Consider the following 229,989-nt stretch of genomic DNA (forward strand, 5'->3'; position numbering starts at 1 on the left):
AAGATATAACCGACAATAACGACTAATACCGCAACCGATACAAACGCTGAAGCCCATAATAAGCCGCGCATAATATTATCTTTCGTTTGACGCATATTATTTAGCTCCCTTCGCTGTAATGCGTGATAGCACAAAGTTTAATAACAAGATGAATGAGAATAACACAATCCCTGTGGCAAATAGCATTTCCTGATGCGTACCTGCCGCGTAACCCATTTCAAGCGCGATATTCGTCGTTAAAGGACGCACCGAATCGGTTAAGCTTGTCGGTAAAATAAGGGAGTTCCCGGCTACTAAAATCACGGCCATCGTTTCCCCTAGCGCGCGACCAAGGCCTAACACAATCGCCGCCATAATACCGGACTTTGCTGCTGGTACAACAACTTTAAAAATCGTGCCAATTTGTGAGACCCCTAGTGCTAATGAGCCTTCACGATACGTTTTCGGCACCGCGCGAATTGCTGTCTCTGCTACGGTTACAATCGTTGGCAGCATCATAATCGCTAGTACTAAAATAACGGCGATTAAACTTTGTCCTCGTGCTAAGCCTAAGTTGTCTTGTAAAAACGGTACGATAATCGCTAAACCGAACACCCCGTATAATACTGAAGGAATACCGGCTAATAACTGAATCGCAGGTGATACAATTTTCGCCACCGACTTTGGTGCGATTTCAGCTAAGAAAATCGCTGTTAATAATCCGATTGGTACCCCGATCACAAGTGCCCCGATTGTTGCATAAATCGATGCCACGATCATTGGGAAAATCCCGAATTTGTCCTCTGATGGTACCCAGTCGCTACCGAAAATGAAATCGTAGAAGCTATAGCCACCTGTTACAAATGGATTGGCCCCTTTATAAAATACGAAGCCGACAATCAACAATAAACTAACTACTGACAGCAACGCACACGCTAAGAAAATTTTTGATGATAGGCTTTCTAAAAAATATTTACGTTTATTACCCTTGCTTATTTGCTCTTGTACGTCTTGATCTCTTTGTGTTGCCACAGTTATTTCCTCCAAGCCCACATTTATTTCGTTACCGGAATTGCTCCTGCAGATTCCACAATTTTTTGTCCATCACTGCTTAAAATAAAGTCCATAAATTTCGTTGCTGCTTCCGGTACTTCTTTCTCATGTACAAATAAGAATGGTCGAGATAATTCATAGTTCCCGTCTAGTACATTTACTGCTTTCGCCTCAACACCGTTAATGGCTAATGCTGAGACCGTTTCATCGATATATTCAAATGAGATAAAGCCCACTGCGTGTTTATTTGTTGCAACAGTTGTTTTAATATTCCCATTTCCACTCGCAACAATCGCATTGCGGATAAGTTGACCTGATTCGTAGCCAACAATTTCTTGGAATGCATCACGAGAACCTGAACCATCCTCACGTGATACGACAACGATCTCCATGTCTTTTCCACCAAGCTGTTTCCAGTTTGTCACGTCACCTGTGAAAATCTGCTTCACTTGCTCCATCGTAATATCCTTTACCGGGTTCGATGGATGCGTAACAACCACAATCCCATCATAAGCAATGACTAACTGTTCAATCCCCGTATCGATTTCCTCTTGCTTTAAATCGCGTGAACTCATACCGATTTGGGATACGCCGTTAATTGCGTTCGTAATACCCGCTGATGAGCCGATTTGGTTAATTTCAATTTTGACATCTTCTGTTTTTTCATATTTAATGGCTAATTTCTCTGCTAAAGGTCCAACAGATGTAGAACCTGATATTGTAACTAATTGTCCGCCACTTGAGCCGTTTGATTCTCCACCACACGCTGCAAGTAGCATGATTGTAAATGCGAATGTAATCATAGTAATTGTCTTTTTCAACACGAAGTCATCCTCCAAGCATTTTCTATCTGCCTTAACAATAACGCCCTAGTTTTAATGCTCTGTATGAAACGTGTAAACCTTCTGTAAATTGTGAAGATGCCAATAAATTAATAGAGAAAAAGGAACTTTATTTTCGGAATAATTAAATAAAAATTGTCTTTTTGTTAAAATTTAGCGTATTTTTGTAAATACGACGCGAAATTTGATGTTTATTTTGTCATATTTCAGAAAGTTGATTCATAAATATGATGAAATATTGAGCAAAACATAGCGCAATTCTTATTGAATTGGGAATTTCTCATTTTTAGTATAAATTTTCCGAAAAGTTTGTTTACATTTGATTTACAAAGCCTTGGATTCTTTACAATGTCGCAATTTTCGCCATGACAAGTTTTGTTTCACGTTCCAAATGTTGTATAATTACTCCAAGGAAGTGACTGACTATGGGAAACACTGAAAAAAATAAGTGGGATGATCGTCATCGTCCTTGGCCTGTCCCGAATTTACCTTGGACGATGAAACAAACTTGGAGCGATCTGTTATTTGCGCATTATCCAGTTCAATATGAGGTATTACGTAAACTTGTGCCTGATGTACTGCCTCTAGATTCCTATAATGGGGTGTGTTGGGTTGGCGTTGTGCCATTTCGTATGTCGGGGGTTAGCCTGCGCGGATTGCCGCCTATCCCAGGAACAAGTGAATTTCCCGAACTCAATGTTAGGACCTACGTAACACTCGATGGAAAGCCTGGCGTGTATTTTTTTAGCTTGGAAGCTGCGAATTGGCTAGCTGTTAAAGGAGCGAAAACTGGCTATCACTTACCCTATTGGTATGCGGATATGGAGATTCAAAACAAAGGGCAAAACATTAAATTTACAAGTAAGAGAAGACAAGATCGAACGATAAAATTAGCCTGCAGCTACCGCCCCACTTCACAGCCATTTCAAGCAGCGAAAGGCTCTTTTGAGGAATGGTTGGTCGAGCGATACTGCTTCTACACGTTAAATTCGTCAGGCGTTCCCCTACGCTGTGATATTTTGCATGAGCCTTGGGTTTTGCAAGAGGCAGAAGCAGAGTTTTCAACCAATTCCATATTAGCTAAACAAGGGATTACGGTTGAGAGTGATGTTCCAATCTTACACTTTGCCAAAAAGATCGACATACGCGCTTGGCCTTTAGTTCATCATGCCACGAACCGTTTTCATATGTGAGCGCCGATAACTACGAAAACGACAAAAACCGAAATTTCCTTCTTTTAAAAGATAGGAAATTTCGGTTTTTCTATTTTATAAGCAACGACAAGTTGCTAGCTTACAGGCCACATTTTAGCTGTGCGCCACAGTTTGTACATGTGTTACAGCCACCCATTTCTTCTACTGTCCCTTGACGACAGACTGGGCATGTATTGCCGACCTCTGAACCAATTGTTACGTCTGTATCTGTTAGCGGCTTAATTGTATCTACCAACACGACTTGACGCTTCACTTGTTCCTCAGTTTGCTTTAATTCTTCAAATTCTAATTGCTCATCCGAAGAATTTGATTCTTCTGCTTTTAATGTTAATACTTGTGTATCACGAGAGCCGTCTACGTATACCGTTCCGCCTTTCGCGCCACCATTGTAAAGACGCTCGTACACTTTTTGCACTTGCTCCACACCGTAACCTTTTGGTGCGTTTACTGTTTTTGAAATCGATGAATCGATCCAGTTTTGGATGATGCATTGCACATCGGCATGTGCCTCTGCTGAAAGCTCCATTGATGATTTGAACCAGCTTGGTAAGTTTTGCTCATCCACGCCTGGGTTTGCATCTAAATATTCTTTTACGATCTCTGCCTTTACTTCAATAAACTTACCTAAACGACCTGAACGGTAGTAGGTAAAGCTGAAGTATGGCTCAAGTCCTGTTGCAACTCCGACCATCGTACCTGTAGATCCCGTGGGAGCAACCGTTAATAAGTGTGAGTTACGAATACCATTTGCAAGAACGCCCTCGCGAATGTGCTGTGGCATTTTTTTCATAAAGCCTGTATTAATAAACGCTTCACGTAAACGTGCTGTTTCTGCCTCTGTTTCACCTTCAATGAATGGGAAACTTCCGCGCTCTTCAGCAAGCTCAATAGATTGTTCATACGCTGCTGTTGCAATCGTTTTGAAAATCTCATCAACTAGCTCATTACCTTCATCCGAACCATACTCTTTTTCACAATAGATTAAAAGATCGGCTAAGCCCATTACACCTAGACCAACACGACGTTCGCCAAGTGCTTGCTTTTTATTATCTTCTAAGAAGTAAGGTGTTGCGTCGATTACGTTATCTTGCATACGCACGCCGACTTTCACCGTCTCACGTAATGCGTCGTAATCCACTGTTTTTGTTTCTTTGTTTGCAAACTTCGCTAAGTTTACCGCAGCTAAGTTACAAACTGAATATGGTGCTAGGGGTTGTTCCCCACATGGATTCGTCGCAACAACTTGTTGACCATAAGCTTTGGCGTTTGTCATGTCGTTGGCGTTATCAATGAAGAAAATTCCTGGTTCTGCTGCATAGGTTGCGCAGACGTTAATTAAGTTCCATAACTCTTTCGCTTTAATGGTGCGGTATGTGCGAACTGGGTAGCCAAGCTTTTCCCACTCACGAACATCGCCCACTTCATGCCATTTTTCGTTATAGTCAATCATCTGAGCTGGTGTGTAATTCGCTACATCTGGGAAGCGTAACGGGAAGTCTGCATCCTGCTCTATCGCATCCATAAATTCTTTTGTCAGCGTAACTGAAATATTCGCGCCCGTTAAGAAATCTGGGTTGTGTACTGAATACGTCCCACCATCACGAAGCTTTGTTTCCGCGTCGCGAATAATCGCTTCACTAAAGCCACCTAAGCCTTCAATATTTTTAAAGTTAACAATCCCTTGATACATCGCGTCTTCTTGTTGCGATAAAGGCTTGAATTTTAATTTTTCTTTCGCTAAACGAATGATTGATTCATCATTTGTATTTTCAATTAAATAACGTAAAATACGTGGATTTTGCATTTTTGAAATAATGAATTCCACGATATCTGGGTGCCAGTCAGCTAACATAATCATTTGTGCCCCGCGACGACTCCCGCCCTGTTCCACAAGATGTGTCAGCTTTGCAATATCATCAAGCCAGCTTACTGAACCACTTGATTTACCATTAACACCGCGCGCTAATGTGTTACGTGGACGAAGCGTTGAACCGTTCGTACCAACACCACCACCGCGACTCATGATTTCCATAACTTGCTTACGGTGATCACTAATGCCTTCGCGTGAATCTGCTACAAATGGCATAACGTAACAGTTAAAGAACGTTACTTCCGTTTCCGAACCCGCGCCGTATATAACACGGCCTGCAGGAATGAAGTTTAACGCGACTAACTGCTCATAAAACTTCTCAAACCATTCTTGGCGTTTTTCTTCTGTTTTTTCAACAGCCGCTAAGCCTGTTGCGTTACGCTTAGCAATTTGCTCATAATAAATTTCAAGCGGCTTTTCGATAATATCTAACGAACGTTCAATTACCCCTGTCGTTTGCCCATCACCATCTAACACATGGCGGTAATCTTCTTCTATTAGAATCTTCGCTGATTTTTTTTCGTGATTAATCGATTGAATAATTCCTAGACCACGTGCTGGGAATTTCGGATCTTGTTTGACCGTTAAGACAACAAAATCTCCTGCTTTTAATGTTTTCTTTTCCGTATCTTTAAAAGAATAACGGTCAATCATGACAAGACGAGAAACACCTTTATGCGTAATGTGCATATCCGAAGTAATCGGATGCACTTGCGGAAATTGTTCGATATCTTGATTTAATTGATTGACTGGGATAGATTGTTTAACAACACTTACCACCAGATAAGCCCCCTTTTGAACGATTTAATAATTTTAAAGTTCCCAACAAAAACGAGAATCAAACACTATATATTGTGTTTGATTCTTTTTAACTATTCTATATGTGGGGATGATTTTATTTACTTAAAAAAGATTACAACAGATTTTATTTTCATACAAGGGCTTGATTTTTTTTAAATTTCGGCAATCGCACGTATATCAACGTTTCGAGACACAAATTTTTTTTTACAAAAAATAAAACACACGTTCGTTTTACTTTTTATAATTCCATTCGTCTGTCCCATATTTAGTTTTCATTAATTGTTCAACATATTGTTCTTGATTTTCAGTTAATTCATATGGAACGAGTTCAATAGCAAGCGCTTCTTTAAAACCATTTGAAAAGGCCTCGACACATTGTTCCATTGAAAAGGGTGTGTCCACAAATTGATTCATTGCTACCGCTTTTTCTGGTAGTTTCTTACGCATACGCTCTTTCGCTTCATCTGATTCAAAGTTAAATACTGAAAGTAATAGCTCTTCATCTAAATCAAGTAATATCGCACCATGTTGTAAAATAACACCCTTTTGACGCGTTTGTGCACTGCCTGCCACCTTCTTCCCTTCGACAACAAGCTCGTACCAGCTTGGTGCATCAAAGCAAACTGCGCTTTTGGGTTTTTTCAAATCATCTAATTGCTGCTTTGTCTCAGGCACGCTAAAATACGCCTCTAAGCCAAGCTTTTGGAATCCTAGTAAAATCCCCTCACTAATGACGCGGTATGCTTCTGTCACCGTTTGAGGCATATCAGGGTAGCTTTCCGTTACGATGACCGAGTACGTTAACTCTTGATCGTGTAAAACCGCGCGTCCACCGGTAGGACGACGCACAAAACCTAACTGATTTTTTAACACATTTTCTAAATTAATATCCTTATGTACTTGCTGGAAATAGCCGATTGATAATGTTGCAGGATCCCACTCATAAAAACGAATAACTGGCGGAATTTCCCCTGCACTATGCCAATCTAACAACGCTTCATCTAATGCCATATTATAAGCTCCGGTTTTTGGACCTGAATTGATAAAATACCATTGTTCTTTCAAAATTTCCTCGCCTCCAACTATTCATTTTAACAAACTGACTCGACTAACTCTAGTTCTTCTCTTATAATAGAAAGTACAGAAAGAAAGGGGCAACAACACTGTGACAATTTTATACACAATTCTCGTTATCCTAGTAGTAATCGTCGCGTATATCGTGATCAACTCAATGCGCTTAAAAAAAGCGGTAACCAATTTAACACAAGAGCAATTTATCGAAGGCTATCGTAAAGCGCAATTAATCGACTTACGTGAACCAAAAGAATTCGAAGCGGGCCATATTCTAGGCGCGCGTAACATCCCAATGACGCAGTTAAACACACGTCATAAGGAAATCCGTCCAGACCTACCAGTATACCTATACTGTCAAAACTCTGGTCGTAGCGCACGTGCAGCGCTAACATTAAAGAAAAAAGGTTATACACAAATTTCCCAATTACAAGGCGGCTTTAAAACTTGGACGGGTAAAGTAAAATCTAAAAACTAATTTATAAAAGCTCTCTAGCATGTAGAGAGCTTTTTTCTATGGCTAATTATGAGTTTCTACTATTATATATCCAAATTGTTAGAAGTCTAACCTCCGCAAAGAAAAAAGAGTCAGAAGAAACACTCTGACTCTTTAATTTCCAATTAAACTTGTACAGTTTCAGCTTTTGTATAACGTAAAATCGGTGTACGTGCCGCACGTGTCTCATCTAAACGATTTACCACAGTTGTATGAGGTGCTTCTTGTACTAATGCTGGATTGTCGATTGTTTCTTGTGCAATTTGAATCATTGCATCACAGAATGCATCTAATGTTTCTTTAGATTCTGTTTCAGTTGGCTCAATCATGATGCCTTCTTCCACGTTCAGTGGGAAGTAAACTGTTGGTGGGTGATAGCCAAAGTCTAACAGGCGTTTTGCAATGTCAAGCGTACGTACGCCAAGTTTTTTCTGACGACGACCTGATAAGACGAATTCATGCTTACAGTGACGGTTGTATGGTAAATCAAAGTGCTCTTCTAAACGACGCATCATGTAGTTGGCATTTAATACCGCATATTCTGTTACCGCTTTTAATCCGTCTGGACCCATTGAACGGATGTATGTGTATGCACGAACGTTGATACCGAAGTTGCCGTAGTAAGGCTTCACGCGACCAATTGTTTGTGGACGGTTGTAATCAAAGTGGAATGTACCGTCTTCTAATTTCACGAGTACTGGTTTTGGTAAGAATGGAATTAAATCTGCTTTCACCCCTACTGGACCTGAACCTGGGCCACCGCCACCGTGTGGACCTGTGAATGTTTTGTGTAAGTTTAAGTGTACGCAGTCAAAGCCCATATCGCCAGGACGTGCCTTACTCATTACGGCATTTAAGTTAGCGCCATCATAATAAACTTTACCGCCGACACCGTGAACGATTTCAGCCATTTCTAAAATATTTTCTTCAAATAAACCAAGTGTGTTCGGGTTTGTTAACATTAATGCTGCTGTGTCAGGACCTACAACACGGCGTAAATCATCTAAGTCTACTAAGCCGTCTTCATTTGATTTAATAGTAATTGTTTCAAAACCTGCAACTGTAGCAGAAGCTGGGTTTGTACCGTGCGCTGAGTCAGGAACGATGACTTTGTTACGGTGGCCTTCGCCATTTGCTTCGTGGAATGCACGAATCATCATCAGTGCTGTCCACTCACCGTGTGCACCTGCTGCGGGTTGTAGCGTTACTTCATCCATCCCTGTAATTTCTTGTAGAGATGTTTGTAGGTCATATAGTAATTCCATTGCACCTTGAGCTGTAGACTCATCTTGTAATGGGTGGATATTAGCAAAGCCTGAGAAACGTGCAACCGATTCATTGATTTTTGGATTGTACTTCATCGTACAAGAACCAAGTGGATAGAAGCCTGAGTCTACACCGTGGTTACGGCGAGAAAGTGCTGTATAGTGACGCATAATATCTAGTTCTGATACTTCTGGTAGTTCGGCTGCTTCCGAACGTACTAATTCAGCAGGTAAAAGTTCTGTAAGATCGAAATCAGGTACATCTAACGGTTCTAAATTATAGCCAACGCGACCTGGTTTTGTAATTTCAAAAATAAGTGTCTGGTTTTCGTTAAGCATTGTAAGCCCCCATCTCCGCAACTAGTGCATCAATTTCTTCTTTTGTACGAACTTCAGTAACTGCGATTAACGCATGGTTTGCTAATTCTGGGTGCACTCGACCTAAATCAAAACCACCGATAATCTCTTTTTCGATTAACGCTTTGTTCATTTCAGTAACGTTAGCACTTGTTTTCACAACGATTTCGTTGAAGTGTGCACCTTGGTAAACAACTTCAAAACCTGCTGCTTCAAATGCATTTTTCGCATAACGTGTTTTTACGATGTTTTGTTTTGCCATTTCTTGCATGCCTTGTTTGCCAAGTGCTGTCATGGCAACAGAAGCTGCTAATGCAAGTAACGCTTGGTTTGAACAGATGTTAGAAGTCGCTTTATCACGACGGATATGTTGCTCACGTGCTTGTAATGTTAATACGTACCCACGACGGCCATCTTGGTCCACTGTTTCACCAACTAAACGACCTGGTACTTTACGCATTAATTTGTTTGTTACAGCGAAGAAACCACAGTGAGGACCACCGAATGCCTCTGCGATACCAAATACTTGTGCATCACCAACTGTAATGTCGGCACCTAATTTACCTGGAGGTGTTAAGACACCAAGTGCTAATGGGTTAGCCGATACAATGAATAACCCTTTTGCATCATGTGTAATATCCGCAAGTGGCTGTAAGTTTTCAATTTGACCAAAGAAGTTTGGATATTGCACGATAACGCCCGCTGTTTGATCGTCAACTAAGCCTTTTAACGCTTCGATGTCTGTTACACCGTCTTTTGTTGGGATCGTAATGACTTCGATTGATTGACCGTATGCATACGTTGTTACTACGTCTTTATATTCTGGGTGTACAGCACCAGATACAAGAAGCTTTTTACGACGCGTATGACCTGCTGCTAGCATTCCCGCTTCTGCAAGTGATGTACCGCCATCATACATAGAAGAGTTTGCTAAATCCATGCCTGTTAGCTCAGCAATCATTGTTTGGAATTCGAAAATTGCCTGCAATTCTCCTTGAGAAATCTCAGGTTGGTATGGTGTATACGCTGTGTAAAACTCAGAACGAGAAATCACGTGGTCTACAATTACTGGCTTGTAGTGGTTGTAAACTCCTGCACCTAAAAATGATACGTTTGTTGCTGTATCTTTATTTTTTGCTGCTAATTGTGCTAATTCTTTCATTAAAGCTGCTTCTGATTTTGCTGGTTTAATCTTATACTCGCCTTTAAAGCGTACTTTTTCAGGAATGTCTGCGAAAAGCTCATCAATTGTAGCAACGCCAATCGTTGCTAACATTTCTTGTTGATCAAGTTCTGTCATTGGTAAATAACGATGTTTCATTACATAACCCTCTTTTCAAAAGTTTTATTTGGTGGATATGAAAATATAACTTTTCAATGTTTTCTAACTACGTTTATAAAATGGTTTTTCAACGATTACAGCTTTTGCGAGCTTTCCGCGAATTTCAACTTCTACTTCAATTCCGACTTCCGCGAATGTTGCGTCAATTAAAGCTAAACCGATGTTACGCTTCGTCATTGGTGATTGTGTACCTGTTGTTACGAGTCCAATTTGTGTACCGTCTTTGAACACTTTATAGTCATGACGAGGAATCCCTTTGTCAATCATTTCAATACCAACAGATTTACGTGGTAAGCCCTTTTCTTTTAATTCGATTAAGGCTTGCTGCCCGATAAATTGTGGATCTTTCGCTAATTTCACCGCAAAGCCAATACCAGCTTCAAGTGGTGTAATATCTTTTGATAATTCTTGACCATATAATGGTAAGCATGCTTCAAAGCGAAGTGTATCACGCGCACCAAGACCTGCTGCGACAACACCTTTGTCTTTACCCGCTTCTAAAATTTGATTCCAAAGTTCAGCAATTGCTGACGGTGTACCGTAAAGCTCAAAGCCGTCTTCACCTGTATAACCAGAGCGAGATACAAGCACTGAATGACCACCAATGACTACGTTATCTTGGAATTTGAAATATTTAATTGTTGTTAAATCTGTTTCTGTTAACGTTTGTAGTACTTCTTCAGATAAAGGACCCTGCAATGCGATTTGGGCATAGTCAGCTGATGCATTTGTTAAGGTAACATTGCCTTCTACATGCTTTTGTAGCCACTCGAAATCTTTTTCGATATTCGCTGCGTTGACACAAAGTAAATAGCGGTTTTCTTCTAAACGATATGTTAGTAAATCGTCTACAACTCCACCAGTTTCATAGCACAGGGCACTATACTGTGCACCGCCAATAGCGATTTTTGAAATATCATTTGATAACATTTTTTGTAGGTAATTAAGCGCATCTGTACCTTCTACAAAAATTTCGCCCATATGCGATACATCAAAAAGGCCTGCGCGATTACGAACAGCATCATGCTCATCTTTAATCGATGAAAATTGAACCGGTAACTCCCAGCCACCAAAATCAATTGTTTTGCCACCGTATTTTGCGTATTCATCAAAAAGGGGTGTTCGTTTTAATTCGTTTGTCATGTTCAAGTCCTCCTTATTCATATGTAAGTTTTGTAACAATTCAGATTTTAAATCCCACAAAAAAGGACAGACGAATCCCGTTACCGAGATTCTCTGTCCTTGCACCTGAAAGTTACACCTATTATTGATATTCGATCACATAATAGGCTTTCCCCGTGGGTGGCTGTCTTGTACTAATACAGCGCTCTCCAGAGTTGCGTCCAATACGAGTCTTTTTGCCTGAGAGATTCATAGCCCTTGCTATTTGCTCCTTCGGCGACGTGACATCACGTTCTCTCCCCGCACCATCATCCGCGTTAGCTTTAATTTGTTAAATTGGTAAGATTACTCTTAGCAATATCCTAACATTGAATGCCATAAAAACGCAAACATTTTTTAAATTAACTTCAAACACGAATAATTATCGATATTATGCGCATTTTATTCGCATTTAAGACGATTTACCTGGAATGCAATGTATTCGACAATTTGACGTAATGTACGGCCAGCTGTTAACACTTGGATATGGCCTGCTTCACGATAAAATTTACGTCTGTTATTGTACAGTTGCTCTAATTCTTGTTCGGTAGAATTTTGAACAATTGGACGATTTTTATCGTTGCGGATACGCATGTAGATATCGTCAAACTTTGCATCCAAGAAAAACACAAGCCCTGTACGGCGCATGATTTTTCGATTTTTCTCGCTGATTGCTACACCGCCACCCGTGGCTATAATGCATGCTTCATTCCGAAACCTTTGTAAAAATTCTGTTTCAATTTCACGGAAACGCGTTTCCCCGTACTTTTCAAAGATTTCTGGAATCGTCATTCCCTGTTGTCGAACGATTTCATGGTCCATATCATAGTACGGCATTTTTAAGTAATAACTTAAACGTCTACCGATTGCACTTTTTCCGCATCCCATAAATCCAACTAAATATATTTTTCGCATGCCAATCACCTTCTTCTAGTTACGAACTGCTCAAACCTTTTACTCACTACTTAGTATGTTTATCGTAGCACGAACGTAAATAGATTCCAATCCATTATAGATTTTTAATTGGCTTAAATATGCATTTATATAATATAAAACAGCTCCTGTAACAATAAATAATAAAAATATGGCCATTAAAAACAGGATTCCCCGTTCATTATTCAGGTAACGGCAATACAAGAATTCTTTCACGTAGTTTCCCATCCGCTGTCACTACTTTCATGATAATTTCATTACCTAGCTGCTCGTATTGCAATTGTTTTGCAAAAGGAAGCATTGTTTCATTCCCTCCTAAATTTGAACGCTTTCGTATATGTTCAGTTGGAAGTTCAAAAAAGAACGTTCGATTTTCCTCATCACCTATTGGTTTAAATGCCAGCCTTCCAGACGTTATAACGGCTCCTGAAAGCGAATTTTGATTGTATTGCTGCATGTCATAGACAAATAACTCCCAATTGACATCATGTTTTATTTGATTGATATCCTGTATTTCGCGTATCCATATAATAATGAGTACGCTAATCGAGGAAAATAAAACGAGGACAATTAGTTGTAACAAGCTTTCTAGCAAAGTAAACCCTTGCTCATTGATTGATCTTGTTAAACGCATAATTCCTTATTCACCCCATCGATTTCATACGTAACACATATTGTACCCTCAGCGAAGTACCACGTATAAAACATGTCATCAATTTGTTGCTGTCCGTTTACTTCACCGTATCGCTTATATTTCAGGGCACCATTAAATGCGACTTCCGCGGCATGCGCTTGTTTTTGCTTGACTATTACCTGCTGCTTCATATTAACCGTCAACGGGATGAGTGTCGACGTTAGAAAAAATAGGATGACGAGTGCTAGCAGCGTATCTACAAGTGTTAGTCCCTTCTGGTATTTCCCCGACATTTTTCGGAATCAACCTCCCTTTCCCGATATTTAACGAATAACTATAATATTTCCCGTTCAAATGATAGGACATGCTTCCGGCACTATTGACGTTACCATTTGGTCGAAATGAGATTCTATAATTACTTGTCGAAATGAAGATTCTCATCCCTTTTGGTAACGTTTGTTCAAATAAGATTTCGCCTTGATCTGCATAATGCTTTACTCGGATCATCTGGCAATTAATTACCTGAATTTCATATCTCGATTTTGACTCAATTGACTTTACTTGCGCTAATCGAATAAGCACTTCAGTTTGGTCAATAATTTGTTCATTTGTATAATTTGTCAATTTTTCTGTTGTAACATATAACAGTGAGCTGCTAATTACCATAAATATCGCCAGGACAACAAGCATCTCAATCAGTGTAAAGCCGCGCTCGCTACTTACAAATTTACTCACCACTAGGCGTTGTTTCTCCATCGGTTTTCTCGGGCTCTTTTTTAACTGGACCTTTTACGACTCCACCTACAATTGTAATCTTTTCATCATTTGGACATTTCGGCTCTTTGTCGTTAATATAGCCATCTTTAAGCAAAACATCGACCGAGGTCGGATATGTTCGGTTATTTAATTTGTACGCCTCAACTTGTCCTTGAAGCATCAGAACATAGGCATCACAGCCTTTTTCATCAATTGTCGCAAAATGCTTTGACACGTTTGGAATCGTTACTAAAATCAAAATCGAAATAATAAATAGCACAACTAACATTTCTACGAGTGTAAAACCCTTTTCATTTTTCATTTGCTCACCTCATTAAATAAAATCAATCACGTCATACATCGGTAATAAAATACTTAAATACGCGGCAATGACACATACCGCAATGACAATAAATAGTAACGGTTGAATGACGGCTAATAATTGCCCAATCCACTTCTCCATCTTTTCATCTAGTAATTCACAATATAAAATTAACTCTCTCCCTAATAGGCCACTTGCTTCTCCGTGCGCGATGAAGTGTTCAAATTTCGGATAAAAATAGCCGACTGCTTTTACAGCGTGGGCAAGGGAATCGCCAAATACGATGCGTTGCTGCAAAACCTGCGCGATATAAGCCATTTGCTTTTGATGCTGTTGTAGCTTTAAATGCTCAAATGCCTGCTGCAACGATAACCCCGCTAACAATAAGTTGCCAAGATTGCGCGAAAATTGGCGTGTTAGTAGCAATTGCCACACTAAGCTTACATAGGGGATTCGAAATAATAATGTCAATTGTAAATCCACACGTTTCTTTTTCACATACAGCACAAAGCAAAATAAGAAAAGTGCAACAGAGAATAAAAAAATAACAATCATATCTGGGATGTGTAGAAAAAATGTAGACCACTCAATACTTGTAGTTGTTGCTTCATTGACGCGAGAGGTTAATACAGAGGACATATTCGGCAAAAAATACGTACGGAATGCTAGAAATAAACACAGTAAAAAGCCGAATAAAAGCACTGGATACGATAAGACTTTGATTAATTTTGATTTTGCCATTTGCTGAAAGATTAACTGCTTTGCAACTAATTGGATTGTTTCGTTTAATCGACCCGATACTTCGGCTAATTCAACAGATACTAAATATTGTTTATCTAACCCTAAATACATAAACACCTGCGTGACATTGCCCCCATTATGCAAAATCGATTTCACTTGTTGTTGTACGGGCAGATAGTCTTTCACGTGATAGGGCAATAGCATTTCAATACTGTGGACAAATGTGTAGCCTTCATTTAGTAATATAGCCATCCGTTCAAGTAAGGTAGGTAATTCAGCCGCCTTAATCACCGCCTTTTGAAACATTGGCTTGTTCCAAACAACAGCTTTAAATAGTGGTATGTTCATAGGCACCTCCCAGCAAACTGTTTATTTGCCCAGCTAGAGTATCTTTAATTGGGATGGAATAATTCAAATTGTTACGCGTGGCTTCAAGTGCGGTAGTTAATTCATTTTGATGAAGCAACTCGAATACTGCTTTATAACTGCCTTCATGATCGATTAATGTTTGCGCAATGACCGCACGCAATGTTTGGCGCATTTCTTCATAAGAAATGGACAAATCATGCAACCGAAATAAACAGTTCACAGTATCTTTTGCATGAATTGTTGAAATGACTAAATGACCTGTCAAAGCCGATTCCATCGCAATTTGTGCCGTTTCCTTATCACGGATTTCCCCAATCATGATAACCTCTGGTGAGTGACGAAGGATGGCTTTTAATCCTGAAGCATACGTAATTCCAGCTTTTTCGTTTACTTGAATTTGCAAAACTTCAGGTTGCGTACTTTCAACGGGGTCTTCCAAGGAAATAACATGGCGATTTAACACGCTCGCACAATGATGGACTAAAGAATATAACGTCGTTGTCTTACCACTCCCTGTCGCACCACTCACTAAAATAAGACCACTCTGCTGTTGTAACAAACCATTTAGTTGAACTGCACTTTGAGAAAAGTGACATAATACATCAATAGGCAATGTATAGTTTTGACGGAGCACACGAATTGCTAAACTCTCTTTTTGATAGGCTGAAGGTAAGGTTGACACTCGAAAGGAATAGTCGTAGTCATAGAAATTTTGTTGAAAGGCACCACTTTGAGGTTTTCGTTTTTCACTAATATCTAGGGAGGATAAAAATTTAAAATACGATATCATTCGATTCGCCAGCTCTGTTGGAATTTGCTCGACTTTTTGAAAGCAACCGTATTTCCTGTACATTAATTGATAATAGTCTTTTCTTGGCAGTACATGAATATCTGAGGCCTGGTAATCAATCGCTCGTTGTAAAAGCTTGATACACTTTTGTTCAAGTATAGATTCTTGCTCGATATCCCCCACTCCCTTCTTTTAAAGTTAACGCAAGTATAATAGAATACCAATAAAAAGAGAATTATAATCCCAATAATTTCTTTTTATGTGAAAATTTCATGGTAAATTGACAATTTCAAATGATCATCATGTAAAATAAGAACAAGCTTTCATTTTTAATGAAATGATTGGAGGTGAAAAAATGCAAGATTCAATTAAAATTACAAGTACACTAGCAGATGAAACACGCTTTTCCATTTATGAGTTTATGTTACAACATAAAAAATACGTGAGCGTTCAGGAAATTTCCGATGAATTTGGCATCCATTCAAACGTCGCTAGATTACACTTAACAAAGCTCGCTGAAATCGGTGCTATATCAGCTGAATTTTTAAAAACAGGAAAAGGCGGGCGACCCGGACGCGTTTATCGTATTAAACAAGAAGGCATTCATCTAAGCTTTCCACGGCGAGACGCTTCTTCCCTTTTAAAGTGGTCCTTGCAATTAATTTCCCAATTAGGAGATGAGGCGCTAGAACAAGCAAAAATAATTAGCTACGAAGACGGGCGGCAAATGATGCAAAAACTCGTCGCAAGTCATAAAAATCATCACACATTACTTTTTGATGACAAGCTAACACTATTAACAAACAGCGCCAAATTAATTGGCTATATCCCAGAAGTGCGTAGCAACAGTAATTCGAAATCATTACATTTTTCTATTTATAACTGCCCGTTTCATGATCAACTAACGAATCATGCTGAGATTGTTTGTCAATTACATGAATCTTATTTGCGTGGACAAGTAGATGCATTGTTTGAACTCAACGAATTTACACAAATTGAGAACATGCAGCACCAATGTGATTTTTGTAACTATACAATCGAAGTTCACAATTAATGGAAAAAACATGCGATTGTCACAACTCTTCCATAAGTTCCAGTTTACATTGTTCAGAACATTGGCTTATAATAGATGAGAGATTAGTCTATTTTACGTAAAAGGAGGGAAATTCTACATGAGCAATATGTATAAAGTTATGGCATTTTGGACAGCTATTTTCGCCGTTATGTTCTACCTTGGTGGTATGAACGAGGTTTCGCTATTATTCATAGGTAATACAGGATTATTTTTATTATTAGGCTTCTTAAATCTGTCTGAACGCATGTATCTATACATTTTTGGAGCTTACTTAACTGTTTTCTTCGCAGGATTCACGTATTTTACTACGTTTATGCACACTCCCGGTGGAGGACACTAATAAAAAAACGACTGCGCAAGTTGCAGTCGTTTTTTTATTTCATTAAAATCCATTTAAAAACGGATTTTGGTTTATTTCGGCAGCTGGTGTTGTATAGTTACCGTGGCCTGGATAAATAATTGTGTCTTCAGGTAAAGCTAATAACTTGTTATGAATTGATTTTAATAACACATCCATCGAGCCCCCGATTAAATCTGTTCGTCCTACGCTACGCTCAAATAATGTATCCCCAACAATTGCAAAACCGTCCTCTTCAAATATAAATGAGACACTTCCTGGAGAGTGCCCTGGCGTATGTGCCACTTTAAACGTAAAGTCGCCTATTGTCAGACTTCCTTCTTTACGAAGAATATGCTCCTCACTTGGGGCGTTCACCGTGTAGTTTGGCAGCTCTGCATATTTACCTGAACCATTTTTCAGTGGGTCTGCTAACCAACTCACTTCTTTTTCATGCACATAAAGTGGTAGGTCAAACACCTCACGCAAGGCATCAACTGCCCCAATATGATCAAAATGGGTATGTGTTAATAAAATCGCTAACGGCTTTAACCCCTTGCTACGAAGTTCTTTTACTAAACGTGCCCCTTCTTCACCTGGATCAAAAATTAAACAATCTTTATTTTTATTGCTAACAATATAACAATTCGTTTGGACTGGGCCAAGCGAGTATGTGCGTACACTATACATGATCGTCACCTCAAAAATTATTTTTTATACCGCTACTAGTGTACCATGACTAAATCGTTCATATAAACGTCATTTTTAGTTCTCGACAAACGAAAAGGAAACATTTACAATTAAGAAGAATATTGTTACGACATTATTTGGAAACTAATGTTGAGAGGAGTGTCAATTTTTTCATGAACTTATTAATGGTTATTTTTGGCTTAATCGCAATCTTTGGCGTAGTTGGCATATTCCAATCAATCAAACAAAAAAACATCTTAGCCGTAGTGTTTAACGCAGCGACTGCAGGTGTATTTGGTTGGTTCGTTATTATGACGATTATTAATCAGGGCTACCCACCAGTAGCTCACTAATTTTTAGAAAAGACATCATTTCACGCCACAAAGCGAGAAATGATGTCTTTTCTTTTATCAGTGGTTTTACAACACTACAACTAAAACACAAAAAGCGCCTCCACATGGGAGACGCTTTTGTTATTTTTCATCAACGATTAAATTACCTGTTTTCACATCATAAAAACGTAGTAAATCACCATTAATAATTTGATCTGAATAACCGAGTTCAACTGTAGCACGCTCGATATACGGCTCACAATTTACTAGGTCCGTTTCTTCGCCTGTTGCACGGTCATAGCATACCTCGCCTGCATAGACTACCTTATCTGTAATGAATCGACCATCACGGAAAATAACGAAGTCTTCATGCTCTTCAGAGAAAAGATCAGCTCCAAGTTGCATATCCTTTGATGTATCAATCCCCAGTAAGTGTAATAATGTTGGACGTAAATCTAATTGACCTGAAACATCGTCCATCACTTGTCCATCATTTGAGCCCGGAATGTGCACATATAGTGGCACAGCTTGTAAGAGCGCGCTGTCATATGGCGTAATTTCTTCTTTACCTAAATATTGCGCCATTGCTTTATTATGGTTTTCAGAAATCCCGTAGTGGTCGCCATACATGACAATAATCGAATTATCATATAACCCTTGTTCTTTTAAATCATCGAAGAATTCTTTTACCGATTCATCTAAGTAGCGAACCGTTTGGAAATAACGATTTAATGTAGCTGAGTTTGAATCAAATTCATTAATCATCATATCTTCTGGATCTAAATAGAACGGATAATGGTTTGTTAATGTGATTAAACGACTATAAAACGGCTGTGGCATGTCTTTCATAAGTGCCGCTGATTGCTCGAAGAATGGAATATCCTTTAAGCCCCAGTTTACAGAGTTTTCATCGTTTACATCATATGATTCGATATCATAAAAGTTGTCTAAATTAAATGAGTTGTAAATCATATCACGGTTCCAAAATGACTTATTGTTGGCGTGCATAACGTTTGAATAGTACCCATTTTCTCCCACTTTTTCAGCAAATGAATTGTACGTATTTTCACCATGTGTGAAGAATACCGCACCGCGACCTAAGCCAAATAATGAATTTTCAAAAATAAATTCCGAGTCAGATGTTTTTCCTAACCCTGTTTGATGATAAAAATCATTGAAATAATACGTATCCTTATCCTGCGTTAATTCATTTAAAAATGGTGTGACAACTTCCCCATTCATCTCATTGTTTATAACGAAGGTTTGTAACGATTCAAGTGACACGACAATGACGTTACGCCCCGCGTATTTCCCAAACATTTCAGCGTTCGGTTCCGCTTGGTTCGCACGCACGTAGTTGTTCACTTCGACTAATTCACTTCCATCTGCTAATGCACGCTGCGCAGATGATTTTGATTGCACATATACATCATATAAATGATAGTTATACGTACCAATGTTTTTCACAAGTAGCTCACGGTCAAATGCACGTGTTAGTAACTGTGGACGCTCCGTTTCTGCTAATCCTAAATTTAAAAATAGCATAGCTGCTGCTAGTACAAAGTATGCTTTACGTGCATCTTTGCGAATTGGCGACAGATCTTGTGATTTTGCTAAAAATTTCACTGCAAGTAAAATAATGAAAACATCCATAAAGTATAATAAGTCCACCCAGCTAATAATTGCCGCTGCGGATGTCCCTAACTCACCAAAATTACTTGTTTGAAATAATACAGGCAATGTTACAAAATCATTATAAAATCGATAAAACGCTACATTACCATAAACCACTAATGCTAATAATATACTTCCGCCTACGATATAACGATTTCTTACTTTTTGTGACTTGAAGAATAGTGATATTCCGTAGAAAAATAATAAAAAGCTTAGCGGGTTAATAATTAAAATTAACATCTGCATTGCATTTTCTACGTCCATATCAAAGCTCGTTCGATAAACAATAACCGTTTTTATCCATGTTGCTATGACAGCAATCGCTAATATCGAATGTTTAGGCCACTTAAAATTACTCATATCCTATACATCCTCTCCAGTAGTTCTTAAGTTTATTGTAATTACATAATTCCAGTTGAAACAAAATCTATCTTAATCCTTTTTATACCGACGCGCAACATTATTACTTCCAGCAAAATTGTACGCTAGTAATTAGTACGAATGAGCGGTGAAAAAGTTTCATTAAAATAGTAAAACAGCGGACACTTTGCCGCTGTTTTAAAGGAATATATACTTCATACGTTTTATCCCTTGTAAAACAAGCAAATCAAACGATCTCTACTATTATACAACAAAAACTTATTTTTGTTCCAATTTAAGTCTTTGCTCTTCTTGACGCAGTACTAATAAGGCCATTTGAAAATCTTTTGGCTCAATAAATTTTGATTTAAATAATTCTTTGATTTCATCTTCCATCAAATGTAAATCACCAATACGGTCTTTCGTGTAAATATAAATACCATATTGTTTTAATAAGTAAATAATATCTAACATTGATTGCATACGAAGTTCCCCCAAATCACTGTCCACAAAGTATCGTTTTGTGTTCTCCTACTATTATATGTACCGGCAAATCATGTGATTCTCTCGGTACTTCATTTAATAATTGTTCTTCAAATGCTAACGCAATGGTTGTGCCTTGATAATCTTGCAAATAACGGTCATAATAACCGCCTCCAAAACCGATGCGATAACCTAATACATCAAATACAACGCCCGGTACAACGATACAGTCAATTTGCGCTTTATCGACAGCTTCACAAAGCTCCGGAATCGGCTCTAAAATATTTTTATAAGCACGCTCTGTTTGTGCAAAAGTGTCAATCTCATAAAATTGCATTGTACGCTGCGATGCCTCGCACTTCGGGACAACAACTCTTTTTTTCATTTTCCACAGTTGCTCAATAATAAAACTTGTGTCGACTTCTGGTTTGTTCGACAACGTGATAGCAATTATTTTCGCCTCTAATACGCTTTTTTGTTGTAATAAATGTTTCGCGAGCGTACGCGAACGATCGCGATACGCTTGATACGGCATGTTGTTCAACTGTTGTAACACTGAGTTTCTTAGCTGTTTTTTATCCAAGCGAATCCCCCATTTATCAAAAGTTAAAAGTTCGTATCATCTTTTAATTGTTTAAAAAATCATAGCAACTTTCAACAAAAACGCATGTAAAAAGCCAAAACCAACAAGTGGCTTTGGCTAATTGAGCAATTATTACTTTGTTTCACGGTGAAGAGTGTACTTCTTCTCGCGAGAGCAATATTTTTTAAGTTCAAGACGCTCTGGATTGTTACGCTTGTTCTTTTTAGAAATGTAGTTACGTTCGCCGCAGTCTGTGCAAGCTAAAGTAATGTTTACGCGCATTATTAACCCTCCCACTCTAAATTAAGGATATAAATTTATTTGAGCATGATTTATACGACTTAACCATTATAACACACTTCTACAAAAAATCTAGTAGGATTTATTATTAAGTTTTAATATGTTAAAATTAGTTTTAAAAGAGCTTTTCAGGGGGACGATTTCATGGAAATTCCATCGATTATTATGATTACAGGTATTGTAATTATCCTTATATCATTATTTTTCAAAGATACATCAGGTAGAGTAGAAAAAGAGCTCGACGATTTATCGATTAATATTTACCAAGAAACGAATGCATTAAAACGTCGCATTAAAACATTAGAAGAAGAATTACTTGTTGAACCAAACTTCCAAATCAAATCACCAAAAGTAAATCAAACAAAGCAGCAAGATGTAATGGAAACATTCCAGCAAGTCGCCACACAAGTAAAAGCAGCGCAAAACTATGGTGCACAAACACAATATACGCAAGCAAGCGCAAAACCAATCAACGGTATTTTAGTGAGTCAAGTACTCGCACTAAACAGTCAAGGATTATCCATTGATGAAATTAGCAAGCGTTCGACATTATCACCTGCGCAAATTCAGTCAATTATCGCAACTGGAGGTCGCCAATGAAAAAGTCCATGCGTGCATTTGGAATCGGTATATTTCTAACAGGAGCTGTTATTGCAGGTTATGATCAATTCTTCCCCGACCAACAAACAGCCGATATGAGAGCGCTTGAAAAGCAAATTAAGCAATACGAACAGCAAATTGAAGCGTTAAACGAGCAACTCGCTCATCAAGAATCTTCAGAAACTACTGAGACGAATGAAAAAGAAGAACCAGCTGTACATACTGAATCGGGAAAAGACTCTAAAAAATCGACTGAATCTTCAAAAGACGTACTTGAAGCAACAATCTACGTTTATGAAAATGTATCAATCTACACAATCGGTCAACAAACCGAGGATTTAGGAATTGTAGAAAATGGGCGGGAATTAGAACTCTTTTTAGCTAAGCCAGAATACGCACGTTCTATTCAAAAAGGCGCTTTTGACTTACGCTCTGATATGACAATAGAAGAAATCGCGAAAATATTAACAGGTAAAAAGCTCGAATAAAACGAGGGTGCTAGGAAAATTCCTAGCACCCCATTTATGTTTTAAATTATTCACGAACCCAAGTTAAGCCAAGTGTCCCTTCACCCGCATGCACACCTACACATGCTGATAAAGCTGTTGGTGTAAAGTTAATATCCGGGAATTGTTGTTGTAATTCCTGTTTCCACTCAATGGCCCCACGCTCATTGTTGCAGTTAATAATTGCCACTTCTTTGACTGGAGACTTTTCGATAGCACGCTGTAATTTTTCAATGACCACTTTTTTTGCACGTTTTTCTGCACGTACCTTTTGTGCAACCTCAATACCGCCTTCTGGGTTGTACTGAATTACTAATTTAATATTTAATAAGTTACTAATAAACATCGCTGTTCCCGATACACGACCGCTTTTGTGCAATTGTTCTAAGCTTTCTGGAATAAATGCTAGTTCGCCTTTTTCACGCATTGCTAAAATTTCAGCCACGATTTGTTCAGGTGTAAGGCCTTGTTTTTCTAATTTCATTCCCATTTCAAGCATTGCCTGCATTGGATATGAACCAATTAATGAATCAATCGCATAGTTTTTGAAACCCGCTTGCTCAGCAGCCATTGGTGACGTGGCTACTGTCCCTGACAAACGTTCAGATGTATGAATCGCAATCGCACAATCATAACCTTCTTGCTTTAATTTTTCATATAATGCCACATGCTCGCCAAATGCCGGCTGCGATGTTTTCGGATGTGCTTTGGCGTTGCGTAATTTATCGTAAAATTCGTCGTGCGTCATATCCACTGTTTCGCGTAATGGTCCCTCTTCAAAAACAATGTTTAATGCTAACACGTGAATGTTATGCTCTTTAATAAATTCCGGCGTTAAAAATGCCGCTGTATCTGTAACCCATGCAATTTTCTTCGTCATGTAAAATCCCCTTAAAAAATAGTTTTATCTCCACACAATGTAAGCGGATTCACTATAGTACCATAGTGACATATGTCACATTATAAATAAAATAGTTATTTCATAGACAAGATTTCGACACGAAATTACTAAGTTTTTCATATTTTACGAGATAGCTATTATTTTACATTCGATATTATTAATTGTACGATACTTACGTATAATAAATTATTTATTCAAAATCTTAATTAAGGGGGCTTTTTTATGAATATTTACGACATTCCTGTCAAAACTGAAAAAGGCAATACGTATCAGCTCGACGAATATAAAGGTCAAGTCATGATGATTGTTAATACGGCAAGCAAATGTGGGTTTACGAAACAATTTTCACAATTAGAGGAACTTTATGAGAAGTATAAAGAAGATGGCTTCATTGTATTAGGCTTCCCTTCAGACCAATTTAAACAAGAATTAGAAGACGGTGCGCAGGCTGCAGAATTTTGTCGCCTCGATTATGGTGTAACCTTCCCTATGCATGACATGGTAAAAGTGAATGGCTCAGAAGCACACCCACTATTCCAGCATTTAACTTCTGAAGCGAAAGGTTTACTTGGTCAATCCGTTAAATGGAATTTCACAAAATTTTTAGTGGATCGTGATGGAAAAGTAGTTAAACGCTATGCACCTCAAGACAATCCATTAAAGGCTGAACAGGATATCACAAAGCTCTTAAATAAACAGTAAAATAAACTACTTTTTAGATGACTGAAATATAGTTTACACGTATACTATAACTGACATAGATAACTTCGTATGTTAAATACAAAAATTAGGAGTGTTTAGAATGGGTCGTTTAGACAATAAAGTAGCAATTATTACAGGGGCCGCACAAGGTATGGGTGCTGCACATGCACGACTTTTCGTAGCAGAAGGTGCGAAAGTCGTTTTAACAGATTTAAACGAAGAAAAAGGGCATGCGTTCGCAGCTGAATTAGGTGAAAATGCAGTTTTCGTTAAACAAAACGTGGTTAGCGAAGAGGATTGGGCTACTGTTTTAGCTACAGCTGAAGAAAAATTCGGTCCTGTAAATGTTTTAGTTAACAACGCTGGGATTACAATGGCGAAAAATATGTTAGACGTGACGGTTGAAGAATACAAACGCATCGTTGACATTAACCAAGTTTCAGTATTTATCGGCATGAAAACAGTAGCAGGTTCAATGATGAAAGCTGGCGGCGGTTCAATCGTGAACATTTCTTCTATGAACGGTTTAGTAGCTGGAGCAATTGGCTATACAGATACTAAATTCGCTGTTCGTGGTATGACGAAAGCCGCTGCGATTAACTTAGCGCCAATGGGCATCCGCGTAAACTCTGTACACCCAGGTGTGATCGCTACACCTATGGTTATGCAAGAGGATACAAAAGCGGCGGTAGAAGCATTCTCAAAACATATTCCATTAAAACGCGTTGCACAGCCTGAAGAAGTATCAAACATGGTATTATTCTTAGCATCTGATGATTCAAGCTACTCAACAGGCTCTGAATTTGTTATTGATGGCGGTATGACAGCTCAATAATACGAACAACGAAAGCAGCCGAGGACACTTCCTCAGCTGCTTTTTTAAAATAGCGGTTTCTCTTCGCCTTCTAACTCTAAAAATAGAGGAAGTAACACCACCATTATTGTGACACTCATCGAAATGCCACATGTGAGAGCCAGCCAAAGTGACACACCAAAATTCGATGGTAAAATAAGCAATGCACTCATCACACCCGAAATAATGCCCGATGCTTGACGTGTGCGTTTCGTATAAAACAGCTTGCCACCACACTTGTGACAGTTTCGATCTAATTTAAATTGCATCATGAGCTTGCGTTTTTCCTTAGCTGAAAATTCATGCTGACAGTGCGGACAACACACCTTTTCCATATTATTCCGCGCAGCAAATATCATACATAAAAACACGAAAAGTAGAACAAATAAATAAATCACATTAATTTTCGCCTGTTCCGATGTAAAAATCTCAAAGGAAATAACCGCAAAACTATACAGTAAAAGAGGTGCTAAAAATGTGAATACATAACGCAATTTATAAAAAACGTTACGTAGCTTTTGAATAACCGGCTGTTGCCAACGCTTGGTTTTCATCACGATTAATATAGCCATAAAGCTATTTACAAGGATTCCTACGCTAATGGCTAAACTTAGACGCATATGGAGTTTGAAATAATTGGAATGATCCGTTTCTATTCGATCATTTGGTGGCTGTGACGCCTGATGCATCGTGCCATTTGGTGAATCTGTTACGAGTAACAACACACAAAATGCCAGTAATAATACAAAAGCAGGTGCAATAATGACGGGCCAATAAAATCCTTTTTTCGGTGAGATACTTGGCTGTTGTACCATCTGCTTTTTTAGATTTTGTTTTTTCTCCGTTGTCAATTTTAGCTCTTGTAACTCCTGTTTCCATTTATTCATCCATCATCACCTCCATTTGTAGCTTTGGCTTTAACTTTTTACGGGCTCGTTGCAAGCGCGACTTCACTGTAGAAACCGCGACTTCTAACACGTCCGCAATTTCAAACACGGTCATTTCTTCATAATAATAGAGCAGTAAAACTTCGCGGTCCTTTAAGGGTAACGTTAACACTGCCGCGGTAATATCAGCGCGTAATTCCCGCTCTACATAAAGCTGTTCGGTTCCTTATGTTGTGCCTTGAAAGAACTCAAGCATGGTATGCTTCTTGTTTTTCCAGCTCCGTAAATAATCACAGCTACGATTCATCGTCATTTTCACTAAATACGTTTTTAATGAGGCATCCCCTTTAAATTGCTTGGAACGATGATAATAGTTCAAAAAAACATCTTGTACGACTTCTTCAGCGGCAAGCCGGTCCTTCGTATATATAAACGCAATGCGATATAAATAATCGCTATATGTATCAATCAATTGTTCAATATCCATTTGGCTACCTCCTTTCAACCGTATAGACGGCGTACATTTCAATATGGACGCAAAATTAACAAAAAAAATATTACGCCTAACGAATTTCATTAGGCGTAATGTGTTAAGGCTCAAAATTTTGCAATGCTTCTTGTGCAAGTTCGACAACATCTTCATGAAAGCCTCGCTCACCAGATGCGATTTGTTCTACACTTTCTGCTAACACTAGCTTCAAATAAAATGGTAACTTCGGAATCAGTTCGACGAAGCACCAATACACCCACATATCATCATCGCCAGCTAGTACATCGTCAATAAGCGGTGTCATTTCATTTGGATAAGTTACTAGTAGCTCTACAACTGGTTTTGCGACCGGCCAGTTCATATCTTGCATCCACGTCATGAGCTCCGGTAATAATGGAACAAGTTCGTTTGCTGGTAGCGTCTTTAGACGTTCTACTGCTTCAACATCAAATTTATCTTTAGGAATCATACATGTGCCTCAACTTGCTGTAAAAATGTTTGAATCATTCGGTCACCCGTTTCCGTACCAATGGATTCAGGATGGAATTGTAAGCCGTAAAGTGGATAGGCTTTATGTTGGATGGCCATGATTTCCCCATCATCCATACTCTTTGCAATCACTTCAAATTCCGCAGGTAATGTATGAGATTCAATAATCAAGGAGTGATAACGCATTACTTCGATATCTTCATTGAATGGTGCAAATAAACCACGCTTCTCGTACTCCAACATACTGATTTTGCCGTGCATTATATTTTTGGCACGGCTTACCGTTGCCCCAAATGCTTCGCCGATTGCTTGATGACCTAAGCAAATACCTAAAATCGGGAATTCTTTATATAACGTTTGAATCATGTCAACAACAATGCCCGCCTCTTTTGGTTCGCCTGGTCCTGGTGAAATGACGATGGCTTTTGGATTTAACGCGCGAATTTCTTCGACCGTTAGTGCATCATTACGCACGACCTTTATGTCCTCATACACTTTAGCTAGTTGATGATACAAATTATAGGTGAATGAATCGTAGTTATCGATAAGTAAAATCATTTGCGCACCTCCAGTAAGGCTTTTGCTTTATTTAATGTTTCCTCATATTCTGACTCTGGCACGGAATCGTAGACAATACCTGCACCCGCTTGCACATACGCCTTGCCGTCTTTGACAATCATCGTACGAATTGCCAGCGCTAAATCCATATTGCCTGACACCGATACATAACCAATTGCCCCAGCGTAGATACCACGCTTACGTTGTTCGAGTGTGTTTATAATTTGCATTGCACGAATCTTTGGTGCACCTGATACCGTGCCTGCTGGAAGACTTGCTGCTAATACATCCACTAAATGCGCATCGTCACGTAATTGTCCAATGACTTCTGAAACGATATGCATCACATATTTATATTTTTCGATTTGCATATATTTTGTCACTTCAACCGTGCCAATTTTTGAAACGCGGCCTACATCATTACGTCCAAGATCAACGAGCATTTTGTGCTCCGCGATTTCCTTTGCATCATGCAGGAGCATTTGTGCAATCGCTTCGTCTTCTTGCGCAGTTTTCCCGCGCGGCTTAGTGCCAGCAATTGGATTCGTTGTAACAATACCATTTTGAACCTTTACTAAGCTTTCAGGCGATGTCCCTAACAATGTATACGGTCCGAAATCCATATAAAACATATACGGCGAAGGATTTGTCGTGCGTAGTTTGCGATATAGCGAAAACGGATTTTCATTAAACTTCGCTTCAAATGTTTGTGATAACACAACTTGGAAAATATCACCACGGCGAATATGCTCCTTTGCCGTTTCAACCATTTCGATAAAACGCTCTTTTTTGATTGTTGGTGTGAATTGAACATCCCCCACCGCGACTTCCAGATGGATCACATTTTGTGTGATTTGTTTTTCAATTTTTTCAACAGCTTCCAGCATCTCTTGTTCCGAACGCCCTTGCTGTAATAAATCAATCACGACAATGGAAACTTGCTGCTGTAAATGATCGATGATGATGAACTGATCATAAAAAAATACGTGTACATCTGGCATGTCATATACATCACCAACAATTTCACCAATGCTTTCAAAGTGAAAAGCCGTTTCATAACCAAAATAACCAATTGCGCCCCCAAAAAAGGCAAATGGATAAGGCTCTTTACGAATTGGTAGAAGTTCCTTTAACATCGTTAATACGGGCTTATGTACCGTTTGTTGCACATCTCGCTGAAACTGATACACGCTCGTTTCACCATCGCCCTTTAATTCACCTATCGGATTAAGTGCGATAAAGGAATAGCGTCCGCTATCTTTAAATTTTGCATTCGATTCAAATAATACTTTTTGCTGTCCTTGTAATGCTTCATAAATTGCAATCGGCGTTAATGTATCGCCGTTGATTTGCTTTAACACATAATCTTTTGTTTCTACTGTCATTGCTCTTCTCTCCTCATCTCAACCTTTTGTGGACACAAAAAGGCCCTCTCGTACGTAAAGGACGAAAGAGCCGTGGTGCCACCTTTATTGACTAATTAATTTTATATTAGTCCACTTCATACTCGTAACGTGAGTCTACGGCATGGCATTTCCTCCGCGCAGCTAGAAAGTCCAATTCATAACGCATGTTTACTAACTTACACCACCCGTTAGCTCTCTTAAAAACAATGCCCTATTACTCTTTTTCATCATCGCTTTTCTATTACGTTTCATTGTATACTGTTTGTATTATTTTTTCAAACTATTTTAAATTAACTGTAAATATAAAATTGACCATGTGATTTCGCATAGTACAAACTTGCATCTGCATGGGCCGTTAATCCTGCATAATGTCGTTCCTCATCCGGAAGTTGTGAAGAATGGATAAACCCAAAATGAATCGGCACTTCTATATTTCCAATAGTAGAATGGACTATGACCGATTGCAATTGTTCTTCTAGCTTCATTAATAGTTGAAAAAACTTCTCTTCCGAAATATGCTGGATAATCGCTTCTCCTTCATTTTTCGAACGAACAATCACTTCCGACTCATAGTCAAATATGCTTTTATAAATCGTTTCAAACAACGTAAATAACAACTGATCTAAAAATAACTGACCAAATAATTCCTCTAATTGTTCGATGCCTAAGCTCCAGTGCAGACAATACATATCTAAATCATTTTGAAACGCTTGTTCCACATGCTGCTCAATCACCGATTGGGATATCACATTCGGATATTTCACAGATACAACCGGTAAGTCATCTACAAAAAAGAACTCCGAACCAATACTACGCAAATTTTTCGTCGGCACGGGCTTGGCTTCATGTTCTACAAGTAATGCATTCAATTCCTCATAATAAGAGAAACGACTGCCTAATTGAAAACGCTCCACACAATACTTCACAATATTCAAATGGATAATCGATGCTTGTTTGTAGTAATAGGTATAAACACGTTCTAAAAGCATGATACCTTCTGGGTTGCCACGATATAGCCCTAAAAATGCCTCAACAAGTTCAAGGTTCGCACGATAATGCGTTGAATCGTTCATCAAGTTTACAAATTCCTGTTTGGCAGTTAAAAAAGATTCTTCTTGTTTCATCGTTGCATAATAAAATAGCATCCCCATATAGGAACGAATAATCGTCTTTTTCGGATTTACTATCTTCCCTTTATAATAATGTGCTAAGTTCATCGCAATTTGAGCTTTTTCATGCTGCTTTAAAATTAAGAGCTGCGAGGAAATATTCATGAAATTAACAACTATCAGCTCTTCATTATTTAAGTGATGTGCATATTTTATCGATTGTTTTGCAACTTCAATGGACTCCTCATAATTTTTTAAGATGAAATGTAACAAGCTTAATAAATAATAAAACGCCATTTTATTGCGATCTTCACCATAGGTTAAACACAACTTCTCATAATCTCCCATAATTAGAATAAACGAATCGAATTTTCCAATTTCAAAATAAGAAGATGCCATATACTCATAGCAGTAAAGTGCATCATGGTATCTTTTCTCTTCTAATGTCATTGGAAGCGTAACCGTACCTAGCTTTATGACCTCATCGTATTTTAATTGCTCGTATAAATAGCCCAAGTATTTGACTTGATTTGAGATAATCATGTAACAAGGCCACCCCAATCATTAATTAGTCCAAAAACAACTTCATACACATCGGTCGCCTCTTCAATAGCATTTGTGTAGACGTCATCTAATGCTGATTTATATTGCTGATGAATGAAACGCAGCTCTGTTTCGAGTGTCGCTTGTAGTAAAGCAAGCTGCTTTGGATAATCCTCTAACTCTATATATTTTTCGTCATAGTAGGGGCGAATACTTTTTTGATTATATTGTTGAAAGAGTTTAAAGCTTGTATGTACTTCTTCATTTTGTGACATTTTCTCAGAAATGAATTCATTTAACCCCTTATATAAATAGATGGCACATATAAATGCTAATTTTTCATTATCATATACAGCTAATTGAACATAGCGCTTCATTTGTACGTCGTTAATCATTGTCAAAAAATATAAACGATACGGATAAATCATTCTATTTTCAGGGTGATCGATGCGCTCTTTTGGATTCGTAGAAATTAAATACCAAATATCCAGGATTGAAACAGTTCGTTGATAGGTATCACTAACAAACGGTAGGGTAAGCGAAAAAAGATCTAATTGATCCATTAAACGTTGAAATGATGAAAATTTCTCATCCGATATTAAAAAAAGACAATCTTCTTTCATAATTTTCTTATACATTAAATATACCTCCCGTTCAATTCATTAGTATAATTTACATTTTATCACATAAACAAACACCAAAAATACGTCCTTTCGTTCTATAAATACAAAAAAACTCTCATTTTAGCATTTCGTCTAAAATGAGAGTTTTCTACGTTTAGTTATCGCGCTGACAAATCATATCGTAAATATATTTTGCTTGATCGAATTCAGGCTGCAATGTGTACGCTTGCTTTAAGTGATATTTTGCTTTATCGGTATCTGTTGTTGATACAGCATATAATACCCCTAAATTGTAATGTGCATCAGCATTGTTCCAATCTTCTTCGATGACATACTCAAGCTCTGGCTTTGCAAATTCAAACATTTCTAACGTACATAATAAAATCCCATACGCTAAACGAATTTGAATATCTTTTGGTGCAATCTCTGCCGCACGCTGCATGTACGGTAACGCTAATTTGTACTGTTCACCGCGCTCGAAGCATTTTGCTAGCATGTAGTAAGCGTCTGCCCCTTGAATGCCGTGGTCTAAAGACTTTTGATAAAGTTTCGCCGCTTCTGTGTAACGCTCTGCCTCGTAGTAAAGATTCGCTAGGCCATAGTATGCTGTTGCCGCTGTTTCATCAACAACAATTGCTTTTTGGAAGAAACGCTCTGCACGCTCGATATCATTCATCGCAGCAAGTAATGTCCCAAAGTTCACATAGCCTACAGCTTCTTCTGGATTTGCTTCAATTGCTTGTGTGAATGCTTGTGCAGCATCCTCGTAGCGTTTTTCTTGGAAGGCTTTAATGCCGATTTCATTATAATTTGTATCCATAATTTCACCTCTATACAGATTGATAGACGCTCATTTACATGAACGTCTATCTTTTTAACCTACGTAAGTTAGTTTTTCGTTGTTTTTAAATACTTCGTCAATCGTACCGCCACCTAGACATACTTCACCGTCGTATAACACAACTGCTTGACCTGGTGTAATCGCGCGTACCGGCTCAGCAAATTCAATATACGCTGTCCCGTCTTCACGCATTGTTACCGTAACAGGTGAATCCTCTTGACGATAACGGAATTTCGCTGTGCAGCTAAATGTGCCTGTTTTCACTTCACTCGTAAAGCTCATTTTTACTGCTGATAATGCTTCCGAATAGAGTGCATCGTGATGGAAGCCTTGACCAACGATTAAAACGTTACGCGCTAAGTCTTTGCCGATAACAAACCAAGGTTCGCCGTCGCCACCGATTCCTAAACCGTGACGTTGGCCTAATGTATAATACATTAAGCCGTCATGCGTACCCTTCACTTCGCCTTCGAAAGTTTCCATATTCCCGGGTTGTGCCGGTAAGTACTGGCTTAGGAATTCTTTGAAGTTACGCTCACCGATGAAGCAAATCCCTGTGGAATCTTTTTTCTTCGCTGTAGCAAGACCTGCTTCTTCTGCGATTTTACGCACTTCTGGCTTTGGTAAATGCCCAATTGGGAACATCACTTTTTCTAATTGTTGTTCTGTTAATTGATTTAAGAAATACGTTTGGTCTTTATTGTTATCGATGCCGCGTAACATACGAACACCGTCTTCATTGCGGTCAACACGTGCATAGTGACCTGTCGCTAAATAATCCGCGCCAAGTGCCATTGCATGCTCTAAAAACGCCTTGAATTTAATTTCTTTGTTACACATTACATCTGGGTTAGGTGTACGGCCTGCTTTGTATTCTTCTAGGAAGTACGTAAACACTTTATCCCAATATTGTTTTTCGAAGTTCACTGCATAGTAAGGAATACCGATTTGGTTACATACCGCGATTACATCTTCGTAATCTTCTGTTGCTGTACATACGCCAAATTCATCTGTATCATCCCAGTTTTTCATAAAAATCCCGATAACATCGTAGCCTTGCTCTTTCAATAAATATGCGGCTACTGATGAGTCTACGCCACCACTCATCCCAACGACTACTCGAATTTGTGATGGATCTCTTGTTTCTACCATTTACTATTCACCTTTTCTTAGACAAATCGCGTAAAAGGCGCGAAGTCTTTCTTTTAATTTAATTGCCTCGGCATATTTGCGTCTGAAATCCGCCGGAAGTTACGTTAATCGTTTCACAATGACCGCTGTACGCTTACCTGCTTCACGAATTTGCTCATTCGTTAATCCTAACCCAAAACTGAAGCGAATGGAACTACGAAGTTCTGGCGCATTCTCCCCAAACATGGCAACGAGTACATGAGATGGGTCAATTGAGCCTGCAGTACATGCCGAGCCACTTGATACAAGTACGCCCGCCATATCTAAATTAATTAAAAATGATTCGACATCCGTCCCAGCAAATGTAACGTTGAACACATGCGCTAAAACTTCTTGTTGATGGCCATTGATTTTAAATTCAAGACCAGCTTGCTGGAATTCCTCGATTAAGATCATTTTAAATTCATTATACTGGGCTGTTTTCGCTTGTGCATGTTCTGCAGCAAGCTCTGCTGCTTTTGCAAACGCAATGGCTGCTGGTACGTTTTCCGTTCCGGCACGACGTTTTTTCTCCTGAGAGCCACCATGCATAAAGTTCGCTAATTTGACGCCTGTTTTCGCATATAAAAAACCGATGCCTTTAGGGCCGTTAATTTTATGTGCTGACACGCTTAATAAATCGATGTGCATTGCTTCTACATCGATTTGTTTTAAACCAAATGCCTGTACCGCATCTGTATGGAATGTTGCTATGTGGGTTTTTAACAGCTCTCCGATTTGTGCAATCGGCTGAATCGTCCCGACCTCGTTATTCCCGAACATAATCGTTACTAAAATCGTATCATCACGCAATGCTTTTTCTACGTCAGAAACAGCTACGCGCCCTGTTTCATCAACGGGTAAATACGTCACGTCAAAGCCTTCACGCTGTAATTTTTCACAAGCGTGAAGTACGGCATGATGCTCGATTTGTGTTGTAATAATATGCTTGCCTTCTTTTTGTCGCGCATAGGCTGTACCGAAAATCGCCGTATTATCGGCTTCTGTACCGCCACTTGTGAAAATAATTTCTGTTGCTTTCGCGTTAATTTTTTTCGCTAAAGCTGCACGTGCTTCGTCTAATGCTTTACGTGCCTGACGCCCTACTGTATGAATGCTTGATGCGTTACCGCTTTCATCCGCCATTGCACGTGCCATGACTTCAATCACTTCTGGTGCAACAGGAGACGTTGCGGCATGATCAAGATAAATTGTGTTTTGCAAACCGTTCAAACTCCTTTGAATACCGACTAAATGTAGAACATGTAGCCGTCTGTTACTTCATTGCTCGTATATTTTGCTAAGTCTTCGATTGATGTTGTGTCTAATACATTTTTCACCGCGTCACGAATGCGCATCCATAACTCACGCTGAGGTGCTTCTTCATTTTCAATTCCTTCTACTGGCTGAATCGGTCCCTCTAACACACGAATTACGTCAGCTGCAGAAATGTCCGCTGGTTTTGATGCAAGCATATAACCACCATAAGCACCGCGCACACTTTTTACAAGTCCTGCGTTACGAAGTGGTGAAACAAGCTGCTCTAAATATGCTTCTGATAACTCTTTTTCCGCTGCGATTTGGCGTAATGGAATTGGCCCTTCACCGTAGTGCTTTGCTAATTCAATCATAATCGTCAGACCGTAACGTCCCTTAGTTGAAATTTTCATAAGTTACACCTCTATTTTCTAGTCCATTAATAGCTTTATTATAGCACAACTCCTGTTATTCCACTCGGAAATCCTTTATCATTATAAGAAAAGAGCTAAAGCGCCCTTAGGCTTGCACGCGTAAAGACTTTCAAAACGCCTCGAGCAGTTGGTGCTTTAGCCTAGACACTGTAATAACGGTAAAATTGATACTTTTATAAATAAAGGAGTGTTTACATTGCAAAATGAACCGCTCGCATACAAAATGCGACCGAAACAAATAGATGAAATTGTCGGGCAAAAGCATATTCTCGGCTCTGACACACCACTTTATAAAATGATTACAAAAGGACATGTGCCTTCGATGCTTTTGTACGGCCCACCAGGTGTCGGCAAAACCTCGATTGCCAATGCGATTGCTGGTAGTTCGAAGCTACCGTTTTTCGCACTGAATGCCACACATGCTGGGAAAAAAGATATTGAGCAAGTCGTGATGGATGCACGTATGAGCGGGAAAGTAATTTTGTTTTTAGACGAGATCCACCGCTTTAATAAACTCCAGCAAGACACGCTGTTACCACATGTGGAAAACGGATCCATCATACTAATTGGAGCGACAACAGAAAATCCTTTCCACGATGTCAATCCTGCGATTCGCTCTCGTTGTGGGGAGATTTTACAGCTTGAGCGCTTAACGGAAAAAGACGTGTTACAGCTGTTAAAAAAAGCCTTAGCCGATGAAATTCGAGGTTTAGGAAAACTCGCAATACAGGCGACGGACGATCAGCTCGAACGGATAGCGAACGCCGCAAACGGTGATGCTCGAAAAGCACTTACGTTACTCGAATCTGTTTATTATGCGTCCGACGAAGTAGAGAATGTGACGATTTTAAACGATAACGCCATTGATGCATTAGCCAAACGAATTGGCGTATTTGGTGATAAGGGTGGGTCGAATTTTTACAACCTTTTATCTGCTCTGCAAAAATCCGTGCGTGGCTCTGACGTCAATGCTGCGCTTTATTACTTAGCGCATTTACTTGAAAGCGGAGATTTAATTGCCGTGTGTCGTCGTCTGCTTGTGATGGCCTACGAAGATGTGGGCTTAGCAAATCCAGCAGTCGGGGCACATGTACAGGCTGCTACAGAAGCTGCTGTTAAGCTCGGTTTACCAGAAGCGCGCATACCACTTGCAACAGCAGTCGTTGAAATGTGTTTATCGGATAAATCAAACTCTGCTTATAAGGCACTTGATGCTGCCGTTCAAGCAATTCACGAAGGAAAAACCGGTAATATTCCAAATCACTTAAAGGATGCACACTATGCAGGGGCGGTCGAGCTCGGACACGTTGGCTATAAATATCCACATGACTCACCCGTTGGTACATTCGGCGGCTGGGTGAAGCAACAATACTTACCAGATGAACTAATTGGCACTGAATTTTATAAACCTGTTATTGCGGGTGAGGAAAAACGCATGGCTGGTATTTACGAAAAACTAAAATCGTTTAAATAAAAATGAACAGGGCTACACCAAAAATTTGGTGTAGCCCTGTTATTATTTCACTGAAAACTTCGATACAACTTGTGCTAAAGTACGAATGAGTAAGGCACTGCGCTCTGTATCAAAGCGGGTTTGCTCGACTAATTTCCGCATCTCTTCAGCCGATTTTTCTACCTGCTCCACAACACGTACATTTTGTTCACTACTCGCGGCAATATTTTGTACCACATCACGCATTGAATCGGTCACATGATGGCTTGATTCACTTTCTTGCTCCATTTGCATCAGCACATCTTTCACAACCCGAATATACTTCGCCCCTTCTTCCACTTCTTCCCCATTTTGCTCAATTGCTTGCTCTATTAACTGCGAGTTCGATTCAATTAAACGTAAGGTTTCATGAATTTCGTGGGTAGCTCCTTTTGTTTGATTGGCAAGCTTTCGAATTTCTTCGGCAACGACCGCAAAGCCTTTGCCATGCTCCCCCGCACGTGCCGCTTCAATGGACGCATTTAACGCGAGTAGATTCGTTTGCTCGGCGACCGCATTGATCGATGCGACAACATTACTAATACTAGCCGATGATTCTGTAAACGTTGCTGTTAGTGAACTTGTCGCTTTTACTTGCGTCACCACATCACTCATTCGCTCATCAATACCCATGACTTGCTGCTGTGCGGCTTGTAATTGGCTGCTTGATTGTTGTTCCATTTGCTGCATAATATCTTGAATTTCTTCAATTTGTGACATCGCTTCACGTACATCCTTTAGCTGCTGCGCAATCGCGTGCTGCATATCACCCATTTGCTCGTGTACGTGCATGGAATAGCGTTCAACATCGACCGTACGTTCACGCAGTGCGTTATTTGTTTGCTGTACGTCACCTGATGAAATTTGGACTTTCGTAATTAAATCGGACTGGGTATCGACAAAGCTATTAATCCAACGGGCCATCTCACCTGTTTCGTCATTGCTTAGTTCCGAGCGGTCAATACGCATCGTTAAATCGCCTGCGCCTTCTGCAATTTTTTGAATCATATTCGAGACGTGATTGACTCGGCTCACAATCGGCTTTAAATATTTATTTAAAAATATGGCAGTCGCCACAAATGCATAGATGATACTAATGGCAAACACAACAATTGCAGGGATTACCTTTATTGCCGTTAAAATTTGAAATAGTAACACATTCATTAGCATAAACACAGTAAAATTTAACCCTAATTTATAGCCAATAGAACGCGTCCGATACACTTCCTCTACATCCGCTTCACACATCATCCCCCAAACATCTGGGCTATGTGGTAATTGAAACGTCACCCCTTTACCGATTACAGGGATATGGCGATAATCGGAATAGCCTGGAAACTCCACCATTAAGTTCGAACCGTTTTTAATCGTATTCGCCACACCCGGATGGAGACTACCTGTTGCGGGGTCTGTAAAACGAATTTCAAATTCGGTATGGTTGTTAATTTTGACCGTGCCCCAAGATTTTGTATGAACACCCGCCTTTAAATTTTCACCAAAAGAAAATTGCTCATCTTCAAAACGGCTACGTGATAATGCAATACCAGGCTCGATTGATGGATCAAAATTCGACTTGGTCATAAAAATATAGTTGTCACCTGTATCTTGATAAATATGCCCTGCTTCGCGCTGAATCATATCAGAAATGACATCATTTGGAATACGCGCCACCATAATGTATTGCATAATTCCTTCGATAAAAATCGGCTGTAAGAATAATAGGGTTACCTCATCGTGAAACTTTGAGCTACGTGCTCCAATTTCAACGGTAATTGGATCAATAAATGGTCCATATAATAGTGGTTTCCCCGTTTGCCAAACCGTGTGTAATGCCTTTTCATAAATCGGTGTATTCCCTTTTGCGTAGCTGACACCAATATGCTTTTCAAAACTTGATGCAAATATCGTTGCATCACGGTTTACTAAAAACAACTCTGTAAAATAGGTACTGCGCTCTTTTGAACGTGTTAAAAATATGTTCAGTTCATCCGCTTGATAACGAATTACTTCTGCAGCTCTCGAATCAAGTGACACCCAACGATCCATTGTCCAAGCCTGTAATAAATCGACACGTGCTTTTGCGATACTTTCAAAAACTTCTTCCTTACGCTTTTTCGTTTTTTCATTTAATCGATAACTCCACCAAAGCGGTAAGCCTTCCTTGAACGATAGCCAACCAAAAACCCCCATATGCTCATCACCTTCTCTGTATGTAACGAATGCTAACATTGTTTGTTAAAACTGTATGACATAACCCCAATTTTATGGAATATTCAAACGATTAGCAATGAGGGACACATGTGTGTAATCGCTCGAAAACGCTTACAGCCAAGCTTTTATAGGTTCTAAACTTCCATAACGATTTTCTGATATAACATTTAAAATTATTATCCTTAGATAACTTAAAATGAAACCCTTGATATACATAGCGTGAGAATGATTTTATCGCATTTCGAGATTATTGCTATTGGATGGATAAAAAATATTTTTAAGAGTGCTTGTTTCTCACATCGTGTTGTTTAAAAAACATCAAAAAAAGCGCCTGAAATTTGCATTCAGACACTTAGTTATTATTCATATGATTTTGTGAAGCCAGAAAATTTTTCAAAGCAAGTTGCTGTCTTTTCAGAGAGCTTGATTTCGCTAGTCTTACCTGTTAATTCCCCGATACTCTTTTTCACTTCTGAAATGAATTCTTCATTCTCTTCTAATGATGCGTTCGGTAAACAACTTACACTAATTTGATAGCGTTCTAAAATTTGCGCTCTTGCTTCTGGATCTTGTTCATCTATTAAATGAGATTGCGCAAGACCTGTAAAATAAAGAATCTTCGCTGCAATATCCATATAAAGCGTCCAGTATGTTGAGGCTTTAGGCATTGCTCCCTCATTACTCGCAATATAACTATTGAAGTTCTGCGCTACCTTTTGTAGCAAACCATCTAGTTGTTCATACGCTTTTGACCAATTTGGTTTCGAATCAATCGAATCAAACACAATTGTATCGACTTGTAACTGTAACTTAGGCAAATTTAATAAATCATTTTTCAGATCAATATTCATTTTGAACAGTTCCTCCTAACATTACCAACCGTATTACAAATACGTACCCTAACTATAACAAAAAAAAAACACGTTTCTATGAAATGGAAAAAAACATTAAAATTAAGGTATTTTTTTACCATTTTGAACCTTTTAATAGAATATTATGTAATTTGCTGTTCGATTATTCCTTCATTTTAGTCGAGAAATATAATTTGAATAATATTTTTTTGTTTCTTCTAGTTGTGCAAATTGGTGTTTTACAAAGTTTATCATTTTTCCATTTTCATAATGTTTAATGGTTTGTTTCGAACAGTAGAATATCCAACACTGCACTTCAATCCATTGCTCTAACGGTAGTTCTTTGCCTACTAAAAATAACGGCTTTTCTTTTAATACACCAGCCATCTTGTAAAAACCTTCACTTAACCGGAAGCCTTTTGTAACAAAATCGTATTCTGGCTCTACAATCTGTTGTATATCAAATACGTGAATGGTACTTGCTTCTATATCAATCGCTAGTTCAACCGTACCAACAACATCTATTATATTTAAACCTTTATATTCTAGTTGATGAATAGTCATTTTGACATTCCTCATTTCCTTAGATTTATTTTATCACAATAATATCTCGCTTAAAAATAAATGAATGCTCATTCAAAAAAGCGTGACATCATTAAGGAATTAATGTATAAATAAGTTAAAGTTTGTATTTTTGAACATTTTATGACATTTATATGGAAGGTGATTCGATGATCGAACAACTAAAAGTAAGAGATTTATATGAAAAAAATAAGATCCTCATGATTGTTTACGGAATGGCAGCTGTATTAGGTAGTTTTGCTCAACTGTTCATTGATCGACCAATTGGTGTTGCTTTGTCGTTAATTATTCCTGTTACGTTTACATTTATCGTTTTTCTCGTACAGCAAAAAGTAGTCGCACTCCGTCCCTTTTTCCCCTATTTCGTAGTAGTCGCTGGTGTTATTACGGTTTTCGGTACAATTTTTACAAACAAAGTAACACTAGCTACGCTTATCTTGAGTATTTTCGTTTTGATTTTGGCAAGTATTCACAACCGTGTGAACGTACTGATTGCTGGCTATATTGGCTCCACATTAGGGCTGATTTTTAACTTTACACTTGATAAAGAAGGATTTGCGGTTGACCCTGCTAACGTATTTGTTACACAAACGTTGATGTTCGTTGCGATTTTACTTCAAGTACGTCAAAATCGCACCCTTCTGAAAAATGTTGAAAACTTAATGATTGATGCAAATGACCGCGCCATTTCAGAAGGTCAATTGCATCATCATTTGGAAAATTCGGTACAAACGATTACATCCAAGCTTGAGCTTATTACCGAAAGCACAAACCAATCTAGTACAGCGCACCAACAAATGCTTACTTCGTTAAAAGAAGTAAGTATCGGGGCGCACAAGCAATCGAGCTTTGTTCATAATATTGTACAAAGTACGGAGCATACAAACGAAGAGCTTCATTCGATTGTCTCTGAATTAACAAATATCGTCGAGCGTGCCGAACAGGCAAGTATTCGCGCAGTAGATGGCGCGAATTCCATGACAACATTAAAACAAGAAATTAATACATTTACAGCATTCTTTAACGAACTAAATACAACATTCCTTTCGCTTTCTGAAAAAATTACCGAAACGAATCAGTTCGCAACAGCCATTCATCAAATTACCGATCAAACCAATTTATTGGCACTGAACGCTTCGATTGAGGCCGCGCGTGCAGGAGAACATGGCAAAGGCTTTGCGGTTGTTGCCGATGAAATCCGAAAGCTCGCAGGAATTACGGATGGAATGGTACTTAAAATCGATCAAAATTTAGCTGAAGTCAATAACTTCAATAAACTAGCGCTCAGCCGCTTAGAAGACGGCATTTCCCATGTAACGAAGCAAGAAAGCACGGTCGAACAATCTAGTGACACATTCAATAACCTATTTGGTGCAATGAAAACATTGCAGCATAATTTACATCAGTTTTCGACAAGCGTGCACTCGATCGAAAATAATGCGGCTTCGATTGAAGTTGCGACAAGTGAATTCGCCGCGATTATTGAGCAAAGCACTAATTCAATTGATCAGCTCTACAACATGCTCGAAAACATTAATGAAGAACAACGTCACGTCACAAAAAATATTGAAGATACCTACCAACAAGCCGTTAAAATCATAGGCTAGCATTAAAAAAATCAGCTGCTCTCGTCATTTGAGAACAGCTGTTTTTTACCCTTGAACGCGCTTAATTGTTATATCTTTTAAAATCGTATTAATAACCCAGCTTGCGGCGATTAAACCAGCAACTGAAGGTACAAATGCATTTGATGATGGTGGTAGCTGTGCTTTACGAATTTCAGCTTCAGGCTTCCCAACGTATTCTGCAACCTCTGGGCGTACGACTATCGGAGATTCATCTGAGAACACCACAGTTACACCCTTTTTAATGCCTTCTTTACGAAGCTTAGTGCGAATTACTTTTGCAAGTGGGTCCGTATGTGTTTTTGAAATATCCGCAATTTGGAAACGTGTTGGGTCCATTTTATTGGCCGCACCCATACTTGAAATCATTGGAATCTTACGTTTTAAGCATTCCTTCATAATATGAATTTTGTAAATTACCGTATCAGAAGCATCAATGACATAATCAATGCCCTGTGCGAAAAATTGTTCATATGTTTCTTCTGTATAGAACATGTGCATATCAATAACTTCACATTCTGGGTTAATATCAGCGATACGTTCTTTCATAACACCTGATTTTGACTTGCCAACTGTTGACAAGTAGGCCACTAATTGACGGTTTACATTCGTAATGTCAACATTATCTTTATCGACTAAAATAATACGGCCAACTCCACTACGTGCACATGCTTCCGCTGCAAATGAACCGACTCCACCTACACCTAAAATGGCAACAGTAGTATTTCTTAATTTTTCTAGCCCCTCTGTACCGATAGCTAGCTCATTACGAGAAAATTGATGTAACATCTATTTGTACCCCTCAATCTTTATCATTCTACTAGGAATTATAACGACTCCACCTTGTACATGCAAGTGACAATCGAAAATCACCAAACAAAAATACCCCTCTACTAGAAAAGTAGAAGAGTATGAAGGAATTGACGAATCCCAAATATGCCGTCTTGCTAACAACATCGTTTTGATCCCGTATTACCAAAAGGGGGGTGCACTAATCGTAGCGTTAAACTTCCCGCTCTAAAAAACCTGGGGCCTGTTTGCTTCTACGTTAATAAGTAGCTCCCAACGATTTAATGTTCGGTCAAAAGTGTTAACTAACAAATTACATGACGAACATCTCAGGATTCGTATTACCGTTATATTATCATCTGAATTCAGATAATTCAAACGAAAACTTCATAATACTAAAAAATATTATTAATGTACTAGATTTCATACAAAATATTAAAAATAAAGCACTAAACAGGGAATTGTTTAGTGCTTTTGTATAGTAATTATTATTTATTAATGGCTACTTTTAAGCTTAAATCTTCAAGTTGCGCATCTGAAACTGGAGATGGTGCATTTGTTAGTAAGCAGCTTGCTGTTGCAGTTTTCGGGAACGCAATCGTATCACGTAAGTTTGTACGACCCGCAAGTAGCATGATTAATCTGTCAAGACCCATTGCTAATCCACCGTGTGGAGGAACGCCGTAGTCAAATGCTTCTAATAAGAAACCGAATTGTGCACGCGCTTCTTCTTCAGAGAAGCCAAGTAATTCAAACATTTTTGCTTGTAAGTCTGGCTCGTAAATACGTAATGAACCGCCGCCAAGCTCGTAACCGTTTAACACGATATCGTATGCTTGTGCACGCACTTCTTTCGGGTTTGTGTTCATTAATTCTAAATCTTCATCGAATGGACGAGTGAATGGGTGATGCGCTGCATAATAGCGGCCTTCTGCTTCGTCGTATTCGAATAATGGCCAGTCAACAATCCATAAGAATGCAAACTCAGATTCATTGATTAAACCTAATTCTTTTCCAAGTTTTAAACGTAAAGCGCCTAATGCATCTGCAACAACAGATGATTTATCTGCTACGAATAATAATAGGTCGCCCGCTTCTGCTTCTGTTGCAGTGATAATGCCGTTTGCTGCTTCCCCTTCGAAGAACTTCGCGATTGGGCCGTTTAAGCCTTCTTCTGTTACTTTTAACCAAGCTAACCCTTTTGCACCGTAACGGCCAGCAAATTCACCTAACGCATCGATATCTTTACGAGAGTAGTTGGCTGCAGAACCTTTTACGTTAATCGCTTTTACTTCGCCACCATTTGCTACTGCATTTGCGAATACTCCGAATGCAGAATCTTTTACGATGTCAGAAAGTTGCTTTAACTCTAAGCCGAAACGTACGTCTGGCTTGTCTGAACCAAAGCGGTCCATTGCTTCTTTATAGCCCATACGTGGGAATGGCGTTACCACATCGATGCCTTTAACATCTTTCATCACTTGTGTAAGTAGGCGTTCGTTCATTGCGATAATTTCATCCATTGATAAGAATGATGTTTCAATATCGACTTGTGTGAATTCCGGCTGACGGTCAGCACGTAAATCCTCATCACGGAAGCAGCGTGCAATCTGGAAGTACTTCTCAAATCCACCTACCATTAATAGCTGTTTAAATAATTGTGGTGATTGTGGTAATGCATAAAATTCGCCATCATGTACGCGTGATGGGACTAAATAGTCACGTGCGCCTTCTGGAGTTGATTTTGTTAAAATTGGTGTTTCCACTTCTAAGAAGCCTTCTGTTTGTAAGAAGTTACGGATTGTACGTGTTACATCAGAACGTAATTTAAATGTGTCGTACATCACTGGGCGACGTAAGTCTAAATAACGGTATTTTAAACGTAATTCTTCTGAAACTTCAACGCTATTATCAATTGCGAATGGAGGGTTTTTTGCTTCATTAATGATTGTCAACTCAGAAGCTACTACTTCGATTTCGCCTGTTTTCATGTTTTTGTTAATTTGAGAAGCGTCACGTAAGACAACTGTACCTTTTACTTCAATCACGTATTCGTTACGAATTTTTTCAGCTGTTGCTAGTGCGTCTTTTGCTTGATCTCCAAATACAACTTGTACGATACCTTCACGGTCACGCATATCTACGAAAATCAGTCCGCCTAAATCACGACGTTTTTGTACCCAACCTTTTAATACTACTTCTTGTTCTGCTTGTGCAGCTGTTACTAAGCCACATGCATGAGTTCTTTGTGCCATTGTCTATTCCTCCAACTATTTGTTTTCTAAAACGTACTGAACTAAGTGACCGAAATCTACTTTTGCTTGGTCGCCTGTTTCCATTGTTTTTACGTTTACTACTTGCTCTTCTAGCTCTGTCTCACCTAATACAATGGCAAATTTTGCATTTGCACGGTCAGCCGCTTTCATTTGGGCTTTCATTTTACGGTCTGCATAATCGATTTCAGCAGAAATGCCCTTCGCACGGAATGAACTTACTAATTCCACTGCTTTTAGCTTCGCTGCATCACCCATTGTGACTACGTATAAATCTAATGTATCCTCTGTTTCTAGCTCAATGCCCTTTGCTTCAAGCGCTAAAAGTAAGCGTTCAATTGACATTGCAAAGCCGATACCAGGTGATTCTGGACCACCAATATCTTCTACTAAGCCGTTGTAACGACCGCCACCGCAAAGTGTTGTAATCGATCCAAAGCCATCGCCTGTAATCATAATTTCAAATGCTGTGTGATTGTAATAATCTAAACCACGCACTAAATTCGGATCTACTTCGTAAGAAATCCCCAGAACATCTAAGTAGCCTTTTACTTTTGAGAAGTAGTCTGAAGAAGCATCTGTCAAATAATTTGTTAACGCAGGAGCTGTTGCCATCGCTTCATGCTTCGCGTCTACTTTACAGTCTAAAATACGTAATGGATTCTTTTCTAAACGGCTTTGGCAATCGCCACAAAGTTCGCCAACTACTGGTGTGAAGTGATTAATTAACGCGGTACGGTGTGCATCACGCGTTTCTTTATCACCTAGTGAGTTGATAACTAATTTTAAATCTTTTAAACCAAGTGATGTATACACATCCATTGCAAGTGCCATTACTTCCGCATCAATCGCTGGATCCGCAGAACCAATCGCTTCAACACCAAATTGTACGAATTGACGGTAACGCCCCGCTTGTTGACGCTCATAACGGAACATTGGCCCTGTGTAATAGAGCTTTACAGGTTGGTCTGGGTTACCAAACATTTTGTGTTCTACATACGCACGTACCGCTGATGCTGTACCTTCTGGACGTAATGTTAATGAACGATTTCCTTTGTCGGTAAATGTGTACATTTCTTTTTGTACGATATCCGTTGTATCCCCCACACCACGTTGGAATAATTCTGTTGACTCGAACATCGGTGTACGAATTTCTTTATAACGATAAACATGACATAGTTCACGAATTGTTTGTTCTACTTTTTGCCATTTTTCGGATTGTCCCGGTAAAATGTCTTGTGTTCCTTTAGGTACTTTAAAATTCATAAAAAGCACTCCTCCCATAACTGTTTCGACCAATAATGTGTTTTTAAGGAAAATAAAAAAAGCTCCCGTCCCCTGCAAAAAAATTGCAAGGGACGAAAGCTTATGTATACTTCCGCGGTTCCACCCTAATTGATGTATGACTACATCCTCTCGTACTCGGATAACGGCCGATTCCGTTTTCCCCTACTAAAAAAATCGTTCGAGGAAACGCCTCTCAAGTGTTATTCACATGTTACATACTGTAGGAAAGATTTCAGCCGGTGTCTTTCCCTCTCTTGTCAATAGTGGCAACCGCTACTTATTTGGTCATTGGCAATGTTACTTGTTAAATTAACACTAATGTTAATGATGTGACTCGAAGTTGTCAACTATTTTCTTGTTTAGATTACATGGAATCGCATGAATTTACCTTTTCACCAAAAAAACGCTATATTTTTCAATGTACTTACTTTTATAATAGTAGTGTATACAATTTCTATCACAACACCTCAAAATCTTACTAAAAAGGAGACGCCTATGAATAAAAAGCGTTTGGCGATTCTTATATCGCTACTTTTAGTATTCACACTACTATTCCCACTAACAAATAGTGAAAAAGCCACTTATGCTGAAGGTGAGCAGCTTTATGTGAATGCAGAAATTTTATATTTACGTGAAGGCCCAGGTCTTTCGTATCCAATACTCGATACCTTGAAAGATGGAACCGCCCTTACTTCATTAGGGAAAGATGGGGACTGGCACAAAGTTCGAATTCATGACAAGGAAGGTTTTGTTGCAGCGTGGCTTGTCAAATCATCAAAGCCCTTAGCAGCAGCAACTAGCCAGAAAACAGTGGTCGCTCAAGTAGATACACTGAATTTACGTGCCGAACCTTCACTCTCTGCTACGGTTCTAACAAAAATTTCTTCCGGCACAGAAAGTACATTTTTACAGCAACAAGGGGATTGGATTCAAATTCAATTTTCGAACACAACAGGCTGGGTATTTAGCAATTATGTTACGGTGAAAGAAGAAACGGTTTTACAAACCCCTTCAAAAGATTCCGAAGAACAAAAGGAATCCAAAAAAACTCAGACTTCTGAAAATGATCCGAACACATTTACTGTAAACGTTAACGCCATTAATATTCGAAAAAAACCAGATTTAACCGCCAAAAAGTTAGGCCTTGCTAAAAAGGACGAGCAATATACAGTTTTAAGTCGCGACCACAACTGGGTTCAAATTGAATATGAAAAAGGTGAAAAAGGCTGGATTTATAGCTTTTATGGTACATTCACGAAGCAAGGGACTGCACCAAAAAACAACCAAGAGCCCACTACTAATAACGAAACCGTGACAATTATTTATAATGGGACAAATTTACGAGAGCAGCCTTCAACTTCATCCAATGTTGCAGCACGTGTCGATGCAGGCGCTACATACAAAATCGTCGCGACCGAGGATGATTGGTATAAAATCGCATTAAACGATGGTGCTACTGCTTATGTGGCCAATTGGGTTGTCACAAACAATCAAGCATTGAGTACAACGACTACAGCCAATAAAGCGGACCGCAAAAAAGGGACATTAAAGGGGTTAACAATCGTCATTGACCCAGGTCATGGTGGTAATGACCGTGGCACAACTGGTGCACGTGGTACTGATGAAAAAGACATCAATATATTAACAGCTGAATTATTGCGTTCAAAATTACAGGCTGCTGGTGCAAACGTCTTGATGACGCGAGAATCAGATGTCTTTGTAGACCTTCGAAAGCGCGTAGCTGTATCACATCAAGTAAGCGCAGATGCATTTCTAAGTATTCACTATGATGCAATAGAAGATAATTCGGTGCACGGCTTCACAACGTATTATACGAATCGCTACCAAAAAGAATTAGCAGAGACGATTCATGCAGGCATTGCTAAAAAAGTTTCGCTAAAAGACCGCGGTGCACGTTACGGCGACTATTTAGTATTACGTGAAAATCGCCAGCCATCTGTACTTCTCGAGCTTGGTTACTTAAGTAATCCTACTGAAGAACGTGCCATTACAACCGATTATTATCGTGAACAAGCAACACTTGGTATTTACCAAGGTTTACTGAATTACTTTGATGCACAATTAACTAAATAACATAAGCAAGAGGGATGAATGCTTCGTACTTGCCTCCATCCTCATCGCAAAAAAGGCGTCCCGAAAATTACTTTCAGGACGCCTCCTTTTCTAATGAAATACAATCGTTTTGTTTCCCTCTACAATAATACGATTTTCTAAATGCCAGCGAACCGCGCGTGCTAATACACGACGTTCAATTTTCCCACCAATCTTCTTCAGCGATGCCACATCATCTCGATGATCTACACGCTCGACATCTTGTTCAATAATTGGCCCCTCATCCAAATCATTCGTTACATAATGACTCGTTGCACCGATTAATTTCACCCCGCGCTTATATGCACGACTATATGGGTCTGCGCCTATAAATGCTGGTAAAAATGAATGGTGAATATTGATGATTCGATGTTCAAAACGTGCAACAAACTGCGGAGTTAAAATTTGCATATAACGCGCTAAAATGATGAAATCGATATCGTATTTTTCAAGCAGTTTGATTTGCTGTTGCTCTACTTGCGCGCGAATTTCTCGATTCGCTGGAATATAGTAAAACGGAATATTATGTATCTCAGCAATGTGACTAGCTGCCTCGTTATTACTAATGATTAGCGGGATATCCATTAATAAATCTCCATTTTTCCATTCCCATAATAGTTCCATCAAACAGTTTAAATCTTTTGAGACAAATATCGCTGCTCGTTTTTTGATGGTCGGATAATAAAATTGATAGGACATTTGATAACCCTCTGCAAGTTGTTCAAATTCCTTCTCCATGTTTGACATAACTGCTTCTTGGTGATTGATATGGTACGCTAAACGAATAAAAAACATGCCACCCTCTGGATCATTTGAATATTGGCTCGATTCTACGATATTTGCTCCGTGCGTATACAAAAATGTCGATAATTTGGAAACAATTCCGGATTGATCCACACATTTTACTAATAAATGACCTTCAATTTTTGTCGTTCCTGGATCGACCTTCTGCTTCTGTGCAATTTGTTGCATGCTCTTCACTCCATTCTTTAGATGAACGTTATTATTATCGATTTCAGAAAATTCTGCAACATAAAAAGCGTAATGTCAGCAAAATTGCAACATTACGCATTTGATTTATTGTTTGATTACCTGATACATATAAAACATTTCATCTTTATCCATCACTTTTGGAACTGGGTACAGCGGATTTGCCTCCTGTAGCGCGCGCTCTACCATAAGCGGGATATCTTGGTTTTTTATCCCGTCAATTTTAGTTGGAATACCCATTTTTTTATTTAAATGCTCGATGGCCTCGATGAATAATGCCGCTTTTTTTTCATCACTATCCGATATTTTTCCAATCCCCACCAAATTAGCGAGCTCCGCTAATGGCTTTGCTGCACTCGACCCGTAAAATTTCAACACATGCGGTAAAATCACAGCATTGGCATAGCCGTGCGGAATTTGATAAAACCCACCTAGTGTATGTGCTATCGCATGTACATAGCCAACATAGGCTCTCGTAAACGCAAGACCTGCTAAATAAGACGCACGCTGCATTTGTTCACGCGCTTCAATGTCTGTTCCGTTTTCGTAGGCCCGTGTTAAATAGTTAAAAATCAAAATGACCGCTTCTCTTGAATACTTTCTTGTTTCCTCAGTATTACTTTTCCCGATATACGCTTCGACGGCATGCGTTAACGCATCCATACCTGTCGTTGACGTGATATGCATTGGTAAATTGACGGTTAATAACGGATCTAATACAGCATAGTGTGGCACAAGTGACGGGTCCATAATGGCGAATTTTTCGTGTGTTTCACTATTTGACACGACTGCGGCAATCGTTCCCTCGCTTCCCGTACCCGCTGTTGTCGGTACAGCAAAGAATGGTGGCATTTCTTTACGCACTTTAAATAAACCCTTCATTTGTTCGAGGGATTTATCTGGACGCGCTAGTCGTGCGGCAACCGCTTTCGCACAATCCATCGGTGAACCGCCACCAAATGCGATAATGCCCTCACAGTTGTAGTTCGTATACAGTTCAAGCGCTTCTTCTACATTAGTAAATGTAGGATTAGGTACGGTTTTGTCGTAAATAATATTCGAAATATCAAGTTCCGTTAATCCTTCTAATAAGGGCTCCATTAATTTCGTTTTTTTAATGCCCTCATCTGTAACAATCAAGACACGTTTCAAATTCAAGCTCCGAATTATTTCAGGAAGATTTAGTAAACTATTTTCACCTTCTACTAACTGTGGTACTCTCCAATTTAGGACCTTCATGCCTAAACGCATCGTTCCTTGAAATGTTCGACAGTATGCTGTGTACATGGTAACACTCCATTTCTCTCTATTTTAATTGCGCATTATTACAATATTCTCCCAAAAATGAAAAATTCCTTTTAAAAAGAACAAAAGTACTAAAGTGCCCGTCTAGCCCCGATCGGTCAAAGCGCCACATCCATATGGCATGACCGTTTAGGACTCACATCGTGTGAGCCTTAGACATTGGAGAGCCCTCCTGCAAAAATAAACGCTTCACCTTTTGCAGGAGGGGTTGAAATGTCCGAGGTGCTGGCGCTTTAGCCTGGACGTAGATCATCTATAATTTTCTTAAAACAAAAAAACGAACCCACGTTGGATTCGTTATAGAACACTATTATTCATTTGCAAAAAATACTTTGTGAGCAAACGGGATTGGTTGAACTTCAAAATCGACTTCACTCATTGCAATGACAGATACATCAATGTCTAATTCATTTAATTTTCCTTCAAAATCAGCTTGCATTAACGCTTGAAAATCCGTATATTGATTGTCAGTAATGATCATTAAATCACGACCATTTCCAATCGAATCCGCTTCGAAAATTGCGAGTGCTTGCTCTATCGCTGGAACTAGTTCCGCATCCGATGTACCCCCAGCATTTATAAACCGCTCAAACATAGGAAGCGTTATCACACCATTTTTAAATGCAATTGGTTGTTGTACCATTTTTGAAAATGGCACAATAAGTAAATCACGCTTTTGTGATGCACATAAATGAAACAACGGTAAAATTGTCCCTTTACAAAATGCCTCGAACTCCATCATAGATTCCGACTGTTGTAGCGCAACGACCATGGGTGAAAATAGATCTTCCACTTCTTGAAAAGGCACAAAATAGACATTACCTTCTACAACGGTATGCTCCTTTACATATTGCTTTTGGAGCTGTTGAGTTAATAAAAAATCCTTATCTTGCATTTTCGGCATGGTTGCCTCTACTTCTTGAATCATTTCCTGTAGTGACATCGAAATTTCGAGGATTTCCACAAAATTTTCATCCTCTTTAAATTTCGCGATAAACTGCTGTTGTGCTGATTCCTCTAACGTTTGAAATGAAGCATTTTTATATAAAAAATGAAGAATTTCATCGTTTAATAATGTCTTCTGATCGTTTGCCATGTGAAACCCCTCCATCATTTTTAAAATCAATAACGCTAGTATAGCGAAATTTTGTGTAGAAAAGTAGTAACTCGATTTGACATGTTCGAGGGCAATAATATTTCTGCCTATCTCCCCTCTACCTATCAATAGGATTATGTTCTAGCAGCTTAAATTTGCGTTTTTCAACAAACAAAAAAGCGGCACCCCAATTCGGAATGCCGCGCCATACAACTGTATGTAATTAAAGTTTTTCAGTTAAGCCGTGTAATGTATCTTTTAATTCACGGTCATGGTTTGAAAGCTCGATTAAGTTTTCTAAACGCTCGTGTAAAATTGGACGCTCAATTACTAATTGCTCATCTAATACTTGGACAAATAATTCAATAAGCATACGGTTTTGAATTAATAATGCTTCTTCTACACGCTCAGGAGCGATTGTTACTACTCTCTTTTTTTTAGCCATTGTTAGGGCCTCCCTTTAGTTTATACAACGTTATTTTAGCACAAGGCGCGACAATTTTGTGAAGATATTTCAAATTCATCACGGCTTTTAAGCAAAAATAACCTCAAATGCGTGCATTTATTTCATTAGAAATCAATTTCTGCATCAACTCATCTGATTACATCAATAGGCGTTCATTCGAGATGAGGCTACCATAATAAAAAACACTTTTCAAGTACCAATCTATGGTATAATTACTTATACCTATTTAAAAAATAAAAAAGAACTACACCTTTACTATATTTTTGAAAGGAAGATATCCTTGCAACCAATTATATCTCAAGATGCTTATGAAATTCGTTTGGTGCAACACCTACTATCGAATCGCTTTTTACGTACATCGAATGGAAAACTCGTGACATCACGTTCCATTTCGGACGAGACGCTAGGCTTTGAAACCGAAGATAGCTTATGTCGTGAATGGTTACTATCCATTTATGAGAGCTATCATTTTTATGAAGGCTTTGAAACGTTTAATCAATGTACAGAATTTATTCACTCTACAAATTATGACGATGAACTATACCGTATTGTTCAATTCAATCAACAATTTTATGCCATAGTTTATGAAAATTCACAACATCAGCAAATTATCGGAAAAGATTTATCCTATTTCACAAAAAATAATATGTTCATCTGCGCGAAACGTCCTCCGTCTAATTTAATGATTAAAGATCGACACAAATCACCATCAATTCCACTAATCTATTATGAATTATCTGCATTTGACCCTGAATTAAAAGTTTATGAATTATGCCATAATACAAAAGACTATGTTGAGGTACCTATTTTAGAGGCTGTTGAATATGCTATACTTCTCGGAATAACGTTTAAAGATATTTGGTATACCTGTGATAGTCCCCACGCAATTGCCCATAATCGCGCTTTATTGGACTTGTATTTTAATCTGGGTCATAACCTAACCTTATTTGGTAAATATTCAAAGGCGATTGCGATTAATCCATTCCAACGACTTGTTTATTTACAACGAGGTCGCGTTGAACATTTCCAATGGGATGTTGAAGATCCTCGTTCACAGCAACGTCTACTTCCATACCGTGAAGTGCGTCGCTTCCATGAAAATATGCGTACACGTCCTGTTAGTTTTGAAGATGCCCCACAACCGATTCAAATATAAGAAGGTGTGTTAAAAGTTTTGAACTTTTAACACACCTTTTCATTTATAACTGCAGTTCTTTTATTTTCGTTAAGATTTTTTCGTAAACCGGAATCATATGCGGCTCGCTACATTTTTGTGCAATTTCATCGATGTTGATCCAGCCAACAGCGCTATTTTCATCTAGCTTGGCCGTAATGGCTGCATCTTCTTGCACTTCAAAGACATAGGTTGCATTAAAATGTAAATGCGGTGCTACATATTTTCCGTTCTTCACATGACCAACGACCGGTAAAATATCTAATGAAATCATTTGCTTTTGTACAGCTTTCACTTCGTTAAGTCCCGCTTCTTCCATCAGTTCCTTCTTCGCTACATGTAGTAAATTCGGGTCTCCGTCCGCATGTCCGCCTGTCCAACTCCATGAATTATAAATATTATGGTAGACCATTAATACTTTTGTACGGTCCGGATTTACCGCAAATGCAGATGATGTAAAATGCAAAATTTCGTTATTACGTGTTAACACATCTGATAAGGTTGCCATTGCACGCAAGATTAAATCTCGGTCTTTTGTTTCTTGCTCATTAAATGGTACATATAACTCGATTTGCTCATGTAACGTCATCGAAAAATCCTCCCTATGTAGCCAGTGATAACTAGATTGTACTGCATTCACTTAGAAAAATATAGAAAAAAAGGCTTTACAAAATCATAAATTTCGTAAAGCCTGCTTAGTTTAAAGTTAAGAAATTAACGATTTCACGACTTTTGACATTGTCGCGCCGTCTGCCTTACCATCTAATAATGGCTTGGCAATTTTCATTGCATCACCCATGTTCATACCTGAAGTAACGCCAGCCTCTTGAAGTGCTACCACGATTTCTTCTTCTGATAATTGCTTTGGTAAGAAGCTTTTTAAAATAACTAATTTCGCTTCTTCTTTTTCGATTAAATCATCCCGGCCCGCTTGCTTTGCACCGTCTAATGATTGATTTGTTTGCTTCACTTCACGGTTAATAACTGCCGTTTCTTCTAATGGTGTTAATTCTGCACCTTTTTCTTTTTCTGCTGCATCTAGTGCTGCTTTCACAAGCGTTAACACACCTTTAGCTAACACGTCTTTATTTTTCATTGCTTGCTTTAATTGATCAAATACAACTGTTTTTAACATGATAAAACCCCTTTACAAATGAATAAGCAACGAAGCTCATTCGAGTTATCTCCATTGTACCATGTATACAACGCTTGCATAAATTATTTTGTCACAAATGTTTGTAGCCAGCTGTCCAGTGCTTTTGTTTGTTTCTCTGTTAATTTGCCAATTGTTGCTTGCCCATACGGCACTAAGTAATAATTGTTATAATCATTTTCGAACACGGTGTACGTTTGCTCTGGTAGTTGTACTGTATAGCGTGGTGTTAAATAATTCGTCACCATCTCTTGTGCTTGCCATGCTAGTTCATTTGTGAGTTGATGCCATGCCTCAACTTGCGCATCCGTTACAACGATTTTTGGAATTGCCAGTTTACTTACCGGGATGTAGACTTCTAAATTTTCAGCTATCCCATTCGTAATTCGCTCATTATAAGATGTGTTCGTCCTATTTACCGACACACGAACAAAATCCCCGACTTGTACGTCGACCGCGTCGTAATTAATAAGCCACGCCTTTAACCGTTCTTCTTGTAGAGCGTGCCGTTCTTCTTCTGTCATTTGCTGAATTTCGTGATAGGTTGTATTTTGAATAAAATAAATCATCTTGCCTTCAACTGCGGCAATGGTGCCTGATTTCGGGACCGACACACCGTAATTTGGATCACTCGTCACGTTATAGTATTCCTTTGTTGCTAATAGTTCCCGTTCGAAATTCTCCTCTAAATAATCATTCACAATTTTCTCTGTATACTCCCTTGCAAAATCCTCAAGTAATTTTGGATTTTCAGCGAGCCACTTTTCATCTAGCTGTGTTGAATAGAGCACGTTTTCGATTAAAATTGGCTGCACATGTGTTTGATAGTGTTCGAGTGTCATACCCGATAATTCCTTTAGCTGTTCAAAAAAGGGATTTTCAGTCTCATGATTTAAGGCATTCAGTTGTTGCTCTCTTTTATTATACTGCTCATTGGTATACGTCAGGCCTTGCGCTTTTGCGTATGCTTGAATCGCGATGGCCGTTTGATAATCCCGAAATGCGTAATTAATCGTCCATTGCTTTCCTTCAGAGCTTTCGTGATCGAAACTTGTAAACATTTTCTCTGTCGCCATGTAATAATCAAATAAATCATCATTTTTAAACATGTCAGAAGCTTGCTGCTCCACCTTATTTGGCAACAGCCACAGCGTAAAACCGATTAAACAAACCGCCATGATAAATACGGGTACAACTAGAAAATTACGTTTCGATGGACGCTTATGTTTCCCTTCGAGTGCTCGCTTTACACTGCGCTCACTGTCAGACAAATCACCCGCTACATCGATTAATGCTTTTTTGAAATCATTCATGGTTGAGCACCTCCCAATCGCCTTCTAATACTGGGCGTAGCTGTTCCCGTGCACGCCTTAACCTTGTCTTCACCGTATTTTCATTCGTTCCGAGTACGTCCGCTATCTTAGTAATGGGCATTTCCTCAAAATAGTATAAAATAATCGGCTCACGGTATTTCAGTGGTAGGGTCAGAATCGCCGCGCCAATTTTTGAACGTTCTTCTTTCTGAATGAGGTGGTCCTTGTCCGTTGTTTTCATCCACCATTTTGATTCGAATTTTAGTTTTTTATAGGCCCAACTTTTTAAGTAGTCTTTTGATTTATTAATCGTCAGCATCGACAAATAGCTTTTAAGCTGCCCGCGCTCTTCGTAATTTGACTGCATATATTTGATAAAAACATCCTGCACAATATCTTCAGCGGCATGGCGATTTTTCGTGTAAAAGTAGGCAATCCGTAGTAAATGGGTGCTATACTCGTCGACAATGTGCTCTAGCTGTTCATTCATCTGCTTCGCCCCCCTTCCCTTACATTGTAAACGATTGCCAAATTGAATACGTTTCAAAATACATAAAAAAGCTACGCGAATTTCTCACGTAGCTATAAATTAGTTATTCAGTTCATAGTGCTTGCCTTTGACAAGGTAAAACAGGTGCTCAGCGATATTTGTCGCGTGGTCTGCCGAGCGTTCGATGCAGCGGCAAATAAACGACAGGTTTGTTACTTGTGCCACATGCTCACTTGAAATCGAGAGCTTCATTAAATTGCTAATGGTATTGCCTGTTAACTCATCGACCTCATCATCAAGTGCTGCAATTTCTTTTGCCTTCGCTGTGTTTTCTTCGATAAAAGCTTCGACAATTTGACGTAGCATGGACACCGTTTTATGGAACATTTCTTCAATCGGCTCCACGCTCGTAATAAACGGCTCTTTCCCGATGCGAATCGTTTCCTTCGCGATATTGACCGCATAATCTCCAATGCGCTCCATATCGGCTGCTGCTTTAATGACAACAATCAGGCGGCGTAAATCCGTCGCAACTGGCTGCTGCTTGGCGATTAACAAAATCACACGGTCATTAATCGTTTCTTCTAGCCGATTAATTTTGAAATCCTGTTCAATGACTTGTAAGGCTAAATCAATATCTTTATTCATTAGCGCATCAAACGATAGCTGCAAGGCGCCAATACTTGTATCACAAAGCTCCATTAATTCCTGTTGGACACTTATTAAATCATGCTCAAATCGTTCCCTTATCATCGCTGTCATAGGGCCCTCCTTATCCAAATCTTCCTGAAATATAGTCTTCCGTACGCTGATCTGTTGGGTTTGAGAAAATCACGTCGGTTTTGTCATACTCAATGACTTCGCCGTTTAAGAAAAAGGCTGTTTGATCACTGATACGCGCTGCTTGTTGCATATTATGCGTAACAATAACAATTGAGTATTGTTCTTTTAATTCCTGCACAAGCTCTTCCACCTTTAACGTTGAAATTGGGTCAAGCGCACTCGTCGGCTCATCCATTAAAATCACATCCGGTTCAATCGCTAGGCAGCGTGCGATACAAATACGCTGTTGTTGGCCGCCTGATAAACCGTACGCATTTTGGTTTAAACGATCCTTTACCTCATCCCAAATTGCGGCACCGCGTAGTGATTTTTCTACGATTTCATCTAAGGTTTTCTTATTTTTAATGCCATGAATACGTGGTCCATACGCGATGTTATCGTAAATTGATTTTGGGAATGGATTTGGCTTTTGGAACACCATCCCTACCTTTGTACGTAGCTCCTCTACTTCATAGCCTGAGCTGAATATATTGCGTCCACGGTAGTTGATTTCACCTGTTGTTTTCACGATTGGTACAAGCTCTACCATCCGATTTAACGCCTTAATATACGTGGATTTCCCACATCCTGAAGGACCGATAATGGCTGTAACCTCATTTTCCTTCATGTCTAAATTAATGTCCTTTAACGCATGGTGCTCACCGTACCATAAGTTAAAGTTACTAGATCCCATCACAATGGCTTTCTTTTCAGGGGTAATGATTTGAGGTTTCTTCTCAATTGTCTTCGATAAAACTTGGACCATGTTGTTCACTCCTAGTATCGTTTTTGGAACTTATTACGAATGAAGATCGCAATCGAGTTCATCGTCAGTAGCACAATCATCAGCACCATAATGCCGGCCGATGCGACCAATTGGAATTCTTCTTGCGGACGTTTTGCCCAGTCAAAAATTTGCATTGGCAATGCGGTAAATGTATCTAAATAGCCTGTCGGTAAGAATTGTAAAATTACCGGAATTCCGATTACTACTAGCGGGGCTGTTTCCCCAATGGCACGTGAGAGCGCTAAAATACTACCTGTTAGAATCCCGGGAATTGCTGCTGGTAATACGACACGTACAATCGTTTGCCACTTTGTTGCGCCCATCCCAAACGAGGCTTCTCGTTGTTCCTTTGGTACCGCACGAATCGCTTCTTGTGAGGCCACAATAATCACCGGCAAAATAAGTAAACTCATCGTCAATCCCGCTGCTAAAATACTTTTATCAAAGCCAAATAATCTAACAAAGATCGTTAACCCAAGTAAACCAAAGACAATGGATGGCACCCCTGCTAAATTCGAGATATTCATGCGAATAAAGTCATTGAGCTTGTTTTGCTTGGCGTATTCTTCTAAGTAAATGGCCGTGCTCACACCTAAAATAATCGAAACCGGTGCAACCACACTCATGAGCCATAGTGAACCAATCAACGCTGCTTTAATCCCTGCATTTGCTGGAATACGTGATGCAAAGTTCGTTAAAAATTGCCAGTCAAAGTGACCGACACCTTGCGATAAGATTCGACCGATAAGCATCGTTAGTGAAATAAGGGCAAAGCTTGTTGCTAAAATGAATATGGTTTTCCATATCTTATTAGCAGAAAGTCGTTTCGTCATTCGTTTCATGACGATATCTTCTTGCATATAGCGCATATTAATACTCCTCTCGGAAGCGTTTTGAAATATAAGTTGCCAGTAAATTCATCAGTAATGTAAAGATAAATAATGTAAAGCCGACTGCGTAAATTGAGTAGTAAATCGTCGTCCCGTAGCCTGCGTCACCCGTTGTGACTTGTACAATATAGGCCGTCATTGTTTGAATGGAGTCGGTGAAACCAAAATCAAATTTCGGCGTTGAACCACCTGCCAGTGATACGATCATCGTTTCACCAATGGCACGAGACACACCAAGTACAACAGATGCTACAATTCCTGATAATGCTGCTGGTAACACAACTTTCACTGCCACTTCAAACTTTGTTGCTCCTAAGCCAAGAGCCCCCTCGCGAATCGAACTTGGTACTGAACTCATCGCATCTTCTGACATTGACGTAATCATCGGTAAAATCATAACCCCGACAACAATCCCCGGACTAATCGCATTGAAAATTTTTAAATTTGGAATAAGTACTTGTAAAATTGGCGTTATGAATGATAATGCGAAAAACCCATAAACAATTGTTGGCACCCCTGCAAGCACCTCTAAAATCGGCTTTACGATTTTACGAATACGCTCCGAGGCATATTCACTTAAGTAAATCGCCGCCCCTAAACCAAACGGCACCGCAACTAAAATCGCAATTGCTGTCACCTTTAATGTTCCAATAATTAATGGCAAGATTCCATAAAGAGGCTCTTTCCCTGAGAACGGCAGCCATTCTGTCCCAAATAAGTAGTCTGTAATCGATACACGTGAGAAAAATTCAATCGTTTCAAAAATAAGTGTAAAGACAATACCGAATGTAGTTAATACGGAAATTGTCGCTGCTAAAAATAGCAATACGGGAACACATTTTTCAAGCAGCTTTTTCCCTTTTCGTTTACGTGCGGTCTCGATCAATTGCTGAACACTTGGTCGCTCCTGTTGTTTGAGCGTCATGAGGAAAACCCCTTCCAAAAAATTTTAGAAAAACACATTTCTCACCAAATAGCGTGAAACGATGTCGCATCTTTGTGGATTTCCTTAAAAGGATTATCCTTTTTTATCCACTAAAAAATCGTGTATGGTGCGAGGCCCACACACGATTTCATTATTGTCTTTACGACTACTTCAAGCCTTCTAACTGCTTTAAACTTGCCTCATATTTATCAGCTGGTAAGCTAACATAGCCTACAACCTCTGCCATTTCACCCGCGTTTGCTAATGTGAACTTAATGAAATCATACGTTGCTTCACTGTCTTTCACCGCGCTATTTTTCACATAAATGAATAGTGGACGTGATAATGGTGAATAGTCACCTGATTCAATCGTGTCATTTGTTGGCTCGACACCATTTACCGTTACCACTTGTAATTTATCTTTATTTTCTAAGTAATACGCATAACCGAAGTAGCCTATTGCGTTTACATCACCTGTAACCCCTTGAACAAGCACGTTATCATCTTCAGAAAGCATTGCATCCTTTACAATGTCTTCCCCATCTAAAATGACCTCATCAAAGTAGTCATACGTACCTGAATCTGAGCCTGGTGAGTAGAATACGATTTCTTCAGCTGGCCAAGATGCGTCGATATCCGACCATTTTTTCTTTGTACCGTCTTCAATCCAAATTTTTTGTAATTGCTCAACTGTTAAATCTTTCGCCCATGTATTGTCTGGGTGAACGACTACCGATAAGCCGTCATAGGCTAATTCAAACTCTGTGTATTCGATGCCTGCTGCTTTTAATTTTTCTACTTCTGTATCTTTAATTGGACGTGATGCATTTGAGAAATCTGTTTCACCATTGATGAATTTTTCAAAGCCGCCACCTGTACCCGATACACCAACTGCAACACGTACATCCTTTTGCACTGCTGCGTATTCTTCAACTAATGCTTCTGTAATTGGGGCCACTGTTGATGAACCATCTCCTACTACATTGCCTGTTAATTCAGCGCTCCCTGATTCAGCTTGCTCTGTGTTATTTTCTGCTGATGTTAATGTTTCTTCTCCGTCACCACACGCCGCTAAAAATAATGCCGAACCTAGAATAGCTGTTGATGTTAAGTACTTCCACTTTTTCATTTGATTTGCCTCCGCTTGTTAAAAGAATTGTTTTTTCTTACAATTCAAACTATAAAGTGAATTTGTTGAGTTACTATATTTATAGCGTTAAGTGAACGTTAAGCATTGTAAATAAAAAAGACAATTTGCAAATTTCTTTAGCAAATTGTCTTAATTTGATAGTTATTAGATATTTATTGTAAATTTTGTAATAGCATATTCTCTATTACTGTATCTTTTTCACTTCTTTAATATCGATCAGCTTTACTTCATGCTCTGTTGTTGTCGAGGGTGCTTTTTTTGTTTTAATCGTATGTACGTGTAACAGAATCGTTTTTGCGTCACGCGCTTTTGCGTAGCCTTCAAATGTTGCATTATAGAACACGGTACCATCTCGTAGAGTAACCGTAGCTTTTTTAGCATCAACGAAATCTCGTAAAAACGGATACGCTTTAACATTACGTTCACGTTCTGCACGTACGAGGCGTGGTTCTAATATGTAGAGTAGACCTTGGAAGGTTACTACATAAAAGATAGACAGTAAAATAATTAACCAAGCCGGTGTTTTCATCACTGCTAAAATAATCGCATTACTCAATGCACCTAAAATGACGACTGTATGCATTACTTTTTTTCGCATAGTTATTCTCCTTTAAAAAACTCCTGTAGCACATGTACTACAGGAGTTACATTTTATTCGTTTACGGTTTGTACGGCTTCGTCCTCAGATAATTTTTCATCTGAATCTTTAATAATTGGTTTTTCAACCTTGCTAGCCGAAATGCCTTCTTCTACATATTTGTTTTTTAATTCAAAATAGGCATCTAAATATTCTCTCGCTGTTAAATTGGCATGTGGTAAGTAGTTACTATCACTAAAATTCGTCGTTGCCCACGGATAAATAATCGCATAGGCAATTTCCGGATTTTCAAACGGCGCATAACCTACATTTACAATATTAATTGTATCTGTCCCATACTTCTCTTTTTGCGGTCCATAATAGACTACCTGGGCTGTACCGGTTTTACCTGCTGCTGTATATTTTGCCGTTTCAAATTGTCTACGAGAAGAGCCATTTGAGCCAAAGAAAACTCGTCGTAAGCCTTCTTGAACTTGTTTAATTTCAGCTTCACTGTTTTCAATACGATTTAAAATAGTAGGTGTTACTTCATCTACTATTTGCCCTAAATTTTCACCATCTGGAGAAGGTTTTCTAATTTCTTTTAGCATGCGTGGTTGAATTCGATAGCCGCCATTTGAAATTGTCGAGATGTACTGTGCTAATTGCATTGTTGTGTAAGTATCGAACTGTCCAATTGCTAAGTTTAGTAATTTTACATCTGTATCAGGATCGGCTTGATAACCGACTGTTTCACCCGGTAAATCAATTCCTGTTGGCACACCTAATCCAAATTGTGCGTATTCATTTCGCATTGTTTGTAGTGTTCCATTATCTAAACTAAAACGAGAACCTGCTGAATACGAACGTCCACCGACGCCCATTGCAATCTTAAACATATACACGTTTGAAGAACGCTCAAGAGCCGTTAAATCGTCTAACATCACACTGCCACCCTTATTAAATAAAGAGTTTAATGTAATATTCCCGATACGCATCGGAGCATCAAGCATGACTGTACCTGGCTTAATGACATCTTCGTTATAGCCCATTAATACAGTTGCCGCTTTTATAGAAGAACCTGCTTCATATGCGGTTGTAAAAGTACCATAAGAATAATCAACTATATAAGGCTTGCCTGTCTCTTCATCTTTTTCGATTTTCTTACCCACTACTGAAAGAAGTTCGCCCGTTTGTGGATTCATAGCAACCATAAACGCCCGATCTAATAAATCAGAACCGCCTCTCGATTTTAACTCTAGTAAATGACGCTCTACGATTTCTTCTGCTTTCTTTTGTAATTCACTATCAATCGTCGTTAATAAATCTTTACCAGGTTCTCCATCAAAAGTAGTCACCGTTTCGACAACTTGCCCTTTTTTATTTGTTAAGTTTTTAACGACTGATTTTTCACCTTGTAAGATTTCTTCGTATTGGGCTTCGAAATACGATTCCCCGACACGGTCATTTCGTGAGTAATCACGCGCTAAATAGTGATTTAACTGTGATTTCGGAACACCTTTACTCGGTACCGTTGTACGACCTAAAATCGCTAATGGTGACAAACGAACACGCTTCCAGTCCGTTGTTGTATTGACACCTGGTAATTCTGATAATTGCTCAGAAACACGGGCAAACTCATCTGCTGTTACATCTTCACCTTTAATAATTTGTGGTGATAAATTATAACCAGTCATCATTTCTCGGTAAATTGCTAATACTTCTAAATCGAAGTCAGATAACTGCGCTAACTCCTGTTCTGTAATTCGTTCACGGATACGACGATCATATTCTTGGTTCACTTCTTTTGTTTCGATTTCCTCGAACTGATTGCGGTACTTCGTCATTTCCTCTTGCGTCACTTTTGCTTTTGCATCTTCTGGATTACGTAATATCCAGAAATCTAGCTTATCACGCAGCGTGACTTTCTTTGTGGGCTGGTCAATTAAACGGGCCAGCTTTTCAGCAATTTCAAGCATTTCTGCTGATTTTGTCGTTTGCATTTTCGTGTAGGTAATCGCATTTTCAGGTTGATTATCTACTAGCACACGCCCGTAGCGATCAAAAATCCGACCACGTGGTACACTTGTGTTAACACGAACCTCTTCTGTACGTTCTAATGCTCGTACATAGTCCTCACCCTTAACAATTTGTAAATATCCTAAACGGAAAATTAATGCAGAAAATAGGACAAATATTGAAAAGAAAAGGACGTTCATCCGAAATGTTAAGCTCGCACGTTGCTGTGCCTTTGGATTCGGCTTACGATTTTGCGGTATTTTACGCAAAATAAGCACCCCTTTCTTACTTATGTAGTGGTTAGTTGATACATAATCATAGCTTTTAGTATAACACCGGAAACGACTTGAAAAAAGAGAAGAGTTCGTAAATCGTCACCTTTTAGACGGGTCAAAACAAGAAAAGTTTCCATTTTGTTTGAACTTGAGTGAAAATAACGAGAGAGGTGATCTTGTTGAATAGTTTGGTCGTCGGAATTGGTGGCGCGCTTGGTGCAATGACGCGCTACTTTCTTAGTGAGTTTTTCCCTTCAAGCAATGGCTTTCCTTATTTAACTATGCTGATTAATTGGAGTGGGAGCTTGTTTTTTGCACTTTTATTTTTGAAGTTACCTACAAAGCGAGCTTGGCTTAAACTCGGGGCTACAACTGGCTTTTTAGGGGGCTTTACGACCTTTTCTACATTTAGTATCGAAACGATTCAATTATTCGAACGACAACAATATGGGCAAGCCATTTTGTATAGTAGTGCTAGTCTAATTGGCTCGGTTCTGTGCTGTTATTTTGCTTATCACTTTGTTAAAAAGGTGGTGACCCATTAATGATTGGCGTTGCAATTGGTGGATTTTTCGGTGCCATTTTACGCTTTCAATTCAGTCAGTGGATCCATACAAAATGGAAAAGGGAAAAATTTATTGCGACCTTGTTCGTCAATAGCATCGGCTCGCTCTTACTCGGATTATTTTTGGGGAATTCTTATGGGAGTTTTACAACACAGCTCATTGCGGTAGGCTTTTTAGGTGCCTTTACGACCTTCTCTACTTTTTCGTTTGAGGTTGTTCAATTATTCGAACAGCGCCGCGTAAACACTGCGCTCATTTATGCAGGTAGTTCAGCTGCAATCAGTATCATTTTTGCATTTGTTGGCTACACGTTTTAAAAAGGAAGTGCCGTTAGAAACGAGCACTTCCTTCAATTTTATAAATTTCGTACTACTAAGACATCGCATTTTGCGATACGCACAATTGCTTCAGAAACCGACCCCATTAGAAAACGCTCGACCTCCCCCTTACCGGTTACACCACAAACAATTAAATCAATTTGCTTTGCCTGTGGAAGATCTCGCGCGATAATTTGACGTGGGGCACCATATTCTATGAACGTTTCTACGTTTTCAACACCCGCATCCTTTGCCATCGACCTATGCGAATTCAGCATTTCTGTCGCAAGACCACTTGCTTTATCTGCCATGTTTAAATTATACGATTCATAAAATGCGAACGACCGTGTATCAATGACATGTACTACATAGAGTGTTGAATTCACATTATTTATGGCTACTTGAATAGCTCGCTTAAACGCTAGCATCGATTCGTTTGAGCCATCCACTGCCACCAAAATATTTTGATACGTCATACTCATGAAAATGCCCCCTTTTCTTATTATTATGTATAAATACCCTTGTTCATTTCAACATAAAACGTTTATAAAAAAACAGCTTTGTAGACATATGCCAAAGCTGCTTGAAGGTTAGAATGTAGTAATCTGCATAAGCATTTGATAAAAAATGAAGCTTAGCGTTGAATTTGATTTTCATAAAGCTGTATCCACTGCTTTGGTGTCATCTTTTGGCAAAGCTGCCCGATTAAATCATAAGGAATGTGCTTGGTGGATGTCCAACGAATACAACTTTTCCCCATATTTAATTTCGTTGGTACAGCTTTTGCATACGCTTGTTGAAACCACGTTAAAAGCTCTGGATCACTGTAAATACCCATATGGTACAAAGCTAAATGCCGTTTTTGGGCTGCAATCGCCATAAAAGGTAGCGGTGTGTTTGGCGTCACATGATAGCCTTTAGAATAGGTTGCTAGCGGTATGCTATACGCAAGCATATTGCGGTCTAATGATTTTTCAAAGCCTTCTGGCAAATTTTCTTCAATGGTTACCATCAATTTTACAAAAGCCTCATGCCACTTCTCATCAATTTGTGCAATAAATTCGTCAAACATACATTTAACCCCCTTTTCTAGAAATCTTAGCAAAACCATTGCTTTATGAAAAGAAAAAAACGCATGAGAACAAGTTGTCCCATGCGTTTTTGCTAGTAACTATTTTGCACCTGTCGCTTCGCTTTCGGGTGCAGAAATAATTAACTCTTATACGGAAAATTTAATTATTTAGCAGCGTTGAATTTAGCTTCAACAACATCCCAGTTCACTACATTCCAGAAGTTACCAATGTACTCTGGACGACGGTTTTGGCATTTTAAGTAGTAAGCATGCTCCCAAACGTCTAAGCCTAAAACTGGAGTTTTACCTTCCATTACTGGAGAGTCTTGGTTTGGAGTTGAAGTTACAGCAACGCCGTCACCATCAACGATTAACCAAGCCCAGCCTGAACCGAAACGAGTCGTTGCAGCTTTAGCGAACTCTTCTTTGAAAGCGTCAAAAGAACCGAATTTAGCTTCGATTGCAGCTTTAACGTTTCCTACTGGTGTGTTAGAACCGCCTGGAGCGATTACTTCCCAGAATAATGTGTGGTTAGCATGACCGCCACCGTTGTTACGTACAGCGCCTTGCTTGTCAGCTGGTAATGCGTCTAAGTTAGCGATTAATTCGTTAATGTCTTTGTCAGCGAATTCAGTACCTTCTAAAGCTGCGTTTACGTTAGCCACGTAAGTAGCGTGGTGTTTAGAGTGGTGGATTTCCATTGTTGTTGCATCGATGTGTGGCTCTAAAGCATCGTATGCGTAAGTTAATTCTGGTAATTTGAATGACATAATTTATTCCTCCCTGGAACAATAAGTTTAATGTTGATTACAGTACTAGGTTATCAAAAACTGAGCTGGCATTCAATGAAAAAATGAACATTTCAGCCTTTTGACGGAAAAAGTATTTTTACTTATCCTTCACCCGATAGTAATCATTTCCATACTCAGTGTAAGCTACTGGGTACTTACTTTTCAACTGATAGGCTCGCATAAATTATACCTTGATATAATTGCGTCAAGATTCGGCTTTGCGTATTCAAAGAAGTTAAATGGCAAAAAAGAAAATCGCAATCATTATTGCTTGAATAATACCTTTTGTTGCGACCGATGTTAAAAAGCCGATAACAGAACCAACACCAACTTTTACTGCTTTGTTAAAATCCGTGCGGTCCACGATTAATTCACCAATAATCGCCCCTAAAAAAGGACCAGCAATAATCCCGGCAAATGGAATTACAAACGGGCCAACTAGCAACCCAATCGTTGAGCCCCACATTCCTGCTTTTGAGCCACCAAATTTTTTCACACCGACTAAATTCGCCACCGTATCGGCTGCAAACAATAGTGCCACAAATAAGATTTCAATTACCCAGAACCACCACGGTAATTCACTAAAACCGTAAAATAAGCCATATACAATAAACCCACCAAGTAAAAACACTACTGACGGAATAATCGGATACACTAATCCAACAAATGCGATGATAAACAACACAATGATCAAACCCCATGCCACAATATCCATGTTGCCACTTCCTTATCTAAAAGATTTCACTAACTATACGAAATTGACTACAAAAAGATTCAAAATTCCGCTTCAAGAGTTTAATTGGAGAAATTTTCATGTTACACTATTTTTGCAGGAGGAGTCCTATACATATGAAAAATATTACACACATGCAGCTATTTATCGATAGCTTAATCAGCCCTAAAAAATTAGGTGCATATCGCATTCTTTCAATCGGAAAGGTGATGCAATATGCCTTTTTAATGATTGCCTTACTTACAGCCTTTTCATTCGGCCAATTTGTTACTAGTGGTACCGATGCCATTTTTGGCTATTCTGAAATTGAAACGTATGCCAATGACATTTCGTGGATTGTGTATCCAATTGGCGTTGTGTTTTTATTCGTTTTAAATACAAGTATTTACTTTATTAAAGTGAGCCTTTACGCGCTTGCTGGCCTGTTTTTCGTAGGACCGATGAAGCGCCGCGGGGAATATCGTCAGGTGTGGCGTACTTCTGTATTTGCTTGTACATGGGCTACCATTTTAACAATGCTTGGTCATCTAATCCCGATTTCTTCAACAATTCTCACAATGATTAGTATTTTTATTACGATGCTCTTTATTATTCTTGCGTTAACAAAATACCCATTAGCCAAATAATAAAACCACGCCCTCTCGCATATGATTACGTTAAACAATCATATCGTGGAGGGATTTTTTTGCGCTTTTTGATTACATCGATCATCGTACTCGTACTCATCTTTGTCATAAAGGTTGATTTACAGGAAGGGACCATCCCTATGGCTTCCTTTTATAAAACAGAAGTGCCTTGTGTAGAGCAAGAATTACAATATGTCGCCGTTCAAGTACAACCCGATGATACAATCTATAGTTTATTCGCCGCAACGCCCTCTCCTATTAAAACAACTTTTCCTGAACGACTCTCACAATTTTATGAGCTTAATCCACATTTGCAATTACAAACACTGATTCCTGGAAATACGGTCCTCATCCCACTCCTAACAAACACGACAAATTTATGCCCAAAATGATTTCCTAGCGTTTCTTCCTTGTTCTTCTAATCAGACACTGATAAAATAAGGAACAATGACGGCTTACATATCGTTATATCTTGTGAGAGATAAAACTACATTAATCAGCCCGAGAAGGAGAGAATTTTTCATGAGTGAAATCGTTCACCGCACAAAAACGCGTCCAGTACGTGTCGGTAATTTAACAATTGGTGGCAATAACGAAGTCGTAATCCAAAGTATGTGTACGACAAAAACACATGATGTCGAAGCAACTGTTGCAGAAATTTTACGTTTAGAAGAAGCAGGTTGCCAAATCGTGCGTGTTGCCGTTCCTGATGAGCGCGCAGCATTAGCTATTCCAGAAATTAAAAAACAAATTAACATTCCATTAGTAGCAGATATTCACTTTGACTACAAATTAGCACTTAAAGCCATCGAGGGCGGGATCGATAAAGTTCGTATTAACCCAGGTAACATTGGGCGCCGTGAAAAAGTAGAGGCAGTTGTCAATGCAGCAAAAGCAAAAGGGATTCCGATTCGTATCGGGGTAAACGCTGGTTCGTTAGAGCGTCACATCCTTGAGAAATACGGCTACCCGACTGCAGACGGAATGGTTGAATCTGCCTTACATCACATTAAAATTTTAGAAGACCTAGACTTCCACGATATTATCGTATCGATGAAAGCATCAGATGTTAACTTAGCAATCGAAGCATATGAAAAAGCGGCAAAAGCTTTTGATTATCCATTACACTTAGGAATCACAGAATCAGGTACATTATTCGCTGGTACAGTTAAATCAGCTGCAGGTCTTGGTGCGATCCTTTCTAAGGGAATTGGGAACACATTACGTATCTCACTTTCTGCTGACCCAGTAGAGGAAATCAAAGTAGCGCGTGAACTACTAAAATCATTCGGCTTAGCATCAAACATGGCAACATTAATTTCTTGCCCTACATGTGGCCGTATTGAAATTGACTTAATTTCAATCGCAAACGAAGTAGAAGAATACATTTCTAAATTAAGTGTGCCGTTAAAAGTAGCCGTTCTTGGCTGTGCGGTAAATGGTCCTGGTGAAGCACGTGAAGCGGATATCGGTATCGCCGGTGCACGTGGTGAAGGTCTGTTATTTATGAAGGGTAAAACCGTTCGTAAAGTACCAGAAGAAACAATGGTGGAAGAACTGAAAAAAGAAATCGATAAATTAGCTGCAGAAATGGCTGAAAAACGTGATGCGGAAGCAAGCGCTAACGCATAAAAAGGAGCACTGGAAATGACAAACTTAAAGCATCGATTCGGCATTGATATCGACGGAACGGTTACATGTCCTGCGACATTAATTCCACATATTAATAAGCAGTACAATATTAATATGAAGCTAGATGATGTCACAGAATATGATTTTTTAAGTGGCTTTCCATACCCAATAGATCGTAACGAATTCCAAGCTTGGTTTAAAGAAAACGAGCCGCGCATGTATGAGGTAAGCGAGCTTGCCGCTGATGCTAAGAAGATATTAACCGATTGGCAACAGCAGTACGAGCTATTTTACATTTCAGCACGCGGGGAAAATGTGTTTGATATTACAAAAAATTGGTTCGACACCTATCAAGTGCCGTATGACCATATCGAATGTATTGGAAGCCATAAAAAAATTGAAATTGCGAAAAAACATCAAGTGGAAGCCTTTTTCGAGGACAAGCATGATAACGCGGTGGAAATTGCAGAGGAACTAAACATTCCGGTTGTCTTATTTGATACACCGTACAACCGATTAGCTGTACCAAACAATGTGATTCGTGTAGCCAACTGGCAACAGGCCAATGAATGGATTCGTAAAAACTTCTAATAAGAACAGTGCTAAAGCGCGCTTTAGCCTAGACACTATTAAAGGGTGTGTTAAAAGCTTTTGCTTTCGACACACCCTTTTTTCGATTTATCCAAACAAACTACCATAGCCAGTAATTGTCGTCGCTAAGTCTTCGCGGTAGTGATCGTCTAACGGATTCAAACTATTAATAGTTACTTCATTACCACCTAATGACGAATGAATGTATTGCTCATCACCAATATACATTGCCACATGCCCCGGGAAGAAAATTAAATCGCCACGCTTCAGCTTTTCGCGCGTAATTTCCTTTAATGGAAAGCCCTCGAGTATTTTTGCATCACGATAAATATAGGAACCATTTAACATATAAGCCATCGAGCAAAGCCCTGAGCAATCAATACCAGCTGGTGTTTTTCCTCCCCAACGATATGGCGTACCTAAATAGTGAAATGCACTTTGTACAACTTGCTCACGAAATAGCTCTTCATTTGCTGTATAAACTTTAATTCTCTGTTGTACCCAGTCTGTTCGCACATAGCCAAGCTGCCCTGTCACAAGCTGCACCTTCGTCCATGTTGGCTCGAGCCCTACTTCCTCCACAACATGAATAAAGGCCCCACGCGTTAAGGTGATGAGTTTATCGCTTTGAATTTTTGGACACGTTAATACATCGGCAAAGCTTTGCCTAATAACATGGTTTGCATTATTCATCCAAAGCGCTAGAATATCACTACCGATTTCTAAATCAGCCTTTAGCATATAGCCCTCATAACGATAAAAGGTACGAATCTTCACCCACGTTTCATCGAGTTCCTCTAGCACCTCAACTGGCATACCGTACAAAGCTTCATCGACAAGCTCTGACTTTAGATCTGTTGTTTCATATAAATTAGCAATCATCACTTTCACAATTGCGTTCATTTCCTTCACCTCACTCTACTTTTTTCTTCATATACGATTTTCGAAATTTGACCGATCAAACTCTTCGCCTTCTCGTTATCTGTCACCCCTGTTAGGAACACACCGATAAAATAAGCACCATTTTTATGAAACACAATGCCACAATCATGATCAACTGTATCAAGGCCACCTGTTTTATGTGCAACTTTCACATCATCCACAAGATAGCGTCTCAGTGATTCATGGCTACGCTGTCGACATAAAATATCAAAGGCTATTGCCGTCCATGCTTCATCTAACAGCTGCCCTTCATAGAGGGCTTGAAATAATCGTTTCATATCATTTGCGGTCGTTTCGTTATCAAAGCCTTGCTGCTGACGTTCAAAATCCATCATCTTACGCTGAAGCTTTGTATGCTGCATCCCTATTTCGGCAAAGTACGTATTGAAAGCATCCATTCCTAAAAAATCAATGCAGGCATTCGTTGCGCTATTATCGCTTGTAATCGTCATCCACAGTAGGAGCTCATGAAGCGTTGCCTGTTTTTGCTGTTGCTCCGTTAACACACTAAATTCTACTAAGTTTTCATCGGCAATCGTTAGCACCTGCCGCAAATTACCATTCGTCGTCTGCAAGCGCTTTAAAATCGCAAGTAAAATCGGCACTTTTATAACGCTCGCACTACTAAATACATCATCCGCTAACTGTTCAAACGTTTCATTCGTATGATAGTGTTGCACCGCGACATGGACTTTAAACGGGATTGTATTAAGAAGCGCTTGTAATGGTTTCATCACGCTCACCCAACCACTTCAATTGTTTGCTTAGTTGCATCAAGTTTCACCGTTTTTCCAAGTGGTAGCGATAAGGTCGGCAACATATGACCGCACGTCACATCCCCTAACACAGGAATCCCAAGTGGTGCTAAAATTTCATCAAATACTTCCGCTAATGTTAAATTATTTTCAGGATGATTGCGATCCAGTAGGCCACAATCCGTCCATGCGCCAAGAATCATTCCCGCGCATTGATCAAGCTTTCCAGCTAGCTTTAGTTGCGTCAGCATACGGTCCACACGCTGTACATTTTCATCAATATCTTCTAAAAATAATATTTTCCCCGCTACATCGATTTCATACGGTGTACCAAGTGACGCCGCAACTAATGTTAAATTACCACCCGTTAGCTGACCGGTTGCACTACCTGGTGTAATCGTCGTCCTCATTTCGCCTAATTTATTTTCCAGGAAATAACCATTCCATTCTGTGTTTGTGACACTAGTAATAAAATAATCCCACGTGTAGTCATCCATTTCAGGCTTGATAAACTCTGTTGCTGGCATCGGCGTATGGTACGTGACAAAGTTGCAGTGCTGGTTCAATACAATATGCAGTGCGGTCACATCACTATAACCGGTAAATACTTTCGGGTTGTTTTTGATCATTTCTAAGTCGAGCATGGGTAAAATACGTGTCGCACCGTACCCTCCGCGAATACAAAAGATACCGTCAATGTCTGGATTGGCAAACATTTCGTTTACTTCTTTTGCGCGCAGTTCATCACTGCCTGCTAAGTAGCCATGACGGGTGCGGCACGTTTCACCGACAACGACATGAAAACCAAGCTTTTCTACCGCTTCAATCGCGGGTTGTAAGCGTTCCGGCGCTGTTGCACCAGAAGCACTAATTAACGCAACGGTATCACCTTTTTTCAATGCTTTCGGAATTACTAAACTCATGCATTCGCCTCCTGACGTTCGACTAGCTTCCGGTACTGTGCTTGCTCTTCTTTGTTCGCTAAAACGAAATGGCCTGGTTCGATTTCAACAAACTCCGGCGCATCCACGTCGTATTGATGTACGGTAGGATCGTAGACGTGTAGCTTTTTTTGGCGCTCTTTAATCGGATTCGGCTCAGGCACTGCCGCAAGTAAAGCCTGTGTATAGGGATGCAGTGGATTATTAAACAGCTTTTCTGTCTCACCAAGCTCGACAATGCGCCCTTTATAAATAACCGCTGTGCGGTCTGTAATAAAACGCACAATCGATAAATCATGTGCAATAAACAAATACGTTAAATGACGCTCTTGCTGCAAGTTCGCTAATAAGTTCAACACCTGTGCACGAATAGATACATCTAATGCTGAAATCGGCTCATCGGCAACTACAAACTCCGGTTCCATGACAAGCGCGCGTGCAATGCCAATTCGTTGACGTTGACCACCTGAGAACTCATGCGGGAAACGTGATGCGAATTCTGGCAGTAAGCCGACTTCGAGTAGCGCTTTTTTTACCTTGTCAATCCGCTCTTGGTCATTGGCGTACTTTTTATTATTAATGAGGCCCTCTGAAATAATATAATCAACCTTCGCACGTTCATTTAATGACGCGCCTGGATCTTGAAAAATCATTTGAATCTTTTGCGTAATTTCTTTATCCCATGCATTCGTAATACGGCCATTGATTTTTTGACCATGGAATAGGATTTCACCGTTTGTCACCGGATTAATGCGCATAATCGCACGGCCAATCGTCGTTTTCCCTGAGCCGGATTCCCCTACTAGACCAAATGTTTCGCCTTTATAAATATCAAAACTTACATCATCAACCGCTTTAAATTCCTTTTTCCCACTGCCAAAAATAATATCGATATTTTTTACTTCAATTAATTTTTCACGTTCATTACTCATGCATATACCGTCTCCCTTCCTCGAAAAATGCCTGTAACACTTCTGGAGGCTCGACTTTCGGTGCCTTTGGATCGAGTAACCACGTGCGTGCAAAATGTGTATCTGTCACTTGGAAAAACGGTGGACGCTCAACAAAATCAATTTTCAAAGCATATTGATTACGTGGAGCAAATGCATCACCTTTAATTTCTTTAAATAGGTTCGGAGGTGTTCCTTTAATGGAATACAACTCATGCCCCTTTACACCAAGCTGTGGTAAGGAAGATATTAACGCCCATGTATACGGATGTTTTGCCCCAAAGAAGATTTCATTTGTTTGCCCGACTTCGATAATATCCCCTGCATACATAACTGCAACGCGGTCCGCTACTTTCGCAACTACCCCTAAATCATGCGTAATGTAAATGGTCGTTAATAAATATTTTTCTTGTAGTGTCGTTAATAGCTGTAAAATTTGTGCTTGAATCGTTACGTCAAGAGCAGTCGTTGGTTCATCACAAATTAATACTTGCGGGTTACAGGCAACTGCAATCGCAATCACAATCCTTTGACGCATGCCTCCTGAAAATTCATGTGGAAATTGCTTATAGCGACGCTCCACATCATGAATGCCTACATCGCGCAGTAGCTGTAAAGTTGTTTCATACGCATCCTTGCCCTTTAAGCCTTGGTGCAGTACAACACTTTCTTCAATTTGCTTCCCTACTGTTTTTAATGGATTTAATGAAGTCATCGGATCTTGTGTAACCATGGCCACTTTTTTACCCCGGATTTTTAACCAATCGGCTTCCGTTTTAAACTGCGTTAAATCATGGCCATCATAAACAATCTTCCCTGAATCAATGTAGCCGTTTTTATCAAGTAAACCCATAATCGATTTCACTAAAACGGACTTCCCAGAACCCGATTCTCCAACAATCGCTAGGCTTTCTCCTTTATATAAATCGAGTGAAATATCACGAATGGCCGTTAATGTTTGACCGCGCAATTTAAATTTAATGACTAAATTTTCAATCGATAGAATCTTTTCTCGTTCCATATAACGCCATCCTTTCTACACGTGGTTTTTCGGATCTGCTGCATCAGCAAACGCGTTTCCGATAATATAAAAGGCAATTGTAATAACACTTAACACGATACTCGGGAAAATTAATTGATAGCGTAGGTCTGGTGACATCATCAAGACACGCCCTTCGTTAATTAAGTTTCCAAGTGATGGCTCACTTACCGGCAATCCTAGCCCAATATACGTTAAAAATACTTCTGCACCAATAGCAGCAGGTACCGCTAAGCTCATACGCAACATAATTACTGAAATTAAATAAGGTAATAAGTTTTTCAAAATAATTTTATAACCAGGTGTTCCTAATGTTTTCGACGCTAAATTGTACTCACGATCTCGTAAAATAACAATTTGATTTCGCAAGAACCGTGCCATCTCTACCCACCCGGTAATACACATCGCGATAATAATCGTCGAAATGCCTGGACGTAAAATATAGGCCATTAAAATTAACACAATCGTCGTTGGAATATTATCAACAATGTTATAGAGCTGTGTAATCGGTAATTCTAATTTGCGTGAGTAGCCCCATAATGCACCAACCGTAAAGCCAATTATTACTTCAATAATCGCTACACTAAATCCAATGAATAACGAGGTACGCGTCCCTTGCCATATACGTGACCACAAATCTTGTCCGATGGAGTTCGTCCCGAAAAGGTACTCCTCATTCGGTGTAACATTTCGGTCTTGCATACCTGTTTCGGGATTGATATAAATTTGTGTCGCTGATTTTTGATCTGGTAGATAAGGTTGAATAAATGTAAACACAATCAGTATGATAACAAATACTAATAAAATGACAGCAATTTTATTTTTTGAGAAAGAGCGGAACGTCGAACGCCAATACGAGTAATTTGAATAGGCTGTTTCTTCTGCTTTTGCATCGTCAACGCCAGCAAATTCAAATAGTTGCTCATTCGATTTATCTGAAATATTTTGAATTTCTTTTGAAAATAAACCCATTAGCGTACACTGTCTCCTTTCCCTAGCTTAATTCGAGGGTCGACAATCGCCATGAGTAAGTCCCCTAAAATTAGCCCTATAATTCCTAACGAAGAAAATACAAGAACAAGACCTTGTACCACGTTATTGTCCTGACGTTGAATGGCATCTACTAATAAACCACCCATACCTGGAATCGAGAATAACGATTCAATATAAATGGAGCCTGTAATTGTAAATAAAATCGTAGCTGGTAAGTACTGTGCCATTGGAATGAACGCATTACGCATCACATGACGGAACATGATCGTGCGCTCCGTTACACCTTTTGCACGTGCTAGCTTAATATAATCTTTATTTAACTCATCCACCATGTAACGACGCATCCACATGGCATACGAAGCAATCGGACCGAGCGCCATACAAATAAGTGGTAAAATAAAGCTTTTCGGATTGTATTCATCAAATAGCATTGGCAATCCAATCCAGCTTGAAATATACATTTGAATCATTAAGAAATAGACCATCGCAGGAACAGCTACGATAATAACGATATATCCTGTACCTAAACGATCTAGCCAGCGCCCTTTAAACTGCGCCATTAAAATACCGAGTGGCACACCGACTAAAAGAGATAGGACAACTGCACCTAATCCAAATAAAATCGAATAAATCATTTTATCTGCAATAATATCTACTACCGGTACATCTGTACGATATGTAATCGATTCGCCTAAATCACCTTGGAATAAGTTCACGTAAAAATTTTTCAATTGTACAAGCAATGGATCACGTAAACCTAGGTTTGTTAAATACACTTCTTGTTGCTCTGTAGACATTTTTTCAGCCGCTGCCCCTAAATAGCCTTCATCCGGCATTAAGCGAAGCAGTGAGAACACAATCGTAATAATAATAAATAACGTTAAAATCGATTGCGCCATACGTTTAGCAAGATACTTTAACACACGATTCCCTCCCCACCCTTTAAAATACGAAAGGAGATGCAGAAATAATTCCTGTCATCTCCTGACTTACTACAATAAAAGCGCCTATAAAAATTACTTTGAAGCGTTCGCTAAAGCTTCCGCACGTTCTTTTTCCCATGCTTCTTTAGCTGATTCATACTCTTCATTGCTCATTGGCTTTTCTAGGATAGACTGACCTTTAAATTTCTCTGATGTAACACCAAATGGTGAATATTGTGATTCAAATGGATTTAATTTTGAAGCAACATAACCGCCTCCGCCTACAGCGTAAGGAATAACGAATGCTTCTTCAATTAGAAATGCTTCTGCTTTTGCAAATAGTTCATAGCGTTTTGCTGGCTCAACTTCTACTTTCGCCGCTTCTACTAATTTGTCGTACTCTGCATTGTAGCCTTCAGCTAATTCAGGCTTGTTGTAAGTACCACCTACAGTGAATGGATCTGTGTACGTTGATGGGTCAGCAAAGTCTGGACCCCAGTTTGCTTCGATCATTGAGAATTTACCTGGACGACGAACTTCACCTAAGAAACCTGTCGCTGGACCTGCATATAATTCTACATCGATATAGTCTTTTCCTAATAAGTTTTCAAGCTGTTGTTCTACTACTTGAGAACGGTTTGCCCATTCTGGTGAACCTGAATTGTACGGTAATACCACTTTTACTGGGAAGGTTACTTTACCTTCTAAAGCTTTCATTGCTGCTTCTTTATGTTGAGCAGCTAACTCTTTATTAAATGAATCATTTTCCGAGATTGCTTTAAGCGGTGCTAATAATGTGTAATCGACACCTGCTACATCAACGAAGTTTTTTGGTGTAATGGTATTCGAAATTAAGTTTTCTGGGTTATATGGTTCCATTGTTAACATCGCTGAAATACGATCTAATCCATGGAATAATGATTTACGGAAATCTTTATTATTTACAGCTACTTTCCAATTCTCCGGTGCAAATTCAGCATCAAATTGTGGATCAAAGTTTAATGCGTAGAAGTATGTGTAGAAGTTATTTGTATTTTGACGTACTACGTCTTTTTTATCTTCTGCTTTTAACCATTCATCTAGAATTGAGGTTGGAATACTTGCACCATCAATTTCACCACGTAAGAATAGCTCAGGGGCAACAGTAGCTGCCTCTTTGTTGTACTTGTAGCGAATACGATCAATTTTTACATTGTCTTTATCCCAGTACGTTTTATTTTTTACAAGTACACGCTCATTTTGTGGCTCGAATTTATCCAAGATGTATGAACCGTTGTATAAGAAGTTCTCACGCGTTGTACCAAATGCTTCCCCTGTTTCCGCTAAAAACGCACCGTTTACAGGGAAGAAACATACATAGTTCAGCATCGATAAGAAGTACGGTGTAGAACCTTCTAATGTGTATTCTAATGTGTAATCATCCAGTGCTTTCACACCAACTTGCTGAAAATCTGTTACTTCACCGTTATAGAAGGCATCACCGTTTTTTACTACCGTGGCAATCCAAGCTGTTGACGATTCATTTTTTGCATCAAGTACGTAGTTTAAACCGTCTACGAAATCTTGTGCGACAACATCAGCTACTTCTTTACCTTCGTGGTCAACCCATTTTGCGCCTTCACGAATTTTGAATGTCCATACCGATGCATCATCGTTATGTTCCCATTCAGTTGCTAAACCTGGTTTTACAATGCCGTACTCATCGTACTCGATTAGTCCGTCTACTAAATTTGCAGCTACTGCAAATTCATTTGTTTCTGAAGTTTTTAAGTAATTTAACGTTTTAATTTCACCCGAATACACAGTACGGTACTCTTGTGGCTTGCCTGAATCACCAGCTGTGCCTGAATCTGCAGAATCATCACTACATGCCGCTAAAACTAGTGCAAACATACATGCCAAAACTAATAAATACTTTTTCATACGCTATTCCCCCACCCTTTTTACTTTTTTCTGATCTAACTACCTATATTAAAAACCCTAAGCCCGCGCGCTCAACCATTTGAATACATTCGCCTTCAAAAATTGGCCCACCTTCTATCGGATCTTTAACACAAAGACTCGGCCCATCTAAATCGACCATTGTGACAATTTGGTTAGCTGCGGCAAAATGTGCGGCTGCGCTAACACTAATTTTTGTTTCTAACATACAGCCAATCATACACTGCACACCATTTGCCTGTGCGATGTTTGCGATTTGCTGTGCCTTAGAAATCCCTCCTGTTTTCATTAATTTAATATTAATTAAATCCGCAGCACCCTTTTCGATTACTTCGATGGCTTGCTTCGGAGAAAACACACTTTCATCTGCTAAAATTGGCGTTTGTGTACGCTGCGTCACATATTGCATACCTACAAGATCACTATAGTGAACAGGCTGCTCTATTAACTCAATCTGAACGCCTTTATCCTCTAGTTGTCCAATAATGGAAACAGCCTGCTTCGGTGTCCACCCCTGATTGGCATCAACACGTAACACAACATCAGGGCCGACTGCTTCGCGTATATTTACAACACGCTCTACGTCACCTATTGGATCTTTGCCGACCTTTACTTTCAATATCGAAAAGCCACGTTTTACTGCAGCTAAACTATCATTTACCATTTCTACGCTATCATTCACACTGATCGTAATATCTGTCTTAAGGGTATTACGATAGCCACCTAGTAATTGATACAGTGGCGCTTGATATTTTTTTGCCCATAAATCATATAGTGCCATTTCTACCGCAGCCTTGGCGCTAGTATTTTGATAAAGGCAACGATCGACACGTTCACACAAAACGGCTATTTCTGCGATATCGATTCCTTTAATGACGGGTGCAATGACCTCTTCAATTGCATATTTTAGTGAACCAAGTGTTTCTCCCGTAATAACATGCGTCGGGGCTGCTTCACCAATACCTATTTGACCATCATCCGTGGTGAGAATGACCATTACATTTTGAATACTATGTACGGTACGTAATGCGGTTTTAAATGGTGTAATAAGTGGCGCTTCTACTAAACTAACTTTCACATCTGTAATTTTCATATTGTCCCCTACTTACGTTAAGAATTGTAAAAGGCGTAGCACTTCGAAATAATCTTCCGTTTCAAATTCCACTGTATTATGTGCTTTAAATGTCGCACCTGGGTAGAAGGAATTGCGGTATGCCTTAATATGATCTTTATAAATTAGCTCTACTTTAAAATGCTTTGGTAATTCAAGTAACAACTGTTCGCGTTCCACTGTCATCGCCTGTTCAACTAATTTCTTCGTTTCCTTTAAGGTCTTTTGTGGGCTCACATTAATCGTTGCATGTCCGATGCCTTCTTTTGTTGCAAACGTGACGATGTTTTTATTAAAGCGCGCGATATGCTCGGTTAATGCTTGATCGCCACTGACAAAGGCGACTGGTACTTGATGAAGCGCCGCAGCATATGCGTTAATTATAAATTCACTTGCATATTCACCATTAATTTTGATATCTGCCATTAAGCTTAATGTGTGCGCAAGTGGATTTTTTTCGCTGCCCCCTTCACTGTGGTAGCCTATGAAAATTGCGCGGTCAAAGCTTTCATCAAGCCCGGCAACCATACACATCGGCTCCTGTGTCCACCCTCGAATAATTTTCACGTTTTCTGGTAGTTGTTCTATTAATATGTTTCGCGCGGAATCATGCGCATCTTTCAACAAAATTTCTGTAGCCCCACCAAGAGTGGCACCTTCAATTGCAGCGAGCACTTCCTTTGTCATTTGTTGTTGGAATTGGTCATAATCCGGGGTGTTTAGCTCCGTTTCACTCCAAACGGTTGTCCCTGTAATGCCTTCGATATCTGCGCTAATATATACTTTCATAATCGATACTCCTTTAGCTCATGCTGCTCTATTTTTATTGGTTCTATTCTAATAGTTCACTATATTCAAGTAGTACTGGTTGTTCACCTGCCAAAGCTCATATTTGATTCGGCATAATTATTTTTCTAGAATTACTTTACACTTAAAATTATGTGACTTTATATAACATTATAATTAATAAAATATTTGGAGTTTTCAGTCTTTTTTATATAAATTACCACATTTATTTCGAATATGGAAGTTTTTTCTCGAAAATTTATTGGTATATTGAGAAATAAGTATTTTATTCGATATTAAATAGTTCCAGTGTCAAGTTAAGTGACACTAATGATTTATAAATACCTTTAATGGAATGGATAATTTATCACACAATGCCCATTTCTTCCTATTGTTGTTTGTGCCTGGGCTAATGAATTTAAAATAGCCTCCTCTGTCGCCTCCGCCGCTGCGGTAAATAATTCATTCATGATGGGGTGATCTTCTCGTAATTGTGTGCGTGTTTCAATGAACGTATCGCTATGATGATTCATTTTATGAGCGGTTGTAAAGCCAATGACAATATCGCCGCTGCCATTTGAAAAATGACTTCCTGTACGACCTAACCCAATCCCACAACGTTTAATGATACGCTTTAATTGGCGACTACTAAGCGGGGCATCTGTTGCGCACACAATCATAATCGAGCCATCTGTCGGTGCAATTATAGAATTTTCGGCATTCGTCTTAACCTCATAGCGTTCCTTCATAAATTCTTGAGTCGTTCCAAAGTTAGTTAAAACAAGGCAGCCAAGTGTATACCGTGCGCCTTTTACTTCAACGATTCTCGATGCACTACCAATCCCGCCTTTATAGCCAAAGCAAATCATGCCTTTCCCGGCTCCTACTGCACCTTCCTCTACGAGATCCGATGTTGCTTTTTCAATGGCCTCTACAGCATGTTCAGGCTTGACTGGACAATGACGAATCGAATTTAAATGACTGTCATTGCACTCCCCAACGACAATGTTTACAGTTCCAGTTAACAAGCCTATTTCTTCGTTTTGGGCTAATAAATAATCTAGTGTGCCTTGTGTAACAGCTGGAACACCAAATGTATTCGTTAACATAATTGGCGATTCTAATACGCCTAGCTCATCAATTTGAACAAGCCCTGTCGTTTTCCCAAAGCCGTTTAATACATAGCTTGCAGCGGTTAATTTTTCACGAAATACGTTGCCCGCGTGCGGTAAAATTGCTGTCACCCCAGTACAGGCCATGTCTCCCTTATCATTTATTGGATAATCTAATGTCACATGCCCTACTTTGACATCTGCAACATCAGTAATGCAATTTTTGGCACCTGTAGGTAATTTACCAATTCGAATGCCGTATTGTTGAATTTTCATCGTTCGCCCTCCAAAATGTAAATGAATTCCACCTCTATCGTAATAAATAATGAAGCTTTTGAATAGCAATAAAAAAGGAATTTGTCTCAAATCTATCAGACAAATCCCCTCAAGTATCGTGAAATGGTGTGTTTTCTAGTATTAACATCATCATAAATTAAATTTCTAAAATTCCTCTCGACCAACGATCTACAAAACTTTCGAACGTAATACCGTATTTATTGTACACCTCATGATAAACGAAATAAATGCCCAGTTTATCTAATAATTCATCATTAATCTTCATTGTACCAACTCCCTTGACTGATTTTAACGATGATGTTTTTTCCCATTTCAACACGATACAGTAATACTTAATTCATACCCCACAATTTAATTTATTATTCACTTTATGAAGTCAATGATAAATTTTCATTATTTTCTTCTATTTTGTTTCGTTACAAATTTTTCACATTATGCCCAGAAATATGTCACTCTAAACGCCGGCATTTTAGTATGATGGAAATATGGATAATTAGGGAGGATTGAAATGAGAAAGTTAATTCCACTACTAGTTGTAGTTATTTTATGTACAGGGTGCGGCGATACGATGAGCGATATCAAGGAGGCTGCTGCTGGTATTAATTCAAAAGCAAATGAGGCTGCTTCTGCCATTTCTATTGATGTTCATTCAATTCGGGCAACTGAACTGACATTCGACAACGAGCAACATACAATTAACGACTTATTTAAAGCTATTTTACGTGATGTGCAATGGCAATATGACGAAGTTAATGAACAATTAAAAATCTCTGGCACTTGGAAGGATAATGGACTATTTAGTGAGCAGCTATCCCCAGAACATCTAAGTGCCGATTTAGTCGAAAACGGGAAAGTTACAATCGTACTTTCATTTAGCAATGGGGGATTACATCTCGATCGTACACAAGCCCATATGAAATTACATACAGACGTTATCGTTGATGCGCAAGGAGAACCATTATTCCAGCATTTTTATGAAGTTTTCAAACAATAAAGTGTTTCCCCCATATTTTAGGGAGGTCATACAATAACGATAAGTAAATTAGCTTAAAAGCGCCCTAATTTTTGGGTGCTTTTTTTATTTGAAACAATCGATTGTATTGTTTCCATCTCGCATTCTTATTAAAATACATACATTTCAACTATCAAAATTTAAAACCTATCATTTATAAGGGTTATTTTACCTAGTAAAAGTGAATTTTTTTCATCTTTAAATTTCCACTCTTTATATTTATAGGAATTTTGGTATACTTTAAATATTCTTACAATTATTTAAAGGGGGAAATCTATATGCACCTAAATCAATTACCACCCCTATCAAAAGACCGATTATTTAATTGGCTAAAAACCTTAAGTAACCAGCTTTCGAAAGGAACTCTGATTATTGATGTCCATGCGAGTGAATTAACGATTTTACACGCAAACAACCGTATTCTACAATTAACACAATATGAAGAGGAACAGTTAATTGGACAAGGATTTTCAATTCTTAACGGGATACGTACGCATTACGATACCGCATTCGATTTAGCCGCTTGTATAAAATCTGGTGAGTCTCGCAAGTTGACGATCTTACACTACACACAGCAATCATCTGCCTTTTGGAATAGCATTATGGTTCATCCAATCCGTGACGACGAGCAAGCTCTTCAATATGTGTTATTGACTTGTGAAGATACAACGGATGAAGAACTAAATAAAATGGTGTATAAACTCGAGCATGAAGTTTATGCGGCGATTGACCACGAGGATAATTTGCAGTCGATTTTATCGTTAATCGCTAGAAAAATCGAGAAATTTTACATCCATAATAGTTACTGCGCGATCCATATATATGATGAAAATTATGATATTAAATACCTTGGCACACATACTTTGCCACTTGATTTCATAGATAAACTAGATTTACTCGCAGTGACGCCAACGATGAATTATAGCCCATTAGCGATTTATATTAAAAGTTTCACAAACCAAGAAGTGACGTCTTACCTAGCGAATAACTATCACTTCAATCAGTTAACTGGCTCTTGGACAAAGCCTATTTTAACGTCGCAAAACAAGGTAATTGGTATCTTAACATTGTTTTTACAGGACTCAATCGAACTTAAACAAAGTGACATCAATTATTTAAATCGTTTAGCCTTACTAATTCAATTGGCCATTAAATATGCAGAGCAAAAAATTGAGTTAAGTCGCTTAGCTTATTACGATGTCGATACAAATTTACCGAATTTACAGCACTTTAAAGTAGAACTTACTAAATGGCTCGAAAAAGGTGAAATGGGATATGTTGCGATTATGCACCCAACTGAATTCAACAAAATCGTGGACTTATATGGACGTCAAGCAGGCGCTGATTTACTTGGTCAAATGGCGGAACGTATGCGGAAATATTTACCGCATGGAGATGAATTAATTTCACGTTTTTCAAATTCTCTTATAATGGCAATAAAGGCCAATCTCGGGACATTCCATACACATCACAAACATGTAGAACCTCTCACGTTAGTGCCTTTCGATATCGACGGAGAAGAAAACTATATTACGCTTAAAATAGGCTATTCAACATTTTCCCCGGATTTGACGGTAGAACAGTGTATTCATCAAACAGATATTGCATTAACGAATGCTCGTAAATTGAACGGGACCAGTTTTGCTAAGTATGAAGAAAATAGCATAAATCAATTGACGAAAGAAATGGATATTTTCAATCAGCTCACTTTTGGCATTCAGAATGATGAATTTGAGGTATATTTACAGCCAAAAATCAATTTCGAAACAATTCAAGTAGAAGGCTTTGAAGGGTTATCTCGTTGGAATTCAAGCAAACTAGGTTTCGTTTCGCCAATCAACTACATTCCAATTGCCGAACAATCTGGCAGAATTAAAGATATTGATTTATTGAATTTATACAAAATTTTACAATGGCTTCAGGGGCGTCTGGATGGAGGCAAAAAGATTGTGCCTGTTTCCTTAAATATTTCGCCCGATCATTTTTACGAACCTAAATTTTTAGATAATATTATTCGTATTTTCAACCAATTTCATGTGCCAGCCAAGTACATTAAGCTCGAAGTCACAGAAAGCATTGAGCTTGTTGATTTTACAAAGGCAAAATCGATTTTAGAAAAATTAAATGAAATTGGTATTGAAAGCTCGATTGACGATTTTGGCGTTGGCTTCTCTTCATTAAGCTACTTACCTAAGCTTCCGTTTTCGGAAATTAAAATTGACCGTAGCTTTGTAAACTCAATGGATGAACCTGGGATGTACGCCATTGTTCAAACGATTATTCAATTAGCCCATAATATCGATATGCGCCCGATTGCAGAAGGCGTTGAAACAAAAGAACAGCTTGCTATGCTTCAAAAACTCGGCTGCCCTGCTGGCCAAGGTTATTACTTCTATAAACCGATGACCATTGAGGACGCCGAAAAATTATTAGATCAATCCAACAGCTAACAACGCGTTAGCTGTTTTTTATTTCAATTAAAGAAGGACTTTTTACGATTTTCACGAAAATTAACTAATAACGCTTTTTTATTGTCGTTTGAACGTTCGTTTACTAATGAGCGATTTTAAGAGAATAAACGCTACTACCTATTTTTAGATTGGGGGATTTTTAATGAATTGGAATTTAGAATATGATGTTGTGGTAATTGGGGCAGGAGCTTCTGGTTTTTCTGCAGCAATCACCGCTAAAAACGAAGGGTTAAACACATTATTAATTGAAAAACAGCCCTATTTCGGCGGGGCTTCAGCACTTTCAGGTGGCGGTGTATGGATTCCGAATAATCGCTATTTAAATGCAGCAGGTGTCGGCGATTCGTTCGAAGAAGCAAAAACCTATTTAGATGCAACTGTCGGAGATGCTGTTTCCGATGATATTAAAGAAGCCTATTTAAATCGTGGGATTGAAATGCTCGATTATCTACACGAATTAAGTCCACATATGCGCTTTTCTTATGCAAAAAATTACTCAGACTACTACCCTACCCACCCAGGTGGCAAAGGAACGGGTCGTTCAATTGAGCCGTTATTATTTGATTTAAATGAGCTTGGTGATTGGAAGGATAAACTTCTCCCACCAACCATTGATACAAAGGGCTTTGTCATGACTGGACAAGATTTTGTAAAGGTCAATATGATTGCGCGTACTACAGCGGGTAAAGTACGTTCGCTTCGCTTAGGTTGGCGCTTAATGCAACATCTCGTGATGAAAAAGAATCTTTCAGCACTTGGACAAGCACTCGTTGGACGCATGGCACTTACTTATAAAGAATTAGAAGGCGAAATCTTTTTGTCCACGGCATTTGTTGATTTCGTTTATGAGGACGACAAAATCATTGGAATTGAAGCATTAAAAGAAGGCGAAACCATTTTCATTAAAGCCGCACATGGTGTGATTTTTGCTTCAGGTGGTTTCTCACGTAATCAAGAGTACCGAGAGCGCTTTTTACCAGCACCACAGCAAATTGACTGGACGAGCTCACCAGTAGGACAAACAGGCGATCTTATCGGGCCATTTGAAAAACTTGATGCCAAATTTGGCTTAATGGACAAAGTTTGGGGAGCGCCTTCGATTATTGACCATACTGGAAGACCATTCTTCTTAGTGGCGGACCGTGGGATTCCTAATATGATCATTGTCGACCAAGACGGACAACGCTACATCAATGAACCAACGCCGTATCATGAGTTTGTGGATAAAATGTATGAGCATAATGAGGCTACAGGTGGCAAAGCAATTACATCATGGATTATTTTAGATGGTCGCGCGAAGAGCCGTTACTTATTTGCTGGATTATTCCCGATGCAGGATTTCCCGAAAGACTATTACGAGCACGACATCGTGTATAAAGCGGATAACATTGCTGACTTAGAGCAGAAGCTGAACATTCCATTTGGCAATTTACAAAAAACGGTGGAACGCTTTAACGGCTTTGCACGTACTGGAGTTGATTTAGATTTCCATCGTGGTGAAACGCCACACGACAAATATTACGGGGACCCAACATTAAAAAATCCGAACTTACTTGAAATTAACAGTGCACCCTTCTATGCACTAAAGGTATATCCTGGTGATATCGGAACAAAGGGTGGCGTGGTGATTGACCGTGATGGTCGTGTATTACGCACTGATGGCTCTCCGATTGACGGCGTATATGCATGTGGTAACTGCTCGGCTTCAGTGATGGGTGCATCTTATCCTGGCCCTGGTGCAACACTTGGCCCAGGTATGACATTCGGCTATTTAGCAGCGCTAGATTGCAAAGTTAACAAAGCATTAGCCAATTCTAAAATGACAGTTTAACAAAAAGGAGGCGTCCGGTAATTAATTACCAGACGCCCCTGCTGTTTAGTTTAATGTTGTTGGTAAATCTGCTGCTATAAAGGCAATTAAATCTTGTAGGTTTTCAGGACTTACCCCGTGCCCTACCGGATAGGTTTTGAACGTTACCTTTGTACCGTAATCATTGAAGAAGCGCACCGCATGCTCTGCCCATTCTAACGGATAATCATAATCATACTCACCATGTGAGATGAAAATCTTCGTACCATCCATTGTTTTCTTGCTATATTCAAGTGCTGCAAACTCTGGTAAATAACCGCTAAGCGCAGCTGTACCACGAATTTTGTTGCCCATGACCATCGCAAGAGATTGTGCCATTGCCGCTCCTTGGTTGAAACCAACTACATAAAGTTGTGTTTCGTCTAAGTCAAACTCCTTTACTGCCTCGGCAATAAAGATTTCTACACCTTTTAGTACCTTATCAAAGATACGGCGCTCTGGCTTCCCTTCTTCTTCAGCAAATGTATAGAATGCGTAGCCAGGACGATGTTTAATCGGTCCTTGTAAGCTGAAGATATGGCATTGTGATGAAAACGAATCCACTAATTGTAGTAAATCCTTTTCGTCACTACCTAAACCATGTAATAGGAAAATTGCCGGTTGCTTTTCCCCTTGTACAGCGGGTGCTTTGTGTAAGTAAGTAAATGGTGTATTCATAATTAAGAACTCCTTTTTAAGAAAGCGTTAGCTTGTTGACGATTTGGTCGCAGTGATACGCGATATAACCATCTACTATTTTTAACGTTTCTTCAATATTTCCTTTTGTTAAAATTTCTGCATTTTTTTTCGTCACTAATGTGATGAAGTCTACGCGTAAGCCGTGCCCAACCGATGCGTAGGCGTAATCGTAAATCACGTCTTCATCTGTTACTTGTAACTCCTCGTAACGTTTATGGAAATCTGCTGTGTAAGCGTCCATATTTTCAGCGACATTGTTTCGAACACGCATTTGCTGCGCCATTAATTCCTGCTCTAGAAAGCTCATCTTCGGCACTTGTCCCTTGCCGTATGTATCACGAACAATCGTTTCCCATGCCATTTGATTTTCAACGAAGTACGCCATATTTAACATTAAACGATCATAAAACTCAACAGTTGACGTGGCAGATTCTCTTTTTTGATTGACATTGTCTTGAAGAATTTGCTGAAACTTATTTACATCTACATCTTTTGTTAATAAAAAAAGTACTTTTTCGATAAATGTTGTTATGTCTTTTTGTAATTGTTTTGTTGTCATAAACCGTCCACTTCCTTGTTAAATTTGCTTTCTATACCACTGTCTATCGTACCATTCCTTCGTTCATAACGCACGTATTTTGGAATAGCTGATAACGTTTAGTGAAATCAAAAATGCCACCCGCATACGTAGCGGGTGGCAACAATAAATTAAGTTAAATTATAGCGCTTTTACTTTAGCTACTACGTTTTCTACTGTGAAGCCGTATTCTTTTAATACAACTTTCTCAGGCGCAGAAGCACCGAATTGGTCGATTGCTAGTACGTCGCCTTCGAAGCCAACGTATTTATGCCAACCGAATGATGCACCCATTTCGATTGCTAAACGTTTTGTTACAGATTTCGGTAATACAGACTCTTTGTATTCTTTTGATTGCTGCTCGAAACGATCCATTGATGGCATCGATACAACCGATGCATCGATTCCGTCTACTAATAAAGCTTTTTGTGCTTCTACTGCTAACGAAACTTCTGAACCTGTTGCAATTAAAATCGCATCTGGTGTTTCTTTCGTCGATGGCGCAACTACATAAGCACCTTTTTCAACACCTGTATACACAGTTTCAGTTGAAGCGTTTAATACTGGTAAGTTTTGACGTGATAACACTAAAACAGTTGGTGTTGATTGGCTTGATACGGCTAATTTCCAAGCTGCTACTGATTCGTTCGCATCTGCTGGACGAATTACTGATAGGTTTGGCATTGCACGTAATGACGCTAAGTGCTCGACTGGCTCATGTGTTGGGCCATCTTCACCTACTGCGATTGAATCATGTGTGAACACATACGTTACTGGTAATCCCATTAAAGCTGATAAACGCACTGCTGGACGTACATAGTCAGAGAATACGAAGAATGTACCGCCGAATACGTTCACACCACCGTGTAACGCCATACCGTTCATTGCTGCACCCATTGCAAATTCACGTACACCAAACCAAATATTACGGCCTTCTGGAGTTTCTGCGAAGAAGTCACCAGCACCTTTGATTGTTGTTTTGTTTGAACCTGCTAAGTCAGCAGAACCACCGAAGAATGATGGTGTTGTTTTTGCTAGCGCGTTAATTGCATCACCTGAAGAAGAACGTGTTGCTACAGATTGACCTACTTCATAAACTGGTAATTCTGACGCAAAGTTTTCTGGTAATTTGTTGTCCATTGCATTAACAAACTGTACTGCAAGTTCTGGGTATTCGTTTTTATAACCTTCAAATACGCCGTTCCAAGCATTTTCAGCTTGCACACCTTGTACGTCTGCTGCTGCTTTGAATGTGTCATACACTTCAGTTGGTACATGGAATGGTTCGTGCTCCCAAGCGTAAGACGCTTTTGTTAACACAACTTCGTCTGTACCAAGTGGTGAACCGTGCGAATCCGATTTACCTGATTTATTTGGAGAGCCAAAACCGATTACAGTTTTTACTTCAATAATCGTTGGGCCGCCTGTATTTTGTTTTGCTGTTTCGATTGCTGTATTAATCTCAGCAATATCTGTACCATCTTGTACTTTTAAGTAGTTCCAATTGTAAGATTCGAAACGTTTTTGGATGTTTTCTGAGAATGACTTTTCTAAATCACCGTCAAGTGAAATATCATTTGAATCGTATAACACAATTAACTTATCTAATTGTAAGTGACCTGCAAGAGAAATTGCTTCTGCTGCAACCCCTTCCATTAAGTCCCCATCACCACATAAAGCAAATGTATAGTGGTCTACTACATCATAGCCTGGTTTGTTATATGTAGCAGCTAAATGACGTTCAGCCATTGCCATACCTACTGACATCGCAATCCCTTGACCAAGTGGACCTGTCGTCGCTTCAACACCTACTGTATGACCATACTCTGGGTGACCTGGAGTTTTAGAGCCCCATTGACGGAATGCTTTAATCTCATCCATTTCTAAACCGTAGCCACCTAAGTGAAGTAAGCTGTATAACAGCATAGAGCCATGGCCTGCTGATAAAACGAAACGGTCGCGGTTATACCAGTTTGGGTTTTGTGGGTTATGACGTAATTGCTTTGTCCATAATGTGTAAGCCATTGGTGCTGCACCCATTGGTAAACCTGGGTGACCAGAATTTGCTTTCTCGATTGCATCGATTGATAATGTACGGATTGCGTTAATTGCTAACTGATCCATTTGTTGTGTCATTATGTGACATCCTTTCTCGTACTGTATTTATACACTGTATAGTTTAGACAAATTTACGATAGAAAACAATGCTTAATCGCAACGTTTTCGAAATTATGTCATACTCAACGATAAATGTGTCATATTATTTAGGGAAAACTAGTTTATTAAGCCTTTTTGTGCTTTTACTTGTTTTAATTTTTCTGGTGTAACATCGTTTCCTTCTTCATCCACAACTTTTACGTGCTCGATTGTATCACGCATTGTTGTACGGAATACATCTAAATATTCTTTACGTAGTGCTGTGCGTTCTTTTGCTAATTCCTCTGTTAATTTTCCTTCTTTTGCTAATTTCGATAACTCATTAATACGAGCTAATTTCTCTTTTGATAACATGTTGTTCTCACCTTTCTTATATCCAATACTACAAAGGTATAAAAAAACGACTTGAAGAGCAAGTAAAACCGCTTTGCATTTAAACAATAATTGCATATCGTATGGTGTTTTATAGCCTTTACTAAGAATGTTAGTTTAATGACATTGATAGTGATGAATATTTTTGGGGCTAGATTGGGTAAAAAAATCGCTTGGCAGCACGGTTGATCAGATGAAAAACAGGCCCTCTAAAAAAGAGTGGCCTGCTCCGCCTTTCCAACCTTTGTGTTTAATATCATCAATGCACTGTTTCAATAAAACTCACCAATTTTTTAGGCTAGCCCTTACGTTTATTAGCCGCGGCTTCAAGTAACAACATACGATTACGTAACGATAAAGCACGCCATTCTTTAACTGTGATAAACATGCCCCAATCCCCCTCTATGATTTAATTAGCTACGCACTATTGAAACGCATATTAGGCACTTCTATTAGTTCCAAATACGATAAATGCGCGTAGGTATATTTTTGTAAACCTGCTGTACTTAGTTCTTAACGTTAGTTCCGATTAATTTCCGTTTGAAATTAGCAGCAATCGCTTTATTTAAATGTGCTGTATAAGCCAACATCCGCCGAGCTCGATGCTCTAGGTAATCATTTGCGCGATAACGTTCAGCGTACTTTTTATAAATGGCTTTACTAGCCTTAATTCGCTTGTGTGTACGTTTCTTCGTTTAGATCACCTCGCTTATATTTAAAAACACAATATGTAGCACACAGCCCGTATATGCCAATTGTTCAACTTTTAATATGCATCCACATCGTATTAAGGGAATGGATTACTTACGTCAATATGGAGTGGTGTGTGCTGGATTAGTACCTTCTTAATACTTACGAATTCCCCAAGTTCCTTCCCCTGTTCTTTTGTTGCATATTTTACACCTGGAGTTTCTCAATTTTCACTTCCAAATACTTTTGGGCATATATACGCGTTTATTTTTATGTAATTATTGAGCAAGGTTCATAGCTAGCCGTACCGGATCTATATTTTGGAGGTCATAGCAATGGTTTGTAACTAAGTTAGGTGATGGCCTTGCTAACGTTGCCGCTGCTTTAGCTATTTTAGTACCAACACTTCTATAAAAGAGAAAAGACTTGAAGAGCAAGTATCTACTCTTCAAGTCGTTCCATATATTCAATATAACGGCGATGAACAGTCGCTTTACTTATTGGGATACCGAGGCCTTTTAACGTCATCGCGATTTCTGCGAACGTTAACCCCTTTTGGCGCAGCTGCACAATTTCCTCGACCGGTACATCTTTTCGCTCGCGTCCTTCGATATTACCGCGGTTTTTTAAATTGTTTTGCGGCATATAACCGTTTTCTACCGCGCGTCGCATACCACGGCGAATTTTCGCATTGTGCATACGGCGTTGATATTCTTCTACGATGGCTAAAATTTCGAGTAGCATCGTATCCATCTCATTTAATGCTATTGGTCCTGCATCGTTTAGCGTATAAACGGTTGCTTCGTATTTTTGAATCAAATGCAGAACCGCCATTCGTGCATTGCCACGTCCTAAACGTGTTTCATCTTGTACGAATATGGCCTTTATATTTTCTTCTTTCATAAAATCAAGCATATCAAGTAAGCCATCACGGTCTACCTCATAGCCACTATGCTGATCCTTATAGACGCTAAGCTCTGAATAACCTAACGATTTCGCATAGCGTTTTAATTCCTCCTCTTGACGAACAAGAGAGGTTTCTTGCGTGTCTTTTTCTGTACTAACACGGCAATAGAGTACTGCTTTAGTTTGATTCATTATTTCTCGCTACCTTAACTGTCTTGTCTTCCGATGATTCAACTTGATTTAGATTGGCAATATAGTAAGATTCCTTCTCTACCGGTACGACTAAAATTTGTCCAAAGACAACTTTTTCATCGCGTAAGCCATTTTCTTTTTTTACAAAGTTGATCCAATCGTGCTTAGCCATTTTACCACGATATGTTTCAGCTAACGACCATAAAGTATCACCTTGTTCAATCATTACGTGTTCGTATGTTTCAATTTTTTCATCATCTAACAGTAAAAATACGAACAGTAATGCAGAAAATGCGAATAACGTTGATGTGAAGCTGTTTAATTTAAATTTTTTCATCGTATAAACCCCTTTAAGAATGTATGTTCGGAATGTTTGTTCTCATAATAATACGAACATATGTTTTTGTCAACTGTTTTCTCGAACCTATGTTTGCATTTCTGTTCGCATACTGCTATACTGTATCTAAGAAAATAGCAATATAAAGAGGTGAGTTCGTTGACACAAAAAATTTCTAAAAGGCAACAAGCAATTCTAGCTTTTATAAAAGAGGAAGTTCGTTCAAAAGGCTATCCCCCTTCAGTGCGTGAAATCGGTGAGGCTGTAGGTTTAGCTTCTAGTTCAACTGTCCACGGGCATTTAGCTCGTTTAGAAAGTAAAGGGCTTATTCGTCGCGACCCTACCAAACCACGCGCAATCGAAGTATTAGATCAGGACGATTTAATTGTCTCTAAATCAAGTGTCATTCATGTGCCATTAATCGGGAAAGTCACAGCAGGTTTACCGATTTCAGCAATTGAGGATATTCAAGAATACTTCCCTTTACCAGATAAGTACGGTGCAGCAGAAGATGAATTATTCATGCTTGAAATTATGGGTGAATCGATGATTGAAGCTGGCATTTTAGATGGTGACTATGTAATCGTGAAGAAAACATCTACTGCAGATAACGGAGAAATTGTTGTCGCGATGACAGAGGAAGACGAAGCAACGGTAAAACGTTTCTATAAAGAAAAAACACATTTCCGTCTACAACCTGAGAACAGCTCAATGGATCCTATTCTTGTAAATCAAGTATCAATTTTAGGTAAAGTAGTAGGTTTATATCGAAACGTTCACTAATCCATAAAAATCCACTATCAGCAAATTATGATAGTGGATTTTTTTTAGCTTTTATAGTGAATCGCTGCTTCTATAAAGCTTTTAAATAATTTATCAGACGGTATATCATTTTGTAACCCTTCCGGATGCCACTGAACACCGATACAATATGGATGCTCGGGATGTTCGATCCCTTCTACTACACCGTCTTTTGCACGTGCATTCAATAAAAATCCTGGCGCAATGGCATCAACCGCTTGATGATGGAAAGAGTTCGTTAAAATCGAATCTTGGCCAATAATTTGCTGTAATTTTGATGGGAACAGTTCGACTGTATGCGTTAATTCATGACGCATTGAAGCCTGTGTATGCTTCAACACATGCTCTACTTGTGTATCAATATCTTGATATAATGTACCGCCAAAAGCTACATTCATTACTTGTTCCCCGCGACAGATCCCGAGTAGTGGCATCTTGCGTTCAAATGCTTTTTTCGCCATTAAGATCTCGCTTTGATCACGCTCATCAATGACCATACCAAGCTTTGGATGTGGCTCTTGGCCATAGATAAGTGGGTTGACATCATAGCCCCCAATTAATAACACACCATTCAAACTATCTATTACAGAATCTACCGTTTCTTCATCTAAATACGGAATGCAAAGAGGAATCCCACCCGCGCGTTTAATCACATTAATATACGTATTATTAATTTCCATTTTGCCTTCAACTGGGTGCATTGTTAAACCAATAAGTGGTTTCATGGTTTTCCTCCTACTAATGACGTTTGGCATGCCTCTACAAAGCTTGAAAATAGGCGCTGCGCATGAATATTGCCTATTGGCGCAAGTTCTTCTGGGTGCCATTGTACGGAAATACAATATGGATGATCCTCATGTTCCATCGCTTCAATGACCCCATCTTTTGCTACAGCAGATAAGATAAGCCCTTCACCGAGCTCCCCTACTGATTGATGATGGAACGTGTTAACACGAAACACCTCATCTTCAAAAATCACCTTCATTTTTGGTGTTAATACTTCTACACTATGTGCGAGTGCACCACGCTTTGACGCTTGCTTATGACCAATTGCCCCTTCAACTTGCGACGGGATATCTTGCAGTATTGTACCCCCAAAAAAGACATTCATAATTTGCATCCCGCGGCACACACCTAAGATTGGTAGATCACGCTCAAATGCACGCTTCATCAACAATAAGTCACTGTCGTCACGCTTACGTACAACACGACCGATATTTGGATGTGGCTCCTCGCCAAATAGCTCTGGATCAATATCCTCGCCACCAATTAAAACGATACCGTCCACTCGGTCTAATAAAGCATCCACGTTTTCTTCCGTCGCATTAGGTAAACAGATCGGAATCCCACCTGCAATTTCAATTGAATCTAAATAGGCATTGTTGATATCTAATTTTTTATCAATGTCATACATCGTTAAGCCAATTACCGGTTTCATCTCTCTATCTCCCTTTACAGAAAATGATAATTATTCAAACTATTCAAATTATAACAGGAGATGACACGACTTAAAATTAGAAAAACACATTTCGCGCCAAATAGCGCGAAATTATGTCTTTTCTTATGTGGATTTCCTTGAAAAAGTTATACTTTCCTATCCACTAAAAAGATGAATCCATACAACCGGATTCATCCTAGAACTTATTTTTGTAGTTGTTCGACAAAGTACGCCTTGATCTCTTTCCAGTTATGCACGCGTTTATAACCTTCTTCTGCAGCATTGTAAGGCATTGAATATAAAATACCAGTTCCTTTAAACGACGCCAATTGACGTGGGCTATCGTCGATTAAATAATCCGTATGTATAACGGCCTTATTGCCACAAAATACAATATTTTGCGTTTTTAAAAATGGAAGATGCTCCATTAACCAGTCGTACTTTGCATTAAATGAACCTGGTACATCCATTGCCGCTGTCGCGATATAAATATCAAAATGTTCTTGTAATTCTTTAATAACCTCAATGCAATCTGGATCTAAGACTGCTAAATCGCGGAAATACTCCGGTTCATTTAGGAGAGCAAATAACTTCTTTGCATCCTCACGTGGTAAATCACGCTGTGTAGTTAGTAAAAATTCCTCTTGTGTGAAATTTGTTCCAAAATTTTCGTTATATGTGATGCACATTTTAGAGTAAAAATCCGCTAACACTTGGTCCATATCAATCGCAATACTTGGTTTCATGTATGTTGCCTCCCTAATGATTTCCTTATTTCAGTTTATACAATGCACTGTATAAAAAACAAGCTTTTGCTCTAGCAACGTACATATTTACGCTTAAAGCCGATGCGCCCCTTTTCAATTTGCTTTTCAATGTCGAGTGCTGCATGCAAAACTCCAGGTACCTTACCTTCTCGTTGCATTTCAACTGGTCCAATTTCATGGGCAATTCTTAATGCTTCGTCATGTAACGGTTTATAGGACACCCCTACCGTCATTACAAAATTATTCATTGACGCTTGAGTACGTGGTGGCGCGTTATGGATTTCTACTTTCACCTGCTCTAGCATCGCTTGAATTTTTTTCGAATCAAACTCTTCGTCTTTACGATTGCCAAGTAACCAGCAATAACAGCTCCACCCGGCTGACATTTTTAGCTCCTCGCCACTTGTAATCCATTTATCGCTCACCTGCTGCGCGATATCTGATTCAGCTAATGTGACCGCCACCACATAATCGGAAAGCATATAAAAGTAAGCCCCGTCAATCCAGCGGTCATAGTCGGCTTCTGTCATCGCCTTTGGGTCGGCAATGACGCCAGCAAAATACATCGCATCATAATTGCCTGTTGCATATAGTTGTTCAGCTAATTGCTGATTGATTTTAATTTCTTTTTTTAATGGCTTCATTGATCCCGTTGTCACGCCAAACACTGGCTCTATTGCACCGTTTGACATGTAGATTTTTTTCGTACGCTCTTTACCCAAAGCCTCAAGCTCTTGCATGACTGTCTCAAATTCCAATTTGCATACGTCCCTTCTCTTTCGCATTCGCTCTTTATAGTTTAACAAATTTCTAATTGATAAGAAATTATACACAGAATAATTAGTCTTTCCTCTTTTGCACATTTTGTATGTTATATTAAGAAAGTAGTAAACGAGCAAGAGCATTTGACATCGAATCATACTGATATAAAGACTTTACGTCAGAATGATTGGGTGCCAAACCCATTAGAGTTCTTCAGGAACAAAGAATTCTACCGCAGCATCTCTTTTGAGGTGCTGCTTTTTTGTGTTTTATATAGTAAAAAGAAGAATCTGAGAATGATATCCCAGTTTCCTCTTCATCTATTAATACATTTTTAAGTATTGATTGCGTTCCCATATTAAATAAAGATAAGACCTCTGCAAATTAATTTTGTAAGGTTTTATTTATGCATACATAATGTTTAATTCCCCTTAGACTTCAATTAAAAAAACCGTATATCTCGTGACTTTTCTCAAGGGTAAGGAGTACTGCCAACATTACTTAAACGCCCTTGTAATCCATAATTCAAAATTAACAGCTTTAATATAATTTCCAATGTTAGCGATTTTCTGTTATTATTCTTCTCTTTTCAACCAATCTTCTAATGTCATCATTTTAAAATCTTCCTGGAAATCTAATCGAATGGGAGTAATCAATTCAATTGAGTTACCATCTGGATCATCAAAGTATATTGCGGCATGTGCATGAGGATTATTAGGTAATACAAGAGGTTGATGATGTTCATCAAAGCCAAATGAAGTGCGAATAGCTATTCCTTTATCATTCAACCACTTCTTAGACGAGATGATATCTTCCTGTTCAACTCGAAATGCGATATGCCGTATAGAAGGATGATAAGGTAGCTCAACTTTATCGCTTTCCCATAACCCAAGCCAACTTTCTCCTTTTACAATCCAGAAAAAAGCTAATTTATCCTGCTTATAGGCCATTTCTAATCCCAAATTCCGATAAAATGAAATTGAGTTTTCTAGGTTACTGACTGGTAAATGCGCTTCATATAAACCTTTTATCATAGTAACACCTCTATCATGAATATTACATTCATAATACCAATATAAGGGAATATTCACTTCATTCAAAGGTCTTATATTATTGGTGCGCCACTTTGATGGCATTTGCGCGATTGAACGTTCACCTCGTTTGATTAAATCATAATAAAGCTTTATATATTAAACATGAACCCCTGCCCATTCACTCAACAAGGCATACACACGTTGCAATACTTATTGAAGCGAACTGGGATTTGAAATCTATCGCAGATCGTTTAGGCCATAGCTCCCCTGTAACAACGTTGAATACTTATGCACATATTTCGAATAAAGTTGCAGAAAAAAGTATGGATAGTTTCGAAAAATACATGGAGAAATTGGGGCAATAAAAAGTTTGTGGGCAATTTGTGGGCAAACCAAAAATGGCTTGTGGGCAAGAAAAAAGAAAAAAGCGTTGGAGCATAGAGCCCCAACGCTTCATCTATTAATACATTTTTAAGTATTGATCGCGTTCCCATTGGTGTACTGTTGAACGGTACATGTCGAACTCGATTTCTTTTGCTTCTTTAAAGTTTGCATAGATGTGACCACCTAATGCAGATTGAACAACTTCATCTTTTGCAAGTAACGCAAGGGCGTCGTCTAATGCAGCTGGTAAGTTGTCGATACCATTTGCTTGGCGCTCTTCTTCGCTCATTACATAGATGTTGCGGTTAATTGCTGGAGGTGGTGTCATCGCTTTACGAATACCTTCTAAACCAGCCTCTAAAATAACAGCCATTGCTAAGTAAGGGTTTGCAGATGGATCCACCGAACGTACTTCTACACGTGTTGATACACCGCGTGAAGATGGGATACGGATTAGTGGAGAACGGTTTTGTGCAGACCATGCTACGTAACATGGCGCTTCATAACCCGGTACTAAACGTTTATATGAGTTGACAGTTGGGTTTGTAATCGCTGTAAAGCCTTGAACGTGCTTTAACACACCCGCCATGAATTGCATCGCTGTTTCAGATAAACCAAGTTCTGTTGACTCATCGTAGAATGCATTTTCTTTGCCTTTGAATAATGACACGTTAAAGTGCATACCCGATCCAGCTTCACCGAATAATGGTTTTGGCATGAACGTTGCGTGTAAGCCGTGTTTACGAGCGATTGTTTTTACTACTAATTTAAATGTTTGGATGTTGTCACAAGCTGTGATGGCATCTGCATATTTAAAGTCGATTTCATGTTGACCTGGTGCTACCTCATGGTGAGAAGCTTCGATTTCAAAGCCCATTTCTTCAAGTTCAAGAACGATATCACGACGGCAGTTTTCACCTAAGTCCGTTGGTGCTAAGTCGAAGTAACCACCGTTGTCATTTACTTCTAACGTTGGCTCACCTTTTGCGTCTAATTTGAATAAGAAGAACTCTGGCTCAGGCCCTAAGTTGAAGTCTGTGAATCCTAATTCTTCCATTTCCTTTAACACACGCTTTAAGTTGTTACGTGGGTCACCAGCAAATGGCTCACCTTTTGGATTATAAATATCACAGATGAAACGTGCTACTTTTCCTTTTTCAGCTGTCCATGGGAATACCATAAACGAATCGTAGTCAGGGTATAAGTACATATCTGATTCTTCGATACGTACGAAGCCTTCAATTGAAGAACCATCAAACATCATTTTGTTGTCTAGTGCTTTATCTAGCTGGCTTACTGGAATTTCAACGTTTTTGATTGTGCCTAAAATGTCTGTAAACTGTAAACGAATAAATTTAACTTCTTCTTCTTGTACAAGACGTTTAATATCGTCTTTTGTGTATTTACCCACTAAATTCCACACTCCTAAAATTGTTCAGTACCGATCGAATCGATCTTTTTATTTATAATTCACACGTTATTGGTAGAAACGTGATAAATCCCCTTGTCGGATAGATGACTTTTGCATACGCTGTGCTTGGCGCATTTCTTCTCGTAAAATTTTACGCAACTCTGTATCTGAGATTTCTTTGTTCGCTTGTTGTAATGCTGGATTGTCCTTCATTTCGAACACTTTTTTAATGCCCGCCATGTTTACGCCTTGCTCAAGCATATCTTTAATTTCTAATAATTTGTCGACATCGTTAAGTGAGAACATACGTCGGTTGCCCTCTGTACGGTGTGGCTGAATTAAATCATGTTCTTCGTAATAACGAATTTGGCGCGCAGTCAAATCAGTTAACTGCATCACGATACTAATAGATAATAGTGGCATTGAACGTCGAATTTCGCTACTCATTTAATCCACCTCCCTTGCATACATAATACGCCTTCGTCACATCCGTTGTCAATCCAATGTCAGAAAAACTAACACAAGGTGTAAAAGCTAGCATTTTTCATTCTGAAAGTAGCGAATTATCTGTTAATCATTCGGTTTTCATCCAATTATTTCGATTTTTTACCTACATATTAAAAAAAGTCGTCCGATTACTCGAACGACTTACTTGTTACTTTAATTTTTGTACGGCTGCACAAATCGCGTATTTCACGTGCTCATACGTTAAACCACCTTGTACGAACGCGGTATACGGCGGACGGATTGGGCCGTCTGCTGTTAATTCAATACTTGAACCTTGTACAAATGTACCCGCTGCCATAATCACATCATCCTCGTAACCCGGCATATATGCTGGCTCCGGTGCGAAATGGGCGTTAATTGGCGAGGCAGCCTGAATTTCACGACAAAATGCGATCATTTGCTCTGCCGTTTGGAATGACACCGACTGAATTAAATCCGTACGTGTATCAGTGTAATGTGGCGACGTTGTCATGCCGATTTCTTCTAGCATTGCCGATGTGAAAATCGCGCCCTTTAAGCTTTGTGCGACAACATGTGGTGCCAAAAAGAAGCCTTGGTAAAAGTCTGCTAATGTATTTAGTGAAGCGCCCGCCTCTGCACCGATACCTGGCGACGTCATACGGTAGGCACATTTTTCTACTAAATCGGCGCGACCGGCAATGTAACCACCGATTTTCGCCAAGCCACCACCTGGATTTTTAATGAGTGAGCCGGCCATTAAATCCGCACCAATTTCTGTTGGTTCTAACTCTTCGACAAACTCACCGTAACAGTTATCGACAAAAATCACTGCCTCAGGTGCGATTGCTCGAATATTTTTGATCATTTCACGGATTGCTTCAATCGTAAACGAAGGACGTGTTGCGTACCCCTTTGAACGCTGAATGGCAATCATTTTTGTGTTTTCTGTTACTTGTGTTTTTACACCGTCCCAGTCAATGTCTTTGTTATCGATTAAATCGACATGACTGTAGCCAATTTTATAATCCTTTAAAGAACCTGTGTCCTTCTCGCCACCATCCACAATAGATTGTAACGTATCGTACGGTTTGCCTGTAATATATAAAAGCTCATCGCCTGGACGAAGCACGCCAAAAAGGCTTAACGTAATGGCATGCGTACCTGAAATAATTTGCGGACGTACTATTGCCGCTTCTGCACCGAAAACTTGGGCATACACGCGCTCTAAATTATCACGACCTTCGTCATCATAGCCGTAACCCGTTGATGGATGCAGGTGAAAATCACTTACTTGATGAGTACGGAATGCTGCTAATACTTTTTGTTGGTTTAAAAATGCGCGGCCATCTACCGCATTATGATAAGGACGAACTTTCTCTTCGATGCGTGTTGCTAACTCAATTGTATCGTTCGTTAAATTTGATTGAAATGCCATGTTTCTAACTCCATTCTTTTATTCAAACTCCCCCTATTATACATGAAAATTTTTCTTTTTGACGAATGATTGAAAAACTGCTATTCTCATTGTCTAGTAACTTTAAGGGGGCTGTGTAATGGCTTGGGATGTGTTTAGTGTGATTGGCACGATTGCCTTTGCTATTTCCGGTGCGATTGTCGCGATGGAAGAAGAATATGATTTATTCGGCGTTTATATATTAGGAATTGTAACCGCTTTCGGTGGTGGGGCCATTCGAAACTTACTGATTGGCTTACCGGTCTCAACACTGTGGAGTCAGGAAATGATGTTTCAAATCGCGCTTGCTGCGATTACGATTTTCTTTTTAATGCCACATCATTTAATTAAGCATTGGAATCGTTGGGGGAACTTTACTGATGCAATTGGCTTATCGGCATTTGCAATTCAAGGGGCGATGCATGCGGTTCATTTACAATTACCGCTTGCGGCTGTTATTGTCGCAGCTGTTTTAACTGGTGCTGGTGGCGGAATTGTACGCGATTTACTTGCCGGTAGACGCCCGATTGTTCTGCGTCATGAAATTTACGGCGTTTGGGCAGCTTGTGCAGGTCTATTAATCGGTTTAGAACTACTAAGCGGCGATTTTTTCTTATATGGCTTGTTTATTGTCATTACCGTTTTACGCATCTTTTCCTATACGCGAGATTGGCGTTTACCGATGCGTAAATTACAGTATACGAAATAAGCAGAAATTTGGGCTACATGGTGGACAGTTTTATCTGTCTTCATGTAGCTCTTTTTATTTTGCATAGAGATATAGCGGTCTGGTGCATAGCCAATATAGTTAAACAGAACAAGTCGAAACGGTTAACACTTCATTTGGGTCATATAAAAATGCCTCAACTCATTAACGCAAAAAGGGCTTGTTCAGAAATCACTCTCTGAACAAGCTCTTACGTTTTTACGACTATTTAAACTCTAATTCGCCGTCGTACGCCATCATACCGCCTTCAAGGTTTGTTACATCAAATCCTTGATCCGCTAAGTATTCACATGCATTGGCACTACGCACGCCACCTTTACATACTAAAATGTATGGTTTAGAAGCGTCTAATTCATTAGTACGCTCTGGAATTGAACCAAGTGGCATATGTACAGCGCCTGGAATCATCCCATGCTCTACTTCAAAATCTTCGCGCACGTCGATTACGTTTAAATCCTCGTTTGCATCTAATAAGTTTAATAGCTCATCTTGTGTCATTGTTTTCATCATAAATCCTCCAATACTGCTTGTATCTTAGTCATTATAATCAATCCAACCGCAAAGTGCTATTAAATTTGTTCCTCATCAGATAAAGCAATGTTTTTTGAAGGCACAAATGTTGAAATGGCATGCTTATAAATCAATTGCTGTTTGCCATCTGTTTCTAATAACACGGTAAAATTATCGTATGATTTCACTAAACCTTTTAATTGGAATCCGTTTAATAAAAACACTGTTACGAAAATATTATTTTTGCGCATATTGTTTAAAAATGTATCTTGCAAGTTAATCGATTTTGTCATCGTTTTTCGTCTCCCTCATCCATAAAATACATGCAATACTTACCTATTCGTTATTTGTACAAATTATCCCTTCAAAAATTAGAACTTTTTAGAAGAAAGTTTTTATTTTATCCCATTCTTTCCCAATCCATTCAATTTCCATTTTATTGCGGAAATACGTTAATTGGCGTTTTGCATAGCGTCGCGAATTTTGTTTTACTTGCTCAATCGCTTCTTCTAACGTCACAAGTCCGTCAAAATACAGATAAAACTCTTTATAGCCAATCGCTTTAATTGCTTGTACATCACGGATGCCGGCATCATACAATGCGCGCACTTCCTCAAGCAGACCTGCTTCCATCATTAAATCAACACGTAAGTTAATGCGCTCATATAATTTTTCGCGCTCCATATCCATGCCAATAATTAAATGATTGTACAGCGCTACATCCCCACGATTAAATTGCTCTTCTGCACGTGATACGCCTGCAAGCTCCGCCATTTCGAGTGCGCGGATGACGCGGCGTGTATTATTTGGATGTATTTCTGAAGCTGCCGCGGGATCAATGTCCACTAATTTCGCATGCATCGCTTCTGGGCCAAGCTGTTCAAGCTCTTTATAGTAGGCATCGCGCGCTTCCTCATTCACTTCCTGCTTCGTAAACTGGAAATCATAGAGCACCGATTGCACATACAGTCCGGTACCCCCGACTAATATCGGCATTTTTCCGCGCGACTGAATTTCTGCGATTTTCTCGCGCACAAGCGTTTGATATTCTGCTACCGAAAAGCCCTCTGTTGGATCTTTAATATCGATTAGGTGATGCGGTACACCGTCCATTTCCTCTGGTGTAATTTTCGCTGTACCGATATCCATCCCGCGATAAATTTGCATCGAATCGCCGTTAATAATTTCCCCGTCAATTTCTTTTGCTAGACGGATGCTTAATGCTGTTTTTCCTGATGCGGTCGGGCCAATGATAGCCACGACGTCAATCTTTTTATTCATGTTTTAACCACCGTATTATACTTTCATAAACTTTTTCTTTTTTCACTTCATTTAAGATTTCATGGCGCATCCCTTCAAAAAGCTGCACCTTCACATGCTGTACCCCTGCATCGGCGAGCTGCTGCCCCGCTTTTATGACGCCGGTCGCCTCTTTTTCACCGACAGGATCCTGTGTCCCACTGACAAGTAAAATTTTCAAATCACTACGTATGCCAGCATTATCAGTTGGGTTACTCATATGCTGCGCCATTGCTCCTGTTAAATCCACATAAAACTGATTCGTCGAGATAAAGCCACAATACGGGTCATTGATATATTTCTGTACTTGTGCAGCATCAGACGAGAGCCAATCATAGGCTGTTTTTGGATTTTTAATGAAGGAATTAAAGCTACCAAAGCTCAATTTGTCCATGAGCTTACTCGGCTCTGCTGGTCCACTTAGGTTCACAAGCTGATTGGCGAGTACATGCCCAGCTTTATGCATAAGTGATGGCGAGCCTGTCCCACTCAAAATCAAGCGTTCGATTTCTTCGCTATATTTTTGTGCAAAGCGACGTGCGACAAATGAGCCCATACTATGTCCAAAGAGAATCGGACGCCCATACGCAGCCTGCTTCACTTCATTTAAAATTTCACGAACATCATCAACGACTCGTTCAAATCCGTTTTCTAAGTCAAAGTAGCCTAAAATGCCGTTGTTTGCTGTAGTGTAGCCATGACCTCGATGATCATGTGTTGTGACGAAATAGCCCTGCTCACACAGTGCTTCGGCAAATGCCTCATAGCGTGCACTATGCTCAGCCATCCCATGTAATAGATGAATATGTTGTTTCGGATTTTGCGGTTTAAATGTTCGTACAAAAATATCGTAGCCATCTGTCATTGTTAGATAAAACGTATTTTTCTCCATAATTCCACCCCATCAACTAAAATGATATTCCCTTCTTTACATCACACGTTTAAACATTTTTTCTACTTCATACGACGTAAAATGAATCAATACTGGGCGCCCATGCGGACATGTAAATGGATTGTCAGCATTGCGCAAATCGGCAATGAGTCGCTCCATTTGTTGCTTGTCTAAATAATGATTCGCTTTAATCGACTTTTTACAGCTCATCATAATCGCAGCATCTTCCCGTAGTTTCTTTATATCCGTTTTACGCGCACTTAACACTTGTTCAATAAGTTCTTCAATGAGCTCCTGCTCTTCCCCTTTTGGGAACCACGTTGGATATTCACGTACAACAAATGATGCATGGCCAAATTCCTCTAAATAGACGCCTACTTCTTCGAGTGCCGATATCGATTCTTTTAAGCGCAGCGCTTCATCTGCTGCATAATGGAACGTTAATGGCATGAGTAATGTCTGACGTTCATTGGCATTGACGTCCCCAACTTTATCACGGAAAAACTCGTATTTAATACGCTCTTGCGCGGCATGCTGATCGATTAAATAAAAACCGTCCTCCATTTGTGCCACGATATAGGTACCATGGATTTGCCCGACGATTTCCACCTGAGGGAAATGGCGTTTTTGTTCTGACGATTGTTCGGTAGGTTCCACTTGCTCTGTGTAAACAGGCTCATCATACGGTAGAATCATTTCTGACACGGGTGATTCGGTACTTATCGGTTGCGCTTGTTCCACCAAGTGCTGCTGAACGGGTAGCGGTGCATACGGCTCTTTTACAACACTCGGCTCAGCTGCTAAGCGCTCAACAATCGTATTTAATTTCGTCGCATCAAAGGTTGGTTCTGGTGTTTTTTGTGGATTCCAAATATCCAGCTGTTCACTCGGTACACGTACCGGCTTGTCTTTTTTCTCCGCTAACGGAATCCGAATGACATTGCGAATGGCCGCGCGAATAGTTTCTTCTATTAACTTTAATAATTCGGGCTCTTTACTTAACCGAACCTGATGCTTCGCCGGGTGCACGTTGACATCGGTTAACTGCGGGTCACCTTCTACATACAAGAGCACAATTGGAAAACGCTCGATTGGCAAATACGTATGGTACGCATCGGTAATCGCCTTTTGAATAACAAAATGCTTGACCCAGCGACCGTTTACAAACAGGGACATATAGTTTTTCGAAGCACGTGTCACTTCCGGTAAGCTCGCATAGCCATGAATTTTATAGTCATTGTTACTACCTTCAAACGCGAGCATTTTTTTCGCATTGTGTACCCCATAAATCGCAGCTAACACTTGCTGTACGTGCCCGCGCCCATTTGTTTGAAGTAAGGTTTGCCCATTATGCACAAGCTTCATCGCGACTTCTGAGTAACCAAGCGCAATACGGTTCACAAAATCAATCGTATGCCCTAGCTCGGTTTGAATCGTTTTTAAATATTTTAAACGTGCGGGTGTATTAAAAAATAGCTGGGCAATTGTAATATCCGTACCGCGGCGTAGTGCAGTTGGCTTATGCTCTTTTACATGACCGCCCTCTAAATACAGGTGCACACCACCGTCACCGTCTGATGTACGGAGTGTCAATTTCGAAACGGACGCAATCGATGCTAAAGCCTCCCCGCGGAAGCCAAGTGTACGAATACGAAACAGATCCTGCTCTTTTTCAATTTTCGATGTCGCATGGCGAGAAAAGGATTTCAGCGCATCTTCTTCGTCCATTCCACTGCCGTTATCCACAACTTGAATCGAACTCAGACCCGCTTCTTCAAGAAAAATTTCAATCGATGTACTGCCAGCGTCAATCGCATTTTCAACGAGTTCTTTCACAACCGATGACGGTCGTTCTACTACCTCACCCGCTGCGATTTTATTCGACAGCCATTCATCCATAATTTGAATTTTTCCCATGCGTTTCCCCTCCTTAGTTATTGCCTACTAATTTTTGCTGTAGCTCGTACAGTAATGTCATCGCTTGCATTGGTGTTGTTCCCATGACATTTAACTTCGCTAATGTGTCTAACACTTGTTTTTGTTCCGGTGAAAGCGCGGGTTCGTCACTGATGTTAAACAATGATAATTGTAATTCATCTTCTGCTACTTTTGCTGGTGCTGGTTGAACCACTTCAGCTTGCTCTACTGGTGCTTGTACAGCCAGTACTGGTTTTTCTGCACCTTCTGCTTCAAACTGTGCAAGTAACACACGCGCGCGCTGCAGGATTGCTTGCGGCATAGCAGCTAGTTCTGCTACATGGACACCGTAGCTTTTGTCGGCTGCACCTTTTTTTACTTTGTGCAAGAATACAACTCGTCCATCTTGCTCGGTCGCACTCACATGCACATTTTGTAGACGTGCTAGCTCGTTTTCTAAATCCGTTAACTCATGATAATGGGTTGAAAATAATGTATTGGCACCGATTTCGGTATGGATATACTCCATCATTGCCTGTGCTAAACTCATGCCGTCATACGTTGATGTTCCGCGCCCAATTTCATCAAACAGCATTAAGCTATTTTTCGTTGCATGCGTTATCGCGTGCTGTGATTCAAGCATCTCGACCATGAACGTCGATTGACCCGCTGCTAAATCGTCCGCCGCACCAATACGTGTGAAAATTTGATCCGTAATTGGCAAGCTTGCTTCTGCTGCAGGTACATAGCAGCCCATTTGCGCAAGCACGACAATTAACGCTACTTGACGCATATACGTACTTTTACCCGACATATTCGGTCCGGTAATCAGCATCATATTTTTCTCATCGGTTAATACGCAGTCATTTGGCACGTAGCTTTGTTTGTTCAGCATTTTTTCCACAACGGGGTGACGACCTTCGATTATTTTTAATGCGCGTCCTTCATGAAATACCGGCTTTGTAAAACGGTATTTATCCGTTACGGTTGCAAAACTCATTAACACGTCTAACTCACTAATGTTTGCTGCGAGCTTTTGAACGCGCGGGATATACGTTTTTAATTCATCACGTAGAGCGACAAATAAGTTATACTCAAGCGCTAGACTTTGCTCTTCGGCATTTAAAATTAATGCTTCTTTTTCTTTTAGTTCTTCGGTAATAAAACGCTCGGCATTTGCTAGCGTTTGCTTACGTTCAAAGCGCGCTAAATCGGTATTACCTAAATGCGACTTCGTAATTTCAATATAATAACCAAACACACGGTTATAGCCAATTTTTAAGTTTTTAATGCCTGTTAATTCACGTTCTTTTTGCTCGAGCTGTGCAATCCAGTCCTTCCCATTACGTGAGGCGTCACGGTATGCATCAAGCTGTGCATTGTAGCCATCACGAATGACATCGCCTTCTTTAATCGAAATCGGTGGATGGTCAGTAATTGCCTCGGCAAGAAGTACTTCTATATCCGCGCAGACATCAAGCTGTTGCCCAAGTGCAGCTAGTTTTTCACGGCCACTCTCGATTAGTTTTTGTTGAATTAGCGGCACTTGGCGTAATGACTCACGAAGCTGTGCTAAATCACGGCCACCTACCGAACCAAATGCTACACGTCCTGCTAAACGTTCTAAATCATAGACGTTTTTTAGCAGTTCGTTTAATTCCTGACGTAAGAAAAACTCTTCAAGTAGCTCCGTCACAACAGATTGACGCGCTTCAATGGCATTCTTACTCGCAAGTGGCTGGTGCATCCATTGCTTTAATTTACGGCCACCCATTGCGGTAACTGTTTCATCTAATAACCAAAGTAACGTGCCTTTTGCATCGCCACCACGGATGGATTGGATCAGCTCTAAATTACGTTTAGAGTTTGTATCAATACGTAAATAGCTATCTGCTTCTGTGAACGTAAACGCTTGAATATGTGATAGTGAACGCATTTGTGTACGTTCTACGTATTGTAATAAACGTTTTGCGACTGCCTGTAATGGCATTGGTAATTGTGAGACATACTGCGCAGCACGCACATCATCCATTTCCTGTTGTTCAAGTGATAACACGATGCCGCTTGTTTCGGCATAGTCGGCCATTAACAACTGCAACTGCTCTGTAACAATTACCTCTTTAATCGCGTAGGCTTGGAGCTGCTGCGTAAGTTCCTTTGCGCTTCCTTCAATAATCGATGTATTGGCTTCCCCAGTCGACACATCTAAATAGGCAAAGGCAATTTCGTTTTGTGACAGCGCTTCTGCTGCTGCGATAAAGTGATTGGTTTTCCCATCAAGTGTCTTACCTTCCATGATTGTCCCTGGTGTAATCACTTGTACCACTTCACGTTTCACGACACCTTTTGCATGTTTTGGATCCTCTGTTTGCTCACATACCGCTACTTTAAAGCCTTTTGCGACAAGTGTTTCAATATAGCCCTTCGCTGCATGATGTGGCACACCGCACATTGGAATCGGGTTATCGGTATTCCCCGCGCGCGCTGTTAATGTAATTTCTAGTAGTTGTGATGCTTTCACTGCGTCGTTAAAAAACAGTTCATAAAAATCGCCTAAACGATAAAATAAAAACGCATCTTGATAGTCTTGTTTTACGAGCAAATATTGCTGCATCATCGGTGTATATGTAGTCATTTTTTGTTTCCCTCATTTGCTAAACTTGTACTAGCTATTATACCACTTGCACAGCAATTTTCCTTAAGTCAGGCATAAGAAAAGTGCTAAAGCACCCTTTAAGCCCCGAAATGAACGAGGAGCTGACGATTTAACCTATACATTGAAAAAAGCTCAAGCACCTCATGTACTTGAGCAAAAGACTTATGAAAATGATGAGGAATCGAACGCTTCGCCAGATGAACTTGAAGATGATGAAGACGATGAGGATGAGCTTGATGTACTCGTTGAATCATGAGAACTTTCATCGAATGACCAATCCTCTTCAAAATCAGACGGATGGACATTAATAACAACTGTTGTCTCACCAATAATCTCAACTAAAAATTCACGTTCGATTGTTACTTGGAACTTTTCACCTGATTTTGTAATGACCGCTTCAATACAGTTTGGTTGCTGCAAGACGCGTACCTTTACATCATTTGAATCCACTTCTTCCCCATCACGAAACGATAATTTGACGCGATCTTTATAAGCAATTGTTTCCGTATGCACTGCTGTTTTGGAATGGTTACTATACGCATACCAAACATTCACATCAAATTTCCCTGTTATATCTACAAATTTCCCGTTACGCTTTGCCTGGTATTGATGATTAATAACCCAGCACCCTAATATACTTGTCGGTGCATTGGGCGGACAAAGAAGCTCCTTACACTCGGTTCGCTTTTTCCCTTTTGCAATGACCGCTCTTGTTACAATTTGACGCAAACGCTTCACAAAAACTTCTCTCCTTTCTTCAACTACTGCTAATGTATGCGGCAGTTGCCTAAAGGGTGAAATGGTATGAATGGCTACATAAAATCGAGAATAACCTTATCACAACCTGATTTCTCCACGAAAAAAGGAATGTTAAAAGTTAAAAAAACCTTTAACATTCCCCCATTACATGTACGGTATCCTCGAGTAATTTATCAATATCATCAAGTGGCATTGGTCGATAATAATAATAGCCTTGGCCAGTTTGACAGCCGAGTCGTTTTAATTCCTCATGCTGTTCTTCGGTTTCAATGCCTTCTGCGACAGAAACCATATTTAAATTTTTTGATAGCTGAATAATCGTTTTTACAACAGCATTCATGCGTGAATCTGCTAAATAATCGACAAAGCTTTTATCAATTTTAATTTCTTCAAATGGTAGCTCCTGTAAATAGCTTAACGACGAATAGCCTACACCGAAATCGTCAATCGATGTGTCAATTCCATATGTTTTTAATTCATTAATTATTTTTTTCGCACGCTTCACATTGTCTAATTCAACACTTTCGGTAATTTCGAACTTAATATACTTCGGATTTACCTGATAGCTTTCAATTAAGGCAACGGCGCTTTCAACAAAGCCCGGATGATAAAAGTGCGTTGGCGATATATTGACCGAAACTTGATAAAGCTTTCGTCCAAGCTCCATACGGTTTTGCTGCCATTGTAATACTTTACGTAGTATTTCACGGTCGATTTTATAGATATTCCCTGTATTTTCGGCAATCGGAATAAATAATGCAGGCGATACAAAGCCAATCTCTGCAGAAATCCAACGAGCCAATGCTTCGAAGCTTTCGATCTCCCCAGTAGCGATATTTACTTTTGGCTGTAACATCGGGAAAAATTCATCATTTTTCAACCCTTTTGCAATATGTACAAGTATATTCATTTCTTCTTCTACCGATTCAAGATGGCTTTGTTCAAACTTTTTAACGACGGTGCCTGTAGCTTTTAATGCATTCGATAGTGCTGTGTCTGCTTGGCGGATTGCTTCCATAAACGGTTCATATTTATTAAACGCAGATTTACCGACTTTCAGCGTGACATAAGTTTCTTTTTCATGAATATAATACGGCTCAAACAGCAGTTCATCCTTTTCCTGTTGTGGAATATTTATTTCCTTAAACGATTGACGACTCGCTACAATAATTGAAGAATTTGTATAACGGGCAATGACCGAATCATCATACGTTGATAAGTTTTGCAAGCGACATGCGAGTTGCCTTAAAATTTCATCGCCGCCCTGTCGTCCATGTAAATCGACAATATTTTGATATTCACCTGGTTCAATAATATAAAGATAGCCTTCGCAGCCATGTGCGATTAACGCCATCATACTACTTTTGAAGTGTTCGAAATTTTTTAAACCGGTTGCCACGTCTTGATACGCTAATTGGTGAATCGCATTTTTTTGGTCAAAGTATTTGACCGCAAGTGTAATGATCGGTGCAATACGATTTAAAAATTTAAAGTCAGCTGCCTTTGGTTCAATCGCTTGCTCAAAATAGATTGTGAATAAACCAATAACTGTACCTTCTGTATTTAAAATCGGCTGGCTCCACATAGAAAAAAACGGATATTTTTCAAGGAGAGGTGCAAAAATCTGTTGATAATCCGATTCATGTAAATTATTTAGTATTACGGGCTTTTTGATAAGTTGCTGTTCACGATAGGTTAACCCGATTAAGAAGAACTCTTCTGGGAAAGTATTTCGCTCACTAGCTAGATCACCGTAGACCCTTTTCAGCCGATTGTGTTCATCGACTAACGCAATCGAACATACACACTTCTTCCCAAAAGTTGCGCCCACTGTACTACAAATATTATTTAATACTTGTTCGACTGCCGTGCCATTCTCTAGGCTAAAGAACACATCCCGCTCTAATTCAATCAGCGATTCAACATTCATTGCTTCGGTTGCATCCTTCATCAGGATCAAACTATATTGTAATTCCCCTAGCTGATTCCGCATTGGTAAATTGTTTACTTCATTCCAAAATATTGAACCATCCTTGCGGTAATGTAACGAAGAAGTTTTAAACGTCAAACCATTTTCAATACTCTCTTGAATAGCTTCTTCATTTAATAAATCTGATGATGGCCCATGTAATTTGGCTAAAGTTGCGCCATTCATGTCATATTCACTGTACTCGGTCATTTGTGAAAACACATGGTTCACAAAATCAATCGTACAACCCTTTTTGATATTGACAATTACAGCTGCAACATCTAATTGCCTGGCCATTTGACAGAGCCAAAAATACATCTCTGCGTCACTTAAACTTCGATTATCGAATTCGCTCATATTTCGCGTCCCTTCTAATTGTTCACACTAACTAAGTAGTATAACAAAAGACTCAAGTAATTACGACTCACACTACATACAATAAAGTATTAATTATTAATATATTTTCTTTTTAAGGTATAATTTTACTTTATAAATAGTCGGTTTAACTAAAAAAAGACTAGCGAAGTAACTTACCTGTTTCGCTAGTCTTTTCTATTTCAATTATGAACATGAACCAGGTACACTGTTGCGTACTTTTGAACCTGTTTCTCCTTTTAGTAAGTCGCCGTCAGTTGAAGCGATGACTTCGTTTGTTACGGTATTGGCAATCGCACTTGATACAAGTTGCAATAAATCGTTAACCTCTACTTGAGACTGCTTGAATTGTTGAACAACTGGTAATTCATCGATTTCCTGTTCAATGCCTTCAATCTTTGTTTCCATTGTTTTTAGCGCGCGCTCTTTCCCTAAGTGCTGGAAGTTCACAGCTTGCTTTTGTAATGTTTTTAATGAAGCAATTTTTTCGCGAACAAATTGGTTTTCGTTAATTTGCTCTTCTGCTTTTTTGAAAAACTCCACTTCTTCTGTGTTCGCAATCATGTGGGCAATTTCTTTCGCCTTTTCTACGATTTCGTCTTTCGTATACAATTTTGTTGTCATGCTACCGCACCTCTTCTTTCACTTCTTCTAAAAACTCACCCATTAATGAGTAGCTTTTAGCCTCTGTAATTTTTACATGCACAAGCTTCCCAATATATTTGGGGTCTGCCTTAAAGTTCACAAGACGGTTTTTTCGCGTATAGCCAGCTAAAACATCGTCTCGTCTTTTACTGCTACCTTCAACCAATACTTCTACTACTTGACCTTCTAAATCTTTTAATGCTTTGGCAGAAAATTCACCCACGACTGCATTTAAGCGGTGCAGGCGGTCTTTCTTTTCTTCCTCTGATACGTTATCGACCATTTTCGCAGCCGGCGTACCTTCACGTGGTGAGTAAATATACGTAAAGGCCATCGCAAATCCTACTTGGCGATATAAATCAAGCGTTTCCTGGAATTGTTCCTCTGTTTCATTCGGATAACCGACAATAATGTCCGTAGTTAATGTCACATTTGGAATCGCTGCTTTAATTTTATCAACTAATTGTAGGAAATGCTCGCGTGTATATTTACGCGCCATAATTTTTAAAATGTCATTCGAACCAGATTGGACTGGTAAGTGAATGTGGTCGACTAAGTTACCACCTTTAGCCAATACTTCGATTAACTGATCGTCAAAATCGCGCGGGTGACTTGTTGTGAAACGAATGCGCGGAATATCGATCTTGCGTAATTCGTCCATTAAATCCCCTAAACGGTATTCGATATCGTCAAAGTCTTTACCATAGGCGTTAACGTTTTGACCAAGCAGCATAATTTCCTTGTAGCCTTGTGCTGCTAATTCACGCACTTCCTGAATAATTTCATCCGGTCGACGTGAACGTTCTTTGCCGCGCGTATATGGCACGATGCAATATGTACAGAATTTATCGCAACCGTACATGATATTCACCCATGCTTTAATCGAGCCTAGACGTTTTTTCGGCAAGTTCTCAATAACGTCGCCCTCTTTTGACCAAACTTCTACAACCATTTCTTTTGCCATATACGCATCGTGTAGGATGTTTGGTAAGCGGTGAATATTATGCGTACCGAATACCATGTCAACATGTTGATACTGCTTTAAAATTTTGTTTACCACTGATTCTTCTTGCGACATACAGCCACAAACGCCAATTAGCATTTCTGGATTTTTACGTTTATATTTTAACAAGAAGCCTAGCTCACCGAATACTTTATTTTCTGCGTTTTCACGAATCGCACATGTGTTCAGTAACACCACATCTGCTTCTTCAATGTTTTCAGTCGATGTATAGCCAAGCTGCATGAAAATACCAGCCATTACTTCGGTATCATGCTCATTCATTTGACAGCCATAAGTACGAATATAAAACTTACGATCTTGTCCCATTCCTAAAAACTTGTCTTCAATATCAAAATCCTTATGATATTTCACTTCTTCTTTACCGCGTTTTTTCGCATCTTTTAGTGAAGGAGCTGTAAATACTTTCTCAAAATATTTACTATAGTCTTTTTCTTCTTTTGGTTGTTTAATCTGCTGACTAGCTAGTCGTTGTTCTTCGTTCATCGACTACTTGCCCCCCTATCATTTATTACAGTCACTCATTTCAACATTATAGCGAACAGTTCCTAGTAGTTACAAGCTAGTCGAGTAATTGTTTATAACTATTTATGTCATTTGTCCGCAAAATTGTAAGAAATGTGACACTTAATTTCATTACCTGCGACCAATTCATTGCATACTTTGCTTCAAACTGATGCTTTGGTAGCTTTAAGGCATCTTGAAACAGCTGTTTTGCATCGAGCTGTTGTTCATGTAAATATGCTAAGAAGGCCAAAAATAATTTGTGGTCCTCGAGCACCAGTTCTTTACTTTCAAGCAGTGCGTGCATGCGATTACTGGGTGAATTTGCACGCGCCAGTAACAGTTCAAGCCTTTGCTCCAGCTTGTCATTTTTGTATTGTAAAAAATTCAAAATGTCCGTCATGCTCCACCTCCCACGCAAAAATTCATGATTTCCTTATTAACTTTAGCAGAAGTTGCGGAGATTCTCATTAGAAAAGTGGTGGTTCGTATATAGTTTACTATTTAAATTGGCGGGCAATTCAACCTCAAATACTTTGTAATTTGAGGTTGGATTTGCGACGAAAGCGTAGCGGCAGGAGTATTCTTCAATGCCGTTGCACCTACCAGTATATTATTTAATATCGAAATAAATATCCCAAAATCACAAAGAATTAGTAATTCTAACCGCTAGTATTAATCCAATTCTTGATAATTTAACTTAATACAATAATATTCTCTTAATAAATGAACTCACTGGTTATGACAGAGTGTCGCGAAGTGAAGGGGTGAGCATAAGAATCATTTGCTTCAACGAAAAGAGTGTAGGGGCGGACTCCTTGGCGATTAAGCGTGCGCGGAAAGAAGGTTGCTCCTGTCGCTGTCGCTTTCGTCGCAAAGCTTTTTGGCAAAAGCTTTGGAGCCACGCCGCCCGGAAAGCCTGTCCCGGAACGCAGTACAACGGACTAAAGGTAAGACATTCATCAATATCAGCGTACAGTTCCCGTAACCTTGCAAAGCGGCCCCGACGTTATAGAACTGAAAAATAAAAAGACGGAAAGAATTTAATCTTTCCGCCTTCAACTTGTTTATTTTACTTCGTATCATCCATCTTCAGTACCGCCATGAATGCTTCTTGTGGTACTTCTACTGAACCTACTTGTTTCATACGTTTTTTACCGGCTTTTTGCTTATCAAGTAATTTACGCTTACGAGAAATGTCACCACCGTAACATTTTGCAAGAACGTTTTTACCCATTGATTTAATCGTCGAACGGGCAACCACTTTTTGGCCGATTGCTGCTTGAACTGGTACCTCGAATTGTTGACGAGGAATTAATTCTTTTAGCTTCTCAACGATGATTTTTCCGCGTTCATAGGCAAAGTCTTTGTGCACGATGAAGCTTAATGCATCGACTTGCTCGCCGTTTAATAGGATATCCATTTTGTTTAACTTCGAAGGCTGGTAACCAATTAACTCATAGTCAAATGATGCGTAGCCTTTTGTATTTGATTTTAAGAAGTCAAAGAAGTCATAAACGATTTCTGCTAATGGCATTTCGTAGACGATTTTTACGCGTGTCTCATCCATGTAATCCATACCTGAGAAGTTACCGCGTTTCTTTTGACAAAGCTCCATAACAGCCCCAACGTATTCGTTTGGTACCATGATTGTTGCTTTTACGTAAGGCTCTTCGATTTTATCGATTTTTTGTGGATCCGGCATCATTGATGGGTTATCCACTTTTAAAATCGAACCATCTGTTTTTGTTACTTCATAAATTACAGAAGGCGCTGTTGTAATTAAGTCAATGTTGAACTCACGCTCGATACGCTCTTGGATAATTTCCATGTGTAATAGTCCTAAGAAACCACAACGGAAACCAAAGCCTAACGCTTGAGACGTTTCTGGCTCATATTGTAACGCTGAGTCATTTAACTCTAATTTTTCTAACGCTTCACGTAAATCGTTGTATCTCGCTGTGTCGATTGGGTAAAGACCGCAGTATACCATTGGGTTTAACTTACGGTAACCTTCTAACGGCACTGTTGCACCATGTGGACCTGCATGTGTTACTGTGTCACCTACACGCGTATCTTGCACGTTTTTAATTGATGCTGTTAAGTAACCTACGTCACCTACTGTTAATTCGGCTTGTGGTACAGATTTCGGTGTATGAATCCCTACTTCGATTACTTCAAATTCCGCGCCCGTTGCCATCATACGAATCGTATCACCAGGCTTCACTGTACCATCGATAATACGAATCGAAATGATTACACCTTTATAGGCATCATAGACAGAGTCGAAAATAAGGGCTTTTAATGGCGCTGCTGGGTCTCCAGTTGGTGCTGGAACTTTTTCAACAATTTGCTCTAAAATATCGACAATACCAATACCCGCTTTAGCAGATGCCAGTACTGCTTCTGATGCATCTAAACCAATAACATCTTCTACTTCAGCACGCACACGTTCAGGATCTGCTGCCGGTAAATCGATTTTATTAATAACTGGTAAAATTTCAAGGTCGTTATCTAATGCTAAGTAAACGTTTGCTAACGTTTGTGCTTCGATCCCTTGAGCTGCATCGACTACTAAAATAGCCCCTTCACATGCAGCTAATGAACGTGACACTTCGTATGTGAAATCGACGTGTCCTGGTGTGTCGATTAAATGTAACGTATACGTTTCGCCATTTTTTGCTATATATTTTAGCTGTACAGCATTTAATTTAATCGTAATCCCACGCTCACGCTCTAAATCCATTGAATCTAAAAGCTGAGATTTCATTTCGCGTTGTGTCACTGTTTGTGTTGTTTCTAAAATACGGTCCGCTAACGTTGATTTCCCGTGGTCGATATGTGCGATAATCGAGAAATTTCGGATATTTTCTTGGCGTTTTAAGCGTTGTTCTCGGTTCATAGTTAATCCCTCTCCTAATTAGAAAAAACACCGCTTTATTGTCGTTCAAAGCCTGGTGTTATGACGTATGTAAAAAATACCTCACTTACTTTTCTACTAAAATACAGCCTCTATGCTCGCATGTTTTACGTACGCACGCGCAATAGAGGCCTTTCGTATCTTTAATTATACTATGAAAGTGCGCGTTACGACAACAGCGAACGCGTGTTAACTGAATGCATTTTTTCTAATACGGATAAAAAATGTGCTTTACTAGACCAAAAAATGCTACACAATCGTTTCGACAAACGCCAAACGAATCGCTTGCGCTAATACCGCCATCGTTCGTTGCAGCTCTTGTTCGGTATTATCTATGCCGCCAAACTCAATGAGCAACATATTTGGCGATAAGTCCTGATTGTAAACACCATTCACACCCGTACCTTGTTTTTTCATAATTCCGCGTGAAATGCCTGGTACAATGCTGTTTAATTGTTCACTTAGTGCATTTGCATGCCCTAAATTCGATTCAAATCCAGCATAATCAGCGCCAACGACAAAGGCAATTTTCGCATAGGTTTCATCTTTATGTTTAAGCGTCGTTACTTTTTTTGATGCAGAATCGCGATGGAAATCAATTACTAACTGATAATCGCTTTCTTGCAAATAATTCGCTAATACCGGTCTTGCAATTTTATACGCTTGATGGAACTTGGCATTCGTTAAGTTGATTTCGGTCATCACATCAAAATCTACAAAATGCGGGGTAATATCATTCAGCTCTAAATAGTGCGCCATCATTTGCTGCATTGAGTAAATATTGGTGTTTTCATCATATACAGCTTTTTGCCCCGTCGTTTGCTCAACAATCGGCTTATAGGATTCATGTGAATGTGTAAAAAGCATCAATACATGAAACGGTTCTATTTGTTCCATTACCGGCGCTGGTGCTGGGACATCTGTTGCAGCATACACAAAATGTGGCTGCTCTTTTTTTTCGGTTGCCATTTTATTGTTTGGAAAAGGGAGTTGCCCAATCAGTATAGGCAGTGAAAATAAAAGGCATAGCAAGATCGTAAAGCGTTTTAGTTTTTGCAAACACATCACCCTTTCCCCACTACGATATGGAGATCAGATGAAAATTAGAACGTTTTCCGAGCGTTTTTTATCCAGTCAAACAAACTTTCACTAATTAAAAATGCAAATTGATTTAACCAAAAATCGACCTCTTTCGGCGTCACGATTAACCGCTCTGGATGTGAGCTAAACACCTCTTCAAACAATTGGCGCCGGTCTTCCTTTGGCCAATTTACCCATTGTCCAAAAATCGGTTCTAGCGTGGATAAATCGAGCGCTTCTGACGTTGGCGTCCAATTCGTTACTGATAATTTATGCGAAGGCTTATCCTTTTCACTAATTTTTGCAGCGATTGATTGAAATACTGCTTCGACTGCATCAGCCATTAAAATAGGCGCTTCGACAACCGTTGGAATCCCAATCGCACTTACTGGTACATTTAATACTTCCTTTGAAATTTCTTTGCGGTGATTGCCAACACCGCCACCGGGTTGAATGCCGGTATTCGTTAATTGAATCGTACGACACAGCCTTGCACTGCCACTTGTTGCAAGCGCATCAACAATAATGACAAGCTCGGGTTGGATTTTTTCGGTCAAGGCTTGGACATAATCACTCGTTTCAAAGCCCGTTTGTGCGGTCACACCCGGTGCATACAAAATAAAATCGGGTGTTTCCTGCTCTGACTGCTTTTTATGCATCGCATCAATGACATATGGACCAATTGCATCTGGTGTAATCGTTTTATTTCCTAGTCCAATCACTAATATTTTTGATTGTGCCGTAATGTTAATGTCCTTATGCAATTCCTGCAAATAATGTGTAAGTGATTCTTGCATTTGTGAAAAGCCATGACGATCTTCAGAAGTAAGTGTTGGAATGGAGAGTGTGACATACGTTCCTTGTTTTTTATGCACCTTCTCTTCACCAATAGCATTTACTTCCACTTTTGTGATTTTTACGCGGTTTTGTTGCCATTCTTCTATCTTAATACCGCGCTCATCACTTAAATTTTCCTTTAACCGATCATTTGATTGGAAAACAACTTCTGCTGTTTCATCAATTAAATCTGTACGATTCCACGTAATTTCTTGCATTTTAACACCTCCACTTGCAGTCTGTTCAAACTGTCAAGTAAATATTCTTTGCAATTATGTATTGCAATTCCCTCAATCCTTTGGTAGAATGATTTTTGTTGTATTGACACATGAATTAAGTGAGTAAATACTCATCTCGTACCTAAATACTAGGAGGTGAAATAAATGCCAAACATTAAATCTGCTATCAAACGTGTAAAAACTAACGAAAAAGCAAACGCTGCAAACGTACAAGCTAAATCAGCTATGCGTACTACAGTTAAAAAAGCTGAATTAGCGATCGCTTCTGGTGCTGAAAACGCACAAGAATTAGTAGTTGCTGCTTCTAAAGCATTAGATAAAGCTGCTTCTAAAGGTCTTATCCACAAAAACGCTGCTTCTCGTAAGAAGTCTCGTTTAGTGAAAAAAGCTTAATTAGCGACTTATAAAGCCAACTACCCAAGGGTAGTTGGCTTTTTTCGTATTCAAAAAGGATGTGGTAAAAGTTTTCACTTTCATCACATCCTCTTTTTATAGCTTTTTCATTAAAAATAACTCTAAATGACGTTCACGGTTTCCACCTGTCGTCTTTAGCTGTAAATCTACTTCTGCAAGGCTGTAGAGTGCCTGTAAGAGCCGCTCTTCACTCGGTCGATTTCTTTGACCTGAAATGATTTGAACACGGTATGGATGAATTTTGAGCTGTTTGGCGATTTGTTGCTGATGGTAGCCCTTCTTTTGTAAGTAAAAGATATGATTCATCGTACGAATATTGTTTGCAAGGAGGCCCACTAGCTTAATCGGCTCTTCTTTTTGGCGCAGTAAGTCATGATATATTCGCAATGCCTCTTCTTGATTGTGCTCTAAGTAGGCGTTTAACATTTTAAAAGCATCATGCTCTAGTGTTTTCGCCACCAGATCTTCCACTAAATCAACCGTAATTTCGGATTCTTCCCCTAAATACAGTGCCATCTTTTCAATTTCCATTTGCAGTTGAAGCATGTTCGGTCCAACCATCTCAAGTAACTTGCCAATTGCATCATTTTCAATAACTTTGCCATGCTGATTCGCTTCATTTTGCACCCAAACGTTTAAGTCATTATTTTGCGGTGTTTGGGCAAGCAGCACTTCACATTTTTCTTTCATCAGCTTCGTTACTTTTTTTCGTTCATCGAGCTTCTCATAAGGCGCAATAAAAACCGTAATGGCCGTATCTGTCGGATTTTGCAGCCAATTTTCTAAACGCTTCACATCATGCTCTATTTTTTCCTTACCTTTTTCTGTCGCTTTTAAAAACGAGGCATTTTTCGCTATAATTAATTTACGTTCAGTAAAGAACGGAATTGTATCGGCTTCATCAATCACATAATCGATTGGTTGCTCATTTAAATCAAACGTCATCACTTCTGCTTCTTCCTGAGTACTCAGTGCAGCTTTTAAGCGCTTTATCGTTTCATCAACAAAGTAGGATTCTTCCCCTACTACTAAATATACCGGGGCGAAATTCCCTTTTTTTATCTGTTGCCATGCTTTTGTTATCATCTGGGAACCTCCCTAAGTTGTCGTACCCATTAGTATACACATTTTTGCCTAAATTGAGAATGTAGAGTTTAAAAAGCATGAGGTCTCGTAAAATGCAATCTTAATTTAGAAATTCCCCCGTAATATTGTGGATTTTTTTTGAAAAGTCGAACACCCCAAATCCTAATATAAGGAATAATTAGGATTTGATGTAGCATTTTTAATGGTATTATTTTATAATTATGGCAGATTAGGAGGGATACTTATGGCAGGACATCAAGATCCAAACTACGTAACTGAAAACCCATTCGAGGGTCGCGGCCGTGCAATGAAAGGTAACGACTTCCCAGATGCAGGTTACGGCTTTTTATTTGGTGGCGGTTTCTTCATCACAATGTTCATCATTGCGATTGTTATAGAAGCAGCTGTTCGTTTATAATTCAGTAAAAAGAGCACCTTTGACATGTTCAAAGGTGCTCTTTTTGTATGTTAAGGAAATAAATTATTGGATTTTTCAAATTGCATGATACCCTTCTTTATAGTAAATTCAATCGTTCCATCATACCCCGTCGTCAAATAGGGAATGTTACGCTGTTCAAAACGATTGACGACATCACTATTCGGATGCTGATACCGATTATTTTCACCCGCCATAAAAACAACAAACTTCGGATACGTTTTTTCAACAAATTCCTCAATACTCGATGTTTTACTCCCATGGTGACCAGCTTTTAATAAGTCGACATTGGCAATTGACTCCCCGTATAAACGGACAATATCCGCCTCTCCTTCTTTTTCTAAATCACCCGTAAAAAGCGCTTTAAATGCCCCTTGACGAACCAGCAGCACAAGCGAGTCATTATTACCTTCATAATGCGTTTCGTGTGGCCATATATAATCAAAGCGGACATCACCGATTTGCCAGCCATCACCCGCCATTTTTTCTACAATGATTGTATTTGTCTTCGCTGCTTCTTGTAAAAAATCAGCCATAACCGCATTTTCGAGAGAATTTGGCGTGACATGGACTTCTGATGCGCGAACTTCCCGTAGCACCTCTTCTGCCCCCTCTACATGATCAGCATCCGCATGTGTTAACACAAACGTATCAATTTTTTGAATCCCACGCCCCTTTAAATAAGGAACAACTACCTGCCGTCCTACTTCATAGGGTGTATCTCGCTCTTTCCACTGTTCTTGTCCAAACCGCAATAAGCCGCCTGCATCAATCAAAATAACCGATTTTCGATACGGTAATTCAATGACAATACAGTCGCCTTGCCCCACATTGACAAAGGCAATTTTTACATCTTGATGCATAGACGTTTGGAAATGAAATGCAATCGCAGGAATCAGTAACATCATGGCAATTTTGATGGTTTTTGCACGTTGATCTAGTAGGTAAAACGTAACAAATACAGAGCCGTACAGCACAACCAACCAAAACAGTGTCGGTTTTCCGGGATTCCACATTTGGATGACGGGCTGCTGAATGACAAGAATGATGTCTGTTAACCACGTGCGCAGTGGCTCATAAACGGTAAAAATCAATTGGTTAATAGGGAGTGGCATAAAGGAAAGTACAAAGAGGAGTAGATTAATCGGTAAAATGATGAAGGAAAATAACGGAACAAAAAAGATATTGGCAATGAACGAAGATAAACTAATTTCAAAAAAATGATGTAATAACAATGGATATACGAGGATTTGACAAACAAACGTAATAAAAAAGGATTGTACCCAAAAATTATCATAGCGCGCTAAAATACGACTCGAATAAACCAGGCTATATGTTGCTAAATAAGATAATTGAAAGCCTACCTGATAAATCGCACCCGGTTCAAGCAGTAAAAAAACAATTAAACTAAGCGCTAATGCATCATCCATTGGGATTCTCCAACGAAAATACTGTGCAAGCATGACAAATTCTACAACACTTACCGCGCGCCAAATCGACGGAGCACCGCCTGCTAGTACTGCATAAATGGGTAATAAAATAAGCAGTAACATACTCGCTATTTCACGTCGCACACCAAGTCGCAACAGTAGCTGAAAAAATAACATCGACAGCAACGCTACATGTAGCCCTGAAATCGCAAATAAATGGGTAATGCCAAGCTTTTGATACGCGCGGCTTAATTCTTCATCGACATTTTCCTGTAAGCCGATAAGTAGCGCCTGAGCCTCTGGTGCAAGTGATTTGGGAAAGGTTTGTTCAATATGCTGTTTCAAATGAAAACGCCAGTTATAGATTGGCTGTAACAGTGATTTTTCTGCGACAACAAAAGTCATACTCTCAATTTCCACAATACCACGCGCATTTTTACTTTCTAAATAACGCCGCATTAAAAACCCATAGCGATGTGCCGGGATCGAAGGCGCCACTTGTTCACCACTTACCAAATAAGTTTGACCCGCTAATTGTTCAGACTGTAGCAAAATTTTTTGCTGCTCACTTTGAATTTGGTATGTCACGTATAGTTTTTCTCCATTGGCTTCCTTCATAAAGCCGCGTAGCATCACACCGTTTATTTTATATTCGTCGGTCCACGTTAACTCTGCTGGCAACACAACAGGCTGCGCTAATTTACTGACTTCGTGGCTAAAATAAACGTACGTTACAATACCAAGCGCCGCAATGCCGACTAAATGCCATCGCCAAATCTTTTTCACATAGCAAACTAACAAAAGCAACCCAATTAACATTAAAAGCCTTACCGATTGAAAACTAGCGATTGCACTAATACAAACCGATAAGGCATAGTAAATCCAATTATGCTTCCATAAGTTGACCAAATAAAGCATGCATCTTCTCCTCAAACGGGAGCAATTCCTCACGATTTGCACCAAGCACACGCATCTTTTCAAGCATCTCAAAAGTTAAGGCGAATTTTTCGTCCTTTAGAAAATCAATTTTTGCCTCATCAAACGGAATATGTACAACATTCACGTTGGCTTTTGCAAATAACTCTAATGCATACGGACTATTTTTATAGCTCTTTGCATAATAAACATTTTTGATCCCTGCTTGGATAATCGTTTTTGTACATGGTAAACACGGGAAATGCGTGACATACAGGTCGGCACCGTTCGCCGGTGTTCCGTATTTGGCACATTGCAAAAGTGCATTCGTTTCAGCGTGCACAGTACGTACACAATGATTATCAATGACGTAGCAGCCCTGCTCCGTGCAGTGCTCGTCCCCTGAAATCGAACCATTATAGCCACCTGCAATAATGCGTTTTTCACGAACAATTGTTGCTCCTACCGCTAAACGTGTACATGTACTGCGCAGTGCAAGTAAATGACTTTGTGCCATAAAAAATTGATCCCAAGTAATACGCTCCATATGTTAACCTCCAAAAATTATGTCACTTATCAGTTTATATGCAAACCCAGCGAGGTGCAATAAGTGATTATTCCGAACTTTTAACCTACTTTACATCAATTAAGTCTTTTAACTGATCAAACGTTTTTTCACCGATACCGGTTACCTTTTTTAAATCCTCGATTGTTTGGAAATTTCCATGCTCGGTGCGGTGGCCAATAATGGCATTCGCCTTCGATGGTCCAACACCTGGTAATTGCGTAAGCTCGCTTTCACCTGCTTTATTTAAATTGATTTTGCCAGTTTTACTGATGCCACCGCCAGCACTTGACGCAGAACTTGTCGAAGCACTCGCTACAAGCGTTCCTAGCTCCTCTGACAGCTCCTCACCTATTTTAGGGATATAGAGTACCATTTCGTCTTGAAGCTTCTGTGCGTGGTTAATAGGCGTTGGATTGGCATGCTCTGTATATCCACCAGCAGCTTCAATGGCATCAACAATTCTCATACCTTCTTCTAGCGTATAAACACCTGGATAGCGAACTGCCCCCTTCACATCAATCATAAAGACTTCTGGTGCCGTATTATCAATTATTTCAGTTTCCGTCGTTTCAAGAGCGGCAAGTGGTGTGATGGGTTCTATCGTTTGAATGGAGGATTGTTCTGTAGCTTCGTACATGGTGAAAAAATAGAGTAGCAATGCTCCGATTACACTTCCAGCAATCACAAGCACCTTTTTGTACTTCTCTAAAAATGAAGGCATAAAAAAACACCCTTTCTTAAAGAAGGCTTTATATATGGAGCTATCCCCACTATACAAAGTTTCATTCATTAAGAAAAGATGTTTTTCAAAACTCGCCGAAACTGTCAATTTCGCTTGTTTATTTATTTTACCGCGCGAATAAAAATACGTTCACTTTCATCGTGAGGTGCTTCATCAGACCAATCTGATGTTACTTCAACCGATGTAAAGCCAAGCTCTGTTAACCATGCTTCGTATTGTTTTATAGCAAATGTTCGCTGGAAATGTTCTTCATCAAAGCGTTCAAATAAGCCATTCTCTGTTTGCACAAAAAACGTCATTTGATGATACACCGAATGCTCGAAGTCTCCTGGCTCTGTATGCCAAACATACGTAATTTCACCGTCATCATACGTAAATGGGCCATCTAAAAAGATCGAATCCATTTTAAATAATGAGTGCACATCAAAGAATAACTGCCCGCCATCGCGTAAACTTTCGTAAATACGCTTCAATGTTTCAAAGACGTTCGCTTCTTCTTTTACGTAATTAATCGAATCAATCGGGATAATCGCAACATCTAAGTTGTCAAAACCATCTAATTCATCCATACTCATCGCGTATAATGGCATTGAAATGCCGTTTGCGTTCATACGTGCACTTGCTACTGAAAGCATGTCCTCAGATAAATCAATACCTGTCACGTTGTAGCCTGCTTCGTGTAACAGACATGCTAACGTACCTGTACCGCAACCAATATCAAGCAAGTTTTTGTACTGCGTCGCTGGTGCAAAACGTGAAATCCATTCAACGTACTGTGCGTACGGAATGTCTGTCATAAGCTCGTCGTACACTTCAGCAAAGCGCTCGTAACTATTCATCTTCTGATTGAATTGCGTCTAGCTGTGGAGCATCTCCCCATAAACGCTCTAGGTTGTAATATGCGCGCTCGTCTTTGTGGAAGATATGTGCCACAACATCGCCCATGTCTACTAAAATCCAACGTGCTGTGTCAAGACCTTCAAGTTTTTTCACTTCAAAGCCAGCTTCTTCAGCTTGAGCTTTAATTTCGCGTGCAATCGCTTGTACTTGACGCTCTGAGCTACCTTCAGCGATGATGAAGTAATCTGCTAATAACGAAATACCTTGCATGTTAAGTGCAACGATATCCTCGCCTCGCTTGTCGTCGATTGCTTTATAGGTAATATTTAATAATGTATCATTCATGTATGGTTATTCCTCTCTCATTAAGCTGTTGTAGCATTCGATTGATACCGGATAAATCGCAATTTGTGCCTCGATCAAAAACGTTAAGGAATGGGTCACACAAGCTCGGAAGGCATCTTCTAAGCTTAATTTTGCAACTTCTCGTAACGCTTTTACACCCGGGAATTTGCGATTTGGTTCGATCATATCTGCAACATAAATTATTTTATCTAATAGGGTCATATTCGCTCGGCCTGTTGTATGGAAGCGAATTGCGTTTAAAATGTCTTCATCTTCTATCGCGTACTCATTTTGAACAATCCATGCGCCAACTGGTCCGTGTAAAATTTCACTGTTCCAATCAAGTAGTCGAGGGTCTAAATGCTCCTCGTAAACGATCTTTTTCATCCATTCTACATCGGCATATTTGGCGATATCATGGAAAATCGCCGCAATTTCGGCTTTTTTTTCATCTTGTCCATATCGTTTTGCTAAATGAATTGCCGTTTCCATTACTCCAATTGTATGAATGTAACGTTTTTCTGGCATGCGATCTTTAATAATCGCTAACATTGCTTGACGCTCCATAAAGACCTTCCTCCCGAATATAACGTTCTACCTCCTCTGGTAATAAAAACTGCAGAGGACCTTGCTGTTGTAATCGATTGCGAATAAATGTTGAAGAAAGATTAATCTCCGGCACTTCCACCATCCGTACATTGTAATCGGTTTTTGCTTCAGAACCCGGACGCTTCACACCGACAAACTGAACAAGTTCTACCAGCTCATCAATGCGATACCATGTATGAAGCGAGTCGATCATGTCGCCACCGATAATGAAATAAAATTCCACATCAGGCTCCTGTTCACACATCGCCTTCATCGTATCATACGTATAGGATACACCTCCGCGCTCTAGTTCGAACGTAGAGGCAGAGAAGTAAGGTACATCTTGAATCGCCAGTTCAACCATTTTCAGGCGTTGCGCATTCGTGGCAGATGTGGTGGCTTCCTTATGCGGTGCTTTCGCATTCGGCATAAAGCGCACTTCCGTTAAATCAAGCGCTGCATACACCTCATTTGCCATAATTAAATGCCCGATATGTGGTGGATTAAATGTACCTCCCAAAAGACCAATCTTCTTCATCCGTATTCACCTTATTTCGCTTGTACTTTTGGTAATGCGATTTTTTTGTTGTTACGAGATTCTTTATATAAAACAACTGTTAAACCGATTAATTGTACTAGCTCTGCGCGTGTACCAGCAGCCAATGTTTGTGCTACATCGTGTTTGTCATCTTCGCAGTTGTCTAAAATACGTACTTTAATTAATTCACGTGCTTCTAATACGTCACGTAATTGTGTAAGCATCGCATCGTTCACGCCGCCTTTACCTACTTGAAAAATTGGATCTAAATGATGTGCCTCAGCACGTAAAAAACGTTTTTGTTTACCTGTTAACATACTTCTATTTTCCTCCTAATTGCTCTGTTAAACGAGCAATCATTGCATTTGTATTTGGATAATTGCCTAACCAATGCTCATAAGCAATCGCACCTTGATGGACGAACATGCCTAAGCCGTTGACAATTGTTGCACCTTTTTGCTCAGCCGCTTGCAAAAAAGGCGTCATTAATGGATTATACACAATATCGGCCGCAATTGCGCCTGTTGGGAACTTTTCAAGCGAAAATGGTAATGCAAAGTCGCCTGTTGACATTCCTGCAGGGGTTGTTTGAATAAAAATTTGGTACGAAGCTAAGTTTTGTTCCGCTTGTTGCATCGTAATCGCTGTACCAGAATTTAGTTCATCAACAATTTGCTGTGCCTTTTCTACTGTACGATTGGCAATGGTAATGTTTTCATAGCCTGCCATTTGGAGCGCGAAAGCAATACCACGTGCTGCGCCACCTGCCCCAATTAATAATACGGGTTCAGTACGCTTTTCATGACCAATTGCTGCTTCAAGTGACTTTACAAAGCCTGGACCATCTGTGTTATAGCCCTTCAACTTCCCCTGTGCTGTACGTACGACTGTGTTGACGGCACCCATTTTTTTTGCTAATTCATCTAACTCATCTAAAAAAGGGAGTATCGTTTGTTTATGTGGAATTGTGACGTTCCAACCACTAGCACCTAGCAGCTTAAACGACGCAACCGCCTGCTGTAACTCTTCAGGCTTTACGTGTATTGGAATATAGGTTGCATCCACGTTCCCCTGTTCATACCACGCATTGTGCATTTCAGGAGATTTTGATTGAGCAATCGGATCTCCAATAACCGCAAACCACTTTTTCATCGACAAGTCCTTCTTTCCAAATCATTAAATTCAGTTACATTTATATTAAACGTACGATTAGATTAATGAAGGGCGAACGAATACTTCTACCCCTCGAGGTGCATATGCTGCAACAACAACGCCTGCATGCTGAACCGTAACCCAACCTAGGCCTGAAATTACTACGTCTGTTTTTGCTTCTTTAATTGAAAACTCATGGCGTACTAATTCTGGCAGCTTATCAATATGCGCAGCTGTCGGTGGTGCTAAAAGCTCACCTTTGTGCTCAGCGTATAATGTATCTGCTTTTTCTAGCTTCGTGCGGTGAATTGGTAAGTCATTTGCAATGTGTACAGTAAATGCTGAACGCTCACCTTTAATGAAATCAAAACGTGCTAATGCGCCAATAAATAACGTTTGGCCTTCATTTTGTTGGTACACTTTTGGTTTAATTTCTTTTTTTGGCATAATGTATTTCAATTCACTTGAATCAATGTGGTGTGCCATTTGATGGTGATTGATAATCCCTGGTGTATCAAATAACGCAGAACCGTCATCTAGTGGAATGCCAATCATATCAAGCGTTGTTCCTGGGAAGTGTGATGTTGTAATAACTTCACCTTCACCTGTTGCTTGCTTAATAATACGGTTGATGAACGTTGATTTCCCTACGTTTGTACAACCTACTACATACACATCTTGTCCATTACGGTATTCTTCAATCGCTTCGACAACCTCTTGCATCCCCATACCTTTATGCGCAGAGACAAGTTTGACATCGATTGGTTTTAAACCTAACGCTTTTGCTTCGCGTTTTAGCCAGTTTACAACTTTTTGGTCTTTTACAGATTTCGGTAAAAGGTCCGCTTTGTTTGCTACTAATAGTACCGGGTTATTCCCGACAAAGCGGTGTAAACCTGGTAACCAGCTGCCGTTGAAATCAAAAATATCAACGATTTTTACGATTAGGCCTTCCTGCTCGCCAAGACCATTTAAAATACGTAAAAAGTCGTCATCTGTTAAGCTTACTGGTTGGATTTCATTGTAGTTTTTTAAACGGAAACAACGTTGACAAATAATCGTTTCCTTTTCTAGTGAAGATTGTGGCGCGTAGCCTAATCCGTTCTTATCTTCTGTTTGAATCAGTGTTCCACAGCCAATACATTGTGGCATTTCGTTCATTAATTATTTCCTCCTAAAATCTATGGCACCTTGTTAGTCTTGCCAAGGATATTGCCCTTTTCGTTTTAAATCATTGTATACACGACGCTCTACAAAGCGATTAAACTTTGTCACAAGGCCGTCTGAATCTGCGACAGGGCGCACTAAAAACGTGTAAATTTTTTGGCGTTTTGCACCCATTACATCCGTTAATAGTTGATCTCCCATCATGGCAACCTCATCACGGCGTAAGCGCAATTGCACCATTGCATCATAATATGCCTTGCCTAGAGGTTTTTTTGCACGATAAATAAATGGAATTCCGTGTGGCTCTGCAAAAGCTCGGACACGCTGTTCATTGTTGTTTGACGCAATGATAATTTTAATACCTGCATCTCGCATCATATCAAACCACGCAACCAGCTCTTCCGTTGCATCCGCACGATCCCATTCAACTAGCGTATTATCTAAATCAGTAATAATGCCTTTAATGCCTAAGTTGGTTAATTTTTCGGGCGTTACTTCGAAAATACTCGTGACAAATTCATTTGGTAATAAAAAGCTATACAAATTCGTTACCCCTTACTCAAATTGATATTTTTATTATAACATAGTAGCAAATGCTTCTCCCATCTTTATCTTCGCACCATGTGTTACATTGTCACAAAACGCAATGGCATCTTTTTCAAATAGCATGACAACCGTTGAACCAAAAGCAAAGTAGCCAATCTCTTCTCCCTTTGTCCACTCAGTCGTTGTATTCGTTAATTTAATCGAATTGACAAATGTCGCACCGACTTTAATAAATGCAGTTTGGTGTATATCGTCATAATTAATTTCACTAATCATACGGTAATTATGACTAATTGGTTTCTTGCCATATTCAAGCCCGATTTGATTTACTGGATACGATTTTTGTCCAAGCACATATTGGCGGGAAATCTGTCCATCAATCGGACTATGTATACGATGATAATCAGCTGGGCTTAAATAAAATACAATATACTGTCCATCTTCGTAACGTTTTGCTTCCTTGGTTGAACCTAAAAGCGCCGCGAGTGAATATGGTTTATTTTTCACCGTAAACGTCATCCCATCGATGACATCGCCGTACGCTTCAATTTTCGCATCTACTGGACTTGTGAACACATTAACACGTCCATCTACCGGGCGTAGTTCTTGTTTTAACTCACGTACAAAAAAATCATGCAAGCTCGTAAATTGTTGAGGCTTTTTTGAAACTTCCGTTAGATTAATTCCGTATATGGTAGTATAGCTTTTAATGAAAGATTTACTTAGTCGAGACTGCGCAACGGTTTTAAGCACCTTTGAAGAAAGCTTCCCATTGGAAAGTTCAATCAAACTTTGATACAATTTTTCTTTCATCTTTTGGCCTCCGAGGTCAATTTATTTATTTTTATATAAAATAGATTTTCGTTATTAATGCGGGATAAAGTGAAACTCAACACGCTCTTGCGGTTGTTAGTTTCACCAATCGGGCTTTTACGAGCAGTTCTTCTACTGCTCGTTAATGCGGGATAAAAGTAAATTATATAATGTAAACGCACACAAAGAAAGGTCTTATTATGAATAAACTACTACCTTTTTTTCAATTAATAAGTATAATAAAGAATAGCGAATGAGCAAAGGAGTGTTTCCGATGTTTCTATTTCAAAAGGTGGATTCCACTATGAAAAAGATAAAAGCAAATGCTGCAAATATTATAACAATTACCAACATGTCATTTGGTGGGGCTGCAATTATGGCTACGCTAAATGATGCGTATAGCTATAGCGTCCTTTTAATTTTTATCGCAGCATTTTTAGATCGATACGATGGGAAAGTTGCACGTAAATTTAATCAAGAGTCAGAATTAGGGAAACAACTCGATTCAATGGCGGATATTATTTCATTCGGTGTTGCACCAGCACTGTTAATGTATGAAATGACTTTAATCGACGCTGGCGTTACAGGTATGATGATGCCTGTATTATTTATCGCTGCAGGCGCGATTCGTTTAGCACGCTTTAATGTAATGGACTCAACTGGCTATTTTGTTGGGTTACCGATCACAGCAGCCGGAACGTTATTAACGTTTTCATATTTTTTCTCTCATGTACTATCAACTCAATTTTACATGATTTTATTCCCCGTTCTTGCCCTACTGATGGTAAGTACATTCACATTAAAGAAAGTGTAGGCGAAAATTGCCTGCACTTTTTTTCATGCTAAGACGAAATTTATCATATACTGTCGAAAATACGAAAGGAGATTGCTTTGAGCGGATTTTTGACAGCATTCATTCAGCTTTGGCTTGAGTTCCCTGCACTTGTCGGCTATCTCAAGGGGCAAACGTTCTCAAAACCGTTAAGTCGTGAAAAAGAGCAGCTAGTAATCGAACGCTTTATGGAAGGTGATGAACAAGCACGCATTGAACTCATCGAACATAATATGCGGCTTGTTGCACACGTCGTCAAGAAATTCCACCCCCCACACGAGCTGCTCGATGATTATATTTCCATCGGTACCATTGGATTGATGAAGGCCGTCAGTAGTTTTACGCCCGAAAAAAAGACACGGCTCGCTACGTATGCCGCACGCTGTATCGAAAATGAAATCTTAATGTATTTACGTACACAAAAAAAGGTCCAAAAAGATGTCTCGCTATTTGAGCCAATTGGGTTCGATAAAGACGGCCAATCTTTACAAATACGTGATTTACTGCAATTTGACGAACCTTCAGCCATTGAAAAAATCGAAAAAAAAGAGGATTTTGCCAAGCTCTACAATTATTTAAATACACTCGAACCGCGCGAGCTCGAAATTATTTCCTATCGCTACGGTCTTCAAAACTACGACCCTCATACGCAAAAAGAAATCGCAAAACGCTTAAATATTTCACGTAGCTATGTGTCCCGTATTGAAAAGCGGGCGCTTATTAAACTGTACCAGCAATTTAAACATAACGAAAACAACCATTGAAAAAGGTACTTTGCAGATGCAAAGTACCTTTTTTCAAGCTTCATATTCATTCGTTTCAAAAATTAGCATGATACCAATAATTGCTGGAATAGCAATTGCCATGCCAAGTAAAATGCCCATTGCGATTCCCCTCTCGTTTTAGATACTACTAACCCATACCTGTTTAACAATCAACGGAAACGCTAGAAATTTTATAGTTTTGTAATCGCTTTTAATACCACTTCTGTTGAGTGTTTTGCTGCTAGTGGTAAAAATTCATCAAAGCTCACATTGTTTGATTCTTCACCTGCGATATCCGATAATGCGCGGATGACCACAAACGGTGTACCAAATTGGTAACAAACTTGTGCAACACCTGCTGCTTCCATTTCACAAGCTTTCATCGTTGGGAAGTCTTGACGCACTGCTTCAACACGTGCAGGATCTGCCATAAATACATCACCTGAACAAATTAACCCAACAGCTGCGTTATGCTCGCCTACTTCAGCTACTGCTTGTTTCGCAATGTCCATTAGCTTTTCATCTGAATTGTAAGCTGCTGGCATACCCGCCATTTGACCTTTTAAATATCCAAATGCCGTTACGTCTACATCGTGGTGACGTACTTCATCAGAAATAACGATATCTCCTACTTTTAACGCGCGGTCAAAGCCACCTGCTGAACCTGTATTAATAACTACATCTGGCTGATATTTTTCTAATAAAATCGTAGTCGTCATCGCTGCATTTACTTTACCGATACCACTTTTCACAAGAATTACATCTTTGCCTTCGTATGTGCCTGTTGTGTATTCGCTGTTGGCGATTTTTTCTGTTTGTGTGTTTTCTAGTGTTGCACGTAATAATTCTACTTCTTGCTCCATTGCACCAATTACTGCAATTTTCATGTGTATTCCTCCAATAATCAATTACGCCTCGACGTTCTTGGCCTAAATTCTACTAATGCCGAGGTTTGAACCCCTGCTAAAGCACTCTTCTTAAAGTACTCAATCCTTGTATGATTCGTCAAGCAAAATCGTGCCTAATACGCACCTTCTACCGCATTTAACACTTCTAAGCGCGTTGGTTTCCAGCCTTCACCGTCAATCCACTCGATGCTGACACGATATTTTTGCTGTTTATCCATAGATGTCACAACCGCAATAGCCGTTGTAGTACTACCGTTGTTTTTTACGCTTAATACAATACTGTTATCTTGTGGGATGTCTAATACACTGAAAATAGCTTTAAGCTTTTCTTCATAATCGATGTGCCCTTTTTCGTATGTTGATTCATGCGGACCTGTTTGCTCGGTTGGATAGGCTGTCCATGCGTTATTTACTTGCACTTCATCAACTAATGGATCCGCAGATGGAAGCACTGTATTTTCAGTAGTTTCATTTGTGTCTTCTGCTTCTGAATTTGCTTCTGGCTCATCGTCTTTAACAGTATCCTCTGCATCTTGTGTAATCGCCTTCTCATCCTCATTCGCCGGCTGTTCGGATTTTGTTGGTGCCTCAGCCTTCTCTGTTGGCTTTGGATCGCCTGAGATAAGAATTGCTAACGTTGCTATGATCGCTATGGCAACAACCCCAATTAACTTAAATAAATGCTTATTGAGCTTATCAAATAGTGTATCTGCTGCTTTTTCTTCCGCATACTGTTGTCGTGTTTGAAAGCGTCGTTTACGTTCCATTCAAAATCCCCCCCTATGCATGGATTTATTGTAACAAAATCAAAAGCAGTTAGCGACTACATGCTAACTGCTCAGTTTAAATACATGAAATTATTTAATTTCTAAAATAATAACTTCCATGTCGCCACCTGGTGTTGTTAATTTAACAACATCATCCACGTGTTTGCCCATAAGTGCTTTTGCGATTGGTGAGTCATTTGAAATTTTACCTTCGATTGGGTCTGCTTCTGCAGAACCTACGATTGTGTATGATTCTTCGAAGTTCGCACGCTTACCACCGATTAACTCATCAAACGTAATTGTCTTCCCTAAAGAAACAGCGTTTGAATTTTCATCTTCTGTGATCATTAATGCGTTGCGTAGCATTTGCTCGATTAAAGAAATACGTCCTTCAACGAAACCTTGCTCTTCTTTTGCTGAATCGTACTCAGAGTTCTCTGATAAGTCACCAAAAGAACGTGCTACTTTAATACGGTCTACAATTTCGGGACGTCTTACTGTTTTTAATTCGTTTAATTCGTTTTCTAACTTCGTTTTACCTTCAAGTGTCATAGGATATTGTTTTTCGTTTGACATGTTTCCCACTCCTTCATTATACCTGAAAACGTATACACGACACGCTTTCTTGTTGTTCACTTTGCAATATATTCTAACAAAGTATTTGAATCATATTTTTTGTTCATAAATAACAGAAAACCCGACTACTAGTTTACGGTATGTGCATCAGGACTCAATTAGAATCGATACACAGCGTTTACTAGCAGCCGAATTTCTTCATTGCTTATTTATGTTCAGAAATCATTATTGAAATGAAAAAATTTGTAAATACTAGACCATCATATTACAAGTTCGTATCAGTTTCAAGAATTGTTTTTATTTTCGTTACCATTAAGTCGATTGCGACGTTATTACCGCCACCTTCTGGGATAATTACATCGGCATAACGTTTTGTTGGTTCGATAAACATATTGTGCATCGGACGAACCGCTGTTAAATACTGGTCAATTACTGAATCCGCTGTACGACCACGCTCTTTAATGTCGCGCTGAATACGACGAATAATACGTAAATCTGAGTCAGTATCAACGAATAATTTAATATCCATTAGGTTGCGTAAACGCTCGTCTTCTAATACTAAAATACCTTCAACGATAATCACGTCTTTTGGTTCAACGTGAATCACTTCTTCCGAACGTGTATGTTGTACATAATCATATACAGGCTTTTCAATCGCATTATAATCGATTAGGTTGTGCACATGCTCGATTAACAGGTCTGTATCGAATGCTAATGGATGATCGTAGTTCGTTAGTAAACGCTCATCAAAAGTCATATGGCTTTGGTCTTTGTAGTAGTAGTCTTGCTCGATCACGACTACCGAATGATCACGGAAAACATCATAAATGGCACGTGTTACACTCGTTTTACCTGAGCATGAACCACCAGCGATCCCGATTACGACTGGACGCTTTGTCATTTAGTTATTCTCCTTTCGCATCATGTCAAAGTGTGAAATCGGTTGATCCACTTTGAACTTCACGATTTGTAATGGGTGACGTGCAACATCTAACTCGTTGCCATCTTCATCCCAAATTTGGCCTACCGTCATTTTGAATGTTTCGATGTTTGGACCGAAAAATTCAATTGTATCTCCAGGTTTGAAATAGTTACGTTGCTCTAATGTCACCATTTGTGTTTCAGCATCATAATCCATAACAAAGCCAGCGAAATCCCACTTCATTTTGTGTGAGTGGAAGCCGAACATTTGCTGTTTGTAACTTGGCTCACCTTCGAAGTATGAAGAAGCGGTCGCACGGTTTGCACAGCGCGCTAATTCTTCTAACCATTCTTTTTCGAATGAGAAGTTTTCTGGGTCTGCACAGTATGCATCAATAACTTTACGGTAAACAGAAATAACAGTCGCTACGTAGTGAATTGATTTCATACGGCCTTCAACTTTTAATGAGTCAATTCCTAACTCAATCATGTGAGGTATCGATTCGATTAATTTTAAGTCTTTCGGGCTCATTGCGAATGGTGCTGCACCTTCGTCAAATAACGCTACTTCTTCACCATCTTTATTTTCGTATAGGTCATAGTCCCAACGACAAGATTGGCAGCAGCCACCACGGTTTGAGTCACGTGCCGTCATATGGTTTGATAATGTACAACGACCAGAGTAAGCGATACACATGGCACCGTGCACGAATGCTTCGATTTCAATGTCCACTTCCTCTTTCATTTTGCGCATTTCTTCGCCGCCAACTTCACGTGCTAAAACAACGCGTTCTAGACCTTCATCTTTCCAGTACTTAACCGCTTTCCAGTTTGAAAGAGATTGTTGTGTTGAAAGGTGAATTTCTAGAGACGGTGCAGCCTTTTTACATGTTTCAATAATTAGTGGGTCCGCTACGATAATCCCTTTAACGCCCGCACCTTCAATAGCTTGTAAATACTCTTCAAGGCCGTCCATATTTTCGTTATGCGCGAAAATATTTGTCGTTACGTAGATTACCGCGCCGTATTTAGCTGCGAATTCTACGCCCTCTTTCATTTCTTCAATTGTGAAGTTTCCTGCGTTTGAACGTAGACCAAATTCTTGACCGCCGATGAATACAGCGTCTGCACCGTAGTGAACGGCAACTTTTAATTTTTCTAAGCTTCCTGCTGGTGCTAAAAGCTCAGGTTTTTTCGTAATAACTGTTTTTCCGTTAATTGTTTCACGGATTTTTTCGTTTTGAATTAACTGTAGCATGCTGCCTTCGTTCCCCTTCCTAGTAAACTGTTTCTTTGTAGATGAAGCCAGTATCCAGTGGACGTAACGCTGGCTGAATTGCCTCTACTTGCTCGAATAATTCAGACTTAATATCTTCATACGCATCTTCGCCTTGCTCGAAGTACGTATCGATTGCTGTACGGTAAAGTGAAGTAACTTTTACGACATAGTCAAATGAATGTAAGATGCCATCGATTTTCAGTGAATCAATGCCTGCTTCGAATAATTCATTCAGCTCTTCAATGATACACATATCATTTGGTGAATAAATATGCGTACCGTTCATGTCTTCATAAATTGGGTATTTGTTTTTACGTTCTTTGTCATGTAAGAACATGTTTTGGTTGTCTTTACGGTTTTCTATTTCCATCGCTTCATCGCGGTATAAGAAATAGTTCCCTAAAAGTGAACGTTTTGATTGGAACATACATGTCATGCCGTGCACTTGCACTTCAATTTCATGTTTCGTGTTTTCTTTAATTTCAAGAACTTCATCAACAGAAAGCTCACGAGCTAATACGCCGCGCTTACTACCGCGCTCGCCCCAATAATTTACTTGGAACCAGTTCGTTGCCGTTGTTTCTGGGTTCCAGTGTAATGGAATTGTAATGCCTAATTCACGAACCGCTACAATCACAGCAGGATCACCGAAAATTAGTGCATCTACGCCAATACGCTGCATTTCTTTTAAATAGCCATCTAACGCATCTAAACGATCGTTATGGAATAAAACGTTTACAGCTACATATACTTTTTTACCGGCAGCGTGAATCAGCTTTGTTGCTTCTTCCACTTGTGCTACTGTAAATTCTCCAGCCAAACGTAAGCCAAATTTTTGTTCACCAATTACAAAGGCATCTGCACCCGCTTCAAGTAATGCGGCTACATGTTCCACCGATTGTGGTGTTACTAATAATTCTGGTTTCTTCACACTAATCACCTCTTCAAACAAATTAACAAACCATCGCCAACTGGGAAGAACGCACTTTGATAATCTGGGTGCGCCATTATCCAATCAGAAAATGTTTTTAAGTTTCGAATCATCGTTCTTTTTCTTCTCGGTACTTCTTTAATGTCTAAATCTGAAAGCCCGTGCATATACATATTATCGATGTATAGGACGCCACCCTTAGGTACGAGCGGTGCATACTTTTCGAAAAACTTCATGTATTGCCCCTTTGCCGCATCAATAAAAACAGCATCAAAAGTAGGTTGAATGGATTCCACCTCTACTTCTAACGCATCGCCCTCGATTACTTGTATACGGTCTTTTACCTGTGATCTTGCAATGAATTGTTTCGCATATTGTACGCGTGACGAATCACGCTCAATTGTAACGATTTGACAATCTGGTAAGGCTTGTGCCATACGCATTGCTGAATAACCAATGGCTGTCCCAATTTCTAAAATCGATTTCGGATTTTGGATGCGCAGGAGCTGGTTTAATGATTCAATGCCAGCAAGTTGCATAATCGGTACATGGTTTTCTTCAGCGAAGCGTTCCATTTCTAATAATAATTCATCACGTTCAGGAATGAAGGAAGCAATATAAGCATCTGATAATTCCATTCGTCAAACTCCCTTTACGTGTAGTGGCGCGAAATTACGTGCTCATCTTAATGGATTTTCTAGAAAAGGTAATCCCCCCTCTATCCACCAAAAAAAGACGAAACGAAAGATGTTTGCGCCTACAAGTTTTTTTATATAAGGACAAAAAATCACAACTTATGATAGCACGAAAAGAAAAGGAATGCGAATAATCTTTACTAATAATTCGCCTTGTGACGAAAAATTAAAGATCATCGATTCCTTCTCAATCATTAACGTAAATATTTTTCAATATTTGCTAAATGCTCATCATAAGATTTAGCAAAATGGTTGGTTCCTTCTTTGTCTGCTAAGAAGTATAAATAATCCGTTTCCGATGGATTTAACGACGCATCGATTGACGTTTTACCAGCCCCAGCAATCGGTCCTGGTGGTAAGCCCGTATTCACGTACGTATTATATGGATTTTGAACTTCTAAATCCTCGTACAGCACACGGTCTTTATGCGAACCAATTGCATAAAGTACAGTCGGGTCTGTTTGTAATGGCATGCCAATATCCATACGGTTATAGAAGACACTTGCAATCGTTTCACGGTCAGTTTTTGCCGTTGCCTCTTCTTCTAAAAGTGACGCAAATGTTAGCAATTCATGCACTGACAGTTGTTTTTCTTCTAAAATAGCCGCGTACTCTGACACAATCGTATTCATAGACGTTAACATCGTTTTAATGACTTCATCAAGTGATGGGTCTTCCTCAAAGAAAGGATACGTTGCAGGATATAAATACCCTTCTAACGCATAACGAATGTTTTCATTTAAAATGTCTTCTGTCAGTAACTCTGGGAATTCTATTATCAGCTGCTCGATGAACGTTTTGTCTGTCACGCGTGCCATGAACTTTTCTGCACTATGTGACGTTTTCTTTTCAACTACATCAGCAATTTGATCTAACGTTAACCCCTCAGGTACCGTCACCGTAAATACCGGCTCACGATACACACGACCTGTTTTTAAGCTTTCGATAATTTCATCGAGCGTCATGGACTGTGTTAACGAATAATTACCAGCTTGGAACGCCGATTCATTTTTAAATTTCGTATAATATTTAAAAATTCGTGCGTCTTGAATAATGCCTTTTTCCTCTAAAATACTCGAAATTAGTGTAATACCCGAACCCATTGGAATTTCTACTTCCACTTTTTTGTTTGATTCTGGATCCACTGGCTCTAATGCCGACGTTACATAGTTATAGCCTGAATAACCTGCAATAGCGAGTATGATAAGAACGACAAGCGCGATGACCCCAACAATTCTACGCACGGTTTTCACCTCTCCTTTACGCTCTTTCATTTTATTGAACATTTCTTGCTTTGAATTTTCATCTAGCACGGGAGTCCCCCCTTATTCTCTTTCATAATGATACAAAAAAAAGCGTGTTGATACAATAAAACAATCACAGCTTTCCTCTAGAAGGAATTATTGCCAGTAATTTAACCCGTATTTTTAGACATTTTTTGGCTCATCACCATATATCGGTGTTGCTTTTTCTAATAGAATTTCACTTGATTAATTGGTGGGCTGCGGCAAGACAGCGCTAAAGCCTCGTGATACGTGACTTAATCTCTGCCTTTATTGCCGTTTGCGAGGCCCACCAATTCTTCATTTTTCCCTTGTTATAAAGTAAGAGAGCTTAAAATCAAGCCGCTTGCGCTACCGCGAGGCGGCCGGTGGTGAAAAAATTTTTCCATATTAATTAAGTATACTTTAAACCAATTGGCTACTATATATTAGAATTCAATCGGAGTTTTCTTTTTCTACATTTTCTTTGATTAAAAGTACCCTTATTCTAAGGTATAACTTTTCCATTTATTCGCTGTATTTTTTCGTTATAAAGCTTACTGTGTAAAAAGTAGAGTGACGCGAAGCGAAGGGGGCGACTCCCAGGGGATTAAGCGTGCGCGGAAAATCCAATGTACTGTGCCGCCGTAAGAGGCGCAGTACATTTAGTTGGAGCCACGCCCCCAGGAAAGCGTCCCCCGTAGCGTAGCAGAACGGATAAAATCAACAAGTACCAAACTGAATAAACGGAATAAAAAAAAGCATCTTAGGAAAAAGAACTCCTAAGACGCTTTTAATTAGTTTTGTGCTAAAGAATTAAGAACTTCTTCAACCATTGCCCATTCCGCATCTGTTTCGATCGGTAATAGGTCAGCTACTTCACCGTTGTCACCTGCGATATACGCCGATGCGAACACTTCATCAAGCTGCGGCTCATCGTCTTCTACGATTGCGTAGAATAAATAGCTTTTGCCTACATTTTCAAAACGGTGTAAAATTTGACACATCACTTCTTCATCAGCTTCGTTTGTAATCGTGAAATAATTCGCTTGATCTTCACCGAACTCAGAAACGACTGTGTTCATTACTTCTTCGACCATAGCCCACTCTTCATCTGTTTCAATATCAGAGAAGCCAGCCATTTCACCGTTTTCATCAAGCTCATAACGTAGTGCAGAAATACCCGCATCGTCATCACCTACAAGTGAAAACAATACATACGAATGCTCGTCTGAATCAAATGTAAAGACAACGCGGCACGCTTGCTCTCCGCCATCTTCTGTTTGTAAAATAAATGTATTTTCTTCCATTGTTGTTCCTCCTAAATAACGAAAGGCCTGTACCGAAAATAAATTTCGGACAGGCCCTTTGTCGAATGAATTATTCTTCTTCGCCTAATTCGTCTTCGATTTGATTTAATACTTCTTCGATTAAATCCCATTCTGCTTCAGTTTCGATTGGAGATAACTCACCATCTTCACCGTTTTCAGCTGGTACGAAAGCCGATGCAAAGATTTCTACAGCACCATCTTCATCTTCTTCAGCACCTACTAAAGAATAAAGAACGTATGATTTACCGAATTCTTCTGATTCAAATGTGTGTAAAATTTCGCAAAGTTGTTCGTTACCGTTTTCATCTACTACTGTAATGTTGTTTTGTTGTTGTTCTGACATAATCGTCACCTCTTCATAATATTTAGGCATTGCCTAGTATTGCTTCATTCACCCATCTAAGCGGCAGTAAGATTTAAATAAATTTAAAGCTTCTGTTTACAAATAGTACCCGTGGGCCCGCTTGGTGAAAGCTAACAATCAGTGGCACAAAAGCACCACTGATTGAAGGTTCACCTTATTATACATAAAGCTTTTGTATTTCAGTACAAAAAAGCCTTATTTTAAGCAATATTTATTTTCAACTTAATAGTATTGCCTCTTAAAGCATGAAATCATTAGTTTCGGCTATCTAAATAACCTTGTAAAATCATAACAGCAGCCATTTTATCAATGACTTGTTTACGTTTTTTGCGGCTTACATCTGCTTCGATTAGCACGCGCTCTGCAGCCATCGTTGTTAAACGCTCATCCCACAACTTGACAGGGAAACCAAACGTCTCTTCTAGTAGCGTTTTATAGTTCTGCGAAGCTTCCCCACGAGGACCCACTGTATTATTCATGTTTTTTGGAAAGCCCACAACGAATTCAGTGACATTATGCTCTTTTACAAGCGCTTTAATTCGTTCAATGCCGAATTCGCCGATCGCTTCATTAATTTTTACCGTTTCGATCCCTTGCGCTGTCCAACCGAATGCATCACTAATTGCGATTCCGATTGTTTTTGAGCCAACGTCTAAACCCATAATTTTCATTTTTCCGCCTCAGTATTCTTTCTAATATAAAATTTCACGAGCTCTTCTAATATTTCATCACGCTCGAGCTTGCGGATTAAATTACGCGCGTCCTGGTGGCGAGGGATGTATGCCGGGTCACCAGATAAGAGATACCCTACAATTTGATTTGTTGGATTGTAACCTTTTTCTTCTAGAGACGTATACACCTTCAACATCACTTGCTTTACTTCTTGTTCCATAGACTCTTCAGAGAAACTGAATTTCATTGTTTGATCGAAAGAACTCAAGACCAGCACCTCGCTTTCAGCAATAAAGAGATGGAGTCAGACCCCATCTCCGTTTTTACTATTATAACTTATTCGCGCAAGCACATCAAATATGCTTCAACTAATTTTTCAATATTATAAAGATTTCACATGCTCATATACGTTTGCTAACGCTTCATCTAACTTCGAAGCATCTTTCGCACCAGCCATCGCCATATCTGGACGACCGCCACCTTTACCACCTGTTGCTTCTGCAACCATTTTCACAATGTTACCAGCGTGGTAATTACCGCCTACGATATCTTTTGTTACGCCTGCAACAAGCATGACTTTTTCGCCATCAACTGCACCTAAAACGATAACAGCTTTCGACATTTTTTCTTTCAAATCATCCATCATTTGACGTAATTGGTTATTGTCTTTTGCGTCAACGCGTGTTGCAAGTACTGTTACATCACCGATTTGTTGTGCTGCATCTAGTACCGCGCCTGCTTGAGCATTAGCAATTTTTTGTGATAATGAATCATTTTCACGTTGTAATTCTTTGTAATCTGCTTGTAAAGTTGCAACGCGAGTTGCAACGTCTTTCGCGTTTGCTTTTAATAATGCAGCAGCTTCGTTAAGAACTGCTTCTTCTTCTTTGATTGCTTCGTATGCCGCTTTACCCGTTACCGCTTCAATACGACGCGTTCCGGCACCGATACCACCTTCAGAAACGATTTTGAAAATACCGATTTCTGATGAACGAGATACGTGTAAGCCACCGCAAAGCTCGATTGAGTAATCTGAAACCGCAACTACGCGTACAACATCTCCGTATTTTTCGCCGAATAATGCCATAGCACCCATTGCTTTTGCTGAATCGATATCCATTTCTTGAATAACTACTTCAATATCTTCCCAGATTTTTTCATTTACTGCGCGTTCTACTTGAGCAAGCTCTTCTTTTGTTGCGCCACCGAAGTGAGAGAAGTCAAAACGTAGACGGTCAGGACCTACATAAGAACCTGCTTGTGCTACGTGATCGCCTAATACATCTTTTAATGCACGGTGCATAAGGTGCGTCGCTGTATGGTTTTTAAGGATTAATTTACGTTTTGCTTCGTCAACTTTTGCAGTTGCCACGTCGCCTACGTTCATTTCACCTGATTCCACAACAACTGTGTGTAATGGTTGACCATTTGGCGCTTTTTGTACATCTTTAACGATTGCTTTGAATGTATCTGATTCAATCACACCTGTATCTGCGATTTGACCACCCATTTCTGCGTAGAATGGTGTTTCAGATAGGATAACTAATGCTTCCTCACCTTCAGAAGCTGTGTTTGTTTCTTGACCATTTACAACGATTGCTGCAACAGTTGCTTGTGCTGCAACCGCATTATAGATGAATGTCGATTGTTGTTTTAAGTTGGCTAACACGCCGTCTTGTACTTGCATTGAGTCAACGTCTGCACGTGCGTTACGTGCACGGTTACGTTGCGCTTCCATTGATGTTTCAAAGCCAGCGTGGTCAACTGTCATGCCCGCTTCCTCAGCGTACTCTTCTGTTAATTCCACTGGGAAACCGTATGTGTCATATAATTTGAAAGCAATTGCACCTGGGATAACTAATTCATTTTTCGCTTTTTGTGCGTCCATTACTTCAGATAGAATCGCTAAACCACCGTCTAATGTTTCGTGGAAACGATCTTCTTCATTTTTAATTACACGCTCGATAAATTCTTGTTTTTCTGTTACTTCTGGATAGAAATCTTGCATGATTGCGCCAACAGTTGGTACTAATTTATACATGAATGGCTTGTCGATGCCGATTTGTTTTGCGTAACGTACCGCACGACGTAACAGACGGCGTAATACATAGCCACGACCTTCGTTTGATGGTAAGGCACCGTCACCGATCGCGAATGCGACTGTACGGATGTGGTCCGCGATAACTTTAAATGGTGTGTTAATATCTTCAGCTGAACCGAAAATTTCTTTTAAATCCACTTCGCCTGGACGTTTGTATTTACGATTAGCGAATTCTTCTGTTTTTTCGATAATTGGCATGAATAGATCCGTATCAAAGTTTGTTGGTACATTTTGTACAACTGAAACGATACGCTCTAAGCCCATACCTGTATCAATGTTTTGCTTTGGTAGTGGTGTGTATGTGTTATCTGGGTTGTGGTTGAACTGAGAAAATACAAGGTTCCAAATTTCTAAGTAACGCTCGTTTTCCCCACCTGTGTATAACTCTTCTTCTGGTGCACCGAATGCGTAATCTTCGCCGCGGTCATAGAAAATTTCAGAGTTTGGACCAGATGGACCCTCACCGATATCCCAGAAGTTACCTTCCAAGCGGATTAAACGCTCTTTTGGAATACCAATTTCTTCGTGCCATACGTTATACGCTTCTTCATCTTCAGGGTGAACCGTAATTGATAATTTTTCTGGTTCAAAGCCCATCCACTTTGGATCCGTTAAAAATTCCCAAGCATAGTGGATGGATTCTTTTTTGAAGTAATCACCGATTGAGAAGTTCCCTAACATTTCAAAGAATGTATGGTGACGTGCTGTTTTTCCTACGTTTTCGATATCGTTTGTACGAATTGATTTTTGGGCATTCGTAATACGTGGGTTATCCGGAATAATACGGCCATCGAAGTAAGGCTTTAATGTCGCTACCCCTGAGTTAATCCATAATAATGATGGGTCATTAATAGGTACTAGTGGTGCTGAAGGCTCAACGTGGTGGCCCTTTTCTTTAAAGAAGTCAAGGTAAAGACGACGAATTTCTGATGCTGTCAATGTTTTAGTCATGTGTTTTTCCTCCTAGTAATGTTGAAGATGATGGAAATACCAATAAAAAAAGCCTCCATCCCATACAAAGGGACGAAGACTGTTAGCTCGTGGTACCACCCTAATTTATAACGATAAGTCGTTATATCTCAGATGCTTGTAACGTAAGCACACGGCAGGAATTAGCTGCACTCTGGAGTAGCTTTCGGTAATGTGTCATGGAGATTTTTTCAGCCAAGAAATCTCTTTCTATACATGGTTACGATTACGTACTTGTTCCATCATCGTTTTCATTTATATTCTTTGTTTATTATAGAAAAATGAAAACCTACTGTCAATCGCCACTTGTTAATAATCGAAACGTTTTTTCGTAAAAATAATTAGGAAGATGGCCGGTACTGTAAAGATGATCATTCCTAAGAAGGCTAAGCCCGGTTCAATTTCGTATAACGCTCCACCTAATAACGTCAAAAGCGCCGCACTTAAGCTCATCGCTAAAGCGGAATACATGCCCTGTGCGTTAGGAATTTGTTCTTTCGGTAATGCTTTTGTAATGTACTGAATAAATGCATAGTGCGCCATTGCAAACGACAGTGCATGTAGTGCTTGCGATACAACGAATACTGGCATATTCGGGAACGCGTAAACTAAAATCCAGCGTAATGTCGAACCAACTGCTGCTAATAGAAGTAATGAAGATGGCTTCCACTTTGTTAAAAATGTGTCTGCTTTTAAGAAATATAAAATTTCAAAGATGACCGCGACATTTAAAATCATGCCAATATAAAAGGCACTGACATTTAATTCTTGTAAATAAATATAACCATAGTTGTAATACGATGCGTGTGCCCCTTGCAGTAAGATCACTACAATTAAAACAACGACAAAACTTTTCATTTTAAACAAGTCTTTCATCGAAATGGAGTTTGATTTTTCCTGCTTCGGTAAAACACTTAACATTGGTGGTGCTGGCATTAATTGAATGATGAGTAATGCTGTTAACCCTAAAATCATCAGCCATAAAATCGTTTGCTCACCGTAAACGCCAGTTAACATACTAATAATTAACACCGCAACCACATAGCCAAATGAACCCAGTGAACGTGCTTTACCATAATGTACTTTACCATGCTGCATTAATGTAGAGGCACTGCTTTCTACAGCTGGTAAAAGCGCTGGATAAAACACACTAAATAACATCGTAATAATAAATAGACCTGCAAATGAATTCACCGGAATATATAAAATCGTGACAATTAATGATGTAAGCGTAAAAAATATTAACACATGTTTATTACTCATAATTTTTGAGACATACGGGAAAATAAACATCGTCGAAATCGCTCGTGCAACGAGTCCGAAACCCATAATAATACTTGCGTCTGAAACTGAAAGCTCTTTATCATTGATCAGCCAACCTGTCCAGTAAGCAATAAAAATACCCCAAGTCGCAAAAAACATAAAAAAGTTCTTCGCTAACCAGCGTTGTTCGTTCATACAAAACCTTCCTTTTTTACAAATTCTAATACATTGAATTTTAGCACGATACATTTTACAATAATGTGAGATATCTCATATTTTTTAATTAGGAGTTGCATTATACTTTGAGAAAGTTAGCACATGATGAAGCGATTCATTATATACAGAACTACCCGATTTCTCACTTTTTTTCATTTGATATTTCACCATTTATTCAGGTATATGAATTTGAGAAAGGCGAATATATATTTTACGAGCAGTCCTATCCTGAAGCGCTTTATTACATGGTAGAAGGCAAAGCGAAACTTTACATTACGCATAAAAATGGCAAAATCTCGTTAATCGAATTTTTAACGTCCCCTACCATTATGGGTGAAATTGAATTATTAAACGAAGCACGCTATTCAAAAGGGATTCAAACCGTCACAAAAACGATTTGCCTTGTGATCCCGTTCCGTGATGTGAAAGATAAACTATTAACTGATCCCGTGTTTTTAAAAATGCTCTGTCTGTTTCTAAGTTCAAAAACGACAAATATGACCGCCAAATATACACAAAACCAAGCGTATCCACTTGAAAACCGGCTCGCTTCATTTATATTACTGTCATCTGACCATGATTTTTACAAAGAAAAGCATACCGAGGTATGTGAATACTTAGGCGTATCTTACCGCCACTTACTTTTTGTTCTAGCGCAGTTTACCGAAGCTGGCTATTTAACAAAACAAAATCGTGGTTACCTTTTATCAAATCGCACAACACTGGAACAATTAGCCTCGGAAATTCAGTATTAAAAAAAAGGCTATTTGAAGTTGCACCTTCAAATAGCCTTTACTAATTATAAGAACATACCTGCGATTGCAGCAGATAATAATGATGCTAACGTACCCGCTACTACTGCTTTTACAGCAAGTTTAGCGATCAAGCTACGTTTGTCTGGTGCCATTCCACCAAGTCCACCGATTAAAATACCCATAGAGCTTAAGTTTGCGAAACCGCAAAGTGCGAATGAAATGATGATACCTGTTTTATCAGATAATTCACCAATCACTGGACCGAAGTTAGAATATGCAACAAATTCATTTAAGATTAATTTTTGACCGATAAATGAACCCGCGCGAACTGCCTCTTCCCAAGGAACACCGATTGCAAACGCAAGTGGAGCAAAGACATAACCTAAAATACCTTCTAATGTTACGTTATCTAAACCGAAGATACCAAATACGCCGCCTAAAATACCATTTAATAAGGCGATTAATGCGATGAAGCATAATAACATTGCTCCAACGTTAACTGCTAATTTCATACCATCTGATGCACCTTGAGCCGCTGCATCAATTACGTTTGTCGCTTCTGAGTTACGCTCTAATTTGAAGTCGTCCTCATTCACTTCTTCTGTTTCTGGAATCATTAATTTCGCCATGATTAAACCGGCTGGTGCAGCCATGAAGCTTGCTGCTAATAAATATTCTAAAGGAACACCTAATAATGAATAACCAATTAATACAGAACCCGATACAGATGCAAGACCACCTGTCATTACTGCGAACATTTGCGATTTCGTCATTTTATTTAAGAATGGACGAATTACAAGTGGCGCTTCCGTTTGACCAACGAAAATGTTAGCCGCAGCGTTTACTGATTCTGCTTTTGTAGTTCCTAATACTTTTGATAAGAAACCACCAATAATTTTAATAATAAATTGCATAATTCCTAAGTAATAAAGAACTGCGATTAAAGATGAGAAGAAAATAATAATTGTTAATACGCTCATCGCAAATACGAATCCTACGTTATCTGGATTTGCTAAGCCGCCGAATACGAAAGTTACCCCTTCGTTCGCATAGCTAATTAATTTTTGTACACCTTCTGAAAGCTTCATCAATGCTTCACGGCCTGCTGACCATTTCAGTACGATAAAAGCAAAAATAAGTTGTACGACTAAACCTGATAAAATGATTCTCCACTGAATCGCTTTACGATTGCTTGACAACGTGATCGCAATACCGATCACGACAAGAATACCAATGATACCCCAAATGTAATCCACTGTATGTGCACCTCTTTTTTAGTTTTGAAAACCTTTTCATTTACATTTACTGACATCCGATTTCGGACGTCATATTAGTTTTTTTCATACTAACATACCCATTTCTATAACATTAATTAATAGTTTTTTATAAAATTTCTGATTTTTACGACATAATTCGACGGTTTCATCTTAAATTTCTACCCCAAATAAACTAAGATTCAAACTTTTTTGTCGAACGAAGTCGAATTTATCTAACTCATTTCACTTTTTACTTGTTTACAAAGATTACTTTTATGCGTTTTATTTACTACAACGATGTGTTACAACTTTAAAAAGTATAAAAAATCCAGTAAATTCTTCGAGTGCACGCGAAGAATTTACTGGATTTAATTTCAAGTATTTACTCATTAAAATCATATGGCGAAATACCATCTATGCCAATTAGTGGATGAATGTATGGTGCTGTTTCCGTCGTTAGTTGCGTCGGCAGTGCTTCACCAATTTTATGAGAATCTACAGTATTCAATAAGCCGAGCTGTTCTGAAGCTGGCTCTTTTGGGGCTGGCTGTGGCTTTGTTTCTGAAGGTTCTTTTTGTTGTGTTACAGGCGGAGCTGCTGCGACAGAATTTACAGTGACTTCTGTTACTAATGCCGGATTTAATCGTGCCTTTAATGTCGTTAGACGCATTAAATCATCGGTCGTTGCGAGTCCTTTTGCCAAGACGTCTGGTTCCCCACATAAAATTAAAAAGTTTTTAGCACGCGTAATACCTGTATAAAGTAAGTTACGTCGTAGCATTTTCGAATAACCGCGCACAACTGGCATAATCACCGTTTGGAACTCTGAGCCTTGTGATTTATGAATCGAACAGCAATAGGCAAGTGTAATTTGATTTAGGTCTGGTCGTTGATACGTCACTTCAATACCATCATATGACACAACAAGGAGGTCTTGCTTTTCTACAGTTTCTTTTGCACGGATAATAGCGATGACTTCCCCCATATCCCCATTAAATACATTGTTTTCTGGCTGATTGACAAGCTGTAATACTTTATCACCAATCCGGTAAATCGTATCTCCGAACACAAGCTCTTTTCGCGTCCCATCATTTGGATTCACGAGCTGTTGAATTTCTTTATTTAAATTATCAATCCCAGCCGGACCTCGGTACATCGGTGCAAGCACTTGAATATCACGAATGGCCTGACCCTTTGCTAATGCCCCTTTGACAACTTGCGTGACTACACTCGTCACCTGGGCACCCGCCGCTTGAATAAACGAACGATCTGACGTTTTTGCCGTTAATGTATCTGGGACAATCCCTTTTTTAATTTGGTGCGCCATTTCGATTATCGTTGAGCCTTCCGCTTGACGATAGACGTCCGTTAATTCGACGATAGGAATTTGTTGTGAACCGAGTAAGTCCTTTAATACTTGCCCTGGACCTACAGGCGGTAGCTGATCCTGGTCGCCAACAAACACAACTTGTACATCTTCATGTAATGCTTTTAGTAACTGATGGGCAAGCCATGTATCGACCATTGACATCTCATCGATAATAATAAGACGTCCCACTACCTCACGCTCAGTCTCCTCATCCTTTTCATGACCGTTAAATCCAAGTAAACGGTGAATTGTCATTGCGGGTAAGCCCGTTGATTCTGCTAACCGTTTCGCGGCGCGTCCTGTAGGTGCCGCTAACACAATGGGAAACGGCTCTTCTTTTTCCGCATACGTTTTCGGATCTAGCGATAAGCCGTGTAGCTCTGCATACACTTCAACTAATCCGCGCACAACCGTAGTTTTCCCCGTACCTGGGCCACCTGTTAAAATCATAACCGCTGAGTTGAGCGCGGTTTCAATCGCTTGGGCTTGCGTTGGTGCATAGGTTACTTCATATTGTTCTTCAATATCGCCAATCGCTTTACGAATTTCGTCACTCGAGAAATTTTGCGCTAATTTATTTTTTTCTTTCAGTTCATTAATTTTACTCGCAATGCCAACCTCACTAAAATACAGGGAAGGCAAATACATACGCGTTTCTTCGCCGCAAATTTTCGATTGCTCACGCATGTCGATTGCAGCTTGTGAAATCGCTTCATATGGTATTTCAATACGTTGACTTTGCTCAAGCATCGATTTCACTTGCGGTAACACCATTTCGGCATCTAAGTAAACATGACCTTCTGACAGCGCCGCCTGTGTTAGCACATGAAAAATCGCCGCCTTAATACGATCTGGGTGATTACCGGTAATACCTAGCTTGGAGCCTAGTTCATCTGCACGAATAAAGCCGACCCCTTCAACCTCTTCAATTAAACGGTACGGATTTTCAGTTAATAGCGTGATCGTTTCCTCGCGATACGCCTGATAAATCTTCATTCCCAGTTGTGGACCAAAGCCCCATTCATTCAGGCGAACCATCACACGCTCAAGCCCTAAGTTTTCTTCAATCGTTTGGCGAATGTGTAACTTCTTTTCAGCTGACAAACGCGGAACGGCATCAAGCGCAGACGCGTCCTCTAAAATAATTGTGAGTGCATTGAGTCCGAGCTTTTCGACAATTATTTCGGCTGTTTTTCGACCGACCCCTGTGAATAAGTCACTGGATAAATAATGGACAATGCCCTGCTCGGTTGTCGGTACTTCCTTTTCAAATGTTTCAATTTGAAACTGCAGTCCGTATTTTGGATGGGTTTTTACTTGCCCGGTAAAGCGGTATAGCTCGTCTTCCGTTAATTTTGGAAAATAGCCAACAACGATAATTTCCTTTTCCTCATGCTGGATATTCGTTTCTTGAATTTTGACACGAACAATGGAGTACATATTCGTTGCATTATGAAATATTGTTACGATGGGGCGACCTAAAATAAAGTTTTTATTTAGCTCGAATAAATTGAGATTTTCCGCCATTTTCATGCCACACTTTCTTTTTTCTTCGTAACGCCATTTTACCATATGGCACCTATACTGTCTTTCGGATCTGCACGTCTGATTTTTCTATTAATTCAGTGCGTTAAAATGTTATGATAGGACTATTATTTATGTAAAGGTAGTGACGTTATGCAATTTAGACCGTGTATTGATTTACATGATGGAAAAGTAAAACAAATTGTCGGTAGTACTCTTGGCTACAAGGACAAAGAAGTGGTAGAAAATTTCACGTCAGAGCATGATGCATCGTATTACGCATCGTTGTTCCAGCAAAACAAGTTAACAGGTGGCCACGTTATTATGCTTGGACCTGGTAATGAACAAGCAGCCATCCGCGCATTACAGGCGTATCCAAATGGCTTACAAGTTGGCGGTGGCATTACGGCCGACAACGCAAATAAATACATAGAAGCCGGTGCGTCCCATGTTATTGTCACTTCTTATATTTTCCATGATGGCATGCTAGACCAAGCTCGCCTTGAAAAATTAGTGGCGGTAGTAGGCAAAGAAAAATTAGTCATCGATTTGAGCTGTCGTAAGCGCGACGACAAATGGTTTGTCGTAACCGATAAGTGGACGAAATTTAGTGATTTTGAAGTAAACGCCGAATCGATTAAACAAATCGAAAACTACTGCGATGAATTATTGATTCACGCAGTTGACGTAGAAGGTAAACGTAGTGGTATGCAAGAAGAATTGGTGCGTGATTTAGCCGCGTGGACGTCAATTCCGACAACGTATGCAGGCGGTGTGCGTTCACTTGACGATTTGAAAAAATTCGAGCTGATTGCTGATGGAAAATTACATGTCACAATCGGCAGTGCGTTATCCATTTTTGGTGGGGATTTAGATTATCATACAGTTGTAGCGTATTGCAAATAATAAAAAGACGACGAGCTTGAAGTGACCCCTAAAAGTTAGACACGGTTATTTCATCTAGGCAGCTTGAGTAAACTGAGTTCGGTATTCTACCGGACTCAGTTTTAATTTTGCCTTGATTCGTTTTGTATTGTAACTCATGTATTTTTCTAGCTCTTCTTTAAACTGTTCGACATTTTCAAATTCCTTCAAGTAAAGAAATTCTGATTTCATAATGCCAAAGAAGTTTTCCATTACGGAATTATCGTGACAATTCCCTTTACGAGACATACTCTGCACAATTCCTCGTGCTTGAAGCGTATGACGATACTGTTTCATTTGATAATGCCAACCTTGGTCAGAATGCATCAGGAGCTGGTGTTCCTCTGGCAAGTGTTCTAACGCCCTCTCCAACATCTCCGAAACCAAAGTATACGTTGGTCTTGAGCCAATTGTATACGTGATGATTTCGCCATTAAATAAGTCTAATACAGGCGATAAATAAAGCTTTTCGCCAAACAATTTAAACTCTGTAATGTCTGTTACCCACTTTTCATTTGGCGCTTCAGCTATAAAGTTACGTTCTAAAATGTTTGGCGCAATTTTACCTACTGTCCCTTTATACGACTTATATTTTTTCATACGCACGATGCATTTTAAACCGAGCGCTTTCATGAGTCGCTGTACTTTCTTATGATTCACTTTTTGCCCACGATTCGCTAGCTCATCACGAATACGACGATAGCCATACCGACCTTCGTGTTCGTTATAAATCGCTTGAATTTCTACTTTTAGCTCGGCGTCTGGATCCGGTCGATTTATCTTCTTCACTAAATCGTAGTACGTGCTACGTGGAATTTCTGCGAATGCCACAAGCGCCTTCACCGAGTATTTATGCCTTAATTCATAGATGACCTTTACTTTGTCTTCTTTGGTGATGTTTCCTTGGCTTGAACTAAGGCGTTCAACTTTTTTAAATACTCGTTTTCCATACGTAGACGGTCGATTTCAGCTTGAAGCGCTTCTGGTGAGCCTTCTACTGGTGCTTGTTTTGGTTGTTTCTTTGTTTCTTTTTTCATGGATGGACGCCCCTTTTTCTTTGATTGAAGGGCATCGAATCCTTTTGTTTCAAACTGTTTTCGCCATTGACGTATGGTTGATGGTGCAGCTATGCCGAAGATAGCCGCTGTTTCAAGTGAGGACGTACCGTTTTCAATCATGAAGTTTAGTACGTCTAGTTTAAACTGTGCTGAATAATTTGTATATTGTTTTATAAATGCATTTATGCCTTGAAGCTCGTACTGTTTCACCCATTTTGGAAGCGCGTTATGATCTACTCCTATTGATCGAGTGATTTCACAATAACTTTCTTTCCCTTCCAAATAGCGTAAAGCTGCCTGTAATTTTTCTTCTGCGGTAAATTTCGCCATATAAAAACTGCACCTCCAATTGTTAGATGTGTCTAACAATTGGGGTGCAGTTCAGCTCGGTGCTCGTCGTCTTTTTATAAGTTTGCCATTAATCGTTTCGCTATCATTTGATATTCCTCAGGACCAATTCCCGGCGCAAATTCTTCTGGTAACTCGTTTAAATCTGGAATTTTCGCGCCCTTTGGTGTGCCCTCTTTTACAATAAGAGGCGCGTTCGTCATTGGATGTGGACCTTTCCAAATTTTATCGATATCTTGATAGTCCCCAACATAATTCCATGTAAACAGCACATTGCCGTAGCCGCGCTCCTCATATTTTCTTGCTTGATCGAATACATGATTATCAAGACTTGGAATCGGTAGCATCCTTGTGACATCGAGTCCCGTTGCCATTTCAAGCGCTTTGGCATAGGCAATGATATGCACCCCACCACGTACGAGCAAATAACCAATCATTTCACGTGCGGTTGGATGATCCGTCATTTCAAACACCCTCATTTTATGCGTACGCGCTCCACATTCCAAGAAGAAATTATGCAGCAGGTCGAGCACTAAATTGCCACTTGAAAACACATATTCGCCGTTCCACGGTTTGCCCATTGAATCGACAGGAAGTGCCGTTTGCGCTGCAGCAATAAAACTTTGGGTATTCCGCATATTTTTCGCATTTTGCATAGGTGCAATATTCGGCACACCCGGAAACGAACTGTTCTTACTAAGTAAATTAATCGTATTGGCAACTAACTCAACATGCCCAAATTCCTCTGCCGTAATGCTTGCCACAAGATCATAAAATGGTTTGAGCTTCTTTTTCCCACGGAAGTTAAAAGATTGGTACATATAATTATTAAGCGTCGACATTTCACCAAATTTACCACCAAGTAGTTCCTGAACTGCGCTCGCCGCATTCGCGTCCCCGTATTCTACTTGTGGCAAATCAATTAACAAGCGATTAACTCGTTGAAACAAACTTGCACCCCTCCTACTCACAAAAGCATATGCCAGTAGAAGCTGTGCTATACCTTAGTCTTTACGATTTGCAAACGGTGTAACCCACACAATTTGATCGGTACGAATGTAGAAGGGAGTGCGGCATACATCGAGCAAAATATAATCCGGACAGACAGCTGCTAAAATACCATGCTGTACATGATTCCCTGTTTGTTGGACAGCGACCATTTGCCCTAAATAATGCTGAATGGCATCGAGCCAATAGGCATTTGAAAAATTATTCATTTGTACCAAAAAATCACTCCTTTACTTGCATACCCTACAATATGCACAAAAGGAGTGATTCGTTCGTCTATTATTTTGGTTTTGACTCAACAATGATCGTTACAGGACCATCATTAACTAAAGCAACATCCATCATAGCCCCAAAAATACCGGTTTCCACATGTAAACCATGTGTTGTCAGCTCTTTGTTAAAGGCGTGCCACAGGGGCTCTGCTTGCTCAGGTCGCGCGGCTTCGATAAAGCTCGGACGCTTCCCTTTTTTTGTATCCGCATATAACGTAAATTGTGAAACCGATAAAATTGACCCACCAACTTCATGGATGGCACGGTTCATCTTACCTTCTTCGTCTTCCCAAATACGTAAATCGGCAATTTTTTTTGCGACATATTGAATGTCTTCGATTGTATCGCTATGTGTAATACCTACTAATAAGACATAGCCTTTATCAATAGCACCGGTAATTTGGTCATCAACCGTTACCGATGCATTTTTTGAACGTTGTAATACGACTCGCATAGGGGTCCCCTTCTATCTCTTAATTAATTACGCGCTGTACCGAATAGATATCCGGTAGTTGCTTTATTTTTTCTACGACTTTATGCAGTCCAGAAATATTTGAAATCGCAATCGTTAAATGAATCGTTGCAATCTTATCGCGGTCTGCACGGCCTGTTACAGCTAAAATATTCGTTTTTGCTTCACTTACCGCATGCATGACATCATTTAATACACCTGGGCGGTCATACGCTGAAATTTCAATATCAACTGGGTACTCTTTACGAATTTGCGTTCCAGCATTTTCCCACTCAACTTCAATTAAGCGCTCTACATTTTCGTCTTCTTGAATGTTTGGACAATCTGCGCGGTGGACTGATACGCCTCGCCCTTTTGTAATGAAGCCAACAATTTCATCTCCTGGTACGGGTGTACAACAGCGTGATAAACGAATTAATAAGTTATCAATACCCTTTACGACAACTCCTGATTCCGTACGTTTTTTCGGCGAATTATTGTTCATATTTTTGACGATTTTTTCAAATGCCTCTTCTTGCTCGCGCTCTTTACGCATTTTTTCAGCAAGGCGGTTGACGATTTGTTGTGCGGTAATGCCACCGACACCTACTGCTGCATAAAGATCGTCTTCATGTGTATAGTTGAATTTCTCAATAACACGTTTAATATTTTCAGTCGTTAAGACTTCTTTTAGATCAAACTCTTGTGCCTTAATTTCTTTTTCAACAAGCTCTTTACCTTTCACGACACTGTCTTCGCGTACATGCTTTTTAAAGAACTGTTTAATTTTATTTTTGGCCTGGCTACTTTGGGCAATTTTAATCCAATCACGGCTTGGCCCAAACGACTGTTTCGATGTAAGCACTTCAATGATATCACCCGTTTTTAACGGCGTATCCAGTGGCACCATCTTCCCATTTACTTTGGCACCAATTGTTTTGTTGCCGACTTCTGAGTGGACACGGTACGCAAAGTCAATTGGTACTGAGCCTGCTGGTAATTCGATGACGTCCCCTTTTGGAGAGAACACATACACCATGTCTGAGAATAAATCGAATTTCAGTGACTCCATAAATTCCGCAGCGTTTGATGATTCATTTTGGAACTCTAAAATTTCACGGAACCAAGTTAATTTTTGATCGATGTTTTCGGTATTGTGCTCAACGGTTTTTCCTTCTTTATAAGCCCAGTGCGCGGCGATACCAAATTCAGCAATTTTATGCATTTCTTTTGTGCGAATTTGTACTTCAAGTGGATCTCCGTATGGCCCAATGACAGTTGTATGCAGTGATTGATATAAGTTTTGCTTCGGCATGGCGATATAATCTTTAAAGCGACCTGGCATCGGTTTCCACAATGTATGGATAATCCCGATTACCGCGTAGCAATCCTTAATACTGTCGACTAAAATACGTACGGCAAGCAGGTCATAAATTTCGTTGAACTGTTTCTTTTGCAGTACCATCTTACGGTAAATACTATATAAATGCTTCGGACGACCGTAAACATCGGCGTCGATTTCAACTTCTTCTAATTGTGAATGAATTTCGTCCATCACATTATCTAGGTACGCTTCACGTTCGTCACGCTTTTTCTTCATTAAACTCACGATGCGGTAATATTGCTGTGGGTTTAAATAGCGTAGCGCGGTATCTTCTAGCTCCCACTTCACCTTTGAAATTCCTAGACGATGAGCAAGTGGCGCAAAAATTTCTAATGTTTCTTGAGAAATACGTCGTTGCTTTTCTGCCGGCAGGTGCTTTAAGGTACGCATATTGTGTAGACGGTCCGCTAATTTAATCAAAATGACACGAATGTCCTGTGCCATTGCGACGAACATTTTACGGTGATTTTCCGCTTGTTGTTCTTCTTTAGACATGTATTTAATTTTTCCGAGCTTCGTTACACCATCAACTAATTTCGCGACTTCTTCACTGAATTCATTGACTAAGTCTTCTCGTGTCACTTCTGTGTCTTCCACGACATCGTGTAAAAAGCCTGCTGCAACTGTTGCTGGATCCATTTGCAGTTCAGCTAAGATGCCTGCAACCTGTACCGGATGAATAATGTACGGTTCTCCAGAGCTACGGAACTGCTCTTTATGTGATTCCTTTGCAAGCTCGTACGCTTTTTCGACAAAGGCAACATGTTCTTCATTCATATACGATTTAACGAGCTCGAAAACATCTTCGGGCGCCATTATTTGTTCTTTCGCCATAGTTTGTCCACCTTGTTTCTTATTTTCACGTTAAGTATAAATTCAATTGTATAAAAAATGTCTAGTAAATGTAAAGACACGTGGGCATATAGTTTTGCAGAATTGCGAAATTTGTAGAAATAATGAACGGAAATTTGGAGGCAAATTAAAAAACTACCCTGCACAAATATACAGAGTAGTCTCTTAAAATCAATAATTTAATTCAGCTGGGATTGAACCTCAATTAAATTAATATTGAATTAATGTTTTAATTGGAATGTTTTTGATTTTCTCGCGGCCATTTAACTCCATTAACTCAATGATGAATGCAGCACCGACAACTTCGCCGCCTAATTCTTCGATTAAACGTACAGTTGCTTCTACTGTACCGCCAGTTGCAAGTAAATCGTCACAGATTAATACTTTTTGACCTGGTTTAATTGCATCTTTGTGCATTGTTAATGTATCTGTACCATATTCTAAGCCGTAATCAGCTGAGATTACTTCACGTGGTAATTTACCTGGCTTACGCACTGGGGCGAAACCGATTTCAAGTGCGTATGCTACTGGGCACCCGATAATGAATCCGCGTGCTTCTGGTCCTACGATAATTTCAGCACCAACTTCTTTCGCATACTCGACAATTTGGTCTGTTGCATATTTGTATGCAGGTCCGTTATCCATAATTGTTGTAATATCCTTAAAGCTGATCCCTTCTTTAGGCCAGTTTTCTACTGTTGTTACGTATTGTTTTAAATCCATCGTTCCTTTTTCCTCCTCAAGAACTCAATCGTTCATCAAACCATTGTTTTAACTCGCTATATGTGGCATATAAAAGTTTTTGCTCCAGCTCAATTTGTTGCGAACGCATTTTATATGACGGTGCTTCCGATAATGCGGTTTTTGGTGCATTTTCGTTTACAGTCGTCAAACCATTCTCTATTGTAACAAATCCTAGCTCAAAAAACACTTTTGTCATAAACTTAATTACTTCACTATTTAGTCCAATATGTTGCGATAATTGTTGAATATGTTGATTCAGGTTAAAGGTCGGACGTTTTTTCAAGAATCCGTAGTACCATTTGAAATGATCACGCGATGGCATGCCGTTCATATAGACTGAATTCTTTGTGTAAAAATGTGCGTAAATGCGTTCGATTTTCACTACTTGTAACAAGTTTTCTAAAAGTACGACGTTTTCTGGTAAATCTAACAGCACAATATTTCGCTCAAGTTTCGTTAAATCCGTTTGCGCTGTCACATGGACAATTTCCTTGGGCATTGCTTGCGCATACTCATGTTTTGTTTGCCCAGAAAAGGCTATAAAGTCCGTCTGTTCAACTGGAATTTTTGCTAACCAATTCGCCGTTTGACTCTTTCCACGGTAATCGTAAAGCTGCCAATCCTTAACACCAATATCTTGAATCATAAACTGCGGCTTTTTATTGCCTTGCCATTCATTAATTTGTAGGTCTCCTACAAGGGATAGCTCAATGCCGTACGAAATTTCATCGAATAAATACCCTTTACCAAAGCCGATCGCGTCCAGCGAACCGTACGCATCTTCAAGCTCCATTTTCAAATGGTTTTCTGCAGAGCCAATTTTTCGCATCGATTTGACTTTGACGTATTGAATTGCAAAATTTGGTTTCGGGAATTCTGTACCAAACGGGGCTAACCCACGGATTTCTTCGATCGCTTCCACGCTAATTTCGTTTAATTCAATCGGCACATCAATATGTAGCTTTTGAATTAACTGGTCTTCTGTTAAGCAGGCACTTGCTTGCTGATGTAAACGGATACGTAATTCATCGACATGCTCGATTGCTAACGTCATGCCCGCTGCCATCGGATGTCCACCAAAGTGCGGGAGGATATCACGATTTTTCGCTAATTCGTTAAATAAATGGAAGCCTTCAATACTACGCGCAGAGCCTTTTGCCATTCCCTTTTCTCGGTCTATTGACAGCACAATCGTTGGGCGATAGTATTTTTCAACTAAACGCGAGGCTACAATCCCCACAACCCCCGGATTCCAACCTTCACCAGCTACGACTAAAACAAGGGATTCTTTTAAAGCCGGTGTACTTTCAATCAGGGCAATTGCTTCATCCGCAATGTCTTCTACAATTTTTTTACGTTCCGTATTTTTATCATTTAGTTGCTTGGCTAATCTGTTGGCATCCGGCTGGCTTTCGCTCATTAAAAATTCCACACCTGGTTGCGCATCTCCAAGACGCCCAATCGCATTTAAACGAGGTCCAAAATAAAAGCCAACCGTTTCTTCAGTAATGTCCTGTTGATTGGCACCCGATGCTTCACATAGTGCCGGTACCCACGGGTTATACGATTCTTGCAATGCCTTTAATCCGCGCTGTACAAGATAGCGATTTTCTCCGACTAATGGGACTAAATCGGCAATCGTGCCAATCGCCACATATTCAAATAAATGGTCAGGTAATTCACCGTAAAGTGCGTGTGCTAATTTAAACGCTACCCCAACACCTGCAAGCTCACCAAACGGATAATGCCCTGCTGGTATACGCGGGTGCACGATAATATTCGCATCCGGTAAGATTTCTCCCGCTTCATGGTGATCGGTAATAATGACGTCCATACCAAGTTCACGGGCAAGCTTTACCGGTTCAATTCCACTAATGCCGTTATCTACGGTAATAATGAGTCCAAAACCATTTGCATGTGCCTCGCGAAACAGCTCCGCATTCGGGCCGTAGCCATGCTTAAAACGATTTGGAATGACGAAGTCTACATCTGCCCCTAAATCGAGTAAGACGTTTAGCATGACCGTTGTGCTAGTTATTCCATCGGCATCATAATCTCCGTATACTAATATCTTCTCGCCGGTCTCTAGGGCCTGTTCAATTCGTGCAACTGCCTCATCCATTCCTGCCATTAAAAATGGGTCATGATACTGGCTTGCATCAATTTTTAATAACGGAGCGGCTTGTTCTGCCGTTTTGCAGCCACGTGCAATTAAAATTTTCGCTGCAATCGTGGATACACCTAATTGTGAAGTTAGTTGTTCGATTAGTTGTTGTTCTGGCTCATCAATTGTCCAAAGTTTTTGTGATTGTATCATGTAAAATTCACTTCCTCATGCAGTACATTATACAAAAAATAAAGGTTCTTTCACAAAGATTCTTTTCCAATCGCGAAATAAAAAGATGCTTTGCTAAATTTTCAGCAAAACATCTGTTACGCATTATTTGTGCAGGTCTACATTGGATTCTGTATCTGGAAGCTCTTCTACAACAAACGCAGAAGCTCCTCGTTCACGTAATTCTCCTTTTAAACGAAGAATTTCATTATCCTTTTCATTAACTAATGTACGCGCACTTTCTAGCTCTTTACGGACAGCTTTCGTTTGATTTTGACTGCTCAGCATACGGAACGCCGAGAAGCAAAAGCTAATGATAAAGCCAACTAACATCGACCCTAAAATTACAAGAATTAATGGCCAATACGCTTCTCCAAATACATAATCTACCGGAACCTTGTCAACGTTTACGGTTGCGAAAATCGCGATAATTATCGCAAAAATAAGTCCAATTACTAATGTCCATTGTATTTTCATTATCTTTTTCACCTACTCTTTTTTAAATTAGCTAACTCTAAATTCTATTCCCGTCTTTTTGAAATTATAAAACAAAAAACATTCGATAAGCGAAAACTTATCGAATGCTTTTTGATTTGACTTATACTTGTGGCTCGTCTGAACCCCATTGTTTTTTCTCTTTTTTCACAACTGTAGTACCTTTTTTGTTCATTTCACGAACCTTTAATGAGTACCAAACTTGTGCTGCGATACAAATTGATGAATACATACCTGTTACTAAACCAATTAATAAGGCAATTGAGAAGTTTTGAATCGAAGGAGCGCCTAAGAAAATTAAAGCAACTACAACAACGATTACTGTTAATACAGTGTTTACTGAGCGTCCCATCGTTTGACGAAGCGACTTATTGACGATTAAGGCAAGGTCTTGTTTTGACGTAATGACACCTGCGCGGTCAATATTTTCACGGATACGGTCAAACGTTACAATCGTATCGTTAATTGAGTAACCAACGATTGTTAACACCGCTGCGATGAAAGTAATATCGACTTCTAAACGTAACATACTGAAAATAACAACAATGAAGAATACGTCATGAAGTAACGAAATAATCGCACCTAAACCCATTCGCCATTCGAAGCGAATAGCTACATAAATAATAATACCAAGTGCCGCAAACGCTAACGCTTTAATCGCATTGGCAGCTAGCTCTTTACCAACTGTCGCTGATACCGTACTTAAGCTTGGTTCCTGACCATACTTTTCAGAAATAGCAGCTTTAAAGTCTAATACTTCTTGTTGAGAGAAGTCATCTTTGTAGCGTGTTACGGCTGTTTTTTGGTCATCGCCTGAAATGACAACATCTTCATTTGCAAAGCCGATTTCATCTAAATAATCCACTACTTCTTGCTTCGTTAACGCTTGTTCTGCCCCGATTTCTACACGTGTACCTTGTGAAAAATCGATTCCAAGATTTAGCTTAAACACGCCAAGTACAATGATCCCTGCAACAAGGATAATTGTTGATAGTGCATAGAACTTTTTGCGGTTTTCAACAAAGTTCATTTTATCAAATTTTGTTGTTAAATCTAATGAAGTAATACCCTCTTCAAGATTATGTTGTTTCGATTTACTAATACCAAACCACGCTGGGTTGTTGAAGTAACCACTATTTACAAGTAAACCTTGTAGCATACGTGAACCCCAAACCGCTGTTACGAATGATAATAGAATCGAAATGATTAATGTCGTTGCGAAACCTTTAACCGAACTTGTCCCAAAGTAGAATAATACTACCGCTGCAAGTAACGTTGTTAACTGCGCATCGATAATCGCTGTTAACGATGATTTTGAACCTAATTTAAAGGCATCTTTTACTGTATGGCCGACACGTAATTCCTCACGAATACGCTCTGCCGTTAAGATGTTGGCGTCTACTGCCATCCCGATACCTAATACGATCGCCGCAATACCTGGTAATGTTAATACCGCATTAATCCCGTTAAACACGATTAACACTAAGTACGTGAAGACGCTTAATGTAATAATCGAAATAAAACCTGGTAAGCGGTAGTACAGTAACATGAATATGAAGATTAATAGTACGCCGACAATGCCAGCAAATACTGTATCTTTCAATGCATCTGCACCAAACTGTGCTCCTACTGATGTCGAGAAAATTTCTGTTAATTTAACTGGTAATGAACCTGCGTTTAACACAGAAGCAAACTGCTTTGTTTCATCAACTGTGAAGTTACCAGAAATCATAACATCTGTAGTATTTAACACTTGTGTTACAGAAGCTGCCGATTGGAATTTCTGATCTGCTGGTGGCTTTTGACTTTCTGCAGCGTATGAATCGACGCCTTCTTCAAAGTCTAACCAAACGACTAATAAGTTATTTGGCGCACCCATGCTCATAACTTTTTGTGTAACCTCAGCAAATTTCGCTGCATCTTTTAATGTTAACGTAACGATTGGAAGGTTTTGTTGGTCAAATGATGCATTCGCACCACCTTCTTTTAAATCCGTACCATCAAGTAAAATGTTATCGTTCACGTCGCGGAACGTAAGATTGGCCGTACTTGATAATAATTCACGTGCTGATGACTGATCATCTAAACCAGCTAACTGGACACGAATACGGTCTTCCCCTTCAACTTGAATGCTTGGCTCACTAACACCAAACTCATTAATACGGCCATTCAGTGCTGTGGTTGTATCTGTAAGCACTTGTGGTGTTATTTTCTGTCCATCAACTAATGATTCAACTTCATAAAGAACTTCGAATCCACCTTGAAGGTCTAAGCCGAGCTTCACATCGTTTAAAACCTTCTCTACCGTTGTGCCCATCCCTGTAAATAGCAGCGCTACGACAAGAACAAACGTAATTATACGGTTGACTAATTTCATTTAAAAATCCTCCTCAATGTCGCACAAAACGCATGCGATAAAAAACAGCATACTGCCTTTTACAAATTATGTACCTATGAGTTACATACTTTTTTGCTTTTCAAATATAATAAATCTCCGCATTGAAAAGCACAACACTCTCATTATGAAACAGCTTGCGGAAACTGTCAAATTATTACTAGATATTTTGAATCATTTTCGCTATTTTCCGAAAAAACATTTATTTCCGTTGAAATAATTCGTTAATTTCTTCCTTAGATAACATCACTTGAACGCCTGGTTTCTTCAAATCACTTATCTGCAAATAATTGAGCACCTGAGAGGCACTCACTCGGAAGATCCCTGAAGTAAGCTCGTGCAACCTTAAATTTTGAACATCTTGTTTGCGCCATAATTTATCAATGCAGTAACGCCACAAATCTTGTGTGGTAATCGAATGATACCCGTAATAATGAAATTCTTCGACTTTGTTCTTCAAAATCTCTTGTACTTTCTCATATAGTGCTGAATATGGAATTTGCACATCAATCACTCCTTCTACCGGTTTTAACTTAAATTATTGGAGCATACGTTAATTGTATACGAACAAGAAGGGGGAGAGCAGAAGGTAATTGGGCTCATTTTTAAAGGGAACGTTATTTTTAATGCTGGTAATTTTCATTTCAAAATGCTTTGGCTTTGTTTACCGCATGCAATTTATGCGTATTGCAGGTGAAGAAGTTGTCGGGCTCTATATGACGGCCTACCCAACATTCATCTTTTTTATCTCGCTCATTCAGCTCGGCATCCCAATCGCTGTATCTAAGCTCATTGCACAATATGATGCCACGCGAAAAAACGAACAAATCGCTGCTGTTATGAAAAGCGCTTCTAAACTTTCTCTCATTTCAATTATTATATTTACTCCATTAGTATTGTTAAGTACCCCATTGATTGCAAAAACACTATTACATAATGAAAATTTAATTTATACGCTTTATATTAGTGTCTTTACTATTCCGGTTGTTGTGTTCGCGAGCCTATTCAAAGCCTACTTACAAGGATTAACAAAAATAGCGCCTACTGCTTGGGCACAACTTCTTGAACAAGTTGTCCGCATGGGACTCATTATTGTTGCATTGCCATTCTTTATTTCTGATTCTCCTGCTAAGACCGCCGCTGCAGCGATGGGTATTACAGCCATTGGAGAAATATTTTCACTTGTCTTTTTAAGTTATTTTTACATCCGCTCGAAACGTAAGGCTATTACAACGAGTAAAACAACCTCTCATGTAAAGCCAATCATGCAAATTGCGCTACCTTCTGCAGGAAGTAAGCTCTTTGGTACATTTACATGGTTTTTGGAGCCCATCGTTTTTTTAAAGGCGTTAACAGTGGCTGGATTGACGGCCGGGGCCGCAACCACTATGTACGGCGTCATTTCTGGCGTACATATTCCACTATTATTATTTCCAGCATTTATTCCAAGTGCACTCTCAATTATTCTCGTGCCTGCTGTTAGTAATGCGATTGCGCGCAACGATTTGCCTTTATTAAATAAACGTATAACGCATTCGTTACGGCTTAGTTCATTAGTTGGTTGTATTGCAGCGACCGTATTCTTCATACATGGAGACGAACTTGTGATGATTTTGTTTCACTTAGAAGAAAATCGAGGCTATATGAAAATTTTAGCACCAATCTTTTATTTTTATTATATTCAAAGTCCACTTCATGCGATTTTGCAGGCGATGGACGAGGCACAAGCAGCCATGATGAACTCCATTTATGGTGGTGTTGGAAAGCTGTTTTTATTATTTTTCCTAGCATCTCAACCTGCCATTCAAGAATACGGGGCAATCTTAGCGATTGGTTTTGGCGTACTCATTACGTCCTTTTTACACATCGCATCGATTAAGCAACAGCGGAATGTTCGTGTTGGCTTTCGATTTTTTGTCATGCCTTATAGTATATTTGTTGCGACAGTTGCGATTTTGCCTATCTATACAGCACAGTTTCCAATTGCGCTTCAATTAGCCATCACACTCATTGTCACAGTCGCTTTACTCATTCTCACTAAACAGATTCGCCTACAAGACTTCATCTATCTACGTTCGATTTTTACGCGCTCGTAGTTGAACAAACCATTTCCCATTTTCATAGCTACAATAAAAAATATCTCGTAGATTCGTATAGCCCTGCAACATGAGTTCGTGTTCAAGCCAAGCACGATCTTTATCAATAATTTTCAAATGGCGCTTATCCACATAGCCATCTAGAACAAGTGGCAAAATGAGTGCCGGAGCACCTTCCTGCTCCTTTAAATAAATCGATAGCTTCCCCGATTGCTCTAAAAATGCGTAGGCAACGTCTTGTACGGAACCTACTCCTTGCTCACGGAGTTGCTGGAGTAAATCATCTAAGTTATAGCGTTGCTTATTCATTTCCTTTTCACAAAGCCAACCGTCCCGTATAATCAGCGACGGGTCTCCTTCGATAAAGTCACGTAAGCGCTTATTTTTTAGGATAAACCATGAATTCACATATTGAATAAAAAACAAAATGCCAATTGGTAAAATTGCCTTTCCTAAATCATTATGTACATCGTCTAGCGCAAGTGCAGCCACTTCTGCCATTAACACAAAAATCGCTAAATCCACAATGCTCAGCTCACCGACTTCACGCTTGCCCATTAGACGAAATACAACAAGTAAAATAATATATAAAAGGATAGTACGCATAAGAATGAGTAAGTAATCATTCATCGATTTCACCTCATACTTAGCTTAAACAAATTCTTATGAAAGCATACAAAAAAGCTTGTGGAAAATTAATTCCACAAGCTTCTTTTTTGTTACACTGATTCTACGCGTCCAATTGCTTGGCGTTCGAATTTTAAACGTGTGTTGCCGTCAACTAGTAAGTATACAGTTGCATCTTCAATTGCGTCGACTTCACCATGTAATCCACCAACAGTAACGACCTTATCGCCGCGTTTTAAGTCATTTTGCATTTGTGATGTCGCCTTTTGACGTTTTTGTGCTGGACGAATTAAAATGAACCACATCGCAACAAACATTACGATAATCGGTAAAAATTGATATAAAGAATCCATTCTCAAATTGCCCCCTTTCTATATTTCACTTTCATAGTATAGTATACAATTGCATCTTTTTGCGTAAAAAAACTCTAAACTTTCTTAAAAAGTTAAGAAACCGCTAATTTCTGCTAAAATACCTTCAAATTATTAGAAGTTTTTTGCATTTGGCTTATTATAACCATACTTTTCAAAGAATTCCTCTTTGAAATCACCTAAGCGATCCTCGCGAATTGCTTCACGCACTTGCTCCATTGTTTTAATTAAAAAGCGTAAGTTGTGATAAGACGTTAAACGTAAACCAAATGTTTCTTCTGTACGCATTAAGTGACGTACATAAGCACGTGTGTAGTTTTTACAAGTGTAGCAATCACATGTTGCATCGATTGGTGTGAAATCTTTTGCGTATTTTGCATTTTTAATGACCATACGACCTTCGCTTGTCATTAATGTACCGTTACGTGCAATACGTGTTGGTAATACACAGTCGAACATATCGATTCCTCGGATAGCTCCGTCAATAAGTGAGTCAGGAGAACCAACACCCATTAAGTAACGAGGCTTGTCTGCTGGCATCATCGGTGCGGTGAAATCTAATACTTTGTTCATAATATCTTTTGGTTCACCAACTGATAACCCACCGATTGCATAACCTGGGAAATCTAATGCAACTAGTGCTTCTGCTGATTTACGACGTAATTCCTCGTATTCCCCACCTTGAATAATCCCGAATAGCCCTTGCTCGTCTGGACGCTGATGTGCATCTTTACAGCGTTTTGCCCAACGTGTTGTACGGTCTACTGATGCTTCCATGTATTCGTATGTTGCTGGGAATGGTGGACACTCATCGAAAGCCATCATAATATCTGAGCCTAAATCATTTTGGATTTCCATTGCTTTTTCTGGAGATAAGAATAATTTATCGCCGTTTAAGTGGTTACGGAAATGAACGCCCTCTTCTTCGATTTTACGGAATTTTGATAAAGAGAACACTTGGAAGCCGCCTGAATCGGTTAAAATCGGACGATCCCAGTTCATGAATTTGTGTAATCCGCCTGCTTCTTTCACGATGTCATTCCCTGGACGTAACCATAAATGATATGTGTTTGATAGGATGATTCCAGCATTCATTTCTTTTAATTCTTCCGGGCTCATTGCTTTTACAGTTGCCTGTGTCCCTACTGGCATAAACGTTGGTGTTTCAAAAGAACCGTGCGGCGTATGCACAATCCCTAAACGCGCTCCTGTTTGCGCACATGTTTTAATTAATTCATAACGAATTGGTAATTGTTTTTCTGACATTTTTATTCCTCGCTTTTCTAAAGTAAAAACAGTACTTCGATTGGACCTGTATTATTGTATCACAAAAACATTTACATGCAGTATTAAAGCATTTTTCCGACTACTAGAATTTTGTTGATTTGTAATTTTGTATATTTAGATGTAACGATTTGGGGTACTTTTGGGGTACAAGCCCCTATGAATTAAGATTATCCATTTTATATAGAAGGAACGTTTTATAAACCTTATATTTTTATCACTGCAATAATTTTGTAATTGTAGTAAAATATAACCATAACACATTAAGGAGAGATTTCATGTCTACACTATTCGCACTATTATTTGCATTTACTTTTTTCGCTTTATTCGTATTGATCCCCATTGCTATTATTAACAAAAAGAAGAATCCTGAAAAAAGTAAAAAGTTTTTCAAATACACTAAGATTTCAGCTCTAACTGCAGTTGCATCATTCTTTTTGTTTGCTATTGTTGATGACACAGAACCTACTAATGAGCCAGAAAAGGCCGTAGCAACAGAAACCAAAGAAGTTGAAGCCGAAAAAGAAGAAACACCAGAAGAAAAAGCGGCACGTGAACAAAAAGAAGCGGAGGAAAAAGTTAAAGCTGAACAAAAAGCTATTGCAGCAGCCGAGGCTAAGGCTAAAGAGGAAGCGGAAGCGAAGGCGGCAGCTGAAAAGAAAGCTAAAGAAGAAAGTATTCCGAGAGAATATAAGTCTGCATTAAGAAAAGCAGAATCATATGCAGAAACTATGAATATGTCAAAAGCAGCTATCTACGATCAATTAACTTCGGAGTATGGAGAAAGTTTCCCGGTGGAAGCAGCAAAATATGCCATCGATAATATTAAGTTTGATTGGAAAGAAAATGCTTTAAAGAAAGCTCAATCATATGCTGATACGATGGATATGTCAGACTCAGCTATTTATGACCAATTGATTTCGGAATACGGTGAACAATTCACTAAAGAAGAAGCTCAATACGCTGTCGATAATTTATAATAACAAAAACCTTCCGCACATCGCTGGAAGGTTTTATTTTTTAATGCACTGCATATCCTCTAAGTTTGAATGAAATCCCATCGATGACTAATTCCTTTACGTTTAATAAATTAACGGCCATTCTCGCGTCCTCGAATATCACGAATGGCACACCACCAAAATCAACTGCGTGCATTTTTGTTATGTGCTTCGAGCTTTCAAATTCTAATTTCTGATTATTTCTTACGGTTATTTTATATTCGTGCATCTATTCACCACCCTTTTAGCAAATTTACAATATTTGCTAGGTAAAGTAAATGAAATACGCGAAACTGTCGATTTCGAGGTTTTTACTGTTCAGGCTTGCGGTACTCCATGCCTAGTAATCGCTTAGTTTCTTCCATTACCCCATTTCGAATAGCGATATTTGAGTAACGGCGAACTTCTGAGTGCCCACGAAACAAAATTGTGTATTCGGTTACTAGATCATCGGCTCCTGTTTTTTCGACTTTACACCCGGCTTTGTAGAGCAGGTCGCGGTTGGCTTTCATCTCTTCAAAAACCTTCTTATTTTGCAGGTCATACCATTGGTCAAATACTGAGGCCATTTTGAGTTGACCGATGTATTGGCGGTCACGCTCAAGTGTTTTTAATGTCATGTCCAAAATGATGTAATTGTGTATTGGTGTTGCTAGTTTCATTAAATCCGCAAGCATTCAAAACCATCCTTTTTAGATTTAATTATAGAACAAATGTTCCTGTTTTGCTACAAAAAAAGCCCAGCACCATTATGGTACCAGGCTTTGAATTATTTTGTAGTAGCTAAACGCTGATTAACAATCACTTTAAGGCCATCGTAATCACCGTTTGTCATATCACCCTTATCGAATTTATCTAACCATGATTTATCAATAAGACCTTTACCTACGAATTGTACCAGCTCGTCGCGAACTGCTGACTTAGTTGTTGATGAAGTAAATTGCATAATGTTTGCATCTCCTTTTTTCCCAGTATTTTTATTGGCTGAGACTGCGATTTGATGGGCTGCATCTACTCGAGCGCGATACTTTGCAAATGTACCATCTCGGCGCAAAATCAGCTCTGGACAATACTTACCGCTCCAATCTTGGTGCGGTCGTACGTCTTTAGCTGACAAATTGTAATAGCGCATCAAATGGACCGTAAGAGCGATTGCGTTTTCTTCCGCTTGATCATAACTTTTCTGGTCACTGTGCATACAAATTTCAAGGCCGATCGATTTGCTGTTGCCGTTTCCTTTCGCCCCGTCACCACAATGCCAAGCCGTTTCGTTAAACGGAATGTGAATGTAAATATAATCTTCATCAATCGCAACATGCCAAGAAACGTGTGAGGTCTCGCGTATAGGCTTACCGGCTAAGTTGTGTATTAAATGGTTGTGAGCTTTTGCATTAGCGCCTTTACCACGGTTGCCCGTGTTGTGAATCGTCACATACTGCGGTTTCATGGATGTGCATGGTCGAATTTCTGGATTGCCTTTCTTGATGATGTCGATAACAACTGTTGCTTTCCCGATTTTATCACCTGTTTTTAGTTCAGCTACTGCATAGGTCATTTTGACTCACCTTCCTTTTTCCCGACAGCTTTAAGTGCATCAAATGTGCCGCTAGCTGCAAGTCCAGCAATTAAGCCAACGATAAGCATGTAATAAAGCTCATACTCACTTAACGGCCAGACAATTAAAGCAATAAAAATACCGACTACAATCGATGTAATCGGTAAGAATTGCGCTTTAATTGTAAATGTTTTTTTGACTACCTCAACTACTGCCGTAACAATTGCTACTAAAGTTAACGCTACTAAAATTAATCCTGTTAAATCCATGCTTATGCACTCTCCTTATAAATGTGTTTTTCCATGCGATCCATACGACCTTCAACTGTTTCTAAACTCTCGCTGATTTTTTCCATAGTTTTGGCTTGCTCTGTTTGAGCTGCTGTTAATTTATCTAAGTTATTAAGCAGGCGCTCCTCGCGCTTACTAGAATGCTTCAACACGTACACCGCAAGACCGATACACAAAATTGACCACACAACTTGTGAGTTTGCGATTTGACTTGCTGCTGAAACGATTGCTACTACATCCATTGCCCCACTCTCCTTTTTTACATGAAAATCACTCTCACTCAGACGAATCGAAATACTACTTTATGGGTAGTTGCCCATCTCGAATCGTTTGAAAAGCAATATAAAAAGCACCCTCGGTTGAGAGTGCTTAAAAATTAACTTTCGAATGCTTCCACTATACTTTCAAACGCTTTAACATTTCCTCTAGCATGAGTTAAATTTTTTTGAGCTTCTACCAGCACGTTTCTTGCTGAATCGATATCGTTATCTAATATAAACTTTCCGGGTCCAGAAGTTAGCGAGCTGGCAATTTCAGTTAAAATTGTAACCCTTAATCTAGCAGATTCAACATTCTTTGTTTCTGTTTCTACTTCTTTTTTATAAAAATCTAAACGTGAATTATAGTGCTCTTTTTCCTCTACAAAAACTTTTTCTCTCATTCAAATCCCCTCCTTTTATCTACTCAATTCGACAAAATGGAAGAATCAACCTTTAATAAGTTTTTGCTCTGTTTACTAATAAAAGTTACTGCGCAATTTGGAACTACTTATTAACGCCAAACTAAACGTTTTCTTTTTCTTTTAATTACTGGATTAAAGACATGTTTTTCAATTATTTGTTCTTGTTTATGCTTTTGAAATATCGTTCCTGCACTAAAGAAAGCGATAAGCATGATTAACTTGAACATCATACCTTCGCCCATCGAAAGTAAAACAAAACCTGTTAAAGATATTAATGGTAAATATCTATACATATCATTAATATCTGATATTGCATATTTAATACCTTTAAACGTAAAAATAATTAAGACTAAAACAAATAAAAGTGTAGGTACCCATCCGAACTCACCTAACAGACCAACAAAAGTGTTATGTGCTCCTACCTCGGTGGCAGTTAAGAAATAGTTACTACCGTTACCAAATAAAGTAGATTGATTTAAAGTTTGTTCCCAAACCGAACCTCGTGTATCTAAGACGTCTCCGTTTGTAAGTTTTCTTTCAAATTTATAAATGATATTAAAATATAAATAATCATAAAATGGTGTAAGTTTTATAATTAAAAATGTTATAACTCCTAATAATGCCGTAGAAATAACTGTTTTTAATAAAGAGCCGAATCGGTGATACTTTATTAATCGTAACGAAACAATCATTAAACCAAAAATCAAACAGAATATTACAGCTAATAAGCTGGTTCTACTCCCTGATAAAACCACTAAAAACAGTAAAACCAATAATAATGAAAAATCGAAAGCTATATTTTTGAATGATTGTTTCTTATCTGTTTTTAAAAAATATTGTTCTAATTTAAATAAAAACACTGCTGATAATGCTATCGACATTGTAGCTGCAATAGAGCCGAATGCATTAGGATTATAAAAAATTCCACGATACGGGTTAGTATTAATGCCATATAAAAGTAAAGGGATTACCGTTAAAGGTACATGACTCCAAAATAAAGCGTTATATACAACTTTATTAGTAAAATTTATTGATGGTAGTATTACAACTGCTGCTAAAAACAAAGAAAAAATGACTATACCATTAAGCATTAAATTAATATCTCCGTTTTTTAAAGCTGAAATACCCGCCACAAATAAAAACAAATACATTAATAATGTTGTAAATATAGGAAATTTAAAATTATTATTTTTTCTTAATAGCAACATAGGAAATATCAACAAAATCATACCTGAAATCGCAATGCTTCCTATGCTGTTAAATGTACCAGTTAAATACAACGAGCTCATTAAAAATACTAAAATCAAATAAACGTAAAACAGAACTACCACTCCACTCTCAGAATTAATTTCTATACTATATTACCAAAATATCCGAGAGTTGGGTGAATTTTAACAAAAAAATCAAACTCTTTCGATTTGTAATGTTGTGATTGTGTTGTAACGTGTTATAGATGTATCTTTCGATGATTTAACAATAATTTTAGCTTGCGTATTTTTAGCCATTACAAAAATGCGTGTAAGTGACGCTGTATATGTTGCACCATTAACATACTCTCGCGATAGATAATGTTTAGCTGTGCCTACTTGTACCATAACCTCGATATAATCCCCTGGCGATAAATTAATAAATTGTAAAGATGCATTAATGCGATATTTGCCGTCGTAAGGCGATGTAAATGTATCGTTGATGTAATATTTGTCTGTGTTTTCAACGTTTGTATCAAAAGGTATAACGGTTTCCATGTTAGCTGTTATTGTTTGGTCAGTGGATTTATTTAATAAAATCGGAGACATGCCGTTGTATGCAGCTGGCACAAATCGCGCACCATTCCAAATTTGAAGCTCGTTTGTAGATTCAACGTAACGAGTTAAACCTGCCCGATTAATACGGTTGTTAGGTATTGCAGTTGGATTACCAAACTGTATCATCGTAGGATTTAAGACGTATTCATCATTAACGTAGCCTTGTAACGCAAAAATATTTTCACCACTAGTTAATGCCATCGCTCGAACGCCATTGCTGTTGAGCGCGCTGTAATAAATTTGATAAACACCCTCGACTTTTAAAATACTGCTGCGGTATATCCCACGATTATCAAATGCTCGTGGGCTTTTTGATTTTTGTAAAATCACCTTAGGTTTCGTCCAATTTAATAAATCATTGGATTGCATGTAATACAAATCCGCATCGTTGTTAGATTGTCCAGTACGATATGCTTGTACGACCATTTCATACCCCAGATCAGTCTTAATAAAGTCAATATGCCATAACCACCATGTATTATCTAAACCTTCAACGAAAACTTGTACTGGTTCCGTCCATGTTTGCATATTATCGCTGCTTTCACTATAAAAAACACGCCATCTACTACTAGATAACGCGACACTTAACATCTTATGTTTCGCATCTTCGTAAATCACAGATGGAGATAAAAAATCACCCGTATTAAGTGTTCCCTCGCGAACTATTCGTGGTGCGTTTAATATAGTCCCATCGTATGTTGCAACTTTAAGTTGCGATTTACTTTGAGATAATAGTGCTGTACGCCACATGATTTCTAACTGCCCTGTAATTGTATTGTAGATTAAATGAGTATCGTTATTGTAGTCACCTGTAACACCACTCCACTCTTCTATTGCGTAACCAAAATAGTCAAAGAAATCAATTCCGTTATCCGACCACGCTAAACATGGATTTTCTTGGGTAGTATTGCCTCCCGGATATGGTGTGTATGCCATCCAGTATTTATGTCCAAAAAGACTATCTTTGAAAAATAACACTTTCGGATGTATATTTTGATAGTTACCATACGGATTTTGTAAACGGATAATGTCTTTTGAATTAGATATTGTTGGTATTTTTAATTCAGTTTGTGCCAATTGCTGAGTAAACCGTTCATCCACTTCGGTCAAATTTTCACTAATTTCTTGCACTTCCGCAGTTTCTGCTGCTTTTTCTTGCAGCTCTTTCAACGCCTCGTAAGTTTTGTGGTGCAAATTATTAAAATAAGGTGCTGGTGGTTTAATACCTGCACCCCATCCGCTATTTTTAATTGCACTTGGAACTTCTACGCCAGGTTCATTCCATACTGGTAATGGTTTATTGAATGCCATCCTACATTGCCCCCTTTAAATAGGTAAATCTTTAATATTTTCATCAGTAATCACAAAGCCGAGATGCCCACCCGTTGTTTGTGGTATATCACCAAAGCCTTTACTCGCATCAACTTCTAAGCTTTCATCGCCGAATTCAAATGTACCTTCTAAATTGACCGAATCTACTTTTACACCAGCTGCCGCTGTTTGTTTAATCAAACGAATTAAGTTATGACCATCGATACCAGTACTAGCAATTGCACTATATGGCAATTGGTCGATTTTTATAGCTGCAGGTTCATCGCTCAAAACCCACAATTCACTAATTCCTACATCAATCCGGTCAACATTAAGTGCACCAGCAATAACGTTAATCATATGATTAATAGATCCGTCAGAAAGATTTCTCGCTATTTTTGATTTAAGTAACACGCGATAAATTTCATCGCTTGCATACCCACGTTTTTGATTGACGTTTTCCCCAATTAAATCTAAAGTCGCACCTTCTGCACGATCAATTTCACGCCATAACCGCATTCTATTTAGCGTTTCTTTTACCTCTTCGAATTGCACTGAAAATATAGAGATAAACTTATAAATATTGCTATCAGGATTTTTAACAAAATGGTCTGAAAATCGACTAATAATATTTTTTACGCTATACAACCTCTACCACCTCGATGTTTGAAGCATTTAATTGAGCCACTTCGTTAACGGCCACGTCAATGTTTAAATCATCATAAGTTACACCGTCCGTAGATACAGTGACGGTTACATCTTCAACGCTATCAATAAAAAGGCGTGACACCATGCGAGAAACTACAACGCTGTCTCCCATGTTTAAACCGGCATGAATTATGCCGGTTGTATCAACACCACCAACATATTTAACAAGCAAGTCTTTAATTTGTGCTATGTCTTGCTCTTTAAATAGTGTGTTGGTGCGTACTTGTACGTTAACGTGCACTGACACCTCGGTAGCTCGTGTAAAGCCAACTTGATGCACACGTGAACTATCATCGATTACGTCGACTACTGTTGTTCCATATGCGCGAATACCACCTGATTTTTTATTAAAAATAGAGTAAGCGATATCCTCGTCATCACCGCCTAATACAAACGTTTGTAATGCCCTTGACGGCGTGCCGAACTCATCTACTGTATCTGTATCGTTATCTATTACACGTGCAGCGCGAACGTCGGAAATGCTTAATAAATGGGCACGAATTGCGTTACCTGTTGCACTTCCCAATCCATCAACTGTAACTTCTGAACGAGCTCTAGCTTCTGCATCGCTCTCTTTTTCACGGCCACCCGTTGTTGGTTCGGTATTATTTACACTTGTTACATTTGCATCTGGATTGACAATAATGGTAATCGTATTAGCATTAACGTTTCCTGTTGATCCGATTGTTGTACAAACAATCTCCGATACTGCTGTACCGTTTGCATCAAGTGTTACATCGTACAACGTTTCAAAGTTAATATCCGTTGCTGTACCAACTAAAAAGCCACTCTCTACGGTATGTCCTGCTGTACCGTTTAAAGTGACTTGACCATATGCATATTCAGCTAAGTTTCGTGTAATTCCAGCGTACGGTAGTAACTTATCAAGCTGCACACCTTCAGCGGATTTACGATAAGCACTGTAATACACATCTTCTAAGTCTTGCCATAACAGCGATAAAAACCAAGCCATAACGCGAATAAAAATACCTAGTGCAGCTCGGCTACTTACATTGGCATCCGAGCCGAAATGTTCTTTTGCTTTCGCTGACATTTCGTTTACAAGTTCGTCGTATGTCTTGCGTTTAAAACCGTTTTTATCAAGCATTTAAAATCACATCTCTTTCCAAGACGACACCGCTAGCCAAAGTAACTACATAGTTTATTGTGCGTTTTCGCGCTTTTTTATCACTGATAACCGTCACACTTTCAATCATATCGATACGTTCCTCTTGTGCTAAAACACGCAAAACTTCAGAACGAGCTTCGTCATCCGTAGTTTTTTCTAACAACAGCATGTGTTCTGTACCTGCTGATTCATCTAAAAACCATCCACCAAGATTAGTGCCGATTGATATTTCAACGCATTGTGCAACTTCTTCTGGTCCATCAATTAACACAAAATCGCCATTTTCAAAATGCAAATCACCGTTGATTAAATCTATTGTTTTCATTGCATAAACACCCCCACGATAACAGCGTCATGTACGCTAAACATTCGTGCGCCAGGGTAAACAATCGAACCATTTTGAGCATCATCAATAGCGCGTTGGTTAAATACCACTTGTACAACGTCCCCTGCTTGTAAGTGCGGATAAAACTCAATGATTTCGCTCGTATTATGCATTTTAAAACGTTGATACAATACTGGCACATCTTCGATTGGGGCAAGCGCTAAAGGTTCTTTATTGAACTCTTTCGTTTTAAAAAGCGGCTGAATTTTAGCGGTACATGTAGCTTCATCAAATGATAAAACCTTACATGGCATCGCTGTATTAATGCTTGTTAATATTTCACTTCGATACCCTTCAAAAAAAGCTGATGTATTACTCAAAGAATCGCCTCCACTTCCGTGTAAAATGTATCACCCTTGAAAGTGTGTTTTCCTTTTTGTACCCGAACACTTGCTTTAACTTCTACTGCATCAATTTTGATGATTGACGCTGTGTTCATGCGGTATTGTAATAAAGATTTAACTTTATAACCTTTCGCTTGTGCCTTATTGATTTCTTTTTCAAAATACTCAGGAGATCCAATTAATCCTGTATTCGAGTTCAAAATAAAATTGTGGTTGTCGCCATCTCTAAGTGGTCTAATGTACGTTTGACCTTTATTGATATAACACGACACACCGCAATCTTTAGCAATCTTTTGTATTTCTTTGATGATTTCACCGTTAATCGAGTAACCCTTTTTATAAACCTTGTTTAACGGTAGTTTAAGTACAGCGATTTTCAACCCAAGTGCTTTCGCTAAATCTTTAATCAATGCATCTGCCTTAATAGCTTTTTTATAAGCTTTTTGTAACGTCTTGTTCGCTTTAAATGGCACAGAATCCAACACTTTAATTGTTGTCAGTTTATCTGTACCGACACGTTTAGTTGAGTGGGATGCGATTTCACCCTCTAAAATCAAACCTTTGTCGGCTAGATAACCTGCAACTAAAGAAAACTTTTGCCCTTTATTAAGCTGACTGATGGTGTTTTTAGATAAGTTGTAAACGCTAATTGTACTTAAGTTCGGTGCTAAATCATCATCGAACGGGACCTCAAATTCAATATCCAAACTTGTATTATTCATTTTAACGGCTCCAGTAGTAATTTCTACTACTCGACCAAATAATGGTGTGCTCAATCGTTCATCACCACCAAGAATACGGTTTTATTAAAGTTATCCCATCCTACACGCGATTCATTGCCCGATTCATCGATTGGTACAATTGTTGGCGCTGGATAACGTTCATCGTAAATTTCGCTAAATAATGGCTCGCCATATGTGATTTTCTCATTAGCCACCAATGTTTCACCATCTTTTGATAAACTCGCGGTAAAAAAATCACTAACCTCGTTATATTCAAACGATATTTCAAACAACTCAACCCCTAGCTCAATCTCAAAAGAGTAAGGAATGAGCTCTCTCTCGACGTTAATATATTCCTTTTCAATCAATCCGCTCACCTCACTCTCAATTTGACACCAATAGGGATTTTACGTGGATCGTATTTATTCAATTTTTGTAATGAAGAAATCGTTACACCGTATTTTTTGGCAATAGTCGAATATGTATCACCTTTTTTTACGATGTGTGTAGCTGCTGCATTTTTAACAGCTTTATTGTTTTCTGTTTGTTTTCGTCCAGCTTGTGCAACTGGTGCTGTTGTAGCCTTTGTTTTTGGTGCTACATACGATGATTGTCCAACCCTTACCTCCGTTAATGTAAGGCTAAACTTATAGCCATTCATTACCTTACTCGATGCTTTTATAGACAACCCACTAGCCATCATATTCTTATAAATACGGCGACCTTCATACGTGAGCAATTTACCCGTTTTCTCCATACTTTCAATGGCTTTTACCAATGTTTCTAAACGGTCATATGTTGGTCGTATTAATAAGCCTGACAATTTAACAACAATCGGTTTACGCTCTACATGGTCAGATAGATCAATGCCTTTCTCCACCTTGTGAGTGGGAATATCCACGTCAATATCAGCATCTTCATTTTCAACGTGGATTAAATATCCTCCAAGTTTTGATGTACCTACTAGTTCTGCCATGTTTATCCCTCCCTCACTTGTGGCATGATTGTTCCTAGGTCTGCAAAGAAATCTTCTAATGCTTCACGGATGCTCTGCCCTGTTTCGGCGTTTGTATTGCCGCCTTGTACAATAATGTTAACTGGCGCTTGTACAGACGTTGATGCATTATTTGTCATTTTTGTTGTCTGATAGGTGCCCTCTGCGTCGCTTAAATTATCCATATTGATGTTTGGATAACGTCCGTCACCATCAATTACACCTGTGTCACGCAACATTTGTGCGTCCTCTGCTGGTATGATTGCTTCGTCTTTATGGATTTCAGCGACCATGTCATTAGGTACACGACCAATCCCCGAACTAAAGCCAGGTACCTTACTTGCAACCCAGTCAACTGCACCACTGATACTGAAATTCGATACAGTACTTTTAAAGTTATTCCACTTACTCATCAAGCTATCAAATAAACTTAATACCGGGCTTAGTGCCCCTGTAATATCTGATTTAATTTCAGTAAACTTTTCACCAAGCCCATCTTTTAATTGCCCAGCCTTTAAAATTACAGTGTCCCAGTTCTTATAAAGAAGGACACCAATCGCAATCGCGGCGCCAATCGCGGCTGCAATTAAAAAGATTGGTGATGTAGCAAAAGCAACAGCTGCACCAAACGCTCCAGTAACTGTCGTCATACCTGCCGTAACCGCTGTATAAATCGGTCCTGTACCTGCGGCAAATAATAGCATGGCATTATACGCACTGACTGCTCCGGTAATTAGATAATAGGTGGCCGCTCCGCCAGCCACACCAGCAATCATAAAGCCGTACGTGTCGACGAACTCATGAATTGCACTTGTTCCGTTTAAAATGCTATTGCCGAATTCAAAAATGCTGGCAGTTCCTGCAAGTATGTGCGGTATTAATTCTTCCGCCTTTGTAGCTATTTCATCAAAAAATTCTTGAGCTGCTGGATTGTCGACAACACCAGTAATACCGATTTGTAGCTCACGCCATGCGCCGAGCATACGGTTTTTAAATGTTCCTTCAACTGCATCTGCCGCTGCCGCTGTAGCTCCTTCAAATCCTTTCATTGCCTCTGTAGTCTCAAACATTGAGTACATTACATCTTTGGTGTTATCTTCCCAAGTTGTACCCCAGAGCGCAATCCCAACCTCGTTAGCGAGCGTCTGGTCATCCATAGCTTTTAATTCGTTAATGACGGTTGTGCTTAAATCTTTTGAAGTAACTTTACCGGCTAGCATGTCTTTCCAAAGGTTTTGTGTATCTTTCGATAAATCTTTCATCGCGGCGGCTGTTCCTTTTGAGCCGTCGGTTGACCTTAGACCAAATTCAAGTATTGCGTTATTTACGCGGTCCATATTGTAGACACCATTTTGAGCGCCCCTCGACATCACACCGAAAAGCTCTTCAGCACTATAACCAGCTTGAGCCGCTACAGCCGAGAATTCACCCATTTGGTCAAACATGTCGTCGGACATATTAATGCCGTTTTGACCGCCTTTAGTAAACAGGTCAAACGCTTTATCCGAACTAATACCAAAGGCGTCCATAAGTCCTTGCGCCCCACGCGTAACCTCGTTAATTTCACTATCAAACACATTAGCTAACAACATCGCGTTTGCTGTAGCGTCGGAAAGATCTTCATCTTCTAAGTCATGCATATTTTGTTTTACGCGCGATATGGCGTCTGTAACTTCTTGCATGCTCTCTCCGTAACCACGTGCGAATGTTTCGTTGGCACTACTTTTCAATACCTCTAGTTGCTCAACGCTAGCGCCTGTCTGTGCCTCCAAACGTCCAAATGCGCCGTCAGCATCCATAGCAAATGCCCCGAAAGATATTGCTAGACCACCTATTGCAGCACCTACTGCTAATACGCCCACTTTCAATGCACTCATCGCTTTTGTTGCTATACCAGTTTCCGTTGATACTGCGCTTATGCTACCGTCATCGATGCCCGATAACGAACGATCAAACTCGCTTACAGCACCGTCCATCAATTCGAAATCACCTGTTAGCGCACGTGCCTCTCGTTCCATATCATCAAAGACACCAATATCGAGTGAACGCATCATGTCGGCTATCTCATCAATCTCACGGTTCAAATCAGCAAAGGGGCTCTCGTCAATGTCGACGCCGATTTCAACACCTAAATCACGTATTGCCATTCTTAGCAGCCTCCCTTGCCTCTTTAAGTTTTCTGGCTTGGATTTTCAGTACGGCATTTGCTTCGAAAATCTCGGGCATTGTCATTTTTTTCACTTCGGTGTAACTGACAATACCCTCGACTACCAGACGCCACATAAGCCATCGCTCAGTGGCACGCGCCTCGTAAAAATCCTCGTCATATTTAACGAAAAAGGAATTTTGATGCGGCTTTGATTACTTCTTTATACTCTTTCATGCTTCCGAAACGATCTTCGAAAAATGCAAAGTTTACTTTTTGCATAGTGCCGTCAATTTCTGCGAAAATTACATGCTCGAAAAGCTCTTTCGCAATTTCCTTATCCGATACTTGCCCAGCCTCATTGCGTGCGCGATCTTTTAAATCAAGCACTTCCTCAATGCCTGGATGTTGGAATGTGAATTTTACTCCACCGATTGTTTCTGATTCTTGTTTGCCTTTTAAACTCATTTTATATCGCTCCCATTCGCGTTTTTTTAGATAATTTGTAATGTGATTCCGTTTCATAAAGCACCAAAAAGGACGAGCTCAAGCCCGTCCTCCCCTTCGCTATTTAACTGCATAATCGAACACTTTCATTGTGAATACACGGTTTGATGCAGACTTACCAAACTCTTTGTCAGACGGCTTTGTAACCATCGCTTTCGTTCCGCCTACGACTTCCTTCACTTCGTTGTTCGAGTTAACCCAAACTGGTACCATAGCGCGTGAATTCGCAAAGCCATCTAGCACTGCGATTGATGGTGATGTTTGGTTGAGTGTAATTTCAATCGTACCCATGCCATCGCCGTTAATTGATACCACTGCATCACCCTGAGCGCTTGAAGAGGCTTCAAAGTTGTCGTTATCTTTAGACGCTTTCACCATTGTGCCGTCTGCAAACCCGGTAATAAAAATGCCCCCCACCGTTGTAACTACTTTACGCGCATCATATACGCCAATATGTCCTGTCATCTATACCCCTCCTTAAACGACCATTTCGCCATTAACAGTAGCTTCATGGATTGCTCCAGCTAGTTCAAGGCTAAATGATAATCCTTTGTAGTGTCGGTCCACACGATCCGTTGCGTTTGTTTGTGCGCGATTTTTTGCAGTAATCGTATATAAAGGCTGTCCAGCTTCATTTAACGCAATGATGCCTTGCTGTCCGGCGATTTCAAGAATCGTTCGCGCCTCTCCTTCGATTCGAGGAATACCCACATCGTCGAATGAAATTTTGTCGTTATTAACAAATAACTGAGCGATTGCATTTTCCATGTTCACTTTCACCCAATCCTTACCGTGAATAACGTCAATATATTCACCTGATAGCATCGTTCCCTCGGATGTTTGATATTGATTTCCTTTCGATACATAAGCAAAGCCTTTTAACTCGTGAATAGCTAATAAAGTTGTCGCATCATATGGCGCTGGATCTACACCGATTAATTTTTTGAATTTGTACGTAATCGAACCAACTGTTTTCGAGCCATGACCACCAACTAATGCAATGTGTGGGTATTGCTCTAATTTGTCGTGCATCATGGCAAAAGTGCGGTCATAACGCTTAGCATTCAGTACACCTAAATCTTCTAAATTGTCGACAACGTGCAAAGCGGCTTTAAATCCTTCACCCTCGACGACATCAGATACCGCAATCATATCGTCGACTGTACCAGTAGCTAACGATACAAAATACCAATCTTTATCGAAATGCTGTTCCAGCACTTGTTTCACGGTTACGTCTGTTCCGTCATAAGTAGCGATAGCCACTTTGCTAGTGCTCGTATCGCCTTGTTTTAAGGCAACATACGCTGCTTTATACGCATCCGTATCTTCAGGGAAATCTGCTTTTACACCGTCTGTATCGCCATAAACTTTAAAAGTAGATGGTCCTGTTTTTTGCGCTAAAATTAACGGTGTACCTAACCCCTCAAGTGAAGCTGGTTTTTTAATATTTATAATGACGTTCACATCTTTTAACGGCATTATTCTCCCTCCATTTCATTTGGTGTGACTTTTTCAATCACATCAATTTCGTATGATTCTTGAACGCGTAACCTCAAACGTACATCAAAGCCAACACGACGTTCGTAATCAATATTCAAAAAAACATCGCGGTTAGTAGACGGCAATACGTCGACAATCGCAATGTTATGATCAGATAATTCAATTGCACCTTTACCCAGGAAATATAAGTGTGCTTTCTGGGCCGTATCGGTCGCACTCTCAATCGCTGCTCCGTGTGCCGTAAAAGAAAGGACCATTTCATAATCCTGTTCAATGGATTGAGTCGTACCAACATTCTTAATAGCTGGCTGTCCCACGCCAATCGCTGGGCTTGTCTGTTTGACTGCAATAAACGGATAAGGCGGTTGTTTACCTGTTGTCTCAGCTTGTATTGTGATAGCGCCTGTGTAACTGCTCAAATACTGCTGCAACGGCATAAACCAATCGTCATACTTAATCAAACGAGCTCACCCCTTTCGCAATGTAGCGATGAAAGTCACCAAATGCCGTGAAATTCGCGCTTGTATCGACAGTGTACTTACTGCCATTTTGTTCGATTTTATCGCCGTGCTTAAGCGCTGTGAGGCTATAAATCTGAACATCGGCATTTGTCACAAGACCACCGAGCTGTGCGATTGTTTTAACGTCAAACGGGATAAGTGCAAGGTCAATCGTTTCTTGTGACGGCTGCCCCTCCACCCATTTACCATTAATCCAATCACCCTCAGTAGCCTCGCCGTGTAAGATGGTTGGCCGACTGTACTTTTTAACCAAGCGACTAAAATTGTACATGTTCACTCGACTTCGACCTCCATTGCACCGATAAGACCACCACTATCAACGAGTGGATTATTTGAGCCTTTTCGTTCGACTGTAAACGGATGATTACGCGGATCGTTTAAATCAATTGCAAACTCTTGTATTTTCCCTCGCATTTCAAGACCAAGCATTTCAAAAAATAAATCAGGCGATACGTTGCCTGCTATTACATCACCAATGAGCTCATCGGCTTTACGTTGCACATCGGCAACTGCTTTTTCTGAGCCCGTGCGCAAAAAAGAACGCTCCGGAATAACGATGTGTGATGTTTCAGCTTTCAAGTGCATGCCTTGAGATGCTAAATAACCACGCATTTTATCGGTCACACGAATGCGAGCGCCGTACTCATGCACTGCCGCAATCATTTCTTGCTCTGAACCTGCTGCATAACCAACCTTTGCCTTTTTGCTATTAAGCTTGCGTAAATCAGCAATAATCTCAGGTATGCGGTTGTTATCGCGTATCGTCACGCGTATACGAGCCATATCATCGACCTCCAAACGGTACAAAACGTACTTTTCGCAATCCAGCGGCACTCAACTTGCTAATGAGCGACTGATTACGTTCTGTCGCGCTGTCAAACGTCTGTGACATGCCACCGATTGACTCTGATTTAATACCGGCATTACCTTGCATCTCAAACGCCACATATTGCGCTACAACGCTTTTTGCTGTGTTGGGTAGTGTTAGTGCATAATCTACAATAAACGATTGATTACAGACACGTTGCACCCACTCGATGGCATCATTAAGTTGTAACTGCAAGTACGCATCATTCGCCGTTTCCGTCTGTTCCATCTGTAGACGTGTTTTCAATTCCTGTAATTCCATCTACACCGTCTCCAATCACCAACGCAATGAGCTCATCTTTCGTAGCACGTGCGCGATAGTCGATTTCTTCCTGATCCAAGAATGCTTTTAATAACTTCACCGGAATTTCTTCTAATTCTGCGGCTGTTTTACCGTAAAGCTCGATTTCAATCGGTTCGGTATCCTTCGTCAACTTATAGCCGCGGTCTTTAAATACCACATTGAAAGCCTTTTGTGTGACTTCAATTGTTCGCTTACCGTTTGTAATTGATACGATTTCCATAAGTTTCACCCTTTCACTTTAAATAAAAAGAGTAGGCACAAGGCCCACTCTCAATAAATCATCATCCACCTGTAACAACTGCTGGTGTAATCGCTGCAAACGCATCTTCAGACAACGTCGTGAACGCTACCTCTTGCGTCACACGTAATGCAAACATATCACGCTCGAAAAGGTTAATTGGATTGCCGTCCGCATCTTTGATTGTCGTTAATGTCGCATCTGTCGAAATCGAGTACTCCATTCCAGCAGGCATACCGTAGCGCGTCATATCCCAATTACCAGCAATTAAAAGAGCTTTAGCGTAATCCCATGATTTCGAATCAGCATAGCCGATTGGCAAGCCTAATGCTGTAGACGTTGCACCAGCTGTCGCATCCGTGAAAATAGGCTGTTTATTTTCATCCTTCGCACCACGTAATTTCTGTTTGAATTTACGCGTAGTTGTAAAGCCATCTGGATCTTTGTCTGCATCTTCGATAAATGCCATTACACCATTTAACTCGTCGTATAAGTTACCTAACGAATTTAACGCAACCGTATTACCTGCTGCTTGAATACGTTCGAATACAGAAGTACCAGCTTCAAATGGCGAACCAACACCGAATAAGCCGGCTTGGTCAAATTTAATAGCAAAAGCTTCTGCAATTGCTGGTTTCATTTGATTAAAGAAGTCTTTTACTGTGTATTTTAAGAACTCTTTTGAAACTGGAATAATTACACCAAGCTTGTAGGCTTTAAGTGTAGCTGTTAACCATTCAGCTTTATCCGTTTGAATGCGCTCACCTTCACCTACCCAGTAAGCCCCTGGTCCTGACGCTAAGTACGTGAATTTTTTCTCTTGCTTGTTCATTTGCTCGTACTTCGCTAAACGAGTAAGCACCGACTGCTGCAAGAACTGCTTCACAACAAGCGTCCCTTCTTCTTTTGGTACTGCACCTGTCACTGCGTCTTGTAATAACACGTTAGCTGGGTCAAAATCAAATTGACCAATGTTTACCGATAAATATTTTTTTGCTGTTTTCATAAGTTTGTAGCCTCCAATTAGTTAATGTTATTTTCGTAAAGATACTTCACCAGCAATAGCACTAATGTCGATGCCGCCTGTGTCGCCGCCTTGTTGGTGGTCAATATCACGCCCGGCACCTTTAAATTTCGCGTCAACCGCTGCTTGAATCGCTTTTGTGTGAGCTTCCTCATACTTAGTTAAATTCGCTGTTGTCGCTTCTTCATCAGCCCCAATAAGGAAGTCGATTACCTCTGTCGGCAACCCCTTTTCCTGTGCTAATTTAAGCGCCTTTGTCGATAATTCCGAACGCGCACGCTCTGTACGTTCTTTTTCGATTTCTTGACGTAGCTTTTCGACTTCGATTTCAGCCGGTGATTTGTCGGGATTGCGCTTTTTCAGCTCGTCCTCAACCAATGCGTCAAGGTTGTTCGTTTTCCATGTATCAAGGCCCTTTGTAAAGTTGCTATCCAGTAATGGTTGTAGCACCTTTTTGCCATCTGATGTAGCGAGATACGTTTTAACCGCCTCGCCTGTCACTACGTCCGTTTTGTAATACGCTTGCACCTCAGCATTGTCCTTATTCGCCTCTAAAAAGGCTTTCACTTGGTCAAATGTAAGTGCATCATCAAACTGACCGACATTGATTGTTAAACGTTTTTTGAATGTTTTCATATTGTCCTCCTAGCCGAATAGTTCAGGCCTACTCGTCTTTAATGTGTACGGATAAATCATTTGGGAACTGCTCTTCAAGCTCCTGTAAATATCTCACCGACGACTGCAAAAGCGTGGAGATGACGGCGCAAATTTTGCTGTCCGTATGTCCCTCTGCCTCAATTTTTAAATAGCCGTCTGGATTGGTTGTGACTGTAATTTTTGTTGCCATGCTATCAACCTTTCGCGCCCTCACTGTACGAGCCAACAAGTGCAAGGAAATGAGCTCCATTAGCTTTTATAGTCTGTTTGAGCTTTCGACTAGATAAGTGGATCACCTAAACCTTTCCTGATTCGCCACGCGGAATTTGTGAAACTTCTGCTTTGCCTTGCAAATAGCCGATACGGTTCCCTAAAATGTACGAAACAACAATCACTGTGCAAATGAACAAGAAAAACATAAATGGACTCACAAAATCATCCCCTTTTATATATAGGCAACCGTATGGCAAAAATAAAAAGCCGTATCGCTACGACTTAATTGCATCATCTATTTTTACAATGTATTTAACTTCTTCTTTCGGTGCTGAAAACAACAAATTATTTTTTGCATCAGTTATGCCATAAATCCCATCCACAATAGTTACACCTGTTGCATTTTCAACATAAACACTTCTGCTGCATTTTAATTCCACTTCGTATTTCATTACCTATCCCTCCAATGTTCTTTGAAAATCTTCAAACGTCTGACGCGCTAAATCATCATTCGTCTGTCCCTCTATGCGCTCAATCTCATACACCAGCAAGCACCTACAATTAATATCATGATGTGCGTGTCCTATATTACCTGGTGCAATACCTCGTTCACCTCTACCAAGGTCAAACAAGTCATCGACCGGCACTGTCACGCCATCCATCTTCTGATGATTGGCTTTACTAGTCTTACGGACACGGCTGTCCTTCATGTTGCGCCATTTCTTCACCATGACGACACCACGCTTATTAGCATGTTGAGCACTGTCTAACATCGCCTGTTCACGTACACGATGCGTTTCAGTACGTGCTACACGAATTGACTTGCTATAATCACCCTCAAAAGTTTCAGTAAGGGAAACGGCCATATCCTTGTAAGTCGTACCCTTGACTAAATTTTGCGTTACCGTTTGATTGATCCGATAGATAATGTCACGGCGGTTTTTTTCAAGTGTCTGCTTAAGCGTTAAGCCTGTGATTGGATTCTCGACTGCCAGTCTGATTTGGTCCATCTTAAGAGCGGTGTATTGTAGCCTTTTACGAGATGACGACTGTATCGCCCACCCCATCCACGCATATGAATACACATAGCTATTGCTCAAAAGCTCCGAAATGCTTTTCTGAGTCGTTTTAGACATCGAGTTAACGTGTAGCTCTAATGACTGCATAAAACTCTTGTAGCGGTCATACTTCATCATCTCGGCGTACGTTAACTGTCCGTCCTTCTCGTACTTTTCGTAGAGCGTAGCAACCTCACCTAGTACTGTTCGCACCAACTTACGATAAAAGAGGCGGATAGAGTTTTCAACGATGTTCAGCTGCTTGTCTTGCCATTTGGCTAGTTGCTTACTGTACTTCTCCAGATCCATCATCATCACCGTCCTCGTCATCATCGGCCATCATCGGCTTAATCGCATCAAGCTCTAGCTGACGTTGTTCCATTTCGTACTCAGCATCATCGATGTTCGGTAATGTGCTCAGTGCGGTCTTGTGTGACGCAATCGCCATCATCGCAACTGCTGTTTCTACACGTTCCTTCATATTCACTGGGATATTGCGCTTGAACTCGAACCAAATTTTTAAGTAGTCCTCGTCTGCGCAAAGACCTTTCTTCGCCCAGGCGCTGCATAGAACCTTAAATTGATAACGTAACGCGGCTGTCATCTTACGTTCCATCGTAATGCACTTGTTTTCGAGTGACATCAGCTTAAATTCAAGCGCAACACCCGTCACATTACCACCAAAAGCCTCATCACTGAAATTAACGGACTTAGCTAGGCGCATGATGTTTTGCTCTAAGCGATCTAAATGATGCTCAATCAAACTGTCGTTAATGTCCTTAGTGAGATAGCGCACATCGTCATTTTCACCAAGCAATTCAAAGATTCCTGACTTTTTAATGCGGTCAATATCCTCGTCGTCTGCACCGAGTCCTTTAAGAATTAAATAAGCTAGACGGTACTGCTCAATTTCATTGCTGGCATCGGATAACGTGCGGTTATACGCGTCAATCAATGTAAATACGCGCTCAGCATCAGCCATAAGCTCCTCATTATTGGGCAATCCAAACAACGGGCAATGCTCGAACGTGTGCAACTGCGGCTTATCAATCAACTGCAATCCATTTGCACCCGACTCAAAGACATAATAAAAAGCGTCATCGTAAAATTCGACCCGCTGCTTGTTTTCATCAATATTAAAATAGCGGATAGCGAACTCTGGCTCCGTGTAATCGGTACTGGAAATGATGATGGTTTCCCATGGATCAATGTTAATGATTCGTTCCTTACCTTCCTTGTCGATGTATGCCAAGCGTGCGCCGTAGCCACAAATAGCGGCTTTCTTGCCCCATTCGCTGTCCTTGTCCTCGACGTTATTACGTAGCTTGAATATATCAATCTCGGCTTTTAGCCCAGTTAATTTATCTAATACGTTTTTATCAACTTCATAACTAATTGGATGGCCAAACATATAACCAACCTTTGTATCGACAATTTCCACGTCAAAGCTGTTATTCAAGCGATTGTTAACCTTATCGTCAATTCGCTTAACGGCACCCGTTTCAAAGTCTTCATACTTAGCAGCTTCACGTGTCAAAATCGGCACCGCATCGGTTTCAGCGCGGTAACGTTTATACATGAGTAAACGACGCGCTTTGTCCTTCTGGTGCTCGTCAATGACCTGTGCAATTAATGTAGCGTCTGCTCCTTTATCGCGGAACTGACGGACGTATTTTTGTGTGTTCAATTGGTTCACCTCTTACCTGTCATAATTTCTTTGTAATAATGCGTGTAAATGGCATAACGTAATGCGTCGAGCACATCGTCCCATAGCTTTACCGGCTCACCATTATCACCCCATACATACATATAAATCTCGTCGTCGAAACGTTTCACCTTATCGCGCACAATGTACAAGCGCTCTGTTTTAAAGTGACGCGCTACCGACTCAATACCTGGCACGACATTCTTTTTACCGTTAATCGCTCGCAACTTCTCGCGACGAAAACGTTCGGTGTGTTCTGGGCGCGCCGTATCACAATAAAAATTAATGTTGCCGTAGCGTGCTTTAACGTCCTTAGCAATTTTTACCCAATCATCAATTTCTTTATGTCGATGAGCGTGCTCCTCACATACAAAGACGTCACCTTTATCGTCCTCAGCTAATACTACAATCGAACCGTAGTGGTCATAGCCCCAGTCAACACCGGCAAAATGTTTTACAATGTTTTTCTTTGCGAACTCTTCGGACGAAATGTAATGAACATCTTTATTGAAGTCACGATAAATAACACCCTCGGCTGCAACCCACAAGCCGTGTATATCACGGTCTGTAAACATGCCTGACGGTGTACTGGCTACAATCGATTCAACATATTCTGGATCTAACTTATCATTATCGAAAAGTGTGAAATTAAATGCACGGATATTTAAACGGCCGCTTTTTAGCATTTGCCCATCTTTATCGATGTAATCCTTTTTTACGCTATGAGCTGGATTTTCGGGATTGGTATCAATTAGCACCCTCGCACCTTGATATGAACAACGAGAAATAACCTCTTTGACGAATGTGTCGTGTAAGGCTGTCCCCTCGTTCATCAACGCGCCTGCTGCTGTAAATCCACGTGCTTTCTTCCAACTGTCCGATTGCGCTCCGTCAAAGCAGTACACTTTGTTGCCGAAAATCGTAACAGCATTGGATTTATTAAGCTTAAGCTCCTTACCTAATATCGCTTCCATATCATCTAAGATGTTACGACGTATACTCGCTTGTGTAGCGCCGCCGATAATGAATGAAAGCCCTTGCCCCTCGTACTTAGCGATGTGCATTAAAAAAAGCAGAATAAACACGAATGTTTTCCCTGCACGCTTGGCGCCACTAGCTACTACGATTTTCGGTTTTTCTTTGATAAACGAATCCATGACCTCTAATTGCTTTTTCGTTAGTTCGGTCATTCTTCATCACCAGCCATTCGACGTAGCATTTTAGCGATTTCAGACTCCTGCGTATTCGTTTCGGGATTTTCGATTTTGGCAAGCTCTGCTTTCGCTTTGTCGATATTCACACGTGCCTGTTCGATAGCCAACTGTTCACGCTCGTTCGGTTGCAAGATATTGGAATACTTAGCAAGTAGCTCAATAGCTTTCATTTTATTTTCCATCTTAATTTTGATGCCATTTTCTGTGTTAGATAACTCACTTAGTACAGACGTATCTATTTCATCCACTGGACGTAAACTAACGTCGTAACCGCCACCTTCTACAAAGTCGCCAATATCAGCAAAAGCTATCTTCACCAGCAATTGAATGAAGTCGTTAGCCTCTACAAAAGTTGCTTCAATCATCGGCGTTTTTAGGCGTTTGATTTCATTCACAACCTTAATGTTTCTCAATAACTGACTCCCCATTGAATAAGCGCTAGGTTTTGCATACCCTGCCATGATAGCTGCTTGTGTAGCGTTGTGGGTACGAACGTAATTAATACAGAACTGACGCTGTTTATCGGTCAATCCATCAGCTTTATTTTGCTCAGGTTCTTCCTCAATAACGACTTTCTTTATTTGCTTATTAGGCGGTTTTTTATTAGTAACGTTACCATTCGCTCCATTAGTAACGTTACCATTCAATTCATCGTCCCAGCCATCTTGGTTCTTCCATTTCCGAATCTGACTATCGGACTTACCTAATTCAGCAGCTATATCCTTCAATAGCATTTTGCCCTCTGAATGTAAGTACATTTCTTTCGCTTTATCTCGTGCTGGATCTCTTGCCCTAGCCATTATGTTTCACCGCCCATCACCTCGTTATGCTAATTGCTTTCGGATTTTACTCACTAATCTAATTTAGGTACAATCCTGCCCCCACAATCACATTCCTTTTTCATGATAATTCTCACATATGGTTGCCCTTCCTTCCAATCGACCAAACGCTTTTCCTGCTCTGCTGGTCTATCGCAATCCTCACATTTCAAAACAGTCATCATTGCCCTCGCTCCTTTCATTGCACACAAAAAGGAGCGCTGTCGAATGCGCTCCCTTCTCGAAATATACTGCCTCTCATTTTTATTTTGTGGTAAAAATAAGTGCTCTTATATATAGGGTAATCGTACGGCAAACAATATAGTTTAGCATTTAAGTCATTCCCTTTTTAATAACAGAGGCAGGTGCTGAAATACTTTCAATTCCTTGTTAATATCCATATTTAACACGCTATTCCTCCATATATGGCCTCGATCAACAAAAAAATATTGAATTATTTGGTAGATAAAATGAAAATAACTCCATTATAAGATATACTTATTTCATATAATGGATATTACAAATAAAAAAACGGATGGTGACAAGCATATGGTTACGTTAGATAAATTGAACGAAGATGGATTACTATCGTATGAGGATAAACATCTCTTAGAAAATTTAGCGTTAGGGGAAGAAAACATTCTGGTAATCGGAAATGATAAGGAGATGAATGGTCTTCTCCTTATGGCTATACTAAAAAAAAGACTAGGTCCGGCAGATGGAGAAACTTGGTATTTTAAGAGTCGAGATGACTTAGATATAGGGCTTCCATCTGTAATTAATTCAAAGTTTGTAAAATCATACATAGACGCGCGCGAACTCGTTCGCCCTATGCCTTTTGTTCCTATAGTCATTGATGAAATCAATACACAAGCTATAGCTGATTTTTTCCTTAATTGTTGTGTTGGTTTACGAAATCGTGTAACAGCTACCTATACCCACTGGGGAGATGATAAAACCGTTTTAGAATCATTTGCTCAACTTACAAGGCCAACAGAAGGCGTAGACTATCGATCATTGGACACAGTAGTTAATTATGTCAAAGATATGGTTAAAGTTTTTGTCATTTATACAGAAGTAGATGGACAGAAAAAAATCTATACCGTTGATAACAGAAGGCAATAAAAATGCACTGACTGAAATATACCGAGAACATATATTCTCGGTATATTTTTACGTTCAGCAATAAAGCTTTTGCTATTTCGCAATATAACTCTTGTAATTCACAAACTATGAAATCATCTCAAACATATCCAATTGACTACCTTTATTTAGGTTCTCCGAAATCTTTTTCCGTGCTCGTTCATAATAGCTCTGCACTGTACTTTTACTGACACCTAGCATTCTAGCAACCTTGCTAAACGGTAAGCGCTCGGCTTCAATAGCTACAAACACGGCTTTTTCATCTGCCGTTAATCCCTTCATGGCACTATTCACTTTCTTTTTGTTGTCCTCAGCTTTGCGCCAGTCTGCTTTAAATCGTTGCTCGTCTTTATGTGATTCAATGTAATTTTGAAGGTTCAGCATGCACTCTAGCATGTCATGATCATCATTAGCGTAAGCCATATACGTTTGCATATGGTACGGATCCACTGGATAAGCATCAACGCGAGTACTTGCCCGGAACTCCGCTGGGTCATATCCTGTTTCCATCCATTCAACCGCCTGCTTAACCTCACGATAAAGCTCGCCACTTGTAACGCCCTCTGACTTCATCTGCTTTAACAACTGCTTATACTGCTCTATTAAATCTGGAAAATACATAAGATTGCCCCCTCATGTGCTATAATTGTTTTGACATAAACTTAAGCAATAAGGGGAACCGTGGTGCTGCCAAACACCGCGGTTTTTGTTTGTTTACACCAGCTCACGGATGCTATAATGAGCTTGTATAATTTTGCTGACTTGAGCTTTGGCTTGAGTCTTTTTTTATGCCTGTTACTGCGTAAAATGTTCAGCATGCTTAGCAAATTAATTGCAACTGCTCATCAAATTCCATTGCATAATCACCCGATAGAATAACTTCAAATATTGCTTCAAGTACACATACCGCAATACTATTTCCACCCAATGCGTATAACGTAGCGCTTCGTTGATGTGGCTTAATCGGAAATACATTAAGCATTAAATCAAAGTCCTCATCGTCAAAATCCATCAACCTCCACCATTCACGTTCAGTTGGGTAACGATAACGACCATCCGTCATTTTAAATACACCTGCAGCTGGACAACGATCAGGCCGTTCAGTAATTGTATTGCACGTATCGGTAATAGTTTTGATATATCGAAACTTTGATTTATTAGCTTCTATTTCTTCTAAGCTCGCTAAATCCTCTAAACGATTCAGCATAGACGGAATATTGACCACATATTTTTCAATGTCTTCAATCTCATGCTCTGGCTGTTGAAACTCGCTCATCGGACGCAACGGACGCTTTCTTAATTTGTTGAAATCAAATTTTTCATTACCTAGCACCGAGACACAAAAGACGCGTTCTCTCGTCTGAGGTAGTCCATAATCCATTGCATTTTCAATGTTGAAATTATTGGTATATCCTAAGGCTGCCATTTCCCGTAAGTATTCATCAAAAATTGGACGTTTGGCTTTAAACAATGCGCCTCGAACATTCTCCCAAATGACAAACTTCGGACGCCACTCACCCATTTCTTTAATGATTCGAATAGTTTCCAGTAATAATTCCGAGCGGCCTTGGTCATCATTATGATTGGCTGCTGAATTATCTTGACATGGACTTCCATGCACTAAAATATCCGGCTTCAAGTCCCACGCTCTAACATCTTGTGTTTCATAACGGAATGGATTCATAGCGTTATAGGCTTTTACTCGATTCTCTTTCCACTCTACATAATCAATAGTTTTCACCTTCACACCTAAACGTTTCGCTGCTTTAATATCTGCACCTATACCACCGAACAATGATAAGAGTTTTAATTGCATATATTTCACCTCGTTCCTTCACAAAATTGTTCAATTACGTAATAACTCGATCAACCAAATAAGCAACCCAATCTATCAATCCACGAATCTTCTTTTTCATCAAATGACACCCACTTTTACTTCAGCACGTGGCTGCATGCTGTAATATTTACGAACCACCATCTCCACGATTTGCGCATCATCATGCCAAATGATTTGAGTGCAACCATCCTTAATGCCCTTAACCAAGTTATCAAGATCAGGCTTCTTTGTTGGTCGTAACTCACCACTTGCGATAAGCGCTTGTTTTGGCTTTGTATGCAAGTTCTTTGGTGGCATGAGATAAATATTCACTTCAAGTCGTATTGGTTCTAAAATCGGCTCCTGTGGCTTATTCTGCCATGCTACGAGCTTCACCACTTCCTTATATGAGCGTGACTTTGGTGCATCATGTGTTTTGACACCCTTTCCTGCTCGACTAAACCTCGGTCTTTCCTGTGCTTGTACTGCTCCTGGAATTGTAAATTGAATCATTGCCCTAAACCTCCTAAACTATTGGAATCCCATGCTTGTTTACTTGCTGGCGACTGCGTTTACTGAAACCCTCTGCCAACAAAGCATGTGCTTCCTCTTCCGTGAAATGCCCAACTGCTTTAAGCTCTTGCCCGTCCATAACCTTGTAAAGTGTAATGATCATGTTGCACCTCACCTGTATAGATTTTATTGACTAATGCCATAAATGTTTGTTCGTCTCCGAAAAACAATAAATCTAGTGATATTTTGTAAACCTTCGAGAGCTTAGCGACAACCACGCTACTGGCTACACTGTCACCTCGCTCGACATTCCATAACTGATTGGCGCTAAGTCCGATTTCGTCTGCCACAAGTGCTCCCGAGAGGTCATAAGCTAAACGTAACTGCTTAAGCCGACTTCCTACGTTCTTCATGCTGTATCACCTCGTCAATCGTCATCTGGTTGCGTAAAAATTCAGCGTCTGCCTGTTCTTTCAGGTGTTTGCGGTAGCATGTTGGGCCATAACCCAGTTCCATGCTTTTCTCGCTTTTCAACTGGCGGTTGCAGCGTGCGCATTGTTGCATTCTTACACCCCCACTAAATCTTCATAAGCGCGCTCAAACTCCCGACAAAACAGCTCATTAGTATCAATTGGTCTGAACATCGGTACTACCTTGCAACGCTTAGCCAGCTCCTTGTGTATCGCTCGCTGTACGTCCTCATGCGCTACTACACTAAACATTGACTCGTGCATTACTTGTCCTGATGCATTTAATGATTGATCCGTATACACCGCGAAATTAATGTTGCGAATGATATTTTTAAACATGCCATCATGGGCCATTTCGATTGCTACTGGCTCCATTGACTGAATCGCTTGCCCTCGCATTTCAAACTGGATGCCACCTGCTGGAATTTCGATAAACTTGGTGTCGGCTGTTTCGACAATGCGGTCGATTTTTAAAAATACTAATTTCATTGCCCTTCCCCCTTTATGCTGCTTGTTCTGCTGTATTACCGCTGTCCACTAAATGCACGCTCGGACGTAATGTGCTGTAAAGACCAACTGGTGCAGTGTGAAGCTTGTACATTTGCTCTACGTCTTGCTCGTCGTAGCAAACTGTTTTGTATGATGGCTCGTCCTCTCCTGCCTCGTACCAGAAGATGATGGCTAGTGGCGGTGGACCGTTGTAACCGATTAGTGTTGGCTTCATGTAGATTCACCTCGCAATACACGGTCTGCAAAAGCTTCAGCTTCGTATAATTCTTTAATTGCCGAAGTATAAGCAATCTTTTCAAGTGCTTTACGTAATCGTTCATTTTCTGCCCGTACTTCCTCGATGATTTTTGATTGCGAATCCCGTTGTACGTGCAGAAACTCGACTTCTGCTGCTAAATAGTCACCACTAACTTTTAAGCCTTTAATAATACGAGCTCCTTCGCTAATCATCCAGCCTTCTGGAATGTTGGCTAATTGTTCTTTAATTGCTTGTAGTTCTTGTTCACTCATCCAATCCACACCCCTTCCTCGTCATCTAAAATCATTTGAGCGATACGAGGAAGATTGTCATAAACCTCTTCTGGTGTACCGTAGCGCCATAATTCTCTCAGGTGGGTCAGATTCTTACGTAATCGTTCGTTCTCCATACGCGCTTTTACCTCGGCTAGTTCTGTGCGATCTAACGCATCTACCAATTTGTTGTACTCTGCGATTGGTACCGTCATAACGTCTGTGCCGATTGCGTGATATGTTGCAAGTAGTTCTTCGCGGTTTTTATCAAACTCTGTCATATAACCCTCCAATCCGACCATTCTGCTGGTTTCAACAAAATGGCCCGTGTATTAAAAATTCAAATTAGCAATGCGCTTATCCGTCGCCTGTGTGAATTTGATGATTTCAATGTTCGCCATCAATCGGCTAATCACTTTGCGGTCATAGATCCCGTTTAACTGTGTGCTTTTTAAGTTGGTTGTGACGATAGTCGATTTATGCTGACGACCATTCGCAATCGCTCGTAAAATCTTGCTGGTGTAATCCGACGCACGCTTTTTCGTGTCGATGTCACCTGTCTCTGCTCCTAAGTCATCCAGCACTAGGAAATCCACCTCGGTTGCTAAATCAATGAAATACTGCTCAGTGTACTTGCTGTCTTTGTTGTCAAAGCTCCCTCGAATTTTGCGTAGCATTTCGTCAATGTCCAAATATAAGCAGCTACGCTCAAGTGAATTGAGTGCCTTTAAGATGCTCATGGCTAGATGTGACTTGCCAACACCCGTAATTTCCGACTGAATCCATAAATTAAATTGCTCACCAGCGATAAAGCGCTTAACGTACTCCCAAGCTTTTGCTTTGTTCGTAGCCTCTTCTGGGCCTAGCGCTTCCTTGTAGTTGTCAAAGCGTGCTAGCTTAATCGTTTCGTCTTGTAAGATGCTGCATTTAGCAAGCGTGTTAAGTTTTTTCGATGCCTGTTGCTCGTATAGCTCTTTATTGACCTGTCTAGCAAAGATGGCATCTTGCTTGTCTAGCTCGCATCGTGGGCAAGTCGTTTGACCATCCATCACGATCATCTGTACCTTGAACTTGTCACGAAAGACAATCCATTCCTCAGGTGACGTATTTTCCTGTGTGTACATAGTGGGAATGTGGTTAAAGCAATAGCTAGAATCCCACGTCATGCCCGAACGTATCTTTGAAAGAAGGTTGCTGTCCGTTACCTCGTTGATTGCCTCCATTCGATGAACCACCTTTCGACTGTATTTTCTGCTGCCAATCTGCGTAGGTTTTTACTTTAAATTCGAGTCGCCAATTATCTAAGATGCCGACAATGTATTTGAATGAGCGTGCGTTAGATGCACCAGCTTTGATTGCTTCTAAAATAAGCGCTGGTTCGTAGACGTTCATGGCGTCATCGATTTCTTGTACATCTTTGAAGGTTGCTGTACGTACATTTGCCTCGAATGCTTCTTTGATTTCTACAAAATTTGTATCAGTAAGTGGACTGACCGACGACTGTCTGTCTTTGTCTTTATTTGTATTATTAGTTGTATTATTAATAACTGTATTATTATCCTCGGCGTTTTCGCCTATAGGGGTATAGTTGTTTTCACCGATACCCCTAGTTGTTTTCACCGCTAGGGTATCGGCGTTTTCGCCTATAGGGTATGGTTGCCTATTCACCCGAATCACCCGTTTTTCAATCTGCTTTGTGCCCTCTTTGTAAAATACTTGTACGCTAATGTAGCCCTTGTTTTTCAGTGAAGATACCATTTTAGAAATGCGGTCTTTTGATAGCCCGAAAAAGTTTGCTAGGTATTCATTAGAGGCGAAACAACCTTGCTCACCGTCCAATGAATCAATTTCTACTAATAAAAGTTTTTCAGACCACCCTAAGTCCTTGGCTAACCATATTTCCTTGGAGATCCACACACCTTTAAAGGCCCTGTTGTGTTGTTCAGCCATTGCCCTAGCCCTCCTATGGAATGTAAATTAATTTGCCCGTTGCCCTTGCGACTGCTTTAAAAATACGTTCTACGTTGCTGTTGTTGTCCGATAAGTGAAGCAAATGGATTTCTTCAACCTTCGATAAATCGTTAGCAGCAAAAAAATTTAATAGGTTCTCTAAGCTGAAATGTGAGCGCATAACACGCTTTTTCATAGCCGGATGAATCTTGCCACTTGCGACGTTTTCGTCCAGCGTCTGCTGGTCATAATTGCACTCAATCATTAAGTGCGTTAATCCAGTGAATTTGTACTTGATGTAATAGGTATCTGTCGCAAATAAGAGCTTGTCACCGTTGTCTGATTGGAGTAGAAACCCCAACGGCTCATTTACGTCGTGCTGCACATCAAACGGTAATACGGTCCATGTACCAATACGGAACTGCTCTTTACTTTTAATGATGCGAATTTGTGCGTTCTGTAAGCCCATACCATCTTTTGTGCCTTGCGACATATAAATTGTCATGCCACGTTTTAAACAACCCTCAACGCCTTTACAGTGGTCTTGGTGTTCATGTGATATAAGCACACCAGCGATTTCAGCAGTTTTAAATTCTAGTCCCTGTTGAATTGCTTTGAAGGAGATGCCAGCTTCTAAAAGTAAGGCTGTACTGCCATCACTCACGCGATAGCAGTTGCCCTTTGAACCTGTTGCAATTGTCTTGATTTCAATCATTAAAAGCCCAGCTCTTCTTTATCTGAAATAAGCTCTTGTTGTTCATATCCCTCGATTACCTGAGCATCCTGAACGTGCGTAACTGGCTCTATTTTTTTCTTGGTAGGTTTAATATCTAATTCTTCCATGTTGGCATTTTGGTCAATCTCGTTTTGAACGGCATTTCCTTGCATCTGATTAATATCCGCATCATCTTCTGTATACATAGCACCCAGCGTATCCGGGAACGCTTCACGTAAACCGTTAACAATTGCAGATTTACGAATCATAGTTAAGGGCATTGAGTTCCATGTTGATTGTCCTTTTGAAAATTCGCTTAAGCTGATTTTTGAAGTAATCGGCATTTTGCGGTCCTCGCGGTAAACCTTGCACCAACCACCGATTAAGATGTCGTTTTTAAGCTTTACTGCACCTTCGATTTCAACTAACTGTCCATCGCGTTCTACGATGACGCCAGCTTCGAAACCAAGATATTTCGGATGATTTTCAGCACGCTTCATAAAAGCTTCTTTTGAAACGATAATTTGTGCTGGCTTTGTACCGTACTTGATTAGATAGGCCTCTTTTAAAAATGGATTTAACTTTTGGTATTTACATAAATTAAGGAACATAACTACTTCAGGTGGAGTCACTTTGTCGATATCCCCGTTAAGCAAGTAATTTACGACTGTCATTTCATCTAAATGAAGTTGCTCCCCGTTTACTTCGAATGAAACTTCATATTGTTGTTTTGGTGGTTGGTTTACTACTGCGTTTGACATATTAAATTCCTCCTAATCGCAGTAACTACGGTTGCAATGTGGGCAACCCGTTACTAATTGATTTTTTGCTTGTTCAACAGAAATACCGCACATAATAGTAGTGTGATGTCTGTGAGGAAGTTCTTGATAAATGTTTTTGTTACAGTTCCAGCAAACACCACTTCTAGGAGCGAAATGAGGTGCTCCAGTTTTAGCGCAATATTCCGCTTGAGCTACGCTGCTTTGATATGTGTCGAATGTCTTTTCTGACATATTAGATAGCCTCCTTCAATTCAACTGGATCCGTTTCGATGCGTAATTGCTTATCATGCTCTGAAACTACTAAGCTAATAAGCTGTGATTCTACGTCGATGAATTTCGTAACCGCTTCGGCATTATCAACAAAGATTGGAGCTAAGGTGCCGTAATGAGCCGATAACGTGTTAATGATGTCTAAGCCGACATTGATTTTCGCGGCGTTATTTAGGCCGCTGCCGTATGGTACGCCCTCGTATAACGTCTCGCATACTTCATTTAAGCCACCGTTAACTTGCTCTTCAAAAAGTTTGAAGCGAGCATATTTAAACTTGCTGTTAATGCGCTCTGTAAGCATTTCAACCTTTTTACGAGTGAATGACTCGATTAGGAATAAGTTACCTTCTAGCGCTTCATATTCAGCGGCTAGGCGTTGTTGTTGCGCTTCTAATTCAGCGATACGAATGCGTTGATTTTGTGCATTGGCTAGTTGGTCCAGCTCGGCGTTAATACCTTGCTTATCTTGCTCAAACTGGCGAATATTTGCGTCGATATCTGCCACAACCTCGCTTGCGTTTGCTTTCATTTCCGCTATAACGGCTTGTGTTAGGTTAATTTCACTTAAAATTTCTTGGTAATTTTCCGATGTTGTAACATCTGGCACTGTAGTTTGTGCTTGCTTTAAACGTTCGTTAAATTTGCCAAGCTCTTTTTCAGCAGAAGCCAATTTACCTTGTAGCTCTTCTGACTTCGGAATAATTGCAGAAGTCAATTTGTCGTTAATCGTCTGAATTTCCGCTTGATAACCTTTGTTTTGCTCAGAGTATACCGGGCCTTCTGCTTTAATTTCACCCTGACGTTTTGAGATACGCTCGTTAAATTGCGCTAATGCTTCAGCACGAACCGACTCGACTTGTTCTGCTGGTAAAGCTTGTTTACATGTTGGGCATTCGCATTCATCGCTGTACTCAAATTCCTGCGCTTTCAACACTGCGAACTCTTCGCGTAAACGCTGCATAAACTGTTCGTTGTTCGAGATGCAGTCCGTGAATGATTTAATGTCACGCTCGGCATCGTTTTTTTCTATGTCGTTCATACGAATGTCTGACTTGATGATTTGTACATTGCCTTGAAGCTCCTGAATGCGCGTTTGGAGCTTGTATATCTCTTGCTTGCTGTCGGCTTCAAATGTGCGCTTGAAGTCGGATAACTGCATTTCAAGCTCTTTTAGTTGGTGCTGTTTATCTAGTAAAGCACCGCCATTTGTCACTGCGTAGCGCTGGTCTTTTAGCTCGTTGATTTCAGTTTCTAGCTTTTCTACCTGAGCTTTTAATGAAGCGGCATCTACTTGTACTTCTGGAATCATTTTGTGAATTTCATCGATGCGCACCGGGATTTTTTCTAGCTCGTCATTGATGTGCTTTTTACGACTGGCGATGATCTTCTTCATATCCTCAATTGACTTACCACTCAGGACATCATTTAATTTCGCTAGTGAAGCTTCAGATGCGATTACATCCTCGTCTGAAATGTCACCGCATACTGCTAGTAAAATGTTACGGCGGTCCTGCCATTTAACATTTTCATTAAAGTAAGTAGGTGAAGTAAGAAGTTTGAATACGTCCTCTTGCACGATTCCTTCAATTTTCTTCACATACTCTTTTTTATTTAAAGGTACGCCATCGATAAAATAATCTGTTGTATAACCATCAAATACCTTATTCGCACTACCGCGAGGCTTTTTATACACCTCGTGATACACTTTCTTAAGCTCCATCTGCGTACCGTCTACAAGCAACTTAGCTTCGACCGTGTGCTCCAAATTGTGTACCTTGTGACCAGCGCCGGTTAAAGTTTGTAGTGCGAACTTTGAATCGTTGTTGCTGTCCTTGTCGAACAGTAACCAAAGGAACGCGTCAAATACTGTTGTTTTTCCAGTAGCGTTGTCACCATAAATGCGTGCGTTACCACCATTCAGCTCGACTAATAGTTGCTCGACGCCTTTGAAGTTGCGTAATCTAATTAGAATTGCTTCGATTTTCTTCATAAAATGAATCCTCCTGTGATATAATTTTGTAAATTAAGTTTTTCTAAGCCACTGTTCTCAGCAGTGGTTTTTCCTTTTAAAAAGGCGCGCTAGCAAGGTATCGCTCGCTAAGCATTACTCCGAAAACTAAAACCCCATCTACTACCGTTGAAATGCGCTTGCAACCATCTTGAAAAACTTCTTCCGATAGTTCTAACCCTTTTAAATCAGATAAATTATTCACTTGGATTTTCGGTGGCCCAATTTGATCCGTAGTAACCGAAACTATATTGTTTAAATCTAAGCGCTTAATAACATTTAGCGCCTGCACTGTCTTTTCTGCTACTGACATAAAATCATCTCCTGTTTTGTATTAGCGTTGCTACCGCTGTATAAGCTATCAGTCCGAATAGTGATGGATAATCCCATCAAGCAACTTAAAAGTTTAGGAGAAGCGAATGGCATACGCTCTTTTAAGTTGCTTGACGAGAGCGAGTAAAGAATACTCGCACTGTCTGTCGAAATTTGATATAATAGAAATAAGTTAAATTTGATTCAGCCGTTAATCGTCCTACCGATTAGCGGTTTTTTTGTGCCATAAAGTACAGCACTTGCAAGCGTTGTTTGACTGTCATCAGTCTCCATATTCTCGGTTTGATTCTCATCCTTTCGCTCTCCTTCTCCTACATAAAAAACTGTGTAATTGGTTGTGCAAATGCCGGTAATAACGTGATTGCCTGAGTTGCTTGTGCAAAGATGTCTGTGCCGAAAAGTATGATTGCTGCTTGTACTTCGCTGTTTGTAAGTCGTACCCAATCCTTAAAAAGCAATATGTCTATTTTCTGCATATCGTTTTCGATTTTGGAGATAGCTGAACGAGCAATGCTTAACTCGTCAGCCATTTCCTCCTGAGATAGGTTCGCTTGCTTACGCCACTTGCGGAGCTCTTTTCCGAGCATGGCGTCCACCACCCTTCATTGTTCGATTTTCGAACATCTTCTATTTTCGAACATGTTCTTACTTAGAACACACACCCGTCTTATTTTGGGGTATTATCTTATTAAGCAAGGTTAACTTGCTTTTGAGCCATTGCCCTGGCTCTTCTGAAATGCTGATTGCCCTCGGCTATTAGCAGTCCATTGCCCATGGACTGCTTTCATTAAAACCATTCATTCATAATAATTTCTTGTAAGGCTTTCGCTGTCGGCTCCTTAAGCCAGACACGCTTACCACCTTTTTCACGTTGACGCTCGTATCGCTGTATACGCGGATCGTTTAAAATGTGGTCCTCTAAAAACTTCCTACTAAACGTAGTAGCTTTCATGATGTCCTTTACATCCCAAAAGAGGATTAAAGGTTGAGCAGCATTTTGGACGATCGCATCTAACTGTTGGTGAATTTTTTCAGGTGTTATGCCCGACATTTGAAATAGCGTTGTAACCAACACACTCTCTTGCTGTTGCATCATGGACTATCCCTCCAATCTAAAGGCGCTGGTGTAGCGCTTTCTCCTATTGAACTAACTTCAAATGCGTTTGATTGTTATAAGAATCAATTTCCATCGCGGTAGATGTATCAGGACGCCACATTGCGATGAATTTAACCGCTTCATCAAATCGTGCTTTCGGTAAGTCTGGCGAACGCGGTAATACGAAATGGTTCTTAAAATCTCGCCACATACGAGAGAATACTTTCTTACTAAGCCCGTTATATGCCGGTGAATTATAGCCGCCTAACACTTCCATGACCTTCGCTTTTCCTTGGGACTTGATAGCGAACTCTTGTCTACCGTCAATCCTCATTGAATCTTTTAATAAAGTCACATCTTCTTTAATGCCTTTAATTTCTTGGTAATTTTTTAATGATGTTTGTAGAGCTAGTTCGACTGGATCTTGCGCTTGTTGCTCTTGCTTTTCAATAAATTCACGCATACGTTTGAACTCTTGAATGAACTTTACTTTCATCTTCATCGCTTCAGGTGTTACGTAAGACATAGCAACCAAGGTGAAGGCATCTTCAGTCATATTGAATTTTGTGTACCATTGTTTGTTTTGTGGGTGTTGATATTGGGTCTGCTCAAAGTTGAGCACCCCCCATTCTTGCTCGCCTGCTTCATTTAATTTCTCGATTTGAGTTTCGATGTCGCGAATAACATTGCGATGTTCTTTCCCGAATACATCTGAGATAGTTAAGCTATCCGTTACAACTTGTTGATTTTCTATGAAAACTAATTGATTCATTCCGATTCCTCCTATGCTAATTTTTTAAGACACATAACGTGTCCTTTTTCATCAAAAAAAATCAAATCTACTGTCGTTGCGTAGTAATCCGCAATTTTTTTCGCTAGCGCTAAAGATGGAGTTCGGTCACCTCGTTCGATTGCGCCAAGCATTTGAGGTGTTATACCTAAATCCGCAGCTACATCTGTACGTCCTTTAATACCGCGTAATTCAATTAAACGTGTACGAAATTTAGTAGTATTATTCATGATGTCACCTCCCAAAAGAAACGTTTTGTTTCTAACTTAAATCCATCTTATCAGAAACGTTTTGTTTCTGTCAACAGTTTTAAGAAACTTTTCGTTTCTTTTATTGTTTTTATATGGAAACGTAGAGTTTCTACTTATATAATCTATATGAAAGAGGTGAAGTTATGTTTTCTGAACGTTTAAAAAATCTAAGGAAAGCTAAAAAACTAAGTCAATACGAGTTAGCCGATAGGTTGGGGTTTTCAAGGGGAAAACTAGCTAATTATGAACAAGGAACTCGCGAGCCAGACTTTGCAACGCTAGAAATCATAGCTAATTTCTTTGATGTTTCAACTGACTATCTTTTAGGAGTTACTAGTGGTCAACCACAAGACAAAGAAGAACGCGATATCGCCAAACGCCTGAAACAATTCGAAGCCGAACTAGAAAACAGCGATGGTCTAGCTTTTGACGGCGAACCGATGTCCGACGAAGCAAAAGAATCGTTACTTGAATCAATGGAATTACTATTTAGACAAACTCAGCGAATCAACAAAAAATTTACACCTAAGAAATTTCGTGAAGATGAATAACTAAATACTGGTGAAACGATGTGATTGCATGCGAATTAAAGAAATCGTAAGACAGTTGACCAAAAAGTATAATACTTTCTGTCCTTACGAAATTGCAGACTCATGTAATATTTTAATTTTTAAACATGATCTGCATCACGACATTAATGGCTATTACAAGTACGACCGACGAAATCAGTATATTGTAATTAACCAAAATCTAACTGACCAGCAACAAAAAGTAGTATGTGCGCATGAGCTTGGCCATGCTTTAATGCATAAGCATGTAAATACCCCTTTCATGCGCTCCAACACGTTTTTATCTGTAAGTAAAGTTGAACGCGAAGCTAATCGCTTTGCTGCAGAACTATTAATACCTGATGAATCTTTTTACCAATGTGAATCGATTTATGATATTGCCTCTTTACATAACGTTCCAGTTGAAATTGTACAGCTTAAACGATTATGTATAGAGTAATTTTTTACCCTTCAAAAGAACATACGTTCGAAAGGATGTTATTATGGCTCGATTTGATATGACAAAAACTAAATTAGATAGTATCTACTGGTATAAACAAGATGGTAAAAAGAAGTTTGCTTATCGCTATAAATATTACGATAAATATAAAATTAGAAGGGAAAAGTCAAAACAAGGTTTTAATACCATAGAAGAAGCGGAACGCGCTTTAATTGAGGTAAAGGCTGCCATTTTAGACGGGCTTGAAGAATTGGTATTAAATCAAAATTTAAAGCTTGGTAACTGGCTAGATTATTGGTATGAGAAAAAACATACACGTTGGGAAGTGACTACGGCTGCCAGTAAAAAGAGTGCCATCGACACGCATTTGAAGCCGATACTTGGTGATTACCAATTAACGAAGCTCACTAGCTTAACCGCTCAGCAACTAGTTGACACAATGGTCAAAAAAAACCTTGTCCTCACGACCATAAAAAAAGTAGTGAATGTTTTAAAGTACGCTTTGAATGATGCTGTTCGCGAAAATATCATTAAGCAAGTGCCCTTTTCGAAATTAGATTATTCCAAGGTGAAAGAAAAACCGAAACGTGAGTCGTTGCAGCTAGACGATCTAAACATTGTGCTAGGTCATATCGAAAGCGAACACATTACACGTAAAGTTGCTTTAATGACATTGCTTACTACAGGAATACGAGCTGGGGAACTATCAAGTGTCCGTTATAAAGATGTCGACTTTAATAATCGTACAATGACTATTAACGAAACGCGAAACTACCTTAAAATTGATGGTGGTAATACAAAAACAAAAAATAGCGTACGTATAATTAATATCTCAGATACACTGTATGATGTATTATTAGAATATCGAAGCTGGCTCTTTAGCATGCTTGCCGAAGAAAGAACGAAAATAGCGGATGATACTTTCTTTTTCTATTCTAATCAACGTAAGCCAGCTCACCCAACATACGGAAGTTATGTAGTAAGTAGTTTCAGTAAGAAAAACAACATTGAAAATTTAACTGCTCATATTTTCCGTCACACCTATGCTTCTATTTTAATTTCGGAAAAAGTGCCAATAACAACGGTTGCTCAATTAATTGGTGACTCACCAGAAACCGTTATTTCCACCTACGCACATTCCATCAAAGAACAAGAAGTCATTGCCGTAAATATATTCGATAAAATAATAAATCCTGATGACGAAAATTCAAAAAACGTGTGATTTGAGGTACTTTTTGGGGTACATGGGCATTTAACACCACAGAAAAAGCGCCACACCAACAAGGGTGAGCGCTTTTCTAAAGTAAAAACAGTACTTCGAATCAATTTGCCTCGGCGTATTGCGTCCAGGTTTTTTGAGTATACTCCAAAAGTTACCTTTAAAAAATCTGGGACATTTGCCAGAGGTTATTTTCAGGTATTTGAAAACACCCGAGAATAATGATAAGCACCTACTACGCGCTGTAGTAGGTGCATACAAATATCAATTGTATAGAGATTCTAGCTTAAATGCAAATTACTGCTTTGGACGAATAAACATCGCATCACCAAAGCTAAAGAAACGATACTGTTCTTCTACTGCTTTTTCGTAGGCATTCATAATCGTCTCTTTTGAAGCTAATGCACTTACTAACATCACAAGTGTTGATTTTGGCAAGTGGAAGTTTGTAATCAGTCCATCAATCGCTTTGTATTCAAAGCCTGGGAAAATGAAAATATTTGTCCAGCCTTGTGAAGCTACGATTTTTCCGCCATTGTCACGTGCTACGGTTTCAAGTGTACGTGTTGACGTTGTACCAACCGAAATCACTTTACCACCTGCATCTTTCACGCCTTGAATTACGCTAGCCGCTTCTTCCGATACGCTGTAAAACTCTGAGTGCATGTCATGGTCTTCGATTGAATCGACACTTACAGGACGGAATGTACCTAAACCGACGTGTAATGTGATGAACACGACTTTAACACCTTTTGCCTTAATCGCTTCAAGTAAGTCTTCTGTGAAGTGAAGACCTGCTGTTGGTGCAGCTGCTGAACCGCGCTCTTTGGCGAATACCGTTTGATAGCGGTCTTGATCATCTAATTTTTCACGGATATATGGTGGGAGTGGCATCTCACCTAATTGATCTAAAATTTCATAGAAAATGCCGTCATATTCAAATTTAAATGTACGGCCACCATGATCTAACTCGCCTGTACATGTTGCTTTTAAAAGACCTTCGCCAAATGTAACAACCGTGCCGACTTTCACGCGTTTTGCAGGCTTCACTAATGTTTCCCACTCATCGTCATTGATTTGCTTTAATAATAGTAGCTCAATATGAGCACCAGTGCCTTCTTTTTCGCCCATTAAACGAGCGGGTAATACACGTGTATCATTTAAGACAAGGCAGTCCCCTTCGTTGAACTCATCTAAAATATGCCCGAACTTGTGATGTTCAAGCTCAAGTGAATTTGGATTCACAACCATTAATCGGCTCGCAGTACGGTCTAATAATGGGGTTTGGGCAATTAATTCCTCTGGTAAATGAAAATCAAAATCTTCTACTCTCACGTTCAAAACTTCCTTTTTCTTTTATACTTGTTCGTAGCCAAAATGGTCATAGCAAAGGTTTGTGGCAACTCGGCCTCTAGGTGTGCGCTGAATAAAGCCAATTTGTAGTAAATATGGCTCGTACACATCTTCAATCGTAATACGCTCTTCACCGATTGATGCAGCAAGTGCATCTAAACCAACCGGACCGCCGCTGAAGCGTTCAATCATTGACTGCATAAGTTTATGGTCAATGTGATCTAACCCACGCGGATCGACCTGTAGTAATTCAAGTGCCTGCTGTGCAAGACCTTCTGAAACGGTTCCATCGGCTAATACTTGCGCAAAATCACGTACGCGCTTTAATAACCGATTGGCAATACGCGGGGTCCCACGAGAACGGCGCGCAATTTCGTATGCCGCTTGCTCATTTAACTCAACACCGAATAGCTCACCCGAACGGATCACAATCTGTGCTAATGACTCTTCATCATAATATTCTAAGCGTGCTAACACGCCAAAGCGGTCACGTAACGGGGCAGATAGCGCACCCGCTCGCGTCGTTGCACCTACTAATGTAAACGGCGGTAACTCCAGACGAATGGAACGTGCCTCGGGACCTTTACCAACAACAATATCTAAGCAAAAGTCTTCCATTGCCGAATACAACACTTCTTCAATTGCTCGAGGCAGACGATGAATCTCATCGATAAATAATACATCGCCTGCTTCAAGTGAGCTTAAAATGGCGGCTAAATCGCCTGGACGTTCGATCGCAGGACCACTCGTCATTTTCACACTAACTTCCATCTCATTGGCAATAACGACCGCCAATGTTGTTTTCCCTAAACCTGGTGGACCATAAAGGAGAACGTGGTCAAGACTTTCTTGGCGTATCTTTGCGGCTTCAATAAAGATTTTTAAGTTGTCCTTTACTTTATCTTGGCCTATGTACTGTGCCAAGCGTTGTGGTCTCAGTGATAACTCGAATTGCTCTTCAGCATCCGTCGCCTGTCCTGAAAGTACGCGGTCTGACAAAGTTCTCACCTCACTTTATTTCAATTTTAATAATAGTTTTAATGCTTGTTTAATGTAAGCATCCGTTGTCTGAAGCTGATCATCCTCATCAAGCTGTGGTTTAATTTTATCCAGCTCTTTTTCTGAGTAACCAAGTGCAACTAGCGCTAACATTGCCTCTTCAAGCTCATGCTTATTCGGATTGACCCCAAATAACGGTAACTCATCTTCCGCGCTCGGTAACAATACGGTATCAAGTAGCACATCGAGCTTGCCTTTTAAATCTAAAATCATTTGACGCGCCGTTTTCTTACCCACACCTGGGAAACGAATTAAAAACGCTTCGTCTTCCATTTCAATCGCTTGAATGACGGACGTAGGATTACCACTCGCTAAAATCGCAAGTGCCCCTTTTGGCCCAATGCCTGAAACTTGAATTAACTTTTTGAATAATTCACGCTGCTCTAAACTATGGAAACCGTATAAATTTTGCGCGTCTTCACGCACTTGCATCGATACGAAAATTTGCTGCTCGCTTGCTGATGTTCTGAAGGCATACGGGTTTGGCGTATATAACAACCAGCCAACTCCCTGCTGCTCTAACACGATATACTCTGGCGTAATGCGTGTCACTTGTCCTTTTAAATAATCATACATCGTTCATCCCTCACATTTCTTGCTTTAGTATAGCATAAACAGACGGATTTCACCGAACATATGTTGCATTGTTCACAACAAAAGACTGTCTAATCGACAGTCTTTTCTAGTGTACCATATTCTAATGTGTCATGGTTTGAATCGTGTTTTTTAGTGTTTCTTTATAGTGAAGCCATTCCGCGACAATCGATTGAATAAACGGATAGCATGCAAGCTTTTGACGCTCGTTTAATTTTAAATAAAACAGGCTCTCGCGCATAATCTCATTTGGGAAATTTAAATAGACCAGTTTATGCCGCGCTGTTTGTAAATACGGATGATCCTTCATTAATTTAACTAAATCATAATTCGTTTGTGACAACACCCGGTGCATCCACAAAATCAACTCGTCTGACGCTTCCCCTAGAGCTGCCAAATCAAAATCAACAAGCACTACATCTCTATTAGATATCATACTATTATGATGCACAACGTCCCCATGTAAGATTGTCATGGATTCATGAGCATTGAACAGTGCCAGTTGATTCAATGTATGTGCCGCCTCACGGACAACTTCATTGTAATGATGACTAAGTAACTCTTTTAATAACACTTCATTTTCAACAAATCGTTCAAATCGTCGTTGCCATTTTTGATGCAAATCATAAATTGGCAAAACATCGTGTTGTTGCCAGTTGATTTGGTTTTTTGTTTCATGCAGAGCTTGCAGTGCCTTTAATACCTTCTTTTGATCATTCACTTTCCGGTAATCTGCACTTTTCCCTTCAAACCAACGCTGTTTTAATATATGAGCATCTTCGTTCCATTCAAGTGGAATATGGTACTTAAATTGCTGTTTTTCCAGTTGCTCATGTACAAACGTTACTTTTTGGGCAAGAAAGTAATCATCGTAGTATTTCATAAAATAGGCGCCGTCTTTTGCATCCCACTTCCAGCAATTTTCTTTAATTACATGTGCCATGATCTTTGGTTGTGAGGCATCATTTGTGACATTGGAAATGTATTGTACGGCATCATTTGTGGGTGACAGCACGGTTGGGGCATACACATCATCTGATGGATTTCTTCATAATATTGGCGCACTTGCTGATCATTATCATCGCACATCATTTCTTTACCAGGAGATTCTTCTTGCATCGCTGGTAGCATACGCATCGGCTCTTCTACGGGCATCTTGTGGCAATGCGGACATGGCTGTACCGGCATCATTTGTGGCATTTGTTGCATTGGCATTTGTTGCATTTGTGGCATTGGCATTTGTGGCATAAACTGCGGCATCATCGGTTGCTCGATAAAAATCGGCTGTTGCTGAGGTTGTTGAATATAAATCGGTTGTGGTTGCATCTGTGGCATCATTTGCTGCGGGGGTGCTGTCATATTTTGTTCCATTGTCGGCTGGACATGCACATGCGTTTGCCAGTTCGGCATTGGCATCGGCATCGGAACTGGCTGTGGGGCTGGCATAGGTTGTTGGAAATAAAGATTCCCTTGCCACAAAGGTTTTTGTGCAGGTTGTACAGGAGCCGGTAATGGCGTTGGTACTGGTGCAGGGGTTGGTTTTACTGACACAGGCATTTCCTTTACCGGTTTCGGTTGCTCTTTAACAACGGGCTTTACCTCTTTTTTATTCGCAGCATTTGGTAAATAAATTTCCATACCCGGCACGATATAATCCGGATTCGCTAAATGTGCGTTTAAACGCTTTAGTTCTTCGAAGCCAATCGCATATTGCTTGGCGATTTTCCACAAAGTATCTCCCTTTTGAACAATATGAACGCGCACATCTTTCCTCCTTTTCTCGTAATAGCATATGCATAAATTGCCTAGTTGCCACAATGTTCACCTCAAGCGTCTGAAAGTTGTGGTACACTTAAAAGCAACAGCACGTTTGATAGAGGTGGAAAAAATGAAAAAATTATTAGGAGAAGAACGACGTACAGAGTTACTCTCCCTTTTAAAAAATGCGAAGCAGCCATTAACTGGAACTGATTTAGCAAAACACACAAATGTATCGCGCCAAGTGATTGTAAACGACATCAATTTATTAAAGGCACGTAATGAACCTCTACTGGCAACAAGCCAAGGCTACTTGTATATGCATCATGTACAACAGCAAAAAATCACACGTAAAATTGTATGTAGTCATGCACCTACTGAGGCTAAAGAAGAATTATTTATTTTAGTTGATTGTGGTGTTACTGTAGAGAGCGTCATCGTTGAGCATCCTGTATACGGGGAAATTATCGCTTCTATTATGGTTTCTAACCGTTTAGAGGTGGAGCATTTTGTAAAGCGTGTTGAAGAATCCAATGCGCTGTATTTATCAGCCTTAACGGACGGTACACATTTACATGTGATTAGCGCTACTTCTACAGAAAACTTAGATTTAGCCGAGTCGAAATTACGCGAGCGCGGATTTTTAGTCGAACATTAAATAAGAAAAGAGCTAAAGCGCCTTTAAGCCCCGACAGACATTGGAGGACCCGACGCAAAAGTAAACGTTTCACCACTTTTTGCAAGAGGGTTCGAAATGGCCGAGGGGCTGGCGCTTTAGCCTAGACACTGTTACAACGCTAAAATTTTATACTTGCTTATCTTTTAAAAACAGCTTAGCGGTGTGGATTCACAAACCGCTAAGCTGTTTTTTATGCTGAAAAAGTTCGTTGTCCCATATAAGATTTTCGACGATAGACACTTAACACTAAGCCGATTAAAAAGGCATTTAATAGGAATGGCGTTACCCCATAACTAATAAACGGTAACGGTATGCCTGCTAGTGGTAATAAGCCAAATATCATCAAAATCGAATAGACACTTTGACAGCTATATAATGTAACCGCTGCTAATACAAGTAATTTCCCAAAAGATTGTGGCATTGTTTGAATCAGCCATAAGATGCGTAGCGCAATGGCTAGTAACACAATGATTACGAGAATACCCGCTAAAAAACCATACGCTTGAATAAGCTGGACTAAGGCATAATCTGTGTGGGCTTCAGGGAGATACGTCGCTGTTTCTGCGCCAAACCAGCCTGCTTCAGCTAGTGCCGTTTTCAATTGCAGCATCAAATAACCTGACGTATCAGCATACATTTCAGGATGTAAAAAAGCTCGAATACGTTCTATTTGGTATGGTGCTAATATAGACTTGTACGCATAAACCATATAAACAATTCCTACGCTTGTCAATCCAGCTATTGTTAAAAATACGTTACGCTTTTGCTGATTAGAAAAAGTACTAAAGGCAAATAGCACACTCACAACAGCACTATAAAAAATGGCTACTGCAAGATTTGGCAACATCATAAACAGGAGTAAAGGTATTATGAATAAACCTATAAACTGCCAAAATTTCCACTTACGTTCCATAAAGAACCCTGCAAATGCAACAAGGAATAGCGGTAAAGTTACCCACGCTTGAATGCGAATTGGTCCAATAATATACATTGCCATCCCGTTAATCGACGCGTTTGGCATTAATACTAAAATCAATAATAATGCGATTGCAATCCCATAAATCGGCACAATAAAACGTTGAATTTTCCGATAATCAATTAGCATCAAAAAAGCAATCAATGCAATCGCTACTAAAATATGCACAATTTTACGCTTAATAAAGTAGTTTGTCATCCCATCCCCATATTTCATACTTACATCCACTGTCAAAATCGGCACAAAACTTGCTGCAACAAGTAGTAGAACTGCGCCAATTAACCAAAAATCCCATTTGGGACGGTGAATTTTGTCCATTGATTTCCCTAATTGTGATGCGGAACCCATTTCTGCAATCGCTTTTTGCTCTGCTTCTTCTGCGGAATAGCCCTTGTTCACCCACGCCTCTTTCGAATGCGTAATATGTTGTTGCAGTTCCGTCTCAACATAACCACGCGCTTCTTTTGAGCGCATATAACTCGTAACTTGCTTCAAATATTGTTTACTCGACATGCATACGTACCCCCAAAATGCGGTCTTTGATGGATTGCTTTACATGTACACTGTCTTGTTGTAATTGATTTTTCCCGAGCTTCGTTAATTGATAATATTTCATGCCTTGAACCCAGCTCACCTTAAGCCAGCCCTGTTGTTCCGCCTCGTGTAATAGGGCGTAAACGCTGCCTTCGTTATCTACAATTTGCTCAATACCACGCACATGAAGCAATTGCGTTAATTCTATACCAGACTTGGCTTCGATCAACATCGATAATAGTAGCTGTTTCAATGGTAATGGCTGTAATTGTTTTCGAATGTTTTGTTCATGCTCTGTTGTAAACGCTAACTTTTTAAACGCCGTTTGATCCATTGCTTTTTTTAAGTTTTTTAAGCACTCTTCCATCTTACACACGCTCCAATCGTTTCTTTAATAATTGCTTTGCTGTTCGCAACCTCGTTTTTACCGTACTTTCATTTAACTGCAACACCTCGGCCATTTCCTTCATCGATTGTTCCTCGTAATAACATAAATAAATCACTTCTCGGTACTTCACAGGTAATGCAAATACCGCGCGCGCTAACTCGTTGTCTTGTTCGAGCTGAATGACCGCTTGTTCGACACTTGCTTCACTCTTCACCTGTGCAAAAAGCGCACCTTGGGCCGTTTCCACATTTTTTGCGTACCAACTTTTTAAATAATCCTTTGTATGATTAATCGCAATGCGCCATAGCCAAGTCTTTACTGAGGAATTAAAATGGAAGGTTGGCAGTGCCTGATAACACTTCACAAAAATTTCTTGCGTTAAATCTTCTGCAACCGCCGAGTTATGTACATATTGCATAACAAGCTGTAAAATTTGTTGGCCGTAATCGGTCATGAGTTCATCGATGAGTGCTTCATAGGAATGATTGGTTTGTTCAATTGAATAGCTATCCATTTTATTTCCTCCCTTCACTACATTAGACGAGTGCTACTACTTCAAAGTTTGATTTTTTTTCAAAACAAAAAGTGCGCCCCCAACTAGGAGCACACCTGACCTTATAAGAATCGATTACGCTGTTCTGCTGTCGGCAACATACATGCCTCTTTTTTGCCAAACCACTTGTAACGGTTTTTCGCGATATAGTTGTATACTGCATCACGCAATGGTTTTGGCAGCACAATGGCCGCATAGCCTAGCTTCCACAAACCATCAAGCCAGCGTGCAATTTTTAACGCCGCTGTAGACTTCATATAATAGCGTTCCCCTTCAATGAGCACGATGCTGTCAAGAGTATAGGGTACAGCAAGCTTTTCTATCAACGCTTGCCCTACTTCACTTTGAAGCGATGCAAATTGAAATATAGCCTTCTTATCTCGTTTGATAATAAACTGCACACTAGCATCACAAAAATTACATTCTCCGTCAAACAATACAATGCGTCTCACGCTTTTCACCTCATTCTGGTGTTACATACGTAAAATACGTGCCGAGCGACTTAACCGTGCAGCCGAGCGCTTCTAGCTCCTCTACCGCACCTTTCATCATCGCTTCGTTCTCATCTGCAAGTATATCAATAATGAAGAAATAATTCCCGAGTCCTGTTTTCAGTGGACGTGATTCAATTTTACTTAAGTTAATTTTACGCCACGCAAATACCGATAATACTTGATGTAACGCCCCCGATACGTCCGTTGGTAGCGTTAGCATGAACGTTGTCTTCGGCTGTGCTTGCAGTGGCACTAAGCCGTGACGCGTGTTTTTCTTTGACAGCACGAAAAATCGTGTGTGGTTAAAATGGAAATCATGAATATTCGTTTCTGCAATATGTAAGCCGTATTTTTCTGCTGCCGAAGCATTCGCAACTGCCGCAATACAACGATCCTCTGTTTGTGAAACCATTTCTGCAGCTGCTGCTGTTGAAGAATACGGTGTTTGCTTTACATTCGCCAAATGATAAAACAAATATTTATGACATTGCGCTAACGCATGTGGATGCGAATACACTTCTTCTATTTCATCTAATTTACCCGCAAACTTTTTATTCACCAGTAAATGCTGCTGAATCTTTGACATCACTTCTGCTGTGACGAAAAGGTCTGCCTCATGGTATAAATAATCAACCGTTAATGGCACCGAGCCTTCCAGCGCATTTTCGACTGGAACTACTGCTAACTCGACTTTACCCTCTGCTACCGCTTCTATACATTCTGGAATCGATTTATACGGGATATGCCAATCGTGTGGAAACAGTCCCTTTGTAGCTAAGTATGTAAATGACGCCTCCGGACCTAAATAAGCAATTCGTTTTTCCCATTGTTGTTGTGACATATGCTTGCACCTCTTTTTGAGTTCTAAATTTTCAGTAAATTATTTTTGATAAAAAAAGGGCGTCCAATAGGTCCGAGAACGAATTGGACGACCCAGTTTCAAAAAATTATAACGCACCTGAGCTAATGACTTCAGCTGATTCGACAAAGTCTAGCTGATTTAAGCTGCGAATGAGCTCATCTAACTCATTAACCATGCTCGTTACATCTAAAGAGAGTGTAACGTTTGCACGGCCTTGAATCGGAATCGTTTGGTGAATCGTCAACACATTACAATGTGCATCGGATACCGTTTCAAGTAATTTTGCTAAAGTGCCTTTACGGTCTTGTAATTGAATAAACACCGTTAAAATGCGCTCTTGCACAATTGAATGGAAAGGAAAAACTGCATCACGATATTTATAAAATGCACTGCGTGACAGGTCAACTTGCTTTACCGCATCCCATATCGAAGCGACGGTTCCATTTTGGAGGAGCTGTTTCGCTTCTAATGTTTTTTGCATCGCATCGGTTAAAACGTCTTCACGCACTAAATAATATCGTTGATTCGCTACGTTTTTCATCAAGATCCCTCACTTAGTCAACAAAGTCAAATTCGAATTCCATTAAACGAACTGTGTCGCCGTTTTCAGCGCCACGTTTACGAAGTGCTTCATCTACACCCATTGCACGTAATTGACGAGCAAAGCGGCGAATACCGTCTTCACGGCTGAAGTCTGTCATTTTGAATAGACGTTCAATTGTGTAACCAGAAAGTACGTATGCACCATCATCATCACGAGTCACTTCGAAGTCCCCGCCTTTTGATTCGTGCTTGTAAAGTACAACTGCATCTGACTCTTCATCGATTACATCATGTAATAAGAATTCTGGTGTTACTTCTAGTAAGTCTGCAATTTCGAATACTACTGGTTTTAACCCTTGACGAGAAACTGCTGAAACTGGGAAGATTTTCACTTTGTCTCCCACTTTCTTTTTGAAGACTTCTAAGTTTTCTTCTGCATCCGGCATATCCATCTTGTTTGCAACAATGATTTGCGGACGCTCCAGAAGGCGTAAATTATATTGTTCAAGCTCGTTGTTAATTGTTACATAGTCATCGTAAGGCTCGCGTCCTTCAATACCACTCATATCAATTACGTGCACGATTACACGTGTACGCTCGATATGGCGTAAGAACTGCATCCCTAAACCAACACCTTGGTGTGCGCCTTCGATTAAGCCTGGTAAATCGGCCATAGCGAATGAACGGTTATCTTCTGTTTCAACCATACCTAAGTTCGGTACGATTGTTGTGAAGTGATAAGCACCAATTTTTGGCTTCGCTGATGATACAACAGATAGTAATGTTGATTTTCCTACTGAAGGGAAACCTACTAAACCAACGTCAGCTAATACTTTTAATTCTAAAATAACTTCTAACTCTTCGCCTGGTTCACCTTTTTCCGCAAGCTCTGGAGCTGGGTTTGATGGTGTCGCAAAACGACAGTTACCACGTCCACCACGACCCGCTTTTGCAATAACGGCTTGTTGACCATGCTCTACTAAATCTGCGATAACAGTTTTTGTTTCTGCATTCATCACAACTGTTCCTGGTGGCACTTTTACGATTAAATCTTCCGCACGACGACCGTGCATCCCTTTACTCATTCCGTGCTCTCCGCGTTCCGCTTTAAAGTGACGTTTGTAACGGAAATCCATTAACGTACGTAAACCTTCTTCTACTTCAAAAACAACGTTACCACCACGTGCACCATCTCCACCTGCTGGACCACCATTTGGTACATACTTTTCACGACGGAAGGCTACCATACCATCTCCACCGTCTCCACCTCTAACATAAACCTTTACGTGATCGACAAACATAAATTCACTCCTCATAATGATGAACAACATATTTCCATGTAGTATCTGTTTGTTCATACGTTTTTACTTCAAAAATTGTATTCTCTATTGAAATTGGCATCATCTGCCACTTTCCACTTAAATGGAATGTAATTGACCATCCCTTGTCATCTGTTTCAATACTCAACGTTAACTGATGCTCAGTATAAGGGTCGAGCACCTCATAAACATGAATAATTGTCTTTTCCAAGTATTGCACAATTGCTTCATCATACTTGCTATTTATAGGAGCTTGTACGTGACTTGATAACTGCAATTGTAAAGCTGGATAGCGCCATTGCACGGTATGAAGCCACTCTACGGTGTTTTTCAAATCTAGTTGATTGATGTTTGATAACGTTTTACAATGTTCAGATTGTTGTAAAATGACATTTTTTGCATCATCTACTCGTCCTAAATCCAAATTCATTTGAATTAAATGAAGCTGATTTAAATAATCGTGATTGGCGTAACGTAACGCTTCACTAACAGTTAGTTTGGCAACGACCATTTTGCACTCTCCGTTTTACAGATTCGTTATTAGTATAACAAGTTTTCACTCATTTTTCCTTCCATACCTCACACAAATAACGCACTCAATACTTAAGAAAACTTCAATTATCCATAGAAAAGTGTTTTTACGTGCATCAATTCTCTAGACAACCATTTTATCCAAAAAAAAGGACTGCAATAAATGCAGTCCTTTAATTGCAAAAATTATGCTTCTTGTGCAACTGGGTATACAGATACTTTTTTCTTGTCGCGACCCATGCGTTCGAATTTAACAACGCCGTCAGCCTTTGCGTATAAAGTATCGTCTCCACCGCGGCCTACGTTTGTACCTGGGTAAATTTTTGTACCGCGTTGACGGTAAAGAATTGAACCACCAGTAACGAATTGACCATCAGCACGTTTAGCGCCTAAACGTTTAGACTCAGAGTCACGTCCGTTTTTAGTAGAACCTACACCTTTTTTAGATGCGAAGAATTGTAGATCTAAAGTTAATAATAACATTATGTTCCACCTCCTAGATCATTTTATATTTCAATTCGATATATTCTGAATAGCTAGCAGTCATTGTATAGAACTGTGTTACCATCGTGTTCAGAATAACTTGTAATTTAGCGTCTGTTTCATCATTCAGTTCCGCTTGTGGAATCGTTACTTTTAAGTAACCACCTTGCGCGCCTTGCTCGATTTCAGGTGTAATACCTGTAATTTGTGGGATTGCATTTACTGCGCCAAAAGCAACAGCAGAAGCGCCAGCACAAACTAAATCTCGACCATAAACGTCCGACAATGCGTGACCTGAGATTTCAAAGCCGTATGATTTGCGATTTGCATCACTGTAAATTGTTACCGTAATCATAACATCACCTCAAATTAAGCGTTGATAGCTTCAACTACTAATTTAGTGTATGGTTGACGGTGACCTTGTTTACGACGGTAGTTTTTCTTCGCTTTAAGTTTGAAAACAGTAATTTTCTTTTGCTTGCCTTCTTTAACAGCTTTAGCTGTTACAGTAGCGCCAGCAACAGTTGGAGCTCCAACTTGAACTGTTTCTCCACCTACGAATAAAACTTTGTCAAAAGTAACGATTTCGTCAGCAGCCACACCTAGTTTTTCAACATAGATTTCTTGACCTACTTCAACTTTGATTTGTTTACCACCAGTTTCGATAATTGCGTACATTAAAATGCACCTCCTCTTAGACTCAGACTCGCCCGGAATTGCAGGTGACCATAAAGGTGCTTAAACCTGTTCAGCGCGGTTGCAGTAGCACGGGTGCTACAAACAATAACATTAAAATACTACCATACCAAAATTCTTAAGTCAACCTATTCATTACATGTTTTTCAAATGCTGAACGGTATTTCCGAATTCTCCAATCTCCTATTACTTTGCTCCATAAAAAGAGACTTACAATAGCTAGGATAAGAGATTGTGGTAGTAAATATAATAGTACGATAATTATGACGGTAAGTAAATAGAAAGAGGCAGATACATAATATTCAAATAATTTAGCGTGTGAATACGTATTTAACAAGGCAAAACACACAATTCTCCCACCATCTAACGGCCAAATTGGTAGTAAGTTCATCAACAAAATGAAGAGCTGCACCTCAATAAATAATTCCTGTAATAACGTTGGTAAGAAGAAACTAAACAAAATGCCGAGAAATGTTGCTACCGGACCGCCTAATGCGACTAGAATTAATTTTTGGTACGATAGCTGCATTTCGTTCCGTAATGTCATCTCGCCGCCATACGGAAGGATTCTACACGTCTCTACCTTGACCCCGACGAGCTTTGCTGCTACAAAGTGACCGAGCTCATGAACGAATAAGGAAATCAGGATGGCACTATATAAAGCGATATTGCCATAAAGTACAATTGTCAGGAGCAACAGTAAAAAAGCCGGATGAACTGAAAACTTCATTTATATTTCGCGTTCTTTAAGCCATTTTATTGTTTGCTCCATATTTAAAATTACGCCCTCTTTTTCAATTTGAAGATAAAGCTCCCCATTTTTTTTGGTCGCTAAAATCGTCCCTTTACTTACAGTTGTATACGGCAAAACAAAAAACTCATCAACAAAACCAACCGTTACCGTAACCCCGTTATCATACACAACGGACATCGATTTTCCGTTGTATCTCGTATGACCTGTAAAAACAATGAGTCCATCATACAGGGCATTTAATACAAAAGGTTCTTTATATGTCAATAAGACACCTTCATTAAACCGTTCAATTGTTTCAAATAATTGTAGCTGTTCAATGGACGTATGTGCACTTACAGCTAATTGCTCGTCTTTATCCTTTGTGAAAGCAACAACCATTTTTCTCATGTAGGCTAAATCATCTGAGCTATAAACAATTTTGTTGATCGTTCTTTTTATTGTGAGATCACCGAAATAATTTGTACTTGCTACGGAGAGAAAAAGGGCGATTGCGATGAGCCATTGCCATTTTTTCAAAGCTCACCATCCTATCTTTTTCTCTACTATATGCGCCAGTAAAAATGTGTATACAAAAAGGGTACGTTAAAAGTTTTTCCTTTTAACGTACCCTTTCATTCATTATTTAAATAATGATTTAAATTTCGCAAATACACCTTTAGGTTGCTCGTCCTCTAATGTCATTAGTGGCACAGAATCTCCTAAAATACGGCGTGCAATATTGCGGTAACCAAGTGATGCTTTGTTATTTGGGTCCATCACGATTGGCTCACCTTTATTCGATGATGTGATGACCTCTTCGCTATCGACAATAATCCCTAATAAATCAATCGATAAGTGCGTTGTTACTTCGGTAATATCCATCGCATCGCCACTGTTCATTAAGTGCTTACGAATACGGTTAATAATAAGCTTTGGCGCTTCAATCGGCTCTTGTTCAAGTAAGCCAATAATACGATCTGCATCACGTACAGCTGAAATTTCAGGTGTAGTGACAACGATTGCGCGGTCTGCCCCTGCTACGGCATTTCGGTAGCCTTGCTCGATTCCAGCTGGACAATCGATTAACACATAATCAAACTCTCGCTTCAATTCATCAACCAGTACTTTCATTTGCTCAGGCGTTACTGCATTTTTATCAGTATTTTGAGCAGCTGGTAATAAGTAGAGTCGTTCATCTACACGTTTATCTTTTACAAGTGCTTGATGTGTTTTACATCGTCCCTCTAAGACATCGACTAAATCATAAATTATGCGATTTTCCAGTCCTAAAATCACATCTAAATTACGTAGTCCAATATCAGTATCAATTAAACATACCTTCTTGCCTTGAAGTGCTAATGCAGTCCCTAGGTTGGCCGTTGTCGTAGTTTTTCCTACGCCACCCTTTCCTGAAGTTATTACGATTGCTTCTCCCACATTAGCGGCCCCTTCCTTATGTAAGGTAGCATCTTGAGCAATTGCTTCATCAATATTCTTATCGAATAATAACTCTTCTTTACTCATTTAGCTTCCTCCTTTAAATGTTGATAAATTCGGTCGAATATTTCTTACCTCTTGGATTCGATCATAGGAAATCGTACCATTTTCATTGATGTAGGCAAAGATTTGATCCATATGTTCTAAAATATAATTACTTTCATTTGTCATCACTTCGACAAGATTCGCAATTAATACATGCGTCGGTTCAAAATGCGAAGCTGAAACAATCGCTTCCTCATTGCCACTCACACCCGCATGAACGATTCCTTTAAGTTTACCCGCAATATGAATATTGCCACCTGCTTCGACACGTCCATTTGGATTGACATCGCCTAAAATAAAAATATCCCCAGTTGCACGTAATACTTGTCCTGAACGAACAATACCAACAAAGGTTTCAAATCGCCCCGTTTCAACTTGTGCTTTACTTTCTTCAATCGTTAAAACATCGCTTTGAATTTTTTTCACGCGGTACTTTTGCTGTTTTTCAACAACATCCATCAGCTGTGCCTTTTGTTCTTTTGTACAGTAACGTTTTCCTAAGTGCAATTGTACATCTATTTTACCATCAAGATGTCCATCTGTAACTTTTTTTCTGAGTTCTTCAATCAATTCAGCATACGAGCATTGATCATCTAAACGAAGTACCAGACCATCCTTCGTACCTTTAATATGGACAAATTGCTTTTTCATAACAAATTACGTCACCTCGCGCCAAATTATTATGAAAAGAAACAATCCAGACTAAACATGAATTGTTTCTTTTCCATTACTTTTTTAATACTCGTCAAGCACGTTGAAATACGCGCGCTTTAATTAAATATTTAAACGCCCATGCAAGCATTAGTAAAAATAAAAAATTTGCAATTAAAGTTGGAGCTAATCGATGGACTAAGAATGGTTGTAATGCCATCGTTGTAAATTGAATCATATAGAAAAATTCATATAAGATAAATTCAAATACTGCTAATAGCCCTAGTGATAAAAACATAGTAAAAAGTAAATGCGCCTCTACCCGTTTTACAAACCAAGCTGCTATAAAGCAAATCGCTGGATATAAAACGCTATACAGTCCAATGATGTTAAGATAAAATACATCGAAGCAAAGGCCAAAAATCAAGCCATAAATCATGGCTTTTTTACGACTATAATAAATGGCTAAAAAAATTAAATATAAAATTAAAAAGCGTGGAATTAAAAAATACGTTTCACCGTTTAGCGCAAGTGGTGAAAACATCGCAAATTCAGACTCTAGTAAAAATAATACTACCCCAACTACTACGATTCCTAATCGAGTGAGCATTATTCATCCCCCTCAACTTGTGCTTCGTCCACTTCATTTGTTAAATCCGCGTTCGTAGCACCACCATCTGAACCATCAACCGAAGTTGTTGTACGTTTGGCAATTACCACATTCTCTAACATTGAAAAGTCTGCGGCTGGTTTCACATAAGCCATTTTCGTTAAGCCGAAGTCATCTGTTGTCACCTCGGTAATTTCACCGATGAGAACACCTTTAGGGAAAATACCACCTAAACCTGATGAAACGACCTTTCCACCGACTTCTACTTTAATTTTTGAATCGATGCGTTTTAATAATAATTCGTTACGCTCTTCGTCATAACCTTCTACTAAACCATGAATTTCTTCATTGTTTTCACCAACGACAAGCGCTGAAACACGGTAATTTTCATTGTTTGTATAAAGAAGCTCTACTTCTGAAGTATATGGTGTTGCAATTACAATTTTACCAATTAAACCGCGCGATGTCATGACTGCCATATTCTTTTCAACACCATGCGCTGTACCTTTGTTTAAAATAATTTTTTCTTCCCACTGATCCGGGTTTCTTGCAATGACCGTCGCCTGAATCGGGTCGAAATCACGTAGACTTTCCTCAACTTGAGCAAGGTCACGTAATGAAGCATTTTCGGCCTTTAACGTACTTACTTCCGCCTGTAATACGGCAAAATCCTCTAAGCGCATTTTTAAGCGCTGGTTTTCATCGTACGTGTTTAACAGAGAATCAATATTGCTAAAAATACCCGTTATGTAGTTCGTTGGCTTCGCAACAAGGGATTGTGCAAAGCCAACGGTATCTTTAATAATTTTTTCGGGTAGTGTTGCGTTATGACGATCACGCAAAGAGAAACCAATCAGTGCCACTAGAAAAATTACACTTACTAAAAGTATGATTAATTTTTTATTTGCTAAATGTGGCACGAGAAAAGTCCTCCTTCTTATAATTGTTGTGCGCGAATAAGATCGATGTTATCTAGCGCTTTACCAGTACCGATTGCGACACAGTCTAATGGATTTTCTGCAATAAATACTGGCATTTTTGTTTCGTCGCTAATCACTTTATCTAGGTTACGTAATAATGCACCGCCACCTGTTAATACGATTCCGCGCTCCATTACGTCAGCAGATAATTCTGGAGGCGTTTGTTCTAATGTTTTTTTCACGCCATCTAAAATTGCTGCAATCGCTTCATGTAATGATTTTGAAATTTCATCTGATGTAATTTCGATTGTTTTTGGCAAGCCTGTTACTAGGTCACGACCACGGATGTCCATTTTTTCCGCTGGACCTTCTGCACGTGCTGTACCAATTTCTACTTTTACTTGCTCAGCTGTACGTTCACCAATTGTTAGGTTATACGTTTTGCGGATGTAAGCAATAATTGCGTGATCCATTGCATCCCCACCAACGCGTACCGATTCACTTGTTACGATACCGCCTAAAGAAATAACCGCTACTTCAGTCGTACCGCCACCGATATCAACGACCATTGAACCTGTTGGCTCCCAAACTGGTAAGTTCGCACCGATCGCCGCTGCAAATGGTTCTTCAATTGTGAAGGCTTCTTTTGCACCAGCTTGACGAGATGCATCGATTACTGCACGTTGCTCAACTGACGTAATGCCATAAGGAACACAAATCATCACGTTTGGTTTTTTCCAGTTTGAACCTGAAACTTTCATCGATTCACGTAAATAATACTGAATCATTGCTGTTGTAATTTCGAAGTCTGCAATAACGCCATCTTTCATGGGACGAATGGCTACGATTGAACCTGGTGTACGGCCGATCATGTTTTTAGCATCGTTACCTACTGCAACAATATCACCAGTTTTCGTGTTTTTAGCAACTACTGAAGGCTCGCGTAAAACGATGCCTTTTCCTTTAATAAATACTAGTGTATTCGCTGTGCCAAGATCAATCCCGACATCTTTATTCCCTAATCCAAACAAATTAAGTACTCCCTTTCTTATAAAAACAAATTCTTTATTTATGATGTTAGTAAAATCATACGCTCTATTATAACGAATTACATCAAAAAATTATAGTGTCACAAGTTACTTATCACGACTTTTGTCGAATGTTTTTTCATAGAACACTACTTTTCTATTGTATTTCTAATTTCGTTTTGAAACAAATAAAATTAATATGTAAGATTTAACAAAACCACAACATGCACATGACGAATATAACACATAAAAGTTGCTTTCTTTAAACATATTTTTTTAAAGTCGTTTTATATGACAATTATTATATTAGTGTAACAAGTAAATGAGTAGAAAAACACATTTCGTGCCAAATTGCGCGAGATGTCTTTTCTTATGTGGATTTACCTGAATCCACTAAAAAAGACAAACGTAATATACGTTTGCCTCATGCATTAGAAATAACCCTTTTCCTTCATACTGATAAATTGATGATCTCCAATGATGACATGATCGAGTAAATCTACGCCGACAATTTTTCCTGCTTCGTAAAGACGCGTTGTCACGTCAATATCTTCAGGGCTCGGTGTTGGCACGCCACTCGGATGATTGTGTGCACAAATGATGGAAGCCGCAGAACGTTTCACAGCTTCGCGGAAAATTTCGCGTGGGTGTACGATACTTGCATTGAGGCTACCTACAAAAATGGTTTTCTTGTGTAAAATTTGATTTTTGACATTTAAAAACAGACAGACAAAGTGCTCCTGCTGTAGTGAAGTCATGTCCTGCATCAAGAAATTGGCTGCATCTTCTGGTGAACGAATCGTATAGCGTTGCTCATCCTCTTTGGAAGCAAGACGTCGCCCAAGTTCGATAGACGCCAGTAAAAGCACCGCCTTCGCTTCTCCAATTCCTTTAATTTCGGTCATTTCTTCAAGTGTTGCAAATTTCAAATTATGCAGTTTTTCAAAGGTTAACAAAACCCGATTTGCTACCGTGAGCACCGATTCCTGCTTCGTTCCTGTACCAAGTAAAATCGCAATAAGTTCTTGATTTGATAAACTTTTCGCACCTTGACGCAGAAACCGTTCACGCGGACGATCCGCTTCATGTACATCATGAATTTTTAAATTTATCATAGAAGTTCCAGTCATTTACATCGCTCCTAAACGTTTAGTTTGAGTAGATGTAAAGTAAGCAATTTTTGAACTAATGACGCAATTGGTAAGCCGACAACGTTATTGTAGTCTCCTTCAATACGATCAACGAGTAAGGCGCCACTCGTTTGAATCCCGTAACCGCCAGCTTTATCAAAAGGATCTTTCGTTTTTACATACGCTTCAATCATTTCGTCCGAGACGTCTTTGAAAAACACGTGCGTCTTTTCGACAAACGCATGCTCCGTGCCGTCTGCTAAGATGATGGCGACCGCTGTCATCACTGCATGACGATTGCCGCGGAGCTGTTTTAAATGTGCCACTGCCTCTTCATGTGATTTCGGTTTATGTAAAAGTTGATCGTTAAAAACAACAATTGTATCCGCACCAATGACACATTGATTTTGGCATTTATTTGCCACATCACGCGTTTTTAATAGTGCGACTCCTTTTACATAGTCTTCTGCTGAGTTTGCTTGTACACTTGTTTCTTCCACATCACTTGTGACAATTTGAAAAGGCACACCTAACATGGCTAATAATTCTTTACGTCTCGGAGAAGCTGATGCTAAAACGAGCTGTTCATTTGTAGTAAAATTCATAATCCAATCCTCCTACTACTATAGTAAACGACAATGCTGTTTTTGAAAAATCGGCTTGCTCAAAAAAAAGCCCCATTCCAACGATTTACTTGCAATTTTCCCATCAAAAAGTGATTTTAAGGCATTCCACCTGTTCAAAATAATTTTTTGTAAGATGGAGCCGAATGACATTTGGATTTGTTGATAACTTTAATACCTCTTCTGCTCGTTCAATCCAGTCTTCCGGAATCAACGCAGTGTCCGCTGTCGTGCCGGCTTGTAATGTAAGCCATTTCGTATCCTTGAGCGTTTTCGGCAATTGCAGTTGTGCAGGAGTGGGACAGCTACTATGAAGGGTCATTTTTTTATAAAAAGCACTTGGCACAACCGTAAGTGCGCTTTCTACTTTTTCTATATCCAGTCTAGACCATACGAAGTATTGTGATTCTACATTTACGATTGCTGCTTTATTTAACGTCGGGGAACTCCCCATAAACTCGGCCGCACTCTCAAGCGACGAGAAAACACCGTGTTGCAATGCATAAAACACTTGCACAACTTCCTGTTGCTCTTCGGTTTGTACTGCAATTACTTCCTCACCTTGCTTTGGTTGCAGTTGTTGTTGTACAGGTATTTTTAAGAAAACAATTAATAAGAGAACCCCAATAATTCCTGTTAAGCTACCGACAAACATTGCTTGAATGACCGCATTATTTTTAAGTTTTTTCATTGAATCGCTCCAACTCTTTTTGCTCAACACTATCAAAAAACTCATAAAAAAAGACGAGACTACTGTCGTCTCGTCGAAAAAATTTATCGCATTTTTTGCGTTAATATGACAAGGACTCTTTAAACACGGCTACGCGGTTCCTACCTGCCTGTTTTGCCCCTACGTATAACGCTTTATCCGCAAAGCTAATCAAATCCAAACTATTGTCTGTATGTTCTGGAATACTAGCCACACCTATTGAAACCGTAATCTGAACGGTTTCTTGCTTTTTCATTTGCTGCTCCAACACAAATACTTGGAATGATAATTGCTCAATCCTTTGTCGATAGTGCTCGGCAATTTTCACCGCTTCATTAGACGAGATATTTGGTAGCAATACAACAAATTCTTCTCCACCGTAGCGTGCTAATACATAGCGCTCATCTACAAGTGTTCGTAAGCCCGTCGCGAATTCTTTCAGTATGAGATTACCATTTTCATGACCATAAATATCATTTAATCGCTTAAAATGATCAATATCCAAAATAATTGTCGAAATACAAGCCAATTTTCCTTGTTGTAGTTGCAACTCCATGTCTTGTAAACGTTCTGTTAAATAGCCATAATTGTATAAACCCGTAAGTGCACAGCGCTCACTTTTATACATTATTGCATCCATATCATTCATTTGTTGTAGGGCATTTTGATAAGCAGTTACGAGTAATTTGCATAACTCAATTTGCCCTTTTTCAAACGCAAAACACTTTTCACTTTCTAATACAAGCATACTAGGTTGATCCGTATCACTAATAGGTAGTGCTAACAATGATTCAATTTTTTCATCATCGTCAAAGGTCGCTTTTATTTGGGAATACGCACGTTTTTCGACATAACGAATACGATTTTCTGCAAATATATGCTGCAACATTTCATACTGACAACGTTTAACATAGTTCCTTTGTAATTGATCGTTTTTAAATATAAAACCCATTTCTACTTCGCGAACAATTGAGATCTGTTTTGCTCCTGTCACAACTTGAACTTTTCGCAAAAATTCCTTTGTCAGCTGTTGCTGAGTTTCGTATTCGTTATATTTCAACT

General features: G+C 39.5%; 255 protein-coding genes, 1 other RNA gene, 1 pseudogene, 1 riboswitch and 4 other annotated features (2 of these 262 only partly in view). Of the genes and pseudogenes, 37 read left to right on the plus strand and 220 right to left on the minus strand.

Annotated elements, in window-relative coordinates; translation table 11 throughout:
• The 3 genes in view from pstA (NSQ62_RS13455) to NSQ62_RS13465 are tightly spaced (at most 23 nt apart) and all read right to left on the minus strand, a layout consistent with a single transcriptional unit that may run on beyond the window.
• Window positions 1-95, minus strand: partial view of a phosphate ABC transporter permease PstA gene (pstA, locus tag NSQ62_RS13455; protein WP_341320648.1) — the beginning only. 730 nt of this gene lie to the left of the window's left edge; the window shows 95 of its 825 coding nt (coding positions 1-95); the start codon lies at window positions 93-95; its stop codon lies off the left edge, out of view.
• A 1-nt stretch (window position 96) separates the two neighbouring features.
• Window positions 97-1,011 (minus strand): phosphate ABC transporter permease subunit PstC, encoded by a 915-nt coding sequence (gene pstC, locus NSQ62_RS13460; protein ID WP_341320649.1) that lies wholly within the window; start codon window positions 1,009-1,011, stop codon window positions 97-99.
• A gap of 23 nt (window positions 1,012-1,034) precedes the next feature.
• Window positions 1,035-1,856: a phosphate ABC transporter substrate-binding protein gene (locus tag NSQ62_RS13465; RefSeq protein WP_341320650.1), complete on the minus strand. Its 822-nt coding sequence runs from the start codon at window positions 1,854-1,856 to the stop codon at window positions 1,035-1,037.
• A 443-nt stretch (window positions 1,857-2,299) separates the two neighbouring features.
• Here NSQ62_RS13465 and NSQ62_RS13470 point away from each other — a divergent pair, with 443 nt between their 5' ends.
• Window positions 2,300-3,067 (plus strand): DUF2071 domain-containing protein, encoded by a 768-nt coding sequence (locus NSQ62_RS13470; RefSeq protein ID WP_341320651.1) that lies wholly within the window; start codon window positions 2,300-2,302, stop codon window positions 3,065-3,067.
• 100 nt (window positions 3,068-3,167) lie between these two features.
• Here NSQ62_RS13470 and NSQ62_RS13475 read toward each other — a convergent pair whose 3' ends face one another.
• Both NSQ62_RS13475 and NSQ62_RS13480 read right to left on the minus strand, forming a co-directional pair.
• The gene (locus tag NSQ62_RS13475) at window positions 3,168-5,738 is read right to left on the minus strand and encodes a vitamin B12-dependent ribonucleotide reductase (protein WP_341320652.1); all 2,571 of its coding nucleotides are present in this window, start codon (window positions 5,736-5,738) and stop codon (window positions 3,168-3,170) included.
• Window positions 5,739-5,990: 252 nt separating this feature from the next.
• Entirely contained in the window at window positions 5,991-6,770 is a 780-nt protein-coding gene (locus NSQ62_RS13480; RefSeq protein ID WP_341323939.1) for a biotin/lipoate A/B protein ligase family protein, read from the minus strand.
• Window positions 6,771-6,924: 154 nt separating this feature from the next.
• On the opposite strand from NSQ62_RS13480, the gene NSQ62_RS13485 reads away from it, so the two are divergent.
• Entirely contained in the window at window positions 6,925-7,308 is a 384-nt protein-coding gene (locus NSQ62_RS13485) for a rhodanese-like domain-containing protein (RefSeq protein ID WP_341320653.1), read from the plus strand.
• A 143-nt stretch (window positions 7,309-7,451) separates the two neighbouring features.
• Here the strand turns inward: NSQ62_RS13485 and gcvPB are convergent, their stop codons facing one another.
• The 10 genes from gcvPB to comGA form a co-directional block, all read right to left on the minus strand.
• Window positions 7,452-8,930 carry an aminomethyl-transferring glycine dehydrogenase subunit GcvPB gene (gcvPB, locus tag NSQ62_RS13490; RefSeq protein ID WP_341320654.1) on the minus strand — a complete coding sequence of 493 codons (1,479 nt, stop codon included), beginning with the start codon at window positions 8,928-8,930 and terminating at the stop codon, window positions 7,452-7,454.
• The gene (gene gcvPA / locus NSQ62_RS13495; protein WP_341320655.1) at window positions 8,923-10,269 is read right to left on the minus strand and encodes an aminomethyl-transferring glycine dehydrogenase subunit GcvPA; all 1,347 of its coding nucleotides are present in this window, start codon (window positions 10,267-10,269) and stop codon (window positions 8,923-8,925) included. Before gcvPA ends, gcvPB begins: the two co-directional genes overlap by 8 nt.
• Before the next feature lie 63 nt (window positions 10,270-10,332).
• A complete protein-coding gene (gene gcvT, locus NSQ62_RS13500; RefSeq protein WP_341320656.1) occupies window positions 10,333-11,433 on the minus strand; it encodes a glycine cleavage system aminomethyltransferase GcvT in 1,101 nt (366 codons plus the stop codon).
• A 197-nt stretch (window positions 11,434-11,630) separates the two neighbouring features.
• Window positions 11,631-11,724: riboswitch (glycine riboswitch) on the minus strand.
• Between the two features lie 129 nt (window positions 11,725-11,853).
• On the minus strand, window positions 11,854-12,366 hold the full coding sequence (locus NSQ62_RS13505) for a shikimate kinase (RefSeq protein ID WP_341320657.1): 513 nt from the start codon (window positions 12,364-12,366) through the stop codon (window positions 11,854-11,856).
• Between the two features lie 199 nt (window positions 12,367-12,565).
• A complete protein-coding gene (comGF, locus tag NSQ62_RS13510; protein WP_341320658.1) occupies window positions 12,566-13,018 on the minus strand; it encodes a competence type IV pilus minor pilin ComGF in 453 nt (150 codons plus the stop codon).
• Window positions 13,009-13,209 carry a hypothetical protein gene (locus tag NSQ62_RS13515; RefSeq protein WP_341320659.1) on the minus strand — a complete coding sequence of 67 codons (201 nt, stop codon included), beginning with the start codon at window positions 13,207-13,209 and terminating at the stop codon, window positions 13,009-13,011. Before NSQ62_RS13515 ends, comGF begins: the two co-directional genes overlap by 10 nt.
• Window position 13,210: 1 nt before the next feature.
• Window positions 13,211-13,774: a competence type IV pilus minor pilin ComGD gene (comGD, locus tag NSQ62_RS13520; RefSeq protein ID WP_341320660.1), complete on the minus strand. Its 564-nt coding sequence runs from the start codon at window positions 13,772-13,774 to the stop codon at window positions 13,211-13,213.
• Window positions 13,746-14,096: a competence type IV pilus major pilin ComGC gene (gene comGC / locus NSQ62_RS13525; RefSeq protein ID WP_341320661.1), complete on the minus strand. Its 351-nt coding sequence runs from the start codon at window positions 14,094-14,096 to the stop codon at window positions 13,746-13,748. The genes comGD and comGC overlap by 29 nt, the downstream gene beginning before the upstream one ends.
• 12 nt (window positions 14,097-14,108) lie before the next feature.
• Entirely contained in the window at window positions 14,109-15,185 is a 1,077-nt protein-coding gene (gene comGB / locus NSQ62_RS13530; protein ID WP_341320662.1) for a competence type IV pilus assembly protein ComGB, read from the minus strand.
• The gene (gene comGA / locus NSQ62_RS13535) at window positions 15,166-16,179 is read right to left on the minus strand and encodes a competence type IV pilus ATPase ComGA (RefSeq protein WP_341320663.1); all 1,014 of its coding nucleotides are present in this window, start codon (window positions 16,177-16,179) and stop codon (window positions 15,166-15,168) included. Before comGA ends, comGB begins: the two co-directional genes overlap by 20 nt.
• A 172-nt stretch (window positions 16,180-16,351) precedes the next feature.
• On the opposite strand from comGA, the gene NSQ62_RS13540 reads away from it, so the two are divergent.
• Window positions 16,352-17,050: a helix-turn-helix domain-containing protein gene (locus NSQ62_RS13540; protein WP_341320664.1), complete on the plus strand. Its 699-nt coding sequence runs from the start codon at window positions 16,352-16,354 to the stop codon at window positions 17,048-17,050.
• 118 nt (window positions 17,051-17,168) lie between these two features.
• The gene (locus NSQ62_RS13545) at window positions 17,169-17,411 is read left to right on the plus strand and encodes a DUF2626 family protein (RefSeq protein ID WP_241368793.1); all 243 of its coding nucleotides are present in this window, start codon (window positions 17,169-17,171) and stop codon (window positions 17,409-17,411) included.
• 42 nt (window positions 17,412-17,453) lie between these two features.
• Here NSQ62_RS13545 and NSQ62_RS13550 read toward each other — a convergent pair whose 3' ends face one another.
• Window positions 17,454-18,098 (minus strand): MBL fold metallo-hydrolase, encoded by a 645-nt coding sequence (locus NSQ62_RS13550; RefSeq protein ID WP_341320665.1) that lies wholly within the window; start codon window positions 18,096-18,098, stop codon window positions 17,454-17,456.
• A gap of 173 nt (window positions 18,099-18,271) precedes the next feature.
• Between NSQ62_RS13550 and NSQ62_RS13555 the strand changes: the two genes are divergently transcribed.
• The gene (locus NSQ62_RS13555; protein ID WP_341320666.1) at window positions 18,272-18,451 is read left to right on the plus strand and encodes a DUF2759 domain-containing protein; all 180 of its coding nucleotides are present in this window, start codon (window positions 18,272-18,274) and stop codon (window positions 18,449-18,451) included.
• 120 nt (window positions 18,452-18,571) lie between these two features.
• On the opposite strand, the gene NSQ62_RS13560 is transcribed toward NSQ62_RS13555, so the two are convergent.
• The 4 genes from NSQ62_RS13560 to rpmG form a co-directional block, all read right to left on the minus strand.
• Entirely contained in the window at window positions 18,572-20,464 is a 1,893-nt protein-coding gene (locus NSQ62_RS13560) for an LTA synthase family protein (protein WP_341320667.1), read from the minus strand.
• Between the two features lie 279 nt (window positions 20,465-20,743).
• Window positions 20,744-20,947: a YqgQ family protein gene (locus NSQ62_RS13565; RefSeq protein WP_341320668.1), complete on the minus strand. Its 204-nt coding sequence runs from the start codon at window positions 20,945-20,947 to the stop codon at window positions 20,744-20,746.
• Between the two features lie 16 nt (window positions 20,948-20,963).
• Window positions 20,964-21,530, minus strand: coding sequence for a 5-formyltetrahydrofolate cyclo-ligase (locus NSQ62_RS13570; RefSeq protein ID WP_341320669.1), 567 nt, complete (start codon window positions 21,528-21,530; stop codon window positions 20,964-20,966).
• A 132-nt stretch (window positions 21,531-21,662) separates the two neighbouring features.
• Window positions 21,663-21,812, minus strand: a complete 150-nt coding sequence (gene rpmG / locus NSQ62_RS13575; protein ID WP_008408521.1) for a 50S ribosomal protein L33 — start codon at window positions 21,810-21,812, stop codon at window positions 21,663-21,665.
• 162 nt (window positions 21,813-21,974) lie between these two features.
• Between rpmG and NSQ62_RS13580 the strand changes: the two genes are divergently transcribed.
• Window positions 21,975-22,430: a hypothetical protein gene (locus tag NSQ62_RS13580; protein ID WP_341320670.1), complete on the plus strand. Its 456-nt coding sequence runs from the start codon at window positions 21,975-21,977 to the stop codon at window positions 22,428-22,430.
• A complete protein-coding gene (locus tag NSQ62_RS13585) occupies window positions 22,427-22,918 on the plus strand; it encodes a hypothetical protein (protein WP_341320671.1) in 492 nt (163 codons plus the stop codon). The genes NSQ62_RS13580 and NSQ62_RS13585 overlap by 4 nt, the downstream gene beginning before the upstream one ends.
• A 46-nt stretch (window positions 22,919-22,964) precedes the next feature.
• Here the strand turns inward: NSQ62_RS13585 and NSQ62_RS13590 are convergent, their stop codons facing one another.
• Window positions 22,965-23,816, minus strand: coding sequence for a DegV family protein (locus tag NSQ62_RS13590; protein ID WP_341320672.1), 852 nt, complete (start codon window positions 23,814-23,816; stop codon window positions 22,965-22,967).
• 243 nt (window positions 23,817-24,059) lie between these two features.
• Here NSQ62_RS13590 and NSQ62_RS13595 point away from each other — a divergent pair, with 243 nt between their 5' ends.
• Both NSQ62_RS13595 and NSQ62_RS13600 read left to right on the plus strand, forming a co-directional pair.
• Entirely contained in the window at window positions 24,060-24,539 is a 480-nt protein-coding gene (locus tag NSQ62_RS13595) for a glutathione peroxidase (RefSeq protein WP_341320673.1), read from the plus strand.
• A 100-nt stretch (window positions 24,540-24,639) separates the two neighbouring features.
• Window positions 24,640-25,374, plus strand: a complete 735-nt coding sequence (locus NSQ62_RS13600) for a glucose 1-dehydrogenase (RefSeq protein ID WP_341320674.1) — start codon at window positions 24,640-24,642, stop codon at window positions 25,372-25,374.
• Between the two features lie 44 nt (window positions 25,375-25,418).
• On the opposite strand, the gene NSQ62_RS13605 is transcribed toward NSQ62_RS13600, so the two are convergent.
• From NSQ62_RS13605 to NSQ62_RS13655, 11 genes and pseudogenes are all read right to left on the minus strand, one after another.
• Window positions 25,419-26,279, minus strand: a complete 861-nt coding sequence (locus NSQ62_RS13605) for a TIGR04104 family putative zinc finger protein (RefSeq protein ID WP_341320675.1) — start codon at window positions 26,277-26,279, stop codon at window positions 25,419-25,421.
• Window positions 26,272-26,922: pseudogene (locus NSQ62_RS13610) on the minus strand (sigma-70 family RNA polymerase sigma factor). Before NSQ62_RS13610 ends, NSQ62_RS13605 begins: the two are co-directional and overlap by 8 nt.
• Complete coding sequence (locus NSQ62_RS13615) at window positions 26,870-27,238, minus strand: DUF5071 domain-containing protein (RefSeq protein WP_341320676.1); 369 nt, start codon at window positions 27,236-27,238, stop codon at window positions 26,870-26,872. The pseudogene NSQ62_RS13610 and the gene NSQ62_RS13615 overlap by 53 nt, the downstream one beginning before the upstream one ends.
• Entirely contained in the window at window positions 27,235-27,816 is a 582-nt protein-coding gene (locus tag NSQ62_RS13620; RefSeq protein WP_341320677.1) for an aminodeoxychorismate/anthranilate synthase component II, read from the minus strand. The genes NSQ62_RS13615 and NSQ62_RS13620 overlap by 4 nt, the downstream gene beginning before the upstream one ends.
• Window positions 27,813-29,201, minus strand: coding sequence for an anthranilate synthase component I (gene trpE / locus NSQ62_RS13625; RefSeq protein ID WP_341320678.1), 1,389 nt, complete (start codon window positions 29,199-29,201; stop codon window positions 27,813-27,815). The genes NSQ62_RS13620 and trpE overlap by 4 nt, the downstream gene beginning before the upstream one ends.
• A 54-nt stretch (window positions 29,202-29,255) precedes the next feature.
• Window positions 29,256-29,462, minus strand: a binding site (T-box leader).
• 50 nt (window positions 29,463-29,512) lie between these two features.
• Window positions 29,513-30,874 carry a hypothetical protein gene (locus NSQ62_RS13630; protein WP_341320679.1) on the minus strand — a complete coding sequence of 454 codons (1,362 nt, stop codon included), beginning with the start codon at window positions 30,872-30,874 and terminating at the stop codon, window positions 29,513-29,515.
• The gene (locus tag NSQ62_RS13635; RefSeq protein ID WP_341320680.1) at window positions 30,871-31,512 is read right to left on the minus strand and encodes an ATPase; all 642 of its coding nucleotides are present in this window, start codon (window positions 31,510-31,512) and stop codon (window positions 30,871-30,873) included. The genes NSQ62_RS13630 and NSQ62_RS13635 overlap by 4 nt, the downstream gene beginning before the upstream one ends.
• A gap of 139 nt (window positions 31,513-31,651) precedes the next feature.
• Window positions 31,652-32,317, minus strand: coding sequence for a tetratricopeptide repeat protein (locus NSQ62_RS13640; RefSeq protein ID WP_341320681.1), 666 nt, complete (start codon window positions 32,315-32,317; stop codon window positions 31,652-31,654).
• Window positions 32,318-32,371: 54 nt separating this feature from the next.
• Window positions 32,372-33,490 (minus strand): tRNA 2-thiouridine(34) synthase MnmA, encoded by a 1,119-nt coding sequence (gene mnmA / locus NSQ62_RS13645; RefSeq protein ID WP_341320682.1) that lies wholly within the window; start codon window positions 33,488-33,490, stop codon window positions 32,372-32,374.
• Window positions 33,491-33,589: 99 nt separating this feature from the next.
• The gene (locus tag NSQ62_RS13650) at window positions 33,590-34,732 is read right to left on the minus strand and encodes a cysteine desulfurase family protein (protein ID WP_341320683.1); all 1,143 of its coding nucleotides are present in this window, start codon (window positions 34,730-34,732) and stop codon (window positions 33,590-33,592) included.
• Window positions 34,733-34,758: 26 nt separating this feature from the next.
• Window positions 34,759-35,178: an Rrf2 family transcriptional regulator gene (locus NSQ62_RS13655; protein ID WP_341320684.1), complete on the minus strand. Its 420-nt coding sequence runs from the start codon at window positions 35,176-35,178 to the stop codon at window positions 34,759-34,761.
• A gap of 217 nt (window positions 35,179-35,395) precedes the next feature.
• On the opposite strand from NSQ62_RS13655, the gene NSQ62_RS13660 reads away from it, so the two are divergent.
• Window positions 35,396-36,673 (plus strand): replication-associated recombination protein A, encoded by a 1,278-nt coding sequence (locus NSQ62_RS13660; protein WP_341320685.1) that lies wholly within the window; start codon window positions 35,396-35,398, stop codon window positions 36,671-36,673.
• A 42-nt stretch (window positions 36,674-36,715) separates the two neighbouring features.
• On the opposite strand, the gene NSQ62_RS13665 is transcribed toward NSQ62_RS13660, so the two are convergent.
• The 3 genes from NSQ62_RS13665 to NSQ62_RS13675 all read right to left on the minus strand — a co-directional run bounded on the left by NSQ62_RS13665 (window position 36,716) and on the right by NSQ62_RS13675 (window position 40,317).
• Entirely contained in the window at window positions 36,716-38,881 is a 2,166-nt protein-coding gene (locus tag NSQ62_RS13665) for a methyl-accepting chemotaxis protein (RefSeq protein ID WP_341320686.1), read from the minus strand.
• 380 nt (window positions 38,882-39,261) lie between these two features.
• Window positions 39,262-39,753 carry a GTPase gene (locus NSQ62_RS13670; RefSeq protein WP_341320687.1) on the minus strand — a complete coding sequence of 164 codons (492 nt, stop codon included), beginning with the start codon at window positions 39,751-39,753 and terminating at the stop codon, window positions 39,262-39,264.
• A 171-nt stretch (window positions 39,754-39,924) separates the two neighbouring features.
• Window positions 39,925-40,317, minus strand: coding sequence for an aminopeptidase (locus tag NSQ62_RS13675; protein WP_341320688.1), 393 nt, complete (start codon window positions 40,315-40,317; stop codon window positions 39,925-39,927).
• Between the two features lie 167 nt (window positions 40,318-40,484).
• Here NSQ62_RS13675 and NSQ62_RS13680 point away from each other — a divergent pair, with 167 nt between their 5' ends.
• On the plus strand, window positions 40,485-41,942 hold the full coding sequence (locus tag NSQ62_RS13680; RefSeq protein ID WP_341320689.1) for a methyl-accepting chemotaxis protein: 1,458 nt from the start codon (window positions 40,485-40,487) through the stop codon (window positions 41,940-41,942).
• A 45-nt stretch (window positions 41,943-41,987) separates the two neighbouring features.
• Here NSQ62_RS13680 and NSQ62_RS13685 read toward each other — a convergent pair whose 3' ends face one another.
• The 4 genes from NSQ62_RS13685 to hisS form a co-directional block, all read right to left on the minus strand.
• Window positions 41,988-42,749, minus strand: coding sequence for a tRNA threonylcarbamoyladenosine dehydratase (locus NSQ62_RS13685; protein WP_341320690.1), 762 nt, complete (start codon window positions 42,747-42,749; stop codon window positions 41,988-41,990).
• Between the two features lie 134 nt (window positions 42,750-42,883).
• A non-coding RNA gene (ssrS, locus tag NSQ62_RS13690) (6S RNA) lies at window positions 42,884-43,088 on the minus strand.
• A 149-nt stretch (window positions 43,089-43,237) separates the two neighbouring features.
• A complete protein-coding gene (gene aspS / locus NSQ62_RS13695; protein ID WP_341320691.1) occupies window positions 43,238-45,004 on the minus strand; it encodes an aspartate--tRNA ligase in 1,767 nt (588 codons plus the stop codon).
• Window positions 45,005-45,019: 15 nt separating this feature from the next.
• Window positions 45,020-46,288, minus strand: coding sequence for a histidine--tRNA ligase (hisS, locus tag NSQ62_RS13700; RefSeq protein ID WP_341320692.1), 1,269 nt, complete (start codon window positions 46,286-46,288; stop codon window positions 45,020-45,022).
• 85 nt (window positions 46,289-46,373) lie between these two features.
• Window positions 46,374-46,607, minus strand: a binding site (T-box leader).
• A gap of 197 nt (window positions 46,608-46,804) precedes the next feature.
• Here hisS and NSQ62_RS13705 point away from each other — a divergent pair.
• Entirely contained in the window at window positions 46,805-48,403 is a 1,599-nt protein-coding gene (locus tag NSQ62_RS13705; protein WP_341320693.1) for an N-acetylmuramoyl-L-alanine amidase, read from the plus strand.
• Between the two features lie 90 nt (window positions 48,404-48,493).
• On the opposite strand, the gene purU is transcribed toward NSQ62_RS13705, so the two are convergent.
• The 4 genes from purU to NSQ62_RS13725 form a co-directional block, all read right to left on the minus strand.
• On the minus strand, window positions 48,494-49,393 hold the full coding sequence (gene purU / locus NSQ62_RS13710) for a formyltetrahydrofolate deformylase (RefSeq protein WP_341320694.1): 900 nt from the start codon (window positions 49,391-49,393) through the stop codon (window positions 48,494-48,496).
• Window positions 49,394-49,498: 105 nt separating this feature from the next.
• On the minus strand, window positions 49,499-50,698 hold the full coding sequence (locus NSQ62_RS13715) for an iron-containing alcohol dehydrogenase (protein WP_341320695.1): 1,200 nt from the start codon (window positions 50,696-50,698) through the stop codon (window positions 49,499-49,501).
• Between the two features lie 328 nt (window positions 50,699-51,026).
• Window positions 51,027-51,812 carry a hypothetical protein gene (locus NSQ62_RS13720; RefSeq protein ID WP_341320696.1) on the minus strand — a complete coding sequence of 262 codons (786 nt, stop codon included), beginning with the start codon at window positions 51,810-51,812 and terminating at the stop codon, window positions 51,027-51,029.
• 223 nt (window positions 51,813-52,035) lie between these two features.
• Window positions 52,036-52,257 (minus strand): phosphate-starvation-inducible protein PsiE, encoded by a 222-nt coding sequence (locus NSQ62_RS13725; protein WP_341320697.1) that lies wholly within the window; start codon window positions 52,255-52,257, stop codon window positions 52,036-52,038.
• A 301-nt stretch (window positions 52,258-52,558) separates the two neighbouring features.
• On the opposite strand from NSQ62_RS13725, the gene NSQ62_RS13730 reads away from it, so the two are divergent.
• Window positions 52,559-53,434, plus strand: a complete 876-nt coding sequence (locus NSQ62_RS13730; protein WP_341320698.1) for a hypothetical protein — start codon at window positions 52,559-52,561, stop codon at window positions 53,432-53,434.
• Between the two features lie 43 nt (window positions 53,435-53,477).
• Here NSQ62_RS13730 and NSQ62_RS13735 read toward each other — a convergent pair whose 3' ends face one another.
• From NSQ62_RS13735 to NSQ62_RS13785, 11 genes are all read right to left on the minus strand, one after another.
• The gene (locus tag NSQ62_RS13735; RefSeq protein ID WP_341320699.1) at window positions 53,478-54,041 is read right to left on the minus strand and encodes an NUDIX hydrolase; all 564 of its coding nucleotides are present in this window, start codon (window positions 54,039-54,041) and stop codon (window positions 53,478-53,480) included.
• 117 nt (window positions 54,042-54,158) lie between these two features.
• The gene (locus NSQ62_RS13740) at window positions 54,159-54,587 is read right to left on the minus strand and encodes a GatB/YqeY domain-containing protein (RefSeq protein WP_341320700.1); all 429 of its coding nucleotides are present in this window, start codon (window positions 54,585-54,587) and stop codon (window positions 54,159-54,161) included.
• Between the two features lie 83 nt (window positions 54,588-54,670).
• Window positions 54,671-55,918, minus strand: a complete 1,248-nt coding sequence (locus NSQ62_RS13745; protein WP_341320701.1) for a hypothetical protein — start codon at window positions 55,916-55,918, stop codon at window positions 54,671-54,673.
• Complete coding sequence (locus NSQ62_RS13750) at window positions 55,911-56,408, minus strand: sigma-70 family RNA polymerase sigma factor (protein WP_341320702.1); 498 nt, start codon at window positions 56,406-56,408, stop codon at window positions 55,911-55,913. Before NSQ62_RS13750 ends, NSQ62_RS13745 begins: the two co-directional genes overlap by 8 nt.
• A gap of 99 nt (window positions 56,409-56,507) precedes the next feature.
• Complete coding sequence (gene phoU, locus NSQ62_RS13755) at window positions 56,508-57,161, minus strand: phosphate signaling complex protein PhoU (protein ID WP_341323940.1); 654 nt, start codon at window positions 57,159-57,161, stop codon at window positions 56,508-56,510.
• A gap of 19 nt (window positions 57,162-57,180) precedes the next feature.
• A complete protein-coding gene (gene pstB, locus NSQ62_RS13760) occupies window positions 57,181-57,996 on the minus strand; it encodes a phosphate ABC transporter ATP-binding protein PstB (RefSeq protein ID WP_341320703.1) in 816 nt (271 codons plus the stop codon).
• Between the two features lie 11 nt (window positions 57,997-58,007).
• Window positions 58,008-58,886 carry a phosphate ABC transporter permease PstA gene (pstA, locus tag NSQ62_RS13765; RefSeq protein ID WP_341320704.1) on the minus strand — a complete coding sequence of 293 codons (879 nt, stop codon included), beginning with the start codon at window positions 58,884-58,886 and terminating at the stop codon, window positions 58,008-58,010.
• Between the two features lies 1 nt (window position 58,887).
• Window positions 58,888-59,832 (minus strand): phosphate ABC transporter permease subunit PstC, encoded by a 945-nt coding sequence (gene pstC / locus NSQ62_RS13770; protein ID WP_341320705.1) that lies wholly within the window; start codon window positions 59,830-59,832, stop codon window positions 58,888-58,890.
• Window positions 59,833-59,998: 166 nt separating this feature from the next.
• On the minus strand, window positions 59,999-60,961 hold the full coding sequence (locus tag NSQ62_RS13775; protein WP_341320706.1) for a PstS family phosphate ABC transporter substrate-binding protein: 963 nt from the start codon (window positions 60,959-60,961) through the stop codon (window positions 59,999-60,001).
• Between the two features lie 205 nt (window positions 60,962-61,166).
• Window positions 61,167-61,580 carry a response regulator gene (locus NSQ62_RS13780; protein WP_341320707.1) on the minus strand — a complete coding sequence of 138 codons (414 nt, stop codon included), beginning with the start codon at window positions 61,578-61,580 and terminating at the stop codon, window positions 61,167-61,169.
• 53 nt (window positions 61,581-61,633) lie between these two features.
• Window positions 61,634-63,847, minus strand: a complete 2,214-nt coding sequence (locus NSQ62_RS13785) for a penicillin-binding protein 2 (protein WP_341320708.1) — start codon at window positions 63,845-63,847, stop codon at window positions 61,634-61,636.
• Between the two features lie 185 nt (window positions 63,848-64,032).
• Between NSQ62_RS13785 and crcB the strand changes: the two genes are divergently transcribed.
• The gene (crcB, locus tag NSQ62_RS13790) at window positions 64,033-64,398 is read left to right on the plus strand and encodes a fluoride efflux transporter CrcB (protein WP_341320709.1); all 366 of its coding nucleotides are present in this window, start codon (window positions 64,033-64,035) and stop codon (window positions 64,396-64,398) included.
• A complete protein-coding gene (locus tag NSQ62_RS13795; RefSeq protein ID WP_341320710.1) occupies window positions 64,398-64,736 on the plus strand; it encodes a CrcB family protein in 339 nt (112 codons plus the stop codon). Before crcB ends, NSQ62_RS13795 begins: the two co-directional genes overlap by 1 nt.
• Window positions 64,737-64,774: 38 nt before the next feature.
• Here the strand turns inward: NSQ62_RS13795 and NSQ62_RS13800 are convergent, their stop codons facing one another.
• The 4 genes from NSQ62_RS13800 to NSQ62_RS13815 form a co-directional block, all read right to left on the minus strand.
• Window positions 64,775-65,218: a universal stress protein gene (locus NSQ62_RS13800; RefSeq protein ID WP_341320711.1), complete on the minus strand. Its 444-nt coding sequence runs from the start codon at window positions 65,216-65,218 to the stop codon at window positions 64,775-64,777.
• A 152-nt stretch (window positions 65,219-65,370) separates the two neighbouring features.
• A complete protein-coding gene (locus NSQ62_RS13805) occupies window positions 65,371-65,808 on the minus strand; it encodes a DUF1801 domain-containing protein (protein ID WP_341320712.1) in 438 nt (145 codons plus the stop codon).
• Between the two features lie 164 nt (window positions 65,809-65,972).
• Window positions 65,973-66,578, minus strand: a complete 606-nt coding sequence (locus NSQ62_RS13810) for a superoxide dismutase (protein WP_341320713.1) — start codon at window positions 66,576-66,578, stop codon at window positions 65,973-65,975.
• Window positions 66,579-66,834: 256 nt separating this feature from the next.
• Window positions 66,835-67,314 (minus strand): DUF456 domain-containing protein, encoded by a 480-nt coding sequence (locus tag NSQ62_RS13815; RefSeq protein WP_341320714.1) that lies wholly within the window; start codon window positions 67,312-67,314, stop codon window positions 66,835-66,837.
• A gap of 134 nt (window positions 67,315-67,448) precedes the next feature.
• On the opposite strand from NSQ62_RS13815, the gene NSQ62_RS13820 reads away from it, so the two are divergent.
• The 4 genes from NSQ62_RS13820 (at window position 67,449) to NSQ62_RS13835 (ending at window position 70,181) form a co-directional block, all read left to right on the plus strand.
• Window positions 67,449-67,958, plus strand: coding sequence for a DUF1189 family protein (locus tag NSQ62_RS13820; RefSeq protein WP_341320715.1), 510 nt, complete (start codon window positions 67,449-67,451; stop codon window positions 67,956-67,958).
• 59 nt (window positions 67,959-68,017) lie between these two features.
• Window positions 68,018-68,350, plus strand: coding sequence for a hypothetical protein (locus tag NSQ62_RS13825; protein ID WP_341320716.1), 333 nt, complete (start codon window positions 68,018-68,020; stop codon window positions 68,348-68,350).
• Window positions 68,351-68,480: 130 nt separating this feature from the next.
• Window positions 68,481-69,590 carry a flavodoxin-dependent (E)-4-hydroxy-3-methylbut-2-enyl-diphosphate synthase gene (gene ispG, locus NSQ62_RS13830; RefSeq protein WP_341320717.1) on the plus strand — a complete coding sequence of 370 codons (1,110 nt, stop codon included), beginning with the start codon at window positions 68,481-68,483 and terminating at the stop codon, window positions 69,588-69,590.
• 15 nt (window positions 69,591-69,605) lie between these two features.
• Window positions 69,606-70,181 carry a hypothetical protein gene (locus NSQ62_RS13835; protein ID WP_341320718.1) on the plus strand — a complete coding sequence of 192 codons (576 nt, stop codon included), beginning with the start codon at window positions 69,606-69,608 and terminating at the stop codon, window positions 70,179-70,181.
• An 87-nt stretch (window positions 70,182-70,268) separates the two neighbouring features.
• Here NSQ62_RS13835 and NSQ62_RS13840 read toward each other — a convergent pair whose 3' ends face one another.
• The 12 genes from NSQ62_RS13840 to NSQ62_RS13895 form a co-directional block, all read right to left on the minus strand.
• On the minus strand, window positions 70,269-71,084 hold the full coding sequence (locus tag NSQ62_RS13840) for an SH3 domain-containing C40 family peptidase (protein WP_341320719.1): 816 nt from the start codon (window positions 71,082-71,084) through the stop codon (window positions 70,269-70,271).
• 5 nt (window positions 71,085-71,089) lie between these two features.
• A complete protein-coding gene (locus tag NSQ62_RS13845; protein ID WP_341323941.1) occupies window positions 71,090-71,857 on the minus strand; it encodes a serine hydrolase in 768 nt (255 codons plus the stop codon).
• Window positions 71,858-71,862: 5 nt separating this feature from the next.
• On the minus strand, window positions 71,863-72,801 hold the full coding sequence (locus tag NSQ62_RS13850; protein WP_341320720.1) for an LD-carboxypeptidase: 939 nt from the start codon (window positions 72,799-72,801) through the stop codon (window positions 71,863-71,865).
• Window positions 72,798-73,751: an oligopeptide/dipeptide ABC transporter ATP-binding protein gene (locus tag NSQ62_RS13855; protein WP_341320721.1), complete on the minus strand. Its 954-nt coding sequence runs from the start codon at window positions 73,749-73,751 to the stop codon at window positions 72,798-72,800. The genes NSQ62_RS13850 and NSQ62_RS13855 overlap by 4 nt, the downstream gene beginning before the upstream one ends.
• Window positions 73,744-74,790, minus strand: coding sequence for an ABC transporter ATP-binding protein (locus NSQ62_RS13860; RefSeq protein ID WP_341320722.1), 1,047 nt, complete (start codon window positions 74,788-74,790; stop codon window positions 73,744-73,746). The genes NSQ62_RS13855 and NSQ62_RS13860 overlap by 8 nt, the downstream gene beginning before the upstream one ends.
• A gap of 15 nt (window positions 74,791-74,805) precedes the next feature.
• Window positions 74,806-75,780, minus strand: a complete 975-nt coding sequence (locus NSQ62_RS13865) for an ABC transporter permease (RefSeq protein WP_341320723.1) — start codon at window positions 75,778-75,780, stop codon at window positions 74,806-74,808.
• A complete protein-coding gene (locus tag NSQ62_RS13870) occupies window positions 75,780-76,724 on the minus strand; it encodes an ABC transporter permease (RefSeq protein WP_341320724.1) in 945 nt (314 codons plus the stop codon). Before NSQ62_RS13870 ends, NSQ62_RS13865 begins: the two co-directional genes overlap by 1 nt.
• Window positions 76,725-76,817: 93 nt before the next feature.
• Complete coding sequence (locus NSQ62_RS13875) at window positions 76,818-78,647, minus strand: peptide ABC transporter substrate-binding protein (RefSeq protein ID WP_341320725.1); 1,830 nt, start codon at window positions 78,645-78,647, stop codon at window positions 76,818-76,820.
• Between the two features lie 43 nt (window positions 78,648-78,690).
• A complete protein-coding gene (locus NSQ62_RS13880; RefSeq protein WP_341320726.1) occupies window positions 78,691-79,758 on the minus strand; it encodes a dipeptide epimerase in 1,068 nt (355 codons plus the stop codon).
• Between the two features lie 12 nt (window positions 79,759-79,770).
• Entirely contained in the window at window positions 79,771-80,565 is a 795-nt protein-coding gene (locus NSQ62_RS13885; protein ID WP_341320727.1) for a M55 family metallopeptidase, read from the minus strand.
• Between the two features lie 344 nt (window positions 80,566-80,909).
• Entirely contained in the window at window positions 80,910-81,950 is a 1,041-nt protein-coding gene (locus NSQ62_RS13890; RefSeq protein WP_341320728.1) for a P1 family peptidase, read from the minus strand.
• Window positions 81,951-82,107: 157 nt separating this feature from the next.
• Window positions 82,108-82,236 (minus strand): hypothetical protein, encoded by a 129-nt coding sequence (locus NSQ62_RS13895; RefSeq protein ID WP_274307420.1) that lies wholly within the window; start codon window positions 82,234-82,236, stop codon window positions 82,108-82,110.
• A 243-nt stretch (window positions 82,237-82,479) separates the two neighbouring features.
• On the opposite strand from NSQ62_RS13895, the gene NSQ62_RS13900 reads away from it, so the two are divergent.
• From NSQ62_RS13900 to NSQ62_RS13910, 3 genes are all read left to right on the plus strand, one after another.
• Window positions 82,480-82,965, plus strand: a complete 486-nt coding sequence (locus tag NSQ62_RS13900) for a 23S rRNA methyltransferase (protein ID WP_341320729.1) — start codon at window positions 82,480-82,482, stop codon at window positions 82,963-82,965.
• A gap of 296 nt (window positions 82,966-83,261) precedes the next feature.
• Window positions 83,262-85,433, plus strand: coding sequence for an EAL domain-containing protein (locus tag NSQ62_RS13905; RefSeq protein ID WP_341320730.1), 2,172 nt, complete (start codon window positions 83,262-83,264; stop codon window positions 85,431-85,433).
• A gap of 163 nt (window positions 85,434-85,596) precedes the next feature.
• Entirely contained in the window at window positions 85,597-87,285 is a 1,689-nt protein-coding gene (locus tag NSQ62_RS13910; protein WP_341320731.1) for an FAD-dependent oxidoreductase, read from the plus strand.
• Window positions 87,286-87,330: 45 nt separating this feature from the next.
• Here NSQ62_RS13910 and NSQ62_RS13915 read toward each other — a convergent pair whose 3' ends face one another.
• The 6 genes from NSQ62_RS13915 to NSQ62_RS13940 form a co-directional block, all read right to left on the minus strand.
• Window positions 87,331-87,981 (minus strand): dienelactone hydrolase family protein, encoded by a 651-nt coding sequence (locus NSQ62_RS13915; protein ID WP_341320732.1) that lies wholly within the window; start codon window positions 87,979-87,981, stop codon window positions 87,331-87,333.
• Between the two features lie 16 nt (window positions 87,982-87,997).
• Window positions 87,998-88,561, minus strand: a complete 564-nt coding sequence (locus tag NSQ62_RS13920; RefSeq protein ID WP_341320733.1) for a DNA helicase — start codon at window positions 88,559-88,561, stop codon at window positions 87,998-88,000.
• Window positions 88,562-88,720: 159 nt separating this feature from the next.
• The gene (tkt, locus tag NSQ62_RS13925; protein ID WP_341320734.1) at window positions 88,721-90,715 is read right to left on the minus strand and encodes a transketolase; all 1,995 of its coding nucleotides are present in this window, start codon (window positions 90,713-90,715) and stop codon (window positions 88,721-88,723) included.
• A 138-nt stretch (window positions 90,716-90,853) separates the two neighbouring features.
• Window positions 90,854-91,090, minus strand: coding sequence for a DUF896 domain-containing protein (locus tag NSQ62_RS13930; protein WP_341320735.1), 237 nt, complete (start codon window positions 91,088-91,090; stop codon window positions 90,854-90,856).
• 1,149 nt (window positions 91,091-92,239) lie between these two features.
• Window positions 92,240-92,896 carry a recombinase family protein gene (locus NSQ62_RS13935; RefSeq protein WP_341320736.1) on the minus strand — a complete coding sequence of 219 codons (657 nt, stop codon included), beginning with the start codon at window positions 92,894-92,896 and terminating at the stop codon, window positions 92,240-92,242.
• Complete coding sequence (locus NSQ62_RS13940) at window positions 92,883-93,233, minus strand: LysM peptidoglycan-binding domain-containing protein (protein WP_341320737.1); 351 nt, start codon at window positions 93,231-93,233, stop codon at window positions 92,883-92,885. Before NSQ62_RS13940 ends, NSQ62_RS13935 begins: the two co-directional genes overlap by 14 nt.
• A 159-nt stretch (window positions 93,234-93,392) precedes the next feature.
• On the opposite strand from NSQ62_RS13940, the gene lexA reads away from it, so the two are divergent.
• Complete coding sequence (lexA, locus tag NSQ62_RS13945) at window positions 93,393-94,016, plus strand: transcriptional repressor LexA (RefSeq protein ID WP_341320738.1); 624 nt, start codon at window positions 93,393-93,395, stop codon at window positions 94,014-94,016.
• 44 nt (window positions 94,017-94,060) lie between these two features.
• Here lexA and NSQ62_RS13950 read toward each other — a convergent pair whose 3' ends face one another.
• The 8 genes from NSQ62_RS13950 to NSQ62_RS13985 all read right to left on the minus strand — a co-directional run bounded on the left by NSQ62_RS13950 (window position 94,061) and on the right by NSQ62_RS13985 (window position 101,733).
• Window positions 94,061-94,759, minus strand: coding sequence for a gamma-glutamyl-gamma-aminobutyrate hydrolase family protein (locus NSQ62_RS13950; protein WP_341320739.1), 699 nt, complete (start codon window positions 94,757-94,759; stop codon window positions 94,061-94,063).
• Complete coding sequence (locus NSQ62_RS13955; protein ID WP_341320740.1) at window positions 94,756-95,472, minus strand: gamma-glutamyl-gamma-aminobutyrate hydrolase family protein; 717 nt, start codon at window positions 95,470-95,472, stop codon at window positions 94,756-94,758. Before NSQ62_RS13955 ends, NSQ62_RS13950 begins: the two co-directional genes overlap by 4 nt.
• A gap of 203 nt (window positions 95,473-95,675) precedes the next feature.
• Window positions 95,676-96,218, minus strand: a complete 543-nt coding sequence (locus NSQ62_RS13960) for a 5'-3'-deoxyribonucleotidase (protein WP_341320741.1) — start codon at window positions 96,216-96,218, stop codon at window positions 95,676-95,678.
• A 71-nt stretch (window positions 96,219-96,289) separates the two neighbouring features.
• Window positions 96,290-96,997, minus strand: a complete 708-nt coding sequence (locus NSQ62_RS13965) for a DNA alkylation repair protein (protein WP_341320742.1) — start codon at window positions 96,995-96,997, stop codon at window positions 96,290-96,292.
• Window positions 96,998-97,576: 579 nt separating this feature from the next.
• Complete coding sequence (locus tag NSQ62_RS13970) at window positions 97,577-98,035, minus strand: VOC family protein (protein WP_341320743.1); 459 nt, start codon at window positions 98,033-98,035, stop codon at window positions 97,577-97,579.
• A gap of 460 nt (window positions 98,036-98,495) precedes the next feature.
• Window positions 98,496-99,830 (minus strand): type I glutamate--ammonia ligase, encoded by a 1,335-nt coding sequence (glnA, locus tag NSQ62_RS13975; RefSeq protein WP_341320744.1) that lies wholly within the window; start codon window positions 99,828-99,830, stop codon window positions 98,496-98,498.
• Between the two features lie 66 nt (window positions 99,831-99,896).
• Window positions 99,897-100,277 carry a MerR family transcriptional regulator gene (locus NSQ62_RS13980; RefSeq protein WP_341320745.1) on the minus strand — a complete coding sequence of 127 codons (381 nt, stop codon included), beginning with the start codon at window positions 100,275-100,277 and terminating at the stop codon, window positions 99,897-99,899.
• A 208-nt stretch (window positions 100,278-100,485) separates the two neighbouring features.
• Window positions 100,486-101,733, minus strand: coding sequence for a methionine gamma-lyase family protein (locus NSQ62_RS13985; protein WP_341320746.1), 1,248 nt, complete (start codon window positions 101,731-101,733; stop codon window positions 100,486-100,488).
• 118 nt (window positions 101,734-101,851) lie between these two features.
• On the opposite strand from NSQ62_RS13985, the gene NSQ62_RS13990 reads away from it, so the two are divergent.
• Window positions 101,852-102,460, plus strand: coding sequence for a trimeric intracellular cation channel family protein (locus tag NSQ62_RS13990; RefSeq protein ID WP_341320747.1), 609 nt, complete (start codon window positions 101,852-101,854; stop codon window positions 102,458-102,460).
• Window positions 102,461-102,682: 222 nt separating this feature from the next.
• Here the strand turns inward: NSQ62_RS13990 and NSQ62_RS13995 are convergent, their stop codons facing one another.
• The 14 genes from NSQ62_RS13995 to gpr all read right to left on the minus strand — a co-directional run bounded on the left by NSQ62_RS13995 (window position 102,683) and on the right by gpr (window position 120,080).
• Entirely contained in the window at window positions 102,683-102,985 is a 303-nt protein-coding gene (locus NSQ62_RS13995) for a rhodanese-like domain-containing protein (RefSeq protein WP_341323942.1), read from the minus strand.
• Between the two features lie 62 nt (window positions 102,986-103,047).
• The gene (hfq, locus tag NSQ62_RS14000) at window positions 103,048-103,281 is read right to left on the minus strand and encodes an RNA chaperone Hfq (RefSeq protein WP_341320748.1); all 234 of its coding nucleotides are present in this window, start codon (window positions 103,279-103,281) and stop codon (window positions 103,048-103,050) included.
• 88 nt (window positions 103,282-103,369) lie between these two features.
• Window positions 103,370-104,269 carry a tRNA (adenosine(37)-N6)-dimethylallyltransferase MiaA gene (gene miaA, locus NSQ62_RS14005; protein ID WP_341320749.1) on the minus strand — a complete coding sequence of 300 codons (900 nt, stop codon included), beginning with the start codon at window positions 104,267-104,269 and terminating at the stop codon, window positions 103,370-103,372.
• Entirely contained in the window at window positions 104,262-105,179 is a 918-nt protein-coding gene (locus tag NSQ62_RS14010; protein WP_341320750.1) for an alpha/beta hydrolase, read from the minus strand. Before NSQ62_RS14010 ends, miaA begins: the two co-directional genes overlap by 8 nt.
• 36 nt (window positions 105,180-105,215) lie before the next feature.
• Window positions 105,216-107,096, minus strand: a complete 1,881-nt coding sequence (gene mutL / locus NSQ62_RS14015; RefSeq protein WP_341320751.1) for a DNA mismatch repair endonuclease MutL — start codon at window positions 107,094-107,096, stop codon at window positions 105,216-105,218.
• A 13-nt stretch (window positions 107,097-107,109) separates the two neighbouring features.
• The gene (mutS, locus tag NSQ62_RS14020) at window positions 107,110-109,731 is read right to left on the minus strand and encodes a DNA mismatch repair protein MutS (protein WP_341320752.1); all 2,622 of its coding nucleotides are present in this window, start codon (window positions 109,729-109,731) and stop codon (window positions 107,110-107,112) included.
• 183 nt (window positions 109,732-109,914) lie between these two features.
• Window positions 109,915-110,490 carry an outer spore coat protein CotE gene (gene cotE, locus NSQ62_RS14025; protein ID WP_341320753.1) on the minus strand — a complete coding sequence of 192 codons (576 nt, stop codon included), beginning with the start codon at window positions 110,488-110,490 and terminating at the stop codon, window positions 109,915-109,917.
• Window positions 110,491-110,641: 151 nt separating this feature from the next.
• Window positions 110,642-112,837: an EAL domain-containing protein gene (locus NSQ62_RS14030; RefSeq protein ID WP_341320754.1), complete on the minus strand. Its 2,196-nt coding sequence runs from the start codon at window positions 112,835-112,837 to the stop codon at window positions 110,642-110,644.
• Between the two features lie 204 nt (window positions 112,838-113,041).
• Window positions 113,042-113,479 (minus strand): RicAFT regulatory complex protein RicA family protein, encoded by a 438-nt coding sequence (locus tag NSQ62_RS14035; protein ID WP_341320755.1) that lies wholly within the window; start codon window positions 113,477-113,479, stop codon window positions 113,042-113,044.
• Between the two features lies 1 nt (window position 113,480).
• Window positions 113,481-115,007: a tRNA (N6-isopentenyl adenosine(37)-C2)-methylthiotransferase MiaB gene (gene miaB, locus NSQ62_RS14040; protein ID WP_341320756.1), complete on the minus strand. Its 1,527-nt coding sequence runs from the start codon at window positions 115,005-115,007 to the stop codon at window positions 113,481-113,483.
• A gap of 76 nt (window positions 115,008-115,083) precedes the next feature.
• Entirely contained in the window at window positions 115,084-115,428 is a 345-nt protein-coding gene (locus tag NSQ62_RS14045; protein WP_341320757.1) for a hypothetical protein, read from the minus strand.
• Window positions 115,429-116,097: 669 nt separating this feature from the next.
• Window positions 116,098-117,927 (minus strand): translation elongation factor 4, encoded by a 1,830-nt coding sequence (lepA, locus tag NSQ62_RS14050; RefSeq protein ID WP_341320758.1) that lies wholly within the window; start codon window positions 117,925-117,927, stop codon window positions 116,098-116,100.
• 267 nt (window positions 117,928-118,194) lie between these two features.
• Complete coding sequence (gene spoIIP / locus NSQ62_RS14055; RefSeq protein ID WP_341320759.1) at window positions 118,195-119,010, minus strand: stage II sporulation protein P; 816 nt, start codon at window positions 119,008-119,010, stop codon at window positions 118,195-118,197.
• Window positions 119,011-119,048: 38 nt separating this feature from the next.
• Complete coding sequence (gene gpr / locus NSQ62_RS14060; RefSeq protein ID WP_341320760.1) at window positions 119,049-120,080, minus strand: GPR endopeptidase; 1,032 nt, start codon at window positions 120,078-120,080, stop codon at window positions 119,049-119,051.
• A 165-nt stretch (window positions 120,081-120,245) separates the two neighbouring features.
• On the opposite strand from gpr, the gene rpsT reads away from it, so the two are divergent.
• Window positions 120,246-120,494 carry a 30S ribosomal protein S20 gene (gene rpsT, locus NSQ62_RS14065; RefSeq protein WP_341320761.1) on the plus strand — a complete coding sequence of 83 codons (249 nt, stop codon included), beginning with the start codon at window positions 120,246-120,248 and terminating at the stop codon, window positions 120,492-120,494.
• A gap of 96 nt (window positions 120,495-120,590) precedes the next feature.
• On the opposite strand, the gene holA is transcribed toward rpsT, so the two are convergent.
• Window positions 120,591-121,601 carry a DNA polymerase III subunit delta gene (gene holA / locus NSQ62_RS14070; RefSeq protein WP_341320762.1) on the minus strand — a complete coding sequence of 337 codons (1,011 nt, stop codon included), beginning with the start codon at window positions 121,599-121,601 and terminating at the stop codon, window positions 120,591-120,593.
• Between the two features lie 244 nt (window positions 121,602-121,845).
• On the opposite strand from holA, the gene NSQ62_RS14075 reads away from it, so the two are divergent.
• On the plus strand, window positions 121,846-122,019 hold the full coding sequence (locus NSQ62_RS14075; RefSeq protein WP_341320763.1) for a YqzM family protein: 174 nt from the start codon (window positions 121,846-121,848) through the stop codon (window positions 122,017-122,019).
• A gap of 50 nt (window positions 122,020-122,069) precedes the next feature.
• Here the strand turns inward: NSQ62_RS14075 and NSQ62_RS14080 are convergent, their stop codons facing one another.
• The 12 genes from NSQ62_RS14080 to NSQ62_RS14135 form a co-directional block, all read right to left on the minus strand.
• Window positions 122,070-124,385 carry a DNA internalization-related competence protein ComEC/Rec2 gene (locus tag NSQ62_RS14080; RefSeq protein ID WP_341320764.1) on the minus strand — a complete coding sequence of 772 codons (2,316 nt, stop codon included), beginning with the start codon at window positions 124,383-124,385 and terminating at the stop codon, window positions 122,070-122,072.
• Window positions 124,354-124,929 carry a ComE operon protein 2 gene (locus NSQ62_RS14085; protein WP_341320765.1) on the minus strand — a complete coding sequence of 192 codons (576 nt, stop codon included), beginning with the start codon at window positions 124,927-124,929 and terminating at the stop codon, window positions 124,354-124,356. Before NSQ62_RS14085 ends, NSQ62_RS14080 begins: the two co-directional genes overlap by 32 nt.
• 85 nt (window positions 124,930-125,014) lie before the next feature.
• Window positions 125,015-125,671, minus strand: a complete 657-nt coding sequence (locus tag NSQ62_RS14090) for a helix-hairpin-helix domain-containing protein (protein ID WP_341320766.1) — start codon at window positions 125,669-125,671, stop codon at window positions 125,015-125,017.
• A 122-nt stretch (window positions 125,672-125,793) separates the two neighbouring features.
• Window positions 125,794-126,531, minus strand: coding sequence for a methyltransferase domain-containing protein (locus NSQ62_RS14095; RefSeq protein ID WP_341320767.1), 738 nt, complete (start codon window positions 126,529-126,531; stop codon window positions 125,794-125,796).
• Window positions 126,524-126,877, minus strand: coding sequence for a ribosome silencing factor (rsfS, locus tag NSQ62_RS14100; protein WP_341320768.1), 354 nt, complete (start codon window positions 126,875-126,877; stop codon window positions 126,524-126,526). Before rsfS ends, NSQ62_RS14095 begins: the two co-directional genes overlap by 8 nt.
• A 6-nt stretch (window positions 126,878-126,883) precedes the next feature.
• On the minus strand, window positions 126,884-127,444 hold the full coding sequence (yqeK, locus tag NSQ62_RS14105) for a bis(5'-nucleosyl)-tetraphosphatase (symmetrical) YqeK (RefSeq protein ID WP_341320769.1): 561 nt from the start codon (window positions 127,442-127,444) through the stop codon (window positions 126,884-126,886).
• Complete coding sequence (locus tag NSQ62_RS14110) at window positions 127,413-128,003, minus strand: nicotinate-nucleotide adenylyltransferase (protein ID WP_341320770.1); 591 nt, start codon at window positions 128,001-128,003, stop codon at window positions 127,413-127,415. Before NSQ62_RS14110 ends, yqeK begins: the two co-directional genes overlap by 32 nt.
• Window positions 128,004-128,014: 11 nt before the next feature.
• Window positions 128,015-128,320 carry a ribosome assembly RNA-binding protein YhbY gene (gene yhbY, locus NSQ62_RS14115; RefSeq protein ID WP_341320771.1) on the minus strand — a complete coding sequence of 102 codons (306 nt, stop codon included), beginning with the start codon at window positions 128,318-128,320 and terminating at the stop codon, window positions 128,015-128,017.
• A gap of 4 nt (window positions 128,321-128,324) precedes the next feature.
• Window positions 128,325-129,155 (minus strand): shikimate dehydrogenase, encoded by an 831-nt coding sequence (gene aroE, locus NSQ62_RS14120; protein ID WP_341320772.1) that lies wholly within the window; start codon window positions 129,153-129,155, stop codon window positions 128,325-128,327.
• A 57-nt stretch (window positions 129,156-129,212) separates the two neighbouring features.
• On the minus strand, window positions 129,213-130,316 hold the full coding sequence (gene yqeH / locus NSQ62_RS14125; RefSeq protein ID WP_341320773.1) for a ribosome biogenesis GTPase YqeH: 1,104 nt from the start codon (window positions 130,314-130,316) through the stop codon (window positions 129,213-129,215).
• A gap of 33 nt (window positions 130,317-130,349) precedes the next feature.
• A complete protein-coding gene (locus tag NSQ62_RS14130; protein ID WP_341320774.1) occupies window positions 130,350-130,865 on the minus strand; it encodes a YqeG family HAD IIIA-type phosphatase in 516 nt (171 codons plus the stop codon).
• Between the two features lie 33 nt (window positions 130,866-130,898).
• On the minus strand, window positions 130,899-131,681 hold the full coding sequence (locus NSQ62_RS14135; RefSeq protein WP_341320775.1) for a phosphatidylserine decarboxylase: 783 nt from the start codon (window positions 131,679-131,681) through the stop codon (window positions 130,899-130,901).
• Window positions 131,682-131,955: 274 nt separating this feature from the next.
• Between NSQ62_RS14135 and pssA the strand changes: the two genes are divergently transcribed.
• Together pssA and sigK are read left to right on the plus strand one after the other, a co-directional pair.
• Window positions 131,956-132,495, plus strand: a complete 540-nt coding sequence (gene pssA / locus NSQ62_RS14140; protein ID WP_341320776.1) for a CDP-diacylglycerol--serine O-phosphatidyltransferase — start codon at window positions 131,956-131,958, stop codon at window positions 132,493-132,495.
• A 77-nt stretch (window positions 132,496-132,572) separates the two neighbouring features.
• Window positions 132,573-133,277 carry an RNA polymerase sporulation sigma factor SigK gene (gene sigK, locus NSQ62_RS14145; RefSeq protein WP_341320777.1) on the plus strand — a complete coding sequence of 235 codons (705 nt, stop codon included), beginning with the start codon at window positions 132,573-132,575 and terminating at the stop codon, window positions 133,275-133,277.
• A 191-nt stretch (window positions 133,278-133,468) separates the two neighbouring features.
• On the opposite strand, the gene mtnN is transcribed toward sigK, so the two are convergent.
• The 14 genes from mtnN to NSQ62_RS14215 all read right to left on the minus strand — a co-directional run bounded on the left by mtnN (window position 133,469) and on the right by NSQ62_RS14215 (window position 147,511).
• The gene (mtnN, locus tag NSQ62_RS14150) at window positions 133,469-134,164 is read right to left on the minus strand and encodes a 5'-methylthioadenosine/S-adenosylhomocysteine nucleosidase (protein ID WP_341320778.1); all 696 of its coding nucleotides are present in this window, start codon (window positions 134,162-134,164) and stop codon (window positions 133,469-133,471) included.
• 134 nt (window positions 134,165-134,298) lie between these two features.
• Window positions 134,299-134,952, minus strand: coding sequence for a YrrS family protein (locus NSQ62_RS14155; protein WP_341320779.1), 654 nt, complete (start codon window positions 134,950-134,952; stop codon window positions 134,299-134,301).
• 90 nt (window positions 134,953-135,042) lie between these two features.
• The gene (greA, locus tag NSQ62_RS14160; RefSeq protein ID WP_341320780.1) at window positions 135,043-135,528 is read right to left on the minus strand and encodes a transcription elongation factor GreA; all 486 of its coding nucleotides are present in this window, start codon (window positions 135,526-135,528) and stop codon (window positions 135,043-135,045) included.
• Between the two features lie 265 nt (window positions 135,529-135,793).
• Window positions 135,794-136,429 carry a uridine kinase gene (udk, locus tag NSQ62_RS14165; protein ID WP_341320781.1) on the minus strand — a complete coding sequence of 212 codons (636 nt, stop codon included), beginning with the start codon at window positions 136,427-136,429 and terminating at the stop codon, window positions 135,794-135,796.
• Window positions 136,430-137,707 carry a U32 family peptidase gene (locus tag NSQ62_RS14170; protein WP_341320782.1) on the minus strand — a complete coding sequence of 426 codons (1,278 nt, stop codon included), beginning with the start codon at window positions 137,705-137,707 and terminating at the stop codon, window positions 136,430-136,432.
• Between the two features lie 19 nt (window positions 137,708-137,726).
• Window positions 137,727-138,659 (minus strand): peptidase U32 family protein, encoded by a 933-nt coding sequence (locus tag NSQ62_RS14175; protein WP_341320783.1) that lies wholly within the window; start codon window positions 138,657-138,659, stop codon window positions 137,727-137,729.
• A gap of 5 nt (window positions 138,660-138,664) precedes the next feature.
• Complete coding sequence (locus NSQ62_RS14180) at window positions 138,665-139,297, minus strand: O-methyltransferase (protein WP_341320784.1); 633 nt, start codon at window positions 139,295-139,297, stop codon at window positions 138,665-138,667.
• A gap of 251 nt (window positions 139,298-139,548) precedes the next feature.
• Window positions 139,549-140,640: an endolytic transglycosylase MltG gene (mltG, locus tag NSQ62_RS14185; RefSeq protein WP_341323943.1), complete on the minus strand. Its 1,092-nt coding sequence runs from the start codon at window positions 140,638-140,640 to the stop codon at window positions 139,549-139,551.
• Between the two features lie 773 nt (window positions 140,641-141,413).
• The gene (locus tag NSQ62_RS14190; RefSeq protein WP_341320785.1) at window positions 141,414-141,926 is read right to left on the minus strand and encodes a DUF1292 domain-containing protein; all 513 of its coding nucleotides are present in this window, start codon (window positions 141,924-141,926) and stop codon (window positions 141,414-141,416) included.
• 70 nt (window positions 141,927-141,996) lie between these two features.
• Window positions 141,997-142,290 carry a DUF1292 domain-containing protein gene (locus NSQ62_RS14195; protein ID WP_341320786.1) on the minus strand — a complete coding sequence of 98 codons (294 nt, stop codon included), beginning with the start codon at window positions 142,288-142,290 and terminating at the stop codon, window positions 141,997-141,999.
• 275 nt (window positions 142,291-142,565) lie between these two features.
• Window positions 142,566-142,982, minus strand: a complete 417-nt coding sequence (ruvX, locus tag NSQ62_RS14200) for a Holliday junction resolvase RuvX (protein ID WP_341320787.1) — start codon at window positions 142,980-142,982, stop codon at window positions 142,566-142,568.
• The gene (locus tag NSQ62_RS14205) at window positions 142,979-143,251 is read right to left on the minus strand and encodes an IreB family regulatory phosphoprotein (RefSeq protein WP_341320788.1); all 273 of its coding nucleotides are present in this window, start codon (window positions 143,249-143,251) and stop codon (window positions 142,979-142,981) included. The genes ruvX and NSQ62_RS14205 overlap by 4 nt, the downstream gene beginning before the upstream one ends.
• Window positions 143,252-143,365: 114 nt before the next feature.
• Window positions 143,366-146,035, minus strand: a complete 2,670-nt coding sequence (alaS, locus tag NSQ62_RS14210; RefSeq protein ID WP_341320789.1) for an alanine--tRNA ligase — start codon at window positions 146,033-146,035, stop codon at window positions 143,366-143,368.
• Between the two features lie 65 nt (window positions 146,036-146,100).
• Window positions 146,101-146,308, minus strand: a binding site (T-box leader).
• Window positions 146,309-146,362: 54 nt separating this feature from the next.
• Window positions 146,363-147,511 carry a 3-phenylpropionate MFS transporter gene (locus NSQ62_RS14215; RefSeq protein ID WP_341320790.1) on the minus strand — a complete coding sequence of 383 codons (1,149 nt, stop codon included), beginning with the start codon at window positions 147,509-147,511 and terminating at the stop codon, window positions 146,363-146,365.
• 107 nt (window positions 147,512-147,618) lie between these two features.
• On the opposite strand from NSQ62_RS14215, the gene yeiL reads away from it, so the two are divergent.
• The gene (gene yeiL / locus NSQ62_RS14220) at window positions 147,619-148,287 is read left to right on the plus strand and encodes a transcriptional regulator YeiL (protein ID WP_341320791.1); all 669 of its coding nucleotides are present in this window, start codon (window positions 147,619-147,621) and stop codon (window positions 148,285-148,287) included.
• Between the two features lie 44 nt (window positions 148,288-148,331).
• Here the strand turns inward: yeiL and NSQ62_RS14225 are convergent, their stop codons facing one another.
• Both NSQ62_RS14225 and NSQ62_RS14230 read right to left on the minus strand, forming a co-directional pair.
• Window positions 148,332-149,543, minus strand: coding sequence for a NupC/NupG family nucleoside CNT transporter (locus NSQ62_RS14225; RefSeq protein WP_341320792.1), 1,212 nt, complete (start codon window positions 149,541-149,543; stop codon window positions 148,332-148,334).
• 382 nt (window positions 149,544-149,925) lie between these two features.
• On the minus strand, window positions 149,926-152,439 hold the full coding sequence (locus tag NSQ62_RS14230; RefSeq protein WP_341323944.1) for an ATP-dependent RecD-like DNA helicase: 2,514 nt from the start codon (window positions 152,437-152,439) through the stop codon (window positions 149,926-149,928).
• 150 nt (window positions 152,440-152,589) lie between these two features.
• Between NSQ62_RS14230 and hisA the strand changes: the two genes are divergently transcribed.
• Window positions 152,590-153,342, plus strand: coding sequence for a phosphoribosylformimino-5-aminoimidazole carboxamide ribotide isomerase (hisA, locus tag NSQ62_RS14235; protein ID WP_341320793.1), 753 nt, complete (start codon window positions 152,590-152,592; stop codon window positions 153,340-153,342).
• A 54-nt stretch (window positions 153,343-153,396) separates the two neighbouring features.
• Here hisA and NSQ62_RS14240 read toward each other — a convergent pair.
• The 10 genes from NSQ62_RS14240 to NSQ62_RS14285 all read right to left on the minus strand — a co-directional run bounded on the left by NSQ62_RS14240 (window position 153,397) and on the right by NSQ62_RS14285 (window position 165,207).
• Window positions 153,397-154,748, minus strand: a protein-coding gene (locus NSQ62_RS14240; RefSeq protein ID WP_341320794.1) for an IS3 family transposase whose coding sequence is annotated in 2 segments (ribosomal slippage) — window positions 153,397-154,295 and window positions 154,295-154,748 — 1,353 coding nt in all. Because the reading frame shifts where the segments join, the coding sequence is not laid out codon by codon here.
• Between the two features lie 74 nt (window positions 154,749-154,822).
• The gene (locus tag NSQ62_RS14245) at window positions 154,823-155,716 is read right to left on the minus strand and encodes a manganese catalase family protein (protein WP_341320795.1); all 894 of its coding nucleotides are present in this window, start codon (window positions 155,714-155,716) and stop codon (window positions 154,823-154,825) included.
• A 54-nt stretch (window positions 155,717-155,770) separates the two neighbouring features.
• A complete protein-coding gene (locus NSQ62_RS14250; RefSeq protein ID WP_341323945.1) occupies window positions 155,771-155,983 on the minus strand; it encodes a YuzF family protein in 213 nt (70 codons plus the stop codon).
• A gap of 70 nt (window positions 155,984-156,053) precedes the next feature.
• Window positions 156,054-156,500, minus strand: coding sequence for a D-aminoacyl-tRNA deacylase (dtd, locus tag NSQ62_RS14255; protein WP_341320796.1), 447 nt, complete (start codon window positions 156,498-156,500; stop codon window positions 156,054-156,056).
• A gap of 19 nt (window positions 156,501-156,519) precedes the next feature.
• Window positions 156,520-158,715 (minus strand): bifunctional (p)ppGpp synthetase/guanosine-3',5'-bis(diphosphate) 3'-pyrophosphohydrolase, encoded by a 2,196-nt coding sequence (locus tag NSQ62_RS14260; RefSeq protein ID WP_341320797.1) that lies wholly within the window; start codon window positions 158,713-158,715, stop codon window positions 156,520-156,522.
• A 228-nt stretch (window positions 158,716-158,943) separates the two neighbouring features.
• Window positions 158,944-159,456 carry an adenine phosphoribosyltransferase gene (locus tag NSQ62_RS14265; protein WP_341320798.1) on the minus strand — a complete coding sequence of 171 codons (513 nt, stop codon included), beginning with the start codon at window positions 159,454-159,456 and terminating at the stop codon, window positions 158,944-158,946.
• A 16-nt stretch (window positions 159,457-159,472) separates the two neighbouring features.
• Entirely contained in the window at window positions 159,473-161,794 is a 2,322-nt protein-coding gene (gene recJ / locus NSQ62_RS14270; RefSeq protein WP_341320799.1) for a single-stranded-DNA-specific exonuclease RecJ, read from the minus strand.
• Between the two features lie 123 nt (window positions 161,795-161,917).
• Window positions 161,918-162,289, minus strand: coding sequence for a lipopolysaccharide assembly protein LapA domain-containing protein (locus NSQ62_RS14275; RefSeq protein WP_341320800.1), 372 nt, complete (start codon window positions 162,287-162,289; stop codon window positions 161,918-161,920).
• 121 nt (window positions 162,290-162,410) lie between these two features.
• Window positions 162,411-164,684 (minus strand): protein translocase subunit SecDF, encoded by a 2,274-nt coding sequence (gene secDF, locus NSQ62_RS14280; RefSeq protein WP_341320801.1) that lies wholly within the window; start codon window positions 164,682-164,684, stop codon window positions 162,411-162,413.
• Window positions 164,685-164,904: 220 nt separating this feature from the next.
• Window positions 164,905-165,207: a post-transcriptional regulator gene (locus NSQ62_RS14285; protein ID WP_341320802.1), complete on the minus strand. Its 303-nt coding sequence runs from the start codon at window positions 165,205-165,207 to the stop codon at window positions 164,905-164,907.
• Between the two features lie 88 nt (window positions 165,208-165,295).
• Here NSQ62_RS14285 and NSQ62_RS14290 point away from each other — a divergent pair, with 88 nt between their 5' ends.
• Window positions 165,296-166,798 (plus strand): oligosaccharide flippase family protein, encoded by a 1,503-nt coding sequence (locus NSQ62_RS14290; RefSeq protein WP_341320803.1) that lies wholly within the window; start codon window positions 165,296-165,298, stop codon window positions 166,796-166,798.
• On the opposite strand, the gene NSQ62_RS14295 is transcribed toward NSQ62_RS14290, so the two are convergent.
• The 3 genes from NSQ62_RS14295 to tgt form a co-directional block, all read right to left on the minus strand.
• Window positions 166,772-167,428, minus strand: coding sequence for a DUF421 domain-containing protein (locus tag NSQ62_RS14295; RefSeq protein WP_341320804.1), 657 nt, complete (start codon window positions 167,426-167,428; stop codon window positions 166,772-166,774). The genes NSQ62_RS14290 and NSQ62_RS14295 overlap by 27 nt on opposite strands.
• 89 nt (window positions 167,429-167,517) lie before the next feature.
• Window positions 167,518-167,778, minus strand: a complete 261-nt coding sequence (gene yajC / locus NSQ62_RS14300; protein ID WP_341320805.1) for a preprotein translocase subunit YajC — start codon at window positions 167,776-167,778, stop codon at window positions 167,518-167,520.
• 132 nt (window positions 167,779-167,910) lie between these two features.
• Window positions 167,911-169,062: a tRNA guanosine(34) transglycosylase Tgt gene (gene tgt, locus NSQ62_RS14305; RefSeq protein ID WP_341320806.1), complete on the minus strand. Its 1,152-nt coding sequence runs from the start codon at window positions 169,060-169,062 to the stop codon at window positions 167,911-167,913.
• A gap of 296 nt (window positions 169,063-169,358) precedes the next feature.
• Here tgt and NSQ62_RS14310 point away from each other — a divergent pair, with 296 nt between their 5' ends.
• A complete protein-coding gene (locus NSQ62_RS14310; protein ID WP_341320807.1) occupies window positions 169,359-170,060 on the plus strand; it encodes an Ltp family lipoprotein in 702 nt (233 codons plus the stop codon).
• A 40-nt stretch (window positions 170,061-170,100) separates the two neighbouring features.
• On the opposite strand, the gene NSQ62_RS14315 is transcribed toward NSQ62_RS14310, so the two are convergent.
• The 33 genes from NSQ62_RS14315 to NSQ62_RS14475 form a co-directional block, all read right to left on the minus strand.
• A complete protein-coding gene (locus tag NSQ62_RS14315) occupies window positions 170,101-170,307 on the minus strand; it encodes a hypothetical protein (RefSeq protein ID WP_341320808.1) in 207 nt (68 codons plus the stop codon).
• Between the two features lie 82 nt (window positions 170,308-170,389).
• Window positions 170,390-170,755, minus strand: coding sequence for a hypothetical protein (locus NSQ62_RS14320; RefSeq protein WP_341320809.1), 366 nt, complete (start codon window positions 170,753-170,755; stop codon window positions 170,390-170,392).
• A 92-nt stretch (window positions 170,756-170,847) separates the two neighbouring features.
• Entirely contained in the window at window positions 170,848-171,633 is a 786-nt protein-coding gene (locus tag NSQ62_RS14325) for an N-acetylmuramoyl-L-alanine amidase (RefSeq protein ID WP_341320810.1), read from the minus strand.
• Window positions 171,630-171,902 carry a holin gene (locus NSQ62_RS14330; RefSeq protein WP_341320811.1) on the minus strand — a complete coding sequence of 91 codons (273 nt, stop codon included), beginning with the start codon at window positions 171,900-171,902 and terminating at the stop codon, window positions 171,630-171,632. Before NSQ62_RS14330 ends, NSQ62_RS14325 begins: the two co-directional genes overlap by 4 nt.
• A gap of 2 nt (window positions 171,903-171,904) precedes the next feature.
• Window positions 171,905-172,165, minus strand: coding sequence for a BhlA/UviB family holin-like peptide (locus NSQ62_RS14335; protein ID WP_341320812.1), 261 nt, complete (start codon window positions 172,163-172,165; stop codon window positions 171,905-171,907).
• Window positions 172,166-172,299: 134 nt separating this feature from the next.
• Window positions 172,300-172,584, minus strand: coding sequence for a hypothetical protein (locus tag NSQ62_RS14340; RefSeq protein WP_341320813.1), 285 nt, complete (start codon window positions 172,582-172,584; stop codon window positions 172,300-172,302).
• 110 nt (window positions 172,585-172,694) lie between these two features.
• Window positions 172,695-173,885: a hypothetical protein gene (locus tag NSQ62_RS14345; protein WP_341320814.1), complete on the minus strand. Its 1,191-nt coding sequence runs from the start codon at window positions 173,883-173,885 to the stop codon at window positions 172,695-172,697.
• Window positions 173,886-174,008: 123 nt separating this feature from the next.
• A complete protein-coding gene (locus tag NSQ62_RS14350; RefSeq protein WP_341320815.1) occupies window positions 174,009-175,721 on the minus strand; it encodes a hypothetical protein in 1,713 nt (570 codons plus the stop codon).
• A 15-nt stretch (window positions 175,722-175,736) separates the two neighbouring features.
• On the minus strand, window positions 175,737-176,369 hold the full coding sequence (locus NSQ62_RS14355) for a hypothetical protein (protein WP_341320816.1): 633 nt from the start codon (window positions 176,367-176,369) through the stop codon (window positions 175,737-175,739).
• On the minus strand, window positions 176,362-177,537 hold the full coding sequence (locus tag NSQ62_RS14360) for a baseplate J/gp47 family protein (protein WP_341320817.1): 1,176 nt from the start codon (window positions 177,535-177,537) through the stop codon (window positions 176,362-176,364). Before NSQ62_RS14360 ends, NSQ62_RS14355 begins: the two co-directional genes overlap by 8 nt.
• A complete protein-coding gene (locus NSQ62_RS14365) occupies window positions 177,530-177,883 on the minus strand; it encodes a DUF2634 domain-containing protein (protein ID WP_341320818.1) in 354 nt (117 codons plus the stop codon). Before NSQ62_RS14365 ends, NSQ62_RS14360 begins: the two co-directional genes overlap by 8 nt.
• Window positions 177,880-178,263: a Gp138 family membrane-puncturing spike protein gene (locus NSQ62_RS14370; RefSeq protein WP_341320819.1), complete on the minus strand. Its 384-nt coding sequence runs from the start codon at window positions 178,261-178,263 to the stop codon at window positions 177,880-177,882. The genes NSQ62_RS14365 and NSQ62_RS14370 overlap by 4 nt, the downstream gene beginning before the upstream one ends.
• The gene (locus tag NSQ62_RS14375) at window positions 178,260-179,063 is read right to left on the minus strand and encodes a hypothetical protein (protein ID WP_341320820.1); all 804 of its coding nucleotides are present in this window, start codon (window positions 179,061-179,063) and stop codon (window positions 178,260-178,262) included. The genes NSQ62_RS14370 and NSQ62_RS14375 overlap by 4 nt, the downstream gene beginning before the upstream one ends.
• A complete protein-coding gene (locus tag NSQ62_RS14380; RefSeq protein ID WP_341320821.1) occupies window positions 179,060-179,377 on the minus strand; it encodes a hypothetical protein in 318 nt (105 codons plus the stop codon). The genes NSQ62_RS14375 and NSQ62_RS14380 overlap by 4 nt, the downstream gene beginning before the upstream one ends.
• Window positions 179,378-179,382: 5 nt before the next feature.
• Complete coding sequence (locus tag NSQ62_RS14385; RefSeq protein ID WP_341320822.1) at window positions 179,383-179,985, minus strand: phage baseplate protein; 603 nt, start codon at window positions 179,983-179,985, stop codon at window positions 179,383-179,385.
• A gap of 2 nt (window positions 179,986-179,987) precedes the next feature.
• Window positions 179,988-182,150 carry a phage tail tape measure protein gene (locus NSQ62_RS14390; protein WP_341320823.1) on the minus strand — a complete coding sequence of 721 codons (2,163 nt, stop codon included), beginning with the start codon at window positions 182,148-182,150 and terminating at the stop codon, window positions 179,988-179,990.
• 182 nt (window positions 182,151-182,332) lie between these two features.
• The gene (locus NSQ62_RS14395; RefSeq protein WP_341320824.1) at window positions 182,333-182,617 is read right to left on the minus strand and encodes a hypothetical protein; all 285 of its coding nucleotides are present in this window, start codon (window positions 182,615-182,617) and stop codon (window positions 182,333-182,335) included.
• A gap of 99 nt (window positions 182,618-182,716) precedes the next feature.
• Window positions 182,717-183,121 (minus strand): DUF3277 domain-containing protein, encoded by a 405-nt coding sequence (locus tag NSQ62_RS14400; protein ID WP_341320825.1) that lies wholly within the window; start codon window positions 183,119-183,121, stop codon window positions 182,717-182,719.
• A gap of 12 nt (window positions 183,122-183,133) precedes the next feature.
• Window positions 183,134-184,135 (minus strand): DUF3383 family protein, encoded by a 1,002-nt coding sequence (locus NSQ62_RS14405; protein ID WP_341320826.1) that lies wholly within the window; start codon window positions 184,133-184,135, stop codon window positions 183,134-183,136.
• A complete protein-coding gene (locus NSQ62_RS14410; protein ID WP_341320827.1) occupies window positions 184,135-184,617 on the minus strand; it encodes a hypothetical protein in 483 nt (160 codons plus the stop codon). Before NSQ62_RS14410 ends, NSQ62_RS14405 begins: the two co-directional genes overlap by 1 nt.
• Window positions 184,610-184,954, minus strand: coding sequence for a hypothetical protein (locus tag NSQ62_RS14415; protein WP_341320828.1), 345 nt, complete (start codon window positions 184,952-184,954; stop codon window positions 184,610-184,612). The genes NSQ62_RS14410 and NSQ62_RS14415 overlap by 8 nt, the downstream gene beginning before the upstream one ends.
• Complete coding sequence (locus tag NSQ62_RS14420; protein WP_341320829.1) at window positions 184,951-185,460, minus strand: hypothetical protein; 510 nt, start codon at window positions 185,458-185,460, stop codon at window positions 184,951-184,953. Before NSQ62_RS14420 ends, NSQ62_RS14415 begins: the two co-directional genes overlap by 4 nt.
• A gap of 1 nt (window position 185,461) precedes the next feature.
• A complete protein-coding gene (locus tag NSQ62_RS14425; RefSeq protein ID WP_341320830.1) occupies window positions 185,462-185,806 on the minus strand; it encodes a phage head-tail connector protein in 345 nt (114 codons plus the stop codon).
• Window positions 185,748-186,068, minus strand: coding sequence for a hypothetical protein (locus tag NSQ62_RS14430; protein ID WP_341320831.1), 321 nt, complete (start codon window positions 186,066-186,068; stop codon window positions 185,748-185,750). The genes NSQ62_RS14425 and NSQ62_RS14430 overlap by 59 nt, the downstream gene beginning before the upstream one ends.
• Before the next feature lie 61 nt (window positions 186,069-186,129).
• Entirely contained in the window at window positions 186,130-187,092 is a 963-nt protein-coding gene (locus tag NSQ62_RS14435) for a phage major capsid protein (protein ID WP_341320832.1), read from the minus strand.
• Between the two features lie 27 nt (window positions 187,093-187,119).
• The gene (locus NSQ62_RS14440; RefSeq protein ID WP_341320833.1) at window positions 187,120-187,746 is read right to left on the minus strand and encodes a DUF4355 domain-containing protein; all 627 of its coding nucleotides are present in this window, start codon (window positions 187,744-187,746) and stop codon (window positions 187,120-187,122) included.
• 28 nt (window positions 187,747-187,774) lie between these two features.
• Window positions 187,775-187,957 carry a ribosomal-processing cysteine protease Prp gene (locus NSQ62_RS14445; RefSeq protein ID WP_341320834.1) on the minus strand — a complete coding sequence of 61 codons (183 nt, stop codon included), beginning with the start codon at window positions 187,955-187,957 and terminating at the stop codon, window positions 187,775-187,777.
• Between the two features lie 106 nt (window positions 187,958-188,063).
• Window positions 188,064-188,198 (minus strand): hypothetical protein, encoded by a 135-nt coding sequence (locus NSQ62_RS14450; protein WP_341320835.1) that lies wholly within the window; start codon window positions 188,196-188,198, stop codon window positions 188,064-188,066.
• Between the two features lie 57 nt (window positions 188,199-188,255).
• A complete protein-coding gene (locus NSQ62_RS14455) occupies window positions 188,256-188,432 on the minus strand; it encodes a hypothetical protein (RefSeq protein WP_341320836.1) in 177 nt (58 codons plus the stop codon).
• A gap of 3 nt (window positions 188,433-188,435) precedes the next feature.
• The gene (locus tag NSQ62_RS14460) at window positions 188,436-189,353 is read right to left on the minus strand and encodes a phage minor head protein (RefSeq protein ID WP_341320837.1); all 918 of its coding nucleotides are present in this window, start codon (window positions 189,351-189,353) and stop codon (window positions 188,436-188,438) included.
• Entirely contained in the window at window positions 189,325-190,725 is a 1,401-nt protein-coding gene (locus NSQ62_RS14465) for a phage portal protein (RefSeq protein WP_341320838.1), read from the minus strand. The genes NSQ62_RS14460 and NSQ62_RS14465 overlap by 29 nt, the downstream gene beginning before the upstream one ends.
• A 5-nt stretch (window positions 190,726-190,730) precedes the next feature.
• Entirely contained in the window at window positions 190,731-191,933 is a 1,203-nt protein-coding gene (locus NSQ62_RS14470) for a PBSX family phage terminase large subunit (RefSeq protein ID WP_341320839.1), read from the minus strand.
• Window positions 191,930-192,757, minus strand: a complete 828-nt coding sequence (locus NSQ62_RS14475) for a terminase small subunit (protein ID WP_341320840.1) — start codon at window positions 192,755-192,757, stop codon at window positions 191,930-191,932. Before NSQ62_RS14475 ends, NSQ62_RS14470 begins: the two co-directional genes overlap by 4 nt.
• Window positions 192,758-193,324: 567 nt before the next feature.
• On the opposite strand from NSQ62_RS14475, the gene NSQ62_RS14480 reads away from it, so the two are divergent.
• Entirely contained in the window at window positions 193,325-193,900 is a 576-nt protein-coding gene (locus NSQ62_RS14480) for a hypothetical protein (RefSeq protein ID WP_341320841.1), read from the plus strand.
• A gap of 105 nt (window positions 193,901-194,005) precedes the next feature.
• Here the strand turns inward: NSQ62_RS14480 and NSQ62_RS14485 are convergent, their stop codons facing one another.
• From NSQ62_RS14485 to NSQ62_RS14580, 20 genes are all read right to left on the minus strand, one after another.
• Window positions 194,006-194,539: a sigma factor-like helix-turn-helix DNA-binding protein gene (locus NSQ62_RS14485; RefSeq protein WP_341320842.1), complete on the minus strand. Its 534-nt coding sequence runs from the start codon at window positions 194,537-194,539 to the stop codon at window positions 194,006-194,008.
• 199 nt (window positions 194,540-194,738) lie between these two features.
• A complete protein-coding gene (locus NSQ62_RS14490; protein WP_341320843.1) occupies window positions 194,739-195,734 on the minus strand; it encodes a DNA cytosine methyltransferase in 996 nt (331 codons plus the stop codon).
• Between the two features lie 99 nt (window positions 195,735-195,833).
• Window positions 195,834-196,247 (minus strand): RusA family crossover junction endodeoxyribonuclease, encoded by a 414-nt coding sequence (locus tag NSQ62_RS14495; RefSeq protein WP_341320844.1) that lies wholly within the window; start codon window positions 196,245-196,247, stop codon window positions 195,834-195,836.
• A 13-nt stretch (window positions 196,248-196,260) separates the two neighbouring features.
• Window positions 196,261-196,410: a hypothetical protein gene (locus NSQ62_RS14500; RefSeq protein WP_341320845.1), complete on the minus strand. Its 150-nt coding sequence runs from the start codon at window positions 196,408-196,410 to the stop codon at window positions 196,261-196,263.
• Window positions 196,411-196,634: 224 nt separating this feature from the next.
• A complete protein-coding gene (locus NSQ62_RS14505; protein WP_341320846.1) occupies window positions 196,635-196,811 on the minus strand; it encodes a DUF6011 domain-containing protein in 177 nt (58 codons plus the stop codon).
• Between the two features lie 2 nt (window positions 196,812-196,813).
• A complete protein-coding gene (locus NSQ62_RS14510) occupies window positions 196,814-197,206 on the minus strand; it encodes a molecular chaperone (RefSeq protein ID WP_341320847.1) in 393 nt (130 codons plus the stop codon).
• Between the two features lie 13 nt (window positions 197,207-197,219).
• A complete protein-coding gene (locus tag NSQ62_RS14515; RefSeq protein WP_341320848.1) occupies window positions 197,220-197,441 on the minus strand; it encodes a hypothetical protein in 222 nt (73 codons plus the stop codon).
• A complete protein-coding gene (locus tag NSQ62_RS14520; protein ID WP_341320849.1) occupies window positions 197,438-197,737 on the minus strand; it encodes a hypothetical protein in 300 nt (99 codons plus the stop codon). The genes NSQ62_RS14515 and NSQ62_RS14520 overlap by 4 nt, the downstream gene beginning before the upstream one ends.
• Window positions 197,734-198,018, minus strand: a complete 285-nt coding sequence (locus tag NSQ62_RS14525) for a hypothetical protein (protein ID WP_341320850.1) — start codon at window positions 198,016-198,018, stop codon at window positions 197,734-197,736. The genes NSQ62_RS14520 and NSQ62_RS14525 overlap by 4 nt, the downstream gene beginning before the upstream one ends.
• A 51-nt stretch (window positions 198,019-198,069) precedes the next feature.
• A complete protein-coding gene (locus tag NSQ62_RS14530) occupies window positions 198,070-198,960 on the minus strand; it encodes an ATP-binding protein (protein WP_341320851.1) in 891 nt (296 codons plus the stop codon).
• Complete coding sequence (locus NSQ62_RS14535) at window positions 198,887-199,687, minus strand: helix-turn-helix domain-containing protein (protein WP_341320852.1); 801 nt, start codon at window positions 199,685-199,687, stop codon at window positions 198,887-198,889. The genes NSQ62_RS14530 and NSQ62_RS14535 overlap by 74 nt, the downstream gene beginning before the upstream one ends.
• Window positions 199,688-199,700: 13 nt before the next feature.
• The gene (locus tag NSQ62_RS14540; protein ID WP_341320853.1) at window positions 199,701-200,402 is read right to left on the minus strand and encodes an MBL fold metallo-hydrolase; all 702 of its coding nucleotides are present in this window, start codon (window positions 200,400-200,402) and stop codon (window positions 199,701-199,703) included.
• On the minus strand, window positions 200,402-201,163 hold the full coding sequence (bet, locus tag NSQ62_RS14545; protein WP_341320854.1) for a phage recombination protein Bet: 762 nt from the start codon (window positions 201,161-201,163) through the stop codon (window positions 200,402-200,404). The genes NSQ62_RS14540 and bet overlap by 1 nt, the downstream gene beginning before the upstream one ends.
• 12 nt (window positions 201,164-201,175) lie before the next feature.
• Window positions 201,176-201,415 carry a hypothetical protein gene (locus tag NSQ62_RS14550; RefSeq protein ID WP_341320855.1) on the minus strand — a complete coding sequence of 80 codons (240 nt, stop codon included), beginning with the start codon at window positions 201,413-201,415 and terminating at the stop codon, window positions 201,176-201,178.
• 1 nt (window position 201,416) lies between these two features.
• The gene (locus tag NSQ62_RS14555; RefSeq protein ID WP_341320856.1) at window positions 201,417-203,444 is read right to left on the minus strand and encodes an AAA family ATPase; all 2,028 of its coding nucleotides are present in this window, start codon (window positions 203,442-203,444) and stop codon (window positions 201,417-201,419) included.
• A gap of 76 nt (window positions 203,445-203,520) precedes the next feature.
• The gene (locus tag NSQ62_RS14560) at window positions 203,521-203,775 is read right to left on the minus strand and encodes a hypothetical protein (RefSeq protein ID WP_341320857.1); all 255 of its coding nucleotides are present in this window, start codon (window positions 203,773-203,775) and stop codon (window positions 203,521-203,523) included.
• 331 nt (window positions 203,776-204,106) lie between these two features.
• Complete coding sequence (locus tag NSQ62_RS14565; RefSeq protein WP_341320858.1) at window positions 204,107-204,382, minus strand: helix-turn-helix transcriptional regulator; 276 nt, start codon at window positions 204,380-204,382, stop codon at window positions 204,107-204,109.
• A 200-nt stretch (window positions 204,383-204,582) separates the two neighbouring features.
• A complete protein-coding gene (locus NSQ62_RS14570; RefSeq protein ID WP_341320859.1) occupies window positions 204,583-204,891 on the minus strand; it encodes a hypothetical protein in 309 nt (102 codons plus the stop codon).
• A 43-nt stretch (window positions 204,892-204,934) separates the two neighbouring features.
• On the minus strand, window positions 204,935-205,663 hold the full coding sequence (locus NSQ62_RS14575) for an ORF6C domain-containing protein (protein WP_341320860.1): 729 nt from the start codon (window positions 205,661-205,663) through the stop codon (window positions 204,935-204,937).
• Between the two features lie 11 nt (window positions 205,664-205,674).
• Entirely contained in the window at window positions 205,675-205,911 is a 237-nt protein-coding gene (locus tag NSQ62_RS14580; RefSeq protein WP_341320861.1) for a helix-turn-helix domain-containing protein, read from the minus strand.
• 164 nt (window positions 205,912-206,075) lie between these two features.
• On the opposite strand from NSQ62_RS14580, the gene NSQ62_RS14585 reads away from it, so the two are divergent.
• The 3 genes from NSQ62_RS14585 to NSQ62_RS14595 are packed head-to-tail and all read left to right on the plus strand — an operon-like array spanning window position 206,076 to window position 208,162.
• Window positions 206,076-206,483, plus strand: a complete 408-nt coding sequence (locus NSQ62_RS14585) for a helix-turn-helix transcriptional regulator (protein ID WP_341320862.1) — start codon at window positions 206,076-206,078, stop codon at window positions 206,481-206,483.
• A 28-nt stretch (window positions 206,484-206,511) separates the two neighbouring features.
• Complete coding sequence (locus NSQ62_RS14590; RefSeq protein WP_341320863.1) at window positions 206,512-206,940, plus strand: ImmA/IrrE family metallo-endopeptidase; 429 nt, start codon at window positions 206,512-206,514, stop codon at window positions 206,938-206,940.
• A gap of 43 nt (window positions 206,941-206,983) precedes the next feature.
• Complete coding sequence (locus NSQ62_RS14595; protein ID WP_341320864.1) at window positions 206,984-208,162, plus strand: site-specific integrase; 1,179 nt, start codon at window positions 206,984-206,986, stop codon at window positions 208,160-208,162.
• A 294-nt stretch (window positions 208,163-208,456) separates the two neighbouring features.
• Here NSQ62_RS14595 and queA read toward each other — a convergent pair whose 3' ends face one another.
• The 5 genes from queA to NSQ62_RS14620 form a co-directional block, all read right to left on the minus strand.
• Window positions 208,457-209,494, minus strand: coding sequence for a tRNA preQ1(34) S-adenosylmethionine ribosyltransferase-isomerase QueA (queA, locus tag NSQ62_RS14600; protein WP_341320865.1), 1,038 nt, complete (start codon window positions 209,492-209,494; stop codon window positions 208,457-208,459).
• A 21-nt stretch (window positions 209,495-209,515) separates the two neighbouring features.
• Window positions 209,516-210,511: a Holliday junction branch migration DNA helicase RuvB gene (ruvB, locus tag NSQ62_RS14605; RefSeq protein WP_341320866.1), complete on the minus strand. Its 996-nt coding sequence runs from the start codon at window positions 210,509-210,511 to the stop codon at window positions 209,516-209,518.
• Window positions 210,512-210,526: 15 nt separating this feature from the next.
• Window positions 210,527-211,147 carry a Holliday junction branch migration protein RuvA gene (gene ruvA / locus NSQ62_RS14610; RefSeq protein ID WP_341320867.1) on the minus strand — a complete coding sequence of 207 codons (621 nt, stop codon included), beginning with the start codon at window positions 211,145-211,147 and terminating at the stop codon, window positions 210,527-210,529.
• A 121-nt stretch (window positions 211,148-211,268) separates the two neighbouring features.
• Window positions 211,269-212,108 (minus strand): phosphotransferase, encoded by an 840-nt coding sequence (locus tag NSQ62_RS14615; protein WP_341320868.1) that lies wholly within the window; start codon window positions 212,106-212,108, stop codon window positions 211,269-211,271.
• Window positions 212,096-212,929, minus strand: coding sequence for a LysM peptidoglycan-binding domain-containing protein (locus NSQ62_RS14620; protein WP_341320869.1), 834 nt, complete (start codon window positions 212,927-212,929; stop codon window positions 212,096-212,098). Before NSQ62_RS14620 ends, NSQ62_RS14615 begins: the two co-directional genes overlap by 13 nt.
• Window positions 212,930-213,053: 124 nt before the next feature.
• Between NSQ62_RS14620 and NSQ62_RS14625 the strand changes: the two genes are divergently transcribed.
• The gene (locus tag NSQ62_RS14625; protein WP_341320870.1) at window positions 213,054-213,581 is read left to right on the plus strand and encodes a transcription repressor NadR; all 528 of its coding nucleotides are present in this window, start codon (window positions 213,054-213,056) and stop codon (window positions 213,579-213,581) included.
• A gap of 211 nt (window positions 213,582-213,792) precedes the next feature.
• Here the strand turns inward: NSQ62_RS14625 and NSQ62_RS14630 are convergent, their stop codons facing one another.
• The 22 genes from NSQ62_RS14630 to NSQ62_RS14735 form a co-directional block, all read right to left on the minus strand.
• A complete protein-coding gene (locus NSQ62_RS14630) occupies window positions 213,793-215,091 on the minus strand; it encodes an FtsW/RodA/SpoVE family cell cycle protein (protein ID WP_341320871.1) in 1,299 nt (432 codons plus the stop codon).
• Complete coding sequence (locus NSQ62_RS14635) at window positions 215,081-215,479, minus strand: helix-turn-helix transcriptional regulator (protein ID WP_341320872.1); 399 nt, start codon at window positions 215,477-215,479, stop codon at window positions 215,081-215,083. Before NSQ62_RS14635 ends, NSQ62_RS14630 begins: the two co-directional genes overlap by 11 nt.
• A gap of 1 nt (window position 215,480) precedes the next feature.
• Window positions 215,481-216,014, minus strand: a complete 534-nt coding sequence (locus tag NSQ62_RS14640) for a sigma-70 family RNA polymerase sigma factor (RefSeq protein ID WP_341320873.1) — start codon at window positions 216,012-216,014, stop codon at window positions 215,481-215,483.
• Between the two features lie 101 nt (window positions 216,015-216,115).
• Window positions 216,116-216,505, minus strand: a complete 390-nt coding sequence (locus NSQ62_RS14645) for a thiol-disulfide oxidoreductase DCC family protein (protein ID WP_341320874.1) — start codon at window positions 216,503-216,505, stop codon at window positions 216,116-216,118.
• A 10-nt stretch (window positions 216,506-216,515) separates the two neighbouring features.
• Window positions 216,516-217,388, minus strand: a complete 873-nt coding sequence (pheA, locus tag NSQ62_RS14650; RefSeq protein ID WP_341320875.1) for a prephenate dehydratase — start codon at window positions 217,386-217,388, stop codon at window positions 216,516-216,518.
• A 106-nt stretch (window positions 217,389-217,494) separates the two neighbouring features.
• Window positions 217,495-217,950: an ACT domain-containing protein gene (locus NSQ62_RS14655; protein ID WP_341320876.1), complete on the minus strand. Its 456-nt coding sequence runs from the start codon at window positions 217,948-217,950 to the stop codon at window positions 217,495-217,497.
• A gap of 13 nt (window positions 217,951-217,963) precedes the next feature.
• Entirely contained in the window at window positions 217,964-219,253 is a 1,290-nt protein-coding gene (gene obgE, locus NSQ62_RS14660) for a GTPase ObgE (RefSeq protein ID WP_341320877.1), read from the minus strand.
• Between the two features lie 4 nt (window positions 219,254-219,257).
• Window positions 219,258-219,782 (minus strand): Spo0B domain-containing protein, encoded by a 525-nt coding sequence (locus NSQ62_RS14665; protein ID WP_341320878.1) that lies wholly within the window; start codon window positions 219,780-219,782, stop codon window positions 219,258-219,260.
• Window positions 219,783-219,988: 206 nt separating this feature from the next.
• Window positions 219,989-220,285: a 50S ribosomal protein L27 gene (gene rpmA, locus NSQ62_RS14670; protein WP_341320879.1), complete on the minus strand. Its 297-nt coding sequence runs from the start codon at window positions 220,283-220,285 to the stop codon at window positions 219,989-219,991.
• Between the two features lie 13 nt (window positions 220,286-220,298).
• The gene (locus tag NSQ62_RS14675; protein WP_341320880.1) at window positions 220,299-220,640 is read right to left on the minus strand and encodes a ribosomal-processing cysteine protease Prp; all 342 of its coding nucleotides are present in this window, start codon (window positions 220,638-220,640) and stop codon (window positions 220,299-220,301) included.
• A gap of 14 nt (window positions 220,641-220,654) precedes the next feature.
• Window positions 220,655-220,963 (minus strand): 50S ribosomal protein L21, encoded by a 309-nt coding sequence (rplU, locus tag NSQ62_RS14680; protein ID WP_341320881.1) that lies wholly within the window; start codon window positions 220,961-220,963, stop codon window positions 220,655-220,657.
• 14 nt (window positions 220,964-220,977) lie between these two features.
• Window positions 220,978-221,054, minus strand: a sequence feature (ribosomal protein L21 leader region).
• Between the two features lie 45 nt (window positions 221,055-221,099).
• Entirely contained in the window at window positions 221,100-221,711 is a 612-nt protein-coding gene (locus NSQ62_RS14685) for a M50 family metallopeptidase (RefSeq protein ID WP_341320882.1), read from the minus strand.
• Window positions 221,712-222,251, minus strand: coding sequence for a hypothetical protein (locus tag NSQ62_RS14690; protein ID WP_341320883.1), 540 nt, complete (start codon window positions 222,249-222,251; stop codon window positions 221,712-221,714).
• A gap of 102 nt (window positions 222,252-222,353) precedes the next feature.
• Window positions 222,354-223,151 carry a septum site-determining protein MinD gene (minD, locus tag NSQ62_RS14695; protein WP_341323946.1) on the minus strand — a complete coding sequence of 266 codons (798 nt, stop codon included), beginning with the start codon at window positions 223,149-223,151 and terminating at the stop codon, window positions 222,354-222,356.
• Window positions 223,152-223,238: 87 nt separating this feature from the next.
• Complete coding sequence (locus NSQ62_RS14700) at window positions 223,239-223,907, minus strand: septum site-determining protein MinC (RefSeq protein ID WP_341320884.1); 669 nt, start codon at window positions 223,905-223,907, stop codon at window positions 223,239-223,241.
• Between the two features lie 94 nt (window positions 223,908-224,001).
• On the minus strand, window positions 224,002-224,517 hold the full coding sequence (gene mreD / locus NSQ62_RS14705) for a rod shape-determining protein MreD (RefSeq protein ID WP_341320885.1): 516 nt from the start codon (window positions 224,515-224,517) through the stop codon (window positions 224,002-224,004).
• A complete protein-coding gene (gene mreC, locus NSQ62_RS14710; protein ID WP_341320886.1) occupies window positions 224,517-225,437 on the minus strand; it encodes a rod shape-determining protein MreC in 921 nt (306 codons plus the stop codon). The genes mreD and mreC overlap by 1 nt, the downstream gene beginning before the upstream one ends.
• A gap of 17 nt (window positions 225,438-225,454) precedes the next feature.
• Window positions 225,455-226,468 carry a rod shape-determining protein gene (locus NSQ62_RS14715; protein WP_341320887.1) on the minus strand — a complete coding sequence of 338 codons (1,014 nt, stop codon included), beginning with the start codon at window positions 226,466-226,468 and terminating at the stop codon, window positions 225,455-225,457.
• A gap of 428 nt (window positions 226,469-226,896) precedes the next feature.
• On the minus strand, window positions 226,897-227,595 hold the full coding sequence (gene radC / locus NSQ62_RS14720; RefSeq protein ID WP_341320888.1) for a DNA repair protein RadC: 699 nt from the start codon (window positions 227,593-227,595) through the stop codon (window positions 226,897-226,899).
• A gap of 11 nt (window positions 227,596-227,606) precedes the next feature.
• Window positions 227,607-228,200 carry a Maf family protein gene (locus NSQ62_RS14725; protein ID WP_341320889.1) on the minus strand — a complete coding sequence of 198 codons (594 nt, stop codon included), beginning with the start codon at window positions 228,198-228,200 and terminating at the stop codon, window positions 227,607-227,609.
• A 103-nt stretch (window positions 228,201-228,303) separates the two neighbouring features.
• Window positions 228,304-228,909, minus strand: coding sequence for a translation initiation factor 2 (locus tag NSQ62_RS14730; protein WP_341320890.1), 606 nt, complete (start codon window positions 228,907-228,909; stop codon window positions 228,304-228,306).
• 100 nt (window positions 228,910-229,009) lie between these two features.
• Window positions 229,010-229,989 carry the 3' portion of a GGDEF domain-containing protein gene (locus NSQ62_RS14735; RefSeq protein ID WP_341320891.1) on the minus strand. The gene runs 709 nt beyond the window's last position, so only the last 980 of its 1,689 coding nucleotides appear in the window; its start codon lies off the right edge, out of view — the gene reads right to left on this strand; it ends in the stop codon at window positions 229,010-229,012.

The sequence above is a fragment of the Solibacillus sp. FSL H8-0523 genome (assembly GCF_038051985.1).
GTDB lineage: Bacteria > Bacillota > Bacilli > Bacillales_A > Planococcaceae > Solibacillus.

What these genes read in the sequence shown, in the direction of transcription:
- NSQ62_RS13470 (WP_341320651.1), top strand. Translation starts at nt 2,300, where the DNA reads ATGGGAAACACTGAAAAAAATAAGTGGGATGATCGTCATCGTCCTTGG.
- NSQ62_RS13480 (WP_341323939.1), bottom strand. Translation starts at nt 6,770, where the DNA reads ATGGCATTAGATGAAGCGTTGTTAGATTGGCATAGTGCAGGGGAAATT.
- gcvPB (WP_341320654.1), bottom strand. Translation starts at nt 8,930, where the DNA reads ATGCTTAACGAAAACCAGACACTTATTTTTGAAATTACAAAACCAGGT.
- gcvPA (WP_341320655.1), bottom strand. Translation starts at nt 10,269, where the DNA reads ATGAAACATCGTTATTTACCAATGACAGAACTTGATCAACAAGAAATG.
- gcvT (WP_341320656.1), bottom strand. Translation starts at nt 11,433, where the DNA reads ATGACAAACGAATTAAAACGAACACCCCTTTTTGATGAATACGCAAAA.
- NSQ62_RS13505 (WP_341320657.1), bottom strand. Translation starts at nt 12,366, where the DNA reads ATGCGAAAAATATATTTAGTTGGATTTATGGGATGCGGAAAAAGTGCA.
- comGF (WP_341320658.1), bottom strand. Translation starts at nt 13,018, where the DNA reads ATGCGTTTAACAAGATCAATCAATGAGCAAGGGTTTACTTTGCTAGAA.
- NSQ62_RS13515 (WP_341320659.1), bottom strand. Translation starts at nt 13,209, where the DNA reads ATGAAGCAGCAGGTAATAGTCAAGCAAAAACAAGCGCATGCCGCGGAA.
- comGD (WP_341320660.1), bottom strand. Translation starts at nt 13,774, where the DNA reads ATGGAGAAACAACGCCTAGTGGTGAGTAAATTTGTAAGTAGCGAGCGC.
- comGC (WP_341320661.1), bottom strand. Translation starts at nt 14,096, where the DNA reads ATGAAAAATGAAAAGGGTTTTACACTCGTAGAAATGTTAGTTGTGCTA.
- comGB (WP_341320662.1), bottom strand. Translation starts at nt 15,185, where the DNA reads ATGAACATACCACTATTTAAAGCTGTTGTTTGGAACAAGCCAATGTTT.
- NSQ62_RS13540 (WP_341320664.1), top strand. Translation starts at nt 16,352, where the DNA reads ATGCAAGATTCAATTAAAATTACAAGTACACTAGCAGATGAAACACGC.
- NSQ62_RS13545 (WP_241368793.1), top strand. Translation starts at nt 17,169, where the DNA reads ATGAGCAATATGTATAAAGTTATGGCATTTTGGACAGCTATTTTCGCC.
- NSQ62_RS13550 (WP_341320665.1), bottom strand. Translation starts at nt 18,098, where the DNA reads ATGTATAGTGTACGCACATACTCGCTTGGCCCAGTCCAAACGAATTGT.
- NSQ62_RS13555 (WP_341320666.1), top strand. Translation starts at nt 18,272, where the DNA reads ATGAACTTATTAATGGTTATTTTTGGCTTAATCGCAATCTTTGGCGTA.
- NSQ62_RS13560 (WP_341320667.1), bottom strand. Translation starts at nt 20,464, where the DNA reads ATGAGTAATTTTAAGTGGCCTAAACATTCGATATTAGCGATTGCTGTC.
- NSQ62_RS13565 (WP_341320668.1), bottom strand. Translation starts at nt 20,947, where the DNA reads ATGCAATCAATGTTAGATATTATTTACTTATTAAAACAATATGGTATT.
- rpmG (WP_008408521.1), bottom strand. Translation starts at nt 21,812, where the DNA reads ATGCGCGTAAACATTACTTTAGCTTGCACAGACTGCGGCGAACGTAAC.
- NSQ62_RS13580 (WP_341320670.1), top strand. Translation starts at nt 21,975, where the DNA reads ATGGAAATTCCATCGATTATTATGATTACAGGTATTGTAATTATCCTT.
- NSQ62_RS13585 (WP_341320671.1), top strand. Translation starts at nt 22,427, where the DNA reads ATGAAAAAGTCCATGCGTGCATTTGGAATCGGTATATTTCTAACAGGA.
- NSQ62_RS13590 (WP_341320672.1), bottom strand. Translation starts at nt 23,816, where the DNA reads ATGACGAAGAAAATTGCATGGGTTACAGATACAGCGGCATTTTTAACG.
- NSQ62_RS13595 (WP_341320673.1), top strand. Translation starts at nt 24,060, where the DNA reads ATGAATATTTACGACATTCCTGTCAAAACTGAAAAAGGCAATACGTAT.
- NSQ62_RS13600 (WP_341320674.1), top strand. Translation starts at nt 24,640, where the DNA reads ATGGGTCGTTTAGACAATAAAGTAGCAATTATTACAGGGGCCGCACAA.
- NSQ62_RS13605 (WP_341320675.1), bottom strand. Translation starts at nt 26,279, where the DNA reads ATGAATAAATGGAAACAGGAGTTACAAGAGCTAAAATTGACAACGGAG.
- NSQ62_RS13615 (WP_341320676.1), bottom strand. Translation starts at nt 27,238, where the DNA reads ATGATTCCTAAAGATAAATTTGATGTTGAAGCAGTAGAACGTCTAAAG.
- NSQ62_RS13620 (WP_341320677.1), bottom strand. Translation starts at nt 27,816, where the DNA reads ATGATTTTACTTATCGATAACTACGATTCATTCACCTATAATTTGTAT.
- trpE (WP_341320678.1), bottom strand. Translation starts at nt 29,201, where the DNA reads ATGACAGTAGAAACAAAAGATTATGTGTTAAAGCAAATCAACGGCGAT.
- NSQ62_RS13630 (WP_341320679.1), bottom strand. Translation starts at nt 30,874, where the DNA reads ATGATTATCTCAAATCAAGTCAAATACTTGGGCTATTTATACGAGCAA.
- NSQ62_RS13635 (WP_341320680.1), bottom strand. Translation starts at nt 31,512, where the DNA reads ATGTATAAGAAAATTATGAAAGAAGATTGTCTTTTTTTAATATCGGAT.
- NSQ62_RS13640 (WP_341320681.1), bottom strand. Translation starts at nt 32,317, where the DNA reads ATGGATACAAATTATAATGAAATCGGCATTAAAGCCTTCCAAGAAAAA.
- mnmA (WP_341320682.1), bottom strand. Translation starts at nt 33,490, where the DNA reads ATGGTAGAAACAAGAGATCCATCACAAATTCGAGTAGTCGTTGGGATG.
- NSQ62_RS13655 (WP_341320684.1), bottom strand. Translation starts at nt 35,178, where the DNA reads ATGAAAATTTCAACTAAGGGACGTTACGGTCTGACGATTATGATTGAA.
- NSQ62_RS13665 (WP_341320686.1), bottom strand. Translation starts at nt 38,881, where the DNA reads ATGGGGGTTTTTGGTTGGCTATCGTTCAAGGAAGGCTTACCGCTTTGG.
- NSQ62_RS13670 (WP_341320687.1), bottom strand. Translation starts at nt 39,753, where the DNA reads ATGAATATTGATCTGAAAAATGATTTATTAAATTTGCCTAAGTTACAG.
- NSQ62_RS13675 (WP_341320688.1), bottom strand. Translation starts at nt 40,317, where the DNA reads ATGACTATTCATCAACTAGAATATAAAGGTTTAAATATAATAGATGTT.
- NSQ62_RS13680 (WP_341320689.1), top strand. Translation starts at nt 40,485, where the DNA reads ATGATCGAACAACTAAAAGTAAGAGATTTATATGAAAAAAATAAGATC.
- NSQ62_RS13685 (WP_341320690.1), bottom strand. Translation starts at nt 42,749, where the DNA reads ATGTTACATCAATTTTCTCGTAATGAGCTAGCTATCGGTACAGAGGGG.
- aspS (WP_341320691.1), bottom strand. Translation starts at nt 45,004, where the DNA reads ATGGCACAAAGAACTCATGCATGTGGCTTAGTAACAGCTGCACAAGCA.
- hisS (WP_341320692.1), bottom strand. Translation starts at nt 46,288, where the DNA reads ATGAATTTTAAAGTACCTAAAGGAACACAAGACATTTTACCGGGACAA.
- NSQ62_RS13705 (WP_341320693.1), top strand. Translation starts at nt 46,805, where the DNA reads ATGAATAAAAAGCGTTTGGCGATTCTTATATCGCTACTTTTAGTATTC.
- purU (WP_341320694.1), bottom strand. Translation starts at nt 49,393, where the DNA reads ATGCAACAAATTGCACAGAAGCAGAAGGTCGATCCAGGAACGACAAAA.
- NSQ62_RS13715 (WP_341320695.1), bottom strand. Translation starts at nt 50,698, where the DNA reads ATGTACACAGCATACTGTCGAACATTTCAAGGAACGATGCGTTTAGGC.
- NSQ62_RS13720 (WP_341320696.1), bottom strand. Translation starts at nt 51,812, where the DNA reads ATGGCAAACGATCAGAAGACATTATTAAACGATGAAATTCTTCATTTT.
- NSQ62_RS13725 (WP_341320697.1), bottom strand. Translation starts at nt 52,257, where the DNA reads ATGGCTAAAAAAAAGAGAGTAGTAACAATCGCTCCTGAGCGTGTAGAA.
- NSQ62_RS13735 (WP_341320699.1), bottom strand. Translation starts at nt 54,041, where the DNA reads ATGACGTTACATGAGCAAATCGAGTTATATGTACCATTTAATGAGCAA.
- NSQ62_RS13740 (WP_341320700.1), bottom strand. Translation starts at nt 54,587, where the DNA reads ATGTTAAAAACAGTTGTATTTGATCAATTAAAGCAAGCAATGAAAAAT.
- NSQ62_RS13745 (WP_341320701.1), bottom strand. Translation starts at nt 55,918, where the DNA reads ATGAATGATTTCAAAAAAGCATTAATCGATGTAGCGGGTGATTTGTCT.
- NSQ62_RS13750 (WP_341320702.1), bottom strand. Translation starts at nt 56,408, where the DNA reads ATGAATGAACAGCTAGAGCACATTGTCGACGAGTATAGCACCCATTTA.
- phoU (WP_341323940.1), bottom strand. Translation starts at nt 57,161, where the DNA reads ATGATAAGGGAACGATTTGAGCATGATTTAATAAGTGTCCAACAGGAA.
- pstB (WP_341320703.1), bottom strand. Translation starts at nt 57,996, where the DNA reads ATGGTCCAAGTTTTATCGAAGACAATTGAGAAGAAACCTCAAATCATT.
- pstA (WP_341320704.1), bottom strand. Translation starts at nt 58,886, where the DNA reads ATGCGCTATATGCAAGAAGATATCGTCATGAAACGAATGACGAAACGA.
- pstC (WP_341320705.1), bottom strand. Translation starts at nt 59,832, where the DNA reads ATGACGCTCAAACAACAGGAGCGACCAAGTGTTCAGCAATTGATCGAG.
- NSQ62_RS13775 (WP_341320706.1), bottom strand. Translation starts at nt 60,961, where the DNA reads ATGAAAAAGTGGAAGTACTTAACATCAACAGCTATTCTAGGTTCGGCA.
- NSQ62_RS13780 (WP_341320707.1), bottom strand. Translation starts at nt 61,580, where the DNA reads ATGCGAAAAAAAGTAATGCATACAGTCGTCATTTTAGGTGCATTGAGT.
- NSQ62_RS13795 (WP_341320710.1), top strand. Translation starts at nt 64,398, where the DNA reads ATGATTGGCGTTGCAATTGGTGGATTTTTCGGTGCCATTTTACGCTTT.
- NSQ62_RS13800 (WP_341320711.1), bottom strand. Translation starts at nt 65,218, where the DNA reads ATGAGTATGACGTATCAAAATATTTTGGTGGCAGTGGATGGCTCAAAC.
- NSQ62_RS13805 (WP_341320712.1), bottom strand. Translation starts at nt 65,808, where the DNA reads ATGTTTGACGAATTTATTGCACAAATTGATGAGAAGTGGCATGAGGCT.
- NSQ62_RS13810 (WP_341320713.1), bottom strand. Translation starts at nt 66,578, where the DNA reads ATGTCATTCAAATTACCAGAATTAACTTACGCATACGATGCTTTAGAG.
- NSQ62_RS13815 (WP_341320714.1), bottom strand. Translation starts at nt 67,314, where the DNA reads ATGGATATTGTGGCATGGGGTTTGATCATTGTGTTGTTTATCATCGCA.
- NSQ62_RS13820 (WP_341320715.1), top strand. Translation starts at nt 67,449, where the DNA reads ATGAAAAATATTACACACATGCAGCTATTTATCGATAGCTTAATCAGC.
- ispG (WP_341320717.1), top strand. Translation starts at nt 68,481, where the DNA reads ATGAGTGAAATCGTTCACCGCACAAAAACGCGTCCAGTACGTGTCGGT.
- NSQ62_RS13835 (WP_341320718.1), top strand. Translation starts at nt 69,606, where the DNA reads ATGACAAACTTAAAGCATCGATTCGGCATTGATATCGACGGAACGGTT.
- NSQ62_RS13840 (WP_341320719.1), bottom strand. Translation starts at nt 71,084, where the DNA reads ATGAACGCAATTGTGAAAGTGATGATTGCTAATTTATATGAAACAACA.
- NSQ62_RS13845 (WP_341323941.1), bottom strand. Translation starts at nt 71,857, where the DNA reads ATGAAACCATTACAAGCGCTTCTTAATACAATCCCGTTTAAAGTCCAT.
- NSQ62_RS13850 (WP_341320720.1), bottom strand. Translation starts at nt 72,801, where the DNA reads ATGAGTTTAGTAATTCCGAAAGCATTGAAAAAAGGTGATACCGTTGCG.
- NSQ62_RS13855 (WP_341320721.1), bottom strand. Translation starts at nt 73,751, where the DNA reads ATGAGTAATGAACGTGAAAAATTAATTGAAGTAAAAAATATCGATATT.
- NSQ62_RS13860 (WP_341320722.1), bottom strand. Translation starts at nt 74,790, where the DNA reads ATGGAACGAGAAAAGATTCTATCGATTGAAAATTTAGTCATTAAATTT.
- NSQ62_RS13865 (WP_341320723.1), bottom strand. Translation starts at nt 75,780, where the DNA reads ATGGGTTTATTTTCAAAAGAAATTCAAAATATTTCAGATAAATCGAAT.
- NSQ62_RS13875 (WP_341320725.1), bottom strand. Translation starts at nt 78,647, where the DNA reads ATGAAAAAGTATTTATTAGTTTTGGCATGTATGTTTGCACTAGTTTTA.
- NSQ62_RS13880 (WP_341320726.1), bottom strand. Translation starts at nt 79,758, where the DNA reads ATGAAAATTACAGATGTGAAAGTTAGTTTAGTAGAAGCGCCACTTATT.
- NSQ62_RS13885 (WP_341320727.1), bottom strand. Translation starts at nt 80,565, where the DNA reads ATGAAAGTATATATTAGCGCAGATATCGAAGGCATTACAGGGACAACC.
- NSQ62_RS13890 (WP_341320728.1), bottom strand. Translation starts at nt 81,950, where the DNA reads ATGAAAATTCAACAATACGGCATTCGAATTGGTAAATTACCTACAGGT.
- NSQ62_RS13895 (WP_274307420.1), bottom strand. Translation starts at nt 82,236, where the DNA reads ATGAAGATTAATGATGAATTATTAGATAAACTGGGCATTTATTTCGTT.
- NSQ62_RS13900 (WP_341320729.1), top strand. Translation starts at nt 82,480, where the DNA reads ATGAGAAAGTTAATTCCACTACTAGTTGTAGTTATTTTATGTACAGGG.
- NSQ62_RS13905 (WP_341320730.1), top strand. Translation starts at nt 83,262, where the DNA reads ATGCACCTAAATCAATTACCACCCCTATCAAAAGACCGATTATTTAAT.
- NSQ62_RS13910 (WP_341320731.1), top strand. Translation starts at nt 85,597, where the DNA reads ATGAATTGGAATTTAGAATATGATGTTGTGGTAATTGGGGCAGGAGCT.
- NSQ62_RS13915 (WP_341320732.1), bottom strand. Translation starts at nt 87,981, where the DNA reads ATGAATACACCATTTACTTACTTACACAAAGCACCCGCTGTACAAGGG.
- NSQ62_RS13920 (WP_341320733.1), bottom strand. Translation starts at nt 88,561, where the DNA reads ATGACAACAAAACAATTACAAAAAGACATAACAACATTTATCGAAAAA.
- tkt (WP_341320734.1), bottom strand. Translation starts at nt 90,715, where the DNA reads ATGACACAACAAATGGATCAGTTAGCAATTAACGCAATCCGTACATTA.
- NSQ62_RS13930 (WP_341320735.1), bottom strand. Translation starts at nt 91,090, where the DNA reads ATGTTATCAAAAGAGAAATTAGCTCGTATTAATGAGTTATCGAAATTA.
- NSQ62_RS13935 (WP_341320736.1), bottom strand. Translation starts at nt 92,896, where the DNA reads ATGAATCAAACTAAAGCAGTACTCTATTGCCGTGTTAGTACAGAAAAA.
- NSQ62_RS13940 (WP_341320737.1), bottom strand. Translation starts at nt 93,233, where the DNA reads ATGAAAAAATTTAAATTAAACAGCTTCACATCAACGTTATTCGCATTT.
- NSQ62_RS13950 (WP_341320739.1), bottom strand. Translation starts at nt 94,759, where the DNA reads ATGAAACCACTTATTGGTTTAACAATGCACCCAGTTGAAGGCAAAATG.
- NSQ62_RS13955 (WP_341320740.1), bottom strand. Translation starts at nt 95,472, where the DNA reads ATGAAACCGGTAATTGGCTTAACGATGTATGACATTGATAAAAAATTA.
- NSQ62_RS13960 (WP_341320741.1), bottom strand. Translation starts at nt 96,218, where the DNA reads ATGAAACCAAGTATTGCGATTGATATGGACCAAGTGTTAGCGGATTTT.
- NSQ62_RS13970 (WP_341320743.1), bottom strand. Translation starts at nt 98,035, where the DNA reads ATGATAAAAGGTTTATATGAAGCGCATTTACCAGTCAGTAACCTAGAA.
- NSQ62_RS13980 (WP_341320745.1), bottom strand. Translation starts at nt 100,277, where the DNA reads ATGAGTAGCGAAATTCGACGTTCAATGCCACTATTATCTATTAGTATC.
- NSQ62_RS13985 (WP_341320746.1), bottom strand. Translation starts at nt 101,733, where the DNA reads ATGGCATTTCAATCAAATTTAACGAACGATACAATTGAGTTAGCAACA.
- NSQ62_RS13990 (WP_341320747.1), top strand. Translation starts at nt 101,852, where the DNA reads ATGGCTTGGGATGTGTTTAGTGTGATTGGCACGATTGCCTTTGCTATT.
- NSQ62_RS13995 (WP_341323942.1), bottom strand. Translation starts at nt 102,985, where the DNA reads ATGAAAACAATGACACAAGATGAGCTATTAAACTTATTAGATGCAAAC.
- hfq (WP_341320748.1), bottom strand. Translation starts at nt 103,281, where the DNA reads ATGACAAAATCGATTAACTTGCAAGATACATTTTTAAACAATATGCGC.
- miaA (WP_341320749.1), bottom strand. Translation starts at nt 104,269, where the DNA reads ATGAATAAAAAGATTGACGTCGTGGCTATCATTGGCCCGACCGCATCA.
- NSQ62_RS14010 (WP_341320750.1), bottom strand. Translation starts at nt 105,179, where the DNA reads ATGGAGAAAAATACGTTTTATCTAACAATGACAGATGGCTACGATATT.
- mutL (WP_341320751.1), bottom strand. Translation starts at nt 107,096, where the DNA reads ATGGGAAAAATTCAAATTATGGATGAATGGCTGTCGAATAAAATCGCA.
- mutS (WP_341320752.1), bottom strand. Translation starts at nt 109,731, where the DNA reads ATGACTACATATACACCGATGATGCAGCAATATTTGCTCGTAAAACAA.
- NSQ62_RS14030 (WP_341320754.1), bottom strand. Translation starts at nt 112,837, where the DNA reads ATGAGCGAATTCGATAATCGAAGTTTAAGTGACGCAGAGATGTATTTT.
- NSQ62_RS14035 (WP_341320755.1), bottom strand. Translation starts at nt 113,479, where the DNA reads ATGACAACAAAATTGTATACGAAAGACGAAATCGTAGAAAAGGCGAAA.
- miaB (WP_341320756.1), bottom strand. Translation starts at nt 115,007, where the DNA reads ATGAACGAAGAACAACGACTAGCTAGTCAGCAGATTAAACAACCAAAA.
- NSQ62_RS14045 (WP_341320757.1), bottom strand. Translation starts at nt 115,428, where the DNA reads ATGACGGACATTTTGAATTTTTTACAATACAAAAATGACAAGCTGGAG.
- lepA (WP_341320758.1), bottom strand. Translation starts at nt 117,927, where the DNA reads ATGAACCGAGAACAACGCTTAAAACGCCAAGAAAATATCCGAAATTTC.
- spoIIP (WP_341320759.1), bottom strand. Translation starts at nt 119,010, where the DNA reads ATGTGTTTGCAAAAACTAAAACGCTTTACGATCTTGCTATGCCTTTTA.
- gpr (WP_341320760.1), bottom strand. Translation starts at nt 120,080, where the DNA reads ATGCAAGAAATTACGTGGAATCGTACAGATTTAATTGATGAAACAGCA.
- rpsT (WP_341320761.1), top strand. Translation starts at nt 120,246, where the DNA reads ATGCCAAACATTAAATCTGCTATCAAACGTGTAAAAACTAACGAAAAA.
- holA (WP_341320762.1), bottom strand. Translation starts at nt 121,601, where the DNA reads ATGATAACAAAAGCATGGCAACAGATAAAAAAAGGGAATTTCGCCCCG.
- NSQ62_RS14075 (WP_341320763.1), top strand. Translation starts at nt 121,846, where the DNA reads ATGGCAGGACATCAAGATCCAAACTACGTAACTGAAAACCCATTCGAG.
- NSQ62_RS14080 (WP_341320764.1), bottom strand. Translation starts at nt 124,385, where the DNA reads ATGCTTTATTTGGTCAACTTATGGAAGCATAATTGGATTTACTATGCC.
- NSQ62_RS14085 (WP_341320765.1), bottom strand. Translation starts at nt 124,929, where the DNA reads ATGGAGCGTATTACTTGGGATCAATTTTTTATGGCACAAAGTCATTTA.
- NSQ62_RS14090 (WP_341320766.1), bottom strand. Translation starts at nt 125,671, where the DNA reads ATGCCTTCATTTTTAGAGAAGTACAAAAAGGTGCTTGTGATTGCTGGA.
- NSQ62_RS14095 (WP_341320767.1), bottom strand. Translation starts at nt 126,531, where the DNA reads ATGAATAGTTACGAGCGCTTTGCTGAAGTGTACGACGAGCTTATGACA.
- rsfS (WP_341320768.1), bottom strand. Translation starts at nt 126,877, where the DNA reads ATGAATGATACATTATTAAATATTACCTATAAAGCAATCGACGACAAG.
- yqeK (WP_341320769.1), bottom strand. Translation starts at nt 127,444, where the DNA reads ATGGAGCGTCAAGCAATGTTAGCGATTATTAAAGATCGCATGCCAGAA.
- NSQ62_RS14110 (WP_341320770.1), bottom strand. Translation starts at nt 128,003, where the DNA reads ATGAAGAAGATTGGTCTTTTGGGAGGTACATTTAATCCACCACATATC.
- yhbY (WP_341320771.1), bottom strand. Translation starts at nt 128,320, where the DNA reads ATGTTAACAGGTAAACAAAAACGTTTTTTACGTGCTGAGGCACATCAT.
- aroE (WP_341320772.1), bottom strand. Translation starts at nt 129,155, where the DNA reads ATGAAAAAGTGGTTTGCGGTTATTGGAGATCCGATTGCTCAATCAAAA.
- yqeH (WP_341320773.1), bottom strand. Translation starts at nt 130,316, where the DNA reads ATGAACGAAATGCCACAATGTATTGGCTGTGGAACACTGATTCAAACA.
- NSQ62_RS14135 (WP_341320775.1), bottom strand. Translation starts at nt 131,681, where the DNA reads ATGAAAGAAAAATTGTATCAAAGTTTGATTGAACTTTCCAATGGGAAG.
- pssA (WP_341320776.1), top strand. Translation starts at nt 131,956, where the DNA reads ATGTTTCTATTTCAAAAGGTGGATTCCACTATGAAAAAGATAAAAGCA.
- mtnN (WP_341320778.1), bottom strand. Translation starts at nt 134,164, where the DNA reads ATGAAAATTGCAGTAATTGGTGCAATGGAGCAAGAAGTAGAATTATTA.
- NSQ62_RS14155 (WP_341320779.1), bottom strand. Translation starts at nt 134,952, where the DNA reads ATGGAACGTAAACGACGCTTTCAAACACGACAACAGTATGCGGAAGAA.
- greA (WP_341320780.1), bottom strand. Translation starts at nt 135,528, where the DNA reads ATGTCAAACGAAAAACAATATCCTATGACACTTGAAGGTAAAACGAAG.
- udk (WP_341320781.1), bottom strand. Translation starts at nt 136,429, where the DNA reads ATGACAAAGCGTCCAGTCGTAATCGGGATCGCTGGTGGTTCATGCTCA.
- NSQ62_RS14170 (WP_341320782.1), bottom strand. Translation starts at nt 137,707, where the DNA reads ATGCTACAGTTAATTCAAAACGAAAAAATCCGTGAAACAATTAACGGA.
- NSQ62_RS14180 (WP_341320784.1), bottom strand. Translation starts at nt 139,297, where the DNA reads ATGGAATTATCAGATGCTTATATTGCTTCCTTCATTCCTGAACGTGAT.
- mltG (WP_341323943.1), bottom strand. Translation starts at nt 140,640, where the DNA reads ATGTTCAATAAAATGAAAGAGCGTAAAGGAGAGGTGAAAACCGTGCGT.
- NSQ62_RS14190 (WP_341320785.1), bottom strand. Translation starts at nt 141,926, where the DNA reads ATGGAAGAAAATACATTTATTTTACAAACAGAAGATGGCGGAGAGCAA.
- NSQ62_RS14195 (WP_341320786.1), bottom strand. Translation starts at nt 142,290, where the DNA reads ATGTCAGAACAACAACAAAACAACATTACAGTAGTAGATGAAAACGGT.
- ruvX (WP_341320787.1), bottom strand. Translation starts at nt 142,982, where the DNA reads ATGAAAATTATGGGTTTAGACGTTGGCTCAAAAACAATCGGAATCGCA.
- alaS (WP_341320789.1), bottom strand. Translation starts at nt 146,035, where the DNA reads ATGACTAAAACATTGACAGCATCAGAAATTCGTCGTCTTTACCTTGAC.
- NSQ62_RS14215 (WP_341320790.1), bottom strand. Translation starts at nt 147,511, where the DNA reads ATGAACGAACAACGCTGGTTAGCGAAGAACTTTTTTATGTTTTTTGCG.
- NSQ62_RS14230 (WP_341323944.1), bottom strand. Translation starts at nt 152,439, where the DNA reads ATGGCGGAAAATCTCAATTTATTCGAGCTAAATAAAAACTTTATTTTA.
- hisA (WP_341320793.1), top strand. Translation starts at nt 152,590, where the DNA reads ATGCAATTTAGACCGTGTATTGATTTACATGATGGAAAAGTAAAACAA.
- NSQ62_RS14250 (WP_341323945.1), bottom strand. Translation starts at nt 155,983, where the DNA reads ATGAATAATTTTTCAAATGCCTATTGGCTCGATGCCATTCAGCATTAT.
- dtd (WP_341320796.1), bottom strand. Translation starts at nt 156,500, where the DNA reads ATGCGAGTCGTATTACAACGTTCAAAAAATGCATCGGTAACGGTTGAT.
- NSQ62_RS14260 (WP_341320797.1), bottom strand. Translation starts at nt 158,715, where the DNA reads ATGGCGAAAGAACAAATAATGGCGCCCGAAGATGTTTTCGAGCTCGTT.
- NSQ62_RS14265 (WP_341320798.1), bottom strand. Translation starts at nt 159,456, where the DNA reads ATGGATTTAAAACAATACGTAACAACAGTAGAAAACTGGCCTAAAGAA.
- recJ (WP_341320799.1), bottom strand. Translation starts at nt 161,794, where the DNA reads ATGATACAATCACAAAAACTTTGGACAATTGATGAGCCAGAACAACAA.
- NSQ62_RS14275 (WP_341320800.1), bottom strand. Translation starts at nt 162,289, where the DNA reads ATGAAAATACAATGGACATTAGTAATTGGACTTATTTTTGCGATAATT.
- secDF (WP_341320801.1), bottom strand. Translation starts at nt 164,684, where the DNA reads ATGAAATTAGTCAACCGTATAATTACGTTTGTTCTTGTCGTAGCGCTG.
- NSQ62_RS14295 (WP_341320804.1), bottom strand. Translation starts at nt 167,428, where the DNA reads ATGAATGATTACTTACTCATTCTTATGCGTACTATCCTTTTATATATT.
- yajC (WP_341320805.1), bottom strand. Translation starts at nt 167,778, where the DNA reads ATGGATTCTTTATATCAATTTTTACCGATTATCGTAATGTTTGTTGCG.
- tgt (WP_341320806.1), bottom strand. Translation starts at nt 169,062, where the DNA reads ATGTCAGAAAAACAATTACCAATTCGTTATGAATTAATTAAAACATGT.
- NSQ62_RS14310 (WP_341320807.1), top strand. Translation starts at nt 169,359, where the DNA reads ATGTCTACACTATTCGCACTATTATTTGCATTTACTTTTTTCGCTTTA.
- NSQ62_RS14315 (WP_341320808.1), bottom strand. Translation starts at nt 170,307, where the DNA reads ATGCACGAATATAAAATAACCGTAAGAAATAATCAGAAATTAGAATTT.
- NSQ62_RS14320 (WP_341320809.1), bottom strand. Translation starts at nt 170,755, where the DNA reads ATGCTTGCGGATTTAATGAAACTAGCAACACCAATACACAATTACATC.
- NSQ62_RS14325 (WP_341320810.1), bottom strand. Translation starts at nt 171,633, where the DNA reads ATGACCTATGCAGTAGCTGAACTAAAAACAGGTGATAAAATCGGGAAA.
- NSQ62_RS14330 (WP_341320811.1), bottom strand. Translation starts at nt 171,902, where the DNA reads ATGGATTTAACAGGATTAATTTTAGTAGCGTTAACTTTAGTAGCAATT.
- NSQ62_RS14335 (WP_341320812.1), bottom strand. Translation starts at nt 172,165, where the DNA reads ATGGATGTAGTAGCAATCGTTTCAGCAGCAAGTCAAATCGCAAACTCA.
- NSQ62_RS14340 (WP_341320813.1), bottom strand. Translation starts at nt 172,584, where the DNA reads ATGAGAGAAAAAGTTTTTGTAGAGGAAAAAGAGCACTATAATTCACGT.
- NSQ62_RS14350 (WP_341320815.1), bottom strand. Translation starts at nt 175,721, where the DNA reads ATGGCATTCAATAAACCATTACCAGTATGGAATGAACCTGGCGTAGAA.
- NSQ62_RS14360 (WP_341320817.1), bottom strand. Translation starts at nt 177,537, where the DNA reads ATGCTTGATAAAAACGGTTTTAAACGCAAGACATACGACGAACTTGTA.
- NSQ62_RS14365 (WP_341320818.1), bottom strand. Translation starts at nt 177,883, where the DNA reads ATGAAAACAATAGATTTAATCAACGGTGATTTGCATTTTGAAAATGGC.
- NSQ62_RS14385 (WP_341320822.1), bottom strand. Translation starts at nt 179,985, where the DNA reads ATGGCAGAACTAGTAGGTACATCAAAACTTGGAGGATATTTAATCCAC.
- NSQ62_RS14390 (WP_341320823.1), bottom strand. Translation starts at nt 182,150, where the DNA reads ATGGCAATACGTGATTTAGGTGTTGAAATCGGCGTCGACATTGACGAG.
- NSQ62_RS14395 (WP_341320824.1), bottom strand. Translation starts at nt 182,617, where the DNA reads ATGAGTTTAAAAGGCAAACAAGAATCAGAAACAATCGGTGGAGTAAAA.
- NSQ62_RS14400 (WP_341320825.1), bottom strand. Translation starts at nt 183,121, where the DNA reads ATGACAGGACATATTGGCGTATATGATGCGCGTAAAGTAGTTACAACG.
- NSQ62_RS14405 (WP_341320826.1), bottom strand. Translation starts at nt 184,135, where the DNA reads ATGCCGTTAAAAGATGTGAACGTCATTATAAATATTAAAAAACCAGCT.
- NSQ62_RS14420 (WP_341320829.1), bottom strand. Translation starts at nt 185,460, where the DNA reads ATGGCTCGTATACGCGTGACGATACGCGATAACAACCGCATACCTGAG.
- NSQ62_RS14425 (WP_341320830.1), bottom strand. Translation starts at nt 185,806, where the DNA reads ATGGAATTACAGGAATTGAAAACACGTCTACAGATGGAACAGACGGAA.
- NSQ62_RS14430 (WP_341320831.1), bottom strand. Translation starts at nt 186,068, where the DNA reads ATGGAAATCGTATCAATTACAAACGGTAAGCGAACAATTGAAGTCACA.
- NSQ62_RS14435 (WP_341320832.1), bottom strand. Translation starts at nt 187,092, where the DNA reads ATGAAAACAGCAAAAAAATATTTATCGGTAAACATTGGTCAATTTGAT.
- NSQ62_RS14440 (WP_341320833.1), bottom strand. Translation starts at nt 187,746, where the DNA reads ATGAAAACATTCAAAAAACGTTTAACAATCAATGTCGGTCAGTTTGAT.
- NSQ62_RS14445 (WP_341320834.1), bottom strand. Translation starts at nt 187,957, where the DNA reads ATGGCAACAAAAATTACAGTCACAACCAATCCAGACGGCTATTTAAAA.
- NSQ62_RS14455 (WP_341320836.1), bottom strand. Translation starts at nt 188,432, where the DNA reads ATGAAATACGAAGTGGAATTAAAATGCAGCAGAAGTGTTTATGTTGAA.
- NSQ62_RS14460 (WP_341320837.1), bottom strand. Translation starts at nt 189,353, where the DNA reads ATGATGATGGATCTGGAGAAGTACAGTAAGCAACTAGCCAAATGGCAA.
- NSQ62_RS14470 (WP_341320839.1), bottom strand. Translation starts at nt 191,933, where the DNA reads ATGACCGAACTAACGAAAAAGCAATTAGAGGTCATGGATTCGTTTATC.
- NSQ62_RS14475 (WP_341320840.1), bottom strand. Translation starts at nt 192,757, where the DNA reads ATGGCTAGGGCAAGAGATCCAGCACGAGATAAAGCGAAAGAAATGTAC.
- NSQ62_RS14480 (WP_341320841.1), top strand. Translation starts at nt 193,325, where the DNA reads ATGGTTACGTTAGATAAATTGAACGAAGATGGATTACTATCGTATGAG.
- NSQ62_RS14485 (WP_341320842.1), bottom strand. Translation starts at nt 194,539, where the DNA reads ATGTATTTTCCAGATTTAATAGAGCAGTATAAGCAGTTGTTAAAGCAG.
- NSQ62_RS14490 (WP_341320843.1), bottom strand. Translation starts at nt 195,734, where the DNA reads ATGCAATTAAAACTCTTATCATTGTTCGGTGGTATAGGTGCAGATATT.
- NSQ62_RS14495 (WP_341320844.1), bottom strand. Translation starts at nt 196,247, where the DNA reads ATGATTCAATTTACAATTCCAGGAGCAGTACAAGCACAGGAAAGACCG.
- NSQ62_RS14500 (WP_341320845.1), bottom strand. Translation starts at nt 196,410, where the DNA reads ATGATCATTACACTTTACAAGGTTATGGACGGGCAAGAGCTTAAAGCA.
- NSQ62_RS14505 (WP_341320846.1), bottom strand. Translation starts at nt 196,811, where the DNA reads ATGCAACAATGCGCACGCTGCAACCGCCAGTTGAAAAGCGAGAAAAGC.
- NSQ62_RS14510 (WP_341320847.1), bottom strand. Translation starts at nt 197,206, where the DNA reads ATGAAATTAGTATTTTTAAAAATCGACCGCATTGTCGAAACAGCCGAC.
- NSQ62_RS14515 (WP_341320848.1), bottom strand. Translation starts at nt 197,441, where the DNA reads ATGAAGCCAACACTAATCGGTTACAACGGTCCACCGCCACTAGCCATC.
- NSQ62_RS14520 (WP_341320849.1), bottom strand. Translation starts at nt 197,737, where the DNA reads ATGAGTGAACAAGAACTACAAGCAATTAAAGAACAATTAGCCAACATT.
- NSQ62_RS14525 (WP_341320850.1), bottom strand. Translation starts at nt 198,018, where the DNA reads ATGACAGAGTTTGATAAAAACCGCGAAGAACTACTTGCAACATATCAC.
- NSQ62_RS14530 (WP_341320851.1), bottom strand. Translation starts at nt 198,960, where the DNA reads ATGGAGGCAATCAACGAGGTAACGGACAGCAACCTTCTTTCAAAGATA.
- NSQ62_RS14535 (WP_341320852.1), bottom strand. Translation starts at nt 199,687, where the DNA reads ATGGCTGAACAACACAACAGGGCCTTTAAAGGTGTGTGGATCTCCAAG.
- NSQ62_RS14540 (WP_341320853.1), bottom strand. Translation starts at nt 200,402, where the DNA reads ATGATTGAAATCAAGACAATTGCAACAGGTTCAAAGGGCAACTGCTAT.
- bet (WP_341320854.1), bottom strand. Translation starts at nt 201,163, where the DNA reads ATGTCAAACGCAGTAGTAAACCAACCACCAAAACAACAATATGAAGTT.
- NSQ62_RS14550 (WP_341320855.1), bottom strand. Translation starts at nt 201,415, where the DNA reads ATGTCAGAAAAGACATTCGACACATATCAAAGCAGCGTAGCTCAAGCG.
- NSQ62_RS14555 (WP_341320856.1), bottom strand. Translation starts at nt 203,444, where the DNA reads ATGAAGAAAATCGAAGCAATTCTAATTAGATTACGCAACTTCAAAGGC.
- NSQ62_RS14560 (WP_341320857.1), bottom strand. Translation starts at nt 203,775, where the DNA reads ATGTCAGTAGCAGAAAAGACAGTGCAGGCGCTAAATGTTATTAAGCGC.
- NSQ62_RS14565 (WP_341320858.1), bottom strand. Translation starts at nt 204,382, where the DNA reads ATGCTCGGAAAAGAGCTCCGCAAGTGGCGTAAGCAAGCGAACCTATCT.
- NSQ62_RS14570 (WP_341320859.1), bottom strand. Translation starts at nt 204,891, where the DNA reads ATGATGCAACAGCAAGAGAGTGTGTTGGTTACAACGCTATTTCAAATG.
- NSQ62_RS14575 (WP_341320860.1), bottom strand. Translation starts at nt 205,663, where the DNA reads ATGAATCAATTAGTTTTCATAGAAAATCAACAAGTTGTAACGGATAGC.
- NSQ62_RS14580 (WP_341320861.1), bottom strand. Translation starts at nt 205,911, where the DNA reads ATGAATAATACTACTAAATTTCGTACACGTTTAATTGAATTACGCGGT.
- NSQ62_RS14585 (WP_341320862.1), top strand. Translation starts at nt 206,076, where the DNA reads ATGTTTTCTGAACGTTTAAAAAATCTAAGGAAAGCTAAAAAACTAAGT.
- NSQ62_RS14590 (WP_341320863.1), top strand. Translation starts at nt 206,512, where the DNA reads ATGCGAATTAAAGAAATCGTAAGACAGTTGACCAAAAAGTATAATACT.
- NSQ62_RS14595 (WP_341320864.1), top strand. Translation starts at nt 206,984, where the DNA reads ATGGCTCGATTTGATATGACAAAAACTAAATTAGATAGTATCTACTGG.
- ruvA (WP_341320867.1), bottom strand. Translation starts at nt 211,147, where the DNA reads ATGTATGATTATTTAAAAGGACAAGTGACACGCATTACGCCAGAGTAT.
- NSQ62_RS14615 (WP_341320868.1), bottom strand. Translation starts at nt 212,108, where the DNA reads ATGGCACATGTAATTAAAGAAAATTGCTGGAAGTGGGATGCAAAAGAC.
- NSQ62_RS14625 (WP_341320870.1), top strand. Translation starts at nt 213,054, where the DNA reads ATGAAAAAATTATTAGGAGAAGAACGACGTACAGAGTTACTCTCCCTT.
- NSQ62_RS14630 (WP_341320871.1), bottom strand. Translation starts at nt 215,091, where the DNA reads ATGTCGAGTAAACAATATTTGAAGCAAGTTACGAGTTATATGCGCTCA.
- NSQ62_RS14635 (WP_341320872.1), bottom strand. Translation starts at nt 215,479, where the DNA reads ATGGAAGAGTGCTTAAAAAACTTAAAAAAAGCAATGGATCAAACGGCG.
- NSQ62_RS14640 (WP_341320873.1), bottom strand. Translation starts at nt 216,014, where the DNA reads ATGGATAGCTATTCAATTGAACAAACCAATCATTCCTATGAAGCACTC.
- pheA (WP_341320875.1), bottom strand. Translation starts at nt 217,388, where the DNA reads ATGTCACAACAACAATGGGAAAAACGAATTGCTTATTTAGGTCCGGAG.
- NSQ62_RS14655 (WP_341320876.1), bottom strand. Translation starts at nt 217,950, where the DNA reads ATGAAAAACGTAGCGAATCAACGATATTATTTAGTGCGTGAAGACGTT.
- obgE (WP_341320877.1), bottom strand. Translation starts at nt 219,253, where the DNA reads ATGTTTGTCGATCACGTAAAGGTTTATGTTAGAGGTGGAGACGGTGGA.
- NSQ62_RS14665 (WP_341320878.1), bottom strand. Translation starts at nt 219,782, where the DNA reads ATGGTCGTTGCCAAACTAACTGTTAGTGAAGCGTTACGTTACGCCAAT.
- rpmA (WP_341320879.1), bottom strand. Translation starts at nt 220,285, where the DNA reads ATGTTATTATTAACTTTAGATCTACAATTCTTCGCATCTAAAAAAGGT.
- NSQ62_RS14675 (WP_341320880.1), bottom strand. Translation starts at nt 220,640, where the DNA reads ATGATTACGGTAACAATTTACAGTGATGCAAATCGCAAATCATACGGC.
- rplU (WP_341320881.1), bottom strand. Translation starts at nt 220,963, where the DNA reads ATGTACGCAATTATCGAAACTGGTGGTAAACAAATCAAAGTTGAAGTA.
- NSQ62_RS14685 (WP_341320882.1), bottom strand. Translation starts at nt 221,711, where the DNA reads ATGAAGTTTTCAGTTCATCCGGCTTTTTTACTGTTGCTCCTGACAATT.
- NSQ62_RS14700 (WP_341320884.1), bottom strand. Translation starts at nt 223,907, where the DNA reads ATGAAAAAGCAATTTGTCCATATTAAAGGTACGAAGGATGGTCTGGTA.
- mreD (WP_341320885.1), bottom strand. Translation starts at nt 224,517, where the DNA reads ATGCTCACTCGATTAGGAATCGTAGTAGTTGGGGTAGTATTATTTTTA.
- radC (WP_341320888.1), bottom strand. Translation starts at nt 227,595, where the DNA reads ATGACTGGAACTTCTATGATAAATTTAAAAATTCATGATGTACATGAA.
- NSQ62_RS14725 (WP_341320889.1), bottom strand. Translation starts at nt 228,200, where the DNA reads ATGAATTTTACTACAAATGAACAGCTCGTTTTAGCATCAGCTTCTCCG.
- NSQ62_RS14730 (WP_341320890.1), bottom strand. Translation starts at nt 228,909, where the DNA reads ATGAAAAAACTTAAAAATAATGCGGTCATTCAAGCAATGTTTGTCGGT.